This is a genomic window from Streptomyces sp. NPDC050703 (assembly GCF_040654435.1).
GTDB lineage: Bacteria > Actinomycetota > Actinomycetes > Streptomycetales > Streptomycetaceae > Streptomyces.
Window position 1 is genome coordinate 112,655 of record NZ_JBFAHX010000004.1, and the last position, 195,941, is coordinate 308,595.

General features: G+C 70.6%; 194 protein-coding genes, 4 tRNA genes and 4 pseudogenes. 54 read left to right on the forward strand and 148 right to left on the reverse strand.

The window, feature by feature from the left end:
• Positions 1–56 precede the first annotated feature (56 nt).
• From tsaE to AB0I16_RS05255, 5 genes are all read right to left on the reverse strand, one after another.
• Positions 57–569, reverse strand: a complete 513-nt coding sequence (tsaE, locus tag AB0I16_RS05235; RefSeq protein WP_363247972.1) for a tRNA (adenosine(37)-N6)-threonylcarbamoyltransferase complex ATPase subunit type 1 TsaE — start codon at positions 567–569, stop codon at positions 57–59.
• A 42-nt stretch (positions 570–611) separates the two neighbouring features.
• On the reverse strand, positions 612–1,856 hold the full coding sequence (locus tag AB0I16_RS05240; protein WP_363247973.1) for an alpha/beta hydrolase: 1,245 nt from the start codon (positions 1,854–1,856) through the stop codon (positions 612–614).
• A gap of 33 nt (positions 1,857–1,889) precedes the next feature.
• Complete coding sequence (gene alr / locus AB0I16_RS05245) at positions 1,890–3,050, reverse strand: alanine racemase (protein ID WP_363247974.1); 1,161 nt, start codon at positions 3,048–3,050, stop codon at positions 1,890–1,892.
• Positions 3,051–3,130: 80 nt separating this feature from the next.
• Complete coding sequence (locus AB0I16_RS05250) at positions 3,131–4,570, reverse strand: NAD(P)H-hydrate dehydratase (protein WP_363247975.1); 1,440 nt, start codon at positions 4,568–4,570, stop codon at positions 3,131–3,133.
• 51 nt (positions 4,571–4,621) lie between these two features.
• Positions 4,622–4,990 carry a holo-ACP synthase gene (locus tag AB0I16_RS05255; protein ID WP_363247976.1) on the reverse strand — a complete coding sequence of 123 codons (369 nt, stop codon included), beginning with the start codon at positions 4,988–4,990 and terminating at the stop codon, positions 4,622–4,624.
• An 82-nt stretch (positions 4,991–5,072) separates the two neighbouring features.
• Here AB0I16_RS05255 and coaA point away from each other — a divergent pair, with 82 nt between their 5' ends.
• Both coaA and AB0I16_RS05265 read left to right on the forward strand, forming a co-directional pair.
• Positions 5,073–6,047: a type I pantothenate kinase gene (gene coaA, locus AB0I16_RS05260; RefSeq protein ID WP_363247977.1), complete on the forward strand. Its 975-nt coding sequence runs from the start codon at positions 5,073–5,075 to the stop codon at positions 6,045–6,047.
• A 24-nt stretch (positions 6,048–6,071) separates the two neighbouring features.
• Entirely contained in the window at positions 6,072–7,019 is a 948-nt protein-coding gene (locus tag AB0I16_RS05265; protein WP_363247978.1) for a DUF389 domain-containing protein, read from the forward strand.
• Here the strand turns inward: AB0I16_RS05265 and glmM are convergent.
• The 4 genes from glmM to AB0I16_RS05285 form a co-directional block, all read right to left on the reverse strand.
• Positions 7,016–8,374 (reverse strand): phosphoglucosamine mutase, encoded by a 1,359-nt coding sequence (gene glmM, locus AB0I16_RS05270; RefSeq protein ID WP_363247979.1) that lies wholly within the window; start codon positions 8,372–8,374, stop codon positions 7,016–7,018. The genes AB0I16_RS05265 and glmM overlap by 4 nt on opposite strands.
• Positions 8,375–8,545: 171 nt before the next feature.
• Positions 8,546–9,067: a 30S ribosomal protein S9 gene (rpsI, locus tag AB0I16_RS05275; protein ID WP_136240670.1), complete on the reverse strand. Its 522-nt coding sequence runs from the start codon at positions 9,065–9,067 to the stop codon at positions 8,546–8,548.
• Positions 9,068–9,109: 42 nt separating this feature from the next.
• Entirely contained in the window at positions 9,110–9,553 is a 444-nt protein-coding gene (gene rplM / locus AB0I16_RS05280; protein WP_363247980.1) for a 50S ribosomal protein L13, read from the reverse strand.
• A gap of 351 nt (positions 9,554–9,904) precedes the next feature.
• On the reverse strand, positions 9,905–11,122 hold the full coding sequence (locus AB0I16_RS05285) for a glycosyltransferase family 87 protein (RefSeq protein WP_363247981.1): 1,218 nt from the start codon (positions 11,120–11,122) through the stop codon (positions 9,905–9,907).
• 74 nt (positions 11,123–11,196) lie between these two features.
• On the opposite strand from AB0I16_RS05285, the gene AB0I16_RS05290 reads away from it, so the two are divergent.
• A complete protein-coding gene (locus AB0I16_RS05290) occupies positions 11,197–12,054 on the forward strand; it encodes a hypothetical protein (RefSeq protein ID WP_363247982.1) in 858 nt (285 codons plus the stop codon).
• A 9-nt stretch (positions 12,055–12,063) separates the two neighbouring features.
• Here AB0I16_RS05290 and truA read toward each other — a convergent pair whose 3' ends face one another.
• From truA to rpsJ, 31 genes are all read right to left on the reverse strand, one after another.
• Positions 12,064–12,918 carry a tRNA pseudouridine(38-40) synthase TruA gene (truA, locus tag AB0I16_RS05295; protein WP_363247983.1) on the reverse strand — a complete coding sequence of 285 codons (855 nt, stop codon included), beginning with the start codon at positions 12,916–12,918 and terminating at the stop codon, positions 12,064–12,066.
• Positions 12,919–13,059: 141 nt separating this feature from the next.
• Entirely contained in the window at positions 13,060–13,551 is a 492-nt protein-coding gene (gene rplQ / locus AB0I16_RS05300) for a 50S ribosomal protein L17 (RefSeq protein WP_363247984.1), read from the reverse strand.
• Between the two features lie 161 nt (positions 13,552–13,712).
• Positions 13,713–14,735 (reverse strand): DNA-directed RNA polymerase subunit alpha, encoded by a 1,023-nt coding sequence (locus tag AB0I16_RS05305; protein WP_016645160.1) that lies wholly within the window; start codon positions 14,733–14,735, stop codon positions 13,713–13,715.
• 178 nt (positions 14,736–14,913) lie between these two features.
• Complete coding sequence (rpsK, locus tag AB0I16_RS05310; protein ID WP_003948617.1) at positions 14,914–15,318, reverse strand: 30S ribosomal protein S11; 405 nt, start codon at positions 15,316–15,318, stop codon at positions 14,914–14,916.
• Between the two features lie 65 nt (positions 15,319–15,383).
• Positions 15,384–15,764 (reverse strand): 30S ribosomal protein S13, encoded by a 381-nt coding sequence (gene rpsM, locus AB0I16_RS05315; protein WP_030782528.1) that lies wholly within the window; start codon positions 15,762–15,764, stop codon positions 15,384–15,386.
• Between the two features lie 187 nt (positions 15,765–15,951).
• Entirely contained in the window at positions 15,952–16,065 is a 114-nt protein-coding gene (rpmJ, locus tag AB0I16_RS05320; RefSeq protein ID WP_003948619.1) for a 50S ribosomal protein L36, read from the reverse strand.
• Between the two features lie 58 nt (positions 16,066–16,123).
• On the reverse strand, positions 16,124–16,345 hold the full coding sequence (infA, locus tag AB0I16_RS05325; protein WP_003948620.1) for a translation initiation factor IF-1: 222 nt from the start codon (positions 16,343–16,345) through the stop codon (positions 16,124–16,126).
• A gap of 172 nt (positions 16,346–16,517) precedes the next feature.
• Positions 16,518–17,354 (reverse strand): type I methionyl aminopeptidase, encoded by an 837-nt coding sequence (gene map / locus AB0I16_RS05330; protein WP_363247985.1) that lies wholly within the window; start codon positions 17,352–17,354, stop codon positions 16,518–16,520.
• Positions 17,355–17,471: 117 nt separating this feature from the next.
• Positions 17,472–18,125 carry an adenylate kinase gene (locus AB0I16_RS05335; protein WP_363247986.1) on the reverse strand — a complete coding sequence of 218 codons (654 nt, stop codon included), beginning with the start codon at positions 18,123–18,125 and terminating at the stop codon, positions 17,472–17,474.
• Positions 18,125–19,438, reverse strand: a complete 1,314-nt coding sequence (gene secY / locus AB0I16_RS05340) for a preprotein translocase subunit SecY (RefSeq protein WP_363247987.1) — start codon at positions 19,436–19,438, stop codon at positions 18,125–18,127. Before secY ends, AB0I16_RS05335 begins: the two co-directional genes overlap by 1 nt.
• 225 nt (positions 19,439–19,663) lie before the next feature.
• Positions 19,664–20,119 carry a 50S ribosomal protein L15 gene (gene rplO / locus AB0I16_RS05345; protein WP_062775150.1) on the reverse strand — a complete coding sequence of 152 codons (456 nt, stop codon included), beginning with the start codon at positions 20,117–20,119 and terminating at the stop codon, positions 19,664–19,666.
• A 1-nt stretch (position 20,120) separates the two neighbouring features.
• A complete protein-coding gene (rpmD, locus tag AB0I16_RS05350) occupies positions 20,121–20,303 on the reverse strand; it encodes a 50S ribosomal protein L30 (RefSeq protein WP_005481207.1) in 183 nt (60 codons plus the stop codon).
• Positions 20,303–20,905: a 30S ribosomal protein S5 gene (gene rpsE, locus AB0I16_RS05355; protein ID WP_055553512.1), complete on the reverse strand. Its 603-nt coding sequence runs from the start codon at positions 20,903–20,905 to the stop codon at positions 20,303–20,305. Before rpsE ends, rpmD begins: the two co-directional genes overlap by 1 nt.
• A 64-nt stretch (positions 20,906–20,969) precedes the next feature.
• Positions 20,970–21,353 (reverse strand): 50S ribosomal protein L18, encoded by a 384-nt coding sequence (gene rplR, locus AB0I16_RS05360; RefSeq protein WP_363247988.1) that lies wholly within the window; start codon positions 21,351–21,353, stop codon positions 20,970–20,972.
• Between the two features lie 3 nt (positions 21,354–21,356).
• The gene (rplF, locus tag AB0I16_RS05365) at positions 21,357–21,896 is read right to left on the reverse strand and encodes a 50S ribosomal protein L6 (RefSeq protein WP_363247989.1); all 540 of its coding nucleotides are present in this window, start codon (positions 21,894–21,896) and stop codon (positions 21,357–21,359) included.
• A 21-nt stretch (positions 21,897–21,917) separates the two neighbouring features.
• Positions 21,918–22,316: a 30S ribosomal protein S8 gene (gene rpsH, locus AB0I16_RS05370; RefSeq protein WP_018528360.1), complete on the reverse strand. Its 399-nt coding sequence runs from the start codon at positions 22,314–22,316 to the stop codon at positions 21,918–21,920.
• Between the two features lie 220 nt (positions 22,317–22,536).
• Positions 22,537–22,722 carry a type Z 30S ribosomal protein S14 gene (locus AB0I16_RS05375; RefSeq protein WP_003956452.1) on the reverse strand — a complete coding sequence of 62 codons (186 nt, stop codon included), beginning with the start codon at positions 22,720–22,722 and terminating at the stop codon, positions 22,537–22,539.
• 5 nt (positions 22,723–22,727) lie between these two features.
• The gene (gene rplE / locus AB0I16_RS05380; RefSeq protein ID WP_062775145.1) at positions 22,728–23,285 is read right to left on the reverse strand and encodes a 50S ribosomal protein L5; all 558 of its coding nucleotides are present in this window, start codon (positions 23,283–23,285) and stop codon (positions 22,728–22,730) included.
• Entirely contained in the window at positions 23,285–23,608 is a 324-nt protein-coding gene (gene rplX, locus AB0I16_RS05385) for a 50S ribosomal protein L24 (protein ID WP_016645174.1), read from the reverse strand. The genes rplE and rplX overlap by 1 nt, the downstream gene beginning before the upstream one ends.
• Positions 23,609–23,610: 2 nt before the next feature.
• Positions 23,611–23,979 (reverse strand): 50S ribosomal protein L14, encoded by a 369-nt coding sequence (gene rplN, locus AB0I16_RS05390; protein ID WP_003974257.1) that lies wholly within the window; start codon positions 23,977–23,979, stop codon positions 23,611–23,613.
• A gap of 99 nt (positions 23,980–24,078) precedes the next feature.
• Positions 24,079–24,363 carry a 30S ribosomal protein S17 gene (rpsQ, locus tag AB0I16_RS05395; RefSeq protein ID WP_062775142.1) on the reverse strand — a complete coding sequence of 95 codons (285 nt, stop codon included), beginning with the start codon at positions 24,361–24,363 and terminating at the stop codon, positions 24,079–24,081.
• On the reverse strand, positions 24,363–24,587 hold the full coding sequence (gene rpmC, locus AB0I16_RS05400; RefSeq protein ID WP_006347226.1) for a 50S ribosomal protein L29: 225 nt from the start codon (positions 24,585–24,587) through the stop codon (positions 24,363–24,365). Before rpmC ends, rpsQ begins: the two co-directional genes overlap by 1 nt.
• On the reverse strand, positions 24,587–25,006 hold the full coding sequence (rplP, locus tag AB0I16_RS05405) for a 50S ribosomal protein L16 (RefSeq protein ID WP_014047785.1): 420 nt from the start codon (positions 25,004–25,006) through the stop codon (positions 24,587–24,589). The genes rpmC and rplP overlap by 1 nt, the downstream gene beginning before the upstream one ends.
• Positions 25,007–25,011: 5 nt before the next feature.
• A complete protein-coding gene (gene rpsC, locus AB0I16_RS05410) occupies positions 25,012–25,845 on the reverse strand; it encodes a 30S ribosomal protein S3 (protein WP_055564829.1) in 834 nt (277 codons plus the stop codon).
• On the reverse strand, positions 25,845–26,192 hold the full coding sequence (gene rplV, locus AB0I16_RS05415; RefSeq protein ID WP_004571827.1) for a 50S ribosomal protein L22: 348 nt from the start codon (positions 26,190–26,192) through the stop codon (positions 25,845–25,847). The genes rpsC and rplV overlap by 1 nt, the downstream gene beginning before the upstream one ends.
• 41 nt (positions 26,193–26,233) lie before the next feature.
• Entirely contained in the window at positions 26,234–26,515 is a 282-nt protein-coding gene (rpsS, locus tag AB0I16_RS05420) for a 30S ribosomal protein S19 (RefSeq protein WP_062775140.1), read from the reverse strand.
• 12 nt (positions 26,516–26,527) lie between these two features.
• On the reverse strand, positions 26,528–27,364 hold the full coding sequence (gene rplB, locus AB0I16_RS05425) for a 50S ribosomal protein L2 (protein WP_062775138.1): 837 nt from the start codon (positions 27,362–27,364) through the stop codon (positions 26,528–26,530).
• A 39-nt stretch (positions 27,365–27,403) separates the two neighbouring features.
• Entirely contained in the window at positions 27,404–27,823 is a 420-nt protein-coding gene (rplW, locus tag AB0I16_RS05430) for a 50S ribosomal protein L23 (RefSeq protein ID WP_055564827.1), read from the reverse strand.
• Positions 27,823–28,479: a 50S ribosomal protein L4 gene (rplD, locus tag AB0I16_RS05435; RefSeq protein ID WP_363247990.1), complete on the reverse strand. Its 657-nt coding sequence runs from the start codon at positions 28,477–28,479 to the stop codon at positions 27,823–27,825. Before rplD ends, rplW begins: the two co-directional genes overlap by 1 nt.
• Before the next feature lie 8 nt (positions 28,480–28,487).
• Complete coding sequence (gene rplC, locus AB0I16_RS05440; RefSeq protein ID WP_030782583.1) at positions 28,488–29,132, reverse strand: 50S ribosomal protein L3; 645 nt, start codon at positions 29,130–29,132, stop codon at positions 28,488–28,490.
• Between the two features lie 14 nt (positions 29,133–29,146).
• A complete protein-coding gene (gene rpsJ, locus AB0I16_RS05445) occupies positions 29,147–29,455 on the reverse strand; it encodes a 30S ribosomal protein S10 (protein WP_003948644.1) in 309 nt (102 codons plus the stop codon).
• Positions 29,456–29,965: 510 nt separating this feature from the next.
• On the opposite strand from rpsJ, the gene AB0I16_RS05450 reads away from it, so the two are divergent.
• Positions 29,966–31,444, forward strand: a complete 1,479-nt coding sequence (locus AB0I16_RS05450; protein WP_363247991.1) for an ADP-ribosylglycohydrolase family protein — start codon at positions 29,966–29,968, stop codon at positions 31,442–31,444.
• 109 nt (positions 31,445–31,553) lie between these two features.
• On the opposite strand, the gene AB0I16_RS05455 is transcribed toward AB0I16_RS05450, so the two are convergent.
• Together AB0I16_RS05455 and AB0I16_RS05460 are read right to left on the reverse strand one after the other, a co-directional pair.
• Positions 31,554–31,763 carry a DUF397 domain-containing protein gene (locus AB0I16_RS05455; RefSeq protein WP_363247992.1) on the reverse strand — a complete coding sequence of 70 codons (210 nt, stop codon included), beginning with the start codon at positions 31,761–31,763 and terminating at the stop codon, positions 31,554–31,556.
• Complete coding sequence (locus AB0I16_RS05460) at positions 31,760–32,632, reverse strand: helix-turn-helix transcriptional regulator (protein WP_363247993.1); 873 nt, start codon at positions 32,630–32,632, stop codon at positions 31,760–31,762. Before AB0I16_RS05460 ends, AB0I16_RS05455 begins: the two co-directional genes overlap by 4 nt.
• 168 nt (positions 32,633–32,800) lie before the next feature.
• Between AB0I16_RS05460 and AB0I16_RS05465 the strand changes: the two genes are divergently transcribed.
• The 3 genes from AB0I16_RS05465 to AB0I16_RS05475 all read left to right on the forward strand — a co-directional run bounded on the left by AB0I16_RS05465 (position 32,801) and on the right by AB0I16_RS05475 (position 35,081).
• Positions 32,801–33,256: an ATP-binding protein gene (locus AB0I16_RS05465; RefSeq protein ID WP_363247994.1), complete on the forward strand. Its 456-nt coding sequence runs from the start codon at positions 32,801–32,803 to the stop codon at positions 33,254–33,256.
• A 261-nt stretch (positions 33,257–33,517) separates the two neighbouring features.
• Positions 33,518–34,444: a helix-turn-helix domain-containing protein gene (locus AB0I16_RS05470; protein ID WP_363247995.1), complete on the forward strand. Its 927-nt coding sequence runs from the start codon at positions 33,518–33,520 to the stop codon at positions 34,442–34,444.
• A gap of 49 nt (positions 34,445–34,493) precedes the next feature.
• Complete coding sequence (locus AB0I16_RS05475) at positions 34,494–35,081, forward strand: Uma2 family endonuclease (RefSeq protein WP_363247996.1); 588 nt, start codon at positions 34,494–34,496, stop codon at positions 35,079–35,081.
• Between the two features lie 138 nt (positions 35,082–35,219).
• Here AB0I16_RS05475 and tuf read toward each other — a convergent pair whose 3' ends face one another.
• From tuf to rpsL, 4 genes are all read right to left on the reverse strand, one after another.
• Entirely contained in the window at positions 35,220–36,413 is a 1,194-nt protein-coding gene (tuf, locus tag AB0I16_RS05480; RefSeq protein ID WP_062775123.1) for an elongation factor Tu, read from the reverse strand.
• Between the two features lie 144 nt (positions 36,414–36,557).
• The gene (gene fusA, locus AB0I16_RS05485) at positions 36,558–38,684 is read right to left on the reverse strand and encodes an elongation factor G (protein WP_363247997.1); all 2,127 of its coding nucleotides are present in this window, start codon (positions 38,682–38,684) and stop codon (positions 36,558–36,560) included.
• Between the two features lie 39 nt (positions 38,685–38,723).
• Positions 38,724–39,194 carry a 30S ribosomal protein S7 gene (gene rpsG / locus AB0I16_RS05490; RefSeq protein WP_003974303.1) on the reverse strand — a complete coding sequence of 157 codons (471 nt, stop codon included), beginning with the start codon at positions 39,192–39,194 and terminating at the stop codon, positions 38,724–38,726.
• A 2-nt stretch (positions 39,195–39,196) separates the two neighbouring features.
• Positions 39,197–39,568: a 30S ribosomal protein S12 gene (rpsL, locus tag AB0I16_RS05495; protein WP_003948652.1), complete on the reverse strand. Its 372-nt coding sequence runs from the start codon at positions 39,566–39,568 to the stop codon at positions 39,197–39,199.
• 387 nt (positions 39,569–39,955) lie between these two features.
• Between rpsL and AB0I16_RS05500 the strand changes: the two genes are divergently transcribed.
• The 6 genes from AB0I16_RS05500 (at position 39,956) to AB0I16_RS05525 (ending at position 46,853) form a co-directional block, all read left to right on the forward strand.
• Positions 39,956–40,678: a Crp/Fnr family transcriptional regulator gene (locus AB0I16_RS05500; protein WP_363247998.1), complete on the forward strand. Its 723-nt coding sequence runs from the start codon at positions 39,956–39,958 to the stop codon at positions 40,676–40,678.
• 132 nt (positions 40,679–40,810) lie between these two features.
• The gene (locus tag AB0I16_RS05505; protein WP_363247999.1) at positions 40,811–41,617 is read left to right on the forward strand and encodes a hypothetical protein; all 807 of its coding nucleotides are present in this window, start codon (positions 40,811–40,813) and stop codon (positions 41,615–41,617) included.
• Positions 41,614–43,821, forward strand: coding sequence for a hypothetical protein (locus AB0I16_RS05510; RefSeq protein WP_363248000.1), 2,208 nt, complete (start codon positions 41,614–41,616; stop codon positions 43,819–43,821). Before AB0I16_RS05505 ends, AB0I16_RS05510 begins: the two co-directional genes overlap by 4 nt.
• Before the next feature lie 50 nt (positions 43,822–43,871).
• Positions 43,872–45,224 (forward strand): hypothetical protein, encoded by a 1,353-nt coding sequence (locus tag AB0I16_RS05515; protein WP_363248001.1) that lies wholly within the window; start codon positions 43,872–43,874, stop codon positions 45,222–45,224.
• A complete protein-coding gene (locus AB0I16_RS05520) occupies positions 45,221–45,769 on the forward strand; it encodes a Pycsar system effector family protein (protein WP_363248002.1) in 549 nt (182 codons plus the stop codon). Before AB0I16_RS05515 ends, AB0I16_RS05520 begins: the two co-directional genes overlap by 4 nt.
• A gap of 22 nt (positions 45,770–45,791) precedes the next feature.
• Positions 45,792–46,853 carry a M48 family metalloprotease gene (locus AB0I16_RS05525; protein WP_363248003.1) on the forward strand — a complete coding sequence of 354 codons (1,062 nt, stop codon included), beginning with the start codon at positions 45,792–45,794 and terminating at the stop codon, positions 46,851–46,853.
• A gap of 68 nt (positions 46,854–46,921) precedes the next feature.
• On the opposite strand, the gene AB0I16_RS05530 is transcribed toward AB0I16_RS05525, so the two are convergent.
• The 11 genes from AB0I16_RS05530 to AB0I16_RS05580 form a co-directional block, all read right to left on the reverse strand.
• A complete protein-coding gene (locus AB0I16_RS05530) occupies positions 46,922–50,836 on the reverse strand; it encodes a DNA-directed RNA polymerase subunit beta' (RefSeq protein ID WP_062780306.1) in 3,915 nt (1,304 codons plus the stop codon).
• 100 nt (positions 50,837–50,936) lie between these two features.
• Positions 50,937–54,422, reverse strand: coding sequence for a DNA-directed RNA polymerase subunit beta (gene rpoB / locus AB0I16_RS05535; RefSeq protein ID WP_363248004.1), 3,486 nt, complete (start codon positions 54,420–54,422; stop codon positions 50,937–50,939).
• Between the two features lie 592 nt (positions 54,423–55,014).
• Positions 55,015–55,398 carry a 50S ribosomal protein L7/L12 gene (rplL, locus tag AB0I16_RS05540; protein WP_363248005.1) on the reverse strand — a complete coding sequence of 128 codons (384 nt, stop codon included), beginning with the start codon at positions 55,396–55,398 and terminating at the stop codon, positions 55,015–55,017.
• A gap of 108 nt (positions 55,399–55,506) precedes the next feature.
• Positions 55,507–56,037: a 50S ribosomal protein L10 gene (rplJ, locus tag AB0I16_RS05545; protein ID WP_150216777.1), complete on the reverse strand. Its 531-nt coding sequence runs from the start codon at positions 56,035–56,037 to the stop codon at positions 55,507–55,509.
• Between the two features lie 261 nt (positions 56,038–56,298).
• Positions 56,299–57,303, reverse strand: coding sequence for a hypothetical protein (locus tag AB0I16_RS05550; protein ID WP_363248007.1), 1,005 nt, complete (start codon positions 57,301–57,303; stop codon positions 56,299–56,301).
• Between the two features lie 109 nt (positions 57,304–57,412).
• Complete coding sequence (locus AB0I16_RS05555; protein WP_363248008.1) at positions 57,413–58,315, reverse strand: hypothetical protein; 903 nt, start codon at positions 58,313–58,315, stop codon at positions 57,413–57,415.
• Positions 58,316–58,528: 213 nt separating this feature from the next.
• Entirely contained in the window at positions 58,529–59,251 is a 723-nt protein-coding gene (gene rplA, locus AB0I16_RS05560; RefSeq protein WP_055547823.1) for a 50S ribosomal protein L1, read from the reverse strand.
• A 103-nt stretch (positions 59,252–59,354) separates the two neighbouring features.
• A complete protein-coding gene (rplK, locus tag AB0I16_RS05565) occupies positions 59,355–59,789 on the reverse strand; it encodes a 50S ribosomal protein L11 (protein WP_030782612.1) in 435 nt (144 codons plus the stop codon).
• A gap of 182 nt (positions 59,790–59,971) precedes the next feature.
• Positions 59,972–60,892 (reverse strand): transcription termination/antitermination protein NusG, encoded by a 921-nt coding sequence (gene nusG, locus AB0I16_RS05570; RefSeq protein ID WP_363248009.1) that lies wholly within the window; start codon positions 60,890–60,892, stop codon positions 59,972–59,974.
• A 76-nt stretch (positions 60,893–60,968) separates the two neighbouring features.
• On the reverse strand, positions 60,969–61,256 hold the full coding sequence (secE, locus tag AB0I16_RS05575; RefSeq protein ID WP_062780300.1) for a preprotein translocase subunit SecE: 288 nt from the start codon (positions 61,254–61,256) through the stop codon (positions 60,969–60,971).
• 107 nt (positions 61,257–61,363) lie between these two features.
• Positions 61,364–61,436, reverse strand: a tRNA-Trp gene (locus AB0I16_RS05580).
• A gap of 181 nt (positions 61,437–61,617) precedes the next feature.
• Here AB0I16_RS05580 and AB0I16_RS05585 point away from each other — a divergent pair.
• Positions 61,618–62,844 (forward strand): pyridoxal phosphate-dependent aminotransferase, encoded by a 1,227-nt coding sequence (locus AB0I16_RS05585; RefSeq protein ID WP_363248010.1) that lies wholly within the window; start codon positions 61,618–61,620, stop codon positions 62,842–62,844.
• A gap of 149 nt (positions 62,845–62,993) precedes the next feature.
• Positions 62,994–64,013 (forward strand): adenosine deaminase, encoded by a 1,020-nt coding sequence (locus tag AB0I16_RS05590; protein WP_363248011.1) that lies wholly within the window; start codon positions 62,994–62,996, stop codon positions 64,011–64,013.
• On the opposite strand, the gene AB0I16_RS05595 is transcribed toward AB0I16_RS05590, so the two are convergent.
• Entirely contained in the window at positions 64,003–64,602 is a 600-nt protein-coding gene (locus AB0I16_RS05595; protein ID WP_363248012.1) for a TetR/AcrR family transcriptional regulator, read from the reverse strand. The genes AB0I16_RS05590 and AB0I16_RS05595 overlap by 11 nt on opposite strands.
• A 113-nt stretch (positions 64,603–64,715) precedes the next feature.
• Here AB0I16_RS05595 and AB0I16_RS05600 point away from each other — a divergent pair, with 113 nt between their 5' ends.
• Positions 64,716–65,348, forward strand: coding sequence for an NAD(P)H-binding protein (locus AB0I16_RS05600; protein WP_363248013.1), 633 nt, complete (start codon positions 64,716–64,718; stop codon positions 65,346–65,348).
• A gap of 27 nt (positions 65,349–65,375) precedes the next feature.
• Here the strand turns inward: AB0I16_RS05600 and AB0I16_RS05605 are convergent.
• The 6 genes and pseudogenes from AB0I16_RS05605 to AB0I16_RS05630 form a co-directional block, all read right to left on the reverse strand.
• Positions 65,376–66,449, reverse strand: a pseudogene (locus AB0I16_RS05605) (UDP-N-acetylmuramate dehydrogenase); the annotation flags it as partial.
• Positions 66,450–66,531: 82 nt separating this feature from the next.
• The gene (locus tag AB0I16_RS05610; RefSeq protein WP_062780294.1) at positions 66,532–66,960 is read right to left on the reverse strand and encodes a MaoC family dehydratase; all 429 of its coding nucleotides are present in this window, start codon (positions 66,958–66,960) and stop codon (positions 66,532–66,534) included.
• A 4-nt stretch (positions 66,961–66,964) separates the two neighbouring features.
• Positions 66,965–67,429: a MaoC family dehydratase N-terminal domain-containing protein gene (locus AB0I16_RS05615; protein WP_062780293.1), complete on the reverse strand. Its 465-nt coding sequence runs from the start codon at positions 67,427–67,429 to the stop codon at positions 66,965–66,967.
• Positions 67,430–67,514: 85 nt separating this feature from the next.
• Positions 67,515–67,679, reverse strand: coding sequence for a 50S ribosomal protein L33 (gene rpmG, locus AB0I16_RS05620; protein ID WP_003948671.1), 165 nt, complete (start codon positions 67,677–67,679; stop codon positions 67,515–67,517).
• An 88-nt stretch (positions 67,680–67,767) separates the two neighbouring features.
• Positions 67,768–67,840: transfer RNA gene (locus AB0I16_RS05625), tRNA-Met, on the reverse strand.
• 47 nt (positions 67,841–67,887) lie between these two features.
• Positions 67,888–67,960 (reverse strand) — tRNA-Thr (locus AB0I16_RS05630).
• Between the two features lie 262 nt (positions 67,961–68,222).
• On the opposite strand from AB0I16_RS05630, the gene AB0I16_RS05635 reads away from it, so the two are divergent.
• Positions 68,223–69,521 (forward strand): amidohydrolase family protein, encoded by a 1,299-nt coding sequence (locus tag AB0I16_RS05635; RefSeq protein WP_363248014.1) that lies wholly within the window; start codon positions 68,223–68,225, stop codon positions 69,519–69,521.
• Positions 69,522–69,602: 81 nt separating this feature from the next.
• Positions 69,603–70,259, forward strand: a complete 657-nt coding sequence (locus AB0I16_RS05640) for an SDR family oxidoreductase (protein WP_363248015.1) — start codon at positions 69,603–69,605, stop codon at positions 70,257–70,259.
• A 116-nt stretch (positions 70,260–70,375) separates the two neighbouring features.
• Here AB0I16_RS05640 and AB0I16_RS05645 read toward each other — a convergent pair whose 3' ends face one another.
• On the reverse strand, positions 70,376–70,588 hold the full coding sequence (locus AB0I16_RS05645; protein ID WP_363248016.1) for a hypothetical protein: 213 nt from the start codon (positions 70,586–70,588) through the stop codon (positions 70,376–70,378).
• Between the two features lie 82 nt (positions 70,589–70,670).
• Positions 70,671–70,752 (reverse strand) — tRNA-Tyr (locus tag AB0I16_RS05650).
• Positions 70,753–70,949: 197 nt separating this feature from the next.
• Here AB0I16_RS05650 and AB0I16_RS05655 point away from each other — a divergent pair.
• Complete coding sequence (locus tag AB0I16_RS05655) at positions 70,950–71,438, forward strand: YajQ family cyclic di-GMP-binding protein (RefSeq protein WP_363248017.1); 489 nt, start codon at positions 70,950–70,952, stop codon at positions 71,436–71,438.
• Positions 71,439–71,532: 94 nt separating this feature from the next.
• On the opposite strand, the gene AB0I16_RS05660 is transcribed toward AB0I16_RS05655, so the two are convergent.
• From AB0I16_RS05660 to AB0I16_RS05720, 13 genes and pseudogenes are all read right to left on the reverse strand, one after another.
• Positions 71,533–71,799 (reverse strand): GlsB/YeaQ/YmgE family stress response membrane protein, encoded by a 267-nt coding sequence (locus AB0I16_RS05660; protein ID WP_363248018.1) that lies wholly within the window; start codon positions 71,797–71,799, stop codon positions 71,533–71,535.
• Between the two features lie 180 nt (positions 71,800–71,979).
• Positions 71,980–72,375: a YccF domain-containing protein gene (locus AB0I16_RS05665; protein ID WP_363248019.1), complete on the reverse strand. Its 396-nt coding sequence runs from the start codon at positions 72,373–72,375 to the stop codon at positions 71,980–71,982.
• Positions 72,372–73,235: a zinc metalloprotease HtpX gene (gene htpX, locus AB0I16_RS05670; protein WP_363248020.1), complete on the reverse strand. Its 864-nt coding sequence runs from the start codon at positions 73,233–73,235 to the stop codon at positions 72,372–72,374. The genes AB0I16_RS05665 and htpX overlap by 4 nt, the downstream gene beginning before the upstream one ends.
• Positions 73,236–73,396: 161 nt before the next feature.
• On the reverse strand, positions 73,397–74,929 hold the full coding sequence (locus AB0I16_RS05675; protein WP_363248021.1) for an NADH-quinone oxidoreductase subunit N: 1,533 nt from the start codon (positions 74,927–74,929) through the stop codon (positions 73,397–73,399).
• Positions 74,926–76,515, reverse strand: a complete 1,590-nt coding sequence (locus AB0I16_RS05680) for an NADH-quinone oxidoreductase subunit M (RefSeq protein ID WP_363248022.1) — start codon at positions 76,513–76,515, stop codon at positions 74,926–74,928. The genes AB0I16_RS05675 and AB0I16_RS05680 overlap by 4 nt, the downstream gene beginning before the upstream one ends.
• Before the next feature lie 6 nt (positions 76,516–76,521).
• Complete coding sequence (locus tag AB0I16_RS05685) at positions 76,522–78,513, reverse strand: NADH-quinone oxidoreductase subunit L (RefSeq protein ID WP_363248023.1); 1,992 nt, start codon at positions 78,511–78,513, stop codon at positions 76,522–76,524.
• Positions 78,510–78,896: an NADH-quinone oxidoreductase subunit NuoK gene (gene nuoK / locus AB0I16_RS05690; protein ID WP_363248024.1), complete on the reverse strand. Its 387-nt coding sequence runs from the start codon at positions 78,894–78,896 to the stop codon at positions 78,510–78,512. The genes AB0I16_RS05685 and nuoK (AB0I16_RS05690) overlap by 4 nt, the downstream gene beginning before the upstream one ends.
• Entirely contained in the window at positions 78,896–79,531 is a 636-nt protein-coding gene (locus AB0I16_RS05695; RefSeq protein WP_363248025.1) for an NADH-quinone oxidoreductase subunit J, read from the reverse strand. The genes nuoK (AB0I16_RS05690) and AB0I16_RS05695 overlap by 1 nt, the downstream gene beginning before the upstream one ends.
• The gene (locus AB0I16_RS05700; protein ID WP_363248026.1) at positions 79,528–80,154 is read right to left on the reverse strand and encodes an NADH-quinone oxidoreductase subunit I; all 627 of its coding nucleotides are present in this window, start codon (positions 80,152–80,154) and stop codon (positions 79,528–79,530) included. The genes AB0I16_RS05695 and AB0I16_RS05700 overlap by 4 nt, the downstream gene beginning before the upstream one ends.
• Entirely contained in the window at positions 80,154–81,122 is a 969-nt protein-coding gene (locus AB0I16_RS05705) for a complex I subunit 1 family protein (RefSeq protein ID WP_363248027.1), read from the reverse strand. The genes AB0I16_RS05700 and AB0I16_RS05705 overlap by 1 nt, the downstream gene beginning before the upstream one ends.
• 103 nt (positions 81,123–81,225) lie before the next feature.
• Positions 81,226–82,312 (reverse strand): annotated as a pseudogene (locus tag AB0I16_RS05710) (NADH-quinone oxidoreductase subunit C); the annotation flags it as partial.
• Positions 82,309–83,094 carry an NADH-quinone oxidoreductase subunit B family protein gene (locus AB0I16_RS05715; RefSeq protein WP_363248028.1) on the reverse strand — a complete coding sequence of 262 codons (786 nt, stop codon included), beginning with the start codon at positions 83,092–83,094 and terminating at the stop codon, positions 82,309–82,311. The pseudogene AB0I16_RS05710 and the gene AB0I16_RS05715, both read right to left, overlap by 4 nt.
• A complete protein-coding gene (locus AB0I16_RS05720; RefSeq protein ID WP_062780278.1) occupies positions 83,085–83,474 on the reverse strand; it encodes an NADH-quinone oxidoreductase subunit A in 390 nt (129 codons plus the stop codon). The genes AB0I16_RS05715 and AB0I16_RS05720 overlap by 10 nt, the downstream gene beginning before the upstream one ends.
• Before the next feature lie 250 nt (positions 83,475–83,724).
• Between AB0I16_RS05720 and AB0I16_RS05725 the strand changes: the two genes are divergently transcribed.
• The 5 genes from AB0I16_RS05725 (at position 83,725) to AB0I16_RS05745 (ending at position 90,745) form a co-directional block, all read left to right on the forward strand.
• Positions 83,725–84,921 carry a sensor domain-containing protein gene (locus tag AB0I16_RS05725; RefSeq protein ID WP_363248029.1) on the forward strand — a complete coding sequence of 399 codons (1,197 nt, stop codon included), beginning with the start codon at positions 83,725–83,727 and terminating at the stop codon, positions 84,919–84,921.
• Between the two features lie 247 nt (positions 84,922–85,168).
• On the forward strand, positions 85,169–86,524 hold the full coding sequence (locus tag AB0I16_RS05730; RefSeq protein ID WP_363248030.1) for a sensor domain-containing protein: 1,356 nt from the start codon (positions 85,169–85,171) through the stop codon (positions 86,522–86,524).
• A gap of 240 nt (positions 86,525–86,764) precedes the next feature.
• Positions 86,765–87,424 (forward strand): response regulator transcription factor, encoded by a 660-nt coding sequence (locus AB0I16_RS05735; protein ID WP_363248123.1) that lies wholly within the window; start codon positions 86,765–86,767, stop codon positions 87,422–87,424.
• 311 nt (positions 87,425–87,735) lie between these two features.
• Positions 87,736–89,661 (forward strand): 2-oxoacid:acceptor oxidoreductase subunit alpha, encoded by a 1,926-nt coding sequence (locus AB0I16_RS05740; protein ID WP_363248031.1) that lies wholly within the window; start codon positions 87,736–87,738, stop codon positions 89,659–89,661.
• Complete coding sequence (locus AB0I16_RS05745) at positions 89,654–90,745, forward strand: 2-oxoacid:ferredoxin oxidoreductase subunit beta (protein WP_363248032.1); 1,092 nt, start codon at positions 89,654–89,656, stop codon at positions 90,743–90,745. The genes AB0I16_RS05740 and AB0I16_RS05745 overlap by 8 nt, the downstream gene beginning before the upstream one ends.
• 40 nt (positions 90,746–90,785) lie before the next feature.
• On the opposite strand, the gene AB0I16_RS05750 is transcribed toward AB0I16_RS05745, so the two are convergent.
• Positions 90,786–91,184, reverse strand: a complete 399-nt coding sequence (locus AB0I16_RS05750) for a helix-turn-helix domain-containing protein (protein ID WP_363248033.1) — start codon at positions 91,182–91,184, stop codon at positions 90,786–90,788.
• A gap of 100 nt (positions 91,185–91,284) precedes the next feature.
• Here AB0I16_RS05750 and AB0I16_RS05755 point away from each other — a divergent pair, with 100 nt between their 5' ends.
• The 5 genes from AB0I16_RS05755 (at position 91,285) to AB0I16_RS05775 (ending at position 96,131) form a co-directional block, all read left to right on the forward strand.
• Positions 91,285–92,145, forward strand: coding sequence for an SDR family oxidoreductase (locus AB0I16_RS05755; RefSeq protein WP_363248034.1), 861 nt, complete (start codon positions 91,285–91,287; stop codon positions 92,143–92,145).
• 103 nt (positions 92,146–92,248) lie between these two features.
• Positions 92,249–93,229 carry an EamA family transporter RarD gene (gene rarD / locus AB0I16_RS05760; RefSeq protein ID WP_363248035.1) on the forward strand — a complete coding sequence of 327 codons (981 nt, stop codon included), beginning with the start codon at positions 92,249–92,251 and terminating at the stop codon, positions 93,227–93,229.
• 100 nt (positions 93,230–93,329) lie between these two features.
• Entirely contained in the window at positions 93,330–93,782 is a 453-nt protein-coding gene (locus AB0I16_RS05765; RefSeq protein WP_363248036.1) for a VOC family protein, read from the forward strand.
• A gap of 185 nt (positions 93,783–93,967) precedes the next feature.
• A complete protein-coding gene (locus tag AB0I16_RS05770) occupies positions 93,968–95,443 on the forward strand; it encodes a hypothetical protein (protein ID WP_363248037.1) in 1,476 nt (491 codons plus the stop codon).
• 91 nt (positions 95,444–95,534) lie between these two features.
• Positions 95,535–96,131: an NAD(P)H-dependent oxidoreductase gene (locus tag AB0I16_RS05775; RefSeq protein ID WP_363248038.1), complete on the forward strand. Its 597-nt coding sequence runs from the start codon at positions 95,535–95,537 to the stop codon at positions 96,129–96,131.
• 34 nt (positions 96,132–96,165) lie between these two features.
• Here AB0I16_RS05775 and AB0I16_RS05780 read toward each other — a convergent pair whose 3' ends face one another.
• The 4 genes from AB0I16_RS05780 to AB0I16_RS05795 form a co-directional block, all read right to left on the reverse strand.
• Positions 96,166–97,113: an ABC transporter permease gene (locus AB0I16_RS05780; RefSeq protein WP_363248039.1), complete on the reverse strand. Its 948-nt coding sequence runs from the start codon at positions 97,111–97,113 to the stop codon at positions 96,166–96,168.
• Positions 97,100–98,041, reverse strand: a complete 942-nt coding sequence (locus tag AB0I16_RS05785; RefSeq protein WP_363248124.1) for an ABC transporter ATP-binding protein — start codon at positions 98,039–98,041, stop codon at positions 97,100–97,102. Before AB0I16_RS05785 ends, AB0I16_RS05780 begins: the two co-directional genes overlap by 14 nt.
• 246 nt (positions 98,042–98,287) lie before the next feature.
• On the reverse strand, positions 98,288–99,538 hold the full coding sequence (locus AB0I16_RS05790) for a DUF2092 domain-containing protein (protein ID WP_363248040.1): 1,251 nt from the start codon (positions 99,536–99,538) through the stop codon (positions 98,288–98,290).
• 254 nt (positions 99,539–99,792) lie between these two features.
• Positions 99,793–100,803 (reverse strand): polyprenyl synthetase family protein, encoded by a 1,011-nt coding sequence (locus tag AB0I16_RS05795; RefSeq protein WP_062780265.1) that lies wholly within the window; start codon positions 100,801–100,803, stop codon positions 99,793–99,795.
• A gap of 313 nt (positions 100,804–101,116) precedes the next feature.
• Between AB0I16_RS05795 and AB0I16_RS05800 the strand changes: the two genes are divergently transcribed.
• Complete coding sequence (locus tag AB0I16_RS05800) at positions 101,117–102,631, forward strand: peptide MFS transporter (protein WP_363248041.1); 1,515 nt, start codon at positions 101,117–101,119, stop codon at positions 102,629–102,631.
• Positions 102,632–102,736: 105 nt separating this feature from the next.
• A complete protein-coding gene (locus AB0I16_RS05805) occupies positions 102,737–104,731 on the forward strand; it encodes a CocE/NonD family hydrolase (RefSeq protein WP_363248125.1) in 1,995 nt (664 codons plus the stop codon).
• 83 nt (positions 104,732–104,814) lie between these two features.
• On the opposite strand, the gene AB0I16_RS05810 is transcribed toward AB0I16_RS05805, so the two are convergent.
• Positions 104,815–105,630, reverse strand: coding sequence for an HAD family hydrolase (locus AB0I16_RS05810; protein ID WP_363248042.1), 816 nt, complete (start codon positions 105,628–105,630; stop codon positions 104,815–104,817).
• Positions 105,631–106,084: 454 nt separating this feature from the next.
• On the opposite strand from AB0I16_RS05810, the gene fahA reads away from it, so the two are divergent.
• The gene (fahA, locus tag AB0I16_RS05815; RefSeq protein ID WP_363248126.1) at positions 106,085–107,326 is read left to right on the forward strand and encodes a fumarylacetoacetase; all 1,242 of its coding nucleotides are present in this window, start codon (positions 106,085–106,087) and stop codon (positions 107,324–107,326) included.
• A gap of 297 nt (positions 107,327–107,623) precedes the next feature.
• On the opposite strand, the gene recQ is transcribed toward fahA, so the two are convergent.
• The 15 genes from recQ to AB0I16_RS05890 all read right to left on the reverse strand — a co-directional run bounded on the left by recQ (position 107,624) and on the right by AB0I16_RS05890 (position 126,037).
• Positions 107,624–109,687 carry a DNA helicase RecQ gene (gene recQ / locus AB0I16_RS05820; RefSeq protein ID WP_363248127.1) on the reverse strand — a complete coding sequence of 688 codons (2,064 nt, stop codon included), beginning with the start codon at positions 109,685–109,687 and terminating at the stop codon, positions 107,624–107,626.
• A 209-nt stretch (positions 109,688–109,896) separates the two neighbouring features.
• Complete coding sequence (nuoN, locus tag AB0I16_RS05825) at positions 109,897–111,546, reverse strand: NADH-quinone oxidoreductase subunit NuoN (protein ID WP_363248043.1); 1,650 nt, start codon at positions 111,544–111,546, stop codon at positions 109,897–109,899.
• Entirely contained in the window at positions 111,543–113,114 is a 1,572-nt protein-coding gene (locus tag AB0I16_RS05830; protein WP_363248044.1) for an NADH-quinone oxidoreductase subunit M, read from the reverse strand. The genes nuoN and AB0I16_RS05830 overlap by 4 nt, the downstream gene beginning before the upstream one ends.
• A gap of 5 nt (positions 113,115–113,119) precedes the next feature.
• The gene (nuoL, locus tag AB0I16_RS05835) at positions 113,120–115,066 is read right to left on the reverse strand and encodes an NADH-quinone oxidoreductase subunit L (RefSeq protein WP_363248045.1); all 1,947 of its coding nucleotides are present in this window, start codon (positions 115,064–115,066) and stop codon (positions 113,120–113,122) included.
• A gap of 10 nt (positions 115,067–115,076) precedes the next feature.
• Positions 115,077–115,376 carry an NADH-quinone oxidoreductase subunit NuoK gene (gene nuoK, locus AB0I16_RS05840; protein WP_363248046.1) on the reverse strand — a complete coding sequence of 100 codons (300 nt, stop codon included), beginning with the start codon at positions 115,374–115,376 and terminating at the stop codon, positions 115,077–115,079.
• On the reverse strand, positions 115,373–116,257 hold the full coding sequence (locus AB0I16_RS05845; protein ID WP_363248047.1) for an NADH-quinone oxidoreductase subunit J: 885 nt from the start codon (positions 116,255–116,257) through the stop codon (positions 115,373–115,375). The genes nuoK (AB0I16_RS05840) and AB0I16_RS05845 overlap by 4 nt, the downstream gene beginning before the upstream one ends.
• Positions 116,254–116,964 (reverse strand): NADH-quinone oxidoreductase subunit NuoI, encoded by a 711-nt coding sequence (gene nuoI / locus AB0I16_RS05850; protein WP_363248048.1) that lies wholly within the window; start codon positions 116,962–116,964, stop codon positions 116,254–116,256. The genes AB0I16_RS05845 and nuoI overlap by 4 nt, the downstream gene beginning before the upstream one ends.
• Complete coding sequence (gene nuoH / locus AB0I16_RS05855) at positions 116,957–118,321, reverse strand: NADH-quinone oxidoreductase subunit NuoH (RefSeq protein WP_363248128.1); 1,365 nt, start codon at positions 118,319–118,321, stop codon at positions 116,957–116,959. Before nuoH ends, nuoI begins: the two co-directional genes overlap by 8 nt.
• Before the next feature lie 8 nt (positions 118,322–118,329).
• Entirely contained in the window at positions 118,330–120,840 is a 2,511-nt protein-coding gene (locus AB0I16_RS05860; RefSeq protein WP_363248049.1) for an NADH-quinone oxidoreductase subunit G, read from the reverse strand.
• Positions 120,837–122,198 carry an NADH-quinone oxidoreductase subunit NuoF gene (gene nuoF / locus AB0I16_RS05865; RefSeq protein WP_363248050.1) on the reverse strand — a complete coding sequence of 454 codons (1,362 nt, stop codon included), beginning with the start codon at positions 122,196–122,198 and terminating at the stop codon, positions 120,837–120,839. The genes AB0I16_RS05860 and nuoF overlap by 4 nt, the downstream gene beginning before the upstream one ends.
• Positions 122,198–123,004, reverse strand: coding sequence for an NADH-quinone oxidoreductase subunit NuoE (nuoE, locus tag AB0I16_RS05870; protein WP_062780307.1), 807 nt, complete (start codon positions 123,002–123,004; stop codon positions 122,198–122,200). The genes nuoF and nuoE overlap by 1 nt, the downstream gene beginning before the upstream one ends.
• Positions 123,005–123,048: 44 nt before the next feature.
• On the reverse strand, positions 123,049–124,386 hold the full coding sequence (locus tag AB0I16_RS05875) for an NADH-quinone oxidoreductase subunit D (protein WP_363248051.1): 1,338 nt from the start codon (positions 124,384–124,386) through the stop codon (positions 123,049–123,051).
• On the reverse strand, positions 124,386–125,105 hold the full coding sequence (locus tag AB0I16_RS05880) for an NADH-quinone oxidoreductase subunit C (RefSeq protein WP_363248052.1): 720 nt from the start codon (positions 125,103–125,105) through the stop codon (positions 124,386–124,388). Before AB0I16_RS05880 ends, AB0I16_RS05875 begins: the two co-directional genes overlap by 1 nt.
• A complete protein-coding gene (locus AB0I16_RS05885; protein ID WP_363248053.1) occupies positions 125,102–125,656 on the reverse strand; it encodes an NADH-quinone oxidoreductase subunit B family protein in 555 nt (184 codons plus the stop codon). Before AB0I16_RS05885 ends, AB0I16_RS05880 begins: the two co-directional genes overlap by 4 nt.
• 21 nt (positions 125,657–125,677) lie before the next feature.
• Complete coding sequence (locus tag AB0I16_RS05890) at positions 125,678–126,037, reverse strand: NADH-quinone oxidoreductase subunit A (RefSeq protein WP_003992243.1); 360 nt, start codon at positions 126,035–126,037, stop codon at positions 125,678–125,680.
• 842 nt (positions 126,038–126,879) lie between these two features.
• Between AB0I16_RS05890 and AB0I16_RS05895 the strand changes: the two genes are divergently transcribed.
• A complete protein-coding gene (locus AB0I16_RS05895; protein ID WP_363248054.1) occupies positions 126,880–127,707 on the forward strand; it encodes a C40 family peptidase in 828 nt (275 codons plus the stop codon).
• Between the two features lie 92 nt (positions 127,708–127,799).
• On the opposite strand, the gene AB0I16_RS05900 is transcribed toward AB0I16_RS05895, so the two are convergent.
• Together AB0I16_RS05900 and AB0I16_RS05905 are read right to left on the reverse strand one after the other, a co-directional pair.
• The gene (locus AB0I16_RS05900; protein WP_363248055.1) at positions 127,800–128,126 is read right to left on the reverse strand and encodes an antibiotic biosynthesis monooxygenase; all 327 of its coding nucleotides are present in this window, start codon (positions 128,124–128,126) and stop codon (positions 127,800–127,802) included.
• A gap of 41 nt (positions 128,127–128,167) precedes the next feature.
• Complete coding sequence (locus tag AB0I16_RS05905; protein WP_363248056.1) at positions 128,168–129,451, reverse strand: geranylgeranyl reductase family protein; 1,284 nt, start codon at positions 129,449–129,451, stop codon at positions 128,168–128,170.
• Between the two features lie 97 nt (positions 129,452–129,548).
• Here AB0I16_RS05905 and AB0I16_RS05910 point away from each other — a divergent pair, with 97 nt between their 5' ends.
• Positions 129,549–130,097 (forward strand): GNAT family N-acetyltransferase, encoded by a 549-nt coding sequence (locus AB0I16_RS05910; protein ID WP_363248057.1) that lies wholly within the window; start codon positions 129,549–129,551, stop codon positions 130,095–130,097.
• Between the two features lie 49 nt (positions 130,098–130,146).
• Here the strand turns inward: AB0I16_RS05910 and AB0I16_RS05915 are convergent, their stop codons facing one another.
• From AB0I16_RS05915 to AB0I16_RS05990, 16 genes are all read right to left on the reverse strand, one after another.
• Complete coding sequence (locus tag AB0I16_RS05915; protein WP_363248058.1) at positions 130,147–132,669, reverse strand: zinc ribbon domain-containing protein; 2,523 nt, start codon at positions 132,667–132,669, stop codon at positions 130,147–130,149.
• 218 nt (positions 132,670–132,887) lie between these two features.
• Positions 132,888–133,583, reverse strand: coding sequence for a demethylmenaquinone methyltransferase (locus AB0I16_RS05920; RefSeq protein ID WP_363248059.1), 696 nt, complete (start codon positions 133,581–133,583; stop codon positions 132,888–132,890).
• 387 nt (positions 133,584–133,970) lie between these two features.
• Positions 133,971–134,570 (reverse strand): hypothetical protein, encoded by a 600-nt coding sequence (locus AB0I16_RS05925; protein WP_363248060.1) that lies wholly within the window; start codon positions 134,568–134,570, stop codon positions 133,971–133,973.
• Positions 134,571–134,577: 7 nt separating this feature from the next.
• Positions 134,578–135,777: a cyclic dehypoxanthinyl futalosine synthase gene (gene mqnC / locus AB0I16_RS05930; RefSeq protein ID WP_363248061.1), complete on the reverse strand. Its 1,200-nt coding sequence runs from the start codon at positions 135,775–135,777 to the stop codon at positions 134,578–134,580.
• A 134-nt stretch (positions 135,778–135,911) separates the two neighbouring features.
• Positions 135,912–136,631, reverse strand: a complete 720-nt coding sequence (locus tag AB0I16_RS05935) for an A24 family peptidase (RefSeq protein WP_363248062.1) — start codon at positions 136,629–136,631, stop codon at positions 135,912–135,914.
• A 91-nt stretch (positions 136,632–136,722) separates the two neighbouring features.
• Complete coding sequence (locus tag AB0I16_RS05940; protein WP_363248063.1) at positions 136,723–139,698, reverse strand: BTAD domain-containing putative transcriptional regulator; 2,976 nt, start codon at positions 139,696–139,698, stop codon at positions 136,723–136,725.
• A 146-nt stretch (positions 139,699–139,844) separates the two neighbouring features.
• Positions 139,845–140,309 carry a pilus assembly protein TadG-related protein gene (locus AB0I16_RS05945; protein ID WP_363248064.1) on the reverse strand — a complete coding sequence of 155 codons (465 nt, stop codon included), beginning with the start codon at positions 140,307–140,309 and terminating at the stop codon, positions 139,845–139,847.
• Positions 140,306–140,758, reverse strand: coding sequence for a TadE/TadG family type IV pilus assembly protein (locus tag AB0I16_RS05950; RefSeq protein ID WP_363248065.1), 453 nt, complete (start codon positions 140,756–140,758; stop codon positions 140,306–140,308). Before AB0I16_RS05950 ends, AB0I16_RS05945 begins: the two co-directional genes overlap by 4 nt.
• A complete protein-coding gene (locus tag AB0I16_RS05955) occupies positions 140,758–141,201 on the reverse strand; it encodes a TadE family protein (protein WP_363248066.1) in 444 nt (147 codons plus the stop codon). Before AB0I16_RS05955 ends, AB0I16_RS05950 begins: the two co-directional genes overlap by 1 nt.
• Before the next feature lie 106 nt (positions 141,202–141,307).
• A complete protein-coding gene (locus tag AB0I16_RS05960; protein WP_363248129.1) occupies positions 141,308–141,559 on the reverse strand; it encodes a hypothetical protein in 252 nt (83 codons plus the stop codon).
• 122 nt (positions 141,560–141,681) lie between these two features.
• Entirely contained in the window at positions 141,682–142,611 is a 930-nt protein-coding gene (locus tag AB0I16_RS05965; protein ID WP_363248067.1) for a type II secretion system F family protein, read from the reverse strand.
• On the reverse strand, positions 142,608–143,606 hold the full coding sequence (locus AB0I16_RS05970) for a type II secretion system F family protein (protein WP_363248130.1): 999 nt from the start codon (positions 143,604–143,606) through the stop codon (positions 142,608–142,610). The genes AB0I16_RS05965 and AB0I16_RS05970 overlap by 4 nt, the downstream gene beginning before the upstream one ends.
• 97 nt (positions 143,607–143,703) lie before the next feature.
• The gene (locus AB0I16_RS05975) at positions 143,704–145,014 is read right to left on the reverse strand and encodes an ATPase, T2SS/T4P/T4SS family (RefSeq protein WP_363248068.1); all 1,311 of its coding nucleotides are present in this window, start codon (positions 145,012–145,014) and stop codon (positions 143,704–143,706) included.
• Entirely contained in the window at positions 145,011–145,847 is an 837-nt protein-coding gene (locus AB0I16_RS05980; RefSeq protein ID WP_363248069.1) for a hypothetical protein, read from the reverse strand. Before AB0I16_RS05980 ends, AB0I16_RS05975 begins: the two co-directional genes overlap by 4 nt.
• A gap of 17 nt (positions 145,848–145,864) precedes the next feature.
• Positions 145,865–146,587 carry a hypothetical protein gene (locus tag AB0I16_RS05985; RefSeq protein WP_363248070.1) on the reverse strand — a complete coding sequence of 241 codons (723 nt, stop codon included), beginning with the start codon at positions 146,585–146,587 and terminating at the stop codon, positions 145,865–145,867.
• 744 nt (positions 146,588–147,331) lie between these two features.
• Entirely contained in the window at positions 147,332–147,940 is a 609-nt protein-coding gene (locus tag AB0I16_RS05990) for a DinB family protein (RefSeq protein WP_363248071.1), read from the reverse strand.
• A 9-nt stretch (positions 147,941–147,949) separates the two neighbouring features.
• Here AB0I16_RS05990 and AB0I16_RS05995 point away from each other — a divergent pair, with 9 nt between their 5' ends.
• The 9 genes from AB0I16_RS05995 to AB0I16_RS06035 all read left to right on the forward strand — a co-directional run bounded on the left by AB0I16_RS05995 (position 147,950) and on the right by AB0I16_RS06035 (position 159,041).
• A complete protein-coding gene (locus tag AB0I16_RS05995) occupies positions 147,950–148,774 on the forward strand; it encodes a hypothetical protein (RefSeq protein WP_363248072.1) in 825 nt (274 codons plus the stop codon).
• A complete protein-coding gene (locus tag AB0I16_RS06000) occupies positions 148,765–149,811 on the forward strand; it encodes a hypothetical protein (protein WP_363248073.1) in 1,047 nt (348 codons plus the stop codon). The genes AB0I16_RS05995 and AB0I16_RS06000 overlap by 10 nt, the downstream gene beginning before the upstream one ends.
• A 160-nt stretch (positions 149,812–149,971) precedes the next feature.
• A complete protein-coding gene (locus AB0I16_RS06005; RefSeq protein ID WP_363248074.1) occupies positions 149,972–150,796 on the forward strand; it encodes a hypothetical protein in 825 nt (274 codons plus the stop codon).
• 279 nt (positions 150,797–151,075) lie between these two features.
• On the forward strand, positions 151,076–151,330 hold the full coding sequence (locus AB0I16_RS06010; RefSeq protein WP_363248075.1) for a hypothetical protein: 255 nt from the start codon (positions 151,076–151,078) through the stop codon (positions 151,328–151,330).
• A 342-nt stretch (positions 151,331–151,672) separates the two neighbouring features.
• On the forward strand, positions 151,673–152,752 hold the full coding sequence (locus tag AB0I16_RS06015) for a hypothetical protein (RefSeq protein WP_363248076.1): 1,080 nt from the start codon (positions 151,673–151,675) through the stop codon (positions 152,750–152,752).
• An 82-nt stretch (positions 152,753–152,834) separates the two neighbouring features.
• Entirely contained in the window at positions 152,835–153,677 is an 843-nt protein-coding gene (locus AB0I16_RS06020) for a hypothetical protein (RefSeq protein ID WP_363248077.1), read from the forward strand.
• A 31-nt stretch (positions 153,678–153,708) separates the two neighbouring features.
• The gene (locus tag AB0I16_RS06025) at positions 153,709–153,972 is read left to right on the forward strand and encodes a hypothetical protein (protein ID WP_363248078.1); all 264 of its coding nucleotides are present in this window, start codon (positions 153,709–153,711) and stop codon (positions 153,970–153,972) included.
• Positions 153,973–154,018: 46 nt separating this feature from the next.
• Positions 154,019–154,471 carry a hypothetical protein gene (locus AB0I16_RS06030; protein WP_363248079.1) on the forward strand — a complete coding sequence of 151 codons (453 nt, stop codon included), beginning with the start codon at positions 154,019–154,021 and terminating at the stop codon, positions 154,469–154,471.
• A gap of 106 nt (positions 154,472–154,577) precedes the next feature.
• Positions 154,578–159,041, forward strand: a complete 4,464-nt coding sequence (locus AB0I16_RS06035; protein WP_363248080.1) for an FtsK/SpoIIIE domain-containing protein — start codon at positions 154,578–154,580, stop codon at positions 159,039–159,041.
• A gap of 60 nt (positions 159,042–159,101) precedes the next feature.
• On the opposite strand, the gene AB0I16_RS06040 is transcribed toward AB0I16_RS06035, so the two are convergent.
• The 3 genes and pseudogenes from AB0I16_RS06040 to AB0I16_RS06050 form a co-directional block, all read right to left on the reverse strand.
• Positions 159,102–159,377 (reverse strand): WXG100 family type VII secretion target, encoded by a 276-nt coding sequence (locus AB0I16_RS06040; RefSeq protein ID WP_363248081.1) that lies wholly within the window; start codon positions 159,375–159,377, stop codon positions 159,102–159,104.
• Positions 159,378–159,702: 325 nt separating this feature from the next.
• A pseudogene (locus AB0I16_RS06045) lies at positions 159,703–159,901 on the reverse strand (serine/threonine protein kinase); the annotation flags it as partial.
• A gap of 519 nt (positions 159,902–160,420) precedes the next feature.
• Positions 160,421–161,275 (reverse strand): menaquinone biosynthesis protein, encoded by an 855-nt coding sequence (locus AB0I16_RS06050; RefSeq protein WP_363248131.1) that lies wholly within the window; start codon positions 161,273–161,275, stop codon positions 160,421–160,423.
• Between the two features lie 335 nt (positions 161,276–161,610).
• Here AB0I16_RS06050 and AB0I16_RS06055 point away from each other — a divergent pair, with 335 nt between their 5' ends.
• Positions 161,611–161,814, forward strand: a complete 204-nt coding sequence (locus AB0I16_RS06055; RefSeq protein ID WP_006138897.1) for a cold-shock protein — start codon at positions 161,611–161,613, stop codon at positions 161,812–161,814.
• An 832-nt stretch (positions 161,815–162,646) separates the two neighbouring features.
• Here the strand turns inward: AB0I16_RS06055 and AB0I16_RS06060 are convergent.
• Genes AB0I16_RS06060 through AB0I16_RS06085 form a run of 6 tightly spaced genes read right to left on the reverse strand, consistent with a single transcriptional unit; the run spans position 162,647 to position 169,054 of the window.
• Entirely contained in the window at positions 162,647–163,465 is an 819-nt protein-coding gene (locus AB0I16_RS06060) for an ABC transporter ATP-binding protein (RefSeq protein WP_363248082.1), read from the reverse strand.
• Positions 163,462–164,415, reverse strand: coding sequence for an ABC transporter ATP-binding protein (locus AB0I16_RS06065; RefSeq protein WP_363248083.1), 954 nt, complete (start codon positions 164,413–164,415; stop codon positions 163,462–163,464). The genes AB0I16_RS06060 and AB0I16_RS06065 overlap by 4 nt, the downstream gene beginning before the upstream one ends.
• Before the next feature lie 3 nt (positions 164,416–164,418).
• Positions 164,419–165,264, reverse strand: a complete 846-nt coding sequence (locus AB0I16_RS06070) for an ABC transporter permease (RefSeq protein ID WP_363248084.1) — start codon at positions 165,262–165,264, stop codon at positions 164,419–164,421.
• Positions 165,261–166,208: an ABC transporter permease gene (locus AB0I16_RS06075; protein WP_363248132.1), complete on the reverse strand. Its 948-nt coding sequence runs from the start codon at positions 166,206–166,208 to the stop codon at positions 165,261–165,263. Before AB0I16_RS06075 ends, AB0I16_RS06070 begins: the two co-directional genes overlap by 4 nt.
• Before the next feature lie 15 nt (positions 166,209–166,223).
• On the reverse strand, positions 166,224–167,882 hold the full coding sequence (locus AB0I16_RS06080) for an ABC transporter substrate-binding protein (RefSeq protein WP_363248085.1): 1,659 nt from the start codon (positions 167,880–167,882) through the stop codon (positions 166,224–166,226).
• Positions 167,879–169,054 carry a C45 family peptidase gene (locus tag AB0I16_RS06085; protein ID WP_363248086.1) on the reverse strand — a complete coding sequence of 392 codons (1,176 nt, stop codon included), beginning with the start codon at positions 169,052–169,054 and terminating at the stop codon, positions 167,879–167,881. The genes AB0I16_RS06080 and AB0I16_RS06085 overlap by 4 nt, the downstream gene beginning before the upstream one ends.
• A gap of 121 nt (positions 169,055–169,175) precedes the next feature.
• Between AB0I16_RS06085 and AB0I16_RS06090 the strand changes: the two genes are divergently transcribed.
• Positions 169,176–170,084, forward strand: coding sequence for a MurR/RpiR family transcriptional regulator (locus tag AB0I16_RS06090; protein ID WP_363248087.1), 909 nt, complete (start codon positions 169,176–169,178; stop codon positions 170,082–170,084).
• A gap of 50 nt (positions 170,085–170,134) precedes the next feature.
• Here the strand turns inward: AB0I16_RS06090 and AB0I16_RS06095 are convergent, their stop codons facing one another.
• Entirely contained in the window at positions 170,135–170,719 is a 585-nt protein-coding gene (locus tag AB0I16_RS06095; RefSeq protein WP_363248088.1) for a helix-turn-helix domain-containing protein, read from the reverse strand.
• Positions 170,720–170,844: 125 nt separating this feature from the next.
• On the opposite strand from AB0I16_RS06095, the gene AB0I16_RS06100 reads away from it, so the two are divergent.
• Positions 170,845–171,612, forward strand: a complete 768-nt coding sequence (locus tag AB0I16_RS06100) for an AzlC family ABC transporter permease (RefSeq protein WP_363248089.1) — start codon at positions 170,845–170,847, stop codon at positions 171,610–171,612.
• Positions 171,609–171,923, forward strand: coding sequence for an AzlD domain-containing protein (locus AB0I16_RS06105; RefSeq protein WP_363248090.1), 315 nt, complete (start codon positions 171,609–171,611; stop codon positions 171,921–171,923). The genes AB0I16_RS06100 and AB0I16_RS06105 overlap by 4 nt, the downstream gene beginning before the upstream one ends.
• A 22-nt stretch (positions 171,924–171,945) precedes the next feature.
• Here AB0I16_RS06105 and AB0I16_RS06110 read toward each other — a convergent pair whose 3' ends face one another.
• Positions 171,946–172,788, reverse strand: coding sequence for a tetratricopeptide repeat protein (locus AB0I16_RS06110; protein ID WP_363248091.1), 843 nt, complete (start codon positions 172,786–172,788; stop codon positions 171,946–171,948).
• A 239-nt stretch (positions 172,789–173,027) separates the two neighbouring features.
• Between AB0I16_RS06110 and AB0I16_RS06115 the strand changes: the two genes are divergently transcribed.
• A complete protein-coding gene (locus AB0I16_RS06115; protein WP_363248092.1) occupies positions 173,028–173,171 on the forward strand; it encodes a hypothetical protein in 144 nt (47 codons plus the stop codon).
• A complete protein-coding gene (locus tag AB0I16_RS06120) occupies positions 173,168–174,139 on the forward strand; it encodes a molybdopterin-dependent oxidoreductase (RefSeq protein WP_363248093.1) in 972 nt (323 codons plus the stop codon). The genes AB0I16_RS06115 and AB0I16_RS06120 overlap by 4 nt, the downstream gene beginning before the upstream one ends.
• On the opposite strand, the gene AB0I16_RS06125 is transcribed toward AB0I16_RS06120, so the two are convergent.
• On the reverse strand, positions 174,132–174,578 hold the full coding sequence (locus tag AB0I16_RS06125; protein ID WP_363248094.1) for an ATP-binding protein: 447 nt from the start codon (positions 174,576–174,578) through the stop codon (positions 174,132–174,134). The two genes, AB0I16_RS06120 and AB0I16_RS06125, sit on opposite strands and share 8 nt — an antisense overlap.
• 126 nt (positions 174,579–174,704) lie before the next feature.
• On the opposite strand from AB0I16_RS06125, the gene AB0I16_RS06130 reads away from it, so the two are divergent.
• The gene (locus AB0I16_RS06130) at positions 174,705–175,571 is read left to right on the forward strand and encodes a helix-turn-helix transcriptional regulator (protein ID WP_363248095.1); all 867 of its coding nucleotides are present in this window, start codon (positions 174,705–174,707) and stop codon (positions 175,569–175,571) included.
• Entirely contained in the window at positions 175,568–175,870 is a 303-nt protein-coding gene (locus AB0I16_RS06135; RefSeq protein WP_363248096.1) for a DUF397 domain-containing protein, read from the forward strand. The genes AB0I16_RS06130 and AB0I16_RS06135 overlap by 4 nt, the downstream gene beginning before the upstream one ends.
• Before the next feature lie 250 nt (positions 175,871–176,120).
• On the opposite strand, the gene AB0I16_RS06140 is transcribed toward AB0I16_RS06135, so the two are convergent.
• From AB0I16_RS06140 to AB0I16_RS06165, 6 genes are all read right to left on the reverse strand, one after another.
• On the reverse strand, positions 176,121–177,701 hold the full coding sequence (locus AB0I16_RS06140; RefSeq protein WP_363248097.1) for an alpha/beta hydrolase: 1,581 nt from the start codon (positions 177,699–177,701) through the stop codon (positions 176,121–176,123).
• A gap of 113 nt (positions 177,702–177,814) precedes the next feature.
• Positions 177,815–178,444 carry a TetR/AcrR family transcriptional regulator gene (locus AB0I16_RS06145; protein WP_363248133.1) on the reverse strand — a complete coding sequence of 210 codons (630 nt, stop codon included), beginning with the start codon at positions 178,442–178,444 and terminating at the stop codon, positions 177,815–177,817.
• 214 nt (positions 178,445–178,658) lie between these two features.
• Positions 178,659–180,050, reverse strand: a complete 1,392-nt coding sequence (locus tag AB0I16_RS06150) for a dicarboxylate/amino acid:cation symporter (RefSeq protein ID WP_363248098.1) — start codon at positions 180,048–180,050, stop codon at positions 178,659–178,661.
• Positions 180,051–180,421: 371 nt separating this feature from the next.
• A complete protein-coding gene (locus AB0I16_RS06155; protein WP_363248099.1) occupies positions 180,422–180,748 on the reverse strand; it encodes a DUF4229 domain-containing protein in 327 nt (108 codons plus the stop codon).
• A 129-nt stretch (positions 180,749–180,877) separates the two neighbouring features.
• Positions 180,878–182,041, reverse strand: a complete 1,164-nt coding sequence (mqnE, locus tag AB0I16_RS06160) for an aminofutalosine synthase MqnE (RefSeq protein ID WP_363248100.1) — start codon at positions 182,039–182,041, stop codon at positions 180,878–180,880.
• A 99-nt stretch (positions 182,042–182,140) separates the two neighbouring features.
• Entirely contained in the window at positions 182,141–182,596 is a 456-nt protein-coding gene (locus AB0I16_RS06165; protein ID WP_363248101.1) for an Lrp/AsnC family transcriptional regulator, read from the reverse strand.
• Between the two features lie 146 nt (positions 182,597–182,742).
• Between AB0I16_RS06165 and AB0I16_RS06170 the strand changes: the two genes are divergently transcribed.
• A complete protein-coding gene (locus tag AB0I16_RS06170) occupies positions 182,743–182,868 on the forward strand; it encodes a hypothetical protein (protein ID WP_363248135.1) in 126 nt (41 codons plus the stop codon).
• 83 nt (positions 182,869–182,951) lie between these two features.
• On the opposite strand, the gene AB0I16_RS06175 is transcribed toward AB0I16_RS06170, so the two are convergent.
• Genes AB0I16_RS06175 through AB0I16_RS06185 form a run of 3 tightly spaced genes read right to left on the reverse strand, consistent with a single transcriptional unit; the run spans position 182,952 to position 186,008 of the window.
• The gene (locus AB0I16_RS06175; protein ID WP_363248102.1) at positions 182,952–183,626 is read right to left on the reverse strand and encodes a UbiX family flavin prenyltransferase; all 675 of its coding nucleotides are present in this window, start codon (positions 183,624–183,626) and stop codon (positions 182,952–182,954) included.
• Between the two features lie 25 nt (positions 183,627–183,651).
• Positions 183,652–184,554, reverse strand: a complete 903-nt coding sequence (gene mqnP / locus AB0I16_RS06180; protein WP_363248103.1) for a menaquinone biosynthesis prenyltransferase MqnP — start codon at positions 184,552–184,554, stop codon at positions 183,652–183,654.
• Positions 184,551–186,008 (reverse strand): menaquinone biosynthesis decarboxylase, encoded by a 1,458-nt coding sequence (locus AB0I16_RS06185; RefSeq protein WP_363248104.1) that lies wholly within the window; start codon positions 186,006–186,008, stop codon positions 184,551–184,553. Before AB0I16_RS06185 ends, mqnP begins: the two co-directional genes overlap by 4 nt.
• A 90-nt stretch (positions 186,009–186,098) precedes the next feature.
• Here AB0I16_RS06185 and AB0I16_RS06190 point away from each other — a divergent pair, with 90 nt between their 5' ends.
• Positions 186,099–186,422 (forward strand): PLDc N-terminal domain-containing protein, encoded by a 324-nt coding sequence (locus tag AB0I16_RS06190; RefSeq protein ID WP_363248105.1) that lies wholly within the window; start codon positions 186,099–186,101, stop codon positions 186,420–186,422.
• A gap of 14 nt (positions 186,423–186,436) precedes the next feature.
• Here the strand turns inward: AB0I16_RS06190 and ccsB are convergent, their stop codons facing one another.
• The 7 genes from ccsB to hemL form a co-directional block, all read right to left on the reverse strand.
• Complete coding sequence (ccsB, locus tag AB0I16_RS06195; RefSeq protein ID WP_363248106.1) at positions 186,437–187,528, reverse strand: c-type cytochrome biogenesis protein CcsB; 1,092 nt, start codon at positions 187,526–187,528, stop codon at positions 186,437–186,439.
• Positions 187,525–189,258 carry a cytochrome c biogenesis protein ResB gene (locus AB0I16_RS06200; RefSeq protein WP_363248107.1) on the reverse strand — a complete coding sequence of 578 codons (1,734 nt, stop codon included), beginning with the start codon at positions 189,256–189,258 and terminating at the stop codon, positions 187,525–187,527. Before AB0I16_RS06200 ends, ccsB begins: the two co-directional genes overlap by 4 nt.
• Positions 189,259–189,261: 3 nt before the next feature.
• On the reverse strand, positions 189,262–190,026 hold the full coding sequence (locus AB0I16_RS06205; protein ID WP_363248108.1) for a cytochrome c biogenesis protein CcdA: 765 nt from the start codon (positions 190,024–190,026) through the stop codon (positions 189,262–189,264).
• On the reverse strand, positions 190,026–190,676 hold the full coding sequence (locus tag AB0I16_RS06210; protein WP_363248109.1) for a TlpA disulfide reductase family protein: 651 nt from the start codon (positions 190,674–190,676) through the stop codon (positions 190,026–190,028). Before AB0I16_RS06210 ends, AB0I16_RS06205 begins: the two co-directional genes overlap by 1 nt.
• A gap of 114 nt (positions 190,677–190,790) precedes the next feature.
• Positions 190,791–192,023 carry a hypothetical protein gene (locus AB0I16_RS06215; protein WP_363248110.1) on the reverse strand — a complete coding sequence of 411 codons (1,233 nt, stop codon included), beginning with the start codon at positions 192,021–192,023 and terminating at the stop codon, positions 190,791–190,793.
• Positions 192,024–192,265: 242 nt separating this feature from the next.
• A complete protein-coding gene (locus tag AB0I16_RS06220; RefSeq protein ID WP_363248111.1) occupies positions 192,266–192,970 on the reverse strand; it encodes a histidine phosphatase family protein in 705 nt (234 codons plus the stop codon).
• Positions 192,967–194,292, reverse strand: coding sequence for a glutamate-1-semialdehyde 2,1-aminomutase (gene hemL, locus AB0I16_RS06225; RefSeq protein WP_363248112.1), 1,326 nt, complete (start codon positions 194,290–194,292; stop codon positions 192,967–192,969). Before hemL ends, AB0I16_RS06220 begins: the two co-directional genes overlap by 4 nt.
• A 164-nt stretch (positions 194,293–194,456) precedes the next feature.
• Here hemL and AB0I16_RS06230 point away from each other — a divergent pair, with 164 nt between their 5' ends.
• The gene (locus tag AB0I16_RS06230) at positions 194,457–195,065 is read left to right on the forward strand and encodes a hypothetical protein (protein ID WP_079107311.1); all 609 of its coding nucleotides are present in this window, start codon (positions 194,457–194,459) and stop codon (positions 195,063–195,065) included.
• A 57-nt stretch (positions 195,066–195,122) separates the two neighbouring features.
• Here AB0I16_RS06230 and AB0I16_RS06235 read toward each other — a convergent pair whose 3' ends face one another.
• Positions 195,123–195,722 carry a CE1759 family FMN reductase gene (locus AB0I16_RS06235; RefSeq protein WP_363248113.1) on the reverse strand — a complete coding sequence of 200 codons (600 nt, stop codon included), beginning with the start codon at positions 195,720–195,722 and terminating at the stop codon, positions 195,123–195,125.
• Positions 195,719–195,941 (reverse strand): annotated as a pseudogene (locus tag AB0I16_RS06240) (5,10-methylene tetrahydromethanopterin reductase); the annotation flags it as partial. The gene AB0I16_RS06235 and the pseudogene AB0I16_RS06240, both read right to left, overlap by 4 nt.

Sequence of the window (195,941 nt, forward strand, 5' to 3'; positions counted from 1 at the left end):
CCGCACAGCGCAACAGTTTCCCGACGCCCTGTCGGAAACTCCGGCCGGGCGGCGGGCTACGCGGACAGCGCGGCCAGGTCCGCCTCGGTCCAGCGGGCACCGAGGCCCCGGAGGGTCACCTCGCGGACCTCGTCCGCCGTGTCGCCCACGGCGCGGTCGATGACCACGTGCAGGCGGTCGTCCGACAGCTCCTCGACCTTGCCGTCGCCCCACTCCACGACGATCACCGAGTCGGTGAGCGACACGTCGAGGTCCAGGTCCTCCATCTCGTCGAGGCCGCCGCCCAGGCGGTAGGCGTCGACGTGCACCAGCGCGGGTCCCGCGCCGAGCGGCGGGTGGACGCGGGCGATGACGAAGGTCGGCGAGGTGACGGCGCCGCGCACGCCGAGGCCCTCACCGAGGCCGCGGGTCAGCGTCGTCTTCCCGGCGCCCAGCTCACCGGTGAGCATGACGAGGTCGCCGGGGCGCAGGATCTTGGCCAGGCGGCGGCCCAACTCGCTCATCTGCTCCGGGGAGTTGACCGTGATCTCGGCGGTGTTGGCGGGGGCCTGGTGGTGCGGTGCTTCCATGGCGTCCACGGTAGCGGCTGGAACACCCCGGGCCCCGCCGTGTCACCTGTCGGACGTACCCGTACCGGCCGCCGCGCGGCCCGCGCCCGACCTGGCGATCAGCTCCGCGAGCCGGTCCGTGACCAGCTCGGGGTGTTCCAGCATGACGAGGTGCCCCGCGTCCGGCACGAGGACGAGTTCGGCGTCGGGCAGCAGCGCGGCGATGGCCTCGCTGTGCCCGCTCGGCGTGACCAGGTCCTCCGTCCCGGCCAGCACGAGCACCGGCAGATCGGCGAAGTGCTTGAGCGCCTCGGCCTTGTCGTGCTCGGCGAAAGCCGGGTAGAACTCCGCGACCACGTCGATCGGCGTTGCCTCGATCATCCGCTCCGCGAACCGCGCGATGGCGGGGTCCACGTCCTTCCGCGAGAACGAGTACCGCTTGATGACGCCCGCGAAGAGGTCCGCGGTGGCCCGCCGCCCGCGCTCGACGAGATCGGCCTGCGAGCCCAGGGTCCGCAGCAGCCCCGGAAGGACCCGGCGCACCGCGTTCATCCCGGCCACCGGGAGGCCGAAGTTCACCTCGCCGAGCCGCCCCGACGACGTACCGACGAGGGCGACGCCGACGACGCGCTCCCTGATCAGCGCCGGGAACTGGTCGGCGAGGGCCATGGTCGTCATGCCGCCCATGGAGTGCCCCACCAGGACGAGGGGCCCCTCGGGCGCCGCCGCGTCGATGACGGCCTTCAGGTCGCGCCCGAGCTGGTCGATGGAGACCGGCACGGCACGCTCGACCTGGTCGACGCCGCGCCCGGAGCGGGCGTGGCTGCGCTGGTCCCAGTAGACCGCGCGGACGACGCCGCGCAGGGCGGCGCGCTGGAAGTGCCAGGAGTCCTGGTTCAGGCAGTAGCCGTGGCTGAAGACGACGGTGACGGGCTCCGGGGCGCGGCGTCCGTGCCCGAGGAGGCGGCGCGCGCGGGCGCCCCGGCCGCCGGCCGCGGCCTCCGTACCGTCCTCCCCCGTACCGACGTCCTCGACCTCGTACGAGAGTTCGGTGCCGTCGTCCGCGTACGCCGTGCCCGGCATGCCCCGCAGCGAGCCGTAGGGCCCGGCGGCGTCGAGCGCGAGCCGTGCCTTCTTGCGCATTCCGCGGCCGACGGTGAGCCGCTCTATGGCCACACCCGCCGCCGCGCCCGCGGCGATGACGCCTATCGCGGCGCCCGCGACCCCGGCCCGCCGCCAGTTCCCCGCCGCGGCGACGGCCTCCACCGCCGCGTCCGCCGCGGCAGCCCCCGTGGTGCTCTCGCTCACGTGCCGCTCCTAGTCAGTGGTCGAACCGCTCGTTCACATCTCTCCCGGCCCGGGACGCTCATTCACGAAGACGCGGGGGACGCGCGATCCGATGCGGGTGACGATCTCGTACGCGATGGTGCCCGCCGCCTGCGCCCAGTCCTCGGCGGTCGGCTCCCCGCGGTCACCGGGCCCGAAGAGCACCGCCTCCGCGCCGACCGCCGGCTCGTCGCCGCCGAGGTCGACCACGAACTGGTCCATGGCCACGCGGCCCGCGACCGTCCGCCACTTGCCCGCGACCAGGACGGGGGCGGTGCCCGACGCGTGCCGCGGGACGCCGTCGCCGTACCCGGCGGGGACGAGGCCGAGGGTGGTCTCGCCGGGGGTGACGTAGTGGTGTCCGTAGCTGACGCCGAGGCCGGCGGGGACGTGCTTGACCAGGGCGAGCGAGGCGCTGAGGGTCATCACGGGCCGCAGCCCGAAGTCCGCGGGCGTGCCCACGTCGGGGCTCGGCGAGATGCCGTACATCGCGATGCCGGGGCGCACGAGGTCGAAGTGGGTCTCGGGGAGCGTGAGCGTCCCGGGGGAGTTCGCGATGTGCCGGACCTCGGGGCGCACCCCCTGGTCCTCGGCGTACGCCACCATCTCGCGGAAGACGGTGAGCTGCGCGGCGATCGAGGGGTGTCCCGGCTCGTCGGCGCAGGCGAAGTGCGACCAGAGGCCGGTGACCCGCACCAGCCCGTCGGCCTCGGCGCGCAGGGCCGCCGCGACCAGCTCGGGCCAGTCGGCGGGCGTGCAGCCGTTGCGGCCGAGGCCGGTGTCGGCCTTGAGCTGGATGCGGGCGGTGCGCCCCGCCTCGCGGGCGGCGGCCGTCACCTCGGTGAGCGCCCACAGCGCGCTCACCGACATGTCGAGGTCGGCCTCGACGCCCTCGCGCCAGGGCCCGCCCGGCGTCCACAGCCAGCACAGCAGCCGCCCCCCGATCCCGGCGGCGCGCAGGGCGAGGGCCTCCTCGGGGGTCGCGGTCCCGACCCAGGTGGCGCCCGCCTCCAGGGCGGCCTTGGCGCAGGGCACCATTCCGTGTCCGTACGCGTCGGCCTTGACCACGGCCATGAACGCGGCGTCCGGCGCGTGGGCACGCAGCGAGCGCACGTTGGCGCGGAGGGCGGCGAGGTCGATCTCGGCGCGGACACGGTGGGCGGCTGTCTCGTTCATCGCGCACCAGTGTCTCAGAGGCCGCCGTCACCCCCTCTCCCGTGGCCGTGCACGGCCCAGGGCGGGCGGCTGCTCTTGCCTCAGCCGCAGACGTCCCGCCACGCCGCCGGGACGGCCTCGGCGACGTCCTGCGCGGCCACGGGGGCCCCGTCCGCCGCGTGGCGCGCGGCCAGGCCGTGCAGATAGGCGGCGACCGACCCCGCGTCACGCGCTTCGAGCCCGGCCGCCAGCAAGGACCCGGCGAGGCCCGACAGCACGTCGCCGCTGCCCGCGGTGGCGAGCCAGGCGGTGCCCGTGGGGTTGACGCGCACGGGCCCTTCCGCGTCGGCGACCAGGGTGGTCGACCCCTTGAGCAGCACGGTCGCGCCGTAGCGCGCCGCGAGCTCCCGTACGGCGGCGAGCCGCGCCGACTCGACCCGCGCGCGGTCGACGCCGAGGAGCGCGGCGGCCTCGCCCGCGTGCGGGGTGAGCAGCGTGGGGGCGCGCCGCGCACGGACCCGGCGCTCGTCGGCGAGGCGCAGGCCGTCGGCGTCGATCAGGACGGGGACGTCGGCGTCGAGCACGTCGAGGAGCCGGTCCTCGTCGTCGCCGAGCCCGGGGCCCACGGCCCACGCCTGCACCCGCCCGGCCTTCGACGGCGGCCCCGCGGACACCAGGGCCTCGGGGAAGCGGGCGACGACGGCGTCGGCGGCGGGTCCCGCGTACCGTACGGCGCCCGCGCCGCCGTGCAGGGCCCCGGCGACGCAGAGCACGGCCGCCCCGGGGTAGCGGGCCGACCCGGCGACGACGCCCACGGCGCCACGGCGGTACTTGTCGCTCTCCCCGGTGGGCACGGGCAGCAGCCGGGCCACGTCGGCGTACTGGAGGGCCTCCAGCGCCCGCCGCTCCCGCGGCAGGCCGAGGCCGATGTCGACGAGCCGCACGGCTCCGGTGTACTCGCGCCCCGGGTCGACCAGGAGCCCCGGCTTGTACGTCCCGAAGGTCACCGTCACGTCCGCGCGCACCGCCTCGCCGTGCACCTCGCCGGTGTCGGCGTCCACGCCGCTCGGCAGGTCGACGGCGACGACGGTGGCCGTCCGAGCCGCCGCCACCAGGTGCGCAGCCCGCTCGCGCAGTCCGCCCCGGCCGCCGATGCCCACGATGCCGTCGACGACGAGCCGCGCGCCGGCGACCGCGTCCTCGGCCCGGCCGTCGCGCTCGTCGGTGCCGTCCACCACACGGCCCCCCGCGGCACGCAGCGCCGCCAGGCCGCCGGGGTGCGCGCGGTCCGGCGCGAGGAGCACCGCGGTGACGCCCGCGCCCCTGCGGGCCAGCCGCGCCCCCGCGTACAGGGCGTCGCCGCCGTTGTCACCGCTGCCCACCAGCAGCGTGACCCGGCTGCCGTAGACCCGGCCGAGCAGCCGGGCACACTCGGCGGCCAGCGCCGCCGCGGCCCGCTGCATCAGAGCGCCCTCGGGCCCCCGGGCCATCGCCGCCCGCTCCGCCGCCCGTACCTCCGCCACGCCGTAAGCACTCCGCATGGCCCCCAGTCTCCTCCCTCTCGCGACGCCCCGCCCGGGAGCCGCGGACCGCTACGCCTCCGCCACCACCACCGCCGAGGCCACGCCCGCGTCATGGCTCAGCGACACGTGCCAGGCCCGGACGCCCAGCTCGGCGGCGCGCTCCGCCACCGTGCCGCTCACCCGGAGCCGCGGCTGCCCCGTGTCCTCCACGTACACCTCGGCGTCGGTCCAGCGGAGCCCACCGGGTGCCCCCAGCGCCTTGGCCAATGCCTCCTTCGCCGCGAAGCGGGCCGCGAGCGAGGCCACGCCCCGCCGCTCCCCGCCCGGCAGCAGCAGCTCGCCGGGGACGAAGAGCCGCTCGGCCATCCCGGGCGTGCGCCGCAGCGCCGCGCCGAACCGCTCGATCTCCGCCACATCGATGCCAACCCCGATAATCACCGGCTCAGCGTGACACACCCCACCCCGCCCGCCGGGCCCGCAGCCGTGACAATGAACTGTGATCTCTTCGGTCTCCGCGCCAATGAAGGCGCCGCGGAGCGCCCACCGGCACAAGCCGGAGGCGACTCCCTACGTCGACCTCACCCGCAGCGAGTGGAGCGCGCTGCGGGAGAAGACGCCGCTCCCCCTCACGGCGGAGGAGGTGGAGAAGCTCAGGGGCCTCGGCGACGTCATCGACCTGGACGAGGTCCGCGACATCTACCTCCCGCTCTCCCGCCTCCTGAACCTCTACGTGGGCGCCACCGACGGTCTGCGCGGCGCCCTGAACACCTTCCTCGGCGAGAAGGGCTCGCAGTCGGGCACCCCCTTCGTCATAGGGGTCGCGGGCTCCGTGGCCGTCGGCAAGTCGACCGTCGCCCGCCTCCTCCAGGCCCTGCTCTCCCGCTGGCCGGAGCACCCCCGCGTGGAACTGGTGACGACCGACGGCTTCCTGCTCCCCACCAAGGAGCTCGAAGCGCGCGGCCTGATGTCCCGCAAGGGCTTCCCCGAGTCGTACGACCGCCGCGCCCTCACCCGCTTCGTCGCCGACATCAAGGCCGGCAAGGAGGAGGTGACGGCGCCCGTCTACTCCCACCTGATCTACGACATCGTGCCCGGCAGGCGCCTCACCGTCCGCCGCCCCGACATCCTGATCGTCGAGGGCCTGAACGTCCTGCAGCCCGCGCTCCCCGGCAGCGACGGCCGCACCCGCGTGGGCCTCGCCGACTACTTCGACTTCAGCGTGTACGTCGACGCCCGCACGGAGGACATCGAGCGCTGGTACCTCAACCGGTTCAAGAAGCTGCGCCTGACGGCCTTCCAGAACCCGTCCTCGTACTTCCGCAAGTACACCCAGGTCTCCGAGGAGGAGGCCCTCGACTACGCCCGCACCACCTGGCGCACGATCAACAGGGTCAACCTCGTCGAGAACGTCGCCCCGACCCGCGGCCGGGCCGCCCTCGTCGTCCGCAAGGGACCCGACCACAAGGTGCAGCGCCTGAGCCTGCGCAAGCTCTGAACCCGCACCGCTAGCCTGCGGGCCATGCTGCACCTTCGCCTGATCACCCCCGCGGACACCACCGACGAAGCGGTGCGCCTCATCGAGAGGACGACGGGGACCACGCACCTGGCCGTGGTCCCCGGCGCCGCCCGCTCTCCCGCCGGGGACGTCGTCATGTGCGACGTCGCCCGCGAGGCGGCCGACGGGCTGCTCGACGGCCTGCGCGCGCTCGGCCTCGACAGGACGGGCTCGATCGCGGTCGAGAACATCGACCTGTCCCTCTCCGAGAGCGCGGACGAGGCGGAGAGGGACGCGCCGGGAGAGGCCGCCGACGCCGTGGTGTGGGAGCAGCTCACCGACGCGACCCACGAGGAGTCGACGCTCTCCGCCACGTACGTCGCGTTCATCACCCTCGCCACGATGATCGCGGCCTGCGGTGTCGTGCTCGACAACGCGATCCTGATCGTGGGCGCGATGGCCGTCGGCCCGGAGTTCGGCCCGCTCGCGGGGTTCTGCACGGCGCTCGTCCGCCGCGCTCCCCGGCTGGCCCTGCGCGCGCTGACGGCGCTGCTCGTGGGGTTCGCGGTGGCGATGGTGGCGACCGTCGGGTTCAGCTACCTCATGGACGCGGTGAACCTCTTCAGCGACGACGCCCTGCGCGCGGAGCGCCCGAACACGAACTTCATCTACCGCCCCGACTGGTTCTCGTTCGTCGTGGCGGTCCTCGCGGGCGCCGCGGGCACCCTCTCCCTCACCTCGGCGAAGTCGGGCGCCCTGGTCGGCGTGGCGATCTCCGTGACGACGGTCCCCGCGGCGGCGAACGCCGCGGTCGCCTTCAGCTACGCCGAGTACAAGCAGGCGTGGGGCTCCACCGAGCAGCTCCTGCTGAACCTGCTCGGCATCGTCCTCGCGGGTACGGCGACGTTGCTGGCCCAGAAGGCTCTCTGGGCCGGGCAGCGGCGCCGTACCGCGAAGGCGGAGCGGGGTTAACCGAGCGCCGACTTCACCACGTCGGCGAGCCGGCTCGCCACGGACCGCGCCTGCTCGATGTCGGCGGCCTCGACCATGACCCGCACCAGCGGCTCCGTCCCCGAGGGGCGGAGCAGCACCCGGCCGGTCGAGCCCAGCTCGCGCTCGGCCTCGGTGACGGCCGTGGACAGCTCGGCCGAGGTCCGCACGCGGGACTTGTCGACGTCCGGCACGTTGATGAGGACCTGCGGGAGCCGCTTCATGACCCCGGCGAGGTCGGCGAGCGTACGCCCCGTCTCGGCGACCCGCGCCGCGAGGAGCAGCCCGGTCAGCGTGCCGTCGCCCGTGGTGGCGTGGTCGAGGACGATGACGTGCCCGGACTGCTCGCCGCCGAGGGCGTAGCCGTGCTCCTTCATCGACTCAAGGACGTAGCGGTCGCCGACGGCGGTCTGCACGAGCGAGAGCCCCTGCTCCTCCATGGCGAGCTTGAAGCCGAGGTTCGACATGACGGTGGCGACAACGGTGTCGCCGCGCAGCGTGCCGTGCTCGCGCATGGCGAGGGCGAGCACCGCGAGGATCTGGTCGCCGTCGACCTCCTCGCCCGTGCCGTCCACGGCGAGGCAGCGGTCGGCGTCCCCGTCGTGGGCGATGCCGAAGTCGGCGCCGTGCTCGACGACGGCGGCCTTGAGCAGGTCGAGGTGGGTCGAGCCGCAGCCGTCGTTGATGTTGAGGCCGTCCGGCTGGGCGCCGATCGTGACGACCTCGGCACCGGCGCGGGTGAACGCCTCGGGCGAGACGCGGGAGGCGGCTCCGTGCGCCTCGTCCAGGACGATCCGCAGTCCGTCGAGGCGGTTGGGCAGCACCCCGAGGAGATGCGCGATGTACTGGTCGAGCCCCTGGTCGTAGGAGCTGACCCGGCCGACGCCCGAGCCGGTGGGCCGCTGCCAGGGGGCGCCCGTGCGGTGCTCCTCGTAGACCGACTCGATGCGGTCCTCAAGATCGTCGGCGAGCTTGTGGCCGCCGCGGGCGAAGAACTTGATGCCGTTGTCCGGCATGGCGTTGTGGCTGGCGGAGAGCATCACGCCGAGGTCCGCGCCGAGCGCTCCGGTGAGGTGCGCCACCGCGGGGGTCGGCAGCACGCCGACGCGCAGGACGTCCACGCCCGCGCTGGCGAGGCCCGCGACCACCGCGGCCTCCAGGAACTCCCCGGACGCGCGCGGGTCCCGCCCGACCACGGCCTTCGGCCGGTGGCCCTCGAAGGTGCCCGCCTCGGCCAGTACGTGCGCCGCCGCCACGGAGAGTCCGAGCGCGAGCTCGGCCGTCAGATCCGCGTTGGCGACACCGCGCACGCCGTCCGTGCCGAAGAGTCGTCCCACTGCTGTCCTCCGAACGTTCCAAAAGCTTTCGGAAATGCTCCGAACTTGTCCCCCGCCGTCTGCCCCCTGTTCACAAGAGGGTGCCAGGGGCCGAGCGGTTCCTGATAGACGAACGCCCCGGCAGCACAGACTGTGCCGCCGGGGCGAACGAGAAGTACAAGCAGGCAGCGATTAGCGCTTGCTGTACTGCGGGGCCTTGCGGGCCTTCTTGAGACCGGCCTTCTTGCGCTCGACCGCACGGTCGTCGCGCTTGAGGAACCCGGCCTTCTTCAGGGCGCCGCGGTTGTTGTCGACGTCGGCCTCGTTCAGCGCACGGGCGACACCGAGACGGAGCGCACCGGCCTGGCCGGAGACGCCGCCACCCGCGATGCGGGCGATGACGTCGTAGCGGTCGTCGAGTTCGAGCACCTTGAAGGGCTCGTTGACTTCCTGCTGGTGGACCTTGTTCGGGAAGTAGTCCTCAAGCGTCCGCCCGTTGATCTTCCACTTGCCGGTGCCCGGGACGATCCGGACGCGGGCGATGGCGTTCTTGCGACGGCCCAGGCCGGCGGCCGGCTGCGGGTCGCCGAAGCGCGCGGCGTTCGACTCGGAGGTGTACTCGCCCTCGACGGGCACCTCGGACTCGGTGGTGTACTGCTCGACGTCGGCGATCTCGGTCTCTTCGACCGGCTGCTCAACGGTGGTCTCGGCCACGATTCTCCTCAGATTTCTTTTCGTCTTTGGGGGTGGCCGGAACTACTGCGCGACCTGGGTGATCTCGAACGGGACCGGCTGCTGAGCGCCGTGCGGGTGCTGGTCGCCCGCGTAGACCTTCAGCTTCGAGAGCATCTGACGGCCCAGGGTGTTCTTGGGGAGCATGCCCTTGACGGCCTTCTCAACGGCCTTCTCGGGGCTCTTCTCGAGCAGCTCGTCGTAACGGACGGAACGCAGACCACCCGGGTAGCCGGAGTGGCGGTACGCCATCTTCTGGGTCTTCTTGTTGCCCGACAGGTGCACCTTGTCGGCGTTGATGATGATGACGAAGTCACCGGTGTCGACGTGAGGGGCGTAGATCGGCTTGTGCTTGCCACGCAGAAGGGTGGCAGCGGTGGTCGCCAGACGGCCCAGGACGATGTCCCGGGCGTCGATGACGTGCCACTGGCGGGTCACATCGCCGGGCTTGGGGCTGTACGTACGCACGGTGTCGTAGCCTTCGCTTCTTCAGAGGTGGGGTCCTGACATGGCCACCACGGACGATGTACGACAGCCCTGGCGGACCTCGGTGACGCAACCGAGTCCTGCCGCTGGTCATCGGCCCGGTGGACCGGTGTAAGGGCCCCTCACGTGAGAATGAGAAAGCCAATACACATAACGAACTCGCAGAATACCCGCGCCGACCCGTACGGGTCAAAACGCGGGCCTGGAGACCGGCGAACCGGCTCCACCGACATGGGCGGCCTGTGAGACCCCAGGATAACCGCCCCCCGCACCTGCCCCCGCGTCCGGCGGCGGACCACCCGTCCGGTCCCGGCCACCCCGCCCCGCCCCGCCTCAGCCACCGGGCGCCGCGGTCTCCGCGTCGACCCGCCCCCCGTCGGCCGCGACGCCCCGCCGCACCCCGCGCTCCCCCGCGACCCCGCCCACCAGGCAGGCCCTGCCGAGCGTGCCCGCGAGGAGACAGAGCGTGGCCGCGTCCTTGAAGGCCCGCCGGGTCCCCGGCTCAAGCCACGGCCAGGCGAACCCCGGGACCTGCGGCACGAGCGCCAGCCAGAACCACGGGGTGCGCCCCGGCGCCCCCGGCGTGAGCACCCCGGCGAGCAGCAGCGGGAGGACGACCAGCAGGTAGTGGTCGTAGGAGGGGCGGGAGACGAGGAAGGCCGAAAGCATGAGCATCGTGGCGCACTCCGCCACCCGCGCGGGCCCCTCGTCGCCTCTGCCCCACCGACGCCAGGCACACCACACCCCGGCCGCGGCGGCACCCCCCGCGAGCAGCGTCGCCAGGGACTGCGGCACCCCGAGCCGCCCGAGCACCGCGGCCGGCGATGCCTCGTAGAGCCGTACGAAGGCGTCGTCGCCGCGCAGCAGGAAGGGCAGCGTCCGGGTGACGAACCCGGCGGGGTCCGGCATCGTCAGAGCGGCCCCGAGCGAGACCGCCACCGGCAGCCCGGCCACCGCGGCGAGCCCCCGCCACCGCCGGGCGAAGACGAAGAGCAGCGCGACGGGCACCAGCAGCGGCTTCACGGCCACGGCGGCGCCGATCACGAGCCCGGCGGCGGTCCAGCGACCGCGGGACGCGAGGAGCAGGGCGAGCGGCAGGGCCGCCGCGGACGCCACCGTCCAGTTGCCCAGCTCCACGAGGTGCCCGAAGGGGGCGAAGCCGAGGGCGAGCCCGAGCAGCCCGTACGCCGCGAACCTGCTCCGCCACGCGATCCCGTACAGCCGCAGCGCGCACGCCCACCCGGCGACGAGCCCCGCGGTGACGCCCGCCGGGACGAGGAAGCGCGCCACGGCGGCCGGCAGCAGGGCCTGCGGCACGGCGGCGAGCACGGCCCCCGGCAGATAGAGGAAGTGCCGGTCGGCGTAGGGCGAGCGCCCGTCGAGCCAGGCCCCGGCGGCCCGCACCACGATGGCGTTGTCCATGCCCCCGTCCGGGGTGCGCAGCCCCACCCGGACGACCGCGGCGAGCAGCACCGCTCCGAGCGCCGCGAGGACATGCCACTCGGCAGGCCGCGACATCCATCCCTTAACCGCCGTTCTGCCCGTTTCCATGCGGCTCAGGCTAGGCCGCGAACCCCCTCCGGCCCGGGCTCAACATCCGCCACGGCCCGTCTAAGATGCGGCCCATGAGCTTTGGGCAAGGGGGACCTCAGTGGAGTCCGGGCGGCCCCGGCGGCGGGCCCACACCCGACTGGGCGGCGCTCGCCGAAGCCTCCGAGGCGCGCACCCGGCGGCGCAAGTGGCTGATGATCGGCGGCGGCGCGTTCGCGACGATCGCCATCGCGGCGGCGGTGGCCGTCGCCGTCGTCTCCGCCAACAGTGACGACGCCTCCGCGTCGAACAAGCCGGCGAGCGAGCTCCCCGCCACGGCCGACATCCCCGGCGCGAGCAAGGACCCGGGCCCCTCCTTCAAGGCGACCACGCCGCCGCCCCCGCCGGACCCGAAGGACTACATCGCCAGCGCCAAGAAGGACAAGGCGCCGCTCACCGCCGAGGGCCTCTTCCCCGGCAGGACGTTCACCTCGGGCGAGACCGTCTACAAGAAGGGCGCGACCGACAGCACCAAGAGCTGCGCCTCGGTCACCCAGCCCGCCCTCGGCGCGATCCTCACCAGGAACGACTGCACCCGCCTGATCCGCGCCAGCTACGTCGAGGACGGCGTCGCGGTCACGATCGGCGTCGCCGTCTTCGACACGACGGCCGAGGCCGAGAAGGTCAAGGACCAGGTCGAGAAGGGCCTGGTCACCGCGTTGCCCGGCAAGGGCGTGCCGGGCTTCTGCCAGACGGGCGTCTGCCGCGGCACGTACAACGCCTACGGCCGCTACGCGTACTTCACCACCACCGGCTACACCAGCGGCAAGGACGTCACCACCGGCGACCGCAAGGCCTACGGCGTCGGCGACACCATGGCCCGCTTCGCCTTCCAGCGCATCCACGCGCGGGGCGAGGCGCAGGCGTCGGCCGCGGCGGCCGGCCCCGAGTAGCCCGGCCGCTCAGCAGCAGCCGGCGCCGGGCAGCGTCCGCTTGTTGCGCGCCTCCTTGGTGCGCGCGGCGAGCAGCTCGTCGGCGGGGTAGCCGACCTCTTCGAGGGTGAGCCCGTGGGGCCGCACCACGTGCACAGCGGAGTCCCGCACCCCGGCCGCGAGCACCTTGCCCGGCCACTCCACGGGCCGGTGCCCGTCGCCCACGAACAGCATGGCGCCGACCAGGGACCGCACCATGTTGTGGCAGAAGGCGTCGGCCCGGACGGTCGCTTCGAGGATGCCGTCGCCGCGCCGCTCCCACCGCAGCTCCTGGAGCGTGCGGATGGTCGTGGCACCCTCACGCCGCTTGCAGTACGCGGCGAAGTCGTGCTCGCCGATCAGCCGCTCGGCGGCGGCGTTCATGGCGTCGAGGTCGAGCTGCCAGTCGTGCCACAGCACATGGCCGCGCAGCAGCGGGTCGACGCCGCCGGGGTGGTCGGTCACGCGGTAGGCGTACCGCCGCCACACCGCCGAGAACCGCGCGTTGAACCCGGCGGGCGCCTCGGCGACCTTCCACACCCGCACGTCGTGGGGCAGCCGCCCGGCGAGCCTGCGCAGGAGCTTGTCCCGGTGCTCGGCCCACACGTCCTCCGGCAGGTCGACGTGGGCCACCTGCCCGCGCGCGTGCACCCCGCTGTCGGTCCGCCCCGCCACGGTCAGCTCGTACGTCTCCTGGGACCGCGTCACGGTCCGCAGCGCGGCCTCGATCTCCCCCTGGACGGTCCGCTGCCCCTGCCGCTGCTTGGCCCAGCCGGAGAAGTCCTTGCCGTCGTACGAAAGGTCGAGACGTACGCGGACGAACCCGGGCTCTACTTCGTCACTCACTCATGGTTCCTCTCAGGCAACGAAAAGCGGGCCCGCCCCTGACAAGGGACGGGCCCGCATCGCCCCCGAAGGGGCGCGGGGAACTGCGCGACCGGCCACGACGAACCCGCAGCCGAAGACGCACGGCCCCCGGCAGGACGCTTACGCGTCCTTCGACTCCTCGGCCGGAGCCTCGTCGGCCTTGGTCGTGTCGACCTTGGCGTCGGTGACCTCGGCGTCCTTGGCGGCACGCTTCGTGGCGGCCTCGGCCTCACCGGTGGCCTCCTGGGCCACGGTCAGGGCCTCGACCAGCTCGATGACCGCCATGGGCGCGTTGTCGCCGCGACGGTTGCCGATCTTGGTGATGCGCGTGTAACCACCGGGGCGGTTCTCGTAGCGCGGGCCGATCTCCGTGAAGAGCGTGTGCACGATGCTCTTGTCGGTGATGACGGACAGCACCTGGCGGCGGTTGTGAAGGTCACCCTTCTTCGCCTTGGTGACCAGACGCTCCGCGTACGGACGCAGGCGACGGGCCTTCGCCTCGGTCGTGGTGATGCGGCCGTGCTCGAAGAGCTGCTTGGCGAGGTTCGCCAGCAGAAGCTTCTCGTGCGCGGCGCTGCCGCCCAGACGGGCACCCTTGGTGGGCTTCGGCATGGTGTTTCTCCTTCATTGCTGCACCGGCCGTACGAGGTACCGGTGACAGTGTCCGAGCAGGCGGTCGCCCGTCGGAGACCCGCGCCCCGTCAGGCGCGCGGGGAACTGCGCGATCAGCCGAAGCGGACCCGCGGCGAAGAACAGTCCGCCGCGCGGAGCGCTCAGTACTGCTCGGTCTCGACGAACCCGGCGTCGGCATCGTCATCGGCGCCGAAGGCGTCGGCCGCGGCGGTCGGGTCGAAGCCGGGGGGCGAGTCCTTGAGCGCGAGGCCCATGCCGTTGAGCTTCATCTTGACCTCGTCGATCGACTTCGCACCGAAGTTGCGGATGTCGAGCAGGTCCGCCTCGGACCGGGCGACGAGCTCACCCACGGAGTGGATGCCCTCACGCTTGAGGCAGTTGTACGACCGGACGGTGAGCTCCAGCTCCTCGATCGGCAGCGCCAGGTCGGCGGCGAGGGCGGCGTCCGTCGGGGACGGGCCCATGTCGATGCCCTCGGCGTCGATGTTGAGCTCGCGCGCCAGACCGAACAGCTCGACCAGGGTCTTGCCGGCAGACGCCATGGCGTCGCGCGGGCGCATGGCCTGCTTGGTCTCGACGTCGACGATCAGCTTGTCGAAGTCGGTGCGCTGCTCGACACGGGTCGCCTCGACCTTGTACGTGACCTTGAGCACCGGCGAGTAGATCGAGTCGACCGGGATACGGCCGATCTCCTGGCCGACCTGCTTGTTCTGCACGGCGGAGACGTAGCCGCGACCGCGCTCGACGGTCAGCTCCATCTCCAGCTTGCCCTTGCCGTTGAGCGTGGCGAGGACGAGGTCGGGGTTGTGCACCTCGACACCGGCCGGCGGGGCGATGTCAGCGGCGGTCACGAGGCCCGGACCCTGCTTGCGCAGGTACATCACGACGGGCTCGTCGTGCTCCGAGGAGACGACCAGCTGCTTGATGTTGAGGATGAGGTCGGTGACGTCCTCCTTGACGCCCGGCACGGTGGTGAACTCGTGCAGGACACCGTCGATGCGGATGCTGGTGACAGCAGCGCCGGGGATCGACGACAGGAGGGTGCGGCGGAGGGAGTTGCCGAGGGTGTAGCCGAAGCCCGGCTCCAGCGGCTCGATCACGAACCGGGAGCGGAATTCGTCGACGACCTCTTCGGTCAACGAGGGACGCTGAGCGATCAGCATGAAATGTTCCTTCAGTCAGGGGCACCCACTATTTGATGCCCTGCCCGGGGCGGAGCCCCATGGTGTTACGCCTTCAAGGGTACGGGCGGCACGGACTCGAAGAGCCGTACCGCCCGGAACCTGTGAAGCGGTGAAGCAGTGAAGCGGCCGGAACCACAGATGCGTGACGCACCTGAGGTCAGACGCGCCTCCGCTTGGGCGGACGGCAGCCGTTGTGCGGCGTGGGCGTCACGTCCTGGATCGAGCCGACCTCAAGGCCGGTCGCCTGGAGCGAGCGGATGGCGGTCTCGCGACCGGAACCCGGGCCCTTGACGAAGACGTCGACCTTGCGCATGCCGTGCTCCTGCGCGCGACGGGCGGCCGACTCGGCGGCCATCTGCGCGGCGAACGGCGTGGACTTGCGCGAGCCCTTGAAGCCGACGTGGCCGGCGGAGGCCCACGAGATCACGTTGCCGGTCGGGTCCGTGATGGACACGATCGTGTTGTTGAACGTGCTCTTGATGTGAGCGTGCCCGTGGGCGACGTTCTTCTTTTCCTTGCGGCGCACCTTCTTGGCAGCGCCCTGACGACCCTTGGGGGGCATCTATAACTCCTACGGGAGGTGGTCGGTCCTGCAGCGTCAGCTGTCGATAGACCGCTGAGCGAGGACTACTTCTTGCCCGGCTTCTTCTTACCGGCGATGGCGCGACGCGGGCCCTTGCGGGTGCGGGCGTTCGTGCTGGTGCGCTGACCGCGGACGGGCAGGCCACGACGGTGACGCAGGCCCTGGTAGCAGCCGATCTCGACCTTGCGGCGGATGTCGGCCTGGATCTCGCGACGGAGGTCACCCTCGGTCTTGATGTTGGCGTCCACGTACTCGCGGATCTTGACGAGGTCTTCCTCGGTCAGGTCGCGGACGCGGGTGTTGCGGTCCACCTCGGTGGCGTCCAGCGTCTGCTGGGCCAGCGTGCGGCCGATGCCGAACACGTAGGTGAGGGCGACCTCGATGCGCTTTTCGCGCGGGAGGTCAACGCCTTCAACGCGTGCCATTCATGGCTCCTGTTGATTCTTCGGAGGTCTTCGGCAGAACCACTCCCAGTGGCCGTACTAGGTACCGGCTGGGTCCCCGGCCTCCGACCGGGGGTGTCGCCCTCCATTACCGATGGATCTGAAGAGGGACGTGCTCTGCGTATTGATTACGTGCGTCGCGCGAAACTCTGCGAACTGCAGTCGTGCGTCAGCCCTGGCGCTGCTTGTGGCGCGGGTTGTCGCAGATGATCATGACCCGGCCGTGACGGCGGATCACCCTGCACTTGTCGCAGATCTTCTTGACGCTCGGCTTGACCTTCATTGGGTGAGGTTCTCCGGGTCAGTGCCTCCACCCCGCGCGAACGGGGTGCGGGCAAGATCTACTTGTACCGGTAGACGATCCGGCCACGCGTCAGGTCGTACGGAGACAGCTCCACCACGACCCGGTCGTCAGGGAGGATGCGGATGTAGTGCATGCGCATCTTGCCGCTGATGTGTGCCAGGACCTGGTGGCCGTTCTGGAGCTCCACCTTGAACATGGCGTTCGGAAGAGACTCGACGACAGTGCCTTCGATCTCGATGGCACCTTGCTTCTTGGCCACGCTTCGCCCTTCGAATCGACTACCTTGATCGACTACATGCTCCGTATGCAGACACACGGATGCACGAGAGCCGACGCGTCAGTCTACGTCAGTGCTCTCGGAAAGACGAATCGAGAAAGTCTGCCCCACGACGAAGATCCTTAAGCAAGGGGGTCACCTGGACCGCGGGGGCCTAGCCCAGCGGGTCCGGTGCCGCCGTGATGCCGTACTCCGCCAGCTTCGCCCTGCCGCAGTCCGGGGCCGTGAGGACCAGGGGGCCCTGCTCCGTGAGGGCCACCGAGTGCTCCCAGTGCGAGGACCAGGTGCCGTCGGTCGTGATGACCGTCCAGTCGTCCTCCAGGACCTCGGTGCGGGGCGTGCCGAGCGAGACCATGGGCTCGATCGCGAGGCAGAGGCCGGGGACCAGCTTGGGCCCCTTGCCGCGGCGGCGCTCGACGTAGTTCAGGAGGTGCGGGTCCATGTGCATCTCGGTGCCGATGCCGTGGCCGCCGTAGTCCTCGACGATGCCGTACTTGCCGCCGCCCGGCTTCGGCTGGCGGCGGATGTACGTCTCGATGGCCCGGGAGATGTCCACCAGGCGGTTGCCCTGCTTCATGGCCGCGATGCCGGCCCACATCGACTCCTCGGTCACCCGGGAGAGCTCGACCAGCTCCGGGGCGTGACCGGAGCCGACGAAGGCGGTGTACGCGGCGTCGCCGTGCCAACCGTCGATGATGGCCCCGGCGTCGATGGAGATGATGTCGCCGTCCTTCAGGACGGTCTTGTCGTCCGGGATGCCGTGCACGACGACCTCGTTCACCGAGGTGCAGATCGTCGCGGGGAACCCGCCGTACCCGAGGAAGTTGGACTTCGCCCCGTGCTCGGCGATGACCTTGCGGGCGACGTCGTCCAGGTCCTTCGTGGTCGCGCCGGGCACCGCGGCCTCACGGGTCGCGGCGTGGATCGCGGCGACGACAAGGCCCGCCTCACGCATCTTCGCGATCTGCTCGGGGGTCTTGATCTGCACCATGGGGCTTCCGCTCTCCGTCATCCGTCCAACAACCGGCCACGTACACGAACCGACTACGTACACAACACTACGGCCGCGGTCCCCCGAGGGGCACCGCGGCCGAGACAGCGTACTGAACTACTTGTCGCCCTTGAGGGCGTCCATCGCGCGCTCGGTGACCTCGTCCACCTTGCCGAGCGCCGAGATCGTGACGACCAGACCCTGGGCCCGGTAGTAGTCGATGATCGGCTCGGTCTGCGTGTGGTAGACCTCAAGGCGCTTGCGGACGGTGTCCTCGCTGTCGTCGCCGCGCTGGTACAGCTCACCGCCGCAGACGTCGCAGACGCCTTCCTGCTTCGGCGGCGAGTACGTCACGTGGAAGACGTGGGCGGACTCGTTGCGGCAGACGCGGCGGCCGGCGATCCGCTTGACGACCTCGTCCTCGGGGACCTCCAGGTCCAGGACGGCGTCGAGCTTCACGTCGTCGGCCTTCAGCGCCTCGTCCAGCGCCTGCGCCTGCGACACGTTGCGCGGGAATCCGTCGAGCAGGAAGCCGTTCACGGCGTCCGGCTGCGCCATGCGGTCCTTCGCCATGCCGATCGTCACCTCGTCGGGCACCAGGTTCCCGGCGTCCATGAACGCCTTCGCCTGCTTGCCAAGATCCGTGCCCTGGCTGATGTTGGCACGGAAGAGGTCGCCCGTGGAGATGTGCGGGATCGACAGGTTCTTGGCGAGGAACGCGGCCTGCGTTCCCTTGCCCGCACCGGGCGGCCCGACGAGGACGATTCGCATCAGCGGAGGAACCCTTCGTAATTGCGCTGCTGGAGCTGGCTCTCGATCTGCTTCACGGTTTCCAGACCCACACCCACGATGATGAGGATGCTCGTCCCGCCGAAGGGGAAGTTCTGGTTGGCCCCGAAGCCCACCAACGCCATCGTCGGCACAAGAGCGATCAGACCCAGATACAGCGAACCCGGCCACGTGATCCGGTTGAGTACGTAACTCAGATACTCAGCGGTAGGACGGCCAGCCCGGATGCCCGGGATGAAGCCACCATACTTCTTCATGTTGTCGGCGACTTCCTCGGGGTTGAAGGAGATCGCGACGTAGAAGAAGGCGAAGAAGACGATCAGGATGAAGTACGTGGCGATATAGATCGGGTGGTCACCCGTGGTCAGATTCGCCTCGATCCACCGCTTCCATCCGGAATTGCCGCCCGCGAACTGCGCCACGAGAGCCGGGATGTACAGCAGCGAGGAGGCGAAGATCACAGGGATGATGCCCGCCTGGTTCACCTTCAGCGGGATGTACGTCGACGTCCCGCCGTAGGACCTGCGGCCGATCATGCGCTTCGCGTACTGGACCGGGATGCGCCGCTGCGCCTGCTCGACGAAGACCACCAGGCCGACCATGAAGAGGCCGACCGCGATGACGGTGCCGAACTCGATCCAGCCGTCCGCCAGGTCGCCCTGCTCCTTGATGGCCCACAGGGCGCTCGGGAAGGTGGCGGCGATCGAGATGAACATCAGGATCGACATGCCGTTGCCGATGCCGCGGTCGGTGATCAGCTCACCGAGCCACATGACGCACGCCGTACCGGCGGTCATCGTGATCACCATCGTGATGGTGACGAAGATCGACTGGTCGGGGACGATCTCGCTGGCGACCGGGCAGCCCTGGAACAGGGTGCCGGTGCGCGCGGTGGCCACCAGGCCGGTGCCCTGGAGGATCGCGAGCGCGATGGTCAGATAGCGCGTGTACTGCGTGATCTTCGCCGTGCCGGCCTGGCCCTCCTTCTTGAGGGCTTCGAGCCGCGGGATCACCACGGTCAGCAGCTGCAGGATGATGCTCGCGGTGATGTACGGCATGATGCCGAGCGCGAAGATCGTGATCTGCAGCAGCGCGCCGCCGCTGAACATGTTGACGAGACCGAACAGACCCTGGTTCTGACTCTGGTTGTCGATACAGGCCTGGACGTTCTTGTAGCTGACACCGGGGATCGGCACGTGCGTACCCAGCCGGTAGATCACGATGATGCCGAGCGTGAAGAGCAGCTTCTTGCGCAGGTCGGGCGTCTTGAACGCCCGGGCGAACGCGGTGAGCACGGTGCCTCCTGCGACCCCCGCGCGCGTGCGCCAGAGGTGGTGGTCTTGAGGTTCGACGAATACGTATCAGTCAACAAAACCGTGCGGGCAGACCGCACGGAGCTTAGACAGTGCACGCCACCTTACCGGCGACCGTGCCCCCCTTGGAACGACCAACCGGGGATGCCCCTTTTGTGGGGCATCCCCGGCTGGGAATCGCTCATGTCATCGACACGTCTGGATGAATCAGACGAGCTCGGTGACGGTACCGCCCGCGGCGGTGATCTTCTCCTTGGCGGAGCCGGAGACGGCGTCGACCGTCACCTGCAGCGCCACGGTGAGCTCACCCTGGCCGAGCACCTTGACGAGGCTGTTCTTGCGAACGGCACCCTTGGCGACGAGACCCTCGACGGTGACCTCGCCACCCTCCGGGTACAGCGCGCTCAGCTTGTCGAGGTTCACGACCTGGAACTCGGTCTTGAACGGGTTCTTGAAGCCCTTGAGCTTCGGGAGACGCATGTGGAGGGGCATCTGGCCACCCTCGAAGCGCTCCGGAACCTGGTAACGGGCCTTGGTGCCCTTGGTACCACGACCAGCGGTCTTACCCTTGGACGCCTCACCACGACCCACACGGGTCTTGGCGGTCTTGGCGCCCGGGGCGGGCCGGAGGTTGTGGACCTTCAGCGGGTTCTGCTCCGCCATGTCAGTCGACCTCCTCAACCGTCACGAGGTGGCGGACGGTGTGCACCATTCCGCGGAACTCGGGGCGGTCCTCCTTGACGACCTGCGTGTTGATGCCCTTGAGACCAAGGGAACGCAGGGTGTCGCGGTGGTTCTGCTTGCTGCCGATGTACGACTTCGTCTGCGTGATCTTGAGCTGTGCCATTACGCACCAGCCCCGGCACGCGCACGAAGCAGGGCCGCGGGGGCGACGTCCTCAAGGGGCAGACCGCGGCGGGCCGCGATCTCCTCGGGACGCTGCAGACCCTTGAGGGCCGCCACGGTCGCGTGCACGATGTTGATCGCGTTGTCGGAGCCCAGGGACTTCGACAGGATGTCGTGCACGCCGGCGCACTCGAGCACGGCACGCACCGGGCCACCGGCGATAACACCGGTACCGGGGGAAGCAGGCTTGAGCAGGACGACGCCCGCGGCCTTCTCGCCCTGGATCGGGTGCGGGATGGTGCCCTGGATACGGGGGACCTTGAAGAAGTGCTTCTTGGCCTCCTCCACACCCTTGGCGATGGCGGCCGGCACCTCCTTGGCCTTGCCGTAACCGACACCCACGGTGCCGTCACCATCGCCCACCACGACCAGCGCGGTGAAGCTGAAGCGACGACCACCCTTCACAACCTTGGCGACACGGTTGATCGCGACAACGCGCTCAACGTATGCGGTCTTCTCGGCGGCAGCGCCACCGTCGCGACCCTTCCGGTCCCGCCGCTCGCCGCCACCGGCACCGCCACCGCGGCGCTGGGGTCCAGCCATTGGAATTACCTCTCTCTGTTTCCGCTAGCTACGCAGTGACACAAGTCCCTGCGCGACGGACGACTCAGAACTTGAGTCCGGCTTCGCGGGCGGCGTCCGCCAGGGCGGCGATGCGCCCGGCGTACTGGTTACCACCACGGTCGAACACGACGGCCTCGACACCGGCGGCCTTGGCACGCTCGGCGACCAGGGCGCCGACCGACTTGGCGGCCGTGGACTTGTCGCCCTCGGCGCCGCGGATCGAGGCGTCCAGGGTCGACGCCGACGCCAGGGTGTGACCCTTGATGTCGTCGATGACCTGGGCCACGATGTGGCGGTTCGAGCGCGTCACGACCAGGCGCGGACGCTCAGCCGTACCCGAGATGTGCTTACGGATGCGGATGTGACGACGCTTGATGGCAGCACGCTTGTAAGCGTCGCCCTTAGCAATCTTGACACCGTATGCCATGGCTTACTTACCCGCCTTTCCGACCTTGCGGCGGATGACTTCGCCTTCGTACTTGACGCCCTTGGCCTTGTACGGGTCGGGCTTGCGCAGCTTGCGGATGTTGGCCGCAACCTCGCCGACCTTCTGCTTGTCGATGCCCTCGACCGAGAACTTGGTCGCCGATTCGACCTTGAAGGAGATGCCCTCGGGCGCCTCGATCAGGATCGGGTGGCTGTAGCCGAGCGAGAACTCCAGGTTGGAGCCCTTCGCCAGGACGCGGTAACCGACACCGCTGATTTCGAGCTTCTTCACGTAACCCTTGGTCACGCCGGTGATCATGTTCGCCACCAGCGTGCGGGACAGGCCGTGGAGGGCCTTGTTCTGACGCTCGTCGTTCGGGCGGGTGACGTTCAGGACGCCGTCCTCACCCTTAGCGATCTCGATCGGCGCGACGATGGTGTGGCTCAGGGTGCCCTTGGGACCCTTGACCGCGACCGTCTGGCCGTCGATGGTGACGTCCACGCCGGCGGGAACCGTGATGGGGAGCTTGCCAATACGCGACATTAGCTATTCCTCCGTTCCCGACTACCAGACGTAGGCGAGGACTTCCCCACCTACGCCCTTCTTGCCTGCCTGCTGGCCGGTCAGGAGACCGTGCGACGTGGAGATGATCGCCACGCCGAGGCCGCCGAGGACCTTCGGCAGGTTGGTGGACTTCGCGTAAACCCGGAGACCGGGCTTGGAGATCCGCTTGATGCCCGCGATGGAGCGCTCACGGTTCGGGCCGAACTTCAGCTCGAGAACGAGGTTCTTGCCGACCTCGGCGTCCTCGACCTTCCAGCCCGTGATGAAGCCCTCCTGCTGGAGGATCTCCGCGATGTGAGACTTGATCTTGCTGTGCGGCATCGCCACGGTGTCGTGGTACGCCGAGTTCGCGTTACGCAGACGAGTCAGCATGTCCGCGATCGGATCAGTCATGGTCATGAATTGGCCTTCGGCCTCTCTCGCCGGGGTTTCCTATCTGCGCCATCCCTCTCCCCACTCAGAGGCGGGACGGGTGCGGCGCGGGGACCTACGGCGTAGTAAGTCGGTCAGGGCGGCAGACGCCCAACCCTCCTAGCCTAAGCCATGTGGAGGAGGGCCTCTGCCAACCCTTTACTTACCGAGAGATCCAGGAGTCCTTTGAACCCTTGAAAAGGGAGGACTACCAGGAGCTCTTGGTCACGCCCGGCAGCTCGCCACGGTGAGCCATCTCACGAAGGCACACGCGGCAGAGGCCGAACTTGCGGTAGACGGAGTGCGGACGGCCGCAGCGCTGGCAGCGGGTGTACGCACGCACACCGAACTTGGGCTTACGAGCAGCCTTGGCAATCAGAGCCTTCTTCGCCATCTCGCTTACGCCTCCTTGAACGGGAAGCCGAGGTGACGAAGGAGCGCACGGCCCTCAGCGTCGTTGGTCGCCGTGGTGACCACGGTGATGTCCATACCCCGGACGCGGTCGATCTTGTCCTGGTCGATCTCGTGGAACATGACCTGCTCCGTGAGACCGAAGGTGTAGTTGCCACGGCCGTCGAACTGCTTGGGGGACAGACCGCGGAAGTCGCGGATGCGCGGCAGCGCGAGCGACAGGGTGCGGTCCAGGAACTCCCACATGCGGTCGCCACGGAGCGTGACGTGGCAGCCGATCGGCTGGCCCTCGCGCAGCTTGAACTGCGCGATGGACTTCCGGGCCTTCGTCACGGCCGGCTTCTGGCCGGTGATCGTGGTGAGGTCGCGGATGGCGCCGTCGATCAGCTTCGAGTCACGGGCGGCGTCGCCGACACCCATGTTGACCACGATCTTGACCAGGCCGGGGATCTGCATGACGTTCTCGTACGAGAACTCCTCACGCAGCTTGCCCGCGATCTCCTCGCGGTACTTCGTCTTGAGACGCGGAGTGGTGGTGGTCGTCATCAGATGTCCTCACCCGTCCGCTTGGCAACGCGGATCTTGTTGCCCTCGTCGTCGAAGCGGTAACCGACGCGCGTGACGACCTTGTTGCCGTCCTTCTCCACGACCAGCTGGACGTTGGAGACGTGGACGGGGGCCTCGGTGGTCACGATGCCGCCGGCCTGCGAGCCGCTGGCGGTCGGGCCGGCCTTCGTGTGCTTCTTGACCCGGTTGACACCCTCGACCAGGACGCGCTCGTCGCGCGGGTAAGCGGCAATGACCTTGCCCTGCTTGCCCTTGTCCTTACCGGTGATGACCTGGACCAGGTCGCCCTTCTTGATCTTCATGCTTACAGCACCTCCGGCGCGAGCGAGATGATCTTCATGAACTTCTTCTCGCGCAGCTCACGGCCGACGGGGCCGAAGATACGGGTGCCGCGAGGGTCGCCGTCGTTCTTCAGAATGACGGCGGCGTTCTCGTCGAAGCGGATGTACGAGCCGTCCGGACGGCGGCGCTCCTTGACGGTGCGAACGATGACCGCCTTGACGACGTCACCCTTCTTCACGTTGCCACCGGGGATCGCGTCCTTCACGGTGGCGACGATGACGTCACCGATGCCCGCGTAGCGGCGACCCGAGCCACCGAGAACACGGATGGTGAGAATTTCCTTCGCACCCGTGTTGTCGGCGACGCGCAGTCGCGACTCCTGCTGGATCACGTCTATCTCCTGTTTGTCTGCCGGTTCCCCCGGGGCAGTTCACCGAACTGCCCCGGGAGCCTGGCGGAACGAACTCCGAGGGGGGTGCCCCTCGGAGAATTACTTGGCCTTCTCGAGGATCTCGACGATGCGCCAGCGCTTGGTGGCGGACAGCGGACGCGTCTCCATCAGGAGGACGCGGTCGCCGACGCCGGCAGCGTTCTGCTCGTCGTGCGCCTTGAGCTTGTTCGTACGGCGGATGACCTTGCCGTACAGCGCGTGCTTGACGCGGTCCTCGACAGCGACGACGACGGTCTTGTCCATCTTGTCGCTGACGACCAGGCCCTCACGGGTCTTGCGGAAGCCGCGGGTCTCAGTCTTCTCAGTCACGTTGCTCTCGCTCATCAGGCGCTCTCCACCGTCTCGATGCCCAGCTCGCGCTCACGCATCAGGGTGTAGATCCGCGCGATGTCCTTACGGACGGCCTTGAGCCGGCCGTGGTTCTCGAGCTGGCCCGTCGCCGCCTGGAAGCGGAGGTTGAACAGCTCTTCCTTGGCCTCGCGAAGCTTGTTGACAAGCTCCTCGTTGCCCAGCTCGCGCAGCTCGGACGCCTTGGTACCGGCCGACATCACGACTCACCTGCCTCGCGCCGGACGATGCGGCACTTCATCGGAAGCTTGTGAGCAGCGCGGGTGAGCGCCTCACGAGCAATCTTCTCGTTCGGGTAGGACAGCTCGAACATCACCCGACCGGGCTTGACGTTCGCGATCCACCACTCGGGAGAACCCTTACCGGAACCCATGCGGGTCTCGGCGGGCTTCTTGGTGAGCGGACGGTCCGGGTAGATGTTGATCCAGACCTTGCCGCCACGCTTGATGTGGCGGGTCATCGCGATACGAGCCGCCTCGATCTGGCGGTTGGTCACGTACGCCGGAGTGAGGGCCTGAATGCCGTACTCGCCGAACGCAACCTGCGTACCACCCTTGGACATACCGCTGCGCTTCGGGTGGTGCTGCTTGCGGTGCTTGACCCTACGGGGGATCAGCATTTCGGTCAGGCCTCCGTTCCGGTGCTCTCAGCAGCCGGAGCAGCGGCGGGCGCCTCGGCCTTGGGGGCCTCGGCGGCCGGAGCCGACTGCTGCGGCTTGCGACCGCGACCGCCACGCTCGCCACCGCGGCCACCGCGGGCCGGGCGGTCGTTGCCACCACGGGCCGGGCGGTTGCCGGCGCGGGCAGCGGCGTTCTCGGCGCGGACCTCGGCGATGTTCTTGACGTCGCCCTTGTAGATCCAGACCTTCACGCCGATGCGGCCGAAGGTCGTCTTGGCCTCGAAGAAGCCGTAGTCGACGTTGGCGCGGAGCGTGTGCAGGGGCACGCGGCCCTCGCGGTAGAACTCCGAGCGCGACATCTCGGCGCCGCCGAGGCGGCCACCACACTGGATCTTGATGCCCTTGGCGCCCGCCTTCATCGCCGACTGCATGCTCTTGCGCATGGCACGACGGAAGGAGACGCGGGAGGACAGCTGCTCCGCCACGGCCTGGGCCACGAGCTGAGCGTCGACCTCGGGGTTCTTGACCTCAAGGATGTTCAGCTGGACCTGCTTGCCCGTGAGCTTCTCGAGGTCACCGCGGATGCGGTCGGCCTCGGCGCCACGGCGGCCGATGACGATGCCGGGACGGGCGGTGTGGATGTCCACACGCACGCGGTCACGGGTGCGCTCGATCTCCACCTTCGAGATGCCGGCGCGCTCCATGCCGGACGTCATCATCCGACGGATGGCGACGTCTTCCTTGACGTAGTCCTTGTACAGCTTGTCGGCGTACCAACGCGACTTGAAGTCGGTCGTGACACCGAGCCGGAACCCGTGCGGGTTTACCTTCTGGCCCATTACCGGGTTCCTTCCTTGCTGCTGACGACCACGGTGATGTGGCTGGTCCGCTTACGGATCCGGTAGGCACGACCCTGGGCACGCGGACGGAACCGCTTCAGGGTCGGGCCCTCATCCACGTACGCCTCGCTGATGACCAGCGAAGAGGCGTCGGTGTGGTCGTAGTTGTGCGCGGCGTTGGCAATGGCGCTGTCCAGCACCTTGCCGACCGGCACGCTCGCGGCCTGCGGGGCGAAACGCAGGACCGCCTGAGCCTCCGTGGCATCCATGCCACGGATGAGGTCCACCACGCGGCGGGCCTTCATGGGCGTGACGCGGATGTACCGCGCCTGGGCCCTGGCTTCCATGGTTGTCCCTTCGGTGTTAGTCATAGTCGTTCCACCCCGCGTTAGCGGCGCTTCGACTTCCGGTCGTCCTTGACGTGGCCGCGGAAGGTGCGAGTCGGCGAGAACTCGCCGAGCTTGTGGCCGACCATCGACTCGGTGACGAACACCGGGATGTGGGTCTTGCCGTTGTGCACCGCGATCGTGTGGCCCAGCATGCTGGGGACGATCATCGAGCGACGGGACCAGGTCTTGATGACGTTCTTGGTGCCGGCTTCGTTCTGGGCGTCCACCTTCTTTACGAGGTGGTCGTCGACGAAGGGCCCCTTCTTGAGACTGCGCGGCATCTAAACCCGCTCCTAGCGCTTCTTGTTCGACTTGCGGCGGCGGACGATGTACTTGTTGCTCGCCTTGTTGCGATCACGAGTACGACCCTCCTTCTGGCCCCACGGCGAGACCGGGTGGCGACCACCGGAGGTCTTGCCCTCACCACCACCGTGCGGGTGGTCGACCGGGTTCATCACGACACCACGCACGGTCGGGCGGACGCCCTTCCAGCGCATGCGGCCGGCCTTGCCCCAGTTGATGTTCGACTGCTCGGCGTTGCCGACCTCGCCGATGGTGGCGCGGCAGCGGACGTCGACCAGGCGGATCTCACCGGACGGCATGCGAAGGTGCGCCATGGCGCCTTCCTTCGCGAGCAGCTGCACGGAGGCACCCGCGGAGCGGGCGAACTTCGCGCCGCCGCCGGGCCGCAGCTCGATGGCGTGGATGGTCGTACCGACCGGGATGTTGCGCAGCGCCATGTTGTTGCCGGGCTTGATGTCGGCGCCGGGGCCGCTCTCAATCCGGTCACCCTGCTGCGTACCGCGCGGGGCGAGGATGTAGCGCTTCTCGCCGTCCGCGTAGTGCAGCAGCGCGATGCGCGCGGTGCGGTTGGGGTCGTACTCGATGTGCGCGACCTTGGCCGGCACGCCGTCCTTGTCGTGACGACGGAAGTCGATCACGCGGTAGGCGCGCTTGTGTCCGCCACCCTGGTGGCGAACGGTGATCCGACCGGCGTTGTTACGGCCGCCCTTGCTGTGCAGCGGGCGAACCAGCGACTTCTCCGGCGTGGACCGCGTTACCTCGACGAAGTCGGCTACGGAGGAGCCACGGCGGCCCGGCGTAGTCGGCTTGTACTTGCGGATTCCCATTTCTCAGTCCTCGTCCGATATTCGGACCAGGGCGCTCCGTTAGGAGGCCTGGCCGAAGATGTCGATACGGTCGCCCTCAGCAAGGGTCACGATGGCGCGCTTGGTGTCGGCACGCTTGCCGAACCCGGTGCGCGTACGCTTCCGCTTGCCCTGACGGTTGATCGTGTTGACGCCGGTGACCTTGACCGAGAAGACCGCCTCGACGGCCTGCTTGATCTGGGTCTTGTTGGCGCCCGGAGCCACGATGAACGTGTACTTGCCCTCGTCGAGCAGCGCGTACGACTTCTCGGAGACGACCGGCTTGACGAGGACGTCGCGCGGGTCCGAGAAGGACTTGCTCAGCGGGGTGGGCTCAACGGCGATCTTGCCCTCGGTCGCGATGCGCTTCGCCTTGGCGACGCGCGCGGCCTTGGCGGCCTTCGCGGCCTTGGACGCGATGCTCTGGTGACGGATAGCCATCAGGCTTCGCTCCCTTCGGTCTCATCGGCCTTGGTGGGGCCAGACACGAAGGACTCGAAGGCGGCCTTGGTGAAGACCACGTCGTCCGAGACGAGCACGTCGTACGTGTTCAGCTGGCCCGGCTCCAGGATGTGCACCTGGGGCAGGTTGCGGGCGGAGAGCAGCGACAGCTCGTCCGAGCGCTCGATGACCAGGAGCACGTTCTTGCGCTCACTGACCTTGCCGAGCAGGCTCTTCGCGGCCTTCGTCGAGATCTCGCCCTCGACCACGCCGGAGACGACGTGGATGCGGGAGTTGCGCGCCCGGTCGGTGAGGGCGTGACGCAGGGCGGCAGCCTTCATCTTCTTGGGGGTGCGCTGGGAGTAGTCACGCGGCACGGGGCCGTGGACGACGCCACCGCCGGCGAACTGCGGCGCACGGGTCGAACCCTGGCGCGCGCGGCCGGTGCCCTTCTGGCGGTAAGGCTTCTTGCCACCACCACGGACTTCGCCGCGGGTCTTGGTCTTGTGCGTGCCCTGACGGGCCGCGGCCAGCTGCGCGACGACGACCTGGTGGATCAGCGGGATGCTGATCTTCTCGACGTCGAAGATCTCCGCGGGGAGCTCGACCGTCCCGGTCTTGTCGCCTGCCGGCGAAAGGATGTCAATGGTGCTCATGGGTTACCTCAGGCCCCCTTGGCCGCGGTACGGACCAGGACGAGGCCGCCGTTCGGACCAGGAACCGCACCCTTGATGAGGAGCAGACCCTTCTCCGCGTCAACGGCGTGGACGGTCAGGTTCTGGGTGGTGACCCGCTCGTTGCCCATGCGACCCGCCATGCGCATGCCCTTGAAGACACGGCCGGGAGTGGCACAGCCACCGATGGAACCGGGCTTGCGGTGCACGCGGTGGGCACCGTGGGAGGCCTTGCCGCCGTGGAAGTTGTGACGCTTCATCACACCGGCGAAGCCCTTGCCCTTGCTCTTGCCGGTGACGTCGACCTTGATACCGGCCTCGAACGTCTCGGCGGTCAGCTCCTGGCCGAGGGTGTACTCGCTGGCACCAGCGGTACGGATCTCGACGAGGTGGCGACGGGGGGTCACGTCGGCCTTGGCGAAGTGGCCCTTGAGGGGCTTGTTCACCTTGCGCGGGTCGATCTCGCCGAAGGCGATCTGGACCGACTCGTAGCCGTCGCTGTCATTCGTACGGACCTGGGTAACGACGCAGGGCCCGGCCTTGACCACGGTCACCGGGACGACACGGTTGTTCTCGTCCCAGACCTGGGTCATGCCGAGCTTCTCGCCCAGGATGCCCTTGATCTGCTTGGTCATCTTCTTCGCGCCCTTCAGAGCTTGATCTCGATGTCAACGCCGGCCGGAAGGTCCAGGCGCATCAGCGAGTCAACGGTCTTGGGCGTCGGGTCGAGGATGTCGATCAGGCGCTTGTGCGTGCGCATCTCGAAGTGCTCGCGCGAGTCCTTGTACTTGTGCGGCGACTTGATGACGCAGTACACGTTCTTCTCAGTGGGCAGCGGCACCGGGCCCGCGACCGACGCACCAGTGCGAGTCACCGTCTCGACGATCTTCTTCGCCGAGGAGTCGATGACCTCGTGGTCGTAGGCCTTGAGCCGGATGCGGATCTTCTGTCCCGCCATGGCTACTTAGTAGTCCTTCGTCTCGAACGCTCTGGCTCCCGTTAGGCCCTTTTTTCTACTTCCTCCGACCCACGCGGTCGGGCGTGTCGCAGTCCCGCTCACACAGTTCTCCCGAAGGAGAATCCCTGCTAGGGGCTGCGGCCCTGATGACCGCGGGTCCGGGGGAAGAAACCCACCGGGCGCCTGGCTGAACCACCGCGCTGCACTTCCCGAAAGATTCCCGTACGTCCGCCGAAGCGCTGCCTACGGACCCTGTGGGGCCCTTCGGCAGATAAGGCGACGAGTACTGTGGGACTCGCTTCCGGTCCTCCCGGCGGGAGGCGCGCAGCATCGGCACTCAACCGAGCAACCAGGACAGTCTGCCATACGGGGCATGTCCGGTGCCAATCGAGCCGTAGAGCGTACCCGGTGGGTGACGGAGATCAAACCCGGGGTGCGGCCCGGTGCGGCGCCGCCGGTCCGGCAGGGTGGGCGTGACGATCCGCCCCCTGACGAGACGGAAGCCCCGCAGTGAGTGAAGCAGCCGCGCCGGAACCGCGTTTCGTTCCCCGCCGCCACATCAACCCCCGCTTCGCGGACGACATGGCGTTTACGCAGGTCAGCGGCCCTGCGTCGTACGCTTCCTCGACCGCTCGCCCCGTCCGCTACGTGGCGGTGGCGGACGAGCGCGGCGTGGTCACCACCTACGTATGGGCGTGCGACGAGGACGACGCGGCGGGGTGGGTCGTCCGCGGGGACGCCGGGACGCGGGCCCGCGACGACAGCCGCTGGATGCTGTCCCTGCGCGAGGGCAAGGCGCGGGGCGTGGCCCCCACGGTGGTCCTGGGCGAGCTGGTGGCCTCCCCGTCGGCGGTGCCGGGATCGCTGACGACGGCTCCGAGCCTGGAGGGCCTCTACGACCTGGCGGACGTGCCGCTCCCCGCCCCGCGGTGGCGCTCGGCGCGCGGGGCCCTGCTCGGCCTGGCCCTGGGTGACGCGATGGGCCGCCCCCTGTCGTCCCTCTCCCTGGACCGCATCGGGGAGGTCTACGGCGCCTGGGAGTCGATGGAGCTGCCGCTGTCCGACGACGGCGCCGTCCGCGTCTCCGACCAGACGCAGCTGTCGCTGGCGGTCGGCGAGGCGCTCGCGGGGGTGGCGGTCCCGGCCCGGCTCCCGGAGGCGGAGGCACGCCGGGCCCTGACGACGCGCGGCGCGCTCCCGGCCCCGCCGTGGCTGACCCCGCCGGCGGTGACGACGGCCCTGCGCACGCACCTGGTCCGCTGGCGGTACTCCCCGGACAACGACCGCTCCCCCGGCCGTACGACGCTGGCGGCGTGCGAGGCCCTGGCGCGGCCCGTCCCCTGGCAGGAGGCGACGGCGGCCGGCTCGAAGGGCTGCGCGGCGGTGGTGCGGGCGGCCGTGGTGGGCCTCGCCCCCCGCCTCTCCCCCGACCGGCGCTCGGGCATCGCCCAGCTCCAGGCGGCCCTCACGCACGGCCACCCCACCGCCCTGGCCGCGAGCGACCTCGCGGCCCACGCGGTGCACCTCCTCCGCCACCGCTGCGCCCCGGCCGACCTCCTGCCGGAGCTGCGCCTGCACGCGTCGGCGTCCCGCTACACGTACCGCGCGGACTGGCTGGGCGACCTCGCCCCCCGGGCCGACGCGGCGTCGTTCACCGCGATGGGCTGGGACGAGTGCGTGGCGGCCCTGGACGCGGCGGAGGCGGCGCTGGGCAGCGGGGCGGAACCGGGGGCGGCGGCGGGCGCGGGCTGGACGGCGGACGCGGTGCTGGGCGGCGCCGTGTACGCCTTCCTCACCACGGACGCCCACCCGCGCCACACCCTGCGCCGGGCGTCGCACACCTCGGGCCCCTCGGCGGCGACGGCGGCACTGGCGGGGGCCTTGGCGGGGGCGTACCGGGGCCCGTCCGGCTGGCCGCCGGAGTGGGTGGCGGCGGTGGAGTACGGGGAGCGGCTGGGGGCGTTGGGCGGGGCGTGGGACAGGGACTGAGCGGCGGGGCCGCGCCGCTGGCCGCGCACGGCGTGTCGCGAGACTTCCCTGCGCTGCCCGCCGCTCGACCAACACCACCGGGCCACGCCACATGGGGTGACGGCTGGGATCAGCTCCCGGAGGCGTAGGCCACGAAGTCGGCCCATGCCGGACCGCCGACGGCGAAGTGGGCACCCTGCGCGACCTTGGAGTCCCGGACGTGCACGGCACCACGACCCCGGGCCACCTCGACGCAGTCGCCTTCGTTTCCGTCGCTGCTGTAGCTGCTCTTGCTCCAAACCAGCTCGGGAATGCCTTGCGAGGAAACCTTGCGGATCATGTCTCTCCCAGCACTTGCTCGATGAAGGTCAGCGTCTCCCGTGGCGAGAGCGCCTCGGCTCGGATGATTCCGTACCGCATCTCAAGGATTTGGAGCTGCTTCGGGCACGTCACCGGGCGGCCGTTGAAGGCACCTTCTGAGCGCCCCACTGCTGTACCGTCCCGGAACTTCAGCACCTCGATCCTCCCGTCCATCCCTGGATGAGCTTCGCGGCAAGTCGGCATGACCTGAAGGGTGACGCTGCGCAATTGCCCGATCATCAGCAGGCGTTCGAGCTGCCGACGCCATTCCATTGTGCCTCCGATAGGACGCCTGAGAGCGGACTCCTCCTGAACGAAACTCAGCACCGGGGCGGGCACCCTCTCGTATATCGACTGCCGCGCAGTCCGCGCCGCAGTCATGCGCTCCACCTCATCTCGCGTGTAGGCGGGTTGCCGTGCCTCGAACAACGCACGTGCATGCCCCTCTGTCTGCAACAGCCCGTGCAAGCCGTGCGCCACATAGGCACCGATCTCGACGGCGCGTGCCTCCATGTCCGCCAGATCCCGAACCCTCTTCGGATACCTGGCCTCCGCCACGTCCCCCTTCATCGCCGCGACGGAACCCCCCGCCCCCAGCACCTCATCCGCCTTGTCCAGGTACTCGGCCCGGGGAATCCGCGTCCCGCCCTCGACCTTGTAGACCAGCCCCTCCCCGTACCCCATGGCCGCAGCGAACTCGGCGGCGCGCATCCCCGCGGCCTCCCGCCGGGCCCGCAGCTGCCGCCCGACGAACGCGACGATCGCCGCGCCCTGCTCGTCCTCCGGGTCGACCTCCCACCCGGGCTCCTCCGGCTCCCGCTCACCCTCCGCCGCCGTCGACCGTTCCACGCGACCGCCTCCCGCCTCGTCGAGCCTCCGCTACGTACGGTCAACGCCACACGCACCGGGGACGGCCCGCTGTACGGCCGGTACAGCCCTGGACAGAGCCAGTACAGTCACTGTACGCAGCCGCGGTGTCACTGGGCAGCGTAGAAGCAGAAGGCCACGCTGAGTGACGTGAACCGAGAAGCCGCCGAACTGGCCCGCACCACACGTCACTTCCATGTCCTGCTCTCCCCCACGCCCCGCGGGGCCCGCCTCGCGCGCCTCCTCGCGACCGAGCAGTTGCGCTCCTGGGGGCTGCCCCTGGACCCGGCCCGTCAGATCGTCGCGGAGCTGTCCGCGAACGCCGCCGCGCACGGCCGCGTCCCTGGCCGCGACTTCCGGCTGGGTCTCCACGCGACAGCCCACGTCCTCCGCATCGAGGTCACGGACACCTGCCCCGACCGCCTTCCCGCGCCCCAGTGTCCCGAGGCGACGTCCGAGTCGGGGCGGGGCCTGCTCCTGGTGGAAGCGCTGGCGCACCGCTGGGGCGTGGCGGAGGGCCCGTATCCCCGTAAGACGGTCTGGGCGGAGCTGAGTCTCACGGCACCGGAACGCGATTCCCCGTGCTTCGGCGGCCCCGGCGCCTAACCCCTGAAGAACCGGGAGGGAAAGAACCGCACCAAGCCCCACCAGGCCCCGCTGTCACCCGCCTGGGCCCGCTCACTCCCCCGGGTGAACATCACCCGCTGGGCTGGCTTTCGAGCCCCCCGGCTCCCCTACGCTCAGCGCCAACGGCCGACGTCGCGCATATGCCGGGACGCCACGCCCCCCAGACATACGACGGCCCCCGCCGGGACTGGCATCCCACATGGCGAGGGCCTGACCACCAAGGAAGCAACAACCTTCCCGATGGACACCCGAAACCCTAGCGCGCCCCGGCACGCCACGTCCGCCGACGGCGGCAACAAACCCCCCGCAAGGACGACCACGCGCTCCCGAAGCACAGCGCTTCCCGCCGCTGCCCGGCGGCAGCCCTCCGGCATCGTCCACGAGAACACCCGCCACACCACCCGCTTCACGGTGATCGGCAACCACCTCACGCAGCACCAGGAGCTCTCCCTCCTGGCGATCGGCCTGGCCTGCCACATCCAGTCGCTGCCCGCAGGGGCCCGCGTCGACATCAAGTCACTGGCGGCCCGCTTCCCCGAGGGAGCGACCCGGATCTCCGCGGCCCTGCGCGAGCTGGAGACCCATGGCTACCTGCGCCGAGACCGCGAGCGCACCGCGTCCGGCCGCGTCGTCACCCGCACGACCTCCTGCAACCAGCCGGGCGTAACCCGTCGCCAGGCGCCGCCACCGAAGCCCCGTGCCGAGCCGCGTCCCGCGGAGGACGTGCCGCCGACGACGCAGACAGCGCCGCGCAGAGCCCCTCGCCCCCTCCCAGCGGTCCCGCACCCCGTCCGCGCGGCCGGGCCCCTGTTCGACGAGGCGGTAGAGCTCCTGACGTCCCTGCGGCACCACGACCCGCGCCTGGTCCTGACCGCCCGCGACACGGCCCACCTGGCCGCAGGAGTGGGCGCCTGGCTGGAGCGCGACGTCACTCCCGAGGCCGTACGCCACGCCCTGACGCACGACCTGCCCCCGACGGACCTGCGCCGCCCGGCCGCCCTCCTGGCCCACCGCCTGACAGCCCTCCTGCCACCCGCCCCGGCCTACGACGCCCCGTCGCCGCCCCCGCCCCCTCTCCACACCTGCGAAGACTGCGACCGCGCCTTTCGCGCACCGGAACCAGGCCGGTGCCGCGACTGCCGATCCGGGTCCGCGGGGGCCACCTAGCATGAACGTGACGACCCTTGCCCCTGGGCACAGCAGAGGAGCGCACGCCATGACCATCGCCTCGGACAGTGCACCGCAGGGCAGCCCGCACTACCGGGCCATGCGTGAGCTTGTCGAGCAAATGGACGACCGGATCTCCGGCAAGTTCGAAATCACGAAGCAAGGGATCGTCCACGACATGATGTCGCCGAGCAAGCCCCACGAGCTCACCGCGCTACGGCTGCGCAGGCGTCTGGAGTCGGTGATGCCGGAAGGCCGCCTCGTGCACACCGGGGCACCCGACGTGGAGGACGTCTCCGAGGGTGTGTTGCGGCTGCCCGACGTCATCCTGATCGACGAGACGGACATGGAGGGCGAGGGCCCCTTCGACCCTCGCACCCTCATCGCCGCCATCGAGATCGTCTCGCGCTCGAACCCCGAGAACGACTGGGTCGGCAAGACCCGCGACTACCCGCTCCTCGGCATCCCGGTGTACGCGATCTTCGACCCCCGTACCGGCACCGGGGCCGTCCTGTCGGACATCCACCCCACCCCCGAGGGCCCGCGCTACGCCACCCGGAAGGACTTCCTCTACGGCGAGGACGTCAGCATCGCCGACTACACGATCTCGTCCGAGGGCCTGCCCCGCTATCAGTGACCCACCAGTCGCCGCCGACGACACGCGAAAGGGCCCGTACGACCGAAGTCGTACGGGCCCTTCCGTTAGTGCTTGTACTGCGATGCGCTCAGTTCAGAGCAACCGGGTTACCCCGATCCGCAAGCAAGTCGGGAGGACTTACTTGTTGATCTTGGTGACCTGGCCGGCGCCGACGGTCCGGCCACCCTCACGGATGGCGAACTTCAGGCCCTCTTCCATCGCGACGGGCTGGATGAGCTCAACGGTCATCTCAGTGTTGTCGCCCGGCATGACCATCTCGGTGCCCTCGGGGAGGGTCACGACGCCGGTCACGTCGGTGGTGCGGAAGTAGAACTGCGGGCGGTAGTTGTTGAAGAACGGGGTGTGACGGCCACCCTCGTCCTTCGACAGGATGTAGGCCTGGGCCTCGAACTCGGTGTGCGGCGTGACCGAACCGGGCTTGATGATGACCTGGCCGCGCTCGACGTCCTCGCGCTTGATGCCACGGAGGAGCAGACCGACGTTCTCACCGGCCTGGCCCTCGTCGAGCAGCTTGCGGAACATCTCGATGCCGGTGACCGTGGTGGTGGTCTTCTCGGTCTTGATGCCGATGATGTCGACGGTCTCGTTGACCTTCAGGACACCACGCTCGATACGACCGGTGACGACCGTGCCACGACCGGTGATCGTGAAGACGTCCTCGATCGGCATGAGGAACGGCTTGTCGACGTCGCGCTCCGGCTCCGGGATGGCGGAGTCGACGGCGGCCATGAGCTCGAGGACGGAGTTGCCCCACTCCTTGTCGCCCTCAAGCGCCTTGAGCGCCGAGACCTTGACGACCGGAACGTCGTCGCCCGGGAACTCGTACTCGGAGAGGAGCTCACGGACCTCGAGCTCGACGAGCTCCAGGATCTCCTCGTCGTCCACCATGTCGGCCTTGTTCAGGGCGACGACGATGTACGGAACGCCGACCTGGCGGGCCAGGAGCACGTGCTCCTTGGTCTGCGGCATCGGGCCGTCGGTGGCGGCGACCACGAGGATGGCGCCGTCCATCTGCGCGGCACCCGTGATCATGTTCTTGATGTAGTCCGCGTGACCGGGGCAGTCGACGTGGGCGTAGTGACGCGCCTCGGTCTGGTACTCGACGTGCGCGATCGAGATCGTGATACCGCGCTGGCGCTCCTCGGGAGCCTTGTCGATCTGGTCGAAGGCCGAGGCCTCGTTCAGGTCGGGGTACGCGTCGTGCAGCACCTTGGTAATGGCGGCCGTGAGGGTCGTCTTACCGTGGTCAATGTGACCGATGGTGCCGATGTTGACGTGCGGCTTAGTCCGCTCGAACTTCGCCTTCGCCACTGGGTCCTCCTGTGGAGTGGTTCTGTACGCCTTGCTTCATCGGCGCCAGGTGATCTTTGCTGGGAAGCCAGCCGCCGGGGTTCTCGCCCTGCGGGGTCGAACCCCGGCGGATGGTGTCAAGCCTAAAGCGTGAACTCGGGTGAGTTACTCGCCCTTGGCCTTCGCGATGATCTCCTCGGCGACGTTCCGCGGAACCTCGGCGTAGGAGTCGAACTGCATCGAGTAGCTTGCGCGACCCGAGGTCTTGCTGCGGAGGTCGCCGACGTAGCCGAACATCTCCGAGAGGGGCACGAGGCCCTTCACGACGCGGGCACCGCTGCGCTCCTCCATGGCCTGGATCTGGCCACGGCGGGAGTTGATGTCACCGATGACATCGCCCATGTAGTCCTCGGGCGTGGTGACCTCGACGGCCATCATCGGCTCAAGCAGCACGGGGGACGCCTTGCGCGCGGCCTCCTTGAAGGCCTGCGATCCGGCGATCTTGAAGGCGAGCTCGGAGGAGTCGACCTCGTGGTAGGCGCCGTCGAGAAGAATGACGCGGACGCCGGTCATCTCGTAGCCCGCCAGGATGCCGAACTGCATGGCCTCCTGCGCACCGGCGTCCACCGACGGGATGTACTCCCGCGGGATACGGCCACCGGTGACCTTGTTCACGAACTCGTACGACGCGTCGCCGCCCTCGATGGGCTCGATCGCGATCTGCACCTTCGCGAACTGACCGGTACCACCGGTCTGCTTCTTGTGGGTGAAGTCCACGCGCTCGACGGCCTTGCGGATCGTCTCGCGGTAGGCCACCTGCGGCTTGCCGACGTTCGCCTCGACGCGGAACTCGCGCTTCATGCGGTCGACGAGCACCTCAAGGTGAAGCTCGCCCATACCACCGATGATGGTCTGGCCGGTCTCCTCGTCCGAGTGAACGCGGAAGGAGGGGTCCTCCTCCGAGAGACGCTGGATGGCGACACCCAGCTTCTCCTGGTCACCCTTGGACTTCGGCTCGATGGCGACCTCGATGACCGGCGCCGGGAAGTCCATGGACTCCAGGATCACCGGGTTCTTGTCGTCACTGAGCGTCTCACCCGTGGTGGTCTGCTTCAGGCCCATGACGGCGACGATGTCACCGGCGCCCACCGAGTCGATCTCCTCACGCTTGTTCGCGTGCATGCGGTAGATCTTGCCGATGCGCTCCTTCTTGCCCTTGACGGAGTTCAGCACCGCGGTGCCGGCGTCCAGGCGACCGGAGTAGATCCGGACGAAGGTGAGCTTGCCGAGGTGCGGGTCGCTCGCGATCTTGAACGCGAGGGCCGACAGCGGCTCGTCGTCCGACGGCTTGCGCTTGACGACCTGCTCCGGGTCCTTGACGTCGTGGCCCTCGATGGCCTCGACGTCCAGGGGGGAGGGGAGGTAGCGCACGACGGCGTCGAGCAGGGGCTGGACGCCCTTGTTCTTGAACGCCGTACCGCAGAAGACGGGGGTGACGGTGGTGTCGCCGCCCTTGCCGGAGGCGATGGTGATGCGACGGATCGCCGCGTACAGCTGCTCCTCGGTGGGCTCCTGGCCCTCCAGGTACAGCTCCATCATCTGCTCGTCGTTCTCCGCGACGGCTTCGAGGAGCTTGCCGCGGTACTCCTCGGCAGCCTCGGTGTGCGTGTCGGGGATGTCGACGATGTCGTAGGCCTCGCCCATCTTGGTCTCGGCGGACCAGACGAAGGCCTTCATGGTGACGAGGTCGACGACGCCCTTGAAGTCAGCCTCCGCGCCGATGGGCAGCTGCATGACGATCGGGGTCGCACCGAGGCGGTCGACGATCATGTCGACGCAGCGGTGGAACTCGGCACCGGTACGGTCGAGCTTGTTGACGAAGCAGATGCGCGGGACGCCGTAGCGGTCCGCCTGACGCCACACGGTCTCGGACTGGGGCTCAACACCGGCGACGCCGTCGAACACCGTCACGGCACCGTCGAGCACGCGGAGCGAACGCTCCACCTCGACGGTGAAGTCGACGTGGCCCGGGGTGTCGATGATGTTGATGGTGTGGTCGACGTCGTTCAGCGGCCAGTGACAGGTGGTGGCAGCAGAGGTGATCGTGATGCCACGCTCCTGCTCCTGCTCCATCCAGTCCATCGTGGCGGCGCCGTCGTGGACCTCACCGATCTTGTACGACACACCGGTGTAGAACAGGATCCGCTCGGTGGTCGTCGTCTTGCCCGCGTCGATGTGGGCCATGATGCCGATGTTGCGCACCTTGGCCAGGTCAAGTGAAGTGGTAGCCATGTCGGCTCAGTCTTCTCTCGGTCTCGATGTGGGTAGCGACTACCAGCGGTAGTGCGCGAAGGCCTTGTTGGACTCGGCCATCTTGTGGGTGTCCTCGCGCTTCTTCACAGCGGCACCGAGGCCGTTGGAGGCGTCGAGGAGCTCGTTGAGCAGACGCTCGGTCATGGTCTTCTCGCGACGGGCGCGGGAGTAACCCACCAGCCAGCGCAGGGCCAGCGTGTTGGCACGACCGGGCTTGACCTCGATCGGAACCTGGTAGGTCGCACCACCGACGCGGCGGGACTTGACCTCAAGGGTCGGCTTGATGTTCTCAAGCGCGCGCTTCAGCGTGATGACCGGGTCGTTGCCGGTCTTCTCGCGCAGGCCCTCCATGGCGCCGTACACGATGCGCTCGGCGGTGGAGCGCTTGCCGTTCAGCAGCACCTTGTTGATGAGGGAGGTCACCAGAGGAGAACCGTAGACCGGGTCGATGATGACCGGGCGCTTCGGGGCGGGGCCCTTACGAGGCATTCTTACTTCTCCTTCTTGGCGCCGTAGCGGCTGCGGGCCTGCTTGCGGTTCTTGACACCCTGGGTGTCAAGGGAGCCGCGGATGATCTTGTAGCGAACACCAGGCAGGTCCTTCACACGGCCACCACGCACGAGCACGATGGAGTGCTCCTGCAGGTTGTGTCCCTCACCCGGAATGTAGGCCGTGACCTCGATCCCGGAGGTCAGACGCACACGCGCGACCTTACGGAGGGCCGAGTTCGGCTTCTTCGGGGTGGTCGTGAACACACGCGTGCAGACGCCACGGCGCTGGGGCGAACCCTCGAGTGCGGGCGTCTTGTTCTTCTCGACCTTGTCCTGCCGGCCCTTACGGACCAGCTGCTGGATCGTAGGCACTACTTCTCCGGTTTCTGTGTGCCGAATAGTAAAGCTAACCTGGAACGTCGCCGACCCACGCGGTCGGGTGTGTCGAATCCTGCTGACTCCCGCCGCAAGGCGGAAAGGGGCGCGGATTGCGGTGGCCGTATTGACGGACTCGCGATGCGGTTGAGGACACGCGCACGAGCCCAGGCACACCCCAGGCACAAGGTCTGAGCGTACCTACCTCATCGAGTTCGGTCAAAACAAATGCGGTGGGGGGAGACACGCCGGGCTTTTCGGGTCCCGAGCGGCCCTCTTCGGCCAGAGCGACCGATTGTCGCCCGTTCGCCGCACGGTTGCCTCCAGTACGTTGACTGGTTGCGGGCTCGACGCATCGGCGCACGTGAACACGGGGGCAGCGGCATGACCGGGGGGCAGGGACACGCAGGGCGGGACGACGGCCTGGACGACCGGGTGCCGTTCCTCGCACGGCTGGAGAGGGACGACCGCACCGCACTGCTCGCCATCGGCCGCCCCCTCCACTATCCCGTACGCGAGGTCATCCTGCGCCAGGAGGAACCGTCGAGCCACGTCCTCCTGCTCCTGCGGGGCTGGACCAAGGTCACGGCGACCGCCGCCAACGGTTACGAGGCCCTTCTCGCCCTGCGGGGCCCCGGCGACATCGTCGGCGAGGGCTCGGCCCTGAGCGGCCGTGGCCGTGCGGCGACCGTGACGGCGCTGGAACAGGTCGAGGCGGTCGCCATCGACCAAGGGCGCTTCACCCGGTTCCTCTCCGGCAACCCGCCGGTGGCCCTCAAACTCCTCGGTCTGGCGACCGACCGGCAGCGCTCGACCGACCGACGGCGACTGGAGTGGGCGGCACTGGCCGTGCGCGAGCGGCTCGCCGTCCTGCTGCTCGACCTCATACGCACCCACGGCACCCGGACCGACGAAGGCATCGAACTCATGGTCGCCCTCAGTCAACAGGAGTTCGCGGGCTCGGTCGGCGCCTCCCGTGAGGCGGTGGCCCGGCTCCTCAAGGAGCTGCGCGACCGCCGGATCGTCGTCACGAGCCGCCGCCGCATCGTCGTCGTCCGGCCCGACGTCCTGCGCCGCATCGCACGCTCCGAACAACCGGATCTCTGACGCCTCACGGTAGGCCGCCCCAGGCCGCTTCTATGCACACGGTCACAGTTCGAGTGCGTCGTCCGCCCTCTCGGCCCCGGCCGCTCGTGGCCAAGCTGCTGCCTGGCACGACTCCCCACTCGAGAGGTGGCCATGACCGATCCCGTGAGCCGGACAATCCTTCTCCTCGACATCGAGGAGTACAGCGACCGAGACGACGTCGAACAGGCGTACCTGCGGCGCATGCTCTACACCATCACCGACCGTGTCCTGGAGAGCTGCGGAATCGACGAGACCCTTCGGCTGCGTGCAGACCGCGGCGACTCCGTGATGGAGCTGATCGATGCCGGCGCCTCTGTGACGGCGCTGCTGCGGGCCCTGCTGGCCGAGACGCCGACGGAGTTGCGGGCCGTGAACCGGATGGCTTCGCAGTCCGCGCAGATCAGGCTGCGGGCCGTACTCGCCACGGGCTACGTCGCCGTCGACGAGCTCGACGGATGGGTCGGGGCCGACCTCAACCATGCCTGTCGGCTCCTCGACGCCGACGTACTGCGCGGGGCGCTGCGCGAGCGTCCGGACGACTTCGCGCTGTGCGTCTCGGAAAGCGTGCACCACGGCATCGTCCAGCACGGATACCGGGGCATCCCCAAGGACGCGTTCCACCCCGTCACGGTGGAGAGCAAGAACGGGCCACTGAGGGCCTGGCTGCACGGCCCGACGCCCAGAGGCGTACCGCGGCACACCGAGGTCCCCGGCACCCGGGAGCAGGAGGACCGCACGGCGACGGCACCCGGGCCACGTACCAGGACCGTGCCTCCCGCGCCCCTCGACCTCAGCAATGCCTCCTTCGGCGGCAGCTACGTAGCCGGCGATCAGCACGGTGTGTCCGGCAACGGCACGGTCCACGGGGACGTACACCTCGGAGGTGGCGGCGCGGCCGGAACCGGTGACCGGGAATGAACGCGGGCGAACCGGGCCCCCGGCAACAGGCGGGCGGCGACAGAGACGCCCCCGAGAGCCCCCAGCAGCCGAGCCCCGAGGCGGTGGACGCCGAGGACGAGAAGGGCGAGCTGGATCAGGATCAACCACAGGACGCGTGGTCCGCCCGCCGGGACCTGATCGACCACAGTCCCAAAGCGATGGGCGTCGGCGACAACGCGCGCTTCGGCGGCAGCCTGGTCGCGGGTGACCAGCACGGCGTGAGCGGTGGTCTGGTCGCGGGCGACGTGATTATGGGAAGCAAGACGGAGATCTACCACTTCGGTGTCTCCGCAACGAGTCACGGCTCCGGAGAAGTGCCGCAGTCGACACTGGAGCGCCTCGCCCCGTACTTCGTCGCCGACGAGCCCCTCTTCGAGAGCCTTCTGGAGCGACTCCGCACGGAGCGGGTCCTCGTGCTCTCAGGCCCGCATTTCAGCGGCCGCCGAACCGTCGCGCTGATGCTCCTCCACCGCCTGGGCGTCTCCCCCATCCGCGCCCTCGTCCGCGACACCACACCCGCGCAGCTTGTCCAGCAGCTCAGCGACGACCAGCGACCGGCCAAGGGGTACGTGCTGTGCGACCTGACCACGCACCGCGACCAGCCGCTCAGGGAACCGCACCTTCTCGCCGCCCGCGGTCAGCTCGAAGGCGTCGACGCGTACTTGGTGATCACAGTCGGCCCCCTGGCCACCCTGGAGGACATCGCCGCCGTCGAGTGGAAACCGCCGAGCCCCGGCGACGTACTCATGCGTCACCTGCGCGCGCTGACCGACCGGGACACCACGGACAGGCTGCTCGCGCTGCCCGCCGTCGCCACGTTCCTGGAACGCGGCCATCAGCTGCGCGAGGTGGCGGCCTTCGCCAAGCACCTCAAGCGGTACGCCGACGGAGAGGTGGCGGAAGAGACGGTCGGGACGTTCTCGCTGGCCACACTCGAGAACCAGGTCCAGGAGTGGTTCGACGAGAACGAAGAGCTGATCCCGCTGCGGGACAAAGCGTTCCTCATCGCGCTGGCCGCCTTCGACGGAGGCCCTTACGCCCTCACGGCGGAGCTCAGCGACCTGCTGTACGCCTTCCTTCAGAGGACCGCCAACTCCGCCCTGCAACCGGAGGTCCCCGTCTTCGGCACCCACATCGGCAAGCGCCTCCAGCTCGCCCGTGCCCGGTGGTATCCGGAGGAGGAGAACACGGAGTGGGGACCGGTCACACAGTCCAAGGCCGCCTTCCTCGACGACCGGGTCTCACTGGTGCTGCTGCGCGAGGTGTGGACAGGACACCCATCGGCCAGGCCCGCTCTCGTCCACTGGCTCCAGCGGCTCGCCGGTGACGGAAGGCCTCTGGTGCGCACCCGCGCGGCATCCACCGTCGCCGTCCTCGCGTACGCGGATCTGCCCTCCACCATGGCACTGATCATCGAGCCGTGGGCCACGTCCCATCTGTTCCGTCACCGTCTCGTCGCGGTCAACTCCCTGACGCTCGCGCACCTCCTGGAAGCACCCAACATCCCGAGCATCCTCGACTCCTGGTGCGAGAGCGAGGACCAGGCGCTGCGGTGGGTGGCCATCCGCGCCTACGGCCTGATCGGCGCAGAGCGGCCGGACCAGACCCTCGCAGCGCTGCGGAGCGCCGTCCGCAAGGAGTACGCGGCCGTCGACGAGGACGGCAATGAGCGAGACATCGACGAGCGGATGGTGCGGCAGCTCGCGCAGTCCGTGGAACTACTGCTGCTCTCCCCGGTCGGAGACCGGGTCCTCACCGAACTGCTGCGCAGGCTGGACCAGGACCGGGCCGTGCGCGATCTCGCCCTGCGCGGATTCCTCAGCGCGTGCGCGCGACGGGACGGTGACGTGCGGTACGGACGGCCGCTGGTCCTCGACTGGTACGCGATGTCGGCGGCAGACGGAGCCCGCGCGGCCGGCGGGATCGCGCATCTCTGGCGCTCGGCGCTCGACGATCGCGGTCACACCAGGAACGCCCTGGAGGAACTGTGCGCCTGGGTTCGTGCGGCCGACCACGACCCGTCGACGGAGCGGGCGCTTGCCGGCCTGCTCCCGGCCCTGGTCACCACCGCCTCCGAACACCGGCGCCTCAGCCACCTCCTGCGCACCCTGCACGGCGAGGACGGCGCTCCCCCGCCTGCCGTCGCGGCCCGGCTGCTGGCCGTCCTGCCGCCGCGCCATTGACCCATTGGCACACCATCACATCCGCACGCCCCTTCGAGGAGGCAAGCGCCATGCCCGACTTCCGCCAGCCACCGGACTGGCAGCAACCGGCCGACCGGCACACACCACTGGTCGACCCCGTCATCACCGTACGGCAGCTCTCACGGTTCGGATTCGCCCGCAAGTCGCTGACCCGCATCGACCACGCCCTGGTCTTCTCGACCTCCCGGGGCGGGTACGAGTCCTATCTGCCGCCTCTCCGCCCGAGCCGCGGCGAGGTGGCGGCGAAACGCTACACATCCGTGTACGAAGTGGACATGGGCGTCCACTCGTACGAGGCCGTGGTCTCGCTGCCCAGCGACAACGACGCCTTCGAGTTCGCCGCCGAGATCGACCTGTCATGGCAGGTCACCGACCCCGCCGCGTTCGTCAGGAGCGGCCATCGGGACGTACCGGCCCTGCTGCTCGGTGAACTGCAACAGGCCGCGCGGCCCCACACGCGCCGGTTCGCCATCCACGACAGCGCGACCGCCGAGCGGCAGCTGCTGCACCTGCTCTCCGGCCTGGCGCCACCCGGCACGGCCGCCGGCCTGCAGGTGATCTGGACGCTGCGGCTCCGCCGCGACCAGCAGGAGATCGAACATCAGCGGCGGCTCCAGTCCATCGATCACCGCGCCGCCGAGCAGATACGCACGGAGCAGCAGGGCGCGGAGTACGACATCGAACTCGACCGGCGTTCCCGCCGGCAGGACGCGCTCCAGATGAGGCGGGCCACGGAGTACGGACGGCTCGACCATGAACTCGCGCTCCAGCGCCAGGCGTGGCAGCAGGAACAGAACCGACTGCGGAACCACCACGAGGCGGAACTCAGGAAACTCGAGGCGGAGAAGATCGCGTTCTACCAGGAGTACCTGGAACAAGGAGGTGTGGTGGCCTGGGCCATGCATCTCGCGGGCAATCCCCAGGATTCACGGCTCGTCGTCAACAGCATGCGTGAGGACCGGCTCCGCCTGGTCCTCGCAGAGGTGGAGCTGGCGAAGGAACTCCTGGGCGGCGACAGCGCCGAGGACTACGAACTGGAGGGACCCAAACGACGAGCCCTCGACTTCATGTACGAAATCTTCAACCAGCACGTCGAGGGACTGTCCCAGGGCCGGGCGCCGACACAGCCGTCGACGACTCCCCCGCCTCCGGAAGAAGGATTCACCCCCTCCGGCTCGCACCGGGACCTGCCGCGATCGGCGCACCGGGACGAGGGACCGACGGCAGAGCCCCCTGCTCACCGGGGGTCCTCCCCGGCCGAACACACCGAAGCCTTCCCCGGCTGGCGACCGCCCTCCGGCTACGACGGCTCGACGCCCGCACCGCCACCGCGGACACCACGTCGGCCGAACGGCGAAGAGCATGCGGACCAAGCCCCGTGAGGGCCACGAACCCGCGGCCGACGGCACCGCGGCCTGCCCCGGCCCCCGACCCCGGAACCGGCGTCGCCGAGCGGCTGCTCGCGGACCTGCGAGTCGAGATCGCCCGCGCGGACTCGAAAGCAGCCGTTCTCGTGGCGGCTCTCGGAGTGGCGGCCGGAGTCTTCAGCAGCCTCCTGGCCAGGCACGGATGGAGCCCGGCCGCGCTCTCCGTGCCCGGCAGCTCGACGTGGTGGTCCGGGGTCCTCGCACTCGCCGTGGCGCTCCTGTCGATGCTCATGGCTGTGTTGCCCCGGTACGACAGCACGCGCACCGGATGGTCCCCCGGTGCACCCCTGTCGTATTTCGGTGACATTCAACGAGCCGCCCGTAGCGGCCACCTGGCGCAAGCGCTGGCCGAAACCGAACAGGCACCCCTGCTCGGCACCCTCACCGCCCTGACCGAGACCAGTCGCATCGCCCTGCGCAAGCACCAGTGGATGCGCGTGGGCCTGATCGCCTTCGCCGCGAGCGCGCTGCTGCTCCCCGGCTCCCTGCTCATCGGCTGACATCCCTTCTCGGAGGCTGACCATGAACCGACCGACCGATCCCCCGGATCCCGACCCGTCCGACGACGTCACGCGGCAGTCGGCCGCCGAGGAAACCGCGGAGCCGCGGGCACCTGCCGCCGACGATCTCGACTACCGGCACCGCAACGGCCGCGTTCACTACGCCGCTCACCAGCGCCGAGTCGATGCGACGGCACTCGGCCAGCTGGTTCTGCACCTGCCGGGCACGTTCCTGAGCCTGCTGGTGATTCTGCTGATCTCCGGCGGACTCGACGTCTGGCTGGGGCTTCCGCTCTGGGTGCCGCCGCTGGTCTGGCTGGCATCCGGGGCTCTGCTCTTTCACCGCCCGACCGAGGACTTCCTCGCACGCCATCTCCTGCGCCTGCAGCGCCCCATGCCGGACGAGTACGCGCGCCTCGACCCCGTGTGGCGCGAGGTGACCGCCCGCGCGGGCGTCGACGGCCGGGCCTACGAGCTGTGGATCGAGGACAGCAATGGCCTCAACGCGTACGCCGCCGCAGGCCATATCGTCGGTGTCACCCGGTTCGCCCTGGACCACCTGCCGAGCTCCCAGCTCGCCGCGGTCCTCGCCCACGAGCTGGGGCACCACACCGGAGGGCACGTCTGGACGTCGTTGCTCGGCCACTGGTACGCGCTGCCGGGCCGGGCGGCCTGGTACGTCATCCGGCTGATCGTCGTCTTCGCGATAGCCCTCACCAGCTCCTTCTCCTGGCTGGCCACCGCCGCACTGAGCCTTGTGATCGTCTTCCTGACGTACTCGACGATCACTCATCTCTACGGTCTGCCGCTCGTGCTGCTCGTCACGCCGTACCTCATCGCGGCCGTGGGGCGTCGAGCCGAGTTGCGAGCCGACCAGCACGCCGCGGCTTTGGGCTTCGGTCCGATGCTGGCGCAAGTGCTCGTGGCGATGCACACGGCCGAGACCGAAGCCGGCCCCCGCCCCCTGGCTGCCGCGGGAGCCGGGCCCGACGCCCCGGGCATGCTCGCCCGGCTCCTCTCCACACACCCCGATTACCCGACCCGGCTGCACCGCCTCAGGCCGTACCTGGATCCGCGCCGATAGGGGGAAGGAACGCCGAAGGGCGCCCGCCCCCCCAAGGAGGCAAGCGCCCTTCAACTCAAACGACTCGCTTACTGGTTGTAAGGCCCGTAGTCGTAGTCCTCCAGCGGCACAGCCTGACCCGACCCCGTCCCGAAGGGCGAGTAGTCGATGTCGTCGTAGCCGACGGCCGAGTACATCGCGGCCTTGGCCTCCTCGGTCGGCTCCACCCGGATGTTGCGGTAGCGGGAGAGCCCCGTACCGGCCGGGATGAGCTTACCGATGATGACGTTCTCCTTGAGGCCGATGAGACTGTCGGACTTGGCGTTGATCGCCGCGTCCGTCAGGACTCGGGTCGTCTCCTGGAAGGAGGCGGCCGACAGCCAGGATTCCGTCGCCAGCGAGGCCTTGGTGATACCCATCAGCTGCGGACGGCCGGAGGCCGGGTGGCCGCCTTCCGTCACGACGCGACGGTTCTCGGTCTCGAACTTCGAGCGCTCGACCAGCTCGCCCGGCAGCAGCTCCGCGTCGCCGGACTCGATGATCGTCACGCGGCGCAGCATCTGCCGGATGATGATCTCGATGTGCTTGTCGTGGATCGACACGCCCTGCGAGTTGTAGACCTTCTGGACCTCGCCGACCAGGTGGACCTGGACCGCGCGCTGACCGAGGATGCGCAGCACGTCGTGCGGGTTGGTGGCACCGAAGGTGAGCTTCTGGCCCACCTCGACGTGGTCACCCTCGCGCACCAGGACCTTGGCACGCTTCGAGATCGGGAACGCCGTCTCGTCGCTGCCGTCGTCCGGGGTGACGACGATCTTCTTGGTCTTCTCGGTCTCCTCGATGCGGACACGGCCCGCGGCCTCGGAGATCGGGGCGACACCCTTCGGCGTACGAGCCTCGAAGAGCTCGACGACACGGGGCAGACCCTGGGTGATGTCGTCACCGGCCACACCACCGGTGTGGAAGGTACGCATCGTCAGCTGCGTGCCGGGCTCACCGATGGACTGGGCGGCGATGATGCCGACCGCCTCACCGATGTCGACCAGCTTGCCGGTGGCGAGCGAACGGCCGTAGCAGAAGGCACAGGTGCCGACCGCGGACTCACAGGTCAGGACCGAGCGGGTCTTGACCTCCTCGACGCCGTTGGCGACCAGGGCGTCGATGAGGACGTCACCGAGGTCGACGTTGGCCGGCGCGATGACCTTGCCGTCGATGACGACGTCCTCGGCCAGCATGCGGGCGTAGACCGAGGTCTCGACGTTCTCCGTCTTGCGGAGCACACCGTCCTCGCCCTTGACCGCGATCTTGAGCTTCAGACCGCGCTCGGTGCCACAGTCCTCCTCGCGAATGATGACGTCCTGCGAGACGTCGACCAGACGACGGGTGAGGTAACCGGAGTCGGCGGTACGGAGAGCCGTGTCCGCCAGACCCTTACGGGCACCGTGCGTGGAGATGAAGTACTCGAGAACGGTCAGGCCCTCACGGAACGAGGCCTTGATCGGACGCGGGATGGTCTCGTTCTTCGCGTTCGACACCAGACCACGCATACCCGCGATCTGACGCATCTGCATCATGTTTCCTCGGGCACCCGAGTCGACCATCATGAAGATGGGGTTCGTCTTCGGGAAGTTCGCGTTCATCGCCTCGGCGACCTCGTTGGTCGCCTTGGTCCAGATCGCGATGAGCTCCTGCGTGCGCTCGTCCTTGGTGATCAGACCGCGCTCGTACTGCTTCTGGACCTTCTCGTCCTGGGCCTCGTAGCCCGCGACGATCTCCTTCTTGGCCTCGGGGACCACGACGTCGGAGATGGCCACGGTGACGCCGGAACGGGTCGCCCAGTAGAAGCCGGCCGCCTTCAGGTTGTCGAGCGTCGCCGCCACGATGACCTTGGGGTAGCGCTCGGCGAGGTCGTTGACGATCTCGGAGAGCTGCTTCTTGCCGACCGAGTAGTCGACGAAGGGGTAGTCCTCGGGCAGCAGCTCGTTGAAGAGCGCGCGGCCCAGCGACGTACGCAGCCGGAAGCTGTCGCCCGGCTGGTAGGCACGCTCGTCGCCGAAGTCCTCGCCCTCGGCGCTCACCGGCGGGGTCCAGCCGCGCGGCGGGATGGTGCCCACCGGGAAGCGGATGTCGACGGTCGACTGGAGAGCGAGCTCGCCGGCGTCGAACGCCATCATCGCCTCGGCGGTGGAACCGAACGCGCGGCCCTCGCCCTTGGTGTCCCGCAGCTCACCGTCGGTGGTGAGGAAGAACAGACCGAGGACCATGTCCTGGGTCGGCATCGTCACCGGACGGCCGTCGGCGGGCTTGAGGATGTTGTTCGAGGACAGCATCAGGATGCGGGCCTCGGCCTGCGCCTCCGCGGAGAGCGGCAGGTGCACGGCCATCTGGTCACCGTCGAAGTCCGCGTTGAACGCGGTGCAGACGAGCGGGTGGATCTGGATGGCCTTGCCCTCGACCAGCTGCGGCTCGAAGGCCTGGATGCCGAGGCGGTGCAGCGTGGGCGCACGGTTCAGCAGGACCGGGTGCTCGGCGATGACCTCTTCGAGGACGTCGTACACGACCGTGCGGCCGCGCTCGACCATCCGCTTGGCGCTCTTGATGTTCTGCGCGTGGTTCAGGTCGACCAGGCGCTTCATCACGAACGGCTTGAAGAGCTCCAGCGCCATGGCCTTCGGCAGACCGCACTGGTGCAGCTTCAGCTGCGGACCGACGACGATCACGGAACGCGCGGAGTAGTCCACACGCTTGCCGAGAAGGTTCTGACGGAAGCGGCCCTGCTTGCCCTTGAGCATGTCGGACAGCGACTTCAGCGGACGGTTGCCGGGGCCCGTCACCGGGCGGCCACGACGGCCGTTGTCGAAGAGCGCGTCGACGGCCTCCTGGAGCATGCGCTTCTCGTTGTTCACGATGATCTCGGGCGCGCCGAGGTCGAGAAGCCGCTTCAGGCGGTTGTTGCGGTTGATCACACGGCGGTACAGGTCGTTCAGGTCGGAGGTCGCGAAGCGGCCACCGTCCAGCTGCACCATCGGACGCAGGTCCGGCGGGATGACCGGCACGCAGTCCAGAACCATGCCCTTGGGGCTGTTCGACGTCTGGAGGAACGCCGAGACGACCTTCAGGCGCTTGAGCGCACGGGTCTTCTTCTGGCCCTTGCCGGTACGGATGATCTCGCGGAGGCGCTCGGCCTCCTCGTCGAGGTCGAAGGACTCCAGGCGCTTCTGCAGGGCAGCGGCACCCATGGAGCCGTCGAAGTACGTGCCGAAGCGGTCACGCAGCTCGCGGTAGAGCAGCTCGTCGCCCTCCAGGTCCTGGACCTTGAGGTTCTTGAAGCGGTTCCACACCTCGTCGAGACGGTCGATCTCGCGCTGCGCACGGTCGCGCAGCTGCTTCATCTCACGCTCGGCGCCCTCGCGCACCTTGCGGCGCACGTCCGCCTTGGCGCCCTCGGCCTCCAGCTCGGCCAGGTCGGTCTCGAGCTTCTTGGCGCGGGCCTCCAGGTCGGAGTCGCGGCGGTTCTCGATCTGCTGGCGCTCCACGGAGACGTGCGCCTCCAGGGAGGGCAGGTCGCGCGTACGGCGCTCCTCGTCCACGAACGTGATCATGTACGCCGCGAAGTAGATGACCTTCTCAAGGTCCTTCGGGGCGAGGTCGAGGAGGTAGCCGAGGCGCGACGGGACGCCCTTGAAGTACCAGATGTGCGTGACGGGGGCGGCCAGCTCAATGTGGCCCATCCGCTCACGGCGCACCTTGGCGCGGGTGACCTCTACGCCACAGCGCTCACAGATGATGCCCTTGAAGCGGACACGCTTGTACTTGCCGCAGTAGCACTCCCAGTCCCGGGTCGGACCGAAGATCTTCTCGCAGAAGAGTCCGTCCTTCTCGGGCTTCAGGGTGCGGTAGTTGATGGTCTCCGGCTTCTTGACCTCGCCGTGGGACCACTGTCGGATGTCGTCCGCGGTGGCAAGGCCGATCCGCAGCTCGTCGAAGAAGTTGACGTCGAGCACTTTGTCGTCAATCCCTCTTTCGGGGTCGAGTCTCAATCATGGTCTGAACGGGTCCGGGGAGAGCCGGCCGGATACGGGATCGATCCGGCCGGGCAACCCGTCAGACCTCTTCGACGCTGCTCGGCTCGCGCCGGGACAGGTCGATACCGAGCTCCTCCGCCGCGCGGAAGACGTCCTCGTCGGTGTCGCGCATCTCGATGGACATGCCGTCCGAGGACAGCACCTCCACGTTGAGGCAGAGCGACTGCATTTCCTTGATGAGCACCTTGAAGGACTCAGGGATACCGGGCTCGGGGATGTTCTCGCCCTTGACGATCGCCTCGTAGACCTTCACGCGGCCGGTCACGTCGTCGGACTTGATCGTCAGCAGCTCCTGGAGGGCGTACGCGGCGCCGTATGCCTCCAGCGCCCACACCTCCATCTCACCGAAGCGCTGGCCACCGAACTGGGCCTTACCACCCAGCGGCTGCTGGGTGATCATCGAGTACGGACCGGTCGAACGCGCGTGGAGCTTGTCGTCGACCAGGTGGTGCAGCTTGAGGATGTACATGTACCCGACCGAGATCGGGTCCGGGAACGGCTCGCCGGAGCGGCCGTCGAACAGCTGCGCCTTGCCGGACGGGAGGACCATCCGCTCGCCGTCGCGGTTCGGGATCGTGTGCTGGAGCAGACCGGCCAGCTCGTCCTCACGCGCACCGTCGAAGACGGGGGTGGCGACGTTCGTGCCGGGCTCGACCTTGTCCGCGCCGATGGCCTGCAGGCGCTGCGCCCACTCGTCCGCGAGGCCGGAGACGTCCCAGCCGCGGCTGGCGAGCCAGCCGAGGTGGATCTCCAGGACCTGTCCCGGGTTCATTCGGGACGGCACACCCAGCGGGTTCAGGATGATGTCGACCGGAGTTCCGTCCTCAAGGAACGGCATGTCCTCGATCGGAAGGATCTTCGAGATGACACCCTTGTTGCCGTGGCGGCCGGCGAGCTTGTCGCCGTCCGTGATCTTGCGCTTCTGCGCCACGTAGACACGGACCAGCTGGTTCACGCCGGGCGGCAGCTCGTCGCCCTCTTCGCGGTCGAAGACGCGGACGCCGATGACCTTGCCGATCTCGCCGTGCGGCACCTTCAGGGAGGTGTCACGGACCTCGCGCGCCTTCTCACCGAAGATCGCGCGGAGCAGGCGCTCCTCCGGCGTCAGCTCGGTCTCGCCCTTGGGCGTGACCTTGCCGACGAGGATGTCGCCGGCGACGACCTCGGCACCGATACGGATGATGCCGCGCTCGTCGAGGTCGGCGAGGACCTCCTCGGAGACGTTCGGGATGTCCCGGGTGATCTCCTCCGGGCCGAGCTTGGTGTCGCGGGCGTCGACCTCGTGCTCCTCGATGTGGATCGAGGAGAGGACGTCGTCCTGCACGAGGCGCTGCGACAGGATGATCGCGTCCTCGTAGTTGTGGCCCTCCCACGGCATGAACGCCACGAGCAGGTTCTTGCCGAGGGCCATCTCGCCCTCTTCGGTCGCGGGACCGTCGGCCAGGACCTGGCCCTCGATCACGCGGGCGCCCTCGTCGACGACGACCTTCTGGTTGACGGAGGTGCCCTGGTTCGACCGGGAGAACTTGGCGATGCGGTACGTGGTGTACGTGCCGTCGTCGTTGGTGACCGTGACGTAGTCCGCGGAGACCTCCTGGACCACACCGGCCTTCTCGGCCTTGATCACGTCACCGGCGTCGACCGCGCAGCGGTACTCCATGCCGGTGCCGACGAGGGGGGCCTCGGCGGTGATCAGCGGCACGGCCTGACGCATCATGTTCGCGCCCATGAGCGCGCGGTTGGCGTCGTCGTGCTCCAGGAAGGGGATCATCGCGGTCGCGACCGACACCATCTGGCGCGGCGAGACGTCCATGTAGTCGACGTCGCCACCGGGGACGTAGTCGATCTCGCCGCCGCGGCGGCGGATCAGGACGCGGGCCTCGGCGAAGTGGAGGTCGTCCGTCAGCGGCGCGTTGGCCTGCGCGATGACGAAGCGGTCCTCCTCGTCGGCCGTGAGGTAGTCGACGTCGTCGGTGACCTGGCCGTCGACGACCTTGCGGTACGGCGTCTCGACGAAGCCGAACGCGTTGACGCGGCCGTACGAGGCGAGCGAACCGATCAGACCGATGTTCGGGCCTTCGGGCGTCTCGATGGGGCACATGCGGCCGTAGTGAGACGGGTGCACGTCACGGACCTCGAAGCCGGCCCGCTCACGGGACAGACCACCGGGACCCAGCGCCGAGAGACGACGCTTGTGCGTCAGACCCGACAGCGGGTTGTTCTGGTCCATGAACTGCGACAGCTGCGAGGTGCCGAAGAATTCCTTGATCGACGCCACGACCGGGCGGATGTTGATCAGGGTCTGCGGCGTGATCGCCTCGACGTCCTGGGTCGTCATGCGCTCGCGGACGACGCGCTCCATACGAGCCAGACCCGTGCGGACCTGGTTCTGGATGAGCTCGCCGACGTTGCGCAGACGGCGGTTGCCGAAGTGGTCGATGTCGTCGGTCTCGACGACGATCGACGTGCCGCTGTCGCCCACGGTCTCGGTCTCACCGGCGTGCAGCTTCACCAGGTACTTGATCGAGGCGATGATGTCCTCGACCGTGAGGATGCCCGCGTCGAGCGGAGCGTCCGCACCCAGCTTCTTGTTGACCTTGTAGCGGCCGACCTTCGCGAGGTCGTAGCGCTTGGGGTTGAAGTAGAGGTTCTCCAGCAGGGTCTGAGCGGCCTCACGGGTCGGCGGCTCGCCCGGACGGAGCTTGCGGTAGATGTCGAGCAGCGCGTCGTCCTGCCCCTGGGTGTGGTCCTTCTCCAGGGTGGCGCGCATGGACTCGTACTCGCCGAACTCCTCAAGGATCTGCTCGGTCGTCCAACCGAGGGCCTTGAGCAGAACGGTGACCGACTGCTTGCGCTTGCGGTCGATGCGGACACCGACCATGTCGCGCTTGTCGATCTCCATCTCCAGCCAGGCACCCCGGGACGGGATGATCTTGGCGGAGAAGATGTCCTTGTCGGACGTCTTGTCGATCGAGGAATCGAAGTAGACGCCGGGCGAACGGACCAGCTGCGACACGACGACACGCTCGGTGCCGTTGATGACGAAGGTGCCCTTGTTGGTCATGAGCGGGAAGTCGCCCATGAAGACCGTCTGGGACTTGATCTCGCCGGTCTCGTTGTTGGTGAACTCGGCGGTGACGAAGAGCGGGGCGGCGAACGTGAAGTCGCGCTCCTTGCACTCGTCGATCGAGTTCTTCGGAGGCTCGAAACGGTGGTCGCGGAACGTCAGGGACATCGACCCGGAGAAGTCCTCGATCGGGGAGATCTCCTCGAAGATCTCCTCCAGACCGGACTTGGTGGGGACGTCCTGTCCGCTTTCCAGAGCCGCCTCGACACGAGCCTTCCACGCGTCATTGCCGAGCAGCCAGTCAAAGCTCTCGGTCTGCAGCGCAAGAAGGTTCGGAACCTCGAGGGGCTCCTTGATCTTTGCAAAGGAGATGCGCAGCGGGGCGGTGCTTGCGCCGTTGTTCGTATTCGCGGTCGAGGCAGTGCGCGAGGCGGCCAAGAGGGGGTCCTTCCGAGGGCTCGGACTCACTACGCGCGTACCGGTCCCAAGCCGGACACAGGGACAGACCCTCCTGATCTGGCTGTTCGGCCAGGTCAGGGAAGATTCGGTCCACGGTGCTCAAGCATGGGCATGCCCCTGGTGACGGGCAGGAGGCAGCTAACAGGCAGCGCAAAGGGTCAGTGTAGCCAGTCGGCCCACTGATGTCCAGTGCGGGTTCTGGGAGACCCTCGTTGTTCTCAACCCCTGCTGCAAGCCACGTCCTCAACGCACATCGATACTGCCCTCTTCGCCGCCGATCCATGCCTCGGATGCGGATCGTTGTGACGACGCGTCCTGAGAATTGCGCGCTGCGTGCGGTTCGTCAAGGCCCCCTTGCCCCGACTTGGCCCTGAGAACATCACCGTCACGGGCCGTTCCGGGGCACAACGAAGATCACCATACTCGTCGCGACCGACATCGCAAGGCGACCTTCAGGGCGGTCCGGGAACGCCGAAGGGCGACCACCCACATGGGTGATCGCCCTTGGCGACCCGCGCGTTACAGCGTTTCCGCCCTACGTACGGGGAAGAGAGTCAGACGACTCGTGAGGTCACTTGACCTCGACGGAGGCGCCGGCGCCCTTGAGGGCCTCAGCGGCCTTCTCAGCGGCGTCCTTGGCGACCTTCTCGAGGACCGGCTTCGGGGTGCCGTCGACGAGGTCCTTGGCCTCCTTCAGGCCCAGCGAGGTCAGCTCACGCACGACCTTGATGACCTGGATCTTCTTGTCGCCGGCGCCGGTGAGGATGACGTCGAACTCGTCCTGCTCGGCCTCGGCCTCGGCCGGGGCGGCAGCGGCGCCACCAGCGGCGACGGCGACCGGAGCGGCAGCGGTGACGTCGAACTTCTCCTCGAAGGCCTTCACGAACTCGGAGAGCTCGATGAGGGTCATCTCTTCGAACTGCGCGAGCAGGTCGTCCTGGGACAGCTTCGCCATGATGGCGTCCTTCCACTAATTCGGCTGGTGCCGTGTGTACATGGAGGCGGGCGTACGTTGGGCCCGCTGTGACCGTCGCGCTAGGCGGCGGTCAGTGTGCGAGCCGAATTACTCGGCACCGCCCTGCTCGGCCTTCTTGGCACGAAGCGCCTCCGCGGTGCGGACGAACTTCGAGGGAAGCGCCTGGAAGAGCGCGGCAGCCTGGGACTGCTTGCCCTTCATGGCGCCCGCCAGCTTGGCGAGCAGAACCTCGCGGGACTCGAGGTCCGCGAGCTTCTTGAACTCGTCGGCGGACAGCGCCTTGCCGTCAAGGACACCGCCCTTGATGACGAGGTTCGGGTTGTCCTTGGCGAAGTCACGAAGACCCTTCGCCGACTCCACCGGGTCACCGGTGACGAAGGCAACCGCCGTCGGACCCGTGAACAGGTCGTCCAGCGTGTTGATCCCGGCCTCGTTGGCCGCGATCTTGGTCAGCGTGTTCTTCACCACGGCGTACTCGGAGTTTTCACCGAGGGAACGGCGCAGCTGCTTGAGCTGGGCCACGGTGAGACCCCGGTACTCGGTCAGCACGGCGGCGTTCGAGCTGCGGAACTTGTCCGTGAGCTCGGCTACCGCGGCAGCCTTGTCGGGCGTCGGCATAGAGCGTCGGCCTCCTTCCGGGTGATGAGGACCGCTCAGAAGGGGCCGACAAAACGAAACGCCCCGGCGCAGGCGCACGGGGCGTGAGCTCGACCGGACCGGAATCGGTCCAGGAGCACTTCCACGGTCACCTGCGCGGGTCGTCCGCCGTCTCAGCGGATCCTTCGGCCGCCGCACCCTCTTGCGAGAGCACGGCAACGACCAGCGGTCTTTGGCTTCTGTGGCAGCGTACGCGAACGGGTCCGCGTCAGGCAAATCGGGTCAGGCGCCGCTGTCAAGGCCCAGGGCGTCCGTGTCGGAGGTGTCCCCCTCGCCGAGCTTCCCGAGCTCCTTGAACATCTCCATCAGGTCGAACGTCTCACCGGCCGGCGGGGCGGTCACCTTCGCGGCGGTCCCGTAGTCGGAGAACGTCTGGGACGTCTTGACCGTGCCCTCGGGCGTCTTGATGTCGATGTCCATGCGGACCGGGTAGTCGTCCTCGTTGACCCAGACCTCGGTGTCGTAGCCCTTGATGCCCGTCTTCTCGATGTTCTTGAAGAGCTGGTCCTTCTCGCTCTTGCTGAGCACGTCGTCGAGGGCGTCGTTCGTCTCCATCATCTCCTTGACGGTGAGACGGCCCTTGTAGCGCTGGGCCTTCGCCCCGTCGACGTCGGCGGAGCCCACGTGCTTGAGGTTCGGGGACTCAAGGAGCATCGCGAGCTGCCGCGCCGGGTCCTGGTTCAGGCTGTCCAGGCTGCCGGTCATCTGCTTCATGAGCTTCTCGTCGCCGGACTGCTCGGCGATGGCGCCGAGGTCCATCTTCATCCAGCGCTTGCCGTCCATGTCCTTGGCCGCGGCGGCGCCCATGTCCATGTAGATGACGTCGTCCTGCATGAGCATCCGGATCTTCTCCGGAGCGTCGGGGTCACCCTCGGTGAGCGCGGAGCCCGACATCGTCATATCCATGACGGTGGGGTCCCAGCCCATGACGCCGGACATCTTCATCTCGCCCGCGCCGCCCATGGCCTTGCCCATCTTGCCGGGCGGCGTGGACATCGTCATCCGGACCTTGGCGGACTTGGCGGCCGTCGTCTTCTTGTAGGCCGCCGTGATGACCTCGGTGACCTGCGACGAGGACTGGATGCCCCCGGCGGCCTTGTCGCCCTTGTCCCCCTCGCCGCCCGAGCCGCCACAGGCGACGGCGCCGGTACAGAGCAGCGCGGTGGCGAACACGGCGCCCGCCACCCTCTTGCGGCCCCGGTTTCCCCGTACGACAACAGCAGTCATGACCCCACCCCTGAGAACACTCTGAACGTCTTTTGAACACATGATCGACGCGTTCACTGACTGCCGAGAGTACCCGAGGGGCGGGACGGCGAGCCGCCGGATAAAACCCCTAGGCCGCGGGCCGCTGCTTGGCCAGCAGGTCCTTGAAGCTCATGGTGTCCGAGGCCGGGGGCTTCTCGACGGAGAGCGGCGTGCCGTAGTCGCTGTAGTAGGCCGTCTGCGAGAAGGGGCCGTTCTTCGTGTCGGCCTTCTCGGTCTTCTTGACGAGGAGGTCGTCGTCGTTGACCCAGATGTCGATCGTCTCGGTGTCCATGCCCGCCTGCTGGAACTGCTTCTTCAGCTCGGACATCTGGTCCGCGTCCAGGTCCGCGTTCTTGGCGGTGAAGTCCGCGATGTCGACCTTGCCGGAGTAGTGGGTCGTCCTGGTGCCGCGGACCTCCTCCTCGCCCACGCGCTTCACGTCGCCCGAGGCCAGCAGCATCTTCACCGACTGGTTCGGCGTGGTGTTCTGCATCTGGTCCTGGAAGGCCTCGCCCGCGGCGCCGCTCATCTCGGCCAGCGTGTCGTAGTCGTACTCCAGCCAGTGCTTGCCGCCGCCGGCCTCCGCCGCGAAACGGTCGCCCATGTTCGCGTAGAAGCCGTTCTTCAGATAGCGGTAGTCGAGCTTCGTCTGGCCGAGCTGCTTCATCTGCTGGGCCTGGGAGCCGCCGGTGAACGTCACCGTCACGTTCCCCGTGATGCCGTCCGACCAGCCCATGACGCCCTTCATGTCCATGGACGTGAGCGAGCCCATGGTGGTCGAGCCGTCGACGCGGGCCGTGTCCGCCTTGTCGGTCGACTTCTCCACCGTGCGCAGGGCGGCGATGGGGCTGACCTTGATGCCGTCCTCGCCGCCGCCGTCGGCCTTGCCGGAAGAACCGCCCGAGCCGCCCGAGCCGCAGGCCGTCAGGCCCGTCAGCGCGGCGGCCACCGCGATCGAGAGACCCGTACGCCGCAACGTCGTGCTGTTCATGCAGTCCCACCCCTTGGCTCGTTCGACGACCCGCACGCTAGCGCAAGCCTCTGACACACGTATCCGTATGCCCGCACACGCGTGTGCCCGTACATCCGTGGGCCCGTGGGTCCGTGCATCCGTGTGTCCGTACGCAAACAGGACGGGCCCCGCACCTCGAAAGGTTGCGGGGCCCGTCCACAGAACGCGTGCGCGACGCGGCTGCCGTCAGGATCAGACGGCGGCCGGGTCCTCCTCGACGAGGAGGTTGCGGGTGCGGTTCGAGTCCAGCGGGATGCCGGGGCCCATCGTGGTGGCGATGGCGGCCTTCTTGATGTAGCGGCCCTTGGCGGCCGACGGCTTCAGACGGAGGATCTCCTCCAGGGCCGCGGCGTAGTTCTCCACCAGCTTGGTGTCGTCGAAGGACACCTTGCCGATGATGAAGTGCAGGTTCGAGTGCTTGTCGACGCGGAACTCGATCTTGCCGCCCTTGATGTCGTTGACAGCCTTCACGACATCGGGGGTCACGGTGCCGGTCTTCGGGTTCGGCATCAGACCACGCGGACCGAGCACGCGGCCGAGGCGGCCGACCTTGCCCATGAGGTCCGGGGTGGCGACGACGGCGTCGAAGTCCAGGCGGCCCTTCGCGACCTCGTCGATGAGCTCGTCGGCGCCGACGATGTCGGCTCCAGCGGCTTCCGCGGCCGCAGCACGGTCACCGGTCGCGAAGACCAGGACCCGGGCGGTCTTGCCGGTGCCGTGCGGGAGGTTCACGGTGCCGCGGACCATCTGGTCGGCCTTGCGCGGGTCGACACCCAGGCGCATGGCGACCTCGACGGTGCCGTCGAACTTGGTCGAGGAGGTCTCCTTGGCGAGACGGACGGCCTCGAGCGGGGCGTACAGCTTCTCCCGGTCGATCTTGGCGTCCGCAGCGCGGAGAGTCTTGCTGCGCTTCACTTCTGCTCCTGTGTTGGTTCAGGTATGGAGTCGTGGTGCGGGCCAGCGCTTGGCCCTGCCACTGAGAAAGGTCAGACCGAGAACGGCCGGACGGGGAAGGGTCTCAGCCCTCGACCGTGATGCCCATGGAACGGGCGGTGCCGGCGATGATCTTCGACGCGGCGTCCAGGTCGTTGGCGTTGAGGTCTTCCATCTTGGTCTGCGCGATCTCGCGGATCTGCGCCTCGGTGACCTTGGCGACCTTGGTCTTGTGGGGCTCGCCGGAGCCCTTCTCGACACCAGCGGCCTTCAGGATCATCTTGGCGGCCGGCGGCGTCTTGGTGATGAAGGTGAAGGAGCGGTCCTCGTAAACCGTGATCTCCACCGGGATCACCCAGCCACGCTGCGACTCGGTCGCGGCGTTGTAGGCCTTGCAGAACTCCATGATGTTGACGCCGTGCTGGCCCAGCGCGGGGCCGACCGGCGGAGCCGGGTTGGCGGCGCCGGCCTGGATCTGGAGCTTGATGAGCCCCGTGACCTTCTTCTTCTTGGGAGGCATTGCTCTCTCCGGGTCCTAGTGAGAGTTTTCAGCCAACCGTCCGGTCATCCGGATGGAGGCATACCGCACAACGATAACGGGTATGGTCGTGCAGCTAAAAACCGAGCAGGTCAGACCGGCTTTCGCAGCCCGTCTGACCTGGTCGGAGGCGTATGTTCCAGAGGTCGCGGGGACCTCGTGGATCAGTTCTTCTGGATCTGGTCGAAGCTCAGCTCGACCGGGGTCTCGCGGCCGAAGATCTCGACGAGGCCCTTGACCTTCTTCGAGTCGGCGTTGATCTCGTTGATCGTCGCCTGCAGCGTCGCGAACGGACCGTCGGTGACGGTGACCGAGTCGCCCACCTCGAAGTCGAGCACCTGGACCTCGACCTTGCGGGCCGGAGCCGGCTTGCCCTCGGCCTCGGCGGCCTCGCGGGCGGCCTTCTCCTCGGCCTCGGGGGCGAGCATCTTGACGATCTCGTCCAGGGTCAGCGGGTACGGGTCGTAGGCGTTGCCCACGAAGCCGGTGACGCCGGGGGTGTTGCGGACGACGCCCCAGGACTCGTTCGTCAGGTCCATGCGCACCAGCACGTAGCCGGGGAGCTTGTTCTGGCGGATGGTCTTGCGCTCGCCGTTCTTGATCTGGGCGACCTCTTCCTGCGGCACCTCGGCCTGGAAGATGAAGTCCTCGACGTTGAGCGAGACGGCGCGCTGCTCAAGGTTGGTCTTCACGCGGTTCTCGTAACCGGCGTACGTGTGGATGACGTACCACTCGCCGGGGAGGGTGCGGAGCTCCTCGCGCAGGGCGGCGATCGGGTCGACCGGCTCGGACTCCTCTTCGACGGTCTCCTCGTCGGCGGCGTCCTCGTCGGCGGTGTCCTCGTCGGCGGTGTCCGCCTCGGCGTCCGCGCCCGCGTCCTCGTCGGACTCGGCAGCGGCCTCCGCGTCACCCTCCAGGTGGACGGCGGCCTCTTCGGCGGCGTCGCCAGCGGCGGCGTCGGCCGCCTCGGCCTGATCCGGCTCCTCGGCGTCCGCCGCCTCGACGATGTCGAGCTCGTCCTCGACGGACTCGGCATCCTGCCCGCCGCGAGGCTCAATGGCGTCGTTCAGGTTCGGGTCAGACACGGTGGCTGCTTCTTCCTGGATACATGGGTGGAACACGCGAATAGGGGCGCCGGGAACGGCGCCCTTCGCTCTCGGCTCAGCCGAAGATGTACTTGACAGCGTGGCTGAAGCCATAGTCAATCACGGTCACGAGACCGATCATGATGACGACGAAGACAATCACCACTGTGGTGTAGGTCGTGAGCTGACTGCGAGTCGGCCAGACGACCTTGCGGAGCTCCGCGATGATCTGGCGGTAGAAGAGCGCGAGACGGCCGAAGGGGCCCTTCTTGCCGCGCTTGCCGCCCTTGCGGGCCTTCCTCTTGGACTCCGCCGCCTCGTCCTGGGCATCAGGCTTGTCGATGGAGCCCACGGCGTCCGTCACTCGTCCTCACCTGATTCCGGGTCGTGGCCGTGCCGCGCCCGGTTGAGCCGCACGGCGGTGCATTGCAGTACGTACATGCGCACACATCCTGGCGAAGGAGTGTGTAGCAGGGCCGGAGGGACTTGAACCCCCAACCGCTGGTTTTGGAGACCAGTGCTCTACCAATTGAGCTACGACCCTTTGATTTCCCCCAACCTACCGCATCCGCCCATGTGCACGGAGTGCGTCGAGAGGGTGCGGCCGGTGAGGGCCAACGAGCAGTGAGTGTACGTGGTCCGCGGCGCTCCGTCGAACAGAATCGGTGGCGATGCTCCGGGAAACCCCCGCACCGGGCCCGTTTCGGGTCTGGAACGATGGGGTCATGAGCGCTGCAACTTCTCCGACCGAGCGCCGGGTGTCCGCGCGCATCGGCGCGATCTCCGAGTCCGCGACCCTCGCCGTCGACGCCAAGGCCAAGGCCCTCAAGGCCGCCGGGCGTCCGGTGATCGGCTTCGGCGCGGGTGAGCCCGACTTCCCCACTCCTGACTACATCGTCGAGGCGGCCGTCGAGGCCTGCAGGAACCCGAAGTTCCACCGCTACACGCCGGCCGGGGGCCTCCCCGAGCTCAAGGCCGCGATCGCCGCGAAGACCCTGCGCGACTCGGGGTACGAGGTGGACCCCGCGCAGATCCTCGTCACCAACGGCGGCAAGCAGGCCATCTACGAGGCGTTCGCCGCGATCCTCGACCCGGGTGACGAGGTCATCGTCCCGGCCCCGTACTGGACGACGTACCCGGAGTCGATCCGTCTCGCCGGCGGTGTCCCGGTCCCGGTCGTCGCCGACGAGACCACCGGCTACCGCGTCTCGGTCGAGCAGCTGGAGGCCGCCCGCACCGAGCGCACCAAGATGGTGCTCTTCGTGTCGCCGTCGAACCCCACGGGTGCCGTCTACAGCGAGGCCGACGCCGAGGCGATCGGCCGCTGGGCCGTCGAGCACGGCCTGTGGGTCATGACCGACGAGATCTACGAGCACCTCGTCTACGGAGACGCGAAGTTCACCTCGCTCCCCGCGCTCCTGCCCGAGCTGCGCGACAAGTGCGTCGTGGTCAACGGCGTCGCCAAGACGTACGCGATGACCGGCTGGCGGGTCGGCTGGATCATCGGCCCGAAGGACGTCGTGAAGGCCGCGACGAACCTCCAGTCGCACGCCACGTCGAACGTCTCCAACGTCGCCCAGGCCGCCGCCCTCGCCGCGGTCTCGGGGGACCTGGAGGCCGTCGACGCGATGCGCGAGGCCTTCGACCGGCGCCGCAAGACCATCGTGCGGATGCTCAACGACATCGAGGGCGTGGTCTGCCCCGAGCCCGAGGGCGCCTTCTACGCCTACCCCTCGGTGAAGGGCCTGATCGGCAAGGAGATCCGCGGCAAGCGCCCGCGGGACTCCGTCGAGCTCGCCGCGCTGATCCTGGAGGAGGCCGAGGTCGCGGTGGTCCCCGGCGAGGCCTTCGGGACGCCGGGCTACCTGCGCCTGTCGTACGCGCTCGGTGACGAGGACCTCGTCGAGGGCGTGTCGCGCGTCCAGAAGCTGCTGGCCGAGGCGCGCGACTAGGTGTATTGACCCGCCTCGCGGGAATCGCGCTCCACGCGCGTGTGCGGGCCGTCTCTCCTGCGGAGGGGCGGCCCGCTCCTCCGTTCGGGCAAGGGCACGAAGGTGGAAGCCGCTTCCGGGACACGCCGCGCGTACGGCAAGATCCTCCAATGGAGCGTGTACGAGACGTAAGAGAGCTGCCCAAGGCCCATCTGCACCTGCACTTCACCGGATCGATGCGGCCCGCGACCCTGCTGGACCTGGCCGACAAGTACGGGGTGCGCCTCCCGGACGCGCTGACCGGCGCCGAACCGCCGAAGCTGCGGGCCACCGACGAGCGCGGCTGGTTCCGCTTCCAGCGGCTCTACGACGCCGCGCGCTCCTGCCTGCGTGAGCCGGAGGACATCCGGCGCCTGGTGCGCGAGGCCGCGGAGGAGGATCTGCGGGACGGCTCGGGGTGGCTGGAGATCCAGGTCGACCCGACCTCGTACGCGCCGCGGCTCGGCGGTCTGATCCCGGCCCTGGAGATCATCCTGGACTCGGTCGAGGACGCCTCGCGGGAGACGGGCCTCGGGATGCGCGTCCTGGTCGCCGCGAACCGCATGAAGCACCCTCTGGACGCCCGCACGCTGGCGCGGCTCGCGGTGCGGTACGCCGACCGCGGCATCGTCGGCTTCGGGCTCTCCAACGACGAACGCCGCGGCATGGCACGCGACTTCGACCGGGCCTTCGCCATCGCGCGGGAGGGCGGGCTCCTCGCGGCACCGCACGGCGGCGAGCTGACGGGACCCGCTTCGGTGCGGGACTGCCTCGACGACCTGCACGCGGCGCGGATCGGTCACGGGGTGCGGGCCGCCGAGGACCCGCGGCTCCTGAAGCGGCTCGCGGACCGCGGCGTGACGTGCGAGGTCTGCCCGGCGTCCAACGTCGCCCTCGGCGTCTACGAGAAGCCCGAGGACGTGCCGCTGCGGACCCTCTTCGACGCCGGGGTGCCGATGGCGCTGGGCGCGGACGACCCGCTGCTCTTCGGTTCGCGGCTCGCCGCCCAGTACGAGATCGCGCGCGAGCACCACGGCTTCGACGACGCCGAGCTCGCCGAGCTGGCCCGGCAGTCGGTCCGCGGCTCGGCCGCGCCCGCGGACGTGCGGGAGCGGCTGCTGGCCGGGATCGACGCGTGGCTCAGCGGCTGATGCCGGCGAGGAGGGTGCGCGCGAGGGCCGCGGCGAACTCCTCGGCGGACTGCGGCGGACGCTTGCCGAGCACGGCGTCGTAGGCGAAGGCGCGCTGCGCGCAGGCGCCGAGGAGCAGTGAGGCGGCCGCGAAGGTGTCGGCGCCGGGGGCGATGCGGCCGGCGTCGCGCTCGGCGCGGAGGTAGCCGTCCAGGGCCTCGATGGGGACGTGGGGTCCCTTGCCCATCTTCTGGAGCGCGTCCTCATGGCGGCGCTTGAGCTTGGTCTCGGCGTACAGGGACGCGGCGATGGGGAAGCTCTCGGCGTAGAAACCGGTGGCCAGGCGGGCGATCTCGGTGAGGTTCTCCTCCACGGTGCGCTCCCCCGGCTCCTCGGTGAGGCGCTGCAGCAGCGGGCCGAGCCCGGGCAGCCGCTCCTGGAGGACGCTCACGAAGAGCTCCTCCTTGTTCGCGAAATGCTTGTAGAGCGCGGCCTCGGAGCAGCCGGCTGCCCTGGCGATCTCCTTGGTGGTGGCGCGGGAGAGGCCGAGAGTCAGCATCAGGTCGTGTGCGGCGTCCAGGATGCGGGCCCGGGTGGGCTTCTGCTGCATGTGTCGTCCAACCAGACTTGACGAGTGAGTGAGTGCTTACCCACCCTAGGGGTGAGTGAATACTTACCCACCCGGTATTCACCCCACACGTACCCACTCGGGGAGGACGAGCCATGAAGCTCACGGTGTTCGGTGCGACCGGCGGTGTCGGCGGAGAGATCGTCAGGCAGGCCCTCACGGCGGGGCACCGGGTCACGGCCGTGGTGCGCGACCCCGCCCGGCTCACGGCCGAGGGAGCGGGTTTGGAGGTGTTCCCGGCCGACCTCGCGGACCCCGAGGCGCTCCGTGCGGCGGTGGCGGGGCGGGACGCGGTCCTGTCCGGGCTGGGCGCGCGCGGGCGCGCGGACGCCGGGGTCGCCACCAGGCTCACGCGGTCCGTCCTGCGGGCGATGGACGCCGAGGCGGTGCGCAGGATTCTCGTGGTCAGCGCCGCCCCCGTCGGCCCGCCCGCGGTCCGGCAGCCGCTCGCCGACCGGGCGATGCTCACGCTGGTCGGCGCGGTCTTCAAGGGCGTCTACGACGATCTGCGGGCCATGGAGGCCGAGCTGGCCCGCAGCGCCGCGGACTGGACGACGGTCCGGCCGCCGAGGCTCCAGGACAAGCCCGTGACGGGCACCTACCGCAAGGTCGTCGGCGGCACCCCGCGCCAGGGGCGCTTCATCGGCCGGGCCGATGTCGCGCACGCCATGCTGGCGATGGTGGGCGACCCGGCGACGGTGAAGCAGGGGGTCGGGGTGGCGTACTGAGCCCGGTACCGGGCCCGGTCGCCCGCCCTACAGGCTGACGCCCACCGTCACGGGCTCGTTGACCAGCGTGATCCCGAAGGCGTCCCGGACCCCGGCGACGACCTCGCGGGCCAGCGCCAGGAGGTCCTCGGTGGTCGCTCCGCCGCGGTTGGTGAGGGCCAGGGTGTGCTTGGTGGAGATGCGCGCCCGGCCCTCTCCGTAGCCCTTGGTGAAGCCCGCCTTGTCGATGAGCCAGGCGGCGGAGGTCTTCACGCGCCCGTCGCCGGCCGGGAAGCCGGGCGGCGTGACGTCCGGGCCGAGGCGGTCCGCCACGCGCGCGTGGAACGCGGCGAACTGCTCCTCGGTGAGGATCGGGTTGGTGAAGAACGACCCGGCCGACCAGCTGTCGTGGTCCTCGGGGTCGAGCACCATGCCCTTGCCCGCCCGCAGCTTCAGGACGGTCTCCCTCGCCGCCGCCGCGGGCACCCGGTCGCCCGCCTCCACGCCGAGCGCGCGTGCCGTCTCCGGGTACTTGAGGGGGGCGCTCATCCCGCCCGCGTCCTCAAGCTCGAAGCGGACCCGCAGGACCACGTAACGGTCGGCTTCGGCCTTGAAGCGGCTGTGCCGGTACGAGAAGTCGCACTCGGCGTTCGGAATCACGACCGTCTCATGGGCCTTCCGGTCGTAAGCGATCACTTCGGTGATCGTCGACGAGACCTCCTGGCCGTACGCCCCCACGTTCTGGATCGGCGTCGCGCCGGCGGAGCCGGGGATTCCGGCCAGGCACTCGATGCCCGCGAGACCGGCGTCCACGGTGCGCTCGACCGCGTCCGTCCAGACTTCGCCCGCGGCCAGCTCAAGCCTCGTGCCGTCGAGTTCGAAGCCCTTGGTGGCGATGCGCAGGGCGGTGCCGTCGAAGCCCTTGTCACCGATGACCAGGTTCGAGCCACCGCCGATGAGCAGCAGCGGGGTTCCGGATGCGTCGGCTTCACGGACGGCTTCGACCACTTCGGCGTCGGTCGTCGCGGTGATCAGGCGGGTCGCGGGGCCGCCGAGACGGAAGGTCGTCAGCGGGGCGAGCGGGGCGTCATGGAGTTCCTGCACGTGCTCAAGAGTACGAGATCGCGTAAGGGGCGCTCTCTATGGAGAACGCCCCTTACCCGCAGCTGCGCGGAGGACCGTGACCGCCGCTGGGCCCCGGCCGTCAGGCCAGCTGCACGACCGCCCGCGACATGCCGAGGACCTTCAGACCCGCGCTCCGCGCGAGGAGGTCGACCCGGACGCGGTTGCCGTCCAGCTTCTCCGCGACCTTGGCGCTGACCTCGATGGTGGCGCCCTGGTCGTCGTTGGGGACGATGACGGGCTTGGTGAAGCGCACGCCGTACTCGACGATCGCCCCGGGGTCGCCCACCCAGTCGGTCACCACACGGATCGCCTCGGCCATGGTGAACATGCCGTGCGCGATGACGTCGGGGAGACCGACCTCGACCGCGAACTTCTCGTTCCAGTGGATCGGGTTGAAGTCCCCTGACGCCCCCGCGTACCGCACGAGTGTGGCGCGCGTCACGGGGAAGCTCTGCGGCGGCAGCTCGGTGCCGACCTCGACGTCACCGTAGGAAATCTTCGCCGTCATCGCCTCAGGCCCCCTCTTCCGCGGGCTCCGCCGCGCGCGCGACGAGCTTGGTCCAGGCGGTCATCACATGCTCGCCGGCCTCGTCGTGGACCTCGCCGCGAATGTCGATGATCTCGTTGCCCGCGAGCGTCTTGATGTTCTCGATGGTCGACGTGACCGAAAGCCTGTCGCCCGCGCGCACCGGGCGGGTATAGGCGAACTTCTGGTCGCCATGCACCACCCGGCTGTAATCGAGCCCGAGCTGCGGGTCCTCGATTACCTGGCCCGCGGCCTTGAAAGTGATCGCGAACACAAAAGTCGGCGGAGCGATCACATCGGGGTGACCGAGCGCCTCGGCGGCCTTCGCGTCGGTGTACGCGGGATTGGCGTCGCCCACCGCCTCGGCGAACTCGCGGATCTTCTCCCGGCCGACCTCATAAGGATCGGTGGGCGGATAGGACCGCCCCACGAAGGACTGGTCGAGCGCCATGGACTCGGTACCTCCTGTGGTTGGTTGAGTGAACGACACGAGGCCGCCCCCACAATCGGGGACGGCCTCGGGTGCGAGCCTGTGTTTAGCGCGTTTCGCGGTGCGCAGTGTGCGCGTTGCAGCGCGGGCAGTGCTTCTTCATCTCAAGACGGTCCGGGTTGTTACGCCGGTTCTTCTTGGTGATGTAGTTCCGCTCCTTGCACTCCACGCAGGCCAGCGTGATCTTCGGGCGGACGTCGGTGGCAGCCACGTGAGTGCTCCTTGACGGACGGATGGACGGATGAACGCATACAAGAGTAGCCGATCGAAGGACCGACCCCACAATCGGCTACCAGCAGTAGCGGTGACCGGACTTGAACCGGTGACACAGCGATTATGAGCCGCTTGCTCTACCGACTGAGCTACACCGCTGCGATGCCGGATCCCCTCGCCCGAAAGCGAGGATCACTCGACATCAGAGCCCCAATGCGGAATCGAACCGCAGACCTTCTCCTTACCATGGAGACGCTCTACCGACTGAGCTATTGGGGCGAGCGATGAAGACATTACACGGTCGGCCGCCGATCGCCCAAATCCGATTCCCGGCGGCTCTCCGCCGCCATCCGGGGAGTCGGCTCAGGAGCCCCTGAACGCCTCATCCGTACCGTCGCACCACACCGGTACGACTATTGCGCTCCTCCTCGAAGCGGACCTGCCGCCGTCCTAGGCTCGGCACACGCTGCGTGATCTTGACGCCCCCGCATCCACAGCAGCCACCCGAATCCACAGCAGCCGCCACGACCCCAGGAGTGCGATGCCCGACAGCCAGCCGCAGCAGCCCCACTCCTCCGGCTCCCCTGGCCCGTTCGGCCCGGACCCGGCGGCCGACTCCGGCTCCCTGCTGCTCTGCGGTGCCCGGCTCACCGACGGACGCACGGTGGACGTCCGGCTCGGTGGCGGGCACATCGAGGCGGTCGGCACGGCCGGCAGCCTGACCGCGCACGGCACGCGCGTGGACCTCGGCGGCTACCTCCTGCTGCCGGCCGCCGCCGAGCCGCACGCGCACGGCGACACGGCGCTCTCCGCCGAGGTGCCGGGCCCCGTCTCGTACGACGTGCCCGACGTGCAGCGCCGCGCCACCGAGGCCGCCCTGCTGCAGCTCGGGCACGGCGCGACCGCCCTGCGGTCCCATGTGCGCATCGGCGACGTCCAGGGGCTCGGCCCGATGGAGGCCGTGCTCCAGGCGCGGCGTTCCCTGCGGGGCCTCGTCGACCTGGCGGCGGTCGCGGTGCCGCGGCTGCTGACCGGCGTCGCGGGGGCCGACGGGCTCGCGATGCTGCGGGACGCGGTGAAGATGGGCGCCTCCGTAGTGGGCGGTTGTCCGGATCTCGACCCCGATCCGACCGGGTACGCGGAGGCGGTCCTCGAACTCGCCGCCGAGCACGGCTGCCCCGTCGACCTCCACACGGACGGCGCCGACCCCGCCCGCCTCGGCCGGCTGGCCGCCATGGCGGGCGGCCTGCGTGCCGGCGTCACGGTGGGCCCCTGCGGCGGGCTCGGCCGGCTGCCGAGGGACGTGGCGTCCCGCACCGCCGAGCAGCTCGCCGCGGCCGGTGTGACGGTGGTCTGCCTGCCGCAGGGCGGATGCGCGAACTCCGAACGGCACGGCGAGGCCCCCGTGCGGCTGCTGCGCGCGGCGGGGGTGCGGGTCGCCGCGGGCAGCGGGGCCATGCGTGACGCGTCGAACACCGTGGGCCGAGGGGACCCGCTGGAGGCCGCCTACCTGCTGGCCTCGCGGTACGGACTGCGCCCCGAGGACGCCTACGACGCGGTGAGCGGGGCGGCGCGGGCGGCCATGGGCCTGCCGGAGGTGCGGGTCGAGGCGGGCTTCCCCGCCGAACTGCTCGCGGTGCGGGGGGCCCGCCTGGCGGGGGCGCTCTCGCTCGCGTACAGCCGTGTCGTGGTGCACCGGGGGCGCGTGGTGGCGCGGACCAGCGCGGTACGGGAGTACTGCGACTCGGCGGCGGCCGTGGCCCTGGACCTGCCGCGCCAGGGGCGCGCCCAGGGGACGGGGAACGAGCCGGGACGGTCCAGGGGTGGCGAGACGTCCTGAGCGGCTTCCGCGGGGCGGGGACGCGCGGGCCGGGGCGGGCGTGCACGGCGATCCCGGCCACGCTGCCGTACGGTCGGAAGCATGCGCATTGTCATCGCTGGAGGACACGGTCAGATCGCGCTGCGGCTTGAGCGGCTGCTCGCCGCGCGCGGTGACGAGGTCGCCGGGCTGATCCGCGACGCCGGGCAGGGGGACGACCTCCGCGCGGCCGGCGCCGAACCGGTCCTGTGCGACCTGGAGTCGGCCTCGGTCGACGAGGTCGCGGACCGGCTGCGCGGGGCCGACGCGGCCGTCTTCGCGGCGGGCGCGGGTCCGGGCAGCGGCGCCGACCGCAAGGACACCGTGGACCGCGGGGCGGCCGTGCTCTTCGCGGACGCGGCGGAACGCGCGGGCGTGCGGCGGTACATCGTCGTGTCGTCCATGGGCGCCGACCCGGAGCACCGGGGCGACGAGGTCTTCGACGCCTACCTGAGGGCCAAGGGCGAGGCGGACGCCAACGTACGCGCGCGTGCGGGCCTCGACTGGACGATCCTGCGTCCCGGGATGCTGACGGACGACGCGGGCACGGGCCTCGTGCGCCTGGAGGCCTTGACGGGCCGTGGGCCCGTCCCGCGGGACGACGTCGCCGCGGTGCTGGCGGAACTCCTGGAGACGTCGGCGACGGCGGGCCTGACGCTGGAGCTGGTGAGCGGCTCGGTGCCGGTGTCGGTGGCGGTCAAGTCGATCGCGGGCAACTGAGGCACCGCATCGGGCCCTCCCGCCGCGGGTCGGATGCCAGGAGGCGCCTGGGGGCCCTGGGGGTGCCTGAAGGCGCCCGAGGCCGTGTGGAGGCGCCCTGAGCGCCCTGGGGCCGTTCAGAAGAGCGGAAGCTGCCCCGGAGTCTCGGGGACCGCGTAGCCGTCGAGAGCGGGCTGCGCGGCACCCAGCGGCGCCTGCCTGCGGGAGCCCGGGCAGGAGACCAGCTCGCCCGAGGCACGCGGCCCCGGCGGGTCGTGACGGGCGAACCGTCCCCCGACGACGGCGATCTCACGGCGGCACTCCGGGCAGCTTCTGCGACGGGACGACATGCTGACCATTCTGCGCCCGCCGCACACGAAGAAACCCCCTCCGCCCTGCGTTTCCGCAGTTCGGAGGGGGTTTACCTTCATGTGGCGGCGCCAGGATTCGAACCTGGGAAGGCTGAGCCGGCAGATTTACAGTCTGCTCCCTTTGGCCGCTCGGGCACACCGCCGGGTTTGCTGCCTCACTCCGCTCGCGCGGCGCTCCGTGGCAACGACGTAAACGATACCTGATGCACAGGGGTGCTTCGCCACCTGATTGATCAGCGCTCCTCGCGGGGGCTGTGGCTAGGCTTTGCGGATGCGGCCGGCGTCAGGCGGGCCGTGTATCCGCTGAGTACGCAGACCCCGATACAAGGAGCCACAGGACATGGCCGACTCCAGTTTCGACATCGTCTCGAAGGTCGAGCGGCAGGAGGTCGACAACGCCCTCAACCAGGCCGCCAAGGAGATCTCGCAGCGCTACGACTTCAAGGGCACCGGCGCCTCGATCTCGTGGTCCGGGGAGAAGATCCTGATGGAGGCGAGCGGCGAGGAGCGGGTCAAGGCGATCCTCGATGTCTTCGAGTCCAAGCTGGTCAAGCGCGGCATCTCGCTGAAGGCGCTCGACGCCGGCGAGCCGCAGCTCTCCGGCAAGGAGTACAAGATCTTCGCCTCGATCGAGGAGGGCATCTCCCAGGAGAACGCGAAGAAGGTCGCCAAGATCATCCGTGATGAGGGCCCGAAGGGCGTCAAGGCGCAGGTCCAGGGCGACGAGCTGCGGGTCAGCTCCAAGAGCCGTGACGACCTGCAGGCCGTACAGGCGCTCCTCAAGGGGCAGGACTTCGACTTCGCCCTGCAGTTCGTGAACTACCGGTAAGCACGGCCGCGCGAGGCCGTCGTACGACGACCAGGGCGGGCACCCGGTCCGGGTGCCCGCCCTTGCTGCTGGCCGCAGTCGGGGAAATCGCCGCTCAGCGGCGCGAGTGGCCGAAGAGGATGCGGTAGCCGACCAGCAGGACGAGCGAGCCGCCGATGGCCGCCGCCCACGTGGCGCCGTCGTAGAAGTGCGCGTCGATCGGGCGGTCGAGGTAGCGGGCGGAGAGCCAGCCGCCGATGAAGGCGCCCGCGATGCCGATGACGGTCGTGCCGATGAAGCCGCCCGGGTCCCGTCCGGGCAACAGCAGTTTGGCGGCGGCGCCCGCGAGCAGTCCCAGAACGATCCAACTGACGATGCCCATACGGAGCCCTGCCTTTCCCGCGCGATGAGCTTTTGTGCGCTGTTGTCCTGTAGGACGCGCGTACGGACGAACGCGGTTGCGGTAGGGCATGAGGTGCGCGACACACGGCCGGGCACGGCACACGGCCACGCATGGCACACGGCTCCGGCTGCCGCGGCGCGCTTCGGCTTCCGGCGGGCTCTAGTGGCGCGCGGCGAACGGCTGGTCCGTGCGGACGATCTCGCGGCCGAGCGGCAGCAGGGACACCGGTATCAGCTTGAAGTTGGCGATGCCCAGGGGGATGCCGATGATCGTGACGCACAGGAGCACGCCCGTGACGATGTGGCCGATCGCGAGCCACCAGCCCGCGAGGACCAGCCACAGGACGTTGCCCACGCAGGAGGGCGCGCCCGCGTCGCGGCGCTCGACCGCCGTGTAGCCGAAGGGCCACAGGGCATAGCGGCCGATGCGGAAGCTCGCCAGGCCGAAGGGGATGCCGATGACCGTGATGCAGAGCAGCGCCCCCGCGAGGAGGTAGGCGAGGAACATCCAGAAGCCGCACAGGACGAGCCATATGACGTTCAGAATTGTCTTCACTGGTGACGACCTGCCATCTGCTCGAGTCGGGCGATGCGCTCCGCCATGGGCGGATGTGTCGAGAACATCTTGGACATGCCCTGCCCCGGGCGGAAGGGGTTGGCGATCATCATGTGGCTCGCCGTCTCAAGACGCGGCTCCGGCGGCAGCGGCAGTTGCTTCGTCCCCGCGTCGAGTTTGCGCAGGGCACTGGCGAGAGCCAGCGGATCGCCGGTCAGCTGCGCGCCGGAGGCGTCGGCCTCGTACTCCCTGGAGCGGCTGATCGCGAGCTGGATGACGGAGGCCGCCATCGGTCCGAGCAGCATGATCAGGAGCATGCCGAAGATGCCGGGTCCTTCGTTGTCGTTCGAGCGGCCGACCGGGATCAGCCAGGCGAAGTTGACCAGGAACATGATCACGGAGGCGAGGGCGCCGGCGACCGAGGAGATCAGGATGTCGCGGTTGTAGACATGGCTGAGCTCGTGGCCGATGACGCCGCGCAGCTCGCGCTCGTCCAGGAGCCGCAGGATGCCGTCCGTGCAGCACACGGCGGCGTTGCGCGGGTTGCGGCCGGTCGCGAAGGCGTTCGGGGCCTCCGTGGGGGAGATGTACAGGCGGGGCATGGGCTGACGGGCCTGGGTGGAGAGCTCGCGGACCATGCGGTAGAGCCCGGGGGCCTCGAATTCGCTGACCGGGCGGGCCCGCATCGCGCGCAGGGCCAGCTTGTCGCTGTTCCAGTAGGCGTACGCATTGGTGCCGAGCGCCACGAAGAGCGCGACGATCAGTCCCGTACGCCCGAAGAAACTGCCGATGACGAGGATGAGCGCGGACAGTCCCCCGAGGAGTACGGCGGTCTTCAACCCGTTGTGCCGGCGGTGCACGGTACGCCCTCCTGGTGGTGCGTGGGGGAACCCTCTGCTGACTGGTGCTTCCACTGTTCAGTGGACCCTCCCGTACTGGTCAACGCCAGGCGGGGAGCACTAGTTCCCTTGTGCGCGGGGGAGCGCCGTGGGCCGCGCGGGTGACGGCCGCGCGGACCGCGTCAGAACAGGCCCGTGTCCGAGAACCTCAGGACGAGCTGGGGCGCACCGGAGAGCGCGACGCCGAGGACCGCGGTCACCGCGATGGCGGCGGTGAGGGGCGCGGGGACCCGGTGCCTCACCGGTTCGCCCTCGGGGGCGCGGAAGAGCAGCGCCGTCCACTGGAGGTAGTAGAAGAGCGCGATCACCACGTTCACCGCCATCACCACGGCGAGCCAGCCGAGGCCCGCGTCGACCGCGGCCGAGAAGACCGTGACCTTCGCGAAGAGGCCGATGATGCCGGGCGGCAGGCCCGCGAGGCAGAGCAGGAAGAAGCCGAGGACGAGGGCGGCGAGCGGGCTGCGCGCGTACAGGCCGCGGTAGTCGCTGACGCGGTTCAGCCGCTGGGTGCGGCCGACGAGGGCGGCCACCGCGAAGGCTCCGAGGTTCACCGCCGCGTACATCAGGGCGTACGCCACGGTGGAGCCGATGGCCCGTTCGGCGTCGGCGGGTTCGTCGGCGTAGCCGGCGGCGGCGATCGGCACCAGGAGGTAGCCGGCCTGGCCCACGGAGGACCACGCGAGGAGGCGGACCGCGCTGTACGCGCGCGTGGTCCGCTGCCGCAGGGCCGCGACGTTGCCCGCGGTCATGGTGAGCGCGGCGAGGACGGCGAGCGCGGGACCCCAGACGTCCGCGTACGAGGGGAAGGCGACGACGGTGACGAGGATGAGCCCGGTGAAGCCGACGGCCTTGCCCACGACGGAGAGGTAGGCGGCGACGGGCAGGGGCGCGCCCACGTAGGTGTCGGGCACCCAGAAGTGGAAGGGGACGGCCGCCACCTTGAAGGCGAAGCCGACCAGGGTCAGGGCGACGCCGGTCTGGGCGAGCGTGTGGAGCTGGCCGTCGACCTTGTCCAGCTCGGCGGCGATCTCGGTGAGGTGCAGGGTGCCGGTGGCCGCGTACACGAAGCTGACGCCCATGAGGCTGACGGCGGTCGCTGTGACCGACGAGAGGAAGAACTTCAGGGCCGCTTCGGAGGAGCGCTTGTCGCCGTACCTGAGGCCGACGAGCGCGAAGGCGGGCAGGGAGGCGACCTCCAGGGCGACGATGAGCGTGGCGAGGTCGCGGGAGGCGGGCAGCAGGGCGGCGCCGGCCGCGGAGGAGAGCAGCAGGAACCAGTACTCCCCCGCGGGCAGTTCCTTCGCCGAGTCCTTGAGGGTGCTCAGGGAGAGCAGGGCGGCCAGGAGTGCGCCGCCGAGGACGAGGAGCTGGATGACGAGGGTGAAGCGGTCGGCGGTGTAGCTGCACGCGTGCGTGGAGCCGCCGGTGAGGCAGAAGGTCGAGCGGTCCTCTTCGAGGAGGGGCAGCAGGGCGAGCGCCGCCGCGGCGAGGCCCGCCACGGAGATCCAGCCGAGCAGCGCCTTCCTGGCGTCGCCCAGGAAGAGGTCGGCGACGAGTACGACGAGGCCGACGACCGCGGCGATGGTCGGCGGCGCGATGGCGAGCCAGTCGACGGACTGGACCAGGCTTGCAGCGCTTTCGGCGGCCACGGTCACGACTTGCCTCCAGTGAGGAGCTTCTGCACGGCCGGGTCGGTCAGGCCGAGGAGTGCCGCGGGCCAGAGCCCGGCGAGGACGGTGAGGGCGACGAGCGGGGTCCACGCGGCGAACTCGTGGGCGTGGACGTCGGGGAGCGCCTCGGGCGCGGGCCCGGCGCCGGCCCGCGGCATCGGGCCCATGCAGACACGGCGTACCACGATGAGCAGGTACGCGGCGGTGAGCAGGGTGCCGAGGGCGGCGATCGCCATGAAGGTGAGGAAGGCGGGGCGGCTGAGGCCGTCGGCGGGCTCGAACGCGCCGAACAGTGCCAGCATCTCGCCCCAGAACCCGGCGAGGCCCGGCAGTCCGAGGGAGGCGACGGCACCGAAGGCGAGCAGGCCGCCGAGGCGGGGCGCCCTGCCGTAGAGGGCGGCGCCCGACTCCCGCGCGAGCGCGTCGAGGTCGGTGGTGCCGGTGCGGTCCTTCAACGCGCCGACGAGGAAGAAGAGCAGGCCGGTGATGAGGCCGTGGGCGACGTTGGCGAACAGCGCGCCGTTCACGCCGGTCGGGCTCATCGTCGCGATGCCGAGCAGGACGAAGCCCATGTGGCCGACGGACGAGTACGCGATGAGGCGCTTGAGGTCGCCCTTCGCGCCCTGCTTGGCGAGCGCGAGGCAGGCGAGGGACCCGTAGATGATCCCGACGACCGCGAAGGCGGCGAGGTACGGCGCGAACTCCCGCATCCCGTCGGGGGCGATGGGCAGGACGATCCGGACGAACCCGTACGTACCCATCTTCAGCAGTACGCCGGCCAGCAGGACCGAGCCGACGGTCGGCGCGGCGGTGTGGGCGTCGGGCAGCCAGCTGTGCAGCGGCCACATCGGCGTCTTGACCGCGAGCCCGATCCCGATCGCCAGAACGGCGATGACCTGCACGGATGTGCTCAGCCCCCGGCCGTTGTCAGTGGCGAGTGCCACCATGTCGAATGTGCCGGACCTCAGCCCGACGAGGAGGAGGCCCAGCAGCATCACGACGGAGCCGAGCAGCGTGTACAGGATGAACTTCCAGGCCGCCCGGGTCCGTTGCTCGCCGCCCCAGCGGCCGATGAGGAAGTACATCGGGATGAGCACCATCTCGAACGCCAGGAAGAACAGCAGCAGATCGAGGACGGCGAAGGACGCGAGGGTGCCGGACTCAAGCACGAGGAGCAGGGCGACGAACGCCTTCGGGGACGGCCCCGCGGGCGGCTTGAAGTAGGAGTAGAGCGCGCAGAGGAAGGTCAGCAGCGCGGTCAGGACCAGGAGGGGGAGCGAGATGCCGTCGATGCCGAGGTGGATGCGCACGTCGAGTGCGGGAATCCAGCTGATATCGGTCGTGGCCTGCATCTTCGCCGGATGGTCGTGGTCGAAGGCGAGCGCCAGGACGAGTGCGGCGATGAGGATCGCTGCCGTCACGGACACGCCGTGCCGCAGGACCGCCTGGTCCGGTGACTTCCCCTTCAGTCCGGGCGGGGCGGGCAGGAGAGCGGCCACCGCGCCGATGAGCGGGCCGACGACGGTCAACGCCAGAAGGAACTGCATCACGGACTCACTGATACCGATCACGGCTGCTCACGCTCCGGCGGTGGCGACGAGGACGGCGGCGACGGCCAGGACGACCGTGCCTGCGAGCAGCGCGCTCAGATAGGTCTGCACGTTGCCGGTCTGCGCGCGCCGGACGGCCGCGCCGAGCCAGCGGGGTGCGGTGCCCGCGCCACGTACGTACGTGTCGACGACCTCGCGGTCGAGGAAGCGCACGAGGCGCGCCGCGGCCTGGACCGGGCGGACGAACAGGACGGTGTAGACGGCGTCGAGCCGGAAGCCGGCCGCGGCGTGGCGGTGCAGGGGGCCGAGCAGCAGACGGCCGGGGTCGGCCGGGTCGGCGGCGGACGCCACGTCTCCGTAGGCGGGCCGGTGGGTGGCGATGGCCTCCGCCTCGACCACTCCCCCGTCACCGTCCGGGCTCGCGGCCACGGCGCCCATCGGGACGCGCGCGGCGAGCGTGGTGGTGTGCCGCCAGGCGCCGTAGGTGACGAGGGCGCCGACGAGCGCGAGGCCCGTGCCGAGGACGGAGGTCGTGAGCGTCGGGGTGAGCGAGCCGCCGTCGAACCAGTCAGGCAGCACACCGACGGTGAGACCGAACGCGAGAGAGGGGATCGCGAGGACCCAGAGCACGGCCGTCATCGCGACGGGCTGCCTGCCGTGGTCGGGGGCCTCGGTTCCCCTGCCGTGGAAGGTGAGCAGCCACAGGCGCGTCGCGTACGCGGCGGTGAGGAGGGCGGCAAGCAGGCCGGCGACGAGCACGGTCCAGCCCGCGGCGGTGGGCGCGGCGGTGTGGCCCGTGGCCGTGTGCTCGGCGGCGCCGAGCACGGCCTCCTTGGAGAAGAAGCCGCTGAACGGCGGGATCGCGGCGAGCGCGAGGAGCGCCACGGTCATCGTCCAGTAGGCGTCGGGGACGCGGTCGCGCAGGCCCTTCATCCGGGACATGGCGGCCAGCGAGTTGGTGCCGGCCGCGTGGATGATCACGCCCGCCGCGAGGAACAGCAGCGCCTTGAAGGCGCCGTGGGACAGGAGGTGGAAGACGGCGGCGCCGCGGTCGCCGACGGCGAGGGCACCGGTCATGTAGCCGAGCTGGCCGATCGTCGAGTAGGCGAGGACGCGCTTGATGTCGTCCTGGGCGAGCGCGGCGGCGGCCGAACCGGCCATGGTGACGGCGGCCATGACGGCGAGGACGACCAGGGCCGCGCCGGAGGTGGCGAAGACGGGGAGGAGCCGGGCCACGAAGTAGACACCGGCCGCGACCATCGTCGCGGCGTGGATCAGCGCGGAGACGGGCGTGGGGCCCGCCATCGCGTCGGGCAGCCAGGTGTGCAGCGGGAACTGCGCGGACTTGCCCGCCACGCCCGCCAGGAGCAGCAGGGCGATCGGCGTGGGGTGGTCGAGGCCGCCGTCCGCGACCCTCGCGAGGATCGTCGTGACGCGGAAGGAGCCGGTGTCCGCGGCGAGCGCGAACAGGCCGATCAGGAAGGGGACGTCGCCCAGCTTGGTGACCAGGAAGGCCTTGAGGGAGGCGGCGCGCGCCTCGGGCGTCTCCCAGTAGTGGCCGACGAGGAAGTACGAGCAGATGCCCATGATCTCCCAGCCGACCAGGAGCACCATCAGGTCGCCGGAGTAGACGACGAGCAGCATCGCGGAGGTGAAGAGGGAGACGAGAGCGGCGTACGAGGCGTAGCGCGGGTCCTCGCGCAGGTAGCCCGTCGAGTAGATCTGCACGCAGGAGGCGACGACGCCGACCAGGACGGCGACGAGGGCGGCGAAGCCGTCGATGTGCAGGGCGAGTTCGACGGGGACCGAGCCGGTCGGCGTGAGTTCGGTGGCGGCGTCGACGGCCCGGCCGCCGCCCTGGCGGACGGCCACGAGCACGGCGAGCAGCAGCGCCGTCAGCGTGGGCAGGACCGCGAGGGGACGTACGAGACCGGGGACACGGCGGCCGAGCAGCAGGCCGGCCACCGCGCCGAGGAACGGCAGGAGGGGGACGAGGACGGCGAGGGTGGTCGTGGTCACGCGGTGGCCTCAGCCTTCTGCGACGGCGTCGCCGGCCGCGGCTCCTGCGCCGGGTCGGGCTCTTCGGCGGTGCCCTCGGCGGTGTCGCGGAGTTCGTCGACGGCGGAGCTGCCGCGGTTGCGGTAGACCGCGAGGACGATCGCCAGGCCGATGCCGATCTCGGCGGCGGCGATGGCGATGGTGAAGAGGGTCAGGGCCTGGCCGGCGTGGAGGGAGTCGCGGAGCCAGACGTCGAAGGCGACGAGGTTGAGGTTGACGGCGTTGAGCATCAGCTCGACGGACATCAGGACCAGGATCGCGTTGCGGCGGGCGAGGACGCCGTAGACGCCGACGCAGAAGAGGAGGACGGCCAGGACGGCGGGGTAGGCGAGATGGAGGTGCATCAGCGGTCACCTTCCGGGGTCGGCGCGTCCTCGTGGGGGTCGGTGGCGGGGCTCGCGGCGGTGTCCTCGGCGGCCTTCTTGCGGGACAGGACGATCGCGCCGATCAGGGCCGCGAGGAGGAGGACCGAGAGCGCCTCGAAGGGGAGCACCCAGTGCCGGAAGAGGACCGAACCCGTCACGTCGGTGGAGCCCTGGGCGGCGCCGTCCAGGTCGATCACCGTGGTGCGGAACGCGTCCACGACGACCCAGACCAGGGCGGCGGCTGCGAGGAGGGCCACGGCGAGGGCGACAGGGCGGTTGCCCGAGTCGGCGTCCGGGGAGCGGCCGATGGGGGCCTTGGTGAGCGTCAGACCGAAGAGGAGGAGTACGACGACGGAACCGACGTAGATGAGGACCTGCACCCAGGCGATGAACTCCGCGGTGAGCAGGAGGTACTCGACGGCGAGGCCGCCGAGCGCCACCACGAGCCACAGGGCGGCGTGCACGAGCTGCCGGGTGGTGACGGTGATGACCGCCGCGCCGAGGGTGACGAGGCCGACCAGGAGGAAGGCGATCTCGACGCCGGTCGGGGAGAGGAAACCGTGGCTCTCCGCGGTCGCGGCGGCTGTCGCCGCGGTGGCTGCTGCGGAGCTCACGACTCACCTTCCTGCGGCTCGGGCTTGTCGCCGGCGGACGGCCGCGGGGCCGGCTCGGCGGCCCCGGCGGCCCCCGCAGCACCGGCGGCTCCGGCGGCTTCGGCGGCGGCCAGTTTGTCGGCGGTCTTGCGGGCGGCGGCGACTTCCTTCGGTTCCTCGGCGGCGGGGTCGAGGGCCGGCGGTGCGGGGACCGTCCACATCCACTCGCGGAGCTTGTCGCGCTCGTGGGTGAGTTCGTGGATGTCGGTCTCGGCGTACTCGAACTCCGGTGACCAGAAGAGGGCGTCGAAGGGGCAGACCTCGATGCAGATACCGCAGTACATGCAGAGGGCGAAGTCGATGGCGAAGCGGTCGAGGACGTTGCGGCTGCGCTCGCGTCCGCCGGGGGCGGCGGGCGGCACCGTCTCCTTGTGGGAGTCGATGTAGATGCACCAGTCGGGGCACTCGCGGGCGCACAGCATGCAGACCGTGCAGTTCTCCTCGAAGAGGCCGATGACGCCGCGGGTGCGCGGCGGCAGTTCGGGCTGGGCCTCGGGGTACTGCTCGGTGACGGTCTTCCGCGTCATCGTGCGGAGGGTGACGGCGAGGCCCTTGGCCAGGCCCGACCCTGGGATCGGGGACATCAGTTGATCGCCACCTTCACGATGCCGGTCAGCGCGATCTGCGCCAGGGCGAGGGGGATGAGCAGGGTCCAGGCGAGCTTCTGGAGCTGGTCCTCACGGAGACGGGGGTAGGACACGCGCAGCCAGATCACGACGAAGGCGAGGACGGCCGTCTTGAGCAGGGTCCAGACCCAGCCGAGGCCGTCGGCGCCCCACGGGCCGTGCCAGCCGCCCAGGAAGAGGACGGTGGTCAGACCGCACAGGACGACGATCCCGGCGTACTCGGCGAGGAGGAACAGGGCGAAGCGCAGCCCGGTGTACTCGGTGTAGGCACCGAAGATGATCTCGGAGTCGGCTACCGGCATGTCGAAGGGCGGGCGCTGGAGTTCGGCGAGGCCCGCGACGAAGAAGACGAGGGCGCCGACGATCTGCCAGGGCAGCCACCACCACTCGAAGGCGTCCACGATGCCCGGCAGGGAGACCGTGCCCGCCGCCATCGCCACCGAGGCGGCGGCGAGCAGCATCGGGAGTTCGTAGGCGAGGAGCTGGGCGGCGGTGCGGAGGCCGCCGAGGAGGGAGAACTTGTTGGCGCTCGCCCAGCCCGCCATGAGCGAGCCGAGTACGCCGACGCCCATGACCGCGAGCACGAAGAAGATGCCCGCGTCGACGACTTCGCCGACCGCGCCGTCGCCGGGGCCGAGCGGGATCGCGATCAGTACGAGGAGGTAGGGCAGGAGGGCGATCGCGGGGGCCAGCTGGAAGACGCGGCGGTCGGCCGCCGCCGGGACGACGTCTTCCTTCTGGGCGAACTTGACGCCGTCGGCGACGAGCTGGGCCCAGCCGTGGAAGCCGCCCGCGTGCATGGGGCCGAGGCGGCCCTGCATATGGGCCATCACCTTGTGCTCGGTCTGGCCGACGACCAGGGGCAGGACCAGGAACGCCGCGAAGACGATGACGAGGCGCAGGGCGACGTCGAGAGCGTCGTTCACTCGGTGCCTCCGGTCTTTCCGGTGTCTTCGCTGCCTTCGGTGCCTTGGCTGTCCTTGGTGCCTTGGCTCTCTGCGGCGCCTTGGCCGTCTGCGGTGCCTTCGCTGGCTCCGGTGCCTTCGGTGGCCCCGGTGGCTCCGGTGGCTCCGGTGGCTCCGGTACGGGAGGTGTCCTCGGGGCCCGTCTCCTCGTACGCGGGGCGGGCGTGGTGCCAGGGGGCGTCGGAGCTGCGCGGCGCGGCGGGCTTCGCCGCGGCCTCCGGCGAAGCCGGGCCTTCCGGTGGAGCGGCGGCCTCGGGCGCGCCCGGAGCCTCCGGTACGGCCGGAGCCGGGCTCTGCGCCGCTGCCCGTTGGGAGGCCGAGCCCTGGCTCGCGCTGCGTGCGCGCCTCGGGGGGCGGGCCGGGGCCTCCGGTTCGCCGGGCGTGGCCGTGGCCGCCTCGGGCGGGGGCGTCTGCGCGGCCTGGCTGGCGGAGCCCTGGCTCACGCTCCGGTTCCGCCGCACGGGGCGTTCACCGGCGGCACGTCCCGCGGCCCCGGCGGTACGTCCCGCGGCCCCGGCGGCGCGACCGGCGGTGCCCGCGGCGCCCGTGCGGCCCGCACCGCGCGCCGGGCGCGCCGGAGCGGGCGGGAGCTGGCCCTTGAGGGGGCCCCACTCGTTGGGGTCGGGCACGCCGGGGGGCAGCATCTGGCGGCGCTTGGGGCCGCCGTGCTCCGACTCGCCCGGCTCCTTGGCGCCCGGCCACGCCTTGGCGACGCGGGCGGCGAGCACGAAGTCCTTGCGCAGCGGGTGGCCCTCGAAGCTCTCGGGGAGCAGCAGCGGGGCCAGCCCGGGGTGGCCGTCGAACGTCACGCCGAACATCTCGTGGGTCTCCCGCTCGTGCCACGCGGCGCCCGCGTAGACGCCGACCGCGGAGGCGAGCGCCGGGGCCTCGTGCGCGACCGTCGTACGGAGCAGGAGGCGTCGTACCGGGGAGAGCGCCACGACGTGGGCGCAGACGCAAAAGCCCGTGCCCGGCTCGTCGACCGCGCTCAGCCAGTCGAAGTACGTGCAGGCCAGCGTCGTGCGGGCGGTTTCGAGGGCGGTGATCCACTGGGCCGGGGGCACGTCGACGGTCAGGACGTCGTACGACTCGTCGGCCGTGGCCTCCGCGCCGAAGAGCTCCTCCACGGGGCTCGGCAGCCAGCCGGTCACCGCTCCCCCTCCCCCGCCCGCGGAGCCGCGGACCCCTCGGAGCCGGCACCCGCCGCATCCGAAGCCGAGCCGGGCGCCGAGCCCGAAGCCGCACCGGAAGCCGGGTCAGACACCGAGCCCGAAGCCGCTCCAGCCACCGCTCCGGACGCCGCTCCAGACTCCGCACCGGAAGCCGGGCCAGGCGTCGGCGGCCCCTGCACCAGTCCGCTCCGCAGCGCCGCCGCGGAGGGACGGCCGCCGTTCCCGTACCGCTCCGCGAGCGACTCGTTCGCGATCTTCTCCTGGAGCTTCAGGATGCCCTGGAGCAGCGCCTCGGGGCGGGGCGGGCAGCCGGGGACGTACACGTCGACCGGGATGATCTGGTCGACGCCCTTGGTGACGGAGTAGGAGTCCCAGTAGGGGCCTCCGCAGTTGGAGCAGGCGCCGAAGGAGATGACGTACTTCGGCTCGGGCATCTGCTCGTACAGGCGCTTCACGGCGGGCGCCATCTTGTCCGTGACCGTGCCGGAGACGACCATCAGGTCGGCCTGGCGCGGCCCCGGCGCGAACGGGATGACGCCGAGCCGGATGAAGTCGTGGCGCGCCATGGACGCGGCGATGAACTCGATGGCGCAGCAGGCGAGGCCGAAGTTGAAGACCCAGAGGGAGTAGCGGCGCCCCCAGTTGAGGACCACCTTCATCGGCTCGGGGGCGAGGCGGGACAGCACGCCCAGCCTCTTCGGCTCCGGAAGGTCCACGGGAGCGGCGGGCACGGGGGCGGGGGTCACGGCACTCACGTCCATGTGAGGACGCCCTTCTTGTATGCGTACAGCAGGCCCACGGCGAGGAAGCCGAGGAAGATGAACATCTCCACGAGCGTCGTCGCGCCGTAGCCGGGCGCGGCGAAGACCGTCGCCCAGGGGAAGAGGAAGATCGAGTCGACGGCGAAGATCACGTAGAGGAAGGCGTAGACGTAGTAGCGGACCTGGGTGTGGGCCCAGCCCTCGCCGACGGGGTCGACGCCGCACTCGTACGTCAGGAGCTTCTCGGGCGTCGGCACCACCGGGCGGAGCAGCCGCCCCGCGCCGAAGGCCACGGCGACGAACAGCGTGCCCACGAGGGCGAGCAGTCCGACGACGGAGTACGACTGGTAGTAGCTCGCCGCGACGTTCGTCACGTGCACGTCAGCCCCTCACTCCCCGAGCGCGCTCGATGCCGGTCCCGTTCACTCCGCGACCGCCCTGATCCTGATCCCGTTCGACGATCTGTACGCACGGGAGTCTAGGGCCTGCTAAAGACTCCGTAAGCAGAGCGTCACGCATCGGTCAGCGCGCGGCGGCCCCCGCGCACCGGACCGGGGTGGGGTTATCCCCCGGGTCTCCCGGCGGGGTACCTGATGGCGTTACGGCGGCGAGCCGGGCACTCTGGCGCGTATGACCGCACGCGCCATGCCTTCCCACGACGACCGGCCACCGCCGGCACGACTCGCCTACCCCCCGCACACCTGGCAGGAGATCGCCCACCTCCTGGCGAACCTGCCGGTGGGGATCGTCGGCTTCGTCTACGCGGTCACCGCCATCGCCCTGGGCGCCGGCCTCACGGTGACGGTCGTCGGCCTGCCGCTGCTCGCGCTGGCGCTGCTCGGCGCGCGCCTCTTCGGCAGGTTCGAGCGGGCGCGGGCCAGGAAGCTGCTCGGGGTGCGGGTGGAGGAGCCGAGCCCGATGCCGGGGATCGGCAGGCGCGGCTTCCCCGGCTGGCTGTGGTCGAGCCTGCGCGACCCGGTGGGCTGGCGCACCATGCTGTACGCGTTCGTCCGGCTGCCCTGGGGCATCTTCACCTTCGCCGTCATGAGCGTCGGCCTCCTCGTGCTCTGGCCGGTGCTGCCCTACGTGGCGCGCGCCCTGACCAATGTGGACCGGGCGCTGGTCCGCGGGCTCCTGTGCCCCTCCGACGAGTTGGAGCGGCGCATCGCCGAACTGGAGTCGGACCGCGGCGTCGTCGTGGACACCGCGGCGGCCGACCTGCGCCGCATCGAACGCGACCTGCACGACGGCGCCCAGGCCCGCCTCGTCGCCCTCGCCATGGGGCTCGGCCTCGCCAAGGAGAAGCTGGCCGAGGACCCCGAGGCCGCCGCCCGCATGGTCGACGAGGCCCACGGCGAGGTCAAGGTCGCCCTCCAGGAGCTGCGCGACCTGGCCCGCGGCATCCACCCCGCCGTCCTCACCGACCGCGGCCTGAGCGCCGCGCTCTCCTCCCTCGCCGCCCGCTGCACGGTGCCGGTGAAGGTCACCGCCGACCTGCCGGCCCGTCCCGCGGCGGCCATCGAGGGCAGCGCCTACTTCACGGTCTCCGAGCTGCTGCAGAACGTCAGCAAGCACAGCGGGGCGCGGAACGCGAGCGTCGAGGTGTGGCGCACGGACGACCGCCTGCTGATCCAGGTGTGGGACGACGGCAAGGGCGGCGCGCGGCTCGACGGCGGCTCGGGCCTGGCGGGGCTCGCCGACCGGCTCGGCGCCGTCGACGGGCTCTTCGTCATCGACTCGCCCCCGGGCGGCCCCACGACGATCACGGCGGAGCTGCCGTGGCGCGACCGCGCCATGGACAGGGCCTCGGGCTCGCGCCTCGCCTGAAGGCCCGGCGGGTCCGGCAGGTCCGGCAGGTCCGGCAGGTCCGGCAGGTCCGGCAGGCCAGAGCCTGCAAAAGGCCCGACAGGTCCAGAGCCCGGCAGGTCCAGAGAGCCCGGCAGGTCCAGAGGGTCCGGAGGGTAGGGAAAACCCCCGCACCAAGACGCCGACGCACTCCATGGTCGCGCCCGCCGCGCCGCGCGAGGCTGTAGGCACGGCAACGAGGCGGCTCTAGCAGAAACGGATGGCACCGATGGCCATGGACCAAGGACAGGGGTACGCGTACATGGAGCGGTCCGGCTTCCACGGAGGCGGCGTCGGGCGGAGGCACCGCCTGCCCGCCGGGCTGCGCGCGCCGGTCGAGGCCCGCGCGTGGAAGGAGTTCGGCTACACCCTGCTGAGCCTGCCCATCGGCATCACGGCCTTCGCCTTCGCGGTCACGATGCTCTCCCTCGGCGCGGGCCTGCTGATCACCTTCGTCGGCATCCCGGTGCTCGCCGCCGCCCTGGCGGGGTGCCGCGGGTTCGGCGTCCTGGAGCGCACGCGGGCGAGGACGCTGCTCGACCTGGACATCGCGTCGCCCGAGCCGCTGCGGCCCCGCACGCGCGGCGCGTTCTCGGTCGTCGGGGCCGTCCTCAAGAGCGGCGCGTCCTGGCGGCACGTGCTCTACTCGCTGCTGCTCATGCCGTGGTCGATCTTCTCGTTCGCCGTGGCGGTGGTCTTCTGGAGCTACGGCTGGATGATGCTGACGTATCCGCTGTGGTTCTGGCTCTTCCCGCTGTACGGCGGACAGGGCGGCATCCAGCTCTACGGCGACACCCACCACAGCGTCTACCTGGACAACCCCTTCGAGATCGGCGTCACCGCGGCGACCGGACTGCTCGTCACGCTGGCCACCCCGTGGATTCTGCGGGCCCTGACGACCGTCGACCGCGTCCTGGTCGCCGGGCTGCTCGGTCCCTCGCGCCTCGCGTCCCGCGTCGTCGAACTGGAGTCGGACCGCGGTGTCGTCGTGGACACCGCGGCGGCCGACCTGCGCCGCATCGAACGCGACCTGCACGACGGCGCCCAGGCACGCCTCGTCGCCCTCGCCATGGACCTGGGCCTCGCCAAGGAGAAGCTGGCCGAGGACCCCGAGGCCGCCGCCCGCATGGTCGACGAGGCCCACGGCGAGGTCAAGGTCGCCCTCCAGGAGCTGCGCGACCTGGCCCGCGGCATCCACCCCGCCGTCCTCACCGACCGCGGCCTGAGCGCCGCGCTCTCCTCCCTCGCCGCCCGCTGCACGGTGCCGGTCCAGGTGGAGGTCGATCTGGCGGCGCGCCCGGCGGCGGCCATCGAGGGCATCGCGTACTTCACGGTCTCCGAGCTGCTGCAGAACATCAGCAAGCACAGCCGGGCCACGCGGGGCTCGGTGGACGTGTGGCGCTCCGACGACCGGCTGATGCTCCAGGTCGTCGACAACGGCACGGGCGGCGCCGACATCTCGGCGGGCTCCGGGCTCGCGGGGCTCGCGGAGCGGCTCGACGCGGTCGACGGAATCCTCGTGGTGGACTCGCCGCAGGGCGGCCCGACCTCGGTCACGGCGGAACTGCCGTGGCGTCAGGGATGAGCTGACGGACCGTCCGCCGAAGCCGCCCCGCCGCCCCCGTCCCCGCGCCGCCCCCCGGTCCGCTTCCCGGACCCGGGGGCGGCGCGGTGCGTCACGGGTGTACTCAGTCCGGTGACAGAGCCGGTGGGCCGCCGCGGATCGCGCGATACTGGGGTGGCCGGGCGCACGGGCCGACGTGACGGACGTCGGACGGGCCCCGGCGGTCGAGCGGTCGGGGGGCCGAGAACAGTGGAGGACACAGTGCGGGTGGTCATCGCCGAGGATTCAGTGCTGCTCAGGGAGGGCCTGACCCGGTTGCTGACCGACCGCGGGCACGACGTGGTCGCCGGAGTGGGCGACGCGGATGCGCTGATCAAGACGATCACCGACCTCGCGGCGCAGGACGCCCTGCCCGACGTGGTCGTGGCCGACGTGCGGATGCCGCCGACGCACACCGACGAAGGGGTGCGGGCCGCGGTGTTCCTGCGCTCCCAGCACCCGGACCTCGGTGTGCTGGTCCTTTCGCAGTACGTCGAGGAGCAGTACGCCACCGAACTGCTCGCCGGGTCGAGCCGGGGCGTGGGCTATCTGCTCAAGGACCGCGTCGCCGAGGTGCGGGAGTTCGTCGACGCGGTGGTGCGGGTGGCCGAGGGCGGCACGGCGCTCGACCCGGAGGTCGTGGCGCAGCTCCTCGGGCGCAGCCGCAAGCAGGACGTCCTCGCGGGGCTCACTCCCCGTGAGCGCGAGGTACTCGGCCTGATGGCCGAGGGGCGGACGAACTCCGCGGTCGCCCGGCAGCTCGTGGTGAGCGACGGGGCCGTGGAGAAGCACGTGAGCAACATCTTCCTGAAGCTCGGGCTGTCCCAGAGTGACGGGGATCACCGTCGCGTGCTCGCCGTTCTCACCTACCTCAACTCCTGACGAGCGGACAATCTGCCGGGTGGCGTCCACCCCAAGGGCGTCACGGATCACCATCGCACGATCACCGAGCGCAACGAACAGCCGTACGAGCCACAGACAGTCCTAGAACCAGAGGATGAGCGGGGAGCGTCATCTATGAAGGGCCGGGGGGCGAGGCAAACCATGGCGGACCAGCGCGAGAAGGCGTCTCAAAAGGACGTCCATCATGCGAGCTACCCGAGGAAGGCCCCCCTGGCAGACGTAGGGTGGGCCCTGGGAACGCCGGGCGTCCCGGCGCTCCCGTTCAGCCGCCTCGAGGGAGGTCCAGTTCAGTGACCAGCCAGGTCAGTAGCCAGGAGCAGGCCGACGCGGCAGTCGTCGGGGGGCAACGCAGGTCGCCCGAGAAAGATGTGCGGCGTCTGGACCGGGTGATCATCCGTTTCGCGGGTGACTCCGGTGACGGCATGCAGCTCACGGGTGACCGGTTCACTTCGGAGACGGCGTCGTTCGGCAACGACCTGTCGACGCTGCCGAACTTCCCGGCCGAGATCAGGGCGCCCGCCGGGACCCTGCCGGGCGTGTCGTCCTTCCAGCTGCACTTCGCCGACCACGACATCCTCACCCCGGGCGACGCGCCGAACGTCCTGGTGGCGATGAACCCGGCCGCGCTGAAGGCGAACATCGCCGACGTGCCGCGCGGCGCGGAGATCATCGTCAACACCGACGAGTTCTCCAAGCGCGCGATGCAGAAGGTCGGCTATGAGACCTCGCCGCTGGAGGACGGCTCCCTGGACGGCTACAGCGTGCACCCGGTGCCGCTGACCACGCTGACGGTGGAGGCGCTGAAGGACTTCGACCTCTCGCGCAAGGACGCGGGCCGGTCCAAGAACATGTTCGCGCTCGGCCTGCTGTCGTGGATGTACCACCGGCCGACGGGGGGCACGGAGCGCTTCCTGCGGACGAAGTTCGCGAAGAAGCCGGAGATCGCGGAGGCGAACATCGCCGCGTTCCGTGCGGGCTGGAACTTCGGCGAGACGACCGAGGACTTCGCGGTCTCCTACGAGGTGGCCCCGGCCGCGGCGGCGTTCCCGACGGGCACGTACCGCAACATCTCGGGGAACCTCGCGCTGTCCTACGGGCTGATCGCGGCGGCCCGGCAGGCGGATCTGCCGCTGTACCTGGGCTCGTACCCGATCACTCCGGCCTCGGACATCCTGCACGAGCTGTCCCGGCACAAGAACTTCGGCGTGCGCACCTTCCAGGCCGAGGACGAGATCGCCGGCATCGGGGCGGCGCTCGGCGCGGCCTTCGGCGGCAGTCTGGCGGTGACGACCACCTCCGGCCCCGGGGTGGCGCTGAAGTCGGAGACCATCGGCCTCGCGGTCTCCCTGGAGCTGCCGCTGCTGGTGGTGGACATCCAGCGCGGCGGGCCCTCCACGGGTCTGCCGACCAAGACCGAGCAGGCCGACCTGCTCCAGGCGATGTACGGGCGCAACGGCGAGGCGCCGGTGCCGATCGTGGCGCCGAGGACCCCGGCGGACTGCTTCGACGCCGCGCTGGAGGCGGCCCGGATCGCGGTCACCTACCGCACCCCGGTCTTCCTGCTCTCCGACGGCTACCTGGCCAACGGCTCCGAGCCCTGGCGCATCCCCGAGGTCGACGAACTTCCGGACCTGCGGGTGCAGTTCGCCTCCGGGTTCAACCACACGACCGAGGACGGCACCGAGGTCTTCTGGCCCTTCAAGCGCGATCCGCAGACCCTGGCCCGCCCGTGGGCGATCCCGGGCACGCCGGGCCTCGAACACCGCATCGGCGGCATCGAGAAGCAGGACGGCACGGGCAACATCTCCTACGACCCGGCCAACCACGACTTCATGGTCCGCACCCGCCAGGCCAAGGTCGACCGCATCGAGGTGCCGGACCTGGAGGTGGACGACGCCCACGGCGACGCCACCACCCTGGTGCTCGGCTGGGGCTCCACCTACGGGCCGATCACGGCGGCGGTACGCCGGCTCCGTGCGGCCGGGCAGCCCATCGCGCAGGCCCATCTGCGCCATCTCAACCCCTTCCCGGCCAACCTGGGCGAGGTCCTCAAGCGCTACGGCAAGGTGGTGGTCCCCGAGATGAACCTGGGGCAGCTCGCCACCCTCATCAGGGCCGAGTACCTGGTGGACGCGGTCTCGTACAACCAGGTCAACGGAATGCCGTTCAAGGCCGAACAGCTCGCCACCGCTCTCAAGGAGGCCATCGATGGCTGACACGAAGACGGCCGAGTCGGAAGGCACCGGGAGCACGATCGAAGCGCTTTCCCTGGTGCCCAAGGCCGAGGCCAAGCAGTCCATGAAGGACTTCAAGTCCGACCAGGAGGTGCGCTGGTGCCCCGGCTGCGGTGACTACGCCGTGCTGGCGGCCGTGCAGGGCTTCATGCCCGAGCTCGGCCTGGCGAAGGAGAACATCGTCTTCGTCTCCGGCATCGGCTGCTCGTCCCGCTTCCCGTACTACATGAACACCTACGGGATGCACTCCATCCACGGCCGCGCCCCCGCCATCGCCACCGGCCTTGCCTCCTCGCGCCGCGATCTGTCGGTGTGGGTGGTCACCGGTGACGGCGACGCGCTGTCCATCGGCGGCAACCACCTCATCCACGCCCTGCGGCGCAACGTCAACCTCAAGATCCTGCTGTTCAACAACCGGATCTACGGCCTGACCAAGGGCCAGTACAGCCCCACCTCCGAGGTCGGCAAGATCACCAAGTCCACGCCGATGGGCTCCCTGGACGCCCCCTTCAACCCGGTCTCCCTGGCCATCGGCGCGGAGGCGTCCTTCGTGGCCCGCACGGTCGACTCCGACCGCAAGCACCTGACGGGCGTGCTGCGTCAGGCCGCCGAACACCCCGGCACCGCCCTGGTGGAGATCTACCAGAACTGCAACATCTTCAACGACGGCGCCTTCGAGGTCCTCAAGGACAAGCAGCAGGCGGAGGAAGCGGTCATCCGCCTGGAGCACGGGCAGCCGATCCGCTTCGGCACCGGCGCGGGCAAGGGCGTGGTGCGCGATCCCGCCACCGGTGACCTGAAGGTCGTCGCCGTCACCCCGGACAACGAGCGCGACGTCCTCGTCCACGACGCGCACTCCACGTCACCGACGACCGCGTTCGCCCTCTCCCGCCTCGCCGATCCCGACACCCTGCACCACACCCCGATCGGCGTCTTCCGGGACATCGAGCGGCCGGTCTACGACACCCTCATGGCCGACCAGCTCGACCACGCCATCGAGCAGAACGGCAAGGGCGACCTCGCCGCGCTCCTCGCCGGCGGCGACACCTGGACCGTCGTCGGCTGATCTGTCGGCCGTCTCTTCGACGAGGCCCGTTCCTGACCCGTCAGGAACGGGCCTCGTCGTATGCCGTGCGCGCCTTCTCCACGTCGGCCATGCGCCGCTCCGTCCAGGTCGCGAGGGCCCTGACCTGCTCGGCGGCCTCGCGGCCGAGATCCGTGAGGGAGTAGTCGACGCGGGGCGGGATGACGGGTTTGGCGTCGCGGTGCACCAGGCCGTCGCGCTCCAGGGTCTGCAGGGTCTGGGTCAGCATCTTCTCGCTGACGCGGCCGATCTCGCGGCGCAGCTCGCTGAACCGGTACGAGCGCTCCTCCAGGGCGATGAGGACGAGCACGCCCCAGCGGCTCGTGACGTGCTCAAGGACGAGGCGGTGCGGGCACATGGCCTCGCCCTCCCGCATCGCCCGCAGTTTCAGGGCCCTCGCGTCCATGCTGCTTACCGTCATACCAGTACCTTACTTCAAAGTGGGTACTTTCTTTCAGTTAGTGCCGTGGCTAGGGTGAGTGTCATACGGAACTTCAACCGCGTATCAGGAGTATTCAGACATGAGCATCGTCGTCACCGGAGCCACCGGACACCTCGGCCGCCTCGTCGTCGAGGGACTGCTCGACGCGGGCATTCCCGCCTCGGAGGTCGCCGCGGTGGTTCGCGACAAGGACAAGGCCGCCGGCCTCGCCGAGCGCGGCGTCGAACTGCGGATCGCCGACTACAACGAGCCCGCGACCCTGCACGGCGCCTTCGCGGCGGGCGACCGCGTCCTGCTGATCTCCGGCAGCGAGGTCGGGCGGCGGGTGCCGCAGCACCGCGCCGTGACCGAGGCCGCACGCGAGGCCGGTGTCGCACTGCTCGCGTACACCGGCATCCTCGGCGGCCCGGACGCCGACTTCGAGCTGGCGGCCGAGCACAAGGAGACCGAGCGGCTGATCCTGGAATCGGGGCTGCCGTACACGTTCCTGCGCAACGGCTGGTACCACGAGAACTACACCGAGAACCTCGCGCCCGTCCTCGCGCACGGCGCCGTCGTCGGCTCCGCGGGCGAGGGCCGCGTCGCCTCCGCCGCGCGCGCCGACTACGCCGCGGCGGCCGTCGCCGTCCTGACCGGCCAGGGCCACGAGGGCAGGGCGTACGAGCTGAGCGGCGACGTCGCGTGGAGCCTGCCGGAGTACGCCGCCGAGGTCGCGCGGCTCTCCGGCAAGGAGATCTCCTACGCGGACGTCTCCCCGGAGGAGCACGTCGCGGTGCTCACCGGGGCGGGCGTGCCGGAGCCTCTGGCGGTGATCCTCGTGGACGTCGACGCGGCCATCGGCCGGGGCCGCCTCGCGGGGACGAGCGGTGACCTGGCCCGTCTGACCGGACGGCCCACGACGCCGCTCGCGGACGCGGTGTCCGCGGCCCTGCGCGGATAGCGGCTGTCATGAGTGTCCCCGCCGAACGGGCATGACAGGCGGGGGCTCTCGGCGCTACCTTCTTACGGGCAGCGCGAGGCTGTCGCGCACCAGAGGAGGGGCCGTGGACAGCGGAGCAGCCGAGGCGTCGAGGGGCGAGCAGCGCATAGGTCTGCTGAACGGTTTCGCGGCCTACGGGATGTGGGGCCTCGTCCCCCTCTTCTGGCCGCTCCTCAAGCCCGCGGGGGCCGGGGAGATCCTGGCGCACCGGATGGCGTGGTCGCTCGTCGTGGTGGGCGTCGCCCTGCTGTTCATACGGCGCTGGGGCTGGGCCCGCGAGCTCGCGCGGCAGCCGCGCAGGATGGGCCTCGTGACGATCGCCGCGGCGGTCATCACCGTCAACTGGGGCGTCTACATCTGGGCGGTGAACTCCGGCCACGTCGTCGAGGCCTCGCTCGGCTACTTCATCAACCCCCTGGTCACCATCGCGATGGGCGTCCTGCTCCTCGGCGAGCGGCTGCGCCCCTTGCAGTGGACGGCGGTCGCCGTCGGCCTCGCCGCGGTCCTCGTCCTCGCCTTCGGGTACGGGCAGCCGCCGTGGATCTCACTCTGCCTCGCCTTCTCCTTCGCCACGTACGGCCTGGTGAAGAAGAAGGTCAACCTCGGGGGACTGGAGTCGCTCACCGCCGAGACCGCCGTGCAGTTCCTGCCCGCGGTCGGTTACCTGGTGTGGCTCGGCGCGCGGGGCGACGCCACGTTCGGCACCGAGGGGCTCGGGCACGGGGCGCTGCTCGCCGCCACCGGTGTGGTGACCGCGGCCCCGCTGATCTGCTTCGGGGCGGCGGCGATCCGGGTCCCGCTCTCCACGCTCGGCCTGCTGCAGTACCTCGCCCCCGTCTTCCAGTTCCTGCTCGGCATCCTCTACTTCCACGAGGCCATGCCGCCCGAGCGCTGGGCGGGCTTCGGGCTCGTCTGGCTGGCGCTCACCCTGCTCACCTGGGACGCGCTGCGGACGGCGCGGCGCAACGCCGTCCGCCTGGCCGCCGCCCGCGAGGCCGCCGCCGCGACCCCCGCCGTACGGGGCGAGCCGGAGCCCGCGGCCTGAGAGCGCGCGCGGGGTAGGTGCGGGCGAATTCGACGACTTCGCGCCACGAATCGTGGCGTACGTACTGCGCTAGCCGCCCGTAACCGCTATAACTGGTTACATGACCACTCTGCACTGGAAGCTCGTCATCGACGCCACCGATCCGCACGCCCAGGCCGCCTTCTGGGGCGAGGTGCTGCACTACGAGGTGGAGGACCACAGCGCCCTGATCGACCGCCTCCTCGGCTTCGGCGCGGTGCCGGAGGCGGCGACCCTCCGGCTGGGCGACCGCCGCGCCTGGCACGACCTCGCCGCGGTGCGGCACCCCGACGACCCGTACGAGGCGGAGAGCGGCACCGGCCTGGGCCGCCGCATCCTCTTCCAGCGCGTCCCCGAGCCGAAGACCGGCAAGAACCGCCTCCATCTCGACGTCCACGCGGAGCAGGGGCGGCGCGACGACGAGGTGGCCCGCGTCGAGGGCCTGGGCGCCACCGTGTCCCGGCACGTCAAGGAGCCGGGCGGCGAGTGGGTGATCATGACGGACCCCGAGGGGAACGAGTTCTGCGTCCACTAGGGCGTGTGGCGAAAGTGGCGTCGTCCGCCCGCCGGACAGGCGGGACTTTCGCCACACGCCCCAGGGGGCCGCCGGACGACGCCCGCACGTGCCGTCCACCGGGGGCGCGGGGCTCGCGGTGGCGCGCCGGGGCGTACAAGCTGGGACACAGACGTCGCCGCCCGTCCCCCAGGAGGCTCCCCCGCATGGCTGTGACCGGCAGAGAGGCCGTCGCGGACGCGGCGAGGCTTCCGCGGGGGCGGCGCGACCGCCTCCTCCTTCTCGCCGCCTGCGGTTTCCCGGTGCTGCTCTCGCTCGCCCTCGTACCGCTCACGCTGCCCCTCGGCTGGGACGAGCTCGTCTACGCCAGCCGGTTCTCCCCCTACGGGCCCGCCACCGACTTCAGCGCTCCCCGTACGCGCGGCGTGCCCCTGCTCATCGCGCCCGTGGCCTCCTGGAGCGACTCCGTCGTGCTGCTCAGGGCTTGGCTGCTCGCCCTGTCGGGCGCCGCCCTCTACGCCGCCTTCCTGCCCTGGCTGCGGGTGCTGCGGCGGGGGTCGGCCGTCGCCGTCGCCGCCGCGCTGTACGGCGGGCTGTGGATCACCTCGTTCTACGCGAGCGGCGCCATGCCCAACCACTACACCGCCATGGGGGGCGTCGGCGCGGTCGGGCTGTTCCTGTGGCAGCGGCAGTCCCCCCTCACCCGCGCCGGGATCGCGGGCTGGCTCGCGCTCGCCACGCTCATGCGGCCCAACGACGGCTTCGCCCTCGGCCTGCCGCTCCTGCTCGCCGCGCTGCTCGTGCCCGCGTGGCGCGGCCCCGGGCGCGTCGTGGCCGTGCTCTGCGGGCTCGCGGCGGGCGCGCTGCCGTGGGCCGTCGAGGCGTACGTGCGCTTCGGCGGGGTCCTCCAGCGGCTCGCCGAGGCCAGCGAGATCCAGGGCGACCTGCGCCCCCTGCCGGCCGTCGCGCACCACCTGACCGTCCTGGACGGCCCCCTGCTCTGCCGCCCGTGCACCGGCGACGACCTCCGGCTCGCGGCGGCGGAGTGGTGGGTCCTGCTGCCGCTCCTGGTGGGGGCAGGGCTATGGAGCCTGCGCGGACGCGAGGCGGACCCCGGTGGACGTGGCGCGCGCCCCAGGGGCCGTGGCGCCGGCCCCGCGGTGCTGTCCGTCGTCACCGCTCTGGCCGTCGCTCTGCCCTATCTGCTGCTCGTCCCCTACGCCGCGCCCCGCTTCCTCCTCCCCGCCCACGCCCTGCTCGCCCCCACCGCCGCCCTCGGCCTGCTCGCCCTGGTCGACGGCGTGCGTGCGGCGCGGCTCCGGCGGGTCCTCGCCCTCGGGCTCGGCATCGCCCTGGCGGGGCACCTCGCCGTGCAGGCCGCCCTGGTGCGCGGCAACGCCAGAATCCAGGCCGGCGCCCGCGGCGACTGGCAGCGCGTCACCGAGGTCCTGCACCGGCACGGCGCCGGCGGCGTGGCCGGGCCCTGCGTCCTGGCCGGCAACACGTCCGTCATCCCGCTCGCCCACACCGCGGGCTGCACGCCCGCCGGCCTCCGCGACCCGCGCCGCCCCACCGCCCTGGTGCTGCGCGGCGCCGCGCCCCCGCCATGGGCCCGCGACTGGCCCCGCCATCCGGTGCCCGCCACGTACGCCCCCGGCTGGGCCGTCCACGTACGCCCCTGAGACCGGCACCCCTGGACGCAGATGCTTGCGCGTGCATATAGTGCACGCGCAAGGAAGTGATGGAGCACAGCCGTATCCCGGGGGGATTCCCATGAGCCGCACGTTCCTCTTCGTCCTCGGCAGCGCCCGCGCCGGGGGCAACACCGAGACCCTGGCCCGCAGGGCCGCCGAACAGCTCCCGGCCGACGTGGAGCAGCGCTGGCTGCACCTGGCCGACCTGCCGCTGCCCGACTTCGAGGACCTGCGGCACGACGACAACCGCCCCCGGGCGCGCCCCAGGCCCACCGGCGACAACGAGGCGCTGCTGCTCGACGCCACCCTCGGCGCCACGGACATCGTCATCGCCTCGCCGCTGTACTGGTACTCCGTGTCCGCCACCACCAAGCGCTACCTCGACTTCTGGGACGCCTGGCTGGAGGTCCCGGAGATCGACTTCAAGGAGACCCTCAAGGGCCGCACCCTGTGGGGCGTGAGCGCGCTCGCGCACCGCGAGGAGGAGGTCGCGGAACCGCTCATCGGCACGCTGCGGAACACCGCCGCGTTCTTCCCGATGCGCTTCGGCGGCGTCCTGCTCGGCAACGGCAGCCGGCCGGGCAACGTCCTCGACGACGAGCGGGCCATGCTCCGCGCGAAGACCTTCTTCGCCCAGGAGCCGCAGGTGGCGCGCTTCCCGTACGACGAGGACTGAGAGCCTGTGTGCCGGCGCACGCGGGCGAAGGGCGTCAGGTCATGATGTCCTTCGCGCCGAACCGCGCCCACGCCGCCGAGCCGAAGACGGCCGCGTACAGCCCCTGCATCTGCAGGTTCTTGATCAGGTCGTCCCAGTAGACCGGCTCGCGCATCAGGTCCGCGAAGGACAGCCAGTAGTGCGAGAAGAAGTACGGGTGCAGGGCGTCCAGCTGCGGGATCTGGTCGAGGATCTGCACCGTGATCAGCAGGCCGACGGTCGTCGCCATCGCCGCGATGCCGCTGCTGGTCAGCGTCGACACGAACAGGCCGAGCGCCGCGACGCCGACCAGTGACGCGGCGACGACGAGCGCGATGAGCAGGGCCCGCAGCAGCCCCTCTCCGAAGCTCATGCGGGTGCCGGAGATCGTGGTGACCTCACCGAGCGGGAAGAGGATCGCCCCCGTCACCAGCGCGGACACGGCGACGACCAACGTCGCGACCAGGCAGAACGTCAGCGTGGTCGCGTACTTGGCGAGCAGCAGCCGCGTGCGGCCCGCGGGCGCGACGAGGAGGTAGCGGAGCGTGCCCGCGTTCGCCTCGCCCGCGACGGCGTCGCCCGCGATCACCCCGATGGCCATGGGCAGGAAGAACGGCAGGGTCGCCGCGAGCGCGGTGAAGACCAGGAACAGGCCGTTGTTGGTGATCTGCGCGATGAAGGCCGGGCCGCCCCCCTCGCCGCCGCCGACCGTCGAGCCGTCGCTCGTCTCGATCCGCACGGCGACCCCGACCAGGATCGGCACGGCGGCCAGCACACCGAGCAGTGCGAGGGTCCGCCAGCGGCGGAAGGTGACCGACAGTTCGCTGCGGAAGAGCCCGAGCGTCCACAGGGCGCGCGGCTCCCGCGCGCCGCCTGCCGTCACCGGCCCCAGCCCCGGTCCCGGCCCGGGTACCGGCCCCGGCTTCCGCCCAGGCGCGTCCACCGGCGCCTCATCCCGCGACATCGAACCCCTCCCCCGTCAGCGCCACGAACGCGTCCTCCAGGGAGGCCCGTTCCAGACCGAAGCCCCGTACGCGCACGCCCGCCGCGACCAGCGCGGCGTTCAGGTCGGCCAGGTCCGTGTCCCGGCCCGCCGTGTCCTTGCCCGGCGGTTCACCGGTCACGCGCTCCTCCGTCACGACGAGATCCGCCACGCCCCGCTCCTTCAGGACCCTGGCCGCCTCGCCCGGATCGGGTGTCGTCACGACCAGCCTGCCACGCGCGCCCGCCGCGAGGTCGGCCACGGGGCCCTGCGTGATCAGGCGGCCCCGCGTCATCACGGCGGCGTGCGTGCAGACCTGCTCGATCTCGTCGAGGAGGTGCGAGGAGAGGAAGACGGTCGTCCCCTCGGCCGCCAGTTCCCGCACCAGCGTGCGGATCTCCCGCATGCCCTGGGGGTCGAGGCCGTTCGTCGGCTCGTCCAGGACGAGGAGCCGCCGGGGCCTGAGCAGCGCAGCCGCGAGGCCGAGCCGCTGCTTCATGCCGAGCGAGTACGCCTTCGCCTTCTTGCCCGCGGCGGCGGTCAGGCCCACGCGGTCGAGGGCGGCGTCGGCGCGCCGTCCGCGGGTGCGGGGGTCGGCGGCCGGGTCGGCGGAGTCGTACCGCAGGAGGTTGTCGCGGCCCGACAGGAACCCGTACAGGGCGGGGCCCTCGATCAGCGCTCCGACCTGCGGAAGCACGGTCCGCGTGGCGCGCGGCATGGGGTGGCCGAGGACCCGGGCGGTGCCGGAGGTCGGCTTGATCAGGCTCATGAGCATGCGGATGGTGGTGGTCTTGCCCGAGCCGTTCGGGCCGAGGAAGCCGAAGACGCTGCCCTCGGGCACGCCGAGGTCGAGCCGGTCGACCGCCAGGTGCTTGCCGTAGCGCTTGGTGAGGGCGTGCGTCTCGATCACGAGGCCGCCGGAGCCCGCGGAGGCGCCGCCGCCGCGGTCCTCTTCCGCACCCCGCGGCGTCGCGGGTCCCCCGTTGGTGCCTGGCACCGCTTCCTCCTGTCACCCGGTCCGCCGGGCCGTCCCGTTCTGCCGGACCGCCCCGTCCCGTTCTGCCGGACCGCCCCGTTCCGTTCCGCCGGGCCGGGCGCCGGGCCGGGGACGCCGTGAGGACACGGGGCGCCCCGGCCCGCCGCTCGGGCCCCGTGCCTAGCGGTTCGCCGCCTTGACCAGCGCGTCCTTCGTGACCGCACCCACGTAGACCGTGCCGTCGTCGGTGACGAGGGCGTTGATCAGGCGGGTCGAGAAGACCGTGCCGGAGCCGAACTTGCCGTCGACCCGGTCGCCGAGGGAGTCGAGCAGCTTCTGCGCGTCCGGCGGGACGTCGCCCGATCCGGCCGTCGGCAGGCCCTGGCCGCCCGGCAGCTTCAGCTCGGCGATGGAGCTCCAGCCCTCGCCGATGACCTTGAGGTCGTTGAGGTCCTGCTCCTCGAACTCCTTGCCGCCCTTGGCCTTGTCCTCGGCGTCCTCGGCGGCGCGGCCCTCCGCCTCGTCGTCGGCCTCGGTGACCTTCGCGCCCTTGGGCGGCGCGAAGTCGAACGTGGACGCGGACGGCTTGTCGAAGTCGACCTTGGTGAAGCCCACGTCGACGACGGCGGCACCGCCGGAGGCCGGGGTCAGGGTGAACTTGAGCGGCGTCCCCGTCTCGGCGTCCACCGCGACCGTGATCTGACCGACCGTCGACCCCGACTGCTTCGGCTTGATCACCAGGCGGTACGCGTCGCGGCCCGCGACCTGCGCGGTGCCGTCGGCCTCGACCGACGTGGTCTCGTCGACGGCCTTCAGGGCCTGGTCGGCGAAGTCCTGAGGGGTGGAGGGAAGGTCCTCCGGGACCTTGCTGTCCCGCTTCCCCCCGCCCTTGTGCGCCCCGCCGTCCGGGGCCTTCGCGTGGTACGCCTCGTTCGACGCGCTGTCGTACGCCCACAACTCGTCGCCGTTGTGGATCAGGCTGTACTCGGCGGCGTCGTCGAGGACGGACACCTTCTGCTTGTCGGGGCCGTCGACCGCCACGCGCAGCGTGTGCGTGCCGGACGCCAGCTCCATCAGCTTCGCCTTCGGGTCCGCGGCCGAACCCTCGCCGTCCTCGCCCCGGTCGGCGCTCCCGCCGCCGGCGAGGCCGCCCGCCATGCCGTCCATCGACGGCAGGCCCAGGTCCGTGCTGATCTTCACGTTCCCGGAGAGCTGCTGCGTCTTCGAGGACGCCACCTTCTCGATCAGTTCCTGGGCGGTGATGTCGGGCAGATCCGGGTCGCCCGAGGTGGCGAGCGCCGGGACGAGCCCGATGGTCGCCGCCGCCACCCCCGCCACCGCTACCGGGACCACGTACCGGGCCGCCTTGCGGCGGCCGGCGCGCGGTTCGCCGGTGTCACTGGTGTCCTGTGCCGGTTCGTACGGTGCCATTGTGTGCCCTACCTCCGTGGTCGGCGGCGGCCTTCCCCTGCACGTGCCTTCGTCCACCCCGCGCCGCCATTCTCACCCGACTTGGTCAGGAGTGGTGGTCCTTGTCGTTGTCCATCCGACCAAATCGGCCGAACGGAAGCGTCAGACCCCGGGCGCAACTCCACGTACTGCTCTGGGATGACAAAGAGCGCCGACGCCTCCCCCGTCCCGTAGGGGGTGACGCCGCCGCTCTCCGGCCGCTCTCGGGGCGGGGCTCAGCCCGCCCGGTGCACCACCAGGTCGCAGAGCTCCACCAGGGAGGTCTTCGCGTCACAGGCGGGGAGCGGTGCCAGCGCGGCCCGTGCCTCCTCCGCGTACCGGACGGTGTCCCTGCGGGCCTGTTCGAGCGCGGGGTGCGCGCGCAGCCTGGTGAGCGCCTCGGCGTGACGGGCGTCGTCGGTGAGGTCGGAGTCGAGCAGCTCGCTCAGCGCGACGTCCTCGGGCAGGCCGAGGCGCTCGACGCGCTCGCGCAGCCGCAGGACCGGCAGCGTCGGGATGCCCTCGCGCAGGTCCGTGCCCGGCGTCTTGCCGGACTCGTGGGAGTCGGACGCGATGTCGAGCACGTCGTCGGCGAGCTGGAAGGCCACACCGAGCCGCTCGCCGTACTGCGTCAGGACGTCCACGACGGTCTCGTCGGCGCCGGACATCATCGCGCCGAACCGGCAGGCGACGGCGACCAGCGAGCCGGTCTTGCCGCCGAGCACGTCGAGGTAGTGGTCGACGGGGTCGCGGCCCTCGGCAGGGCCCGCCGTCTCCAGGATCTGGCCGGTGACGAGCCGCTCGAACGCCTCGGCCTGGATGCGGACGGCGTCCGGGCCGAGGTCGGCCAGGATGTACGAGGCGCGGGCGAAGAGGAAGTCGCCGGTCAGGACGGCCACGGAGTTGTTCCAGCGCTGGTTGGCGCTGTCGACGCCGCGGCGCACGTCCGCCTCGTCCATCACGTCGTCGTGGTAGAGCGTCGCGAGGTGCGTCAGCTCCACGACCACGGCGGACGGCACCACGCCCGGCGCGTAGGGGTCGCCGAACTGCGAGGCGAGCATCACGAGCAGTGGCCGAAAACGTTTGCCCCCGGCGCGCACGAGATGCTGGGCCGCCTCAGTGATGAAGGGGACCTCGCTCTTGGTGGCCTCAAGGAGGCCCTCCTCGACAGCCGCCAACCCTGCCTGGACATCGGCTTCGAGAGCCTGGTCCCGCACGCTCAGCCCGAAAGGCCCGACGACGGTCACGAGAGGTTCTCCTGTCTGCTGACGATCACATGGCGAACTCGGTCGATCATTAAATCTCGGTCGATGACACGGTTTGTCGATGTGTCGCTGCCATCACTCAAGTCAGCGTATCCGGTCGCGTTTCGATCACGGCGAGCACCTGCCCGCTCGTCGTCCGTGACCACCCTGCTCAGGGCCGCGCGCACGGTCTCTCCTCCTTCCGGTCAACCGGGCCGGGCGGCCCCCGATCAGCACCGGTATGTTGCTGATCAGCCCAAACGACCGACAGGACCAACCCGCACCAGTAGGTGTGCAACGATCGGGAGCATCCGCTTTGTCCCGTACCACGGCCGAGCACGGCCCGCCCGCAGAGCCGTCGGCGGAGCCGCCGCCGGGTGACGACCGCGCCTTCCTCGGACAGCCGCGCGGCCTGCTCACCCTCTCCGGCCTTGAGGTCTGGGAGCGCTTCTCGTTCCTCGGCATGCAGGCCATCCTGGTGCTCTACTTCGCCGACTCGGTCGCGCACGACGGCATGGGCATGGACCCGGCCACCGCCGCGTCGGTCTCCGCGGCGTACGGCACGCTCGTCTATCTCGTCTCCGTGGCGGGCGGCTGGCTCGCCGACCGCATCCTCGGCTCCTACCGCGCGGTGCTGTGGGGCGGCGTCCTCATCGCCTGCGGCCACTACGCGATGGCCGTGCCGACCGCGGGCACGACCTGGGCGGGCCTCGGCTTGATCAGCGCGGGCACCGGCCTGCTGAAGCCGAACGTGGCCTCGATGGTCGGCAAGCTCTACCGCACCGAGGACGAGCGGCGTGACGCCGGCTTCGCGCTCTACTACATGGCGATCAACGTGGGCGCCTTCGCGGGCCCGCTGATCACCGGCTGGCTCGGCGACCACGAGGGCTGGCACTGGGGCTTCTCCGCGGCGGCGGTCGGCATGACGCTCGGCCTGCTCCAGTACGTGCTCGGCCGCCGCCACCTCGCCGGGCGCGAGGCCGCCGCGGAGTACGCCCTCGAACCGGCCGCGATGCGGCGCGCCGTCCGGCTGATCGCCGCCGGCCTCGTCGCCGCCGCGGGCCTCGCCGGGCTCCTCGCCGCCGCCGGGTGGCTGACCATGGACCGCTTCGTCGACCTCCTCACCCTCATATCGGTGATCGCGCCGGTCGTGTACTTCGCGGTCATGTTCCGCAGCCCGCGCGTCACCGCCGACGAGCGGCGCCGCCTGCGCCCCTACGCCGTGCTCTTCCTCGCGTCGGTCGTCTTCAACTTCATCCTCTTCCAGGCGTACTCGACGATGATGCTGCTCGCCTCGGAGAACGCGCGGACCGAGATCCTCGGCCACCACTTCCCCGCGAGCTGGTACGCCTCCGCGCTCGGCGCCTTCGAGGTGGCGCTCGCCCCGGTGGTCGCCGCCGTCTGGGCCCGGATGGGCACGCGCCAGCCGCACGCCTCCCACAAGATCGCCCTCGGAGTGGTCCTCGGCGGCCTCTCGTTCCTGCTGATGGTCCTGCCGACCGCGGGGCACGACGGCGACGCGTACGAGATGGCCGCCTGGTGGATCGTCGGCTCGTACCTGCTGCTCGGGCTCGGTGACGTGCTCCTGGAGACGTCGGGCATGTCCGCGACCACGAAGCTCGCCCCGAGGGCCTTCGCCGGCCAGACGATGGCCCTGTGGTTCCTCTCCCTCGCCCTCGCCAACGGCATCCAGGCGCAGGTCGTGAAGGTGTACGGAGAGGTCTCCCACCCCGCCTACTTCGGCGTCAACGGCGGCATCGCCGTCGTCGCGGGCATCGCCGTGATCGCGCTCGGCCCGTGGCTGCGCCGCACGATGCGCCCCGTCCACTGAGGCCGCGACGGCCATCGCCCCGTCCCCCGAGGACACCCCCCGCATCACTCCGTCCCCCCAGGACACTCCCCCCACCCCGTTCACGAGGTTCCTCCCATGACGCACCTGAACATCCGCTCCGCGTTCCCCTACGAGACGACGCACGAGGACATCCGCGTACCCCTGGCCGACGGGACCACGCTCTACGCGCGCGTGTGGCGCCCGGTCACCGACGAGCCCGTCCCCGTGCTCCTCGAATACCTCCCCTACCGGCTCACCGACTGGACGGCGCCCCGCGACTGGCAGCGCCACCCCTGGTACGCGGGCCACGGCTACGCATCCGTGCGCGTCGACGTCCGCGGCCACGGCAACAGCGAGGGCCTGCCCACCGACGAGTACTCCGCGCAGGAACTGGCCGACGGCGTCGAGGTGGTGAACTGGCTCGCCGCGCAGGAGTGGTCGACGGGCAAGGTCGGCATGTTCGGCATCTCCTGGGGTGGCTTCAACTCCCTCCAGATCGCGGCGCTCGCCCCCGAGCCGCTCAAGGCGATCGTCACGGTCTGCTCCGCGGACGACCGCTATGACAACGACGTGCACTACATGGGAGGTTCCGTCCTCGCGGTGGACATGCACGCGTGGGCGGCGACGATGCTCGCCTTCGTCTCGCGCCCGCCGGACCCCCGCTACGTGGGCGACGCCTGGCGCGACATGTGGCTGACGCGGCTCGAAGCCGTGGACCCCTTCATCCACACCTGGCTGGACCACCAGACCCGCGACGACTACTGGCGCCACGGCAGCGTCTGCGAGGACTACTCCGCCATCGGCGCCGCGGTCCTCGCGGTCGGCGGCTGGCACGACCCCTACCGGGACACCGTCCTGCGCCTCGTCGAACACCTCCCCGACGACCAGGTGCGCGGGCTCATCGGCCCATGGTCGCACCAGTACCCGGACCGCGGCCTGCCGCCCGGCCCGGCGATCGGCTTCCTCCAGGAGACCCTGCGCTGGTGGGACCACCACCTCAAGGGCCAGGACACCGGCGTCATGGCCGAGCCGAAGCTCCGCTCGTGGATCAGCGCGTCGCATCCGCCCGCGACGGTCTATCCGGAACTGGCCGGCGGCTGGGCCGGCGACCCCGCCTGGCCCTCGCCGAACGTCACCCCCACCGCGTACGCGCTCCAGGGCGCCCCGCAGATCGTCGCCTCGCCCCAGCGGACGGGCCTGGACGCGGGCCGCTTCTTCCCCTTCGGCAACGACGCCGACCTGCCGCCCGACCAGCGGGACGAGGACGCGAAGTCGGCGTGCTTCGAGTTCGAGGTCCCCGCCGAGGTACGGGTACTCGGGCGGCCCAAGGTGACGCTGCGGCTGCGGATGGACGTGCCCACGGGGCAGGCCGTGGCCCGCCTCTGCGACGTCGCGCCCGACGGCTCGTCCACGCTGGTCACCCGGGGTGTGCTGAACCTCTCCGCCCGCCACGGCAGGGACCGCGCGGAGCCCTGGCGGCCCGGCGCCACGGAAGACGTGACGTTCGAGCTCAACGGCATCGGCCACACCTTCCCGCCCGGCCACCGCATCCGCCTCGCGGTCTCCTCCGCGTACTGGCCCTGGATCTGGCCGCAGCCCGACTCGGCGGCGGGCTTCACGCTCGACCCGGCGGGCAGCGCCCTCGAACTCCCGGTGCGGGGCGGCGGTCTGGACCCGTCGATCACTTTCGAGGCCCCGGAACAGTCGGAGCCGCTCGGCGTCGTCTCGCCCGCCACGCTCGACGAGGAGCGCCCCGAACGCCTGGTCGTACGCGATGTCGCCAAGGGCGAATGGCACCTCTCCGTCGACCCGCGCTACGGCGGCACCCGCGTGTACCCCGACGGCCTCGAATTCACCGAGGAGGCGCTGGAGTCGTACACGATCAACGAGTCCGACCCCCTCAGCGCCCGCACCCGCTCGGACTGGACGATCCGCCTCCACCGCCCCGAGCTGTCCTGGGACACGACGGTCGAGACGCACTCGGAGATCAGGTGCGACGCGACCGACTTCCACACGTGGAACGAGGTGATCTGCCGCGAGGGCTCGGAGGTCCTCTTCCACCGGACGTGGGAGCGGCGGATCGGACGTACGGCGGGATAGCGGTCGCGGGGAGGGCCCCGGGGGGCCGGCGCCTTGGGGGGGGCCGGGGCGCCGGGGGGGCCGGGGGGCCGGGGCCGGGGGTCTCAGCAGCCGTCGGCCAGCAGCCGTTCGAGGACCACCGCGATCCCGTCCTCCTCGTTGGAGAGGGCCAACTCGTCGGCCACGGCCTTGAGTTCCGCGTGGGCGTTGGCCATGGCCACGCCGTGCGCCGCCCACAGGAACATGGGGACGTCGTTGGGCATGTCACCGAAGGCGATCGTGTCGGCGGCCGTGAGGCCGAGCCGCTCGGCGGCCAGCGCCAGGCCGGTCGCCTTGGTCACCCCGCGCGGCTGGAGCTCCACCGTGCCGGGCCCGGACATCGTCACCGTCGCGAGGGACTCCACCGCGTCCCGCGCCACCGCCGCCAACTCGTCGTCGGCCAGCCGCGGATGACGCAGCAGCACCTTGCTGATGGGTGCCTCCCAGAGCACGTCGCGGGAGGGCACACGAACGGCCGGCAGGGTGGGGTGCGGCATCTCGTACCCCGGCTCGATGAGCGTGAGACCGTCCACGCCGTCCTGGTCCACGGCCGCGGCGACCTGCCCGACCTCCGCCTCGATCTTGCCGAGCGCGACCTCCGCGAGCCCGCGGTCGAGCGTCACCGACCACTCCATGCGGTGCGCCCCGGCGTCGTAGAGCTGCGCCCCCTGCCCGCAGACGGCGAGCCCGTCGTACCCGAGGTCGTCGAAGAGGGGCCGCACTCTGGGCGCCGGCCGCCCCGTCACGACGAGGTGCCGCGCACCCGCCCCGCCCACGGCGGCCAACGCCCGCCGCGACCGTTCCGAGACCGTGTCGTCGCCGCGCAGCAGCGTCCCGTCCAGGTCAGTGGCGATGAGTGCATATGCGAGGGCAGCGGCCATGATCCAGAGAATACGGATCCTGAGCCCCACCGGAAGCGGCTTGACAAGGCCGGTACCGAGCGGGTGCGGCGGGACCGCGAGCATTTCATCAGAACGTGGAAGATCGTGCTCCGTGCACCGGCCGCTCAGCACGGCTCGTCCTTCGCCGTCCGGCCCCCGAGTCCGTCCGCACACGCCCGGTTCTCCTCCATGACGACGCCGGGCTGCGCGGCTGCGCCACCCGACGGGACGTCATGCCCGGAATCCCACGGTCCGACGAGGTCGATCCGGGCATTGCGAACTCTTTGGACACTGCCGCAACCGGGGGCCTCACACGTAACGTGTGGTCCACCCCTTAACGAAAGTGAGGCAGGTACGCATGTCCGAGCAGACCCCGCTCGATCCGGCCGCCGGCAACTCCTCCGGCCTCTCCCGAGGCGACGTCGCCGGCCGCCCGGAGGGCACCCCGTCCGGCCTGCCCGAGGGTGACCCCTTCGGTCTGCCCGAGGGCGACCCCTTCGGACCGCACAACCTTCCCTACGGCGTGTTCTCCCTGGCCGGGGAGCGGAGCGACCAGCGCAGGGTCGGCGTGCGGCTCGGCTCGTACGTCCTGGACGCGGGCGCCGCCGCCGCCGCGCTCGGCTCCCCCTACGTCTCGCTCCTCGCGCGCCCGACGCTGAACCCGCTGCTCGCCGCGGGCCGCATCGCCTGGTCCGACGTGCGGCGCGCGCTGACCGCGTGGGTGACCGTCCCCTCCCACCGCGACACCGTGCGGCCCCTGCTGCACCCCCTCTCCGAAGCGACCCTGCACCTGCCGTTCGAGGTGGCGGACTACGTCGACTTCTACGCGTCCGAGCACCACGCGACCCACCTGGGCCAGATCTTCCGCCCGGACTCACCGACGCCGCTGACCCCCAACTGGAAGCACCTCCCCATCGGTTACCACGGCCGCTCCGGCACCGTCGTGGTCTCCGGGACCGAAGTGGTGCGCCCGATGGGCCAGCGCAAGGCGCCCGCCGACACCGCCCCCGTCTTCGGCCCCTCGGCCCGCCTCGACATCGAGGCCGAGGTCGGCTTCGTGGTCGGCACGCCCTCGACGCAGGGAACGCCCGTCCCCCTGGCCGACTTCCGCGAACACGTCTTCGGCCTCACCCTCCTCAACGACTGGTCGGCGCGCGACATCCAGGCCTGGGAGTACGTCCCCCTCGGCCCGTTCCTCGGCAAGTCCTTCGCCACGTCGGTGTCGGCCTGGATCACGCCCCTCGAAGCACTGGACGCGGCCCGGGTCGCGCCCCCGGAGCGCACGCACCAGCTCCTGCCCTACCTCGACGACTCGGCGGAGTCCGCCGCCGACGAACCGGGCGGCTACGACCTCCGCATGACCGTCACCCTCAACGGCCAGGTCATCTCCGAACCCCCCTTCTCCACCGTCTACTGGACGGCCGCCCAGCAGCTGGCCCACATGACGGTCAACGGCGCCTCCCTGCGCACCGGCGACCTCTACGGCTCCGGCACGGTCAGCGGCCCCTCCGCCGGCCAGTACGGCTCGCTGATCGAAATCACCTGGAACGGCCGCGACCCCCTCGAACTGCCCGACGGCAAGCGCACGTTCCTGGAAGACGGCGACGAGGTAACCCTCTCGGCCTGGGCCCCCGGCACGGACGGCACCAGGATCGGCCTCGGCGAAGTAACGGGACGGATCGCGACGGCGCGGTGACGGTTGGGGGCTGGGCTGGGGCTGGGGGTTGGGCCCGGTTGTTGGGCGGGTGCCTGGTCGGGGCCGGACCGCTCCGGGCCTGGGCGGGGCCGCTACGGGGCGGGCCGGGCGGCCGGGGTACCCGCCCCGCGCCCGGCGGCTGACGGCCCACGCCTGTGGGGCGCGAGGCCGGGACTCGGCCGAGGCCGCGTCTCAGGCTGGTGCGTTGCGCATGAGTTCCGCCCACCGCGGCGGCCATGCAGCGGCGCGTCGCGGAACTTTCCCGCAGCCACCCCCGCGGCCACCCCGCCCAGCCCCCTACCAGTCCGGCTCCTCCAACTCCGTGCCCCAGTCCAGCCCATCGTCCCCGTCAGCCCCGGCCCCGGGCCCGGCACCGGTACCGGTACCCGCAGCGGCCACCCCCGAGTCGCTGCCGTCGGCCCCGGCACCCCCGCCGCCGCCCGCGGGCGTGCCCGTGCCCGCGCCCGTGCCCGCCGCGAAGTCGGCCACAACGCCGACCACGCCCTCCCCGTACGTCGCCCGCTTCTTCTCGCCCACCCCGCTGATGCCCGCCAAGTCCCCGACGGACGTGGGCCGCAGCGTGGCGATCTCGCGGAGCGTGGCGTCGTGGAAGATGACGTACGCGGGGACGCCCTGCTCCTTGGCCTGGGCCGCGCGCCAGGCGCGCAGCGCCTCGAAGAGCGGCACCGCCTCCTGGGGCAGCTCGGCGACCGCCGCCGCCGACTTCGCCTTGCGCTCGCCCTTGGCGGACCGCGCCGCCGGGGCCCGCTTCGGCTCCTTGCGCAGCCGCACCTCACGCTCCCGGCCGAGGACGCTGCCGCTCTCCTCGGTGAGCACCAGCGTGCCGTACTCCCCCTCGACCGCGATGAGGCCCTGCGCCAGGAGCTGCCGGACGACGCCGCGCCACTCGGCCTCCGCCAGCTCCTCGCCGATGCCGAAGACGGAGAGCTGGTCGTGGTCGAACTGGATGACCTTCGCGGTCTTCTTGCCGAGCAGGATGTCGATGATCTGGCCGGCACCGAACTTCTGGCCGCGCTCCCGCTGCAGGCGCACCACCGTGGACAGCACCTTCTGCGCGGCGACCGTGCCGTCCCAGGTCTCGGGCGGGGTGAGGCACGTGTCGCAGTTGCCGCACCGCTCCGCCCCCGCCTCCTGGCCGAAGTAGGTCAGGAGCTGGGCGCGACGGCACTGCGCGGTCTCGCAGAGCGCCAGCATCGAGTCCAGGTGGGCCGCGGCTCTGCGCCGGAACGCCTCGTCGCCCTCACCGCCCTGGATCAGCTTGCGCTGCTGGACGACGTCCTGGAGGCCGTACGCCATCCAGGCCGTGGAGGGCAGGCCGTCGCGGCCCGCGCGGCCGGTCTCCTGGTAGTACCCCTCGACCGACTTGGGCAGGTCGAGGTGGGCGACGAAGCGCACGTCCGGCTTGTCGATGCCCATGCCGAAGGCGATCGTGGCGCAGACGACGAGGCCCTCCTCCCGCAGGAAGCGGGACTGGTGGGCCGCGCGCGTGCCGCCGTCGAGCCCCGCGTGGTACGGCACCGCCTCGATACCGTTCTTGCAGAGGAACTCGGCCGTCTTCTCCACCGAATTGCGCGAGAGGCAGTAGACGATGCCGGCGTCGCCCGCGTGCTCCTCCTTCAGGAAGGACAGGAGCTGCTTCTTCGGCTCGGCCTTCGGCACGATGCGGTACTGGATGTTGGGCCGGTCGAAGCTCGCCACGAAGTGCCGGGCGTCCGGCATGCCGAGCCGCTGCGTGATCTCCCGGTGCGTGGCGTGCGTGGCCGTCGCCGTCAGGGCGATCCGCGGCACGTCCGGCCAGCGCTGCCCGAGCACGGACAGCGCCAGGTAGTCCGGGCGGAAGTCGTGGCCCCACTGCGCCACGCAGTGCGCCTCGTCGATGGCGAAGACGGAGATCTTGCCACGGGACAGGAGGTCCAGCGTGGCGTCCAGGCGCAGCCGCTCCGGCGCGAGGTAGAGCACGTCGAGCTCCCCCGCGAGGAACTCCGCCTCCATCACGCGCCGCTCGTCGAAGTCCTGCGTGGAGTTGATGAACCCGGCGCGCACGCCGAGCGCCCGCAGCGCGTCCACCTGGTCCTGCATGAGCGCGATGAGCGGGGAGACCACGACGCCCGTGCCGGGGCGGACCAGGGCCGGGATCTGGTAGCAGAGGGACTTTCCGCCGCCGGTGGGCATCAGGACGACGGCGTCGCCGCCGGCCACCACGTGGTCTATGACCGCTTCCTGCTCGCCGCGGAACGCGTCGTACCCGAAGACCCGGTGGAGCGTGCGCAGTGCGTCGCTCTCCGTCACGGTGCCGGTCGCCGCGCCCGGCACCGCTGAAGGCGCCGTCACCTCGCTCATGTCCTTGGTCCCATCCATCGCGCTGTCCCCCGCCGTACGTCCCGCATCGGCCGGAGCTTCGGTCACTGCCCCGACCACTGCTCCCACGATAGGGGCCCGCACCGACAGCCCGGGAAGTTATCCACAGGCCGCCGCCCGGCATCCCCAGGATCGGGACGCCGGGCGGCGACAGATGTGCGAAGGAAGCGACCCACGCGTGAGGGAAGCGGCTACCGGACGAAGACCCCCGCCTGGCCCGCGAGGTCCAGGAAGTACTGCGGGGCCACGCCGAGCACCAGCGTCACCGCCACGCCCACGCCGATCGCGGTGATCGTCAGCGGCGAGGGCACGGCCACGGTGGGGCCGTCCGCCTTCGGCTCGCTGAAGAACATGAGCACGATCACACGGATGTAGAAGAACGCGGCGATCGCCGACGACAGCACACCGATGACGACCAGCGCGCCGGCACCGCCGTCCGCGGCCGCCTTGAACACCGCGAACTTCCCCGTGAACCCGGAGGTCAGCGGGATGCCCGCGAAGGCGAGCAGGAAGACCGCGAAGACCGCCGCGACCAGCGGCGACCTGCGGCCGAGCCCGGCCCACTTCGACAGGTGTGTGGCCTCTCCGCCGGCGTCCCGCACCAGGGTGACCACGGCGAAGGCGCCGATCGTCACGAAGGAGTAGGCAGCCAGGTAGAAGAGGACGGAGGAGACGCCGTCCGGGGTGGTGGCGATGACACCCGCGAGGATGAACCCGGCGTGCGCGATGGACGAGTACGCCAGGAGCCGCTTGATGTCGGTCTGGGTGATCGCGACGATCGCGCCGCCCAGCATCGTGATGATCGCGATGCCCCACATGACCGGGCGCCAGTCCCACCGCAGCCCCGGCAGGACCACGTAGAGGAGACGCAGGAGGGCGCCGAACGCGGCCACCTTCGTCGCCGCGGCCATGAAGCCGGTGACCGGTGTCGGAGCGCCTTGGTAGACGTCGGGGGTCCACATGTGGAACGGCACCGCGCCCACCTTGAAGAGCAGTCCCATCACGACCATCGCGACGCCGATGAGGAGCAGCGCGTCATTGCCCATGGTGTCGGCGAGCGCCGGGTCGATGGTCTTGACGTTGCCCTCGACGACGTTCGCGATCGTCGCGTACGAGACGGAGCCCGCGTACCCGTACAGGAGGGCGATGCCGAAGAGCGTGAACGCGGAGGCGAACGCGCCGAGCAGGAAGTACTTGACGGCGGCTTCCTGCGACATCAGGCGCTTGCGGCGGGCGAGCGCGCAGAGCAGGTACAGCGGCAGGGAGAAGACTTCCAGCGCGATGAAGAGCGTCAGGAGGTCGTTGGCCGCGGGGAAGACGAGCATGCCGCCGATGGCGAACAGCGCGAGCGGGAACACCTCGGTGGTGGTGAAACCGGCCTTGGTGGCGGCCCGCTCGCTCTCGCTGCCCGGCACGGAACCGGCCTGCGGCGCGAACGAGTCCACGCGGTTCCCGTGCGCCTCGGGGTCGAGGCGCCGCTCGGCGAAGGTGAAGATCGCGACGAGCCCGGCGAGCAGAATGGTGCCCTGCAGGAAGAGCGCCGGTCCGTCGACCGCGATCGCGCCCATCGCCGCGATGTGCGCCTTCGTCGTACCGAACCCGCGGGCCGCGAGACCGACGACCGCGGCGAACGCGGCGACGAGGGCGACCACGGAGACGAACAGCTGTACGTGGTAGCGGGACTTGCGGGGGACGAAGGCTTCGATGAGCACTCCGATGACGGCCGCGCCGATGACGATCAACATCGGCGAGAGCTGTCCGTACTCGATCTTCGGCGCGTCGATCTTGTCGATCGGATCGGCGGCCGTTGTCCACAGGCTGTGGACGGCTGATGCGCTCACTTGGCCGCCTCCACCTCGGGCTCGGGGTCCTTCTTCTGTACGTCGGACATGGTGTGCTCGACCGCCGGGTTCACCAGGTCGGTGAGCGGCTTCGGGTAGACCCCGAGGCCGATCAGGAGCGCGATCAGCGGGGCGACGACGACCAGCTCACGCACCCGCAGGTCGGGCATGGCCGACACCTCCGGCTTCACGGGGCCCGTCATCGTCCGCTGGTAGAGGACGAGGGTGTAGAGCGCCGCCAGCACGATGCCGACCGTGGCGATGATGCCCACCACCGGATACCGCGCGAAGGTGCCGACCAGGACCAGGAACTCGCTCACGAAGGGCGCGAGGCCCGGCAGCGACAGCGTGGCGAGACCGCCGACCAGGAAGGTTCCCGCGAGCACCGGGGCGACCTTCTGCACCCCTCCGTAGTCCGCGATCAGGCGCGAGCCGCGCCGCGAGATCAGGAAGCCGGCCACCAGCATCAGCGCGGCGGTGGAGATGCCGTGGTTGACCATGTAGAGCGTCGCGCCGGACTGGCCCTGCGAGGTCATCGCGAAGATGCCGAGGACGATGAAGCCGAAGTGCGAGATCGACGCGTACGCGATCAGGCGCTTGATGTCGCGCTGGCCGACGGCGAGCAGCGCGCCGTAGACGATGCTGACCAGGGCGAGTACGAGGATGACCGGCGTCGCCCACTCGCTCGCCTCGGGGAAGAGCCCGAGGCAGAACCGCAGCATCGCGAACGTGCCGACCTTGTCGACCACCGCGGTGATCAGGACGGCGACCGGGGCCGTGGACTCGCCCATGGCGTTCGGCAGCCAGGTGTGCAGCGGCCACAGCGGCGCCTTCACCGCGAAGGCGAAGAAGAAGCCGAGGAAGAGCAGCCGCTCGGTGTTGGTCGCCATGTCGAGCGAGCCGTTGGCCCGCGCCTCGGCGATCTCCTGGAGCGAGAAGTTCCCGGCGACCACGTAGAGACCGATCACCGCGGCCAGCATGATGAGGCCGCCGACCAGGTTGTAGAGGAGGAACTTCACGGCCGCGTAGCTGCGCTGCGCCGAGGCGTTCTCGTCGCTGCCCGCGTGGGCGCGGTCCCCGAAGCCGCCGATGAGGAAGTACATCGGGATGAGCATGGCTTCGAAGAAGACGTAGAAGAGGAAGACGTCGGTGGCCTCGAAGGAGATGATCACCATCGCCTCGACGGCCAGGATCAGGGCGAAGAAGCCCTGGGTCGGCCGCCACCGTGACGAGTGCGTCTCCAGGGGGTCGGCGTCGTGCCAGCCCGCCAGGATGATGAACGGGATCAGCAGGGCCGTGAGCGCGATGAGGGCGACGCCGATGCCGTCGACCCCCAGTTCGTACCGCACGCCGAACTCCGCGATCCAGGAGCGCGATTCGGTCAGTTGGTACCGGGCGCCGTCCGGGTCGAACCGCACGAGCACGGTCACGGCGAGCGCGAGCGTCGCGAGCGAGACGAGCAGCGCGAGCCACTTGGCGGCGGACCGCCGGGCGGCCGGAACGGCTGCCGTGGCGATCGCGCCGACCGCGGGCAGGGCCGCCGTCGCTGTCAGCAGAGGAAAGGACATCGGTATCAGACCGCCCTCATCAGCAGGGTCGCGGCGATGAGTACCGCAGCGCCGCCGAACATCGAGACCGCGTAGGAGCGGGCGTAGCCGTTCTGCAGTTTGCGCAGTCGGCCGGAGAGGCCGCCCATCGAGGCCGCCGTGCCGTTGACCACGCCGTCGACCAGGGAGTGGTCGACGTAGACCAGGGACCGCGTGAGGTGCTCGCCGCCGCGCACCAGGACGACGTGGTTGAAGTCGTCCTGGAGGAGGTCGCGGCGGGCCGCCCTGGTGAGCAGCGAGCCGCGCGGGGCGGTGACCGGGACGGGCCGGCGCCCGTACTGCACGTAGGCCAGGGCGACGCCGATGACGAGGACCACCATGGTGGCGCCCGTGACCGTGGCGGCGCTGAGCGGCGAGTCGCCGTGGTCGTGGTGCGTGACCGGCTCCAGCCAGTGCGTGAACCGGTCGCCGATGCTGAAGAAGCCGCCCGCGAAGACCGATCCGAAGGCGAGCACGATCATCGGGATCGTCATGGACTTCGGGGACTCGTGCGGGTGCGGTTCGTCGTGCGCCCCCTCGGTCTGCGCGGCGGGCTCCGCGCTCGGCTGCGCCGGGGAGGCGGTCGCGCGGTGGCGCCAGCGCTCCTCCCCGAAGAAGGTCATGATCATCACGCGCGTCATGTAGTACGCGGTGATGGCCGCGCCCAGGAGCGCCACCGAGCCGAGGATCCAGCCCTCGGCGCCGCCCTTGGCGAACGCCGCCTCGATGATCTTGTCCTTGGAGAAGAAGCCGGACAGACCGGGGAAGCCGATGATGGCCAGATAGCCGAGGCCGAAGGTCACGAAGGTGACCGGCATGTACTCCCGCAGGCCGCCGTACTTGCGCATGTCGACCTCGTCGTTCATGCCGTGCATGACCGAACCGGCGCCGAGGAAGAGACCGGCCTTGAAGAAGCCGTGCGTCACCAGGTGCATGATCGCGAAGACGTAGCCGATGGGGCCGAGGCCGGCGGCCAGGATCATGTAGCCGATCTGGGACATCGTCGAACCGGCCAGGGCCTTCTTGATGTCGTCCTTCGCGCAACCGACGATCGCACCGAAGAGGAGCGTGACCGCTCCGACGATGGTGACGACGAGCTGCGCGTCCGGCGCGGCGTTGAAGATCTCGCCGGAGCGGACGATCAGGTACACGCCGGCGGTGACCATCGTGGCCGCGTGGATCAGGGCCGAGACCGGGGTCGGGCCCTCCATCGCGTCACCGAGCCAGGACTGCAGCGGCACCTGGGCGGACTTGCCGCACGCGGCGAGCAGCAGCATCAGGCCGATGGCGGTCAGCTTGCCTTCCGACGTCTCGTTCGTGGCCTCCAGGACCGGCCCGAAGGCGAACGTCCCGAAGGTGGTGAACATCAGCATGATGGCGATGGACAGGCCCACGTCGCCCACGCGGTTGACCAGGAAGGCCTTCTTCGCGGCGGTGGCCGCGCTGGGCTTGTGCTGCCAGAAGCCGATCAGGAGGTACGAGGCGAGGCCGACACCCTCCCAGCCGACGTACAGCAGGAGGTAGTTGTCGGCGAGCACCAGGAGGAGCATCGCCGCGAGGAAGAGGTTCAGGTACCCGAAGAAGCGGCGGCGCCGCTCGTCGTGCTCCATGTACCCGATCGAATAGACGTGGATCAGGGTGCCGACGCCGGAGATGAGCAGGACGAACGTCATCGACAGCTGGTCGAGCTGGAAGGCGACGTCCGCCTGGAAGCCCTCGACGGGAATCCAGCTGAACAGATGCTGCGACAGCGTGCGCTCCTCGGCGCCCTTGCCCAGCATGTCGGTGAACAGCACGGCGGCGAGGACGAAGGAGGCCGCCGCGAGCAGCGTGCCGAGCCAGTGGCCCACGCGGTCGAGCGCCCGCCCGCCGCACAGCAGTACGGCCGCTCCGAGCAGGGGCGCCGCGACGAGCAGCGCAATCAGGTTCTCCACTTTCAGCCCCTCACAGCTTCATCAGGCTGGCGTCGTCGACCGAGGCCGAGTGGCGGGAACGGAACAGCGACACGATGATCGCGAGCCCGACCACGACCTCCGCGGCGGCGACGACCATCGTGAAGAAGGCGATGATCTGGCCGTCGAGATTGCCGTGCATCCGGGAGAAGGCCACGAGCGCGAGGTTGCAGGCGTTGAGCATGAGCTCGATGCACATGAACACCACGATCGCGTTCCGCCTGATGAGCACGCCGGTCGCACCGATCACGAACAACAGGGAAGCCAGGTAGAGGTAGTTCACGGGGTTCACTTCGACGCCTCCTCGGCCCGCTCGATGCCGGTCCGTCCGATGCCGGCCTCGCCCGCTCCGGGCCGCCCGATGTCGGTCCTGCGCACGTCCGGCCGCTCCAGACGGTCGGCGGAGCGCTGCTCCAGCGCCCGCAGGTCGTCCAGGGCCTCGCTCGACACGTCACGGATCTGGCCGCGCTCGCGCAGCGTCCTGTTGACCGTGAGCTCCGACGGCGTGCCGTCGGGGAGCAGGCCCGCGACGTCCACGGCGTTGTGCCGGGCGTACACACCGGGGGCGGGCAGGGGCGGCAGGTGCTTGCCCTCGCGCACGCGCTCCTCGGCCAGCTCGCGCTGGGTCTTGGCGCGCTCCGTGCGCTCGCGGTGGGTCAGCAGCATCGCGCCGACCGTGGCCGTGATGAGCAGGGCGCCGGTGATCTCGAAGGCGAAGACGTACTTCGTGAAGATGAGCTCCGCGAGGCCCTCCACGTTGCCGCCGGAGTTCGCCTTGCCGAGGCCGTTGAACTCCTTCACCGAGGCGTTGCCGATGCCCGCGAAGAGCAGCACCGCGAAGCCGAGACCGCACAGGAGGGCCAGCCAGCGCTGCCCCTTGATGGTCTCCTTCAGGGAGTCGGCGGCGGTGACGCCGACGAGCATGACCACGAAGAGGAAGAGCATCATGATCGCGCCGGTGTAGACGACGATCTGGACGATGCCCAGGAAGTACGCGCCGTTGGCGAGGTAGAAGACCGCCAGGATGATCATGGTCCCGGCGAGGCACAGCGCGCTGTGCACGGCCTTCTTCATGAGGATCGTGCACAGGGCGCCGATGACGGCGACCGTGCCGAGCACCCAGAACTGGACGGCCTCGCCGGTGGAGGTGGAGTAGGCGGCGAGCTGCGTCATCGGCCGATCACCTTCTCCGATGCCGGTTCGCCGTCCCCGAAGTCGGAAGCGGCCTCCTGGGGCGTCTCGCCCTGGGAGCGGGCGACCTGGGGCACCGTCCCGGGGGCGGCCTCGGTGACCAGGCCCCGGTAGTAGTCCTGCTCGTCCATGCCGGGGAAGATCGAGTGCGGGCTGTCGACCATGCCCTCCTCCAGGCCGGCGAGCAGCTGCTCCTTGGTGTAGATGAGGTTCTGGCGGCTGGTGTCGGCCAGCTCGAACTCGTTCGTCATCGTCAGCGCGCGCGTGGGGCACGCCTCGATGCACAGGCCGCACAGGATGCAGCGGGCGTAGTTGATCTGGTAGACGCGGCCGTACCGCTCGCCCGGTGAGTACCGCTCCTCTTCCGTGTTGTCCGCGCCCTCCACATAGATGGCGTCCGCGGGGCAGGCCCAGGCGCAGAGTTCACAGCCGACGCACTTCTCCAGGCCGTCCGGATGGCGGTTCAGCTGGTGCCTGCCGTGGAAGCGGGGAGCGGTGATCTTCTGCTGCTCCGGATACTGCTCGGTCAGCCGCTTCTTGAACATGGCCTTGAAGGTCACGCCGAAGCCCGCGACGGGGTTCTGGAACCCCTGATTCGATTGGTTCGACTCGTGCGGTGTCTGTCCGCTCGACCCGTGCGGTGCCACCTCGTTCGACCCCTGCGGTGTTCCCTCGTTCGACTCAGCCATCGGACGCCTCCTTTCCGTCACTTCGGGTTCCGTCACTTTGAGTATCCGGCCCACCACTGACAATCAGCTCCCGCTCGCGGCGCGAGCGGCGGCGCGGGACGGGCGGCAGGCTCTGGCCGGGCAGCGGCGGCACCGGGAATCCGCCCGCCATCGGGTCGAAGGCGACCGGCTGTTCGTCGACGGCGGTCTCCTTCTCCCGCTTGTCGCGGAAGATGTCGACGACCACGGAGAGCAACAGCAGCGCGATGACCCCGCCGCCCACATAGAGCGCGATCGAGGTGAAGTCGTAGTTCTCGTTCCGCATGGCCCTGACCGTGGCGACGAGCATCAGCCACAGGACGGAGACCGGGATGAGGACCTTCCAGCCGAGCTTCATCAGCTGGTCGTAGCGGACGCGTGGCAGCGTGCCGCGCAGCCAGATGAAGAAGAACAGCAGCAGCTGGACCTTGATCACGAACCAGAGCATCGGCCACCAGCCGTGGTTCGCGCCCTCCCAGAAGGTGCTGACCGGGTACGGGGCCCGCCAGCCGCCCAGGAACAGGGTGACCGAGACCGCCGAGACGGTGACCATGTTGACGTACTCGGCGAGCATGAACAGCGCGAACTTGATGGAGGAGTACTCGGTGTTGAAGCCGCCGACGAGGTCGCCCTCGGACTCCGGCATGTCGAACGGCGCGCGGTTCGTCTCACCGATCATCGTCACGATGTAGATCAGGAACGAGACGGGGAGCAGCAGCACGTACCAGCGGTCGGCCTGCGCCTCCACGATCGCCGAGGTCGACATCGACCCGGAGTAGAGGAACACGGAGGCGAACGCCGCGCCCATCGCGATCTCGTAGGAGATCATCTGCGCGCAGGAGCGCAGACCGCCGAGGAGCGGGTACGTCGAGCCCGAGCTCCAGCCCGCGAGCACGATGCCGTAGATGCCGACGGAGGCGACCGCGAGGATGTAGAGCATCGCGATCGGCAGGTCGGTGAGCTGCATCGTCGTGCGCTGGCCGAAGATCGAGATCTCGTTGCCGGCGGGCCCGAAGGGGATCACGGCGATCGCCATGAAGGCCGGGATCGCCGCGACGACGGGGGCCAGGACGTAGACCACCTTGTCCGCCCGCTTGACGATCACGTCTTCCTTGAGCATCAGCTTGATGCCGTCCGCGAGGGACTGCAGCATGCCCCAGGGGCCGTGCCGGTTGGGCCCGATGCGCAGCTGCATCCAGGCGACGACCTTGCGCTCCCACACGATGGAGAAGAGGACCGTCACCATCAGGAACGCGAAGCAGAAGACCGCCTTGACGGCGATCAGCCACCAGGGGTCGCGGCCGAACATGGACAGGTCTTCCGCCGCAAGCGGCACCACTGTGTGCGTCACGACGTCACCTCCGGGGCCTCAGTGGGCTCCGGCAGGACCGCCGGGCCGATGCGGACGAGGTCGCCGGGGCGCGCGCCGGTGTCGGAAGCGACGCCTCCCCCGGTCGAGTTCAGCGGCAGCCAGACCACGCGGTCGGGCATCTCGGTGACCTGGAGCGGCAGCGCGGTGCTGCCCACGGGTCCCGTCACGGCCAGGAGGTCGCCGTCCTTCACGCCGGCCTCCGCCGCCGTGGCCGCCGACACGCGCGCGTGGGCCGCGTGCCGCGTACCGGCGAGCGCCTCGTCGCCGTCCTGGAGGCGGCCCTGGTCGAGCAGCAGCCGGTGCCCCGCGAGAACGGCCTCCCCGGAAGCGGGCCTCGGCGGCTGGGCCGACGTCTCCAGGGGCTCGCTCGCGTACGGCCCGTCCCAGGCGCCGAGCCGGTCGAGCTCGCGGCGGAGGGTCACCAGGTCCGGCAGGCCGAGGTGCACGTCCCCGGCGTCCGCCAGCATGTGCAGCACGCGCGCGTCGGTGGGCGCCAGCCTCCGCGTCATCTGGTCCGGCTTCAGCGCGGCGTCGAACATCCGCGCGCGGCCCTCCCAGTTGAGGAAGGTGCCCGGCTTCTCGGCGACCGCGGCCACCGGAAGGACGACGTCGGCCCGCTCCGTCACCTCGCTGGGCCGCAGCTCCAGCGAGACCAGGAACCCGACGGCGTCGAGCGCCTCACGCGCGCGTGCCGGATCGGGCAGGTCGGCGACCTCGACGCCCGCGACGAGCAGCGCGCCCAGTTCACCGGTCGCGGCGGCCTCGACGATCTGCCCGGTGTCGCGGCCGTAGCGGTGCGGGAGTTCGGCGACGCCCCAGACGGCGGCGGTCTCGTCCCGCGCGCGCGGGTCGGTGGCCGGACGGCCGCCGGGCAGCAGCGAGGGCAGCGCGCCCACCTCGACGGCGGCCCGCTCCCCCGCCCGGCGCGGAATCCACACCAGCCGGGCACCGGTGGCGGTCGCGGTCCGTACGGCGGCGGTGAGCCCGCCGGGCACGGCCGCGAGCCGCTCGCCGACGACGATGACCGCGCCGGGGGCACGCAGCGCCTCGGCGGCCGCCGCTCCGTCCTCCGCCAGGCCCACCCCGGCGGCGAGCGCGTCCAGCCACTCCGTCTCGGTGCCCGGAGCCGCGGGCAGCAGCGTGCCGCCCGCCTTCTCCAGGCCCTTCGTCACGTAGGTCGCGAGGGAGTAGGTGCGCTGGCCGTGCTTGCGCCATGCCTTGCGCAGCCGCAGGAAGACGCCGGGCGCCTCCTCCTCGGACTCGAAGCCGGCGAGCAGGACGGCGGGGGCCTTCTCCAGGGCGGCGTACGTGACGCCGGTCCCGTCGAGGTCCTTGCCCCGCCCCGCCACGCGTGCCGCGAGGAAGTCGGCCTCCTCACTGCTGTGCACGCGCGCGCGGAAGTCGATGTCGTTCGTATCGAGCGCCACGCGCGCGTACTTGCTGTACGCGTAGGCGTCCTCCACGGTGAGCCGGCCACCGGTCAGGACCGCGGCCCGGCCACGCGCGGCGGCGAGACCGCGGGCGGCGACGTCCAGAGCCTCGGGCCAGCTGGCCGGTTCGAGGACGCCCTCGGCGTTGCGCACCAGCGGGGTGGTCAGCCGGTCGGGCCGCTGTGCGTACCGGAAGCCGAAGCGTCCCTTGTCGCACATCCACTCCTCGTTGACCTCGGGGTCATCGGCCGCCAGGCGCCGCATGACCTTGCCGCGCCGGTGGTCCGTGCGGCTCGCGCAGCCACCCGAGCAGTGCTCGCACACCGAGGGCGACGACACCAGGTCGAAGGGGCGCGAACGGAACCGGTACGCCGCCGACGTGAGGGCGCCGACCGGGCAGATCTGGATGGTGTTCCCGGAGAAGTACGACTCGAAGGGGTCGCCCTCGCCCGTCCCGACCTGCTGCAGGGCGCCGCGCTCGATCAGTTCGATCATCGGGTCGCCGGCGATCTGGTTGCTGAAGCGGGTGCAGCGCGCGCAGAGCACGCACCGCTCGCGGTCGAGCAGCACCTGCGTGGAGATCGGCACCGGCTTCTCGTACGTCCGCTTCTTGCCGTCGAAGCGGGAGTCCGGGTCGCCGACCTGCATCGCCTGGTTCTGCAGCGGGCACTCGCCGCCCTTGTCGCAGACCGGGCAGTCCAGCGGGTGGTTGATGAGCAGCAGCTCCATCACGCCGCGCTGCGACTTCTCCGCGACCGGCGAGGTGAGCTGCGACTTCACGACCATGCCGTCGGTGCACGTGATGGTGCAGGACGCCATCGGCTTGCGCTGGCCCTCCACCTCCACGATGCACTGGCGGCAGGCTCCCGCGGGGTCGAGCAGCGGGTGGTCGCAGAAGCGGGGGATCTCGATGCCGAGCAGTTCGGCGGCCCGGATGACCAGGGTCCCCTTGGGGACGCTGATCTCGATGCCGTCGATGGTCAGCGTGACGAGGTCCTCCGGCGGTACCGCCGGCTCACCGCCCCCGGAGGGAGCGCTGTTGGTGGTCACTGTCATGCGTTCACCTCCGTGTGCTGGTCGGCGCGGTCGCTCCAGAGAGTCGACTTGGCCGGGTCGAAGGGGCAGCCCTTGCCGGTGATGTGCTGCTCGTACTCCTCGCGGAAGTACTTCAGCGAGGAGAAGATCGGCGAGGCGGCGCCGTCGCCGAGGGCGCAGAAGGACTTGCCGTTGATGTTGTCGGCGATGTCGTTGAGCTTGTCGAGGTCGGCCATGACGCCCTTGCCCGCCTCGATGTCGCGGAGCAACTGCACGAGCCAGTACGTCCCTTCGCGGCAGGGCGTGCACTTGCCGCAGGACTCGTGGGCGTAGAACTCCGTCCAGCGGGTCACGGCCCGCACGACGCACGTCGTCTCGTCGAAGCACTGGAGCGCCTTGGTGCCGAGCATCGATCCGGCGGCGCCGACGCCCTCGTAGTCGAGGGGCACGTCGAGGTGCTCGTCGGTGAACATCGGCGTCGACGAGCCGCCGGGCGTCCAGAACTTGAGCCGGTGCCCGGCCCGCATGCCGCCGCTCATGTCGAGCAGCTGCCGCAGCGTGATGCCGAGCGGGGCCTCGTACTGGCCGGGGCTGGTGACGTGGCCGCTCAGGGAGTAGAGCGTGAAGCCCGGGGACTTCTCGCTCCCCATGGACTTGAACCAGTCCTTCCCGCGGTTGAGGATCGCGGGAACCGACGCGATGGACTCGACGTTGTTCACCACAGTGGGGCATGCGTAGAGACCCGCGACAGCAGGGAAAGGGGGACGCAGTCGCGGTTGGCCTCGACGGCCTTCGAGCGAGTCGAGCAGCGCGGTCTCCTCACCGCAGATGTACGCGCCCGCGCCCGCGTGCACGGTGAGTTCCAGATCGAGTCCGCTGCCCAGGACGTTCTTGCCGAGGTAGCCCGCCGCATAGGCCTCGCGGACGGCCTCGTGCAGCCTGCGCAGCACGGGGACCACCTCGCCCCGCAGGTAGATGAAGGCATGCGAGGAACGGATCGCGTAGCACGCGATCACGATCCCCTCGATGAGGGAATGCGGGTTCGCGAAGAGGAGCGGGATGTCCTTGCAGGTCCCCGGCTCCGATTCGTCGGCGTTGACAACTAGATAGTGCGGCTTGCCGTCGCCCTGCGGGATGAACTGCCACTTCATCCCGGTGGGGAAGCCCGCGCCGCCGCGGCCCCGCAGGCCCGCGTCCTTCACATACGCGATGAGGTCGTCGGGGTCCATGGCGAGCGCCTTGCGCAGGCCCTCGTACCCCTCGTGCCGCCGGTAGGTCTCCAGCGTCCAGGACCTCTCCTCGTCCCAGAAGGCGGAGAGGACCGGGGCGAGCAGTTTCTCGGGGCTCGTCTCGTTGTCGATCTCGGCTGCCAAGGTCATCACTCCCCCTCCTCGGCGGTCGGTCCGGCCGGGTGGGCCGGGTCGGATGCCGAGGTCTGCTGCGGTGCGTCGTGCGAGCTCAGGTGCTCGGCGGGCGCTTCGTCCTGCGGTCCGCCCGCGCGCGGGTGGACGACGCGTGGGTGCGGCTCCTCGCCCTTGGCCAGGCGCAGTCCGATGAGCGACGCGGGGCCGGCGCCGCCGCTCGCCTCGACGGCACCGGGGCGCTCGTCGGGGAAGCCCGCCAGGATTCGGGCGGTCTCCTTGTACGTGCACAGGGGCGCGCCGCGGGTGGGTTCGACCGGGACGCCCGCGCGCAGGTCGTCCACGAGCCGCTTGGCCGACGCCGGCGTCTGATTGTCAAAGAACTCCCAGTTGACCATCACGACGGGGGCGAAGTCGCAGGCGGCGTTGCACTCGATGTGCTCAAGCGTGATCTTGCCGTCCTCGGTGGTCTCGTCGTTGCCGACGCCGAGATGCTGCTTGAGTTCGTCGAAGATCGCGTCGCCGCCCATCACCGCGCAGAGCGTGTTGGTGCAGACGCCGACCTGGTAGTCGCCGGAGGGCTTGCGCCGGTACATGGTGTAGAAGGTCGCGACGGCCGTGACCTCGGCCGTGGTCAGACCGAGCACGTCGGCGCAGAACTGCATGCCGGTGCGCGTGACGTACCCCTCCTCCGACTGCACCAGGTGCAGCAGGGGAAGGAGCGCGGACCGCGACCCCGGGTAGCGGGCGATGATCTCCTTGGCGTCCGCCTCCAGCCTGGCCCGCACGTCGGCGGGGTAGGCGGGGGCGGGGAGTTGGGGCATGCCCAGGCTGACGCCCGTGCCCTGTTCCGAAGAGGGAGTGGTGGTCACCGGTCGACGCCTCCCATCACGGGGTCGATGGACGCGACGGCGACGATGACGTCGGCGACCTGGCCGCCCTCGCACATCGCCGCCATGGCCTGCAGATTGGTGAAGGACGGGTCGCGGAAGTGGACCCGGTAGGGGCGGGTGCCGCCGTCGGAGACGACGTGCACGCCCAGTTCGCCCTTGGGCGACTCGACGGCGGTGTACGCCTGTCCGGCCGGGACCCGGAAGCCCTCGGTCACCAGCTTGAAGTGGTGGATCAGGGACTCCATGGAGGTGCCCATGATCTTCTTGATGTGGTCGAGCGAGTTGCCGAGGCCGTCCGGGCCGAGCGCGAGCTGCGCGGGCCAGGCGATCTTCTTGTCGGCGACCATGACCGGGCCGGGAGCGAGCCGGTCGAGGCACTGCTCGACGATGCGCAGCGACTGGCGCATCTCCTCCAGGCGGATCAGGAAGCGCCCGTAGGAGTCGCAGGTGTCGGCGGTCGGGATGTCGAACTCGTAGTTCTCGTAGCCGCAGTAGGGCTGCGACTTGCGCAGGTCGTGCGGCAGGCCCGCCGAGCGGAGGACCGGGCCCGTGGCGCCGAGCGCCATGCAGCCGGTGAGGTCGAGGTAGCCGACGTCCTGCATGCGGGCCTTGAAGATGGGGTTCCCGGTGGCGAGCTTGTCGTACTCCGGGAGGTTCTTCTTCATCGTCTTCACGAACTCGCGGAGCTGGTCCACCGCGCCGGGCGGCAGGTCCTGGGCGAGGCCGCCCGGCCGGATGTACGCGTGGTTCATGCGCAGGCCGGTGATGAGTTCGTAGAGGTCGAGAATCAGTTCACGATCCCGGAAGCCGTAGATCATGATCGTGGTCGCGCCGAGCTCCATGCCGCCGGTGGCGATGCACACCAGGTGCGAGGAGAGGCGGTTGAGTTCCATGAGGAGCACGCGGATGACCGAGGCGCGGTCGGGGATCTGGTCCTCGATGCCGAGCAGCTTCTCGACCCCGAGGCAGTACGCGGTCTCGTTGAAGAACGGCGTCAGGTAGTCCATGCGCGTGACGAACGTCGTGCCCTGCGTCCACGTGCGGTATTCGAGGTTCTTCTCGATGCCCGTGTGCAGGTAGCCGATGCCGCAGCGGGCCTCGGAGACCGTCTCGCCCTCGATCTCCAGGATGAGGCGGAGCACGCCGTGCGTGGACGGGTGCTGCGGGCCCATGTTGACGATGATGCGCTCGTCGTCGGCCTTGGCCGCGGACTGGACGACCTCGTCCCAGTCGCCGCCGGTGACCGTGTAGACGGTCCCCTCGGTCGTCTCCCGGGCTCCGGAAGCGTGCGAAGCGGATTGAGAAGTGGACATCAGCTGTACGACCTCCGCTGGTCCGGAGCCGGGATCTGGGCGCCCTTGTACTCGACGGGGATGCCGCCGAGGGGGTAGTCCTTGCGCTGCGGGAAGCCCTGCCAGTCGTCCGGCATCATGATCCGGGTCAGGGCCGGGTGGCCGTCGAAGACGAGGCCGAAGAAGTCGTAGGCCTCGCGCTCGTGCCAGTCGTTGGTCGGGTAGACGGCGACCAGCGAGGGCAGGTGCGGGTCGGCGTCGGGGACACCGACCTCCAGGCGGATCAGCCGGTTGTGGGTGATCGAGCGCAGGTGGTAGACGGCGTGCAGTTCGCGGCCCTTGTCCTCCAGGAAGTGCACCCCCGAGACGCCCGTGCAGAGCTCGAAGCGCAGGGCCGGGTCGTCCCGCAGCGTCCGCGCCACGCGTACGAGGTGCTCGCGCGCGATGTGGAAGGTCAGCTCGCCGCGGTCGACGACCGTCTTCTCGATCGCGTTCCCGGGGAGCAGGTCCTGCTCCTCCAGGGCGCCCTCCAGCTCGTCGGCGACCTCGTCGAACCAGCCGCCGTACGGCCGCGCGGACGCGCCGGGCAGGGTGATGGCCCTGACGAGCCCGCCGTAGCCGGAGGTGTCGCCGCCGTTCTCGGCGCCGAACATGCCCCTGCGGACGCGGATGACCTCGCCGGTGTCGTCGCGCGGGGCGGGGACGCCGTCGGCGGTGCCGTTCTCGTGTGCCTCGGTCATCGCAGCAGCCCCTTCATCTCGATGGTGGGGAGCGCCTTGAGGGCCGCTTCCTCCGCCTCGCGCGCCGCTTCTTCCGCGTTCACGCCGAGCTTGGAGCCCTGGATCTTCTGGTGGAGCTTGAGGATCGCGTCCATCAGCATCTCGGGCCGCGGCGGGCAGCCGGGCAAATAGATGTCGACGGGGACGACATGGTCCACACCCTGCACAATCGCGTAATTGTTGAACATCCCGCCCGATGAGGCGCATACGCCCATCGAGATCACCCACTTGGGGTTGGGCATCTGGTCGTAGACCTGCCGCAGGACGGGCGCCATCTTCTGGCTCACCCGGCCCGCCACGATCATCAGATCGGCCTGGCGCGGCGAACCGCGGAAGACCTCCATGCCGAAGCGCGCCAGGTCGTACCGGCCCGCGCCCGTCGTCATCATCTCGATGGCGCAGCACGCGAGGCCGAACGTGGCGGGGAAGACGGATGACTTGCGCACCCAGCCCGTGGCTTGTTCGACGGTGGTCAGCAGAAAACCGCTCGGCAGTTTCTCTTCGAGTCCCATGCTCTTTGGCCCCTCAGACCTTTAGTCCCATTCCAGGCCGCCGCGCCGCCATACGTACGCGTACGCGACGAAGACGGTGAGCACGAAGAGCAGCATCTCCACGAGCCCGAAAATCCCCAGCGCGTCGAACGTGACGGCCCAGGGGTAGAGGAAGACGATCTCGATGTCGAAGACGATGAAGAGCATCGCCGTCAGGTAGTACTTGATGGGAAATCGCCCACCACCGGCCGGCGTCGGCGTCGGCTCGATACCGCACTCGTAGGCCTCAAGCTTTGCGCGGTTGTACCGCTTTGGACCGATAAGCGTGGCCATGACCACGGAGAAGATCGCAAAGCCTGCCCCGAGGGCTCCCAGCACGAGGATGGGCGCATAGGCGTTCACGCTCCTCGCTCCTCTCAGTCGGCACTGACTGTTGGCGGTTGCGTCGGACCCGGGCCCCGCTTCTCATCTGAAGATCGCTTACATGTGAAGCAGGTCACAAGCCCAACTGCCCCGCATCTTATGCCTGCCGGTCTGTGATCTGCGACACGGGGTACGTCAACGGCTTTGTGATCTCCACCACCTGACGAAGGATCATGAAGTCGGATGAGCGGTGATCTTCGTACGCGAAGCACCTGAGTGATCACCAGAGGTGACATCTCGGCGCGTCGTCGCTGGTCGAGGGGGTGTTGCCCTATCAAGAGCCGACCGCTACGCGCAAATTGGCGCTGGACGTGATCACTTGATAGAGGCAATCGCTTCACGCTTCGGCAGCAACGGGCCCGGACGAAAGTGGACACGTACACCGATTCACGAGCGGAACGGACTGCCACACTCCCCTCCCGGCGGAAACCCGGCCCGTCGCCGCACGGACGGCCCGGGCATCACCCGTCGGTCGGCCCGGGGGTCACCGCGAGGGGGGCCGGAAGGTACGGGAGATCTCGGGGAGGTCTCGGCGAGATCTCAGGGAGATCCCCAAGGGGTTACCGGTGTGACCTGCGACACACGAGGGGGGAGGGTGAAAGCGTGGGGCTTGGCCAACTGAGTCAACCGGTGGTAGACCGTGGGCAATTCGGGCGTATCACAGAAAACCCATGATCACAGGCGTGATCACTGCCGTCCGCTTTGCCCGTTACGGCGTCAATAAGGAACGACACGCCCGGGGTTCGGGGCCGAAAACGGCAACTGTGGCGCACCACACGTTTCTTGATGGGAACCATGAGTCCCTGATAGCGGTTGTTCTCATGTCCCACACCGCTCACATACCCAGCCACCGGAAGCCCCGTCGCAGCGCCTCCAAGATCGCCCTGCGCGCCGGAGTTGCCGGTGGCGTCCTCAGCACCCTGGCAGTGGCCGCGGCGGCCGGTACGGCGAACGCGGCCGAGCCGGTGACCGAGACCATCGAGATGCCCACGCTCACCACCGATCTGTCCGCGCAGATCGCCCAGTCGGCGGACGTCACCCAGCAGGCCGCCGACACCTACGAGTCCCGCGCCGAGCAGGACGCCGCCGCCACCAAGGCCGCCAAGCAGGCCAAGGAAGACCAGGCGCAGGCCGAGAAGAAGGCCGCGGCCGAGGCCAAGCGCGAGGCGGAGGCCAAGGCCGCCGCGGAGAAGAAGGCCGAGGAGGAGCGCGCCTCCCGGACCACCGAGCGCACCTCGCTCTCGACGCAGACCACCTCCGCCGGCTCCTCCGACTCGGCCCCCGCTCCGGCCGGCGGCAGCGTCGGCGCGGTCATCAGCTTCCTCAAGGCGCAGCTCGGCGACGCCTACGTGATGGGCGCCTCCGGCCCCAACGCCTGGGACTGCTCCAGCCTCGTGCAGGCCGCGTTCAAGCAGGCGGGCGTGGACCTTCCGCGCGTCTCGCAGGACCAGTCGGTCGCCGGCACCCCCGTCTCGCTCTCCAACGTCCAGGTGGGCGACATCCTCTACTGGGGTGGCGCGGGCTCCGCTTACCACGTGGGTGTGTACATCGGCAACGGCCAGTACCTCGACGCCGCCAACCCCAGCAAGGGCGTCGTCATCCAGGACCTGTCGGGCTACCCGGCCTCGGGCGCCGTGCGCGTCCTCTGACGGCCTTCTGAGCCACGCGTAAGGGCCGGACCTCCCCAGGGGGAGATCCGGCCCTTACGCACGCCCTCAGGCGCTTCTGCGCGGCTCGGCGGTCAGCTCTTCGGGGAGAGCTCCGCCATGCGCGACCAACCGGTGCCGGGGATCTCCGTGTTCACGATCTCCGGGACGGCGGCGATCGCCTCGGACATCGTCTCCATGGCGGCCTTGAAGTGGTCGGAGCCGACGTGCGCGGCGCCCGCGTCCCCGTCGGCGAAGGCCTCAAGGAGCACGAACTGGTTCGGGTCCTCGACCGACCGCGACCACTCGAAGAAGACGTTGCCCGGCTCGGCGCGCGTGGCGGCGGTGAATGCGGCGGTCCGCTCGATCCAGCTCTCGCTGTACTCGGGGCGGACGGTGAACTTGACGGCAATAAATATCATGCGTCCATTTTGCACCGACCTGATCGGACCGCCCACCGGGGCTACGCCTTCGGCGCCACCTTGCTCAGCCCGTTGATGACGCGGTCCATGGCGTCGCCGCCCGTCGGGTCCGTGAGGTTCGCCAGCATCTTCAGCGTGAACCTCATCAGGACCGGATGGGTGAGCCCGCGCTGCGTCGCGATCTTCATGACCTTCGGGTTGCCGATGAGCTTCACGAAGGCGCGGCCGAGCGTGTAGTAGCCGCCGTAGGTCTCCTTGAGCGTCTTCGGGTAGTTCTCCAGCGCCAGTTCCCGCTGGGCGGGGGTGGCACGCGCGTGTGCCTGCACGATGACGTCCGCCGCGATCTGGCCGGACTCCATGGCGTACGCGATGCCCTCGCCGTTGAACGGGTTCACCAGGCCGCCCGCGTCACCCACCAGGAGCAGCCCCTTGGTGTAGTGCGGCTGGCGGTTGAAGGCCATCGGCAGGGCGGCGCCGCGGATCGGCATCGTCATGTTGTCCGGCGTGTAGCCCCAGTCCTCCGGCATCGAGGCGCACCAGGCCTTGAGGACCTCGCGCCAGTCGAGCTCGCGGAAGGCCTTGGAGGAGTTGAGGATGCCGAGGCCGACGTTCGACGTGCCGTCGCCCATGCCGAAGATCCAGCCGTAGCCGGGCAGCAGCCGGTCCTCGGAGCCCCGCCGGTCCCACAGTTCGAGCCAGGACTCCAGGTAGTCGTCGTCGTGGCGCGGCGAGGTGAAGTACGTCCGCACGGCCACGCCCATCGGCCGGTCCTCGCGCCGGTGCAGCCCCATGGCCAGCGAGATCCGCGAGGAGTTGCCGTCGGCCGCGACGACCAGCGGGGCGTGGAAGGTGACCGGGGTCTTCTCCTCGCCGAGCCTGGCGTGCACGCCGGTGATGCGGCCGGTGCGGTCGTCGATGACCGGCTCGCCGACGTTGCAGCGCTCGTGGAGCCTGGCGCCCGCCTTCTGCGCCTGCCGGGCGAGCTGCTCGTCGAAGTCGTCGCGCTTCCGTACGAGGCCGTAGTCGGGGTAGGACGCCAGATCCGGCCAGTCGAGCTGGAGCCGCACACCGCCGCCGATGATGCGGAGGCCCTTGTTCCGCAGCCAGCCGGCCTCTTCGGAGATGTCGATCCCCATGGAGACGAGCTGCTTGGTGGCGCGGGGGGTGAGGCCGTCACCGCAGACCTTCTCCCGTGGGAACGCGGTCTTCTCCAGGAGGAGGACGTCGAGTCCCGCCTTCGCCAGGTAGTAGGCCGTCGTCGAACCGGCGGGCCCGGCTCCGACGACGATGACGTCCGCGGTGTGTTCGGAGAGGGGCTCGGTCACGGCGGGTTCTCCCCAAGGATCGAAAACTGTGTGCCGGCCGGCACGGGATACAGGCAGTCTATGAGGCGGTACCGATCTACCAGCCGAAGGGCCACACGTGACCGAGCAGACCGAGACCCTGCCCGCCGTACCCCTCCCCGACGTGCGGCTCCGCGTCCCCACCCACGAGGACGCCTTCACCTGGCACCGGCTCTTCGACGACCCCGAGGTCATGGAGTTCCACGGGGGCGCGCCCGCGGAGCTGTCCATGTACGAGGAGCTGACGGCCAGGCAGCGCCGGCACGACGCCGAACGGGGCTACTGCCTCTGGACCTTGCTGGACGCGTCCGGCGCACCTGTCGGCTTCACGGGCGCCCAGCCGTGGAGCCGCCCCTGGGGGCCGACCGGGGAGATCGAGATCGGCTGGCGGCTCGGCCGCGCCGCCTGGGGCAAGGGGTACGCGACGGCCGCCGCGCACGCCACGATCGAACGGCTGCGCGCGGCGGGCGTGCCGGGCGTGGTGGCGATGGTCGACGCGGGCAACGCGCGCTCGGTCGCGGTGACCCGGCGGCTCGGCATGGTGCTCGGCGAGACGTTCACCACCCCGGAACCGCCGGGCGCCGACGGCTCGCGGCGGGTGGCGTACTGCTTCCGGCTCACCCTGTAGCGGCGGCCGTCGCGGGGCGCCCGGCGGCGGCCGTCGCGCCCCGGCGGCGTCAGCCGGTGAGCCGCCAGGTGTCCAGCGCCGTCCGGTGCGTCCGCTCGCCCTTGCCCATGGACCAGGCGCTCTCGCGCCACGAGAGCTGGATCGCGTACTCCGTGCCGTCCTCGGCGACGTAGCTCTGGTTCAGGGCGTGGATCTCACGGCCCGACTTGTCCGTGTAGGTGTACTCCCAGAGGGCCCCGTCCTGCCCCTCGAAGGTGTTCTCCTCCAGCCGGACGCGCTGGTAGTCGGACTTGTCCGGCGCCTTCTTCGTGTGGTCCTCGATGTTGAGGAAGTTCTCGTACGAGGTGTAGGGCGCGGAGGTGACCACGCCGACCAGGAACTCCTCGCGCCCCGCACCCGCGTACGTGATCTGCCCCGGCCGTTCGGGGTCCACCGCCTGCCGGGTCCAGCCCTCGGGGGCCGCGAAGGAGAACCCCTCGGGGTCCGTCACCCGCTCCGTCCCCGCGGGGGCGGCGTCCTCGTCGGCCGCTCCCGCCTCGTCGCTCTCGCCCGGCATCCGGGTGTCGGTCCCGGGCTCCTCGGAGGCCGGCGTGCTCGGCTGCTCGCTCGGCTCGGCGGAGGAGTCCGCCGAGGAACCCGCCGAGCGCTCGTCGTCCTTGGACGTCACCGCGGGCTTGTCGCCGTCGCCGTCCTGCCAGAGAAGGATTCCGGCGGTCGCGCCACCACCGATGAGGAACGCCCCGGCGAGCGTCGCCACCCAGAGCCTGGCCCGGCCACGCGGCTTGGCTCCCGGGGGCTGGTGCCCGATCCGCACGGCGTGCGGGCCTGGCGCGGAGACGGTCCGCTCATACGGAGACGGAGACGGAGACGGAGAGGGGGACGCGGGCGGGGGCGGGGGCGGGGACGCGGGCGGAGGCGACTGCGGGGGCGGCCCCTGGTCGAAAGCGGGCGCCTGGGTGCTCGCGGGGGCGCCGGGCACCGGAGGCGCGCCGGGTGCGTACGCGGGCGCGGCCGGGCCGCCGCCCTGCCCCGACATCCGCAGCAGATAGGGCGCGATCAGCACGGCGGCGAAGATCCAGAGCAGCCCGAAGAGCAGCACCTCGGGGACGCTCAGCCCGACTTCCACGCTGCCGTCGCCCTGTGCGCTGTCGAGTCCCGTGCCTCTGCCGGCGGCGCCGGACACCTCGACGCGGAGGCCGCCGACCGCGGCGAGCAGCAGGACGAGGCCGAAGAAGACACCGCCCGCGAGCAGTTGCTCGCCCCGGCCGACGCAGCGCCGCGCGGCCAGCAGGCCGATGGTCAGCGCGCAGACCAGGCCGAGGGCGAGGGCGCCCACGACGGCCCAGTCGTTGGTGACGTCGCCCAGTTCGGAGAGGCCGAAGGTCTCGCTCCTGGAGTCGCCGCCGTACAGCGAGCTGCGGCCGCGCACGGCGACCTCCGACGCGGCGCCCCAGCCGAGGCCGAGCGCGGTGATCGCGAGGTTCGGCAGGATGAGCAGGGCGACGAGGAGCGGCGAGATGTCGTCGTCGTCCAGGTCGGTGGCCCGTTCCAGGTCGTCGATCTGCGCCAGGCTGACGAAGGCGACCACCGAGCAGAGCACGAGGACCACGGCGAGGGCGCGCACGGCGGTCCCGGTGGCACGCAGGAGGGCCTGCACACCGGGGCGCGGAGCGGCACCCGCGCCCCAGTGCACGCCGTCACGGCGCAGCACCGCGCAGGCGACGAGGAGCGCGAGGACCAGGGAGCCGAGCGTGGACAGCGCCGGGGACGAGGACAGTTCGATGCCCTCGATCTCCGGCTGCGCGAAGAGCGCGAGGCCCAGCGTGCCGGCGGCCACCAGGAGCGCGACGCGGACGGCGGCCTCCCCGCCGGCCGTGCCGCCCGGGACACCGGCCTGCCCGTACTGCCGTGCGACGAGGCGGCCGCGCAGAACGCGTACGCCGATGAAGAGCGCCACCAGCCACAGCACGGTCACCGTGAGCGGGACGAAGTGCAGGGAGGCGGCGCCCTCCATGGTGGTCGCCGCGTCGGAGCCCGAGCCGAAGCCGCCGGAATCGCCGAAGCCGCCGGAGTCCCCGAAGCCTCCGGAGTCGCCGAAGCCGTCCGAGTCGCCGAAGCCGCCGCCCCCGGGCCGCGTCTCGTGCCCCGACACCTCGAAGCCGCCGCCCACCGACTGGAGCAGCAGGGCGAGGCCGATCCGCAGCCGGTCCGTGAAGCCGACCACCGTGTCGTCGTCCTGGCCGTACGAAGGTATGGCGAGCGCGATGCCGCTGAGGAGCAGCAGCGTGACGGGCCAGAGCGCGGCGAGCGCGGACCCGGCCCAGTCCCCGCGGAACGTCCGCCCGAGGAAGGCGCCGACCGGTGAGGGCGCGGCGGGGGCGGCCGGGGTGAAGGCGGGCGGGGGCGGGGTCCCCGGTGCGGGCGTCGGCGGGGCCGCGGGGGCCGGGGGTGCTCCCGGCGCGGGCGGCGGCGCGGAGGCCTCGGGGGCCGGCGGGCGTTCCTTGCCGCACTTCATGCAGAAGCGGGCCTCTTCAGGGCCAGCGGCCCCGCAGTGTGGGCAGTACGACGCCATCAGAACGCTCCGTCATAGTCCAGGCGATCTCCCGCGAACGGGAAAGGACCGACCCCATAAGAGCCGCATAAGTTTTGGCGGGGTCGTATCAACGGACACATCTTGCCCGCTGACCGGTTCCCCGCCGGTCCCAGATCCCTGTTCTCAACTCAAGCGTTATCCGCCGGGGTTCGGCGGCCCGGTCCGCAAGCGGCTCCGGTCCGGCCCCGCTTGAGGCGTCAGCCCTGCTTGAAGCCGCGGTGCAGCGCCACGACGCCGCCCGTGAGGTTCCGCCACGCCACCTTCGACCAGCCCGCGTCCTTCAGCAGCGCGGCGAGCGCGGGCTGGTCGGGCCAGGAGCGGATGGACTCGGCGAGGTAGACGTACGCGTCGGGGTTGGAGGACACGGCGCGCGCGACCGGCGGCAGCGCGCGCATCAGGTACTCCTCGTAGACCGTGCGGAACGGGGCCCAGGTCGCGTGCGAGAACTCGCAGATCACGACGCGTCCGCCGGGCCTCGTCACGCGGTACAGCTCGCGCAGCGCCGCGCCGGTGTCCTGGATGTTGCGCAGCCCGAAGGAGATCGTGACGGCGTCGAAGGTGTCGTCCTTGAACGGCAGCTTCGTCCCGTCGCCCGCGGTGAACGGCATCCACGGGTGGCGCCCCTTGCCGACCCGCAGCATGCCGAGCGAGAAGTCGCAGGGCACGACGTACGCGCCTGCCCGCGCGAAGGGCTGCGAGGACGTGGCGGTGCCGGCGGCCAGGTCGAGGACCTTCTGCGCCGGGCGCGCGTCCACCGCCTTCGCGACCTCCTTGCGCCAGAGGCGGGCCTGGCCGAGGGAGAGCACGTCGTTGGTGAGGTCGTATCGTTCCGCGACGTCGTCGAACATCGTTGCGACTTCGTGCGGCTGCTTGTCCAAGGAGGCTCGGGTCACCCGGCCTATTGTGTCAGCCGGGGCTTCTCTCTTTCTTGCGGGCTTCTCCACGGGCGGTGGGCTTCTCCACGGGCGGTGGGCTTCTCCACCGGCGGCGGGCTTCTCCACCGGCGGCGGGCTTCTCCACCGGCGGCGGGGTCCTTCGCCTGCGGCGGGCCTTCCTCGCGGGTGCGTCTGCCCTGTGGCCGTCTCTTCGGCGGGTGCGGGTGCGTCGTGCTCGCTCGCGCAGTTCCCCGCGCCCCTTACGGGGCGCACCCCGCGGCGGAGCCGCACACAGACACAGCCCCGCGCCCCTCACCGGGCGCCCCACCGACATCGCTCGCGCACCCCGCGGCGAAGCCGCACACAGACACAGTCCCGCGTCCCTTACCGGACGTCCGCGCTTCGTCAGTGGGCCCTGTACACCAGTCTTCCGGCCACCACCGTCGCCACGCACGTTGCCGCGCCCTTGTCGGCCAGGTCCGCTCGCTGCTCCACGTCGAAGATCGCGAAGCGGGCCGGGGCGCCCTCGGTGAGGGGTGGGAGCAGGATCAGGGGGGTCGGGGAGAGGGACGGGGGGCCCGGGAGGGTCGGGGGGCGGTGGCCCAGGGCCAGGCCCGCGCGGCGGACCGCGTCGAGCGCCGGGCGGGCCCGCAGCTCCCCCGCGACCGCCACCGTGCCGTGGGCCAGGAGCCGCTGTACGCCGCGACGGGCGCTCGCCCCGAGCCGGGAGGGGTCGGCGCGGAAGATCGCGCGGGCCCGCTCACCGCCGATGGGCGCGGTGCCGAGCCGGTCGGCCTCGCGGGGGTCGGGGTGGTAGGTGGCCTCAAGGAGTTCGGGCCCGTAGGGGTTGAGCAGGCCGGGCGTGAGGATGCCGGGCCAGCGCCGGACGCGGGCGCCGGGGTGCGCGGCGGCCAGCTCCTCGTACGGGCCGACGGCGGCGAGGGACGCGCCGTCGGCCAGCACCGCCGTCCCGGGCGAGCGCTCGGCGACGTGAAGGGTCAGCAAGGCGGCCTCAGTTGGCGCTGAGGAGCTTCAGCTCCGGGTGCGCCGTGCCGCCCTCGATCGCGACGGACGAGATGTGCGAGGCGACGCGGTCGTCGACCGGGTCGTTCGCCGGGTCGTCGTGGACGACCAGGTGCTCGTACGTCGTGGCGCGCTGGGCCGGGACGCGCTCGGCCGTGCGGATCATGTCGATCATCTCGCGCAGGTTCGAGCGGTGCTTGGCGCCGGCCGAGGAGACGACGTTCTCCTCCAGCATGACCGAGCCGAGGTCGTCCGCGCCGTAGTGCAGGGTGAGCTGACCCGCCTCCTTGCCGGTGGTCAGCCAGGAACCCTGGATGTGCGCCACGTTGTCGAGGAAGATCCGCGCGATGGCGATCATGCGGATGTACTCGAAGATCGTCGCCTGGGTGCGGCCCTTGAGGTGGTTGTTCTCGGGCTGGTACGTGTACGGGATGAAGGCCCGGAAGCCTCCGGTCCTGTCCTGGACGTCGCGGATCATCCGCAGGTGCTCGATGCGCTCGGCGTTGGTCTCGCCGGTGCCCATGAGCATGGTGGACGTGGACTCGACGCCGAGGTTGTGGGAGATCTCCATGATCTCCAGCCAGCGCTCGCCGGACTCCTTCAGGGGCGCGATGGCCTTGCGCGGCCGGGCGGGGAGCAGTTCGGCGCCCGCCCCGGCGAACGAGTCGAGCCCCGCCGCGTTGATGCGCTGGATCGCCTCCTCCACCGACACCTTCGAGATGCGGGCCATGTGCTCGACCTCGGAGGCGCCGAGGGAGTGGATGACCAGCTGCGGGAACTCCCGCTTGATCGCGGAGAAGTGCTTCTCGTAGTACTCGACGCCGAAGTCCGGGTGGTGACCGCCCTGGAACATGATCTGCGTCCCGCCGAGCTCGACGGTCTCCGCGCAGCGGCGCAGGATGTCGTCGAGGTCCCGCGTCCAGCCCTTCTTGGTGTCCTTCGGGGCGGCGTAGAAGGCGCAGAACTTGCACGCCGTCACACAGACGTTCGTGTAGTTGATGTTGCGCTCGATGATGTACGTCGCGATGTGCTCCGTACCGGCGTAGCGCCGGCGGCGGACGGCGTCGGCGGCGGCGCCGAGCGCGTGCAGCGGGGCGTCGCGGTAGAGGACGAGCGCCTCCTCCGGAGTGATCCGCCCACCTGCGGCGGCGCGGTCGAGGACGGACTGAAGCTCGGCCTTCTCGGTCACCGGGGCGTCCCTTTCGTAAGGGTTGTGGGCGTACTGATTCAGCGTACGCCAGGGTCACCGGCGGCCTTCGGGTAGCCCGGGGTAGCCCGGGGCGGCGCGGTGCCGGGCAGCGGGGTGGCCCGAGGCGGCCCGGGTCAGGCGGAGTACGCCCCGAGCAGGACGCCCACGAAGGCGCCGCCGATCAGGAAGGGGCCGAAGGGGATCGCCGTCCTGCGGCCCGCGCGGCGGGCGATGACGAGCCCCACCCCGTACACCGAGGCGAGCAGGAATCCGGCGAAGGCCCCGAGCAGCAGCACGCCCCAGCCGTACCAGCCGAGCACCGCCCCCAGGCACAGCGCGAGCTTCACGTCGCCGAAGCCCATGCCGTCGGGGCTGATGAGGAACAGCACGAAGTACGCCCCGGCCAGCGCGAACGCCCCGTACAGCGCCCCCGGCCACGCGCCGCCGTGCTCGGGCAGCAGCGCGGCGACGGCGAGCAGCACGAGCGCGGCCCCGCCGAGCGGCAGCGTCAGCACGTCGGGCAGCCGGTGGACGGTGAAGTCGACGACGGCGAGCAGTACCCCGAAGGGCGCGAGCACCAGCCAGACGCCCAGCTCGGGCCGCGGCCCGGTGGCGGCGGCGAGGGCCGCGCAGACGAGCGCGGTGGCGGGCGCCACCACCCGGGTGCGGGGCCCGAACCAGTCCCCGCCCCCGGCCCGCGCCAGCCCCAGCCAACCCCTCAGGGGCATTCCCTGCGGGCTCTCGGCGCGCCAGCTCTCCTCGGGCGGCACGGAGAGCCGGTAGGCGGCGCGCGGCACGAGGAGCCCGGCGAGGGCGCCCCAGAGGGCGCCGGTGAGGACGAGGAGAGGGAGCACGTGCGGTCACCTCCTGCGATACGGGGAAACGGACGGGCGGGCGGGAGACGTCCGCCGCGCGGGGGCGGTGCGGTGAGCAGGTGCGAAGGGGTCACCCCGCGGCGGAGAGCCCCTCCCGCCAGGCGGGCAGCAACTCGTCCAGCAGGGCCTCGGTCCGCGGCGGCAGCCCCCGGGCCCCGCTCCGGGCCAGGAGGTCCGCCGCGACCTGCCGGAGCCGCGCGGAGTCGTCCAGCGCGTGCGTCGCCCGCAGCAGCTCGTTCCAGAGCCGCTCGTCGCGCGGCGCGGAGCCGAGCGCCGCGTTCAGCGCCTCGATCGCCTTCTCCGCCCGCCCCTTCTCCAGGTGGAACTCCGACAGGGCGAGCCCGATGTCGGCCACGAGGAGCGGGAGCTGCGCGTCGATGATCTCGTGCGTGAGCCACGCGTAGCGGCCCTGCTGCCGGTCGGCGAGCAGCGGTCCCCGTACGAGGACCAGCGCGTCGGTCAGCATCCGGCCGCGCACGGCGCGGTTGCCTGCGCCGCGGCCCTGCGTCGCCTCGTGGTAGAGCGAGCGCAGCACGTCCAGGTCGGAGACGACGGAGGTGGCGAGGGTGAGCCGCCCGTTCTGGTCGGACCGCAGCCGCGGCGACCCGTCGGGGTCGGTGCCGAGCCACTCGCGCAGCCGGTCGACGAGCGCGTCCCGTACGTCCTCGGTGACGCCGCGCGGCCAGAGCGCCGAGGCGAGCACCCGGGGGTGCACGCCCTCGCGGTGCAGGAGCAGCAGGGCGAGCGCCTCGTGCAGCAGCGGGCTGCGCTCGCCGTCGGGCGTGTCGAGGCCGATGATCTCGTACGTGCCGACGAGGCGGGCGTAGACCGCGGGCCTGCCCTGCTCGGTGACGTCGACGAGGAACGGCGGTGCCGCGCCCGCGGGGCCGTCGTCGGGGCCGGGGCCGTCCTCGCCCTCGGGGTCGGCGTCGGTGAAGAGGCGGACCACGGCCCGCCGCTGCGCCTCGGGCAGCGTCTGGGCCGTCAGTTCGAGGCCGAGCAGCGGGGCGAGCAGCTTGCCCTCGGGGGTGATCTCCATCTCCCAGGCGGCGCCGGGCAGTTCGCCGGAGTCCGTGCCGACGAGGTAGCCGATGCCGAGGCGCCCGGCGTCGGAGGCCAGCTCGGCGAGCTTGCCGGCGTCCTCGCCGCTCGGCCGGTCGGCGAGCAGCACCAGGTGCGGGGCCCAGCGGGTGTGCTGGGCGGGACCGGTGCGGCCGGTGAGCACGGAGTCGTGCCCTGCGGCGCCCAGCGCGCCGCGCCGCTGCCGGGTCTCGGCCTCCATGGTCTCCAGGAGGGCGTCCACGTCCTCCAGGTGCCGCAGCCGGTTGGGCGCGAGCGGGGTGAGGTCCTCGCCGAAGCCGACGAGGGTGATGGTCATGCGGTCCGACCAGCCGTTGGTGGCCAGTTCGGCGGCGACCGACGCGAAGACGGCGGCGCGGTCGGCGGCGCTGCCGCTCAGCGACACGATGCCCGGCACCGACTCCAGGTTGAGCAGGAGCCGCGAGTCGTCGAGGGTGCCGAGGCTGACGAGGCCCGGGTAGGGCGCGGCGGTGTCCACGTCCTCGTACCGCTCGGCGTCGGCGCGGGCGATGACCCAGAACGTCTCGTCCTGGCCCGGCTGCCAGGGCGCGGGCGGGCGTCCGGCGGGCGCGGCGAGCTGGAGGTGCAGGTCGCCGTTGCTCAGCCAGGCCGCGTACACGGTCGGCAGCGCGCGGTTCTCCTCGGCCAGCGAGGCGGCGAGGCCGCGCAGCGCGAGGCCGAGCAGGCGTACGCCCTCGGGGTCGGCGCCCACGAGGAGCGCGTCGTGCACGTCGGCGGCGTCGCCGGTCGGCGTCGGGAGCCGCATGCCGCGGCGCCCGGTGACCGCGCCCATGGCCGACTGCCACAGGGCCTGCCTGCGGCGGCGGCCGAGTGCGGCGAGCAGACCGGCGGCCAGCAGGGGCGCGCCGATGACCGCCTCGGGCAGCCCGAAGCCGGAGCCGTCGGCCGCGTCGCCCGCGGTGGCCGCGGGCGTCTCGGGGGCGGCGGGCGTGGCGGGGGTGCCGGGGCGCTGTTCGGGGAGGGTGATGTGGGCGGTGTCGCGGTCGACGGAACCACCGCCGCCCTGCTCGCCGCCGCCCTGCCGGTGGTCGCCGGTCCTGGCGTAGTCGGAGATCTGCTCCTTGACGTCCTTGGAGACCTCGGGCGCCTCGTCGGGCATCTCGACCAGCTCGCCGCCGTGCGCGTCGCCCGGCATCTCCATGATCCAGCCGGGCCTGATGAGGCTCGCCTCGGAGAGCTTGGAGCCGTCGGGCTGCTCGCGGTCCTTGTTGAGCCGGTAGATCTCCTTGTACCTGCGCCCGTCGCCCAGGTGCCGCTCGGCGATCTCCCAGAGCGAGTCGTGATGGCGCCCCTCCGGGGGCTGGATGCGGTAGTACTTCGTGTCCCCGTCCCGGCCGCTGCCCGCGTGCGCTGCGGCCCGGTCGGCCTGCGCGGCGAGGGCGTCGGCGGCAGCGGCCGCCTGCCGGCCCTCCTGCCCGAACAGGCCGGGGATCTGCTGGGCGCTCGCGGCGGACGCGGGCTTCTGGTTGCCCTCAAGGGACTGCCCGAACTGCGAGAGGCCGGGCGCGAAGCTCGCCGCGGTGGCGCCCACCAGGAGCAGCGCGGCGACGAGCTGACGGGCGAGCAGCTGGCTGCCGCCCGCGCCCGGCACGCGGCCCGGGATGCCGACGCCGGACAGCGCGGCCTTCATCTCGACGAGCACGCAGGCGGTGAACTGGGCCCAGGCGAACCAGACGACGACGGTCAGCACGTTGATGAACGTGCTGACGGTGATCTCCCGCTGGAGCCAGCTCAGCGACGGCGCGCCGCCCGGCAGCGGCCACCCCACGAAGACGACGAGCGCGCCGGGCACACCGACCAGGAGCACGGCCAGCGCGACGAAGGCCAGGAAGGCCTTGACGAAGTCTCCGAAGGTGCGCCGGCGCCCCGGCAGCGCCTGCGGCGTGCGGTTCCGCGGCGGCTGCGGGTTCGGCGGGCTCGTCGAGCGTGAGGTGGTGCGCGCCATGGCGGGTGTCCTGGTGTCCTGTGGGAAGGAGTGGGTGGGCGGGGTCGTCGCGGCTCCGGCGAGGTGCTCCCGAGCCTACTGAGCTGATGGTACGGATGGTGCCGATGGGCAGACAGGGGCCGCGTCCCGGCGGCCCGCCGCGGCCCTCAGCCGACCTGGTTCTCCGCGACGGCGCTGCCCTTCACCGTGACGTCGCCGCCGTAGAACATGCCGGTGAAGACGGGGCTGTAGGTCATCCGGACCTCCACCTCGACCTGTTGGGCGTTGGCGGTCACGCAGCGCGTCGCCGCGGCGTCCGCGCCCGTGAGGCCCGCCTCGCGGACGAACGCCTGGGCCCGGGCGCCGCAGTTCTCGTAGTTGATGGGAGCCCCCTCGGCCCCTTCGTAGATGCCCTCGGTGTCGAGGTCCTGCGCCGCGTACCGCGCGGCCTGTTCCGCGATGTCGGCGGCGCGCTCCCGCTTGGAGATGGAGAGCCCGCCGTCGATGACGAACGCCGACAGCGTGAGGAAGACGATGGCGAAGATGATGACGGCACCGGCGCCCGAGCCCCGGTCGTCCAGGTGCGCGCGGCGCGACGCGAGCCACGCGCGGACCGGCGGATGACGTCTCACGCCGACCTCCGGTACGGGTCGAGCGGCGAGCTGAAGCTGGCCCTCAGCGTCGTCGGGACGTCCAGGCCGAGCATCGCCAGCCCCTTCACCCGACAGCTGACCTCGACGGTGAAGAACGGGTCGACCTCCTCGTCGAAGCCCGTGCTCTTCTGGATCACCGACACGGGGCCCGAGCAGACGTCCGCGAGGTCGGCCCTCGCCGCCTTCTCCGCCTCGGCGAGCGCCGTGCCGTGCTCCTTCTGGATCGACCCCGCGCGGGCCGCGTCGCGCGCCGCCCCGTCGATGGCGCCCCGCCCTTCGACGAGCTGGCCGAAGGCCACGAGGACCAGGATGAACAGGATCATCACCGGAGCGAGGATCACGACCTCGACGGTCGAGAGCCCGCGGTCGCCGCACCGGGCGCGGAGGGCGCGTGTGCGACGCCACGCGCCGGCCACCGCGTCACGCATCACTCGTTCTCCTCGACGAACCGCTCGACGGGCCCCGACGACTGGGCGTGCACGGTGAAGTCCAGCCCGGGGAAGACCATCGGCACCTTGGCGGTGATCTCCACGCCGACGGTGGTCGCTTCGGGCTGGATGGTGCGCACGTCGGGGTCGATCACGAGCTGGGGGCCGAGCTGGCGGATGTAGGCGTCGGCGACGTCGCGCGCCTCACCGCGCCAGCCGCCCGCGTTCTCGTCGGCCGTGGCGCGGGCCTTGCGCGCGCCCGCCTGGGCCGCCGCCTGGGCCACGTGGTCCGCGAAGAAGTACAGCGCGAACTGCACCGTCGCGAAGATCATGAAGAACAGCACCGGGGTGAGCAGCACGAACTCGATCGCCGTCATGCCGGATTCACCGCGGGTGGAGGCGGCCTCCACCCGGCGGCGCACGAAGCCCCGTATCCCGCGCATCCCGCGCGTCCCCCCTCGCACCCGGACCCCGTCCCCCTTCTCACCGCTCGCACGGTTCACACCGATCGCACGGTCCACACCGCTCACGCCGCCGAAAACCCGCGGGTCAGCAGGTCTTGCCCGCGTCGGCGCCCTCGATGCACTTGCCGACCTTGTCCGCGCCGCCCTTCAGCGCGGCGTTGATGATCGCGGCCACCACGCCCACGATCGCCACGACGACCGCCGAGATGATGACCCACTCGACCGCCGAAGCGCCGCGGTCCAGCTCACCGGAGCGGGCGCGCTGGACGCGGCCCTGAAGGAAGGTGATGACGAAGTCCAGGCCCGGGTCTCCGGTGCTGAAGTCACGCCCGTGCAGGCGGTTGAGGCCGTTCGGTCCGTTCATGATGGTTGTCCTCTCAGGAGTGGTGGGGGGATGCCGGGCCCCGTGTGTCCGGCACCGTCGTCGCTGTCGTCTCTGCCGTCCGGGGGACGGTGCCGCTACACCTGGAACACGCGCATCGCCGCCGGGAAGATGAGGAAGACCAGGAAGCCCGCGCACAGCAGGAGCTGCGCGACCAGCATCGACTGCGATTTCTCGCCCGCACTGCCCTCGATCTCGGCGAGTTCGCGGTGCCGCATCGTCTCCGCGCGGGACGCGAGCGACTCGCGCACCTTCGCGCCGTCGTCCGCCACCAGTGCCAAGGACGCCGACAGGTCCTTCAGCTCCTCCACGCCCAGCTCCTCGCCGAGCGCGCCGAGGGCCTGCCACTGGCTGACACCGGTGATACGGGCGTCGGCGAGCGCGCTGCGGATACGCTGCGTCGCCCAGCCGTCGGACACCTCCGCCGCCGCCATGAGCGCCTCGGGGAGGCCGCGCCCGCCCGCGAGGCTCATCGACACCAGGTCCAGGTAGGCGCCGATCACGCGGCGCAGGTCGCGCCGCTTCTCCGCCGCGTCCCTGCGCACCTCCACGTCCGGCAGGAAGAAGAAGAGCACGCCGAACATCAGCGCGAGCCAGACCGGGATGATCGGGCTGCGGCCGACGCCGAGCGTGTAGACGATGACGAAGAGGAACGGACCGAAGAACAGACCCGCGCCGGCGAGCAGCACCTTCGTGGCGAGGAACTTCTCCCAGCTCCGGTCGAGCACCGCCAGGTCCGCGCGGAGCGAGCGCAGCTCCCAGCCCTGCTGGAGGTAGAAGTCGGCGACCCGCGCGCCCACACGGGCCCGCAGGGAACCGATGCGGCCGGGCTTTTCCGCGTCGGCGGACACCCGCTGCGACTCGTACGCCGCCCCGCGCGCCCGCATCGCGTCGATCCGCGCGACCGTCGCGACGGCGCTGCGCTTGGACGGCATCAGGGCGCGTACGAGGGCGAAGACGCCGAGGCCCAGCGTCGCGCCGATCACTATCGGCATCGTCAGGTTCATCGGCGTACCCCCTCGGTCGGGCCCGCGTAACCGGGCAGGCCCTGCTGGGCCTGGAGCGGCGGCTGGGCCTGCTGCGGCGGCTGGACGGGGGCACCGGGGCCCCGCGGGCGCACGAACTGCACGCCCGGCTCGTCCTTGACCAGGAAGCGGTCCGGCGTCTCCACCGTCGAGAGCTTCCGCAGCCACCAGAAGCCCAGCGCGAACAGGGCGCAGACCATGGCGAGCACCAGCTGGCCGACCGGCGTGCCGTAGGGCTCGACGAACTCGCGGTTGAAGATGGACAGGCCGAGCACGAAGGCGATCGAGACCGCCACCACGATCTGTACCGAGCGGCGGGTCGAGGCGCGCTGCGACATGACCCGCTGGCGCATGTCGACCTCCTCGCGCGCGGACTTCGCGAGCGCCCCGAGCACCTGCCGCAGGCCGGGGCCGCGCAGCTTGGCGTTGAGGATGAGCGCGGCGACGATGATGTCCGCCGAGGCGTCGTCGATCTCGTCGGCCAGGATCTGCAGGGCCTCGGGGAGCGGGGTGCGGGCGCGCAACCGGTCCACCAGGGCGTCCAGGTGCGGGCGGAGGACCGGGGCGGCGGCCCGCGCCGACGCGGGGATGGCCTGTTCGAGGCCGACCGCGCCCGCGATGGTGTCGCGCAGTGACTCCGTCCAGGCGGCGAGGGCCTCGACGCGCTTCATCTGCGCGCGTTCCTCGGCGGCGCCGCCGAACAGCTTGTCCCAGAAGAAGACGAGGACGCCGGCGGCGATGCCCGCCACCGCCCAGCGGGTCAGGAGCAGGACGACGAGCCCGACGCCCGCGGCGAGCGAACCGCGCTGCCCGGCGAACCTGAGCAGTTCGCCGGCCCGCTCGCTCGCCCGGTGCTTCTCGTGCGCGGGCTTGGCGGGCAGCCCGCGGAGCGCGACCACGAGCAGCGCGAGACCGCCGCCGACGGCGATGCCGCAGCCGAGCGCGTACAGGACGGGCATCGAGAAGAGCCCGCCCATCGTGCCGAGGGAACCCACGGCGAGCGAGGCCGCGTCATGCGAAGCCGCGTCGTACGAGGCCGCGGGGACCGCTGTTACGGGTGTGTTCATGTCGTGCTCACCCCCACTGCCCGGCGGGGCGGTAACCGAACGCGGCCAGGTCGTCCATGCAGGCGATCGGCGCGTGCGCGACGACCCGCCCGTCGGGGGCCTCCGCGAAGACCTCGCTGGACAGGACGCGGCCGTCGACGCCGTTGACCTCGCGGACCGAGGTCACCATGCGCTGCAGCTTGCCGCCGGACTGGTAGTTGTTGCGCCGCTGGATGAAGACGACGAAGTTGACCGCGCCGGCGACCAGCATCTGGCTCGCCTCGATGGGGAGCCGCTCGGACGCCTGCAACGCGTACGTGGAGATGCGGTTGAACACCTCGCTCGAGCTGTTGGCGTGGATCGTGGAGAGCGAGCCGTCGTTGCCCTGCGACATCGCGTTCAGCATCGTCACGATCTCGTCACCGAGGACCTCACCGACGATGACGCGGGAGGGGTTCATGCGCAGCGAACGGCGGACCAGCTCGGCCATCGAGATCTCGCCCTGGCCCTCGGAGTTGGGCAGGCGCTCCTCGAAGGCCACGACGTTCGGGTGCAGGTCGGCGAACTGGTCGAGACCGAGTTCGAGGGCCCGCTCGACGGTCACCAGGCGCTCGTGCGGCGGGATCTCGTTGGCGAGGGCGCGCAGCAGCGTGGTCTTCCCCGCGTTGGTCGCGCCCGCGATCATGATGTTCTTGCGGGCCCTGACCGCGCAGGCCAGGAAGTGGCCGATCTCCGGCGTCAGCGTGCCGTTGCCGACGAGGTCGGACATGAAGACCTTGCCCATGCGGGCGCGGCGGATCGAGAGCGCGGGGCGGCGCGTGACGTCCATGACCGCCGAGAGCCGCGAACCGTCGGGCAGCCGCAGGTCGAGCTGCGGGTTGGCGGAGTCGAAGGGGCGCGACGACAGACCGGAGTACGCGCCGAGCACCTGGATGAGCTCGACGAGCTCCTCGTCGGTCTCGGCGACCGGATCGGCCCTGACCTCACGGCCGTCGGCATATCCGACGAAGACCTGGTCACAGCCGTTGATGTCGATGTTCTCGACCTCGGGGTCGTCGAGCAGCGGCTGGAGCCGTCCGACCCCGAAGAGCGCGGCGTGCACGGCGGCCGCGTACTGCTCCTCGGTCTCCGCGTCGAGGGGGGTGCGCCCGGCGTTGATCTCCGCGCGCGCGTACTCCTCAAGGATCTGCGCGATGACGGCGCGGGCGTAGTGCCGCTCGTCCTCGCCCGACATCGGGGTGACGCCGGAGAGCTGGTCCAGGCGGCGCTGCTCGGCGATGCGGTCACCGGCGTCCTGCCGGAACCGCTTCACCAGCTGGTGATCGACGGGAGCGCTCATCGGCCCGCCCCGGGGTGCTGCGCGGCGGGGTGGGCCCAGGCGGCGCCGTACTGCTGGTACAGGTCCACGGTCACCTTGCGCGCGGACCGGATGAGCAGCGACTTGTCGAGCCGTCCGCGCTTGCGTCCGGCCAACTGGTCGGCGCCCGCCGGGTCGTCGGCGAGGGTGCCCACGACCCGGGCGCCGGTCTGCGCGGCCACCAGCATGTCGTTGACCTGGTGGACGAGCTTGGCCGACGTCGAGGGGTCGGTGATGAGCAGGACGCCGATGAGCGGCGTCGCGAGGGAGGCGGCGCCCCGCGGGCCGCCGTGCAGCTTGGCGGCGAGTGCGGCGGCGCGGTCGCGCACGCGGGCGAGGGACTCCGGCTCGGTGCGCGCGACGAGCAGGACGAGGGCGGCCTGCGGGAACAGTTCGACGGCCGGGGTGTCACCGCTGACGCGCCCGCAGTCCGCTATGACGTCGGCGGGCGCGTGCGGCGAGTCGGCGAGCTGGGAGAAGGCGCGGCCCAGGGTCGGCCAGAGCCCCGCGAGCCCGGCCGCCTGCTCGGCGACACCGAGCCCGACGAGCACTTCGAGGCCGCCGCTCAACGGCTGTACGTGGTCCCAGAGTTGGTCGGGCACGAGGCCGCGCCGCGCCGTGGCGGCGATGGAGAGCATGCCGGTGTTGGGGTTGAGGGGGCCGCCGTGCGCGGCGGCGCTGCGGTAGACGAGGTCGCCGCCCGCGGGGTCGGTCTCCGCGACGAGGACGCGGCGCGGCCAGACCGCGGCCAGCGCGACGGCGGCGGTGGTGACGCCGGGCGATCCCTTGTCGGCGGCGAGAGCGATGAGCGCCATGTCTCTGGTTCTCGCCTCTAGTTGCCGTGGGACGGGACGCGGACGATGACGACCTTGCCCTCGGAGGCGGCGCTCGCCAGGGCCGCGACGTCTTCCTGCGGGACGAGGAGGGTGACGTTCTGGTTTCCGGTGCTGACGGTGGCGTCGCTGGTGTCGGCGACGGTGCTCACCTTGGCCGAGGCCACGAGCGGCGTACCGCTGGTGGAGCCGGAGCCGCTGCCGCCGGAGCCCTTGCCGGAGGAGGCTCCGGAGACGACGGGGTAGGCGGCGACGGTGTCGCCGGACTTCACGTCGGAGGGGTACTGCCCCTCCTTGAGGGAGAGCCCGACGGATGCCTTGCCCGCGGGCAGCGCCGCCTTGGCGCCGAACATCTCGCCGACGACGACCGTGCCCGGGTAGATGGTGCTCTTGGCCTTGAGGGCCTTGAGCTGACCGAGCTGTTCCTTCTTGACGAAGTTGGCGGAGCTGTCGTCGTTGACCATCACGGTCGTGGAGTTGTCGTCGGTGACGGCCTCACCGGCGGGGATCTCCTTCGTCACCTTGACGACCTCGATGCGGTCGCCCGCGCGCAGCACGAGCACGGTGGCGCCGAGGGCGCCCACCAGGATCAGCAGGACGGCCAGAGCGGCCAGTGCCGGTTTGCGCTCGCGAGGCGGCGAGGGAAGGCGCTCACCGACGCCTGGCTGGGCCGGCGTGGCGGAACGGTTGCTGCCCGCCCCCATACGCTCCTGGATCTTCACGCAACTGCTCCCCGCACGCCCAAGAAGATTCGGTCATTTCTCGTCATTCGCGACACTCGCGGCTCTCTCGCCCCGCCCGGTTCCGGCTCGCCGCCGGACAGCGTTCCGGCTGATCAGCCAAGGGCCCAGTGTCAAGCCATCGCACCGTATCAGCAGCACATAAGCCCCTCAAGGCGCGTTCTGGATCGCGAAGCCCAGGGGCCCCACGGTCATCCGCGCGCACTCAACTCTCCCCCGTTTCCCGTGCGATTCCGGCCGTTTCCCGCTGCGGAGAACCGGCATTCCCGCGCATACGCGCACACGACCGGCCGCCCGCATACGCGAACACGTCGCACCCCGCAGCGGTGAACGCGCGGTCCGCCGAAGGCGGCTCACGCCACCCCCGCTCCGGCGGCACCGGCCGGGCCATGATCCGTCGGCCACCAGGACGACGCCGCGGGAGGCGTGGCCGGTTCCCGCCCGCCACGACCGCCTCACGGGCCGACAGGCGGCAACGCGACGCCCACAGGGAACACCCTCACGCTCCGGACGCCCCGCCCTCCGGGCCACCCCCACTCCTCGGACGCCCCACCCTCCGGACGCCCCACTCTCCGAGCGCCCCCACTCCTCGGACGCCCCACTCCTCGGACGCCCTGCCCTCCGGACGCCCCGCTCTCCGAGCGCCCCCACGGAACGCCCCCGGCTCCTCCCCACAACCCACGCAACTCCCCCTGCCGCCCGTCCTCCAAGGGCCGCCGCGCGGCCTCACTCCCCGGTCGCGCCGTCGATCCGCTCCCTGAGGAGGTCGGCGTGGCCGTTGTGGCGGGCGTACTCCTCGATCATGTGCGTCAGGACGTACCGGAGCGAGTACGCGTCGCCGCGGAACTCCACGGTGAAGTCGAGGGAGTCCAGGCCGTCCACGAGGGCCCGGGAGCGGGCGCACTCGGCGCGCCAGACGGTGAACGCCTCGTCGGCGTCGGCGTCGTCCACGTCGAAGTCGGCGTGCTCCCCGGGCACCCGCCCCTTCCAGTTGGCCCTGACGGCCTCCTGGCCCAGCACGTTCCTGAACCAGCTGCGCTCCACCTCGGCGAGGTGCCGCACCAGCCCGAGCAGGGACATGTCGGAGGGCGGCACGGCCCGCTCCTTGAGCTGCCCGGCGCTCAGCCCCGCGCACTTCATCGCGAGGGTCTCGCGCTGGTACTCCAGAAACGCGGCGAGCGAGGCACGCTCGCCAGCGTCGGCGTGCGGGGGCTCCACCCTGAGGGGCGGGGCGGCTGTCCCTGGGGTCGGGGCTGTCCTCGCGGTTGTCTCCGGGGGTGTGGCCGGGGGCGTGTTCGGGGCGTGGGCGGGCTGGGGCCGGGGGGTTTCTGGCATGGGGGCATCATGCCCAGGGGGCCGCGGGTGGCGCTCGGATTTCCCGCCCACTCCTCCACCGCTCCATCACTCGCCGCCGACGACCCTGGCGAACGCGTCGCGCACTTCAGTACCTTCAAGTGGCTTGAGGAACTGTCGTCCCACCGGGAGTCACACGTGAACCGCAGGTACATCCGGCCCGTAGCCGTCTCGCTCACGGCCGCCGCAGCCCTCTTGCTCACGGCGTGCGGAGGTGACGGCGGCGGCTCGGACAACGACAAGATCGCGGGCGCTGACGAGGCCGGCGCGGGGAAGAGCGCGTCGCCGGCAGGCGGCAAGAGCAAGACCCCCGACGCCATCGACCGCCCCAGGATGACGTTCCCTTCGGACGTCGACCTCGTCTTCGCCGACGCCCAAGTGTCCGATCCGGACCAGGCCGCGGCCCTCGGCGACGCCCAGAACTTCGTACGGGCCATCCGCTACGGGATCGTCGAGCAGGACGTGAACGACGCCGCGTACAAGTTCTACTCGGAGTTCAAGAGCCAGGCCCAGACGTACGCGAAGGACCAGATCGAGCAGCGGGTCGACAAGGGCCTGACGATCAGCGGAAAGATGCGGTTCTCGCGGATCAAGGTGACCCCCGCGGAGAACAAGGAGTCGACCGTCGTCTCCTTCTGCGCCGACAGCACGAAGCTCTACAGCAAGGAAGTGAAGACCGAGAAGGTCCACCACACGGAACCGAGCCTGAGCGACTACTACTCCTGGCAGGTACTGATGAAGCCCTCCAAGAACGCCGAGGGGCTTTGGCGGGCCCAGAAGGTCCAGGTGAAGGAGAAGGCACAGGAATGCCGGTGACCACGCACATCACGGGGAAGGCGCGCAGGGCATCCGTCCTGCTGGGCGCCGGTGCGGCTCTGCTGTTCGCGTCCGCGGGCCCGGCTTCGGCCGGGGAGGACCCCGGAATCAGCGACAGCAGTACGGCGGCCACGAAGAAGGACGACACCATCGGCGCCGTGGCGCGCATCAAGTACACGACGTCGGGCAAGAGCGGAGCGGGCACCGGCACCGTCACGTCGGTCGACCCCAACTGGAAGCCCCCGCCGTGCTGGTACGCGCCGGAGTGGAAGGCCAAGGAGTTCCGCGACTTCCGCAACCGCCTCTACTTCACGGCCCGGCACGATCCCGACGCCCCCAGTGACGCTCTGAAGGACATGTCGGACGAGAACCGGAGCTATGCCGAGGACGACTACAACATAGACAAGGAAGACGACGGGATGTGGTGGGGCGCGCAATTCAGCCCCGACGCCACGCTTGAGGAACAGCAGCAGTGCAACAGGCCCCCTTTCTGGGCCGACAACGGCGAGCCCCCCGACGTCCCGAACGTCATCAGCCCCGAGATCCTCGCGGGCCTCGCCTACAAGCAGATCACCGTCCCCGGCACCAAGGTGGACCTCGCCCCCGACGGCGCCTCCAAGGTGAACCTCCCCACCTGGGCCTGGCTCGACAAGGGGGAGTTCAAGCCCGTGTCCGTCACGGCCGAGCTGGACGCCGGGCCGCTGCACATCGAGGCGACCACGACGGCGAAGCCCGTATCGCTCACGATCAAGCCGGGCACCGACGACGCCAAGCTGCTGCCCGCTTCCGGCACGTGCGAGATCAACGACGACGGCTCGATCGGCGAACCGTACGCGAAGGGCAAAGCGGGTCGGACACCGCCGTGCGGCATCGTCTACGAGCGCTCGTCGGGCCAGGGAACGTACGACCTCCAGGCCACCGCGACCTGGGAGATCACCTGGGAGGGCACGGGCGGCGCGCAGGGCACGCTGCCGAACGGCGAGTACGGCAACGACCAGCCGGTGAAGGTGGAGGAGATCCAGTCCGTCAACCGGTGAACGGGCGACGCCGCCCGGCGGCCGGCACGACGCGGTGCCATACGGTTGCTGCGGCGCCGCGTCCACCGGCCCCACGGCCGGACAGCAGGTCAGATGCCGCCGCGCCGCCGGCGGAGGTCCGGCGGCCCGTCGCCACGAAAGACTGAGGTACTCACCTTCCATGCCTTCCTACGACAGCTCGCGGGCACGGTTCCGGCTGGCCGATCGCCACATCGCGGTGTTCGCCCATCTCCTGGACGGCGAGAACCCGCCCGACGAGCTATGGCCTTCGCTGGGTGAGCTCATGCAGATCGGCCTGGTCGGCGAGGAGGGCGAGCTGGCGCCGGTCCTCAAGGACCTGCTCGGCGCTCTGGCATCCCCGCTGCTCCTCGTGACCGTGGAGGTCACCGGTGAGCACGGCACTCTCCACCACGGAGCCATCGTCGGCCGGAACGCCGTTGTCGCGCATGCGGCCTGGCCGGGCGAGGAGGAGTCGGAGTACACCCCGATCGCCCCGCACAGCCTGGTCTGGGAGCTGGCCCGTACGGTCAACCTCCAGGCCGACGACCAGGCCGATTCGGCGGTCACCCGTATCGAGACGACGATGGGCGCGCTCGACGCGGCTCTCTCCGCACTCGAACAGTGCGAGGGCGACGAGACCACGACCAGGGACCTCATCCGCAAGGCGCTGACCGGGGCGGGCACGCCCGGGGAACCGGAGCTGACCGAACTGACCGAGCTGGTCATGGCCATGAACGCGATGTGGCGCATCACCACCACCTGGGACGGCACACACGAGGGAGAGCGGGCCGCCATGGTCCGGGCCCTTGCCGTATGGGACTGCGGGCCGCGCGGCTACTGGGTCAGGGAGAAGCCCGAGGAGCCCATAGTCGAGGGCCGGATCGGGCCCGAGAGCGAACTCGTCCTGGTGCGCGCGAGGAGCGGGAAGATCTGGGAGCGGATCACCGGCCTGCTCCCGGACAAGGAAGACGTGGTCGACTACTGAGGCTTCCGACCGGCGCCCCCGGGGTGCCGACGGAACGACCGGGCTCGCGAGGCCATGCGCGAGCCGACGCGGACGAGACTCGCGCGGAGTGACTCAGGGGCGGGTGGACCAGGGCGGGGCTTGGCGATCGGATCTTCGACGCGACCGACGTCTCTGAGTACGCTCATGTCCCCGGCAGTGGCTGCACCCCAGAGGGAGGCGCCGGGCCACAGGCGTCCCACCCGTACCCCCGTACCTCCAGGGCGTCGCACGGCACCGACGAGAAGGAGGGAATCGGACGTGGCCGACCCCGAGCTGCAAGAGCTGAGCAAGCGGGCCACCCAACTGCGGAGCCTCGCGGATCACATCGACGGTCTCGCGGACTCTCCCCACACATACGCCACCACCACGATGAAGAAGTGGGCGGGCCCGCACGCGGACCACACGCGCGGCGAGCTGAAGAAGTGGCAGACGAGATGCCACAACGTGGCGGAGGAACTCCGCAAGGAAGCCCGCGAATGCGACAAGACGGTCGAGGAAGCCAAGAAGCCCTAGCTTGCGCTTCCGGCACTCCCGGCGCGGGCGCCACAGCGTCGGTGAGCGCTGACGGCGAGCAGACGTCTCCGCCGCTCCGCCCCGGTTCGTTGATCTATCGAGGCAAATGCCCTGTGCGCCAAGCCGCTTCGCACTGGCGAACCAGGAGCCCCGTCGCTAGCGTCAGTCCTCTGTAGTAACCCTCGCCCCTTGGGAGTCGACCGTGATCCGCCGCACCTGGCAGCCGCCGCCATGCCACCCATGGGCGGGGCCCGTCCGCTGAACGGCAGGAACCGGCGAGGGCGGCACCTGCCGCGCTCCTGAGCACATCAATACGTCAATCGCCTACAACGGGGGAAGCACATGGCAGACGAATTCCGAGGGATGAAGAAGGAGGAGGCGCGCAAACTCGCTGCCGCGCTGGACGTCGCGGGCGGCGCCCTCTCCATCCAAGGCCCCCTCATTTCCGGCCTTCTCGCCAAGTGGGACGGCGACCAGGGAGACCTCGGAAAGTTTCCGGCACAGTCCACCTGGTCCCAGGACCAGGCGAAGGACATCCGGCGGCGGATCGGCATCCTGGACGCCGACCCCAAGGCCGAACTCATACTCATCGGAATGACCGGCGTTCTCGATACCTGGCAGAGCGTGAAGGACAAGAAAGGGGAAGTCGGCGAGTACGTCGACGAGCTCAAGGAGCTGAAGACGCATGTCACCGCCCCTCTCAAGCTCACCAAGATCGCATCCGGCATCGAGGCATCGCTGCAGCTCTTCCAGCGATGGAAGCAAGGCGAGAACGTCAAAGCGGCAAAAGCCGTCCTTGAGCTGAACAAGTACTTCGGTGTAACGGGTGACCGGCTCAAGCTGAAGAACATCGAGTACCTCCGAGAGGTTCTCAAGCTCAAGCAGATCGAGGGCCTGTACCAGCAGCCGTGGAAGTGGCAGCAGGTGGCCCGGAAGTTCATTACGACGAAGCTGAAGATCCCGCTCCCCGCAACCCTGTTGAACCAGGCACCGGGACTCAGCATCCTGGACCGGATCAGTCTCCCGCTGGCTGCCCTGCACGGCACGAAGCAGCTCTTCCTCCCCGACCACAAGGGCGTGCTGGGCGGATTCGACCGCGGGATGGGTGGTCTTGAGCTGGCCGGCGCCGGTGCTGTCGTGGCCGGCGAAGGGGCCGCACTGGCACTCGGCGCGAGTGCGGGCGTCGCTGCCGCCGTGCCCGTGGTCGGTTGGGTGGCACTGGGCGTAGCAGGTGCCTACTTCCTTGGAACCTACGCCTATGACAACAGAGAAGCCATCAAGCGGAACGCGAAGAAGGCTTGGAACGCGACAACGAAATGGGCCGGGGACACAGTGGACAAGGGGAAGGAGATTGTGGACGGCGCCAAACATGCCGTGACCAATCTCGTACCCGGCTCCGTGCGGAAGTTTGGCTTCTGGTGATCAGCACTCCCACTGTCGTGATGCCGTGAGCGTCCCGACCGCCGTCACCGTCTATCAACGAACAGAGCGTTAGGAGTATCGAGTGCCCCACCCTGAACTGGGGATCGAGCTGGAGAAGTTCCGCGAGTTCCTCGGGGACGCCTTGTCCGAAGGAGGCACCCAGCCTCTGATCCAGCTCACGGACGAAGAACTGGCCGTGCTGGACCCGAGCGCGCTGGACGAGGTCATAGCGCCTACTCCCCATCTGGCCACCTTGGAGGCCGAGCAGCGTGAATGGGTGCTGGCGACCGCCATCCGCTCACTCGCCTCCCGCGGCGCCATAGAGATCGCGAACATTCCTGAGCTCGACGCTCTGATGCGGTCCGAGGGGCAGTTCGAGAAGGGGGGCACCGCGGATGTCGACATGCGGATCAGCCTCGACGTCGACCTCGCTCTGGTTCTGCGGCGAACCGCGAGCAGCGCACTCGCCGTTGAGCAGCAGACCTCCAGGGGCAGCGTGCATGGATTCGTCTATGTGCACTCCCCCGCACTCATGCTCATCGAGCAGGTGACCGGTGGGGGCATGCACATCTTCACCCTCGCCAGCTCGGCCGAGGACGCGGCCAAGATGATGCAGGTTCTGGTCGACCCGTTCGGCGTCGCGGACAAGGACAGCAAGACACATCAGCTCGACCCGACGGCCATGACCAGTGACCGGGTCGACGGTCCGCTCGGTGAGGCGATCGACAACGCTCTGGTGGTGAGCCAGTTGATCGTACTCGGGGACGAGCCCGGTCCACTGGTGACCGCATACGCGACCGAGAATTCCGTGTGGACCGTGCGTGTCGACAAACCTCGCGCTCCCAGCGGTGTGCAAGCGAGATCTGTCAGCGATCGTTCCCTCAATTCCGAGATCGTTCGCCTGATCACGATGCCGGCCGAGTAACGTCTCGAACACCACGGAGGGGAGCGTACCCATGAGTGAACGCGTCGAAGAATGCAGAAGAGACCTGGTCAACCTGAAGCGGTTCGCCGATGAAATCGATCGGACGCTCGACGCTGTAGACGCGACCAGTGGCCACGACGTATGGAAGGGGCCGGCGGCTGATAACTTCCGGGAAGAATGGGGGCGCAAGCGCAAAAAGTTGCACGACGCCCTCGACGCCGCCCGAGGCCAGCGCACAAAGATCCTCCAGCGCGTACAGGAGGAAGAAGAGAAGAAGAAGGCGAACAACAAGTAGGCGGTGACCACTCACCGCCTCCCTGCAACGTACCGATAGGTTCCCCATGGTCGATAGCGATCCGCGAGTTTACGAGGCGACCTTTCTCCGCACGCCCTTCCAGCTCCTCTCGGGCGCAGGATGGAAGAAGCTGGTGGCTCTCCGCGTGGACAGCGAAGGTGTGCTGCTCGGCGGAGCCCCGGCTCAGTACGGCAAGCAAACTGCGTTTGCGCCATGGAAAGACATCCGCTCCGTGGTCCTGTGGTATCAGAGAACGGCGGGCCGGGGCATCAATCACATCGGCCTTCGGCGCCACCCGGAGGCTCCGCGCCTCGCCGGCCCGAACAGCAAGATGACGCCGCAGTCAGCCGCGATGATCGCCCCACATGTGGAGTACGACCTTCTGCTCGACAGTCGGCCGATCAATTTCTGGCGGCTCGACCCTGAGAAGCTCCAGGCCGCGGTCGATGCATTTGCACCCAGCGTTTCCGTACTGGTCTACAGGCAGACAGAGCAATAAAGGGCCCTTTGAATCGGCCACCCGCTGTCGGCACAGCGGCCACCAGTGAAACGTTCGACGACAGCAATCCGCGATCACCCCTGCACGGGTCGGAAGGAAGACAACGATGCGAGTCCTGGTGACAGTCGTGCGGGAAGGCATAGCCCCGCAGGACGTCATGGTCTCCCTGGAGGACGAGGCGACGGCCGGTGACGTGGCCGCCTGTCTGGGCGGCGCGGACCTGGCCTCGTCATCTCACCTCGCGGTCGGGCGACTCCCTTCCGCGATCCGGGCCGCCGCTGCCGGTACGGGATTCGCCGCTTCGAAGTCCCCCTTCCCGCGGACGGCCCCCTCCCTCTGGGTCGACGGCAGGCACTGCGACCCCTCCGCCCCCGCCGCCTCCGTCCTCCGTGACGGTGTGCGCGTCACCACCGACGAGGCCATCGGGCCTTTCATGCGAGCCGGGGAGCCGACGGGCCGGTTCGAACTGCGGGTCTGCGGTGGGCCCGACGCCGGGCGGATCGCTCGTGTGCAGGCAGGCGTGGCGACCCTCGGGTCCGGGCCGACCTGTTCCCTCTCCGTCGCCGACGCGACCCTCGCCCCGCTCGCCGCCAAGCTCTCCGTCAATGTCGACGGCAGCGTGACGATCCACCCGCAGGCCGGGGCGTCCCTGACGCTGGACGACGAGCCGGTCGAAGCGGACCAGGCCTGGCCCGTCGGCTCCCTCGTCCAGGCCGGTGACTCCCTCATCGTCCTTCGCGAAGCGGAAGAACCCGACGCCCACCTCGCGCCCACGGACGACGGTGGCTACGCGTACAACCGGCCGCCGCGGCTCTCACCGCTGCGGCAGCGGCCCCGCGTGGTCCTGCCCGCCGAGCCGGTCAAGGGGGAAGGCCCTCGCCTCCAGCTCTTCGCCTCCTTCATTCCGGCCGTGTTCGGCCTGGTCATGTACTTCATGACCAAGCAGATCTACACCCTGCTCTTCTGCGCCATGAGCCCGCTGATGATGATCGGCTACTGGGTGGGCGAGGCCCGGCACGAGCGCAAACGCCACAAGAAGGCCGTCAAGGAGTACAAGAAGGCACTCGTCGAGTACGACGTGAGGCTCGGCGAGCTGGCCGAGGCCGACCAGCGGGCCCGCCGCGAGTCACACCCCGACCCGGCCCAGGTGCTCCTCTTCGCCACCGGTCCGCGCCGCCGCCTGTGGGAACGCAGGCTCGTCGATCCGGATGTGCTGCAGTTGCGGGTCGGCATGGCCGACCTGCCCGTCGACGTCGAGATGCGCGCCGTCAAGACCGGCGCCTTCGACGATCCGCCGGAGCCACCCGTGGTGACCCACGTCCCGGCCGTGGTCCCGCTCGCCGAGCTGGGCGTCATCGGTGTGGCCGGCGACCGCCGGCTGAGTCTGGCGATGGCCCACTGGCTGGTCGCCCAGGCCACGGTGCTGCACAGCCCGCGGGACCTCTCGCTGGTCGTCCTGTCCTCCGCCGGTGACGCCCGGGCCGCCTGGGAGTGGGCCCACTGGCTTCCGCACACGGCCCCTCAGCTCGGCCAGGACTGCATCTCGCTGATCGGCTCCGAACCCGAGGTCGTGGGCCGCCGCGTCCACGAACTCCTCGCCGAACTGGAACGCAGGAAGGCCGGCGCCAGGGACTTCGGGGCGTCCAAGTCCCTGCGTCCCGACCCCTTCACCCTGGTCGTCCTGGACGGTGCCCGGCTGCTGCGCCGGATGCCCGGGGTCCCCCAGCTGCTGCAGGAGGGTCCCGGCCACGGCATTTTCGCCCTCTGCATCGACGAGGACGAGCGGCTCCTGCCAGAGGAGTGCAAGGCCGCGGTCAGCGGGCTGCCCGACCGGCCGAACCACGTCGGCATCGGCGGTGGCGGACTGGAATCGGTCGGAGACGTCCTGGCGGACCAGGTGTCACCCGGCTGGTGCGAACTGGTGGCCCGTTCACTCGCTCCCGTACGCGATGTGAGCCTGGACGACGCCGACGCCGCGCTGCCCACCTCCGCGCGGCTGCTGTCCCTCCTCGGGATGCCGGACCCCACGGGCGCGGACGTCGCCGGCATCTGGCAGCGGGGCGGCTCCACCACGGAGGTGCCGATCGGCATCGCCGGTGACGGAGCCTTCCTGCTGGACATCCGCAGGGACGGCCCGCACGCGTTGGTCGCCGGTACGACCGGCGCCGGCAAGTCCGAACTGCTGCAGACCATCATCACCTCGCTCGCGCTGGCCAACCGCCCGGACGCCCTCAACTTCGTCCTCATCGACTACAAGGGCGGCAGCGCGTTCCTCGACTGCGCGCAACTCCCGCACACCGTCGGCATGGTCAGCGACCTCGACGCCCACCTCACGGAGCGAGCGCTCGCCTCGCTCGCCGCCGAGCTCAAGCGGCGAGAGGAGATCCTCTTCGACACGGCCGCGAAGGACATCGAGGACTACGACGACACGAGGAAGGTGCGGCCCGAACTGGAGCCCATGCCCCGCCTCGTGCTGGTCATCGACGAGTTCGCCTCCCTCGTGGCGGAACTCCCGGACTTCATCGCGGGCCTCGTGGACATCGCGAGGCGAGGCCGCTCTCTGGGGGTCCACCTCATCCTCGCCACCCAGCGTCCCGCCGGTGTGGTGAGCGCGGACATCCGGGCCAACACCAACCTGCGTATCGCCCTCCGCGTCACCGACGGCGCCGAGTCCTCGGACGTCATCGACGCACCGGACGCCGGGTCCATCGCGAAGTCGACCCCCGGACGCGCCTACGTCCGTTCCGGTGCGCAGTCGCTCGTCGCCGTGCAGTCGGCCCGTATCGGTGGACGCCGGCCGAGCGTCGGCTCCAACCGCCCCCAGGCCGTCGCCACGCCCGTCTCCTGGGGGTCATTCGGCCGCCCGGCCCCCCGCGTCGTCGAGGACGGTGACGACGGGACGCTCGTGACCGACCTCAGCGTCCTCGTCGGCGCCATCCGCGAAGGGGCGGAGCTGATGCGGTTCGGACCGCAGCGGAGCCCCTGGCTCGAACCGCTGACGGATGTGCTGTCGCTCGCCGACCTGCCGGACGCCGTGCCGTCGGCGACCGACGAGGTCGCACCGATCCACATCGGTCTCACGGACCTCCCCGCCCAGCAGAGCAGGGCGCCGCTGGCACTCGACCTGGTGCACGGCGACCACATCATGCTGGCGGGCGGGCCCCGCTCGGGCCGCTCGACCGCCCTGCGGACCCTCGCCGGCGCGCTCGCGAGCACCACGTCCCCCGCCGACGTGCATCTGTACGGCATCGACTGCGGGGCGAACGCCCTGCTGCCCCTGACCAACCTGCCGCACTGCGGAGCCGTGGTCACCCGGGACCAGCCCGGCCGTGTGCGCCGCCTCCTCGACCGGCTGGCGGCGGAGGTCTCACGCCGCCAGCAACTGCTGGCCATGGAAGGCCTGTCCAGCGCCACGGAGCAGCGTGCGACGGCCGCGCCTGAGGACCGGCTGCCGTGGATGGTGCTCCTCCTCGACGGCTGGGAGGGCTACACGTCGGCTCTCGAAGGCATCGACTACGGCCGTCTCGTCGAGATGATCGTCAAGATCTTCAGGGAGGGCGCGGCGGTCGGCCTGAAGGTCGTCATGACGGCTGACCGCAGCGGGTTCAGCGGCCAGGTCTCGCCGTCCTTCGCCGACAAGCTGATCCTGCGCCTCACCGACGCCAACGAGTACTCCCTGGCGGGGCTCTCCGCCCGCGACGTGCCGAAGACGATGCCTCCCGGGCGTGCGCTGCGCATCACGGACGCGGGTGCTCAGGAGAGCCAGATCGCGCTGCTCGATCGCGACCCCTCCGGCCAGGCGCAGGTCGCGGCGTTGCGCAGGATCGCGGAGGAGGCGCGCCTGCGTCATCCGGTGCTGCCGCGCGACCGCCGGCCGCTTCGGGTGGACGAACTGCCGATGCGGGTCACCGCGAGCCAGGCCCGTGCTCTCGACCCCTCCTTCGCACCGCCGTCCCCGCTGTGGACGCTGCTCTGCGTCGGCGGCGACGAACTCACGCCGATCGGTGTCGATCTGGACGAGTCGGGGCCCGGCTTCGTCATCGCCGGGCCGCCCAAGTCCGGGCGTTCGACGGCCCTGGTGGTCGCGGCGCGGAGCCTGCTGGCCAATCAGGTGCCGCTGGTCCTCGTCACTCCCAGGCGCTCGCCCCTGCGCGACCTGGAGGACGAGCCCGGTGTCCTCGGCGTGCTCACCGCGGACAGCTCCGAGCGTGAGCTCACCGAGCTGATCGAGGGCGCGGGGGGCGGGAAGTACGCCGTCGTGGCCGACGACGCCGACATGCTCTACGACACGTCGCTGGACCGTGCGCTGGAGGAAGTCGCGCAGAGCGGGAGGGACGGTGGCATCGGCATCGTCGTGGCCGGCGCGACGGACACGCTGAACTCCCAGTACCGAGGGTTCGTCGTGGAAGCCAGGCGCTCGCGCCAGGGCATGATCCTGGCCCCGCAGAGCGCGTCGGACGGAGAGCTGTTCAACGTACGCCTGTCCATCGACGGCGGCGGCCCCGTGGGGCGCGGGCTCCTCATCCAGAGCGGGCAGATGACGCCTGTTCAGGCGATTCTCGACGACTGACCGGCAGGAAAAAGCCGGTGCGACCGATCATCGGTCGCACCGGCCGGCAAGCCCGCGGCATCAGGCCGCCGTGGCCTGCTCAATCCTGTCGTGGCTGTTCTTGGCCGACTTGTACGCGTCGTGGAGCGAGTCAGCCAGCTTGTTGACCTGCGGCTTGAAGTCACGCCATTCGTCGCGGAACCGGTTGGCGCCGGGGCCCGCCCAGAAGCCATGGCTGTCGTTGGCCTGACCGTCCAGGAGCGAGATCAGGTCACGGACCTCGGTCTCCTTCTTCTGGAAAGCTTCGTAGAGCTTCTGAAGCTTCTCAAGTTTTGCACCGCGGTCGATGTCCGCCATCTGGCTTCCTCCCCGTGTCGCTAACGCAAACGGACTCATGTGTCACACGGGACGCTACCGCACCAGCTCGGGCCGCGGAAAGTGGTTCCTTTGTCGCACCCTTGCAACGATGAGGGGTGCAGTGGGCCCTGTTCACAGGCGACTTGAAAGCTCCGGTCGCCAGGCTCACCGCACCCGCGAGAGCCGTGCCCGTGGGTTGCCCGCTGTCGGGTCTGGGCGCACCGGGTGCCGTTCGTGGGGGCGCCCTCGGCCGTGGGCACGAGGCGTTCGGAGGGGGCCGACGTGAGGGTCGGTACGTCGGTGCACAGCGCCTCGGCGAGGTTCGCGGCACGGCGGCGTCCGGGTCCGCCGCGAGCACGGGTGCCGTCCGGCCGCGCGGCGTCCACCTCGCGGCGGAAGCGGGCGCGGGACTCCTAGTCGAGCGCGGAGTGCGGATGCACGAGCTTCACCGCGACCGTGCGGCCGCCCTCACTGCGGCCGAGGTGGACCCGGCCCATGCCGCCCGCGCCGAGCAGGCCGAGCAGGCGGTAGGCGCGTCGTACCCCTGCGGGCCCGCGCGCCGCCTGCGCGGACCGGGCTTTCTGTTCGTCCCTGCGGATCGGCGTAGTGCGGAACCGGTGCGGGGCGGGGCCGTCTCTGTTGGCCGTCGTCCGTCATCCGTCGCCCGTCGTTCGATGCCTTCCGGGCGGTGCCAATACCTGGCCGGTATGCGCTCTTCGCCTTGTCCGTCGTCTTGCTCACTGGCAGGCCCATTGCCATGCCCATGGCCGGGCCGTGGCGGGGCGCAATTCCCGTTGGCTGTCGGCCGGGGCAACCGTCGGCAGAAGTCGGGCGAGAGGCCGCCGTTCACCGGGATGACGTTCGTACGCAATACGGACGCCGGGAACTATTACGCCCGAAGGGATATCGCGATATCCACCGGGCCGCCGCCGCAATTCGGCGAGAACCGCGCCCGGCGTATCGGAACTGTGGGTTCCGGGAGTGGGCCGGGCCGTGAATGCGCCCGGCCTTCGGAACTGCCCGCCCCGTCGACCGCCAAGGGGTCAGGAGCCCAGCAGCTCCACGTGGACGTCCGCCGGGAAGCCCGTCGTCGGCCCCACCCGGCGGGCGAACTCCGTGACGCCCTCCAGCTGTGCGGCGCCGAAGCGGAAGTCGAGCGTCGTGAAGTACTGCTCCAGGACGGTCGCGTCGAAGGTCTCCCAGCGCGCAGCCTGCTCGGCCACCTTCGTGACCTCCTCCAGCGAGAGGTCGCGGGAGGCGAGGAACGCCTGGTGCACCTGGCGCACCACCTCCGGCTCACGCGCCGCGTAGTCGCGCCGCGCGGCCCAGACCGCGAAGACGAACGGCAGGCCCGTCCACTCCTTCCACATCTCCCCCAGGTCGTAGACGTCCAGGCCGAGGCGCGGGCCCTCGATGAGGTTCGCGCGCAGCGCCGCGTCCCCGATCAGGACGGCGGCGTCCGCCTCGCGCATCATCAGGCCCAGGTCGGGCGGGCAGGTGTAGTAGTCGGGCCGTACGCCGATCCGCTCGGCGAGCAGGAGCTGGGCGAGGCGGACCGAGGTGCGGGAGGTCGAGCCAAGCGCGACGCGGGCGCCGTCGAGCCGGTCGAGGGGGACCTTCGAGACGATCACGCACGACATGACGGGGCCGTCGCAGCCGACCGCCAGGTCGGGGAAGGCGACCAGGTCGTCGGCGGCCTTGAGGTACTCGACCAGGGTGACGGGAGCGATGTCGAGCTCGCCGCGCACCAGCTGTTCGCTGAGCTTCTCCGGGGTGTCCTTCGTCAGCTCGAAGTCGAGGAGGGTTCCGGTCCGCGCGAGGCCCCAGTAGAGGGGCATGCAGTTCAGGAACTGGATGTGGCCGACGCGCGGCCGAGGGGTGCGAGGGGAGTCGGGCAGTTGTTCGGCGCCTGCCCCCGCAAAGGCGTCCAGGGGAGAATTGTCCACATCGGGGAGGCTAGCCCCACTGCGGTACGAGGTGGCCGTCGGGGGCCTCGCGTGCCTCGTCAACCCGCCTGGGGGCCATGTCAAACATCCGGGTGACGTGATCTTGCCCCCTATTGCATTCCCCGGTCTGCGTGCTAAGCTCGCCGCAAGTTGCAGTTTGGTTTCCCTTGCAGTACAGAGCCTGCGGAGCATGTGACCCGCGGGCTCTCGTCGTTTTCAGACTTATGCAGTTGTTTAAACAATCGCTGGTTCTGGAGCAGGGCAACCCTTTGGCCCAAGGAGGGCTTATGGCTACCGGAACCGTGAAGTGGTTCAACGCTGAAAAGGGCTTTGGCTTCATCGCCCAGGAAGGCGGCGGCCCGGACGTCTTCGTCCACTACTCCGCGATCAACGCGAACGGCTTCCGCTCCCTTGAGGAGAACCAGGCCGTTTCCTTCGACGTGACGCAGGGCCCGAAGGGTCCGCAGGCGGAGAACGTCACCCCGATGTGATCGGACGCCCCACGTGAGTGGGGCGTGTGATTCCCTCCGGTGACTTGATCCGGACATGGATGCAGTACCCAAGGAGCCCTGCTCCTCCGTGCGAACGGGGGAAGCGGGGCTCCTGCCTTTTCTGGCCCCTGGGCCTTGCGCACCGCCATGGCTCGGCCCCGACTCCCCTCGGCCTGCGACCCGGCTGGTGCTTGGCCTGCGACCCGGCTCGGCCTACGGCCCGCCGCGCCCCTCGGCCTCCCTGGCCGCACCGGCCACCGGCCCGAAGCCCGGTTGAGCCAGTGGGCCGGCTCGGGCCCCGCGGCTCGGCTCAGCCCCGCGGCCCGGCTCAGCCCCGCAGCCCAGCTCGGCCCGCGGCCCGGCTCAGCCCCGCAGCACAGCTCGGCCTGCGGCCTGTCTCGCCCCGCGGGTGCCCATCCGCGCCAGTCACCGACTCGCGGCTCTACTGAGCCAGTGGCCCGGCTCGGCCTGCGGCCCGGCTCGCCCCCTGGCCACACTCGGCCTACGGCCCGGCTTGGCCGGCCGGTGGTTTGCCTCGCCCCACGGTGCCCTGGCCGCACCGGCCGCCAGCCCGCAGCCCGGCCGAGCCAGTGGCCCCGCCTCGTCCGCCTCGCCCTGCGGACGCCTCGGCCCACCCTCCGCTCGGCCTGGGGCCCAGTTCGCCCCTCGGCCTCCCCGGCCGCACCGGCCGCCAGCCCGCAGCCCGGCCAAGCCACTGCCCACCCCCGCCCCGCGGCCCCGCTCGCCCAGCGGCCCCAGCGCCCCGCGGCCCAGCGCCCCGCGGCCCAGCACCCCGCGCCGCCCCTCGCGCCCCGGTGGGCGGTGGGCAGCCTCAGTTCGAGTTCGGGAGTGATTCCCTTCCCCGTGTCGCGGTAGCCGGGTCCCAGCCCTTCCTGGGGACCGAGGTCAGGAGGAGGCGGGTGTAGGGGTTTGCCGGGGCTGTCAGGACTCTGTGGGTCGGGCCGTGTTCCACCGCTTTGCCTCTGCGCATGACCAGGACCTCGTCCGTCACGTGCTGGACGACCGCCAAGTCGTGGCTGACGAAGATCAGGGCCACGGCCGTGTCCCTGCGGATCTCCTCCAGGAGTTGCAGGATCTGGGCCTGGATCGAGACGTCGAGCGCTGCCACCGCCTCGTCGAGGACCAGGACCTTGGGGTCCACCGCAAGGGAGCGCGCGATGGCCAGGCGCTGGCGCTGGCCGCCGGAGAGTTCCCTCGGGCGGGCCCGCGCCTCGCTCGTGCCGAGGCCCACCCGGTCGAGGAGCCCGGCGGCCGTGGACTCGTCCCTCCCGTGCAGCCGCAGGGCCGTGGCGACGCACTGCTCCGCCGTGAGCCGGGGGTCCAGGGAGATGTAGGGGTCCTGGAAGACCATCTGGATCTGCCGCGCCCTGGCCAGGCGGGCGGGCTTCCCCCTCGGGGGGCGGGAGGGGCGGGGGCTGCCCTCGACGCGGATCTCCCCCTCGTCGGGCCGTACGAGGCCCACCAGCATCCGCGCCACCGTCGTCTTGCCCGAGCCGGACTCCCCGACGATGCCCAGGGCCCCGCCCGGGGGAACGGTGAACGCGATGTCCTCGGCGGCCGTGTGGCGGCCCCCGCCCGGCAGGGCGTACGTCTTGGTGAGGCCCGACGCCTCCAGCAGGGGATCGGTCATGTCCGGCTCGCTTCCACGGGGAGGACGCGGCACGACGTCGTACCGCCGTCCGGCAGGGCTTTCGGCTCCGGCGGCCAGGTCTCGCACGCGCTCTCCGCGACCGGGCAGCGGTCCACGAAGGGGCAGCCCGTGAAGGCGTCCGCGAGGGACGGCGGGCGGCCCGGTATCGGGGTCAGGGGAACGGGCGCGCCCACGGTGGACGTGCGCAGCGTGGGGGAACAGGACAGCAGGCCCCGGGTGTACGGGTGGGCCGGGGTCGCGAAGAGGGCCTCGGCCGAGCGTTCCTCCACCACGCGGCCCGCGTACATCACGTACACCCGGTCGCAGTACGCGGCGGCGAGGTGCAGGTCATGGGTGATGAGGAGCAGGCCCAGGTCGCGGCCGGCCCGCAGGGTGCGCAGCAGGGCGAGGATCTCCGCCTGGGTGGTGACGTCCAGGGCGCTGGTCGCCTCGTCGGCGAGGAGCAGGCGCGGTTCGGCGGCGAGCGCGCCCGCGATGACGACGCGCTGGAGCATGCCGCCGGAGAGTTCGTGCGGGCGCTGGCGCAGCCGGCGTTCCGGCTCGGACAGGCCCACCGACGCGAGGAGTTCGGCCGCTCGGGCGCGTGTCGCCCCGCGTTCGGTGAGGAAGTCCCCGATGCGGCGTACCGGGTTGAGGGCGGCGCGGGGGTCCTGGTGGACCATGCCGACGGGGCCCGCGCGGTGGGCGCGGAGCCGTTCGCCGGTGAGGCCGAGGACGTCGGTGCCCGCGAAGCGGACCTGTCCCGTCGCCGTCGCGCCGGGCGGCAGCAGTCCGATGGCCGCCTTGGCCGTCGTCGACTTGCCGGAGCCCGACTCGCCGACCAGGCCGACGACTTCGCCCGGCCGTACGTGCAGCGTGACCCCGTCGAGGACCGGCCGCGCGGTGCCCGGGATGCGGACCGTCAGGTCTGCGATGTCGAGGAGCGGCATGGCTCACCTGCTTCCCAGCCGGTCGGCGGCCCAGACCCCGACCACGTTGAAGGACACGACGACGAGGGCGATGGCGGTGCCGGGCACCATGGCGGGGAGCAGGGCGCCCTGGACGACGGCGGCCTGGCCCTCCTGCACCATCAGGCCCCAGTCGGAGGAGGGCGGTTGGGCGCCGAAGCCGAGGTAGGACAGGGTCGCCAGGGACATCAGGGCCTCGCCGAAGAGGACCACGAGGTAGCCGAGGACGGCGCGGCCGAGGTTCGGTACGACGTGGAGGGCGCAGATGCGGGCGCCGCCCATGCCGAGCACCCGGTAGGCGTCGACGTACGGCTTGCGGGCCTCGGAGAGGGCGAGGGAGCGGGTGTACTTGGCGATCGTCGGGGTGAAGGCCAGGCCGAGGGCGAGGACGGAGGTCGTCGTGCCCGCGCCGAACACCGCGATGATCAGGACGGTGAACAGCAGGCCGGGGAAGGCGTACATGACGTCCGTCAGGCGGGACACCAGGGCGTCCACCCAGCCGCCGCGCCACGCGGCGAGCACCCCGAGCGAGATGCCGAGCACGGCGGCCAGCGCGAGCAGCAGGACCGGGGCGATGAGGCTGGTGCGGGCCCCGTACAGGGCGCGGGAGAGCAGGTCCTGGCCGGAGGAGTCGGTGCCGAGGAGGTGTTCGCCGCCCGTGCCGACGAGGGACGCGGAGAGGTCGATGGCGTCCGGGGCGTAGGGCGCGAGGAGCGGGGCGAAGAGCGCCGCGAGGACGACCAGGGCGAGGAAGGCGCCGGCGACGGTGACGCCGAGGGGGTATCCGCCGCGTACGGGCGGCGGGGCCGGGGCGAGAGTGGTGGCCGTCATGTCGTGGCTCCCTTCACGCGGGGGTCGAGGAGGGGGTGGACGAGGTCGACCAGCGTGGTCACCACGGTGTAGCCGGTGACCATGAGCAGCAGGACCGCCTGGGCGACCGGGAAGTCGTGGGTGTTGATGGCGCCGACGAGGAGCGAGCCGATGCCGCTGATGCCGAAGGCCGTCTCGACGACGACGGTGCCCGCGAGCATGCCCGCCATGATGAGGCCGCACATGGTGACGATGGGGCCGAGCGCGTTGCGCAGCACGTGCCGCCTGATGATGTCCCGCTCGGGGACGCCGGAGGCGCGGGCCGCCTCCACGTGGTCGGAGGCGGCGGCGTCGGCCATGGCCTGGCGTGTCACGCGGCTGATGACGGCGAGCGCGCCGAGCGCCAGGGACAGCGCGGGCAGCGTGAGGTGGCGCAGGGTGCCGCCGAAGCCCTCGCCGCTGCCGGTGACCGGGAACCAGCCGAGCTGTACGCCGAAGAGCGAGACCAGGGCGATGGCGGCGACGAAGGAGGGCACGGAGGCCGCCAGGGTCGTGCCGCCGACGACGAGGGAGTCGACCCAGGTGGACCGCTTGACCGCCGCGAGGACGCCCGCGCCGACGCCGAGGACGACGAAGAGGAGCGTGGCGTAGGCGACGAGCTGGAGGGTGGTGGGGAAGCGGGCCGCGACGAGGTCGGCGACCTGGTCGCTGTACTTGAAGGACCGCCCCAGGTCGAGGTGGACGCAGTCCCACAGCCACCGGCCGTACTGGACGGCCAGCGGTTCGTCGAGGTGGTACTGGGCGCGGACGCTCGCGAGCCGTTCGGGGGTCAGCTTGTCGCGGCCTCCGGCGAGGAAGACCGCCGGGTCGCCGGGGGCCGCGTACACGGCGGCGAAGATGACGAACGACGCGGCGAAGAGCGTGGCGAGCAGGCCCGCGACGCGGCGGGCCGTCCGGGAGAGCAGGGTCATCGCCCGCACCTAGCCCTTCTTGGGGCCGAGCAGGGCGGCCCACGGGTAGTAGAGGTAGGACTGCGAGGCCGGGGGTCCGGTCAGGCGGTCGTCGAGGACGAGCGCGGTCGGCACCTGGCCGAGCGGTATCCACACGGCGGCGTCCACGAAGCGGCGCTGCGCGTCGACGGCGAGTTCGGCGCGCCGGGTGTCGTCGAGGGTGCCGAGCGCCCGGTGGACGAGCTTGTCGTAGGTGGCGTCCTTGAAGCCGACCCAGTTGTTGGAGGAGTCGGAGAGGCCGTTGTCGTAGAAGCCCATGGGGTCGGCCTTGGAGATGTACCAGTCCCCCACCAGGACGTCGATGTCGGCGCGGGCCCCGGGGTCGCTGTAGAACTCCTCGAACTGCGCGGTGGGCACGGTCTTGATCTGCCCCTTGAGCCCGATCCGCTGGAGCGCGGCGCGCGTGGCGTTGGCGACGACGGTGCGGCCCTGGCTGCTGTCGGTGCCGATGACGACGGGTTCCGTGGGCGCGCCCGCGGCCTTCACCAGGCGCTTGGCCTCGGCGAGGGTCTCGGCGGTGGGCGTGGCGGGTGCCAGCGCGGCCAGTTCCTCCTGGGCGGCGGCGAACCGCGGCTTCTCGTACCCCCACGCCCCCGAGCCGACGGGGGTGGCCCAGGGCTGGACGAGCCCGCCGTATCCGGACCTGGCGATGCCTTCGCGGTCGATGGCGAGGGAGAGGGCGCGGCGGATCTGCGGGTCCTTCAGGCCGCCGCGTGCGGTCGGGATGAGGACGAGCGAGGCGGTGGAGGGGCCGTAGTGCTGGTCGATGCCCTGGGCGGCGCGCAGGGCGGAGGCGGTGTTCGGGGATTCGGCGTACGTCCCGTCGGCGGCGCCCGTCTTCAGGGCGTTGACCATGGCGCTGTCGGAGGCCCAGCGGAACGTCACCCGGCGGGTCAGGGACTGCTCGCCCCAGTAGTCCTCGTACGCCTCGATGGTGAGGGAGTCGCCGGACTTCCAGCCGGTCAGTTCGTAGGGGCCCGAGCACGCGTCGCTCTGCCCCGGGGTGCCGAACTCCTTGCCGGAGGCGGTGACCTGCTCCTTGTTCCAGACGATGCCGGCGTCGCCCGCGAGCGCCTTGGTGAAGAGGGCGTCGGGGGCCTTGAAGCGGATGGTGATCTCGCGGTCGCCGGTCTTCCTCATCGAGCGGACGTTGCCGAACTCGTCGGCCTGTTCCATGTCGGGGTCGGCGTGCCGCCGCAGGCTCCACAGCACGTCGTCGGCGGTGAGTGCCGACCCGTCGTGGAAGGTGACGCCGTCCCTGACGGTCAGGACGAGGGTCCTGTCGTCGGGCGTGCGGGCCTTGGTGGCGAGGAACGGCTCGATGCTCATGTCGGGCTGGAGTTGGTAGAGCCGCTCGCAGACGTTGGTGAGGACGACGCGTCCGGCGCTCGACCCCTGGGTGTCGAGGTCGAGCGAGTCGGGCTCGTCCTCCAGGAGCCAGTCCACCGTGTCCTGCCGCCCCTCGGCGGCGGGCGTGGTCGCGGTGAGCTTCAGCTCGGCGGCGTCGGCGGGCTCGCCGCCGAGCGCCGCCGTGTCGGCGCCGCTGCACGAGGCGGTGGCGAGCAGGGCGGTGGCGGCGAGTCCCGCCAGGGCCGCGCGCCGGTGCCCCGGCGCGGTCAGGGGGCTCATGAGGTCTCTCCGTACGGGCCGTCGTAGAGGTTCCAGGGCATGTGCTGGTACTCGCGGTCGCAGGGGGTGCCCGCGGTCACGTGGTAGTCGCCGGTGGTCAGGTCCACGCAGGAGGAGACGAGCGTGGCCCAGTGCTTGACGGCGGGGCCGCGTGGGTCGGGGTGGGTGCAGAGCGACTCGGGCAGGCCCAGGTGGTCGGACATCGCCTGCTTGATCAGCTTGCGGGACTCGTCGGGGCCCGTGGAGGCGCGCAGGGCCCGCAGTCCCTCCTCGGCGCGCGGGACGCGGACGAGCGAGTCGGACGACAGGGGCCGGTAGCCGTCGGCGAGGGCGGCCGGGACGCCCGCCTGGTAGTGGTTGCCGTGCACGAGGAGGCCGTCGGTCGGGTACATCCAGCCGTGCCCGGCGGGGGTCGTCTCCAGGTCGATGGCGAAGCCCTCGCGGCAGGTCAGCAGGGCGTTGCTGGCGATGTGGGCGCGGGTGCGGCAGAGCACGTCGAGGGCGTCGGTGACGGTCGCCCGGTCGAGCACGCTGCGGCGCACGACGGTCTGCGGGAGGCCGACGGCGTCGTCGAAGCGTCCGCCCAGGCCGTTGGCGTTGAGCGCGATCCCCGCCGAGTTGGCGCCCTGGCGGCCGATCTGTCCCGCCTCGACCTGCATGATCAAGGTCGGCTTCGGCGGCTGCACGACCCGGATCATGACGACGGTGTCGGCGACGCCCGCGCGCCAGTCCCAGTTCTGCCCCGCGTAGACGTGCCCGTCGCCGCTGGCCGCCCCGTACGCGGCGAAGGACGTGCAGCCCTCGGCGGGCTCCTCGTCGGGCCGCCCGGGAGCCGCCTTTGGGGACGCCTCTGCCATGTCGGCGAAGGAGCGGTCGTAGATGACCTCGCCGCGGGCGTTGAGCGCGAGCACGTCGGGCAGCGTGACGCCCGCGCCGTCGGCGATGCCCCGCATCTCCTCCACGAGGTGGGGCGCGTAGTCGCTGACCGGGTCGAGCCAGCGGGCGGCCCGTGCGGTGACGCGGTCCCAGGTCAGGCCCGCGGAGTGGCCGAATGCCTCTTCGTAGTAGCCGATCGCGGCCCGTATCCGCGGGCGGACCGCTTCGCCGTACTGGCGTCCGCGTTCGACGGGCGTACCGGAGATCTCGATCACGGGGAGCGTGCGGGGTGCCATTGTTCTCCTACCGCGGAGAGGTCCCGCGACGACGTCCTGTAACGTCGGTTACGAGATGCTCTCCTCTTGGAATGCGTTGCCCAGGAGAGTAACCGCCATCACACGAGAGTCAAGAGCCGTAATGGGAATTTCAGAGAGTGCGGGGGCGGCGGACGCCGCCGGGGTGGACCGGCTCCGCGCGGCCGTGCGCGACCAGTGGGAGACGCTGTCCGCCTCCGAGCGCGCCGTCGCCCAGTACGTGGTGAGCGCGCCGCCCGAGTCCCTGCTCTTCGCCAGCGCCCAGGAGCTCGGCACCGCCAGCGGCACGAGCAACGCCACGGTCGTGCGCGCCCTGCAACGCCTGGGATACGCCGGACTGCCCGCCCTGAAGCGGGAGTTGGCGTCCGACTTCACCTCGGCGGTCGCCCCCGAGGTCCGTCTCAAGCGGCGCATCGCGCATGTCGGCGGGGACCTCGGCGACATCTGGGGCGACGTCTTCGACGAGGCCGCCGAGCGCATCGAGCACGCCCGCAGGCTCACCCCGGACGACGCCCTGCGCACGGCGGTCGAGGCCCTGGCGGAAGCCACGGAGACCCACTGCTACGGAGTGGCGGCGTCCGAACTCGCCGCCCGCCACCTCGCCCTGGCACTCGGCCGCATCGGCCACCGCTCCCGCTACGTCGGCGACACCGGCTTCGCGCTCGCCGACGCGCTGCTCGGCATCCGCACGGGCGACGCGGTGGTGATCTTCCAGCCCGGCCGGGCGCTGCCCGAGCTGACGGTCCTGATCGAGCGGGCGCGCGCGGTCGGCGCGCGGGTCGTCCTGGTCACCGACGAACTCGCCGAGCTGTACGGCTCCCGGGTCGACGCCGTCCTCACCGCCCCGCACACCCCGACGGGCATCACCACCGAGGCGCTCACCGCCCTGGTGGTCGCGGACGCGCTGCTGCTCGCGCTGACCACGCTGGACGAGACACGGGCGGTCGACACCTCGCACCAGCTGACCGCCCTGCGCGAGCAGTTGCTGTCCCCGAAGCCGCGCAAGCAGTAGCCGGCCGCCGACGCGCGCACGAGCCGCCGGACGCGCCGCGGCACGAGTCGCTAGACGTGCTGCATGACCATCACGAACGTCGTGCCCGGCTCAAGGGCCTCGTAGGAGTGCGGCACGTCCCCGCGGTACGACATGAAGTCACCGGGGCCCAGCTCCACCGCCTCGCCCCGCGGGCCCGCGAGGAGGCGGCCGGTGCTGATGACCAGGTGTTCCATCGAGCCGGGGATGTGCGGGTCCGACTCGCGCGGGGCGCCGGGCTCCAGCGCCCCGTGGTAGATGTCGCGCCGCACCCCGGCCGGTCCCGCGGAGAGCAGGGTGCCCGCGTACGAGGAGTTCTCCGCGTGCATGGTCGGACCCTCGCCCGCCCGGATCACCGTCACCGCGGGCGCGGGCGACTCCACCAGGACGCTGAACGGCACCCCGAGCGCCACGGCCAGCGCCCAGATCGTCTCGATGCCGGGGTTGCCGGTGGCCGCCTCGAGCTGCGAGAGGGTGGACTTCGCGATCCCGGCGCGCTTGGCCAGCTCGGAGAGGGAGATCCCGGCCCTCGCGCGCTCGCGGCGCAGCGCCGCGGCGACCCATTCGCGGGGCATGCGGGACGGCGGGGCGCCACCGGGGCCGGTGCCGTTGGTCATCGCTTTCGCTCCTGATCGGACGCTTCGTTTCGCACATCGTTGGCCGTACGAAGCCATTTCGTTCGCTGCACAAGGCCATTCGTTCGCCTTGACGAACGCACCCCGCACTGCTCATCCTACGATGCATGCGTTCGCCACACCGAACAAACGATCCGCCGGGCCGAACGGGGTTCCGGCCGGGCGCCTCCCTCGTCCGCCTCTCCGACCTCCCGCCCGGCGTCCTGCGCGACATCGCCCTCGTCTGGCTCGCCGACGCCGTCGTCGGCGTCTCCTTCGGCGCGATCGCCGTCGCGGGCGGGCTTCCCCTCTGGGTGCCCGTCCTCATGTCGCTGCTCGTGTACGCGGGCTCCGCCCAGTTCAGCGCGGTCGCTCTGCTCACCGCGGGTGGCGGCCCCGTGGCCGCGGCGGCGACCGGACTGCTCCTCAACTCCCGTACCGCCGCGTTCAGCCTCGCCCTCGCCGACGACCTCGGCCGCTCGTGGGCGGCGCGGCTGATCGGCGCGCACCTCATCACCGACGAGACGGCCGCCTTCGTGCTCGCCCAGGACGAGGGCAGGGCGCGCAAGGCCGCGTTCTGGATATCCGGCATCGGCCTGTTCCTGGCGTGGAACGTCAGCGTCCTCGCGGGCGCCCTCGCCGGGACGGCGCTCGGCGACACCGACCGGTTCGGGCTGGACGCGGCGTTCCCCGCCGTCCTGCTCGCCCTGGTCCTGCCCGCGCTGCGCGCCGACGGCGCGGCACGGCGGGCGTCGGCCGCCGGCGCGGTCATCGCGGTCGCCGCCGCCCCGCTGCTGCCCGCCGGGGTGCCGGTGCTCCTCGCCCTGCTCGGCCTGCTCGCCGCCCGCCGCGGCCCCCGCCGCCCCCGATCCACCGCCCCCGGGAGCGCCTCGTGAACGCCACGCTCGCCTGTGTCCTCGTCCTCGCCGCGGGCACGTACGCCTTCCGCCTGGCCGGACCGGTGCTGCACGGGCGCGTGGCGCTGCCCGCCCGCGTCCAGGAGCTGCTGACCGTGGGGGCCACCGTGCTCCTCGTCGCCCTGCTCGCCACGGGCGCCCTGACCGAGGGCCAGGGCTTCCCGGGCTGGGCACGCCCCGCGGGCGTCCTCCTCGGCGGGATACTCGCCTGGCGCAAGGCGCCGTTCGTGGTGGTCGTCGTCGGCGCGGCGGCGGCGACGGCACTGCTGCGCCTGGCGGGAGTCCCCTAGCGCAGGCTCCCTCCGCCCACCGTCAGGCCTGCTCCCCCGCGGGCTCCACGTCGGCGGGCGGCCCGTCGGCGGGCCCCACTCCGTCGGACTCCGCCTCCGGGGGCGGGGCGTCCGGCAGCGGCGGGGCGCCGGGCACCGGCGGAGCACCGAAGCCCTCCCCGGCGTCCGCCGGGCCCACGCCGTCAACCCACACCTCACCCTCCAGCGTGCCGAGCCGCCGGCTGGCCCGCCCCAGCACGATCAGCATGGTGACGAGGGAGTTGGACCGCCCGCCCCCGATCCGTCGCGTGTAGCGCACGGCCTCCTCGTACGAGGCGTGCGCCAGCGTCAGCAGGTCCTGCGCCGCGTAGGCGTCGCCGAGGTCCCGCAGGACGGTGGCGTACCACCCGGGGTCGCTCTCGCCGTCCAGCAGATCCAGGACGGCGCGGTGAGCGGTCACCGCCTCGGAGTACGCCTCGTCGACCCCCAGGCTCCCCAGATCCTCGTACGCCAGGCCCAGGTTGTGCAGCGCGACCGCGCGCGGCTGGACCGCGCCGATCTTCGGGATCTCGACGCCGAGCCGCTTCAGGACGTCCCGCGCCTCGACGGTCTCGCGCTTGGCCACCAGGACGTTGGCCAGCGCCGCCATCGAGGTGGTGAGGGCGCTCGGGTTGCCCGCGCGCTCCTGGTACGCGACGGCCTGCCGGAAGAGCCCGACGGCTCTGCCGAGGTCACCGGTGCTGCGGTGGGTCTCGGCCTCGTCGTGGAGGATGACGCCGTAGACCCCCGGCGCGTCGTCGGGGTCGGTCAGCTCACGGGCCTCACGGAAGCAGGCGAGCGCCTGCTCGAACCGTGCAGGACGCGGCCGGTCGGTCTCCTCCGGCATGACGGGTCCTCCGTTCGTCGCCGAGGCCGAGTACGAACGTAGCGCCGCCGCATCCGCCTGAGTACCAGCGCGAACAAGTCAACGCGGGCGCACGCCCCACGGAATGCCCGCCGACACGCGCCCCGCACAAAAGAAGTGGGCTGTTCCGCCCCATCCGCCTAGGATCACCAGGACACGGGACCGGTGCGCGAAGTCGGCGTGCGGCCCCACCAGTTCGGAGAACCGGGGGGATTCTCACCATGATCGTCGCGCCCACGGCCCTGACCCTGGCCATGCTGGTCCTCTTCGCCCTGGCCCTGAAGGCCAGCGACACGGCACCGCACCCCCGCTCCGGGGACCCGGAACAGCCGGAGCCCACCGGCACGGGAGCCGCCGGCCGATGACCGCGGCACTCGTCCCACCCCCCGACGATCCCTCCCACGCCGACCCGGCGCCGGGACCCGACTTCATCACGCCGACGGGCAACCTCTTCGTACGCGCGCACATGGGCGTCCCGGACCTGCCCGCCGACACCTGGACCCTCACCATCGAGGGACTGGTCGAACACCCCCTGCGCCTCGACCTCGCCACGGTCCTCGCGCACCCCGCCGACCGGCTCACCGCCGTGCACGAGTGCTTCGGCAGCCCGCTGCGCCCCGACGTCCCCACCCGCGCGGTGGCGAACGTCGAGTGGACCGGCTTCCCCCTCGCCGCCCTCCTTGACCGCGCCGCACCGCTGCCCACGGCCCGGCACGTCGTCCTCGAAGGCGCCGACACGGGCTCCTTCGCGGACGAGGACGCCGTCTCGTACGTGAAGGACCTGCCCCTGCCCGTCGCCCGCCGCGACGTGTTCCTGGCCCACCGCATGAACGGCGAGCCCCTGCCGGCCCGCCACGGCCACCCCCTGCGGGCGGTGGTGCCCCGCATGTTCGGCACGAACTCCGTCAAGTGGCTGACCCGGATCGTCCTGACCGACGAGCGTCCCGAGCACATGTTCACCACCCGGTTCTACACCCGTGTGCTCCCGGGCCACGACACCCCGCAGCCGGTGCGCGAGGTCGACGTCAACAGCAGGCTGACCTCGCCCGAGCGGGACGCGAAGCTGCCCTACGGAACCATCACCGTCCGGGGCCGCGCCTGGAGCACCACGGAAGTCGTCCGCGTCGAACTCTCCGTCGACGACGGCCCCTGGGAGCCCGCCCGCCTCGACACCCTCGGCGCCGACCCCGCCTGGCAGGGCTTCTCCCTGCGGCGCTGGCTCACCCCCGGCCCCCACACGGTCCGCTCCCGGGCCACGGACGCCGCGGGCCGCGTGCAGCCGCCGCCGGGCTCCCGCAACTCGGTCCACGAAGTGGCGTTCACCGTCACGTAGCCGGTGGCCGGCCGCCGGTCCGCAACTCGGCCCAGACCGTCTTGCCGACCGCCCGCTCCGCCACGCCCCACCTCGCGGCCAAGGCTTCCACGAGCCGCAGCCCGTGCCCCGACTCCGCCTGGGGGTCCAGGGGCTTCGCCCTCGGCTCGGGCCCCCCACGCGCGTCCGCCACCTCGACACGGAGCGTGTCCGGCTCCCGCCGGATGAGCCGCAGCTCGAAGTCCCGCCCCGGCACCCGGCCGTGCGTCACGGCGTTCGCCGCCAGCTCGGCGACGATGTGCGCCGCCGCCTCGGACACGTCACCGCCGTGCGGAAACCCCCACGCCTCAAGCTGGCACACCGCCAGCCGCCGGGCCAGCCTGGCACCTCGCGGCGTCGCACTGAGCAACTGCCGGAAGACCGTCAACGTCGTGGGGTGGGGGGAGATTCGCTGGTTCATGTGACTGAGCGTGGTCGATCGGCTCTACGCTGACCAGGTACGGCGCCTCGACGCCGGGCCCGTGTATGAGTGTGCCCGTCCGGCTGTATGAGGTGTCTCCCGTGACTCACGCGAGGGCGGTACGGCATGGCCGGCAGCGACCACGAGGAACGGCCCGAGCGGCCTTCCCAGACGGACGGCACGGCGCATCTCTTCAGCGCCCTGGGCAAACAGATCAAGGTGCTCCGCGAACACGCCGGCATGAGCCAGCGCGAGCTGGGCAAGGCGGCGCACTGCGGGGAAGCGCTGATCTCGGCCATAGAGCGCGGGGTGCGCACGCCGCAGCCGGATTTCCTGACCCGGGTCGACGCCCTCCTGGACGCCCGGGGCGTACTGGCCGCTGCCGCGGACGACGTACGGGAGGCCCAGGCCAGGGCTCGGACGCGGCATCCGGAGTGGTATCGGAAGTACGCGAGTCTGGAGGGCGAGGCCGTCGAATTGCACGACTACAGCAACCAGGTTGTCCACGGGCTGCTGCAAACCGAAGACTACGCACGGACAATCTTCTCGCAGCGGCGGCCCTTCCTAGATGCCGAGACCATCGAGAAGCGGGTGTCCGACCGAATGGCTCGACAGCAGATCTTCGAGCGCTGGCCCTCGCCAATCTGCAGTTTCATCGTGGAGGAGGCAGCGTTGCAACGTCCGATCGGGGGCCACCTCGTGTATGAGGAACAACTCCGACAACTGCTGCGCGTGGGACGCCATCGCGCCGTCGAGTTGCAGGTCATGCCCACGGACCGGCAGGAACACCCGAACGTTGACGGCGTGTTCACGCTCCTCACGAGCAAGTCGCGGCAGCCGGTCGCGTACACCGAGGTGCAGGGCTACCCGCGACTCATCACCGACGTGGAGGAAGTCAGGCTCATCGCCGCTCGCTATGGCATTCTTCGCTCGCAGGCACTCAACGCCCAAGAGTCCTTGACCCTGATCGAGAAGATGCTGGGAGCAAGATGAACATCGAGCAGCTCAGTTGGTTCAAGTCCAGCTACAGCGGCGGCGAAGGCGGCTCCTGCCTCGAGGCCGCCTACACCTGGCGCAAGTCCAGCCACAGCGGCGGCGCCCGCGGCGAATGCCTCGAAGCCTCGTACCCCTGGACGAAGTCCAGCCACAGCAGCGGCGGAGGCGGCGAATGCGTGGAGCTGTCGATCCGCCCGCACGCCATCCACATCCGCGACAGCAAACGCACCGCCGGGCCCACCCTCACCGTCAGTCCCGCCCCCTGGACCCTCTTCCTCGCCCACGCGACGGCCTGACCCCTGGCTCACGCCGGGGTTGCACAGAAGTCCCGCCCACAAGCGCCCGCACCGGACGCTTCGGCGGGACTTTTCCGCACCCACGCCACGTCACGCAGAGCACGAGCCCTACCGCCACCAGAGCCGCACTCATGCCCGGCAGTGAGAAGCCGGTGGCCGTGCCGCTCGCCAGGAGCGCGCCGAAGAGAGCGACGGGCGAGAAGGCGATGCTCGGCCTGGCGCCCGACGCGTAGGCGGTGCCGCCGCCCGCTCACTCCGCCTTGTCCGGTGGGCAGGAGCTGCCGTCCGGCGGCATCTCGCCGTACAGGAGGAAGCCGTCGACCTTGTCGCGTACGCACTCGGAGCCCAGGTAACCGGTGTGCCCGTCGCCCTTGTTGTCCAGGACGATCGCCTTGGGGCCGAGCCGCTCGGCGGTCTCCTCGGTCCAGCGGTAGGGCGTCGCGGGGTCGCCGCGCGTGCCGACGAGCAGCAGCTCGGGGGAGCTGATGTCCCGTACGGACTCGCGGATGTAGTCGGTGCCGGGAGGGCGGCCGAAGCAGAGCAGGACCGGCATCAGCATCGACTTGCCGAAGACCGGTGACGCCTTCTCGAACTCCTTCTTCAGCCGGCCGACCTCCTTCTCTATCCGCGCGGCGTTCGGCCTGTCGGGGTCGTCGGCGCAGTTCACGGCCATCAGGGCGGCCGTCATGTTGTCCATGGGCACCGTGTCGCGCGCGGCCGTACCGCCACCGCGCACCGCTCCGCCGAGCCCGCCGCTCATCCGCAGCAGCGCCCGGGGGTCGCCGTCCGCGAGCAGCGCGCCGAGGGCCTGGGAGAGGGCGGGCCATGCCTGCCTGCTGTACAGGGCCTGGCTCAGCACGCCGACGACGTCCTGTCCGGTGAACTGCCCGCCGTCCAGGGCCTGGAGCGGCATCTCGTCCAGGTCCTCGATGACCTGCCGCATGTCCTGGCGCGCGGCGCGCGCGTCGGTGCCGAAGACGCAGCCGGGGTTCCCCGTGCACCAGGCGAGGAAGTTGTCGAGGGCGGTCTGGCGGCCCTCCGCCGTGGCGAGGGACTGCTCGGCGACCGGCTCGGTCAGCGTGTCCACGCCGTCGAGCACCATGCGGCCGACCTTGTCGGGGAACTGGGCGGCGTAGACGGCGCCGAGCCGTGTCCCGTACGAGAAGCCGAGGTAGTTGAGCTTCTTGTCGCCGAGGGCGTGCCGCATGACGTCGAGGTCGCGCGAGACGTTGACCGTGCCCATGTGCGGCAGCACGGGCCCCGACTTCTTCGCGCACTCGGCGGCGGCCTCGCGCAGCTCCTTGAGCACGGCCGCGGGGTCGTCGGTGCCGTCCGCGGGCCCGCCCTCCAGGACCTCGGCGCCCGTCTCGGCGTCGCCGCAGGTCACGGGGTCGCTCTCGCCCACGCCCCGCGGGTCGAAGGAGACGACGTCGTACTCCTTGCTGAGGAAGGAGAACTCCTTCTGCGACCCGGCGAGCGCGGAGACCCCCGGCCCGCCGGGGCCGCCGAAGTTCAGCAGCAGGGAGCCCCTGGGCTTCCCCGCCGCACTGGACTTCATACGGATCATCGCGACGTCGACGGTCCCGGCCGCGGGGTCGGCGTAGTCGATGGGCACCTTGACGTCACCGCACCGGATGTCCTTGACGTCGCCGGTGGCGTCCGCCATGGCTTGGGTGTCGCCCTCACAGGCGGCCCACTTGATCTTCTGCGTGTAGAACCGCGACAGGTCCGGCCTTCCGTCCCCGCCCGCGGCGGCCGAGGCCGGCCACGGAGCGCCCGCTCCCACCACGGCCAGTACGGTGACGCCGGCGAGTGCACAAGCTCCGCGCACGGCAACCTCCCTGGGTGTGCCCCTCACTCACCCTAAGCGCCCACCAGGAACCTCGCCCGCTCGACGGTGACGGTACGCGACGCCGGTCACCTTCCGTGCGGTCGGCGGCGGTCTCAGCCGGGGACCCGGGCCGCCCAGCGACGCCCCTCCATCAGCGACCCGAGCCCCGCCCAGGCGAAGTTCATGAGCGTGGCCGCGGCCTCCCGCGCCGAGACCGACGGGTCCGTGTTGGCCCACCCCGCCAGGGACTCCGCCGCGCCCACGAGGGCCTGCGCGAGCCCCGCCACCTCGCGGGCCGGCAGCGAGGGGTCCCCGTGGGCCTCCCGCGCCGCCTCGACGATCAGCGCCGTCACGTAGGCGAGGACTTCCTCCCGCATCGCGGCGACCTCGGCGGCGAACGGCTCCCCCTGGGTGCGCGCCTGGCTGTGCAGCACCGCCCAGCCGTCGGGCCGCTCGGCGGTGTGCGTGAAGAACGCCCGCAGCCCCGACCAGAGCCGGCGGTCGGCGCTCTCCCCCGCGGCGGCGTCCACCCCGTCCCGCACGGCGTCGACGAGCGCGGCGGCCTCCCGCCGGATGCAGGCGGTGAAGAGGTCGTCCTTGGAGTGCAGATACAGGTACACCAGCGGCTTCGACACCCCGGCCAGCTCCGCGATCTCGTCCATGGACGCGGCCCTGAACCCCCGCTGCCCGAACGTCCGCACCGCCGCGTCCAGCATCTGCTGCTCGCGCACGGCCCGCGGCATCCGCTTCTGCCGCTGCTTCTCGCCCACAGGCCCCGCCTCTTCCCACGCCGTCCGTCCAGGATCAGCGTACGGTCACGGAGCCCGCCTCTCGATCACCCTCGGCAATGCTTTGGCCAGAACTGGCCCCCGGCGGGCCTCACGACGAAGCCCCGCCCCGGAAGCCTCGGTGAGCTTCCGGAGCGGGGCCGACGGACGCCGACGGACCGGGAAGGCGTTACACGCCCGCGGGCACCGGGCGCGAAGCCTGCGCGTCACGCGGCTCCGGCTCCGGCGTCGGCTCGTCGAAGTCGTCCAGCGGCGAAGCCGACGCGTGCTCGTACGCCTCGCGGTCGAGGATCTTCTCCCGGGCGGCGACGATCACGGGCACCAGCGCCTGGCCGGCCACGTTCGTGGCGGTGCGCATCATGTCGAGGACCGGGTCGATGGCGAGCAGCAGGCCGACGCCCTCCATGGGCAGGCCCAGCGTGGACAGGGTCAGCGTCAGCATGACCGTGGCGCCGGTCAGACCGGCCGTGGCGGCGGAGCCGACGACCGACACGAAGGCGATGAGCAGGTACTCCTTGATGCCCAGGTTCACGTCGAAGATCTGCGCGACGAAGATCGCGGCGATCGACGGGTAGATCGCGGCGCAGCCGTCCATCTTGGTCGTGGCGCCGAAGGGCACGGCGAAGGAGGTGTACTCCTTCGGGACGCCGAGGCGCTCGGTGACCTTCTGGGTGACCGGCATCGTGCCGACCGAGGAGCGCGAGACGAACGCGAGCTGGATCGCGGGCCAGGCGCCCTTGAAGAACTGGAGCGGGTTGACCTTGGCGACGGTGGCGAGCAGCAGCGGGTAGACGCCGAACATCACCAGGGCGCAGCCGATGTAGATGTCCGCGGTGAACGTCGCGTACTTGCTGATGAGGTTCCAGCCGTAGTCCGCGATGGCGAAGCCGATGAGGCCGACGGTGCCGATCGGGGAGAGCTTGATGACCCACCACAGGGCCTTCTGGAGGAGGGCGAGGACGGACTCGCTCAGCTCCAGGATCGGCTGCGCCTTGTCGCCGATCTTCAGTACGGCGATACCGGCGACGGCGGCCATGAAGACGATCTGGAGGACGTTCAGCTCGGTGAAGGGCGTGATGACGTCCGTCGGGATGATCCCGGTGAGGAAGTCGATCCAGGAGCCCGCGTGGTCGGGGGCCTTGCCGTCCTTCGGGGTGAGGCCGGTGCCGGAGCCGGGGTTGGTGAGCAGGCCGATCGCGAGGCCGATGGCGACCGCGATGAGCGACGTGATCATGAACCACAGCAGGGTGCGGGTGGCCAGGCGCGCCGCGTTGTTGACCTTCCGCAGGTTGGTGATCGACACCAGGATCGCGAAGAAGACGAGCGGGGCGACCGCGAGCTTCAGCAGGCCGATGAAGGTGTCGCCGACCTTGGAGAGGGTGGTGACGAGCCAGGAGATGTCCTGGCTGCGGGCGAGCCAGCCGAGCAGGACACCGAGGACGAGACCGCCGAGGATCTGCGCCCAGAAGGGAACCTTGAGGAACTTGGGTATCCGGAAGCCGGGGCTGGGCTTCTCGGGGCCGCTCGCCTGGTCGGCGGGCGTCGCGGAATTCGCGGACACGGACACACTCCGGTGAGGTAAGTCAGGGGGTGGGGGACGTACGGGAGCGGCGACCGCGAAGGGTCAGCGGCGTCGCTGCAGCGGGTCACGTTCAGACGTGACAGGCCGCGGACATGCAGCGGCAGAGGTCGACATGCAGGCGCGCCACGAGCGGGACGCTCATGGCGTGGCGGTGCGCTGCTGCTGTCTTCATGGCCAATACGTTAACACTCGTACTTTGAGAACATCAAAGGTCTTGTTTGAGGGAAGCGGAGCTTCCGGTCCCCTGACCGCTCCCGGTCCGCTTCCGCGACCCGGCCCGGACGCACGGGACCCCGGCCCCGGAGCGAGCTGCTCCGGAGCCGGGGTCCCGGTGAAGTGTGTGACGAAGCTTACGAACCCTGCGCCTGCGTCCGCCCGGCCGGCGACTCGGCCTTGGCCCGCGCCAGGTCGTCCGCGTCGTCCTCCTGGGTGCGGTTCGCCTCCAGGTTGGCCTTGGTGCGCTCCACGCGCGCCACCACGTTCTCCGAGGCGCGGTCGCGCTCCTTGCGCAGGACCACGAAGCTGATGGGCGCCGAGATGACGAGCGCGAGCAGCAGCACCCAGAGCAGGTTGGAGTCGCCGAGGCCGCGCGGCAGGATTTCGGCGTAGACGAGGCCCCAGACGACCAGGAAGCAGCCCACGAAGATCCCGAGGCGCATCAGCGTGTAGCGGAGCATGTCAATCCACTCTTCCGTTCCGAAATGGGCCCGAGCTGGACGAGCCCTCCCAGTGAAACACGGGCGGCTCGCCGCCCGGCAAGGGGGGCGGGCCCGAGGACGCGACGCGGAGGGCGCCGGTGACGGACCTCAGACCCGCATGGCCTGCGGCGCCTCGCGCAGCAGCGGGTCGGGGCCCTCGTACTCGCGGATCGCCTCGTAGCGCGTGTTCCGCTCGACCGGGCGGAAGCCGGCCTCGCGGATCAGGTCGAGGAGGTCCTCGCGGGTCAGCTTGTTCGGGGTGCCGAAGTTGTCCGCGTCGTGCGTGATCTTGTACTCGACGACCGAGCCGTCCATGTCGTCGGCGCCGTGCTGGAGGGCGAGCTGCGTGGTCTGCAGGCCGTGCATGACCCAGAAGACCTTGACGTGCGGGACGTTGTCGAAGAGCAGCCGGGAGACCGCGAAGGTCTTCAGGGCCTCGGCACCGGAGGCCATGGTGGTGCGCGCCTGGAGGCGGTTCCTGACCTTGCCGTCCTTCATGTCCACGAAGTCGTGCTGGTAGCGCAGCGGGATGAAGACCTGGAAGCCGCCGGTCTCGTCCTGGAGCTCACGCAGGCGCAGGACGTGGTCGACGCGGTGGCGGCGCTCCTCGATGTGGCCGTACAGCATCGTGCACGGGGTCTTGAGGCCCTTCTCGTGCGCGAGGCGGTGGATGCGGGACCAGTCCTCCCAGTGGGTGCGGTGGTCGACGATGTGCTGCCGCACCTCCCAGTCGAAGATCTCCGCGCCGCCGCCGGTCAGCGACTCCAGGCCGGCCTCGATCAGCTCGTCCAGGATGTCGGAGGCCGACATCCCGGAGATCGTCTCGAAGTGGTGGATCTCGGTGGCCGTGAAGGCCTTCAGGGAGACGTTCGGGAGGGCCTTCTTCAGCTCGCTCAGCGAGCGCGGGTAGTAGCGCCACGGCAGGTTCGGGTGCAGGCCGTTGACGATGTGCAGCTCGGTGAGGTTCTCGCCCTCCATCGCCTTGGCGAGGCGGACGGCCTCCTCGATGCGCATCGTGTACGCGTCCTTCTCGCCCGGCTTGCGCTGGAAGGAGCAGTAGGCGCACGAGGCGGTGCACACGTTGGTCATGTTGAGGTGGCGGTTGACGTTGAAGTGCACGACGTCGCCGTTCTTGCGCGTGCGCACCTCGTGGGCGAGGCCGCCGAGCCAGGCGAGGTCGTCCGACTCGTAGAGGGCGATGCCGTCCTCGCGGGTCAGCCGCTCACCGTCCCGGACCTTCTGCTCAAGATCGCGCTTCAGACCTGCGTCCATGCCCTCGCCCTTACCTCTCCCAGCGACCTACGGCAGACCCGCGTACCACCGACGTACGACCTGCCACAAACTCCGCCAACCGTACGCCCCCGCCCCCGCTCACTCCTCCTCGGGCAGCTCTCCGACCCGGTTCTCCCACTTGGTGGAGAGCACGATCGTGGTCCGCGTGCGGGAGACCCCGCGAGTGCCGCTGAGCCTGCGGATCGTCCTCTCCAGGCCGTCCACGTCACTGGCCCTGACCTTGAGCATGTACGAGTCGTCGCCCGCGATGAACCAGCAGTCCTCGATCTCGTGCAGGTCCTTCAGGCGGCGGGCCACGTCCTCGTGGTCGGCCGCGTCGGAGAGCGAGATGCCGATGAGGGCGATGACGCCGAGGCCGAGGGAGGCGGAGTCGACGGTCGCGCGGTAGCCGGTGATGACACCGGCCGCTTCGAGGCGGTTGATCCGGTCCGTGACGCTGGGCCCGGAGAGGCCGACGAGCCGGCCGAGTTCGGCGTACGAGGCGCGGCCGTTCTCCCGCAGGGCCTGGATGAGCTGCCTGTCGACGGCGTCCATAGGTGCGATGCCTTTCATTATTCAGCGATACCGCGAGTCTATGTGTAGAATCTAAGGCGCAACAGGGCTTACGCCCCGCAAATCTTTCTCGACTTCAGCCGATCAGCAACGATCCTTCAAACGATCACTCAGGAGTGAGACACCCCGTGTACTCGATCGAGATGGCCTACGCCCGTATGCGCGAGCTTCAGGACCTGGCCAACCGCTCGCGTGCGAAGGTTGCGCCGACGCAGAAGACCGCCAGGAAGCCGCGGGGCGCCAAGAAGCGTTAGTCCCGCCGCGGGAGTGCGGCTGAGCACCGACGACAAGTTCGTCGTGGTTGCTCGCGCAGTTCCCCGCGCCCCTTCGGGGGCGCTCATCCCGCACGGGAAGCGCCTCCCAGTTCCCCTTCCCAACGGCGGTACAGGCTGTGCGGCACTCCCGCCGCGTCCAGCGTCCGCCCGGCGACGAAGTCCACCAGGTCCTGGATGTGCGTCGCCCCCGCGTAGAACGCCGGAGAGGCGGGCAGCACGATCGCGCCCGCCTCGTCCAGGCTCACCATGTGCTTCAGCGTCTGTCCGTTCAGCGGCGTCTCGCGTACGCAGACCACGAGCCGCCTGCCCTCCTTGAGCGTCACGCTCGCCGACCGCTGCAGCAGGTCCTTCGAGAGCCCGAGCGCCACCCCGGCCACGCACGCCGTGGACGCCGGCACGATCAGCATCCCCCTGGTCGCGTACGACCCCGACGACGGCCCCGCCGCCAGGTCGCCCGCGGGCCAGTACCGCACGTCGTCCACGGCCACGTCGAACGTGTCCGGCTTGCCGTCGGCCCCCCGCGCGAGCCACTGCCGCAGGTCGTCCCGCCAGTGCGCGTCGCGGAACGAGATGCCCGTCTCGTCGAGCAGCGTCAGGCGCGACGCCCGCGACACGACGAGGTCGACGCTCTCGCCCGCCGCGAGCAGGGCGCGCAGCACGGCCGCCGCGTACGGCGTCCCCGAGGCGCCCGACACCCCCACGATCCAAGGCCTACGCTGCGTATCTCCTGGATTCACGCTGTGAAGCCTATCCGGCGGCCGTTCAGACGGTGAGGCCGCGTACGAGCAGATCGAGCAACGCGCAGACGAACAGGGCGATTCCGATGAAACCGTTCACCTGGAAGAAGGCGCGGTTCAGCCGGGTCAGGTCGTGCGGCCTGACGATCGTGTGCTCGTAGACGAAGGCGCCGGCGACGACCGCGAGGCCGAGCCAGAAGAACACGCCGGCCCCGGTGGACGCCGCGTACCAGACGAGGAGCGCCGTGGTCACCAGGTGGCAGCCGCGGGCGCCCCAGATGGCGGCCGGGACGCCGAAGCGCGCGGGCACCGACTTCACGCCGACCTCGCGGTCGGTCTCCACGTCCTGGCAGGCGTAGATCAGGTCGAAGCCGCCGATCCAGACGCCGACCGCGAGGCCGAGGATCACGGCCTGCCCCGACCACTCGCCGGTGACCGCGATCCAGGCACCCACCGGGCCCATGGCCTGGGCGATGCCGAGGATCGCCTGCGGGAAGTTCGTGAACCGCTTGCCGTAGGGGTAGACGACCATCGGGACCACCGCGACGGGCGCCAGCGCCAGGCAGAGCGGGTTGAGCAGGGCCGCCGCGCCCAGGAACACCACGAGGGCGATCAGGGCGCCGGTCCACGCCGACTTCACGGAGACCGCGCCCGTCACCAGCTCGCGGTGGGCGGTCCTCGGGTTACGGGCGTCGATCTCGCGATCGATGATGCGGTTCGCGGCCATGGCGAACGTACGCAGCCCCACCATGCAGACGGTGACCAGGAGCAGCCGCCCCCAGTGGATGTTCTCGTCGAGCAGGAACATCGCCGTCAGCGAGGCGATGTAGGCGAAGGGCAGCGCGAACACGGAGTGCTCGATCATGACCAGGCGCAGGAACGCCTTGGTGCGCCCCGGCCGCGGGACGGCCGCTGAAGCGGAACTCACAGCCCGTACTCCTTCCAGCGGCGGTCGACCTTCGCCGCCGTCTCCGGGTCGGACTCGACCATCTCCGGCCAGCCCCCGTCCCGTGTGTAGCCCTCCTCGGGCAGCTTGCGGGTGGCGTCGATGCCCGCCTTGCCGCCCCAGAACTGCTGGTAGGACGCGTGGTCGAGGTGGTCGACCGGGCCCTCGACGACGGTGAGGTCGCGGGCGTAGTCGGTGTTGCCGAGGGCGCGCCAGGAGACCTCGTGCAGATCGTGGACGTCGCAGTCCTTGTCGACGACGACGATGAGCTTCGTCAACGACATCATGTGCGCGCCCCAGATGGCGTGCATGACCTTCTGGGCGTGCTTGGGGTACTTCTTGTCGATCGAGACGATCGCGCAGTTGTGGAAGCCGCCCGACTCCGGCAGGTGGTAGTCGACGATGTCCGGGACGATCACCTTGAGGAGCGGGAGGAAGAACCTCTCCGTCGCCCGGCCCAGCGGGCCGTCCTCGGTCGGCGGGCGGCCGACCACGATCGACTGGAGAAGCGGCCGCTTCCGCATCGTCACGCAGTCGATCTTCAGCGCGGGGAACGGCTCCTGCGGCGTGTAGAAGCCGGTGTGGTCGCCGAAGGGTCCCTCGGGCAGCATCTCGCCGGGCTCCAGCCAGCCCTCGATGACGACCTCCGCGTGCGCGGGCACCTGGAGCGGGACCGTCTTGCAGTCGACCATCTCCACGCGCTTGCCCTGGATGAACCCGGCCAGCATGTACTCGTCCATGTCGCCGGGCAGCGGCGCCGTGGACGCGTACGTCACGGCCGGCGGGCAGCCGAAGGCGATGGCGACGGGCAGCTTCTCGCCCCTGCGGGCGGCCACCTGGTAGTGGTTGCGGCTGTCCTTGTGGATCTGCCAGTGCATGCCGATGGTGCGCTTGTCGTGGCGCTGGAGCCGGTACAGACCGAGGTTGCGGACGCCGGTGTCGGGGTCCTTGGTGTGGGTCAGGCCCAGGTTGAAGAAGGAGCCGCCGTCCTCGGGCCAGGTGAAGAGCGCGGGCAGCTTCTCCAGGTCCACGTCGTCGCCGGTCAGGACCACTTCCTGCACGGGCGCGTGGTCCGACTTCACCTTCTTCGGCGGTACGTGCGTCATCGCGCCGAGCTTGCCGAACGCCTCGCGCACCCCGACGAAGCCGTGCGGCAGCTCCGGCTTGAGCAGCCCGCCGATCTTCTCGCTGATCTCGGCGTACGACTTCAGGCCGAGCGCCTTGAGCAGGCGCCGGTCCGTGCCGTACACGTTCATCGCCAGGGGCATCGCCGAGCCCTTGACGTTCTCGAAGAGGAGCGCGGGGCCGCCGGACTTCTGCACCCGGTCGACGATCTCGCCGACCTCCAGGTACGGGTCGACCTCGGCCTTGATGCGCTTGAGGTCGCCCTCGCGCTCCAGCGCCCGGAGCAGGGAGCGAAGATCGTCATAAGCCATGCCCTCCAGTATCCGGCACCGGCTACCCTGGCCCCGTCACCGGGGGCACGCACACGCCTCCCGCCACCACCCTTGGGGGATCGCGCCACCATGCTCAGGTATCTGCCGTTCCTGCTGGTCCTGGCAGTGTGGATCTACGCCTTCATCGATGTCCTGAACACTCCGGAGAAGGAGGTCAGGCACCTGCCGAAGGTGGTGTGGGTCATCATCGTGCTGCTCTTCGGAGAGGTGCTGCTCGGCCCCGTCGCCTGGTTCGTCACCGGCAAGAAGCGGCACGCGCCGGGCGCCTCGGGAGGCGGCAGGACCCGCTGGGTCGCGCCCGACGACAACCCGGAGTTCCTGAAGTCCCTCAGGGACGACGACAAGGCCGACGACCCGGACGAGAACAAGCGGGACAAGGGCGGCGAGGGCTGAGCGACCGCCGGGGATCAGACCCCGGCGTACGAGTGCTTGCCGGTGACGAAGATGTTCACGCCGTAGTAGTTGAACAGCCAGCAGGCGAAGGCGATCAGCGCGAGGTAGGCGGCCTTGCGGCCCTTCCAGCCGGCCGTCGCGCGGGCGTGCAGGTAACCGGCGTAGGCGACCCAGGTGATGAAGGACCAGACCTCCTTGGGGTCCCAGCCCCAGTAGCGGCCCCAGGCGTCGCCCGCCCAGATGGCGCCCGCGATGATCGTGAACGTCCAGAGCGGGAAGATCGCGGCGTTCAGGCGGTACGAGAACTTGTCGAGCGAGGCCGCCGAGGGGAGCCGCTCAAGGACGGACGTGGCGAACTTGCCCGGCTGTCCGCCGTTCTCCAGCTTCGTCTCGTAGCTGTCCCTGAAGAGGTAGAGCAGCGCGCCGACGCCGCCGACGTAGAAGACCGCGCCGCAGAAGATCGCCGTGGAGACGTGAATCCACAGCCAGTACGAGTGCAGGGCGGGGACCAGCTGGTCGCTGGAGGTGTACAGGACGGTGACGGCGAGGCCGAGGTCGAGCAGGACCGTCGTGACCAGCGGCAGGCCGAGCCAGGCGACGTTCTTCTTCAGTGCGAGCAGCACCAGGTACACGCCGACGGCGACCGTGGAGAAGGTGATGCTGAACTCGTACATGTTGCCCCACGGCGCCCGCTGCACCGACAGGGCGCGGGTGAGGACGCCGCCGAACTCCAGGAGGAACGCGAGCACGGTGAGCGACACCGCGATGCGGCCGTACAGGTCGCCCTTCTCGTCGCCCGCCGCCGCGCCGGGGCCGTCCGGCACGTCCCGGGAGCCGGTCACGGACCGCGTGACGACCTTCGGCCGCTCAAGGGTGGCGGTGCCGCCCTTGGCGGTGACGGTCACCTCGGGGGCCTTGACCGCGGTCTTGGCGGGGGTCAGCGCGGCGGCCGTGCGGGCGACCTTGCTGCGGCTGCCGAAGAGCCACTCCGCCATGTGCGCGAAGAAGGCGAGGAGGTAGACGGCCATCGCCGAGTAGATCAGCACGTTGCTGACGCGCGCGAGGTCCTCGTTGGTTTCGGCGGCCAGGGTGGTGGCGAGATTCACTTCTCAGCCCCTTCGGCAGGTACGGCATCGGGGTCGGAGCCGGAGACGGTCTCCGCCTCCGTGGCGTCGTTCGGTTCGGGCGCGCTCGGCGCCTCGTCGTGCAGCCGGGCGGCGAGCCCGGCGAGTTCCTCGGGCAGCTTCGCGGACTCGCTGCGGCCGAGGCCCGCCATCTCCACGAAGGTCACTCCGTCGGCGCCCCGCACCGCGCGCACCCAGACGCGGCGGCGCTGGATGAACAGCGATCCGGCGAGGCCCACGATGGCGGCGACCGCCCCGCCCAGCGCCCACATGGAGCCCGGCTCCTGCGAGATCTGGAAGGTCGCCCACTCCTTGAGGTCCTTCTCGAAGGTGATCGAACCCGCGCCGCCGGGCAGCTTCATGGTCTCGCCGGGCAGCAGCCGCTGCTTGAACAGCTCGCCCTCGGAGTCCTTGAACTTCGTCATCTTCCGGGTGTCGAGCTGGTACACGTTCTGCGGGACACCGGAGTCCACGCCGAGGCTGCCGTGGTACGCGGAGAGCGCGAGCACGGGGAAGTCGGGCGCGGGGAACTGCGAGAACATCTGGCCCTTGCCCTCGCCCGCGAACGTCGGCACGAAGAAGGCGTTGAAGCCGAGCTGCTCCTTCTTGCCGCTCTTGTCCTTGTAGCCGTCGAGGACCTTGATGGCGCCGGTCGCGGTGCCGTTCTGGTCGATGGGCAGCAGCGGCACGGAGTTGCGGTAGACGACATCGCCCTTGCTGTCGCGCACGGTGACCGTGGGGGCGTAGCCGTGGCCGATGAGGTAGACCTTCGAGCCGTCGATCTCCAGCGGCTTGTTGACCTCGATCGACTTCTTCTTCTCGGGTCCGTCGACGCCCTCGGAGTACGTGACGTTCGCCCGGTAGGTGCGGGGCGTGCCGCGGTTGGGGCCCGACTTCTCGTACGTGCCCTCGAAGTCGTCGAGCGTGAAGCTGAACGGTGCCAGCTCCCCGGTGTCGAAGAGGCTGCCGGACTTGAAGTCGTCGTACTGGCTGAGGGTGTTCGAGAAGCCGTCGCCCTCGGTGATCAGCTTGCCGCCCTCGGACTTGAACAGCTGCCCGGCGGCGAACGCGATCAGCATCACGATCAGCGCGATGTGGAACATCAGGTTCCCGGCCTCGCGCAGATAGCCCTTCTCGGCGGCGACGGAGCCGGCGCCCCCGGCACCCCCGGCGGTGTGCGCGCGGAAGCGGCGCTGCCTGAGCAGCGCGAGCGCGGCCTCGTGCACCTGCTCGGGCTCCGCCTCGGTGCGCCACGCCGTGTACGCGGGCAGCCGCGTCAGCTTCTTCGGGGCCCCCGGCGGACGGCCGCGGAGCTGGCCCACGAACTGCCAGGTGCGGGGCACGATGCAGCCGATGAGGGAGACGAAGAGCAGGATGTAGATCGCGGAGAACCACACCGAGCTGTAGACGTCGAAGAGCTGGAGCTTGTCGTAGATCGGCCCGAGCGTGGTGTGCCGGTCCATGAAGTCCTGGACCTTGAGCTCGTCCACGCCGTTCTGCGGGATCAGCGAGCCCGGGATGGCGCCCAGCGAGAGCAGCAGGAGCAGGAGCAGCGCGACCCGCATCGAGGTGAGCTGCCGCCAGAACCAGCGGAACCAGCCGATGACGCCGAGGGAGGGCAGGTTCGGCGCGTCCTCCCTGGGCGCGGTCGAGAGCTGGGCGCCCGCCGCGTCGAGCCCGCTCCGCTCTTCGGGGGCTTCGGTCTTGCTCATGGATCAGATCCCCACCGAGTAGCTGTTCGACCAGACCTGCATCTGCTGCACGACGCTGTCCCACACGCCGGTGACGAGCAGCAGGCCCGTCGCGATCATCATGATGCCGCCGACGCGCATCACCCACGCATAATGCCGCTTGACCCACGCGAAGGCGCCGAGCGCCTTGCGGAAGGCGACGGCCGCGAGGATGAACGGGATGCCGAGCCCGAGGGAGTACGCGACCCCGAGGATCGCACCGCGCTGCGCGTTGCCCCCGTCTGCGGCGAGGAGGAGCACCGAGGAGAGCGTCGGGCCGATGCACGGCGTCCAGCCGACGGCGAAGAGCGCGCCCACCACCGGCGCGCCGATCAGCCCCACCGCGGGCCGCTTGTGGAAGCGGAACTCGCGCTGGGTCAGCCAGGGCATGAGCCCCATGAAGAAGAGCCCGAGCACGATCATCACCACGCCGAGCACGGTGTTGATCGTGCTCTGGTGCTCCTTGAGGGTGCGTCCGAGCGCCCCGAAGAAGACGGTGGCGGAGACGAAGACGACGGTGAAGCCGAGCACGAAGAGCCCGGCACCGGCCGCCATCCGGCCGCGCCGCGCCTCACCGAGGTCCTGGCCGCCGACCCCGGTGACGTACGACAGGTAGCCGGGGACGAGCGGCAGGACGCAGGGTGAGAAGAAGGAGACGAGACCGCCGAGCACGGCGACCGGGATCGCGAGGAGCAGGGCCCCGCTCATGACGGTCTGGTTGGGTCCCGTGATGGCCGCGAGGGTCGACATCACTTCTCCGCGAGCATGGGGTCGATCATCTTCCGCAGCTTCTCCTCGTTCAGCGGCTGCTGCGAGCGCGCCGCGATCTCGCCGTCACGGTCGACGACGATCGTCGAGGGGATGAAGTTCGGGTTCATCGTGCCCTTGGGGAAGCGCAGCATCAGCTTGCCCGTCGGGTCGTACAGGCTCGGGTACTCGACCTTGTGCGCCTTCTCGAACGCGAGGGCCGGGCCGCGCTCGGGGTCCCGGGTGTTGATGCCGACGAACTCGACGCCCTCGGACTTCGTCTCGGCGGCCACCTTCACGAAGTTCGGCGCCTCGGCCCGGCACGGCGCGCACCAGGAGCCCCAGACGTTGAGGACGAGGATCTTGCCCTTGTACGCCTTGGCGAGGTCCAGGTGCTCGCCCTCAAGGGTCTCGCCGTCGAGTGCGGGCAGCGGCTTGCGGTCCGCCTTGGCGGCGGTCGCGATGCCGTCCGAGCCCGCGACGAAGTTCGTGTTGCCGCCGCCGCCCGACGTGCCGCCCGATCCGCAGGCCGACAGGGTCAGTGCGGCGACCGCGGCGCCGGCGGCCAGCAGGGCGGCACGGCCGCTGCGGCCACCGGCGCGGCGGCTACGGCTGTGGTTCGTGCTGTGGGGGGCGCGGCGGGCGGCACTCATGTGAAAAGTTTCGCATGTCTGTTTCGGGGATCTTCCGCACCCCCCGCGGTCGCGGAAAGTCCCATCTCAGAACGGGTCGCCGAGTGCCCGTCAGGACGGATCGCCGGGAGCCCGTCAGGAGGTCTTGCCGAGCGCCTTCCAGCCACCCGCCGGCGCCTGGCCGACCTCAAGGCCCTGGAGCTGCTGGAGCACCTTCGGGTCCTGCACGTCGAGCCAGTCGCAGAACTGCCGGAAGGAGACGAGACGCACGTCCTTCTTGCCCGCGATGTGCTTCAGGGCCTCCTCGACGGCGTCCATGTAGATGCCGCCGTTCCACTCCTCGAAGTGGTTGCCTATGAAGAACGGGGCGCGGTTGGACTCGTAGGCGCGCTCGAAGCCGGCTATGTAGGCGTCGGTGGCCTGCTTGCGCCAGCCCGGGTAGTTGGCCGGCGGCGCCTTCGTGGAGTTCTTCGACTGGTTGGCGAGGATGTTGTAGTCCATCGACAGTACCTCGAAGGAGTGCCCGGGGAAGGGCACGCCCTGCAACGGCAGGTCCCAGACGCCCATCTTCTTCCGCGGCCACTTCTGGCGTCCGCCGGGCGAGGACGCGTCGTAGCGCCAGCCGAGCTTCTTCGCGGTCGGCAGCAGGTTGTCCTGGCCGAGCAGGCACGGCGTGCGGCCGCCGACGAGTTCCTTGTCGTAGTCGAAGGGCAGCGGCGGCAGATCGGTCCAGCCGGTGTTCGTGCGCCACTTCTTCACGAACGACTTGGCCTGGTCTATCTCGTCCTGCCATTGCGCGGGCGTCCAGTTGGCGACCGTTCCCGTGCCCGAGCAGAAGTGCCCGTTGAAGTGCGTGCCGATTTCATGGCCTTCGAGCCACGCCTGGCGTACGTACTTCAGCGTCTCCTTGATGTGACCGTCGGTGAGATATCCGATGTCGGAGGCGCCGACCGAGTTGTTCGGCGGCCGGTACATGCGCTTCTTCGATTCCGGGAGCAGATAAAGCCCGGAGAGGAAAAACGTCATGTGCGCGTTGTGGTCCTCGGCGAGCTTCAGAAAGCGCGGGAACAGCCCGTTGCCGACCTCGCCCGCGCCGTCCCAGGAGAAGATGACGAACTGCGGGGGCGTCTCGCCCGGCTCCAGCGGCACCGGCTTGCCGGGCTGGTGGGGCTGGGGGCCCGTGTACGCGGTGGAACCGTCGCCGAGCGGCTTCACCGGGTGCTTTCCGGCGCCGGACGACCCGTCCTTGGCCTTGTCCGCGGGCCCCGAGGAGTCGCCACCGGCCCCGGAGCCGCATGCCGCGAGCCCGAGAGCGGCGGCTGCGCCCGCTCCGAGTCCGAGCATTCCCCTGCGGCTGATGTCGAGCATTCCATCCCCATTCGTCGCGCCCGTGGCCCCGTCCGCTGTATGTGCCATGCAGACGGTTGACCAGTTAGAGGGCACGACGAAGTGCGGGGTTCCAGCACGTCGCCGTAATTTGAGGAGTTTTACCCGCAGAGCCCCTTCAAGGGGCCGGGAACAGACATACAGTTGCCGCGCGATCACGTGAAGTGAATGAGAACGCGGCGGCCCCCGGGAGGAAACCGCACGGCCTCCCGGGGGAAAGGAGGTCAGGCCCCGAAGGCCTTACCGGCCGCCTTGTCCCCGCCCTTCACCGGCTTCGCGCCGGCGAGGAGATGCGCGGGAACGAGATCGCGGGCGGGCTCCGAATAACCCACCGAGACGATGCGGTCACCGCGGTAGGTGAACGTCGTCAGGGACGCGAGCGTGCACTGCCGCTTGCGCGGGTCGTGCCACAGCCGCCGCTTCTCCACGAAGCTGCGCACGATCCAGATCGGCAGCTGGTGGCTGACGCAGACCGCCTCGTGCCCGCGCGCGGCGTCCTTCGCCGCGTCCAGGGCGCCCATCATCCGGACGACCTGCTCGACGTACGGTTCGCCCCAGGAGGGCTTGAAGGGGTTGAGGAGGTGCTTCCAGTTCTCCGGGTTCTTCAGGGCGCCGTCGCCGACCCCGAAGGTCTTGCCCTCGAAGACGTTGGCCGCCTCGATGAGCCTGCCGTCCGTCGCCAGGTCGAGGCCGTGCGCCTTGGCGATCGGCGTGGCCGTCTCCTGGGCGCGGTCCAGCGGCGAGGCGACGACGTGCGTGACGTCGCGCTGGGCGAGGTGCTCGGCGACCCGGTCGGCCATCCGCCGGCCGAGGTCAGAGAGGTGGTAGTCGGGCAGGCGTCCGTACAGGATGCCGTCCGGGTTGTTCACCTCTCCGTGGCGCATCAGATGGACGACGGTCAGCTCGTCACCCGCTGCCGTGCCGCTCATGCGGAGACCTCCGTGGCTTCCGCAGCTGCGCGCGCGGCGGCGGGCAGGGCGGCGGCGATCCGCTCGACCGCGCGCTCGTCGTGGGCGGTGGAGACGAACCAGGACTCGAAGGCCGAGGGCGGCAGGTAGACGCCCTGCGACAGCATCGAGTGGAAGAAGGCGGTGAAGCGGAACGACTCCTGCGCCTTCGCGTCGTCGTAGTTCCGCACGGGCTCGCCGGTGAAGAAGACCGAGAACATGTTGGACGCGTTCTGCACCGTGTGCGCGACGCCCTCCTTGCCCAGCGCCGCGCTCACCAGGCCCCGCAGCTCGGCCGAGACCGCGTTCACCTTCTCGTACGCCGCGTCGTCCAGGAGGCGCAGCTGCGCGAGGCCCGCGGCCGTCGCGACCGGGTTGCCGGAGAGCGTGCCCGCCTGGTAGACCGGGCCCGCCGGGGCGAGGTGCGCCATCACGTCGGCACGGCCGCCGAAGGCCGCGGCGGGGAAGCCGCCGCCCATGACCTTGCCGAAGGTCATCAGGTCGGGCCGGACGCCGTCTACGCCGAACCAGCCCGCCCTCGACGTACGGAAGCCGGTCATCACCTCGTCGGAGATGTACAGCGCGCCGTTCTCCCGGCACAGGTCGGCGAGGCCCTGGTTGAAGCCGTCGGCCGGCGGCACGACGCCCATGTTGCCCGGCGACGCCTCGGTGATGACGCAGGCGACCTGCCCGGCGTGTGCGGCGAAGGCGGCGCGCACGGCCTCCAGGTCGTTGTACGGGACGACGATCGTGTCGCCCGCCTGGGCACCGGTGACGCCGGGCGTGTCGGGCAGGCCGAGGGTCGCCACGCCCGAACCGGCGGAGGCGAGCAGGGCGTCGACGTGCCCGTGGTAGCACCCGGCGAACTTGATCACCTTGGCGCGCCCCGTGAAGCCGCGCGCGAGGCGGATGGCGGACATGGTGGCCTCGGTGCCGCTGGAGACCAGCCGCACCTGCTCGACGGGCTCGACGCGGGCCACGATCTCCTCGGCGAGCGCGACCTCGCCCTCGCCGGGCGTGCCGAAGGAGGTGCCGCGCGCGACGGCCTCCTGGACCGCGGCGATGACCTCGGGGTGCGAGTGGCCGAGGATCATCGGCCCCCAGGAGCACACGAGGTCGACGTACTCGCGGCCGTCCGCGTCAGTCAGGTACGGACCGGTACCGGACACCATGAAACGGGGCGTACCGCCCACAGCGCGGAACGCGCGCACGGGAGAGTTCACACCGCCGGGCGTCACGGCCGCCGCACGGTCGAAAAGAGTCTGCGAAACTGGGGCGTTATACGAGAAGCTCACACGAGCCATGGTGTCAGAGGGTTCGGGCTTCCTGCGGACAGGTGTTTCACTCCACGTTTTAGCGGGTGAACGTGGGGGAGGTCACTGACACGATGATCGGGTTGCGTGGCGGGGGCCGCGAGGCCTAGAAAAGACAGGGCCGTGCCGCCCTGGCAAAGCAGTCGGGTGGAGATATGCATCGCGGTGGCGGACTGGGCGAGGGGACCGAAGGCCTGGGCCCCCGGCGTGCCCGGCGTGGCAAGCACCGACGCGACGCGGAAGCACAGCCCGCGCAGGCGTCCGAGCAGGTGCGGGACGCCTCCGGCGAGTCCCGGCGGGACCGGACCAGCAGCAGGAGTGGCGGGGTGGGGGTGACGTACAAGTACTTCGGCGCCCCCGACGGCGCGACGGCCGCCCGCGTGCCCATCTCGATGCGGCCCGAGGAGCTGGGCGGGGACGAGCTCGGCATGGGCGGCATGTTCACGAAGATCAAGCCGGAGACGATGGCCGCGATGGTCCTGACCGGCATCGAGGGCATACCCCTGCACAGGGTCCCCCCGCTGGAGCTGGTCGTCCTCCACCCCGACTACGCGGTGGTGAAGCTCCCGATGACCGTCGTCGACCCGCTGCGCGGTGTCGGCGAGGAGTCGGTGGGCGCCGCCGCCTTCATCTGGTCCACGGTCCCCGACCGCGGCGGCCCCCGCGACGCCTTCAACGTCTACCAGCTCCTCCACGAGTGGCAGGACTTCAGCCACCGCCTGCACGACGCGGGGCACCAGGCGTACTGCCTGGTGTGGCCCTGAGCGCCAGGGCCACACGGGGAGCCGGGAGCGCCCGGGCCGCGCCGGGAGCCGCGCCCGCTACGGCTGCCGCTGCCCGAGCGCCGCGAGCTGTTCCGCGAACGGCACGACCGGCTCCGGTGCCGGGCGGTCGGGCCGCGGGGCGGGCCGCATGAGGCGCGCCAGTTCCGCGCCCGCCCGGTCGATCCGGCCGGCGAGGCCCTCCGCCCCCCAGTCCTCGGACGCCGCGTAGACCCCGGTGGGGACGACGACGGCCCGCAGGTGGGCGAAGAGCGGGCGCAGCGCGTGGTCGAGGACCAGGGAGTGCCTGGCCGAGCCGCCGGTGGCGGCGACCAGGACCGGCTTGCCGGTGAGGGCGTCCTTGTCGGTGCCGCTGACGGCGTCGAAGAAGGACTTGAACAGGCCGCTGTAGGTGGCGGAGAAGACGGGCGTGACGGCGATCAGGCCGTCCGCGTCGCGCACCGCCTCGATCGCGGCGCCCAGGGCGGGCCCGGGGAAGCCGGTGGTGAGGCTGTGCGCGATCTCCACGGCGAGGTCGCGCACCTCGACGACCTCGGTCTCCACCTCGGCGTGCTGTCCGGTGGCCGCGGCGAGGCGGTCGGCGAGCAGGCGGGTGGAGGAGGGGAGGCTCAGTCCGGCCGATACGACGAGGAGTTTCATGCCGTGGCTTCCTTCCGGGGCTGGTGGTTGGTGAGGGCGGCGCGGGCGACGCGGGCGGTGTGGGTGGGGGCGTCGGGGACGTCGGCCGGGCGGTTCTTGGCGAACTCCTCGCGCAGGACGGGGACGACCTGTTCGCCGAGGATGTCGAGCTGTTCCAGGACGGTCTTCAGGGGCAGGCCGGCGTGGTCCATGAGGAACAGCTGGCGCTGGTAGTCGCCC

Excerpts from the sequence above, each read along its gene's own strand:
- tsaE (WP_363247972.1), bottom strand. The coding sequence starts at position 569 with ATGGAAGCACCGCACCACCAGGCCCCCGCCAACACCGCCGAGATCACG.
- alr (WP_363247974.1), bottom strand. The coding sequence starts at position 3,050 with ATGAACGAGACAGCCGCCCACCGTGTCCGCGCCGAGATCGACCTCGCC.
- AB0I16_RS05250 (WP_363247975.1), bottom strand. The coding sequence starts at position 4,570 with ATGCGGAGTGCTTACGGCGTGGCGGAGGTACGGGCGGCGGAGCGGGCG.
- coaA (WP_363247977.1), top strand. The coding sequence starts at position 5,073 with ATGAAGGCGCCGCGGAGCGCCCACCGGCACAAGCCGGAGGCGACTCCC.
- AB0I16_RS05265 (WP_363247978.1), top strand. The coding sequence starts at position 6,072 with ATGCTGCACCTTCGCCTGATCACCCCCGCGGACACCACCGACGAAGCG.
- AB0I16_RS05285 (WP_363247981.1), bottom strand. The coding sequence starts at position 11,122 with ATGGAAACGGGCAGAACGGCGGTTAAGGGATGGATGTCGCGGCCTGCC.
- AB0I16_RS05290 (WP_363247982.1), top strand. The coding sequence starts at position 11,197 with ATGAGCTTTGGGCAAGGGGGACCTCAGTGGAGTCCGGGCGGCCCCGGC.
- rplQ (WP_363247984.1), bottom strand. The coding sequence starts at position 13,551 with ATGCCGAAGCCCACCAAGGGTGCCCGTCTGGGCGGCAGCGCCGCGCAC.
- AB0I16_RS05305 (WP_016645160.1), bottom strand. The coding sequence starts at position 14,735 with ATGCTGATCGCTCAGCGTCCCTCGTTGACCGAAGAGGTCGTCGACGAA.
- rpsK (WP_003948617.1), bottom strand. The coding sequence starts at position 15,318 with ATGCCCCCCAAGGGTCGTCAGGGCGCTGCCAAGAAGGTGCGCCGCAAG.
- rpsM (WP_030782528.1), bottom strand. The coding sequence starts at position 15,764 with ATGGCACGCGTTGAAGGCGTTGACCTCCCGCGCGAAAAGCGCATCGAG.
- rpmJ (WP_003948619.1), bottom strand. The coding sequence starts at position 16,065 with ATGAAGGTCAAGCCGAGCGTCAAGAAGATCTGCGACAAGTGCAGGGTG.
- map (WP_363247985.1), bottom strand. The coding sequence starts at position 17,354 with ATGGTGCAGATCAAGACCCCCGAGCAGATCGCGAAGATGCGTGAGGCG.
- AB0I16_RS05335 (WP_363247986.1), bottom strand. The coding sequence starts at position 18,125 with ATGCGAATCGTCCTCGTCGGGCCGCCCGGTGCGGGCAAGGGAACGCAG.
- rplO (WP_062775150.1), bottom strand. The coding sequence starts at position 20,119 with ATGGCGGAGCAGAACCCGCTGAAGGTCCACAACCTCCGGCCCGCCCCG.
- rpmD (WP_005481207.1), bottom strand. The coding sequence starts at position 20,303 with ATGGCACAGCTCAAGATCACGCAGACGAAGTCGTACATCGGCAGCAAG.
- rpsE (WP_055553512.1), bottom strand. The coding sequence starts at position 20,905 with ATGGCTGGACCCCAGCGCCGCGGTGGCGGTGCCGGTGGCGGCGAGCGG.
- rplR (WP_363247988.1), bottom strand. The coding sequence starts at position 21,353 with ATGGCATACGGTGTCAAGATTGCTAAGGGCGACGCTTACAAGCGTGCT.
- rplF (WP_363247989.1), bottom strand. The coding sequence starts at position 21,896 with ATGTCGCGTATTGGCAAGCTCCCCATCACGGTTCCCGCCGGCGTGGAC.
- rpsH (WP_018528360.1), bottom strand. The coding sequence starts at position 22,316 with ATGACCATGACTGATCCGATCGCGGACATGCTGACTCGTCTGCGTAAC.
- AB0I16_RS05375 (WP_003956452.1), bottom strand. The coding sequence starts at position 22,722 with ATGGCGAAGAAGGCTCTGATTGCCAAGGCTGCTCGTAAGCCCAAGTTC.
- rplE (WP_062775145.1), bottom strand. The coding sequence starts at position 23,285 with ATGACGACCACCACCACTCCGCGTCTCAAGACGAAGTACCGCGAGGAG.
- rplX (WP_016645174.1), bottom strand. The coding sequence starts at position 23,608 with ATGAAGATCAAGAAGGGCGACCTGGTCCAGGTCATCACCGGTAAGGAC.
- rpsQ (WP_062775142.1), bottom strand. The coding sequence starts at position 24,363 with ATGAGCGAGAGCAACGTGACTGAGAAGACTGAGACCCGCGGCTTCCGC.
- rpmC (WP_006347226.1), bottom strand. The coding sequence starts at position 24,587 with ATGTCGGCCGGTACCAAGGCGTCCGAGCTGCGCGAGCTGGGCAACGAG.
- rplP (WP_014047785.1), bottom strand. The coding sequence starts at position 25,006 with ATGCTGATCCCCCGTAGGGTCAAGCACCGCAAGCAGCACCACCCGAAG.
- rpsC (WP_055564829.1), bottom strand. The coding sequence starts at position 25,845 with ATGGGCCAGAAGGTAAACCCGCACGGGTTCCGGCTCGGTGTCACGACC.
- rplV (WP_004571827.1), bottom strand. The coding sequence starts at position 26,192 with ATGGAAGCCAGGGCCCAGGCGCGGTACATCCGCGTCACGCCCATGAAG.
- rpsS (WP_062775140.1), bottom strand. The coding sequence starts at position 26,515 with ATGCCGCGCAGTCTCAAGAAGGGGCCCTTCGTCGACGACCACCTCGTA.
- rplB (WP_062775138.1), bottom strand. The coding sequence starts at position 27,364 with ATGGGAATCCGCAAGTACAAGCCGACTACGCCGGGCCGCCGTGGCTCC.
- rplW (WP_055564827.1), bottom strand. The coding sequence starts at position 27,823 with ATGGCTATCCGTCACCAGAGCATCGCGTCCAAGGCCGCGAAGGCCGCC.
- rplD (WP_363247990.1), bottom strand. The coding sequence starts at position 28,479 with ATGAGCACCATTGACATCCTTTCGCCGGCAGGCGACAAGACCGGGACG.
- rplC (WP_030782583.1), bottom strand. The coding sequence starts at position 29,132 with ATGACCAAGCAGATCAAGGGCATCCTGGGCGAGAAGCTCGGCATGACC.
- rpsJ (WP_003948644.1), bottom strand. The coding sequence starts at position 29,455 with ATGGCGGGACAGAAGATCCGCATCCGGCTCAAGGCCTACGACCACGAG.
- AB0I16_RS05455 (WP_363247992.1), bottom strand. The coding sequence starts at position 31,763 with ATGATCCGCAAGGTTTCCTCGCAAGGCATTCCCGAGCTGGTTTGGAGC.
- AB0I16_RS05470 (WP_363247995.1), top strand. The coding sequence starts at position 33,518 with ATGGACACCCGAAACCCTAGCGCGCCCCGGCACGCCACGTCCGCCGAC.
- AB0I16_RS05475 (WP_363247996.1), top strand. The coding sequence starts at position 34,494 with ATGACCATCGCCTCGGACAGTGCACCGCAGGGCAGCCCGCACTACCGG.
- fusA (WP_363247997.1), bottom strand. The coding sequence starts at position 38,684 with ATGGCTACCACTTCACTTGACCTGGCCAAGGTGCGCAACATCGGCATC.
- rpsG (WP_003974303.1), bottom strand. The coding sequence starts at position 39,194 with ATGCCTCGTAAGGGCCCCGCCCCGAAGCGCCCGGTCATCATCGACCCG.
- AB0I16_RS05500 (WP_363247998.1), top strand. The coding sequence starts at position 39,956 with ATGACCGGGGGGCAGGGACACGCAGGGCGGGACGACGGCCTGGACGAC.
- AB0I16_RS05505 (WP_363247999.1), top strand. The coding sequence starts at position 40,811 with ATGACCGATCCCGTGAGCCGGACAATCCTTCTCCTCGACATCGAGGAG.
- AB0I16_RS05510 (WP_363248000.1), top strand. The coding sequence starts at position 41,614 with ATGAACGCGGGCGAACCGGGCCCCCGGCAACAGGCGGGCGGCGACAGA.
- AB0I16_RS05515 (WP_363248001.1), top strand. The coding sequence starts at position 43,872 with ATGCCCGACTTCCGCCAGCCACCGGACTGGCAGCAACCGGCCGACCGG.
- AB0I16_RS05525 (WP_363248003.1), top strand. The coding sequence starts at position 45,792 with ATGAACCGACCGACCGATCCCCCGGATCCCGACCCGTCCGACGACGTC.
- rplL (WP_363248005.1), bottom strand. The coding sequence starts at position 55,398 with ATGGCGAAGCTGTCCCAGGACGACCTGCTCGCGCAGTTCGAAGAGATG.
- rplJ (WP_150216777.1), bottom strand. The coding sequence starts at position 56,037 with ATGCCGACGCCCGACAAGGCTGCCGCGGTAGCCGAGCTCACGGACAAG.
- AB0I16_RS05550 (WP_363248007.1), bottom strand. The coding sequence starts at position 57,303 with ATGACTGCTGTTGTCGTACGGGGAAACCGGGGCCGCAAGAGGGTGGCG.
- AB0I16_RS05555 (WP_363248008.1), bottom strand. The coding sequence starts at position 58,315 with ATGAACAGCACGACGTTGCGGCGTACGGGTCTCTCGATCGCGGTGGCC.
- rplK (WP_030782612.1), bottom strand. The coding sequence starts at position 59,789 with ATGCCTCCCAAGAAGAAGAAGGTCACGGGGCTCATCAAGCTCCAGATC.
- AB0I16_RS05585 (WP_363248010.1), top strand. The coding sequence starts at position 61,618 with ATGAGCGCTGCAACTTCTCCGACCGAGCGCCGGGTGTCCGCGCGCATC.
- AB0I16_RS05590 (WP_363248011.1), top strand. The coding sequence starts at position 62,994 with ATGGAGCGTGTACGAGACGTAAGAGAGCTGCCCAAGGCCCATCTGCAC.
- AB0I16_RS05595 (WP_363248012.1), bottom strand. The coding sequence starts at position 64,602 with ATGCAGCAGAAGCCCACCCGGGCCCGCATCCTGGACGCCGCACACGAC.
- AB0I16_RS05600 (WP_363248013.1), top strand. The coding sequence starts at position 64,716 with ATGAAGCTCACGGTGTTCGGTGCGACCGGCGGTGTCGGCGGAGAGATC.
- AB0I16_RS05610 (WP_062780294.1), bottom strand. The coding sequence starts at position 66,960 with ATGACGGCGAAGATTTCCTACGGTGACGTCGAGGTCGGCACCGAGCTG.
- AB0I16_RS05615 (WP_062780293.1), bottom strand. The coding sequence starts at position 67,429 with ATGGCGCTCGACCAGTCCTTCGTGGGGCGGTCCTATCCGCCCACCGAT.
- AB0I16_RS05635 (WP_363248014.1), top strand. The coding sequence starts at position 68,223 with ATGCCCGACAGCCAGCCGCAGCAGCCCCACTCCTCCGGCTCCCCTGGC.
- AB0I16_RS05640 (WP_363248015.1), top strand. The coding sequence starts at position 69,603 with ATGCGCATTGTCATCGCTGGAGGACACGGTCAGATCGCGCTGCGGCTT.
- AB0I16_RS05645 (WP_363248016.1), bottom strand. The coding sequence starts at position 70,588 with ATGTCGTCCCGTCGCAGAAGCTGCCCGGAGTGCCGCCGTGAGATCGCC.
- AB0I16_RS05655 (WP_363248017.1), top strand. The coding sequence starts at position 70,950 with ATGGCCGACTCCAGTTTCGACATCGTCTCGAAGGTCGAGCGGCAGGAG.
- AB0I16_RS05660 (WP_363248018.1), bottom strand. The coding sequence starts at position 71,799 with ATGGGCATCGTCAGTTGGATCGTTCTGGGACTGCTCGCGGGCGCCGCC.
- nuoK (WP_363248024.1), bottom strand. The coding sequence starts at position 78,896 with ATGCACCTCCATCTCGCCTACCCCGCCGTCCTGGCCGTCCTCCTCTTC.
- AB0I16_RS05700 (WP_363248026.1), bottom strand. The coding sequence starts at position 80,154 with ATGTCCCCGATCCCAGGGTCGGGCCTGGCCAAGGGCCTCGCCGTCACC.
- AB0I16_RS05715 (WP_363248028.1), bottom strand. The coding sequence starts at position 83,094 with ATGGACGTGAGTGCCGTGACCCCCGCCCCCGTGCCCGCCGCTCCCGTG.
- AB0I16_RS05725 (WP_363248029.1), top strand. The coding sequence starts at position 83,725 with ATGACCGCACGCGCCATGCCTTCCCACGACGACCGGCCACCGCCGGCA.
- AB0I16_RS05730 (WP_363248030.1), top strand. The coding sequence starts at position 85,169 with ATGGCCATGGACCAAGGACAGGGGTACGCGTACATGGAGCGGTCCGGC.
- AB0I16_RS05745 (WP_363248032.1), top strand. The coding sequence starts at position 89,654 with ATGGCTGACACGAAGACGGCCGAGTCGGAAGGCACCGGGAGCACGATC.
- AB0I16_RS05750 (WP_363248033.1), bottom strand. The coding sequence starts at position 91,184 with ATGACGGTAAGCAGCATGGACGCGAGGGCCCTGAAACTGCGGGCGATG.
- AB0I16_RS05755 (WP_363248034.1), top strand. The coding sequence starts at position 91,285 with ATGAGCATCGTCGTCACCGGAGCCACCGGACACCTCGGCCGCCTCGTC.
- AB0I16_RS05765 (WP_363248036.1), top strand. The coding sequence starts at position 93,330 with ATGACCACTCTGCACTGGAAGCTCGTCATCGACGCCACCGATCCGCAC.
- AB0I16_RS05770 (WP_363248037.1), top strand. The coding sequence starts at position 93,968 with ATGGCTGTGACCGGCAGAGAGGCCGTCGCGGACGCGGCGAGGCTTCCG.
- AB0I16_RS05775 (WP_363248038.1), top strand. The coding sequence starts at position 95,535 with ATGAGCCGCACGTTCCTCTTCGTCCTCGGCAGCGCCCGCGCCGGGGGC.
- AB0I16_RS05780 (WP_363248039.1), bottom strand. The coding sequence starts at position 97,113 with ATGTCGCGGGATGAGGCGCCGGTGGACGCGCCTGGGCGGAAGCCGGGG.
- AB0I16_RS05790 (WP_363248040.1), bottom strand. The coding sequence starts at position 99,538 with ATGGCACCGTACGAACCGGCACAGGACACCAGTGACACCGGCGAACCG.
- AB0I16_RS05810 (WP_363248042.1), bottom strand. The coding sequence starts at position 105,630 with ATGGCCGCTGCCCTCGCATATGCACTCATCGCCACTGACCTGGACGGG.
- recQ (WP_363248127.1), bottom strand. The coding sequence starts at position 109,687 with ATGAGCGAGGTGACGGCGCCTTCAGCGGTGCCGGGCGCGGCGACCGGC.
- AB0I16_RS05830 (WP_363248044.1), bottom strand. The coding sequence starts at position 113,114 with ATGTCCTTTCCTCTGCTGACAGCGACGGCGGCCCTGCCCGCGGTCGGC.
- AB0I16_RS05845 (WP_363248047.1), bottom strand. The coding sequence starts at position 116,257 with ATGACGCAGCTCGCCGCCTACTCCACCTCCACCGGCGAGGCCGTCCAG.
- nuoI (WP_363248048.1), bottom strand. The coding sequence starts at position 116,964 with ATGGCTGAGTCGAACGAGGGAACACCGCAGGGGTCGAACGAGGTGGCA.
- AB0I16_RS05860 (WP_363248049.1), bottom strand. The coding sequence starts at position 120,840 with ATGACAGTGACCACCAACAGCGCTCCCTCCGGGGGCGGTGAGCCGGCG.
- nuoF (WP_363248050.1), bottom strand. The coding sequence starts at position 122,198 with ATGACCTTGGCAGCCGAGATCGACAACGAGACGAGCCCCGAGAAACTG.
- nuoE (WP_062780307.1), bottom strand. The coding sequence starts at position 123,004 with ATGCCCCAACTCCCCGCCCCCGCCTACCCCGCCGACGTGCGGGCCAGG.
- AB0I16_RS05875 (WP_363248051.1), bottom strand. The coding sequence starts at position 124,386 with ATGTCCACTTCTCAATCCGCTTCGCACGCTTCCGGAGCCCGGGAGACG.
- AB0I16_RS05880 (WP_363248052.1), bottom strand. The coding sequence starts at position 125,105 with ATGACCGAGGCACACGAGAACGGCACCGCCGACGGCGTCCCCGCCCCG.
- AB0I16_RS05885 (WP_363248053.1), bottom strand. The coding sequence starts at position 125,656 with ATGGGACTCGAAGAGAAACTGCCGAGCGGTTTTCTGCTGACCACCGTC.
- AB0I16_RS05895 (WP_363248054.1), top strand. The coding sequence starts at position 126,880 with ATGTCCCACACCGCTCACATACCCAGCCACCGGAAGCCCCGTCGCAGC.
- AB0I16_RS05900 (WP_363248055.1), bottom strand. The coding sequence starts at position 128,126 with ATGATATTTATTGCCGTCAAGTTCACCGTCCGCCCCGAGTACAGCGAG.
- AB0I16_RS05915 (WP_363248058.1), bottom strand. The coding sequence starts at position 132,669 with ATGGCGTCGTACTGCCCACACTGCGGGGCCGCTGGCCCTGAAGAGGCC.
- AB0I16_RS05940 (WP_363248063.1), bottom strand. The coding sequence starts at position 139,698 with ATGGCGCGCACCACCTCACGCTCGACGAGCCCGCCGAACCCGCAGCCG.
- AB0I16_RS05950 (WP_363248065.1), bottom strand. The coding sequence starts at position 140,758 with ATGCGTGACGCGGTGGCCGGCGCGTGGCGTCGCACACGCGCCCTCCGC.
- AB0I16_RS05955 (WP_363248066.1), bottom strand. The coding sequence starts at position 141,201 with ATGCGCGGGATACGGGGCTTCGTGCGCCGCCGGGTGGAGGCCGCCTCC.
- AB0I16_RS05965 (WP_363248067.1), bottom strand. The coding sequence starts at position 142,611 with ATGAACCTGACGATGCCGATAGTGATCGGCGCGACGCTGGGCCTCGGC.
- AB0I16_RS05970 (WP_363248130.1), bottom strand. The coding sequence starts at position 143,606 with ATGGGCGGGCTCTTCTCGATGCCCGTCCTGTACGCGCTCGGCTGCGGC.
- AB0I16_RS05975 (WP_363248068.1), bottom strand. The coding sequence starts at position 145,014 with ATGAGCGCTCCCGTCGATCACCAGCTGGTGAAGCGGTTCCGGCAGGAC.
- AB0I16_RS05980 (WP_363248069.1), bottom strand. The coding sequence starts at position 145,847 with ATGGCGCTCATCGCTCTCGCCGCCGACAAGGGATCGCCCGGCGTCACC.
- AB0I16_RS05990 (WP_363248071.1), bottom strand. The coding sequence starts at position 147,940 with ATGCCAGAAACCCCCCGGCCCCAGCCCGCCCACGCCCCGAACACGCCC.
- AB0I16_RS05995 (WP_363248072.1), top strand. The coding sequence starts at position 147,950 with ATGCCCAGGGGGCCGCGGGTGGCGCTCGGATTTCCCGCCCACTCCTCC.
- AB0I16_RS06000 (WP_363248073.1), top strand. The coding sequence starts at position 148,765 with ATGCCGGTGACCACGCACATCACGGGGAAGGCGCGCAGGGCATCCGTC.
- AB0I16_RS06005 (WP_363248074.1), top strand. The coding sequence starts at position 149,972 with ATGCCTTCCTACGACAGCTCGCGGGCACGGTTCCGGCTGGCCGATCGC.
- AB0I16_RS06015 (WP_363248076.1), top strand. The coding sequence starts at position 151,673 with ATGGCAGACGAATTCCGAGGGATGAAGAAGGAGGAGGCGCGCAAACTC.
- AB0I16_RS06025 (WP_363248078.1), top strand. The coding sequence starts at position 153,709 with ATGAGTGAACGCGTCGAAGAATGCAGAAGAGACCTGGTCAACCTGAAG.
- AB0I16_RS06030 (WP_363248079.1), top strand. The coding sequence starts at position 154,019 with ATGGTCGATAGCGATCCGCGAGTTTACGAGGCGACCTTTCTCCGCACG.
- AB0I16_RS06035 (WP_363248080.1), top strand. The coding sequence starts at position 154,578 with ATGCGAGTCCTGGTGACAGTCGTGCGGGAAGGCATAGCCCCGCAGGAC.
- AB0I16_RS06040 (WP_363248081.1), bottom strand. The coding sequence starts at position 159,377 with ATGGCGGACATCGACCGCGGTGCAAAACTTGAGAAGCTTCAGAAGCTC.
- AB0I16_RS06055 (WP_006138897.1), top strand. The coding sequence starts at position 161,611 with ATGGCTACCGGAACCGTGAAGTGGTTCAACGCTGAAAAGGGCTTTGGC.
- AB0I16_RS06060 (WP_363248082.1), bottom strand. The coding sequence starts at position 163,465 with ATGACCGATCCCCTGCTGGAGGCGTCGGGCCTCACCAAGACGTACGCC.
- AB0I16_RS06065 (WP_363248083.1), bottom strand. The coding sequence starts at position 164,415 with ATGCCGCTCCTCGACATCGCAGACCTGACGGTCCGCATCCCGGGCACC.
- AB0I16_RS06070 (WP_363248084.1), bottom strand. The coding sequence starts at position 165,264 with ATGACGGCCACCACTCTCGCCCCGGCCCCGCCGCCCGTACGCGGCGGA.
- AB0I16_RS06080 (WP_363248085.1), bottom strand. The coding sequence starts at position 167,882 with ATGAGCCCCCTGACCGCGCCGGGGCACCGGCGCGCGGCCCTGGCGGGA.
- AB0I16_RS06085 (WP_363248086.1), bottom strand. The coding sequence starts at position 169,054 with ATGGCACCCCGCACGCTCCCCGTGATCGAGATCTCCGGTACGCCCGTC.
- AB0I16_RS06090 (WP_363248087.1), top strand. The coding sequence starts at position 169,176 with ATGGGAATTTCAGAGAGTGCGGGGGCGGCGGACGCCGCCGGGGTGGAC.
- AB0I16_RS06095 (WP_363248088.1), bottom strand. The coding sequence starts at position 170,719 with ATGACCAACGGCACCGGCCCCGGTGGCGCCCCGCCGTCCCGCATGCCC.
- AB0I16_RS06100 (WP_363248089.1), top strand. The coding sequence starts at position 170,845 with ATGCGTTCGCCACACCGAACAAACGATCCGCCGGGCCGAACGGGGTTC.
- AB0I16_RS06110 (WP_363248091.1), bottom strand. The coding sequence starts at position 172,788 with ATGCCGGAGGAGACCGACCGGCCGCGTCCTGCACGGTTCGAGCAGGCG.
- AB0I16_RS06115 (WP_363248092.1), top strand. The coding sequence starts at position 173,028 with ATGATCGTCGCGCCCACGGCCCTGACCCTGGCCATGCTGGTCCTCTTC.
- AB0I16_RS06120 (WP_363248093.1), top strand. The coding sequence starts at position 173,168 with ATGACCGCGGCACTCGTCCCACCCCCCGACGATCCCTCCCACGCCGAC.
- AB0I16_RS06125 (WP_363248094.1), bottom strand. The coding sequence starts at position 174,578 with ATGAACCAGCGAATCTCCCCCCACCCCACGACGTTGACGGTCTTCCGG.
- AB0I16_RS06130 (WP_363248095.1), top strand. The coding sequence starts at position 174,705 with ATGGCCGGCAGCGACCACGAGGAACGGCCCGAGCGGCCTTCCCAGACG.
- AB0I16_RS06135 (WP_363248096.1), top strand. The coding sequence starts at position 175,568 with ATGAACATCGAGCAGCTCAGTTGGTTCAAGTCCAGCTACAGCGGCGGC.
- AB0I16_RS06145 (WP_363248133.1), bottom strand. The coding sequence starts at position 178,444 with ATGCCGCGGGCCGTGCGCGAGCAGCAGATGCTGGACGCGGCGGTGCGG.
- AB0I16_RS06155 (WP_363248099.1), bottom strand. The coding sequence starts at position 180,748 with ATGCTCCGCTACACGCTGATGCGCCTCGGGATCTTCGTGGGCTGCTTC.
- mqnE (WP_363248100.1), bottom strand. The coding sequence starts at position 182,041 with ATGGACGCAGGTCTGAAGCGCGATCTTGAGCAGAAGGTCCGGGACGGT.
- AB0I16_RS06165 (WP_363248101.1), bottom strand. The coding sequence starts at position 182,596 with ATGGACGCCGTCGACAGGCAGCTCATCCAGGCCCTGCGGGAGAACGGC.
- AB0I16_RS06185 (WP_363248104.1), bottom strand. The coding sequence starts at position 186,008 with ATGGCTTATGACGATCTTCGCTCCCTGCTCCGGGCGCTGGAGCGCGAG.
- AB0I16_RS06190 (WP_363248105.1), top strand. The coding sequence starts at position 186,099 with ATGCTCAGGTATCTGCCGTTCCTGCTGGTCCTGGCAGTGTGGATCTAC.
- AB0I16_RS06200 (WP_363248107.1), bottom strand. The coding sequence starts at position 189,258 with ATGAGCAAGACCGAAGCCCCCGAAGAGCGGAGCGGGCTCGACGCGGCG.
- AB0I16_RS06205 (WP_363248108.1), bottom strand. The coding sequence starts at position 190,026 with ATGTCGACCCTCGCGGCCATCACGGGACCCAACCAGACCGTCATGAGC.
- AB0I16_RS06210 (WP_363248109.1), bottom strand. The coding sequence starts at position 190,676 with ATGAGTGCCGCCCGCCGCGCCCCCCACAGCACGAACCACAGCCGTAGC.
- AB0I16_RS06215 (WP_363248110.1), bottom strand. The coding sequence starts at position 192,023 with ATGCTCGACATCAGCCGCAGGGGAATGCTCGGACTCGGAGCGGGCGCA.
- AB0I16_RS06220 (WP_363248111.1), bottom strand. The coding sequence starts at position 192,970 with ATGAGCGGCACGGCAGCGGGTGACGAGCTGACCGTCGTCCATCTGATG.
- hemL (WP_363248112.1), bottom strand. The coding sequence starts at position 194,292 with ATGGCTCGTGTGAGCTTCTCGTATAACGCCCCAGTTTCGCAGACTCTT.
- AB0I16_RS06230 (WP_079107311.1), top strand. The coding sequence starts at position 194,457 with ATGCATCGCGGTGGCGGACTGGGCGAGGGGACCGAAGGCCTGGGCCCC.
- AB0I16_RS06235 (WP_363248113.1), bottom strand. The coding sequence starts at position 195,722 with ATGAAACTCCTCGTCGTATCGGCCGGACTGAGCCTCCCCTCCTCCACC.